General features: G+C 69.5%; 217 protein-coding genes, 2 tRNA genes, 1 other RNA gene and 1 pseudogene (2 of these 221 cut by a window edge). 98 read left to right on the plus strand and 123 right to left on the minus strand.

All coding sequences use genetic code 11. The features are described from left to right. Window positions 1–71, plus strand: partial view of an alkaline phosphatase family protein gene (locus Hrr1229_RS01675; RefSeq protein ID WP_123114501.1) — the end only. It extends 1276 nt beyond the left edge of the window; the window shows 71 of its 1347 coding nt (coding positions 1277–1347); the start codon falls outside the window, past its left edge; it ends in the stop codon at window positions 69–71. A gap of 86 nt (window positions 72–157) precedes the next feature. Here Hrr1229_RS01675 and Hrr1229_RS01680 read toward each other — a convergent pair whose 3' ends face one another. From Hrr1229_RS01680 to aglM, 5 genes are all read right to left on the minus strand, one after another. Further along, window positions 158–1543 carry a PQQ-binding-like beta-propeller repeat protein gene (locus tag Hrr1229_RS01680; protein WP_123114500.1) on the minus strand — a complete coding sequence of 462 codons (1386 nt, stop codon included), beginning with the start codon at window positions 1541–1543 and terminating at the stop codon, window positions 158–160. Next, complete coding sequence (locus Hrr1229_RS01685) at window positions 1540–2619, minus strand: M48 family metalloprotease (protein WP_123114499.1); 1080 nt, start codon at window positions 2617–2619, stop codon at window positions 1540–1542. Before Hrr1229_RS01685 ends, Hrr1229_RS01680 begins: the two co-directional genes overlap by 4 nt. A 33-nt stretch (window positions 2620–2652) precedes the next feature. Then, window positions 2653–3420, minus strand: coding sequence for a hypothetical protein (locus Hrr1229_RS01690; RefSeq protein WP_123114498.1), 768 nt, complete (start codon window positions 3418–3420; stop codon window positions 2653–2655). Between the two features lie 69 nt (window positions 3421–3489). Continuing rightward, a complete protein-coding gene (locus Hrr1229_RS01695) occupies window positions 3490–4335 on the minus strand; it encodes a hypothetical protein (protein WP_123114497.1) in 846 nt (281 codons plus the stop codon). 90 nt (window positions 4336–4425) lie between these two features. Then, window positions 4426–5724 (minus strand): UDP-glucose 6-dehydrogenase AglM, encoded by a 1299-nt coding sequence (gene aglM, locus Hrr1229_RS01700; RefSeq protein WP_123114496.1) that lies wholly within the window; start codon window positions 5722–5724, stop codon window positions 4426–4428. 128 nt (window positions 5725–5852) lie between these two features. On the opposite strand from aglM, the gene Hrr1229_RS01705 reads away from it, so the two are divergent. The 5 genes from Hrr1229_RS01705 (at window position 5853) to Hrr1229_RS01725 (ending at window position 8945) form a co-directional block, all read left to right on the plus strand. Beyond that, a complete protein-coding gene (locus Hrr1229_RS01705) occupies window positions 5853–6383 on the plus strand; it encodes a TIGR04206 family protein (protein WP_123114495.1) in 531 nt (176 codons plus the stop codon). Between the two features lie 95 nt (window positions 6384–6478). After that, window positions 6479–7402 (plus strand): ZIP family metal transporter, encoded by a 924-nt coding sequence (locus Hrr1229_RS01710; RefSeq protein WP_123114494.1) that lies wholly within the window; start codon window positions 6479–6481, stop codon window positions 7400–7402. A 49-nt stretch (window positions 7403–7451) separates the two neighbouring features. After that, window positions 7452–7997 (plus strand): hypothetical protein, encoded by a 546-nt coding sequence (locus tag Hrr1229_RS01715; protein WP_123114493.1) that lies wholly within the window; start codon window positions 7452–7454, stop codon window positions 7995–7997. Then, complete coding sequence (locus tag Hrr1229_RS01720) at window positions 7997–8596, plus strand: hypothetical protein (protein WP_123114492.1); 600 nt, start codon at window positions 7997–7999, stop codon at window positions 8594–8596. Before Hrr1229_RS01715 ends, Hrr1229_RS01720 begins: the two co-directional genes overlap by 1 nt. Window positions 8597–8732: 136 nt before the next feature. Next, window positions 8733–8945 carry a hypothetical protein gene (locus Hrr1229_RS01725; protein ID WP_123114491.1) on the plus strand — a complete coding sequence of 71 codons (213 nt, stop codon included), beginning with the start codon at window positions 8733–8735 and terminating at the stop codon, window positions 8943–8945. Between the two features lie 5 nt (window positions 8946–8950). Here the strand turns inward: Hrr1229_RS01725 and Hrr1229_RS01730 are convergent, their stop codons facing one another. From Hrr1229_RS01730 to aroC, 3 genes are all read right to left on the minus strand, one after another. Then, window positions 8951–9280, minus strand: coding sequence for a hypothetical protein (locus Hrr1229_RS01730; RefSeq protein WP_123114490.1), 330 nt, complete (start codon window positions 9278–9280; stop codon window positions 8951–8953). Then, window positions 9277–9600, minus strand: a complete 324-nt coding sequence (locus Hrr1229_RS01735) for a helix-turn-helix domain-containing protein (protein ID WP_123114489.1) — start codon at window positions 9598–9600, stop codon at window positions 9277–9279. The genes Hrr1229_RS01730 and Hrr1229_RS01735 overlap by 4 nt, the downstream gene beginning before the upstream one ends. Before the next feature lie 112 nt (window positions 9601–9712). Continuing rightward, on the minus strand, window positions 9713–10900 hold the full coding sequence (gene aroC / locus Hrr1229_RS01740; RefSeq protein WP_123114488.1) for a chorismate synthase: 1188 nt from the start codon (window positions 10898–10900) through the stop codon (window positions 9713–9715). A 152-nt stretch (window positions 10901–11052) separates the two neighbouring features. Here aroC and Hrr1229_RS01745 point away from each other — a divergent pair, with 152 nt between their 5' ends. From Hrr1229_RS01745 to Hrr1229_RS01765, 5 genes are all read left to right on the plus strand, one after another. Next, window positions 11053–11274, plus strand: coding sequence for a hypothetical protein (locus Hrr1229_RS01745; protein ID WP_123114487.1), 222 nt, complete (start codon window positions 11053–11055; stop codon window positions 11272–11274). 81 nt (window positions 11275–11355) lie between these two features. After that, the gene (locus Hrr1229_RS01750; protein ID WP_123114486.1) at window positions 11356–12135 is read left to right on the plus strand and encodes an enoyl-CoA hydratase-related protein; all 780 of its coding nucleotides are present in this window, start codon (window positions 11356–11358) and stop codon (window positions 12133–12135) included. A gap of 529 nt (window positions 12136–12664) precedes the next feature. Continuing rightward, entirely contained in the window at window positions 12665–13234 is a 570-nt protein-coding gene (gene hpt, locus Hrr1229_RS01755) for a hypoxanthine/guanine phosphoribosyltransferase (RefSeq protein WP_123114485.1), read from the plus strand. A 226-nt stretch (window positions 13235–13460) separates the two neighbouring features. Beyond that, window positions 13461–14333, plus strand: coding sequence for a serine O-acetyltransferase EpsC (gene epsC, locus Hrr1229_RS01760; RefSeq protein ID WP_123114484.1), 873 nt, complete (start codon window positions 13461–13463; stop codon window positions 14331–14333). 304 nt (window positions 14334–14637) lie between these two features. Beyond that, window positions 14638–15315 carry a type 1 glutamine amidotransferase domain-containing protein gene (locus Hrr1229_RS01765; RefSeq protein WP_123114483.1) on the plus strand — a complete coding sequence of 226 codons (678 nt, stop codon included), beginning with the start codon at window positions 14638–14640 and terminating at the stop codon, window positions 15313–15315. 26 nt (window positions 15316–15341) lie between these two features. On the opposite strand, the gene Hrr1229_RS01770 is transcribed toward Hrr1229_RS01765, so the two are convergent. The 3 genes from Hrr1229_RS01770 to Hrr1229_RS01780 all read right to left on the minus strand — a co-directional run bounded on the left by Hrr1229_RS01770 (window position 15342) and on the right by Hrr1229_RS01780 (window position 16900). Next, window positions 15342–15626, minus strand: coding sequence for an ArsR family transcriptional regulator (locus Hrr1229_RS01770; protein ID WP_123114482.1), 285 nt, complete (start codon window positions 15624–15626; stop codon window positions 15342–15344). A gap of 85 nt (window positions 15627–15711) precedes the next feature. After that, window positions 15712–16317 carry a DUF2249 domain-containing protein gene (locus Hrr1229_RS01775; RefSeq protein ID WP_123114481.1) on the minus strand — a complete coding sequence of 202 codons (606 nt, stop codon included), beginning with the start codon at window positions 16315–16317 and terminating at the stop codon, window positions 15712–15714. Window positions 16318–16534: 217 nt separating this feature from the next. Beyond that, window positions 16535–16900: a hypothetical protein gene (locus Hrr1229_RS01780; RefSeq protein WP_123114480.1), complete on the minus strand. Its 366-nt coding sequence runs from the start codon at window positions 16898–16900 to the stop codon at window positions 16535–16537. Between the two features lie 171 nt (window positions 16901–17071). Between Hrr1229_RS01780 and nth the strand changes: the two genes are divergently transcribed. Continuing rightward, window positions 17072–17755 carry an endonuclease III gene (gene nth, locus Hrr1229_RS01785; RefSeq protein ID WP_123114479.1) on the plus strand — a complete coding sequence of 228 codons (684 nt, stop codon included), beginning with the start codon at window positions 17072–17074 and terminating at the stop codon, window positions 17753–17755. Window positions 17756–17912: 157 nt separating this feature from the next. Next, window positions 17913–18470, plus strand: coding sequence for a DoxX family protein (locus Hrr1229_RS01790; RefSeq protein ID WP_123114478.1), 558 nt, complete (start codon window positions 17913–17915; stop codon window positions 18468–18470). Window positions 18471–18720: 250 nt separating this feature from the next. Here the strand turns inward: Hrr1229_RS01790 and Hrr1229_RS01795 are convergent, their stop codons facing one another. Together Hrr1229_RS01795 and Hrr1229_RS01800 are read right to left on the minus strand one after the other, a co-directional pair. After that, complete coding sequence (locus Hrr1229_RS01795) at window positions 18721–19629, minus strand: alpha/beta hydrolase (protein WP_123114477.1); 909 nt, start codon at window positions 19627–19629, stop codon at window positions 18721–18723. After that, the gene (locus Hrr1229_RS01800) at window positions 19626–20969 is read right to left on the minus strand and encodes an FAD-dependent monooxygenase (protein ID WP_123114476.1); all 1344 of its coding nucleotides are present in this window, start codon (window positions 20967–20969) and stop codon (window positions 19626–19628) included. The genes Hrr1229_RS01795 and Hrr1229_RS01800 overlap by 4 nt, the downstream gene beginning before the upstream one ends. A gap of 438 nt (window positions 20970–21407) precedes the next feature. Here Hrr1229_RS01800 and Hrr1229_RS01805 point away from each other — a divergent pair, with 438 nt between their 5' ends. The 4 genes from Hrr1229_RS01805 (at window position 21408) to Hrr1229_RS01820 (ending at window position 24401) form a co-directional block, all read left to right on the plus strand. Beyond that, window positions 21408–22487 carry a glutamate--cysteine ligase gene (locus tag Hrr1229_RS01805; protein ID WP_123114475.1) on the plus strand — a complete coding sequence of 360 codons (1080 nt, stop codon included), beginning with the start codon at window positions 21408–21410 and terminating at the stop codon, window positions 22485–22487. Window positions 22488–22592: 105 nt separating this feature from the next. Next, a complete protein-coding gene (locus Hrr1229_RS01810) occupies window positions 22593–23234 on the plus strand; it encodes a winged helix-turn-helix domain-containing protein (protein ID WP_123114474.1) in 642 nt (213 codons plus the stop codon). 103 nt (window positions 23235–23337) lie between these two features. Beyond that, window positions 23338–23832, plus strand: a complete 495-nt coding sequence (locus tag Hrr1229_RS01815; protein WP_123114473.1) for a phosphopantetheine adenylyltransferase — start codon at window positions 23338–23340, stop codon at window positions 23830–23832. After that, window positions 23829–24401 carry a hypothetical protein gene (locus tag Hrr1229_RS01820; RefSeq protein ID WP_123114472.1) on the plus strand — a complete coding sequence of 191 codons (573 nt, stop codon included), beginning with the start codon at window positions 23829–23831 and terminating at the stop codon, window positions 24399–24401. The genes Hrr1229_RS01815 and Hrr1229_RS01820 overlap by 4 nt, the downstream gene beginning before the upstream one ends. 22 nt (window positions 24402–24423) lie before the next feature. Here Hrr1229_RS01820 and Hrr1229_RS01825 read toward each other — a convergent pair whose 3' ends face one another. The 5 genes from Hrr1229_RS01825 to Hrr1229_RS01845 form a co-directional block, all read right to left on the minus strand. Next, window positions 24424–25854, minus strand: coding sequence for an FAD-dependent oxidoreductase (locus Hrr1229_RS01825; RefSeq protein WP_123114471.1), 1431 nt, complete (start codon window positions 25852–25854; stop codon window positions 24424–24426). Between the two features lie 115 nt (window positions 25855–25969). Next, entirely contained in the window at window positions 25970–26455 is a 486-nt protein-coding gene (locus tag Hrr1229_RS01830) for an RNA-binding protein (protein WP_123114470.1), read from the minus strand. Between the two features lie 22 nt (window positions 26456–26477). Beyond that, entirely contained in the window at window positions 26478–26666 is a 189-nt protein-coding gene (locus Hrr1229_RS01835; RefSeq protein ID WP_004050211.1) for a hypothetical protein, read from the minus strand. 188 nt (window positions 26667–26854) lie between these two features. Next, window positions 26855–27436: a hypothetical protein gene (locus tag Hrr1229_RS01840; RefSeq protein WP_123114469.1), complete on the minus strand. Its 582-nt coding sequence runs from the start codon at window positions 27434–27436 to the stop codon at window positions 26855–26857. 48 nt (window positions 27437–27484) lie between these two features. Then, window positions 27485–27679 carry a methytransferase partner Trm112 gene (locus Hrr1229_RS01845; RefSeq protein WP_176329321.1) on the minus strand — a complete coding sequence of 65 codons (195 nt, stop codon included), beginning with the start codon at window positions 27677–27679 and terminating at the stop codon, window positions 27485–27487. A gap of 182 nt (window positions 27680–27861) precedes the next feature. On the opposite strand from Hrr1229_RS01845, the gene Hrr1229_RS01850 reads away from it, so the two are divergent. Both Hrr1229_RS01850 and Hrr1229_RS01855 read left to right on the plus strand, forming a co-directional pair. Continuing rightward, window positions 27862–28140, plus strand: a complete 279-nt coding sequence (locus tag Hrr1229_RS01850; protein WP_123114468.1) for a ribonuclease P protein component 4 — start codon at window positions 27862–27864, stop codon at window positions 28138–28140. 62 nt (window positions 28141–28202) lie between these two features. After that, the gene (locus tag Hrr1229_RS01855) at window positions 28203–29228 is read left to right on the plus strand and encodes an aldo/keto reductase (protein ID WP_123114467.1); all 1026 of its coding nucleotides are present in this window, start codon (window positions 28203–28205) and stop codon (window positions 29226–29228) included. Between the two features lie 33 nt (window positions 29229–29261). Here Hrr1229_RS01855 and Hrr1229_RS01860 read toward each other — a convergent pair whose 3' ends face one another. Then, a complete protein-coding gene (locus Hrr1229_RS01860) occupies window positions 29262–29720 on the minus strand; it encodes a hypothetical protein (RefSeq protein ID WP_123114466.1) in 459 nt (152 codons plus the stop codon). Window positions 29721–29929: 209 nt separating this feature from the next. Between Hrr1229_RS01860 and Hrr1229_RS01865 the strand changes: the two genes are divergently transcribed. Together Hrr1229_RS01865 and ffs are read left to right on the plus strand one after the other, a co-directional pair. Then, entirely contained in the window at window positions 29930–30343 is a 414-nt protein-coding gene (locus tag Hrr1229_RS01865; RefSeq protein WP_123114465.1) for a hypothetical protein, read from the plus strand. Between the two features lie 49 nt (window positions 30344–30392). Continuing rightward, window positions 30393–30704: signal recognition particle sRNA (ffs, locus tag Hrr1229_RS01870), an RNA gene on the plus strand. Between the two features lie 383 nt (window positions 30705–31087). Here ffs and Hrr1229_RS01875 read toward each other — a convergent pair. Continuing rightward, window positions 31088–32653 carry a hypothetical protein gene (locus Hrr1229_RS01875; protein ID WP_123114464.1) on the minus strand — a complete coding sequence of 522 codons (1566 nt, stop codon included), beginning with the start codon at window positions 32651–32653 and terminating at the stop codon, window positions 31088–31090. A gap of 147 nt (window positions 32654–32800) precedes the next feature. Here Hrr1229_RS01875 and ligA point away from each other — a divergent pair, with 147 nt between their 5' ends. The 3 genes from ligA to Hrr1229_RS01890 all read left to right on the plus strand — a co-directional run bounded on the left by ligA (window position 32801) and on the right by Hrr1229_RS01890 (window position 36415). Beyond that, window positions 32801–34660, plus strand: coding sequence for an ATP-dependent DNA ligase LigA (gene ligA, locus Hrr1229_RS01880; protein ID WP_123114463.1), 1860 nt, complete (start codon window positions 32801–32803; stop codon window positions 34658–34660). An 83-nt stretch (window positions 34661–34743) separates the two neighbouring features. Then, complete coding sequence (locus Hrr1229_RS01885) at window positions 34744–35625, plus strand: hypothetical protein (RefSeq protein ID WP_123114462.1); 882 nt, start codon at window positions 34744–34746, stop codon at window positions 35623–35625. A 55-nt stretch (window positions 35626–35680) separates the two neighbouring features. After that, on the plus strand, window positions 35681–36415 hold the full coding sequence (locus Hrr1229_RS01890) for an MBL fold metallo-hydrolase (RefSeq protein WP_123114461.1): 735 nt from the start codon (window positions 35681–35683) through the stop codon (window positions 36413–36415). A gap of 38 nt (window positions 36416–36453) precedes the next feature. Here the strand turns inward: Hrr1229_RS01890 and Hrr1229_RS01895 are convergent, their stop codons facing one another. The 4 genes from Hrr1229_RS01895 to Hrr1229_RS01910 form a co-directional block, all read right to left on the minus strand. Further along, window positions 36454–37503, minus strand: a complete 1050-nt coding sequence (locus Hrr1229_RS01895) for an ABC transporter permease (protein WP_123114460.1) — start codon at window positions 37501–37503, stop codon at window positions 36454–36456. Next, a complete protein-coding gene (locus Hrr1229_RS01900) occupies window positions 37500–38576 on the minus strand; it encodes an ABC transporter permease (protein WP_123114459.1) in 1077 nt (358 codons plus the stop codon). Before Hrr1229_RS01900 ends, Hrr1229_RS01895 begins: the two co-directional genes overlap by 4 nt. 50 nt (window positions 38577–38626) lie before the next feature. Continuing rightward, window positions 38627–40174, minus strand: coding sequence for an ABC transporter ATP-binding protein (locus Hrr1229_RS01905; protein WP_123114458.1), 1548 nt, complete (start codon window positions 40172–40174; stop codon window positions 38627–38629). A gap of 86 nt (window positions 40175–40260) precedes the next feature. Next, window positions 40261–41379: a BMP family ABC transporter substrate-binding protein gene (locus Hrr1229_RS01910; RefSeq protein ID WP_255212551.1), complete on the minus strand. Its 1119-nt coding sequence runs from the start codon at window positions 41377–41379 to the stop codon at window positions 40261–40263. A gap of 480 nt (window positions 41380–41859) precedes the next feature. Between Hrr1229_RS01910 and Hrr1229_RS01915 the strand changes: the two genes are divergently transcribed. Beyond that, a complete protein-coding gene (locus Hrr1229_RS01915; RefSeq protein ID WP_123114948.1) occupies window positions 41860–43134 on the plus strand; it encodes an RNA-guided endonuclease TnpB family protein in 1275 nt (424 codons plus the stop codon). Between the two features lie 198 nt (window positions 43135–43332). Here the strand turns inward: Hrr1229_RS01915 and Hrr1229_RS01920 are convergent, their stop codons facing one another. Beyond that, window positions 43333–44514 carry a PGF-CTERM-anchored ABC transporter substrate-binding protein gene (locus tag Hrr1229_RS01920; RefSeq protein WP_123114457.1) on the minus strand — a complete coding sequence of 394 codons (1182 nt, stop codon included), beginning with the start codon at window positions 44512–44514 and terminating at the stop codon, window positions 43333–43335. Window positions 44515–44576: 62 nt separating this feature from the next. On the opposite strand from Hrr1229_RS01920, the gene btuC reads away from it, so the two are divergent. The 14 genes from btuC to Hrr1229_RS01990 all read left to right on the plus strand — a co-directional run bounded on the left by btuC (window position 44577) and on the right by Hrr1229_RS01990 (window position 59743). Continuing rightward, entirely contained in the window at window positions 44577–45743 is a 1167-nt protein-coding gene (btuC, locus tag Hrr1229_RS01925; RefSeq protein ID WP_123114456.1) for a vitamin B12 ABC transporter permease BtuC, read from the plus strand. Continuing rightward, entirely contained in the window at window positions 45740–47056 is a 1317-nt protein-coding gene (locus tag Hrr1229_RS01930; protein WP_123114455.1) for an ATP-binding cassette domain-containing protein, read from the plus strand. The genes btuC and Hrr1229_RS01930 overlap by 4 nt, the downstream gene beginning before the upstream one ends. Before the next feature lie 387 nt (window positions 47057–47443). Then, entirely contained in the window at window positions 47444–48439 is a 996-nt protein-coding gene (locus Hrr1229_RS01935) for a substrate-binding domain-containing protein (RefSeq protein WP_123114454.1), read from the plus strand. Window position 48440: 1 nt separating this feature from the next. Then, complete coding sequence (locus tag Hrr1229_RS01940) at window positions 48441–49247, plus strand: ABC transporter permease (RefSeq protein WP_123114453.1); 807 nt, start codon at window positions 48441–48443, stop codon at window positions 49245–49247. 7 nt (window positions 49248–49254) lie between these two features. After that, window positions 49255–50037, plus strand: a complete 783-nt coding sequence (locus Hrr1229_RS01945; RefSeq protein WP_255212578.1) for an ABC transporter ATP-binding protein — start codon at window positions 49255–49257, stop codon at window positions 50035–50037. Between the two features lie 345 nt (window positions 50038–50382). After that, complete coding sequence (locus Hrr1229_RS01950) at window positions 50383–51543, plus strand: 2-isopropylmalate synthase (RefSeq protein WP_217920708.1); 1161 nt, start codon at window positions 50383–50385, stop codon at window positions 51541–51543. 355 nt (window positions 51544–51898) lie between these two features. After that, the gene (gene ilvB / locus Hrr1229_RS01955) at window positions 51899–53713 is read left to right on the plus strand and encodes a biosynthetic-type acetolactate synthase large subunit (RefSeq protein WP_123114450.1); all 1815 of its coding nucleotides are present in this window, start codon (window positions 51899–51901) and stop codon (window positions 53711–53713) included. Continuing rightward, entirely contained in the window at window positions 53710–54423 is a 714-nt protein-coding gene (ilvN, locus tag Hrr1229_RS01960) for an acetolactate synthase small subunit (protein WP_123114449.1), read from the plus strand. The genes ilvB and ilvN overlap by 4 nt, the downstream gene beginning before the upstream one ends. 24 nt (window positions 54424–54447) lie before the next feature. Next, complete coding sequence (ilvC, locus tag Hrr1229_RS01965; protein ID WP_123114448.1) at window positions 54448–55506, plus strand: ketol-acid reductoisomerase; 1059 nt, start codon at window positions 54448–54450, stop codon at window positions 55504–55506. A gap of 61 nt (window positions 55507–55567) precedes the next feature. Beyond that, window positions 55568–56989, plus strand: coding sequence for a 3-isopropylmalate dehydratase large subunit (gene leuC / locus Hrr1229_RS01970; protein WP_123114447.1), 1422 nt, complete (start codon window positions 55568–55570; stop codon window positions 56987–56989). Further along, window positions 56986–57642, plus strand: a complete 657-nt coding sequence (gene leuD, locus Hrr1229_RS01975) for a 3-isopropylmalate dehydratase small subunit (RefSeq protein WP_123114446.1) — start codon at window positions 56986–56988, stop codon at window positions 57640–57642. Before leuC ends, leuD begins: the two co-directional genes overlap by 4 nt. Beyond that, on the plus strand, window positions 57639–58637 hold the full coding sequence (locus Hrr1229_RS01980) for an isocitrate/isopropylmalate family dehydrogenase (protein ID WP_123114445.1): 999 nt from the start codon (window positions 57639–57641) through the stop codon (window positions 58635–58637). The genes leuD and Hrr1229_RS01980 overlap by 4 nt, the downstream gene beginning before the upstream one ends. Before the next feature lie 88 nt (window positions 58638–58725). Then, complete coding sequence (locus Hrr1229_RS01985; RefSeq protein ID WP_123114444.1) at window positions 58726–59100, plus strand: DUF555 domain-containing protein; 375 nt, start codon at window positions 58726–58728, stop codon at window positions 59098–59100. Between the two features lie 103 nt (window positions 59101–59203). Beyond that, window positions 59204–59743: a CBS domain-containing protein gene (locus Hrr1229_RS01990; protein WP_123114443.1), complete on the plus strand. Its 540-nt coding sequence runs from the start codon at window positions 59204–59206 to the stop codon at window positions 59741–59743. Between the two features lie 4 nt (window positions 59744–59747). Here the strand turns inward: Hrr1229_RS01990 and Hrr1229_RS01995 are convergent, their stop codons facing one another. The 4 genes from Hrr1229_RS01995 to Hrr1229_RS02010 all read right to left on the minus strand — a co-directional run bounded on the left by Hrr1229_RS01995 (window position 59748) and on the right by Hrr1229_RS02010 (window position 63777). Further along, window positions 59748–59984, minus strand: coding sequence for a hypothetical protein (locus Hrr1229_RS01995; RefSeq protein WP_123114442.1), 237 nt, complete (start codon window positions 59982–59984; stop codon window positions 59748–59750). Between the two features lie 105 nt (window positions 59985–60089). Then, entirely contained in the window at window positions 60090–61142 is a 1053-nt protein-coding gene (gene purM / locus Hrr1229_RS02000) for a phosphoribosylformylglycinamidine cyclo-ligase (protein ID WP_123114441.1), read from the minus strand. A 129-nt stretch (window positions 61143–61271) separates the two neighbouring features. Further along, complete coding sequence (locus tag Hrr1229_RS02005; RefSeq protein WP_123114947.1) at window positions 61272–61940, minus strand: metalloprotease; 669 nt, start codon at window positions 61938–61940, stop codon at window positions 61272–61274. A gap of 25 nt (window positions 61941–61965) precedes the next feature. Then, on the minus strand, window positions 61966–63777 hold the full coding sequence (locus Hrr1229_RS02010; RefSeq protein WP_123114440.1) for a TraB/GumN family protein: 1812 nt from the start codon (window positions 63775–63777) through the stop codon (window positions 61966–61968). A gap of 109 nt (window positions 63778–63886) precedes the next feature. Here Hrr1229_RS02010 and Hrr1229_RS02015 point away from each other — a divergent pair, with 109 nt between their 5' ends. From Hrr1229_RS02015 to Hrr1229_RS02025, 3 genes are all read left to right on the plus strand, one after another. After that, window positions 63887–64585 carry a helix-turn-helix domain-containing protein gene (locus Hrr1229_RS02015; RefSeq protein WP_123114439.1) on the plus strand — a complete coding sequence of 233 codons (699 nt, stop codon included), beginning with the start codon at window positions 63887–63889 and terminating at the stop codon, window positions 64583–64585. Window positions 64586–64667: 82 nt separating this feature from the next. Further along, window positions 64668–65120, plus strand: coding sequence for a bifunctional nuclease family protein (locus tag Hrr1229_RS02020; protein ID WP_123114438.1), 453 nt, complete (start codon window positions 64668–64670; stop codon window positions 65118–65120). 86 nt (window positions 65121–65206) lie between these two features. Then, window positions 65207–65689, plus strand: coding sequence for an acyl-CoA thioesterase (locus Hrr1229_RS02025; RefSeq protein ID WP_123114437.1), 483 nt, complete (start codon window positions 65207–65209; stop codon window positions 65687–65689). Window positions 65690–65734: 45 nt separating this feature from the next. Here Hrr1229_RS02025 and Hrr1229_RS02030 read toward each other — a convergent pair whose 3' ends face one another. From Hrr1229_RS02030 to glpA, 14 genes are all read right to left on the minus strand, one after another. Next, window positions 65735–66274, minus strand: coding sequence for a GIY-YIG nuclease family protein (locus Hrr1229_RS02030; RefSeq protein WP_123114436.1), 540 nt, complete (start codon window positions 66272–66274; stop codon window positions 65735–65737). Next, a complete protein-coding gene (locus Hrr1229_RS02035; RefSeq protein ID WP_123114435.1) occupies window positions 66271–66705 on the minus strand; it encodes a DUF393 domain-containing protein in 435 nt (144 codons plus the stop codon). The genes Hrr1229_RS02030 and Hrr1229_RS02035 overlap by 4 nt, the downstream gene beginning before the upstream one ends. Before the next feature lie 85 nt (window positions 66706–66790). After that, complete coding sequence (locus Hrr1229_RS02040; RefSeq protein ID WP_123114434.1) at window positions 66791–67075, minus strand: hypothetical protein; 285 nt, start codon at window positions 67073–67075, stop codon at window positions 66791–66793. A 96-nt stretch (window positions 67076–67171) separates the two neighbouring features. Further along, a complete protein-coding gene (locus Hrr1229_RS02045; protein WP_176329323.1) occupies window positions 67172–68254 on the minus strand; it encodes a metal ABC transporter permease in 1083 nt (360 codons plus the stop codon). After that, on the minus strand, window positions 68254–68994 hold the full coding sequence (locus Hrr1229_RS02050; RefSeq protein ID WP_123114433.1) for a metal ABC transporter ATP-binding protein: 741 nt from the start codon (window positions 68992–68994) through the stop codon (window positions 68254–68256). Before Hrr1229_RS02050 ends, Hrr1229_RS02045 begins: the two co-directional genes overlap by 1 nt. Before the next feature lie 94 nt (window positions 68995–69088). Next, a complete protein-coding gene (locus Hrr1229_RS02055; RefSeq protein WP_123114432.1) occupies window positions 69089–70099 on the minus strand; it encodes a zinc ABC transporter substrate-binding protein in 1011 nt (336 codons plus the stop codon). Window positions 70100–70282: 183 nt separating this feature from the next. After that, on the minus strand, window positions 70283–70774 hold the full coding sequence (locus Hrr1229_RS02060) for a YbaK/EbsC family protein (RefSeq protein ID WP_123114431.1): 492 nt from the start codon (window positions 70772–70774) through the stop codon (window positions 70283–70285). 114 nt (window positions 70775–70888) lie between these two features. Further along, window positions 70889–71614 (minus strand): ribosome assembly factor SBDS, encoded by a 726-nt coding sequence (locus Hrr1229_RS02065; RefSeq protein WP_123114430.1) that lies wholly within the window; start codon window positions 71612–71614, stop codon window positions 70889–70891. A 91-nt stretch (window positions 71615–71705) separates the two neighbouring features. Further along, on the minus strand, window positions 71706–71906 hold the full coding sequence (locus tag Hrr1229_RS02070) for a hypothetical protein (protein ID WP_123114429.1): 201 nt from the start codon (window positions 71904–71906) through the stop codon (window positions 71706–71708). A 98-nt stretch (window positions 71907–72004) separates the two neighbouring features. Then, complete coding sequence (locus tag Hrr1229_RS02075) at window positions 72005–73450, minus strand: CRTAC1 family protein (protein WP_123114428.1); 1446 nt, start codon at window positions 73448–73450, stop codon at window positions 72005–72007. A 160-nt stretch (window positions 73451–73610) separates the two neighbouring features. Then, the gene (locus Hrr1229_RS02080) at window positions 73611–74591 is read right to left on the minus strand and encodes a hypothetical protein (protein WP_123114427.1); all 981 of its coding nucleotides are present in this window, start codon (window positions 74589–74591) and stop codon (window positions 73611–73613) included. A 117-nt stretch (window positions 74592–74708) separates the two neighbouring features. Continuing rightward, window positions 74709–76277, minus strand: a complete 1569-nt coding sequence (locus Hrr1229_RS02085; protein WP_123114426.1) for an anaerobic glycerol-3-phosphate dehydrogenase subunit C — start codon at window positions 76275–76277, stop codon at window positions 74709–74711. Continuing rightward, window positions 76274–77653 carry a glycerol-3-phosphate dehydrogenase subunit GlpB gene (glpB, locus tag Hrr1229_RS02090; protein WP_123114425.1) on the minus strand — a complete coding sequence of 460 codons (1380 nt, stop codon included), beginning with the start codon at window positions 77651–77653 and terminating at the stop codon, window positions 76274–76276. The genes Hrr1229_RS02085 and glpB overlap by 4 nt, the downstream gene beginning before the upstream one ends. Further along, window positions 77653–79392, minus strand: coding sequence for an anaerobic glycerol-3-phosphate dehydrogenase subunit GlpA (gene glpA / locus Hrr1229_RS02095; protein ID WP_123114424.1), 1740 nt, complete (start codon window positions 79390–79392; stop codon window positions 77653–77655). The genes glpB and glpA overlap by 1 nt, the downstream gene beginning before the upstream one ends. A gap of 407 nt (window positions 79393–79799) precedes the next feature. Between glpA and glpK the strand changes: the two genes are divergently transcribed. Both glpK and Hrr1229_RS02105 read left to right on the plus strand, forming a co-directional pair. Beyond that, window positions 79800–81341: a glycerol kinase GlpK gene (gene glpK / locus Hrr1229_RS02100; protein ID WP_123114423.1), complete on the plus strand. Its 1542-nt coding sequence runs from the start codon at window positions 79800–79802 to the stop codon at window positions 81339–81341. Beyond that, the gene (locus Hrr1229_RS02105) at window positions 81342–82448 is read left to right on the plus strand and encodes a hypothetical protein (protein WP_123114422.1); all 1107 of its coding nucleotides are present in this window, start codon (window positions 81342–81344) and stop codon (window positions 82446–82448) included. A gap of 16 nt (window positions 82449–82464) precedes the next feature. Here the strand turns inward: Hrr1229_RS02105 and Hrr1229_RS02110 are convergent, their stop codons facing one another. After that, window positions 82465–82866: a hypothetical protein gene (locus Hrr1229_RS02110; RefSeq protein WP_123114421.1), complete on the minus strand. Its 402-nt coding sequence runs from the start codon at window positions 82864–82866 to the stop codon at window positions 82465–82467. A gap of 175 nt (window positions 82867–83041) precedes the next feature. On the opposite strand from Hrr1229_RS02110, the gene Hrr1229_RS02115 reads away from it, so the two are divergent. The 4 genes from Hrr1229_RS02115 to Hrr1229_RS02130 all read left to right on the plus strand — a co-directional run bounded on the left by Hrr1229_RS02115 (window position 83042) and on the right by Hrr1229_RS02130 (window position 86362). After that, window positions 83042–83248, plus strand: coding sequence for a hypothetical protein (locus Hrr1229_RS02115; protein WP_123114420.1), 207 nt, complete (start codon window positions 83042–83044; stop codon window positions 83246–83248). Window positions 83249–83336: 88 nt separating this feature from the next. Further along, the gene (locus Hrr1229_RS02120; RefSeq protein ID WP_123114419.1) at window positions 83337–84509 is read left to right on the plus strand and encodes an AAA family ATPase; all 1173 of its coding nucleotides are present in this window, start codon (window positions 83337–83339) and stop codon (window positions 84507–84509) included. Between the two features lie 116 nt (window positions 84510–84625). After that, window positions 84626–85309: an HAD-IIB family hydrolase gene (locus tag Hrr1229_RS02125; protein ID WP_123114418.1), complete on the plus strand. Its 684-nt coding sequence runs from the start codon at window positions 84626–84628 to the stop codon at window positions 85307–85309. 543 nt (window positions 85310–85852) lie between these two features. After that, window positions 85853–86362 carry an MOSC domain-containing protein gene (locus tag Hrr1229_RS02130; protein ID WP_123114417.1) on the plus strand — a complete coding sequence of 170 codons (510 nt, stop codon included), beginning with the start codon at window positions 85853–85855 and terminating at the stop codon, window positions 86360–86362. A gap of 43 nt (window positions 86363–86405) precedes the next feature. On the opposite strand, the gene Hrr1229_RS02135 is transcribed toward Hrr1229_RS02130, so the two are convergent. Then, window positions 86406–86690 (minus strand): DUF357 domain-containing protein, encoded by a 285-nt coding sequence (locus Hrr1229_RS02135; protein ID WP_123114416.1) that lies wholly within the window; start codon window positions 86688–86690, stop codon window positions 86406–86408. Between the two features lie 145 nt (window positions 86691–86835). Between Hrr1229_RS02135 and Hrr1229_RS02140 the strand changes: the two genes are divergently transcribed. The 5 genes from Hrr1229_RS02140 (at window position 86836) to Hrr1229_RS02160 (ending at window position 90436) form a co-directional block, all read left to right on the plus strand. After that, complete coding sequence (locus Hrr1229_RS02140; protein WP_123114945.1) at window positions 86836–87561, plus strand: RNase P subunit p30 family protein; 726 nt, start codon at window positions 86836–86838, stop codon at window positions 87559–87561. Beyond that, a complete protein-coding gene (locus Hrr1229_RS02145) occupies window positions 87545–88168 on the plus strand; it encodes a class I SAM-dependent methyltransferase (protein ID WP_123114415.1) in 624 nt (207 codons plus the stop codon). The genes Hrr1229_RS02140 and Hrr1229_RS02145 overlap by 17 nt, the downstream gene beginning before the upstream one ends. A 7-nt stretch (window positions 88169–88175) precedes the next feature. Then, the gene (locus Hrr1229_RS02150; protein ID WP_123114414.1) at window positions 88176–88655 is read left to right on the plus strand and encodes an Rpp14/Pop5 family protein; all 480 of its coding nucleotides are present in this window, start codon (window positions 88176–88178) and stop codon (window positions 88653–88655) included. Window positions 88656–88659: 4 nt separating this feature from the next. Then, on the plus strand, window positions 88660–89451 hold the full coding sequence (psmA, locus tag Hrr1229_RS02155) for an archaeal proteasome endopeptidase complex subunit alpha (RefSeq protein ID WP_123114413.1): 792 nt from the start codon (window positions 88660–88662) through the stop codon (window positions 89449–89451). Window positions 89452–89542: 91 nt separating this feature from the next. Further along, window positions 89543–90436: an SDR family oxidoreductase gene (locus Hrr1229_RS02160; protein ID WP_123114412.1), complete on the plus strand. Its 894-nt coding sequence runs from the start codon at window positions 89543–89545 to the stop codon at window positions 90434–90436. Window positions 90437–90438: 2 nt separating this feature from the next. Here Hrr1229_RS02160 and Hrr1229_RS02165 read toward each other — a convergent pair whose 3' ends face one another. Beyond that, window positions 90439–90963 (minus strand): hypothetical protein, encoded by a 525-nt coding sequence (locus Hrr1229_RS02165; protein ID WP_123114944.1) that lies wholly within the window; start codon window positions 90961–90963, stop codon window positions 90439–90441. Between the two features lie 235 nt (window positions 90964–91198). On the opposite strand from Hrr1229_RS02165, the gene Hrr1229_RS02170 reads away from it, so the two are divergent. From Hrr1229_RS02170 to Hrr1229_RS02180, 3 genes are all read left to right on the plus strand, one after another. Further along, window positions 91199–93124, plus strand: a complete 1926-nt coding sequence (locus Hrr1229_RS02170) for a beta-CASP ribonuclease aCPSF1 (RefSeq protein WP_123114411.1) — start codon at window positions 91199–91201, stop codon at window positions 93122–93124. Between the two features lie 80 nt (window positions 93125–93204). Continuing rightward, complete coding sequence (locus Hrr1229_RS02175) at window positions 93205–93576, plus strand: methylglyoxal synthase (protein WP_123114410.1); 372 nt, start codon at window positions 93205–93207, stop codon at window positions 93574–93576. A gap of 76 nt (window positions 93577–93652) precedes the next feature. Then, on the plus strand, window positions 93653–94156 hold the full coding sequence (locus tag Hrr1229_RS02180) for a hypothetical protein (protein WP_123114409.1): 504 nt from the start codon (window positions 93653–93655) through the stop codon (window positions 94154–94156). Window positions 94157–94180: 24 nt separating this feature from the next. Here the strand turns inward: Hrr1229_RS02180 and Hrr1229_RS02185 are convergent, their stop codons facing one another. The 3 genes from Hrr1229_RS02185 to Hrr1229_RS02195 form a co-directional block, all read right to left on the minus strand. Beyond that, window positions 94181–94831 (minus strand): hypothetical protein, encoded by a 651-nt coding sequence (locus tag Hrr1229_RS02185; RefSeq protein WP_255212552.1) that lies wholly within the window; start codon window positions 94829–94831, stop codon window positions 94181–94183. A gap of 98 nt (window positions 94832–94929) precedes the next feature. Beyond that, a complete protein-coding gene (locus Hrr1229_RS02190; protein ID WP_123114408.1) occupies window positions 94930–95250 on the minus strand; it encodes a transcription factor S in 321 nt (106 codons plus the stop codon). Between the two features lie 84 nt (window positions 95251–95334). Then, window positions 95335–96135 (minus strand): alanyl-tRNA editing protein, encoded by an 801-nt coding sequence (locus Hrr1229_RS02195; protein WP_123114407.1) that lies wholly within the window; start codon window positions 96133–96135, stop codon window positions 95335–95337. Window positions 96136–96297: 162 nt separating this feature from the next. Here Hrr1229_RS02195 and Hrr1229_RS02200 point away from each other — a divergent pair, with 162 nt between their 5' ends. Beyond that, window positions 96298–98097, plus strand: coding sequence for an archaellin/type IV pilin N-terminal domain-containing protein (locus Hrr1229_RS02200; RefSeq protein WP_123114406.1), 1800 nt, complete (start codon window positions 96298–96300; stop codon window positions 98095–98097). A gap of 42 nt (window positions 98098–98139) precedes the next feature. Here the strand turns inward: Hrr1229_RS02200 and Hrr1229_RS02205 are convergent, their stop codons facing one another. The 7 genes from Hrr1229_RS02205 to Hrr1229_RS02235 are packed head-to-tail and all read right to left on the minus strand — an operon-like array spanning window position 98140 to window position 107543. Continuing rightward, window positions 98140–98961: a hypothetical protein gene (locus Hrr1229_RS02205; RefSeq protein ID WP_123114405.1), complete on the minus strand. Its 822-nt coding sequence runs from the start codon at window positions 98959–98961 to the stop codon at window positions 98140–98142. Next, window positions 98958–99455 carry a hypothetical protein gene (locus tag Hrr1229_RS02210; protein WP_123114404.1) on the minus strand — a complete coding sequence of 166 codons (498 nt, stop codon included), beginning with the start codon at window positions 99453–99455 and terminating at the stop codon, window positions 98958–98960. The genes Hrr1229_RS02205 and Hrr1229_RS02210 overlap by 4 nt, the downstream gene beginning before the upstream one ends. Continuing rightward, complete coding sequence (locus Hrr1229_RS02215) at window positions 99448–100431, minus strand: hypothetical protein (RefSeq protein WP_123114403.1); 984 nt, start codon at window positions 100429–100431, stop codon at window positions 99448–99450. Before Hrr1229_RS02215 ends, Hrr1229_RS02210 begins: the two co-directional genes overlap by 8 nt. After that, window positions 100419–101024, minus strand: coding sequence for a hypothetical protein (locus tag Hrr1229_RS02220; protein ID WP_123114402.1), 606 nt, complete (start codon window positions 101022–101024; stop codon window positions 100419–100421). The genes Hrr1229_RS02215 and Hrr1229_RS02220 overlap by 13 nt, the downstream gene beginning before the upstream one ends. Window positions 101025–101026: 2 nt before the next feature. Beyond that, window positions 101027–101608 (minus strand): hypothetical protein, encoded by a 582-nt coding sequence (locus Hrr1229_RS02225; protein ID WP_123114401.1) that lies wholly within the window; start codon window positions 101606–101608, stop codon window positions 101027–101029. Then, entirely contained in the window at window positions 101598–103637 is a 2040-nt protein-coding gene (locus tag Hrr1229_RS02230) for a type II secretion system F family protein (RefSeq protein WP_123114943.1), read from the minus strand. The genes Hrr1229_RS02225 and Hrr1229_RS02230 overlap by 11 nt, the downstream gene beginning before the upstream one ends. A 27-nt stretch (window positions 103638–103664) precedes the next feature. Continuing rightward, entirely contained in the window at window positions 103665–107543 is a 3879-nt protein-coding gene (locus Hrr1229_RS02235) for an ATPase, T2SS/T4P/T4SS family (RefSeq protein ID WP_123114400.1), read from the minus strand. A gap of 107 nt (window positions 107544–107650) precedes the next feature. Between Hrr1229_RS02235 and Hrr1229_RS02240 the strand changes: the two genes are divergently transcribed. Next, complete coding sequence (locus Hrr1229_RS02240; RefSeq protein ID WP_123114399.1) at window positions 107651–108355, plus strand: DUF1405 domain-containing protein; 705 nt, start codon at window positions 107651–107653, stop codon at window positions 108353–108355. Window positions 108356–109125: 770 nt separating this feature from the next. On the opposite strand, the gene Hrr1229_RS02245 is transcribed toward Hrr1229_RS02240, so the two are convergent. Further along, window positions 109126–109198, minus strand: a tRNA-Arg gene (locus Hrr1229_RS02245). Between the two features lie 54 nt (window positions 109199–109252). Further along, the gene (gene tatA, locus Hrr1229_RS02250) at window positions 109253–109531 is read right to left on the minus strand and encodes a twin-arginine translocase TatA/TatE family subunit (protein WP_123114398.1); all 279 of its coding nucleotides are present in this window, start codon (window positions 109529–109531) and stop codon (window positions 109253–109255) included. A gap of 160 nt (window positions 109532–109691) precedes the next feature. Between tatA and Hrr1229_RS02255 the strand changes: the two genes are divergently transcribed. Further along, window positions 109692–110162 carry a redoxin domain-containing protein gene (locus tag Hrr1229_RS02255; protein WP_123114397.1) on the plus strand — a complete coding sequence of 157 codons (471 nt, stop codon included), beginning with the start codon at window positions 109692–109694 and terminating at the stop codon, window positions 110160–110162. A gap of 63 nt (window positions 110163–110225) precedes the next feature. On the opposite strand, the gene Hrr1229_RS02260 is transcribed toward Hrr1229_RS02255, so the two are convergent. The 5 genes from Hrr1229_RS02260 to Hrr1229_RS02280 form a co-directional block, all read right to left on the minus strand. Then, window positions 110226–112283: an AMP-binding protein gene (locus Hrr1229_RS02260; RefSeq protein ID WP_123114396.1), complete on the minus strand. Its 2058-nt coding sequence runs from the start codon at window positions 112281–112283 to the stop codon at window positions 110226–110228. A 51-nt stretch (window positions 112284–112334) separates the two neighbouring features. Further along, entirely contained in the window at window positions 112335–112721 is a 387-nt protein-coding gene (locus Hrr1229_RS02265; RefSeq protein ID WP_123114395.1) for a hypothetical protein, read from the minus strand. 150 nt (window positions 112722–112871) lie between these two features. Then, window positions 112872–115439 carry a DNA gyrase subunit A gene (gyrA, locus tag Hrr1229_RS02270; RefSeq protein WP_123114394.1) on the minus strand — a complete coding sequence of 856 codons (2568 nt, stop codon included), beginning with the start codon at window positions 115437–115439 and terminating at the stop codon, window positions 112872–112874. After that, a complete protein-coding gene (gyrB, locus tag Hrr1229_RS02275; RefSeq protein WP_123114393.1) occupies window positions 115436–117376 on the minus strand; it encodes a DNA topoisomerase (ATP-hydrolyzing) subunit B in 1941 nt (646 codons plus the stop codon). Before gyrB ends, gyrA begins: the two co-directional genes overlap by 4 nt. A 144-nt stretch (window positions 117377–117520) precedes the next feature. Next, window positions 117521–118459: a hypothetical protein gene (locus Hrr1229_RS02280; protein ID WP_123114392.1), complete on the minus strand. Its 939-nt coding sequence runs from the start codon at window positions 118457–118459 to the stop codon at window positions 117521–117523. Window positions 118460–118591: 132 nt separating this feature from the next. On the opposite strand from Hrr1229_RS02280, the gene Hrr1229_RS02285 reads away from it, so the two are divergent. After that, the gene (locus tag Hrr1229_RS02285; protein WP_123114391.1) at window positions 118592–119803 is read left to right on the plus strand and encodes an iron-containing alcohol dehydrogenase family protein; all 1212 of its coding nucleotides are present in this window, start codon (window positions 118592–118594) and stop codon (window positions 119801–119803) included. A gap of 57 nt (window positions 119804–119860) precedes the next feature. Here the strand turns inward: Hrr1229_RS02285 and Hrr1229_RS02290 are convergent, their stop codons facing one another. Next, a complete protein-coding gene (locus tag Hrr1229_RS02290; RefSeq protein WP_123114390.1) occupies window positions 119861–121108 on the minus strand; it encodes a carboxypeptidase regulatory-like domain-containing protein in 1248 nt (415 codons plus the stop codon). Between the two features lie 205 nt (window positions 121109–121313). On the opposite strand from Hrr1229_RS02290, the gene ileS reads away from it, so the two are divergent. Continuing rightward, entirely contained in the window at window positions 121314–124466 is a 3153-nt protein-coding gene (ileS, locus tag Hrr1229_RS02295) for an isoleucine--tRNA ligase (protein WP_123114389.1), read from the plus strand. Between the two features lie 159 nt (window positions 124467–124625). Next, window positions 124626–125096: a GNAT family N-acetyltransferase gene (locus Hrr1229_RS02300; RefSeq protein WP_123114388.1), complete on the plus strand. Its 471-nt coding sequence runs from the start codon at window positions 124626–124628 to the stop codon at window positions 125094–125096. Window positions 125097–125159: 63 nt separating this feature from the next. Here the strand turns inward: Hrr1229_RS02300 and lrpA1 are convergent, their stop codons facing one another. From lrpA1 to Hrr1229_RS02315, 3 genes are all read right to left on the minus strand, one after another. Further along, a complete protein-coding gene (lrpA1, locus tag Hrr1229_RS02305; RefSeq protein ID WP_123114387.1) occupies window positions 125160–125588 on the minus strand; it encodes an HTH-type transcriptional regulator LrpA1 in 429 nt (142 codons plus the stop codon). 128 nt (window positions 125589–125716) lie between these two features. Continuing rightward, window positions 125717–126655, minus strand: coding sequence for a thiamine pyrophosphate-dependent enzyme (locus Hrr1229_RS02310; protein WP_123114386.1), 939 nt, complete (start codon window positions 126653–126655; stop codon window positions 125717–125719). A 3-nt stretch (window positions 126656–126658) separates the two neighbouring features. Then, the gene (locus tag Hrr1229_RS02315) at window positions 126659–128554 is read right to left on the minus strand and encodes a 2-oxoacid:acceptor oxidoreductase subunit alpha (protein ID WP_123114385.1); all 1896 of its coding nucleotides are present in this window, start codon (window positions 128552–128554) and stop codon (window positions 126659–126661) included. Window positions 128555–128725: 171 nt separating this feature from the next. On the opposite strand from Hrr1229_RS02315, the gene dph5 reads away from it, so the two are divergent. Further along, a complete protein-coding gene (dph5, locus tag Hrr1229_RS02320) occupies window positions 128726–129523 on the plus strand; it encodes a diphthine synthase (protein ID WP_123114384.1) in 798 nt (265 codons plus the stop codon). Between the two features lie 79 nt (window positions 129524–129602). Further along, window positions 129603–129992 carry a CBS domain-containing protein gene (locus Hrr1229_RS02325; protein WP_123114383.1) on the plus strand — a complete coding sequence of 130 codons (390 nt, stop codon included), beginning with the start codon at window positions 129603–129605 and terminating at the stop codon, window positions 129990–129992. A 42-nt stretch (window positions 129993–130034) separates the two neighbouring features. On the opposite strand, the gene Hrr1229_RS02330 is transcribed toward Hrr1229_RS02325, so the two are convergent. Continuing rightward, complete coding sequence (locus Hrr1229_RS02330; RefSeq protein WP_176329325.1) at window positions 130035–130262, minus strand: hypothetical protein; 228 nt, start codon at window positions 130260–130262, stop codon at window positions 130035–130037. Further along, window positions 130252–130509: a hypothetical protein gene (locus Hrr1229_RS02335; protein WP_176329326.1), complete on the minus strand. Its 258-nt coding sequence runs from the start codon at window positions 130507–130509 to the stop codon at window positions 130252–130254. The genes Hrr1229_RS02330 and Hrr1229_RS02335 overlap by 11 nt, the downstream gene beginning before the upstream one ends. 86 nt (window positions 130510–130595) lie before the next feature. On the opposite strand from Hrr1229_RS02335, the gene Hrr1229_RS02340 reads away from it, so the two are divergent. Further along, window positions 130596–130970, plus strand: a complete 375-nt coding sequence (locus tag Hrr1229_RS02340; RefSeq protein ID WP_123114382.1) for a CBS domain-containing protein — start codon at window positions 130596–130598, stop codon at window positions 130968–130970. Window positions 130971–131004: 34 nt separating this feature from the next. Here Hrr1229_RS02340 and Hrr1229_RS02345 read toward each other — a convergent pair whose 3' ends face one another. The 9 genes from Hrr1229_RS02345 to Hrr1229_RS02385 form a co-directional block, all read right to left on the minus strand. Next, window positions 131005–132270: a DUF4010 domain-containing protein gene (locus Hrr1229_RS02345; RefSeq protein ID WP_123114381.1), complete on the minus strand. Its 1266-nt coding sequence runs from the start codon at window positions 132268–132270 to the stop codon at window positions 131005–131007. Between the two features lie 118 nt (window positions 132271–132388). Further along, window positions 132389–133351, minus strand: a complete 963-nt coding sequence (gene artA, locus Hrr1229_RS02350) for an archaeosortase A (RefSeq protein WP_123114380.1) — start codon at window positions 133349–133351, stop codon at window positions 132389–132391. Window positions 133352–133465: 114 nt separating this feature from the next. Further along, on the minus strand, window positions 133466–133918 hold the full coding sequence (locus tag Hrr1229_RS02355; RefSeq protein WP_008004357.1) for a transcription elongation factor Spt5: 453 nt from the start codon (window positions 133916–133918) through the stop codon (window positions 133466–133468). Then, window positions 133918–134094: a protein translocase SEC61 complex subunit gamma gene (locus Hrr1229_RS02360; RefSeq protein ID WP_123114379.1), complete on the minus strand. Its 177-nt coding sequence runs from the start codon at window positions 134092–134094 to the stop codon at window positions 133918–133920. Before Hrr1229_RS02360 ends, Hrr1229_RS02355 begins: the two co-directional genes overlap by 1 nt. A gap of 116 nt (window positions 134095–134210) precedes the next feature. After that, a complete protein-coding gene (gene ftsZ, locus Hrr1229_RS02365) occupies window positions 134211–135365 on the minus strand; it encodes a cell division protein FtsZ (RefSeq protein WP_123114378.1) in 1155 nt (384 codons plus the stop codon). A 110-nt stretch (window positions 135366–135475) separates the two neighbouring features. Beyond that, the gene (locus tag Hrr1229_RS02370) at window positions 135476–136975 is read right to left on the minus strand and encodes a D-aminoacyl-tRNA deacylase (RefSeq protein ID WP_123114377.1); all 1500 of its coding nucleotides are present in this window, start codon (window positions 136973–136975) and stop codon (window positions 135476–135478) included. A gap of 517 nt (window positions 136976–137492) precedes the next feature. Beyond that, the gene (locus Hrr1229_RS02375) at window positions 137493–138443 is read right to left on the minus strand and encodes a calcium/sodium antiporter (RefSeq protein WP_123114376.1); all 951 of its coding nucleotides are present in this window, start codon (window positions 138441–138443) and stop codon (window positions 137493–137495) included. Between the two features lie 78 nt (window positions 138444–138521). Beyond that, window positions 138522–138716 (minus strand): hypothetical protein, encoded by a 195-nt coding sequence (locus Hrr1229_RS02380; RefSeq protein WP_123114375.1) that lies wholly within the window; start codon window positions 138714–138716, stop codon window positions 138522–138524. 127 nt (window positions 138717–138843) lie between these two features. Further along, window positions 138844–139791 (minus strand): PhzF family phenazine biosynthesis protein, encoded by a 948-nt coding sequence (locus Hrr1229_RS02385; protein WP_123114374.1) that lies wholly within the window; start codon window positions 139789–139791, stop codon window positions 138844–138846. Between the two features lie 90 nt (window positions 139792–139881). On the opposite strand from Hrr1229_RS02385, the gene Hrr1229_RS02390 reads away from it, so the two are divergent. Then, window positions 139882–141231 (plus strand): alkaline phosphatase family protein, encoded by a 1350-nt coding sequence (locus Hrr1229_RS02390; RefSeq protein WP_123114373.1) that lies wholly within the window; start codon window positions 139882–139884, stop codon window positions 141229–141231. Between the two features lies 1 nt (window position 141232). Further along, window positions 141233–141823, plus strand: a complete 591-nt coding sequence (locus Hrr1229_RS02395; protein ID WP_123114372.1) for a hypothetical protein — start codon at window positions 141233–141235, stop codon at window positions 141821–141823. Between the two features lie 37 nt (window positions 141824–141860). Here the strand turns inward: Hrr1229_RS02395 and Hrr1229_RS02400 are convergent, their stop codons facing one another. After that, complete coding sequence (locus Hrr1229_RS02400) at window positions 141861–142601, minus strand: hypothetical protein (RefSeq protein WP_123114371.1); 741 nt, start codon at window positions 142599–142601, stop codon at window positions 141861–141863. 158 nt (window positions 142602–142759) lie between these two features. Between Hrr1229_RS02400 and Hrr1229_RS02405 the strand changes: the two genes are divergently transcribed. The 4 genes from Hrr1229_RS02405 (at window position 142760) to gltB (ending at window position 152223) form a co-directional block, all read left to right on the plus strand. Next, on the plus strand, window positions 142760–143428 hold the full coding sequence (locus Hrr1229_RS02405; protein WP_123114370.1) for a DUF6517 family protein: 669 nt from the start codon (window positions 142760–142762) through the stop codon (window positions 143426–143428). 2118 nt (window positions 143429–145546) lie between these two features. Next, window positions 145547–147025 carry a PGF-CTERM sorting domain-containing protein gene (locus tag Hrr1229_RS18115; RefSeq protein WP_255212553.1) on the plus strand — a complete coding sequence of 493 codons (1479 nt, stop codon included), beginning with the start codon at window positions 145547–145549 and terminating at the stop codon, window positions 147023–147025. A 70-nt stretch (window positions 147026–147095) separates the two neighbouring features. Next, window positions 147096–147263, plus strand: a complete 168-nt coding sequence (locus Hrr1229_RS02415) for an HEWD family protein (protein WP_176329328.1) — start codon at window positions 147096–147098, stop codon at window positions 147261–147263. Window positions 147264–147564: 301 nt separating this feature from the next. After that, window positions 147565–152223 (plus strand): glutamate synthase large subunit, encoded by a 4659-nt coding sequence (gene gltB / locus Hrr1229_RS02420; RefSeq protein ID WP_123114368.1) that lies wholly within the window; start codon window positions 147565–147567, stop codon window positions 152221–152223. Between the two features lie 208 nt (window positions 152224–152431). Here gltB and Hrr1229_RS02425 read toward each other — a convergent pair. After that, window positions 152432–152674, minus strand: a pseudogene (locus tag Hrr1229_RS02425) (ABC transporter ATP-binding protein); the annotation flags it as partial. Between the two features lie 136 nt (window positions 152675–152810). On the opposite strand from Hrr1229_RS02425, the gene Hrr1229_RS02430 reads away from it, so the two are divergent. After that, window positions 152811–154013, plus strand: coding sequence for a GAF domain-containing sensor histidine kinase (locus Hrr1229_RS02430; protein WP_123114366.1), 1203 nt, complete (start codon window positions 152811–152813; stop codon window positions 154011–154013). A 417-nt stretch (window positions 154014–154430) separates the two neighbouring features. Here the strand turns inward: Hrr1229_RS02430 and purN are convergent, their stop codons facing one another. Next, window positions 154431–156068 carry a phosphoribosylglycinamide formyltransferase gene (purN, locus tag Hrr1229_RS02435; protein ID WP_123114365.1) on the minus strand — a complete coding sequence of 546 codons (1638 nt, stop codon included), beginning with the start codon at window positions 156066–156068 and terminating at the stop codon, window positions 154431–154433. Between the two features lie 168 nt (window positions 156069–156236). On the opposite strand from purN, the gene purB reads away from it, so the two are divergent. The 6 genes from purB (at window position 156237) to crtI (ending at window position 162094) form a co-directional block, all read left to right on the plus strand. Next, a complete protein-coding gene (purB, locus tag Hrr1229_RS02440) occupies window positions 156237–157676 on the plus strand; it encodes an adenylosuccinate lyase (protein ID WP_123114364.1) in 1440 nt (479 codons plus the stop codon). Window positions 157677–157756: 80 nt separating this feature from the next. Next, window positions 157757–158095: a zinc ribbon domain-containing protein gene (locus Hrr1229_RS02445; RefSeq protein WP_123114363.1), complete on the plus strand. Its 339-nt coding sequence runs from the start codon at window positions 157757–157759 to the stop codon at window positions 158093–158095. Between the two features lie 110 nt (window positions 158096–158205). After that, a complete protein-coding gene (locus tag Hrr1229_RS02450; RefSeq protein ID WP_123114362.1) occupies window positions 158206–159012 on the plus strand; it encodes a sensor domain-containing protein in 807 nt (268 codons plus the stop codon). Window positions 159013–159062: 50 nt separating this feature from the next. Then, window positions 159063–159758, plus strand: a complete 696-nt coding sequence (locus Hrr1229_RS02455; RefSeq protein ID WP_123114361.1) for a hypothetical protein — start codon at window positions 159063–159065, stop codon at window positions 159756–159758. Beyond that, window positions 159759–160439, plus strand: coding sequence for a metal-dependent hydrolase (locus Hrr1229_RS02460; RefSeq protein WP_123114360.1), 681 nt, complete (start codon window positions 159759–159761; stop codon window positions 160437–160439). Window positions 160440–160540: 101 nt separating this feature from the next. Continuing rightward, complete coding sequence (gene crtI / locus Hrr1229_RS02465; RefSeq protein ID WP_123114359.1) at window positions 160541–162094, plus strand: phytoene desaturase family protein; 1554 nt, start codon at window positions 160541–160543, stop codon at window positions 162092–162094. Between the two features lie 9 nt (window positions 162095–162103). Here crtI and Hrr1229_RS02470 read toward each other — a convergent pair whose 3' ends face one another. Both Hrr1229_RS02470 and Hrr1229_RS02475 read right to left on the minus strand, forming a co-directional pair. Beyond that, window positions 162104–162721: a PAS domain-containing protein gene (locus tag Hrr1229_RS02470; protein ID WP_255212554.1), complete on the minus strand. Its 618-nt coding sequence runs from the start codon at window positions 162719–162721 to the stop codon at window positions 162104–162106. A 7-nt stretch (window positions 162722–162728) separates the two neighbouring features. Next, window positions 162729–163334 (minus strand): VOC family protein, encoded by a 606-nt coding sequence (locus Hrr1229_RS02475; protein WP_123114358.1) that lies wholly within the window; start codon window positions 163332–163334, stop codon window positions 162729–162731. Window positions 163335–163479: 145 nt separating this feature from the next. Here Hrr1229_RS02475 and Hrr1229_RS02480 point away from each other — a divergent pair, with 145 nt between their 5' ends. Beyond that, window positions 163480–164313, plus strand: a complete 834-nt coding sequence (locus Hrr1229_RS02480) for an alpha/beta fold hydrolase (RefSeq protein ID WP_123114357.1) — start codon at window positions 163480–163482, stop codon at window positions 164311–164313. Between the two features lie 199 nt (window positions 164314–164512). Then, entirely contained in the window at window positions 164513–164809 is a 297-nt protein-coding gene (locus tag Hrr1229_RS02485) for a hypothetical protein (RefSeq protein ID WP_123114356.1), read from the plus strand. Between the two features lie 36 nt (window positions 164810–164845). Here Hrr1229_RS02485 and rocF read toward each other — a convergent pair whose 3' ends face one another. Further along, window positions 164846–165751 carry an arginase gene (gene rocF, locus Hrr1229_RS02490; RefSeq protein WP_123114355.1) on the minus strand — a complete coding sequence of 302 codons (906 nt, stop codon included), beginning with the start codon at window positions 165749–165751 and terminating at the stop codon, window positions 164846–164848. Window positions 165752–165855: 104 nt separating this feature from the next. On the opposite strand from rocF, the gene Hrr1229_RS02495 reads away from it, so the two are divergent. Continuing rightward, the gene (locus Hrr1229_RS02495) at window positions 165856–166107 is read left to right on the plus strand and encodes a hypothetical protein (RefSeq protein WP_123114941.1); all 252 of its coding nucleotides are present in this window, start codon (window positions 165856–165858) and stop codon (window positions 166105–166107) included. A gap of 67 nt (window positions 166108–166174) precedes the next feature. After that, complete coding sequence (locus Hrr1229_RS02500) at window positions 166175–166708, plus strand: Rrf2 family transcriptional regulator (RefSeq protein WP_123114354.1); 534 nt, start codon at window positions 166175–166177, stop codon at window positions 166706–166708. A 179-nt stretch (window positions 166709–166887) separates the two neighbouring features. Here the strand turns inward: Hrr1229_RS02500 and Hrr1229_RS02505 are convergent, their stop codons facing one another. The 5 genes from Hrr1229_RS02505 to Hrr1229_RS02525 all read right to left on the minus strand — a co-directional run bounded on the left by Hrr1229_RS02505 (window position 166888) and on the right by Hrr1229_RS02525 (window position 171531). Then, entirely contained in the window at window positions 166888–168069 is a 1182-nt protein-coding gene (locus tag Hrr1229_RS02505) for an FAD-dependent oxidoreductase (protein ID WP_123114353.1), read from the minus strand. Between the two features lie 71 nt (window positions 168070–168140). After that, complete coding sequence (locus Hrr1229_RS02510; protein ID WP_123114352.1) at window positions 168141–168995, minus strand: nucleoside phosphorylase; 855 nt, start codon at window positions 168993–168995, stop codon at window positions 168141–168143. Window positions 168996–169103: 108 nt separating this feature from the next. After that, window positions 169104–169505: a cytidine deaminase gene (gene cdd, locus Hrr1229_RS02515; RefSeq protein ID WP_123114351.1), complete on the minus strand. Its 402-nt coding sequence runs from the start codon at window positions 169503–169505 to the stop codon at window positions 169104–169106. Between the two features lie 105 nt (window positions 169506–169610). Next, on the minus strand, window positions 169611–170201 hold the full coding sequence (locus Hrr1229_RS02520; protein ID WP_123114350.1) for a GNAT family N-acetyltransferase: 591 nt from the start codon (window positions 170199–170201) through the stop codon (window positions 169611–169613). Window positions 170202–170304: 103 nt separating this feature from the next. Continuing rightward, window positions 170305–171531: a pyridoxal-phosphate dependent enzyme gene (locus Hrr1229_RS02525; RefSeq protein ID WP_123114349.1), complete on the minus strand. Its 1227-nt coding sequence runs from the start codon at window positions 171529–171531 to the stop codon at window positions 170305–170307. A 398-nt stretch (window positions 171532–171929) separates the two neighbouring features. On the opposite strand from Hrr1229_RS02525, the gene Hrr1229_RS02530 reads away from it, so the two are divergent. Further along, window positions 171930–173267 carry an NAD(P)/FAD-dependent oxidoreductase gene (locus Hrr1229_RS02530; RefSeq protein ID WP_123114348.1) on the plus strand — a complete coding sequence of 446 codons (1338 nt, stop codon included), beginning with the start codon at window positions 171930–171932 and terminating at the stop codon, window positions 173265–173267. Between the two features lie 42 nt (window positions 173268–173309). On the opposite strand, the gene Hrr1229_RS02535 is transcribed toward Hrr1229_RS02530, so the two are convergent. The 3 genes from Hrr1229_RS02535 to Hrr1229_RS02545 all read right to left on the minus strand — a co-directional run bounded on the left by Hrr1229_RS02535 (window position 173310) and on the right by Hrr1229_RS02545 (window position 176525). Next, the gene (locus tag Hrr1229_RS02535; RefSeq protein ID WP_123114347.1) at window positions 173310–174488 is read right to left on the minus strand and encodes a thiamine pyrophosphate-dependent dehydrogenase E1 component subunit alpha; all 1179 of its coding nucleotides are present in this window, start codon (window positions 174486–174488) and stop codon (window positions 173310–173312) included. 22 nt (window positions 174489–174510) lie between these two features. Continuing rightward, window positions 174511–174993 (minus strand): hypothetical protein, encoded by a 483-nt coding sequence (locus Hrr1229_RS02540; RefSeq protein ID WP_123114346.1) that lies wholly within the window; start codon window positions 174991–174993, stop codon window positions 174511–174513. Window positions 174994–175121: 128 nt separating this feature from the next. Then, complete coding sequence (locus tag Hrr1229_RS02545; protein ID WP_123114345.1) at window positions 175122–176525, minus strand: hypothetical protein; 1404 nt, start codon at window positions 176523–176525, stop codon at window positions 175122–175124. A 91-nt stretch (window positions 176526–176616) separates the two neighbouring features. On the opposite strand from Hrr1229_RS02545, the gene Hrr1229_RS02550 reads away from it, so the two are divergent. After that, window positions 176617–177246: a hypothetical protein gene (locus Hrr1229_RS02550; RefSeq protein ID WP_123114344.1), complete on the plus strand. Its 630-nt coding sequence runs from the start codon at window positions 176617–176619 to the stop codon at window positions 177244–177246. A 35-nt stretch (window positions 177247–177281) separates the two neighbouring features. On the opposite strand, the gene Hrr1229_RS02555 is transcribed toward Hrr1229_RS02550, so the two are convergent. Next, on the minus strand, window positions 177282–177767 hold the full coding sequence (locus Hrr1229_RS02555; protein WP_123114343.1) for a hypothetical protein: 486 nt from the start codon (window positions 177765–177767) through the stop codon (window positions 177282–177284). A 256-nt stretch (window positions 177768–178023) separates the two neighbouring features. Between Hrr1229_RS02555 and Hrr1229_RS02560 the strand changes: the two genes are divergently transcribed. After that, complete coding sequence (locus Hrr1229_RS02560; RefSeq protein ID WP_148041768.1) at window positions 178024–178920, plus strand: hypothetical protein; 897 nt, start codon at window positions 178024–178026, stop codon at window positions 178918–178920. Between the two features lie 6 nt (window positions 178921–178926). After that, complete coding sequence (locus Hrr1229_RS02565) at window positions 178927–180636, plus strand: GMC family oxidoreductase (RefSeq protein ID WP_123114341.1); 1710 nt, start codon at window positions 178927–178929, stop codon at window positions 180634–180636. 62 nt (window positions 180637–180698) lie between these two features. Here the strand turns inward: Hrr1229_RS02565 and Hrr1229_RS02570 are convergent, their stop codons facing one another. Then, window positions 180699–181121, minus strand: coding sequence for a hypothetical protein (locus Hrr1229_RS02570; protein WP_123114340.1), 423 nt, complete (start codon window positions 181119–181121; stop codon window positions 180699–180701). A gap of 139 nt (window positions 181122–181260) precedes the next feature. Further along, window positions 181261–182301, minus strand: coding sequence for an NAD(P)-dependent alcohol dehydrogenase (locus Hrr1229_RS02575; RefSeq protein ID WP_123114339.1), 1041 nt, complete (start codon window positions 182299–182301; stop codon window positions 181261–181263). A 157-nt stretch (window positions 182302–182458) separates the two neighbouring features. Between Hrr1229_RS02575 and Hrr1229_RS02580 the strand changes: the two genes are divergently transcribed. Both Hrr1229_RS02580 and Hrr1229_RS02585 read left to right on the plus strand, forming a co-directional pair. Continuing rightward, window positions 182459–183520 carry an amidohydrolase family protein gene (locus Hrr1229_RS02580; RefSeq protein WP_123114338.1) on the plus strand — a complete coding sequence of 354 codons (1062 nt, stop codon included), beginning with the start codon at window positions 182459–182461 and terminating at the stop codon, window positions 183518–183520. Next, a complete protein-coding gene (locus Hrr1229_RS02585) occupies window positions 183520–184428 on the plus strand; it encodes an iron-sulfur cluster assembly protein (RefSeq protein ID WP_123114337.1) in 909 nt (302 codons plus the stop codon). Before Hrr1229_RS02580 ends, Hrr1229_RS02585 begins: the two co-directional genes overlap by 1 nt. A gap of 63 nt (window positions 184429–184491) precedes the next feature. Here Hrr1229_RS02585 and Hrr1229_RS02590 read toward each other — a convergent pair whose 3' ends face one another. The 4 genes from Hrr1229_RS02590 to Hrr1229_RS02605 all read right to left on the minus strand — a co-directional run bounded on the left by Hrr1229_RS02590 (window position 184492) and on the right by Hrr1229_RS02605 (window position 186604). Beyond that, on the minus strand, window positions 184492–184689 hold the full coding sequence (locus Hrr1229_RS02590; protein ID WP_123114336.1) for a hypothetical protein: 198 nt from the start codon (window positions 184687–184689) through the stop codon (window positions 184492–184494). A 59-nt stretch (window positions 184690–184748) separates the two neighbouring features. Next, on the minus strand, window positions 184749–185501 hold the full coding sequence (locus Hrr1229_RS02595; protein ID WP_123114335.1) for a metallophosphoesterase: 753 nt from the start codon (window positions 185499–185501) through the stop codon (window positions 184749–184751). Window positions 185502–185514: 13 nt separating this feature from the next. Next, entirely contained in the window at window positions 185515–186228 is a 714-nt protein-coding gene (locus Hrr1229_RS02600) for a J domain-containing protein (RefSeq protein WP_123114334.1), read from the minus strand. Between the two features lie 118 nt (window positions 186229–186346). Next, on the minus strand, window positions 186347–186604 hold the full coding sequence (locus Hrr1229_RS02605; RefSeq protein WP_123114333.1) for an MTH865 family protein: 258 nt from the start codon (window positions 186602–186604) through the stop codon (window positions 186347–186349). Window positions 186605–186757: 153 nt separating this feature from the next. Here Hrr1229_RS02605 and Hrr1229_RS02610 point away from each other — a divergent pair, with 153 nt between their 5' ends. From Hrr1229_RS02610 to Hrr1229_RS02625, 4 genes are all read left to right on the plus strand, one after another. Then, window positions 186758–187810, plus strand: a complete 1053-nt coding sequence (locus tag Hrr1229_RS02610) for a M42 family metallopeptidase (RefSeq protein ID WP_123114332.1) — start codon at window positions 186758–186760, stop codon at window positions 187808–187810. A 448-nt stretch (window positions 187811–188258) separates the two neighbouring features. Further along, on the plus strand, window positions 188259–188801 hold the full coding sequence (locus tag Hrr1229_RS02615; RefSeq protein ID WP_123114331.1) for an SRPBCC family protein: 543 nt from the start codon (window positions 188259–188261) through the stop codon (window positions 188799–188801). 92 nt (window positions 188802–188893) lie between these two features. Continuing rightward, window positions 188894–188965: transfer RNA gene (locus Hrr1229_RS02620), tRNA-Ala, on the plus strand. A gap of 486 nt (window positions 188966–189451) precedes the next feature. Then, window positions 189452–190243 (plus strand): PHP-associated domain-containing protein, encoded by a 792-nt coding sequence (locus tag Hrr1229_RS02625; RefSeq protein ID WP_123114330.1) that lies wholly within the window; start codon window positions 189452–189454, stop codon window positions 190241–190243. Between the two features lie 36 nt (window positions 190244–190279). On the opposite strand, the gene Hrr1229_RS02630 is transcribed toward Hrr1229_RS02625, so the two are convergent. Further along, window positions 190280–190792, minus strand: coding sequence for a metal-dependent hydrolase (locus tag Hrr1229_RS02630; protein WP_123114329.1), 513 nt, complete (start codon window positions 190790–190792; stop codon window positions 190280–190282). Window positions 190793–190936: 144 nt separating this feature from the next. Here Hrr1229_RS02630 and Hrr1229_RS02635 point away from each other — a divergent pair, with 144 nt between their 5' ends. Then, complete coding sequence (locus Hrr1229_RS02635) at window positions 190937–192040, plus strand: pyridoxal phosphate-dependent aminotransferase (RefSeq protein WP_123114328.1); 1104 nt, start codon at window positions 190937–190939, stop codon at window positions 192038–192040. Between the two features lie 75 nt (window positions 192041–192115). Here Hrr1229_RS02635 and Hrr1229_RS02640 read toward each other — a convergent pair whose 3' ends face one another. Both Hrr1229_RS02640 and Hrr1229_RS02645 read right to left on the minus strand, forming a co-directional pair. Further along, the gene (locus tag Hrr1229_RS02640; protein ID WP_123114327.1) at window positions 192116–193363 is read right to left on the minus strand and encodes an RNA-guided endonuclease TnpB family protein; all 1248 of its coding nucleotides are present in this window, start codon (window positions 193361–193363) and stop codon (window positions 192116–192118) included. Window positions 193364–193962: 599 nt separating this feature from the next. After that, window positions 193963–194607 carry an FAD-dependent oxidoreductase gene (locus Hrr1229_RS02645; RefSeq protein WP_123114940.1) on the minus strand — a complete coding sequence of 215 codons (645 nt, stop codon included), beginning with the start codon at window positions 194605–194607 and terminating at the stop codon, window positions 193963–193965. A 310-nt stretch (window positions 194608–194917) separates the two neighbouring features. Between Hrr1229_RS02645 and Hrr1229_RS02650 the strand changes: the two genes are divergently transcribed. The 3 genes from Hrr1229_RS02650 to Hrr1229_RS02660 all read left to right on the plus strand — a co-directional run bounded on the left by Hrr1229_RS02650 (window position 194918) and on the right by Hrr1229_RS02660 (window position 198944). After that, complete coding sequence (locus Hrr1229_RS02650; protein ID WP_123114324.1) at window positions 194918–196675, plus strand: 2-oxoacid:acceptor oxidoreductase subunit alpha; 1758 nt, start codon at window positions 194918–194920, stop codon at window positions 196673–196675. 3 nt (window positions 196676–196678) lie between these two features. Beyond that, window positions 196679–197542, plus strand: a complete 864-nt coding sequence (locus Hrr1229_RS02655; RefSeq protein WP_123114323.1) for a 2-oxoacid:ferredoxin oxidoreductase subunit beta — start codon at window positions 196679–196681, stop codon at window positions 197540–197542. A gap of 166 nt (window positions 197543–197708) precedes the next feature. Further along, window positions 197709–198944 carry a digeranylgeranylglycerophospholipid reductase gene (locus Hrr1229_RS02660; protein ID WP_123114322.1) on the plus strand — a complete coding sequence of 412 codons (1236 nt, stop codon included), beginning with the start codon at window positions 197709–197711 and terminating at the stop codon, window positions 198942–198944. Between the two features lie 110 nt (window positions 198945–199054). On the opposite strand, the gene citZ is transcribed toward Hrr1229_RS02660, so the two are convergent. The 6 genes from citZ to alaS all read right to left on the minus strand — a co-directional run bounded on the left by citZ (window position 199055) and on the right by alaS (window position 207918). Continuing rightward, the gene (gene citZ / locus Hrr1229_RS02665) at window positions 199055–200209 is read right to left on the minus strand and encodes a citrate synthase (protein ID WP_123114321.1); all 1155 of its coding nucleotides are present in this window, start codon (window positions 200207–200209) and stop codon (window positions 199055–199057) included. 126 nt (window positions 200210–200335) lie between these two features. Continuing rightward, window positions 200336–202234 (minus strand): PINc/VapC family ATPase, encoded by a 1899-nt coding sequence (locus Hrr1229_RS02670; protein WP_123114320.1) that lies wholly within the window; start codon window positions 202232–202234, stop codon window positions 200336–200338. A 102-nt stretch (window positions 202235–202336) separates the two neighbouring features. Next, window positions 202337–203053 carry a type 1 glutamine amidotransferase gene (locus Hrr1229_RS02675; protein WP_123114319.1) on the minus strand — a complete coding sequence of 239 codons (717 nt, stop codon included), beginning with the start codon at window positions 203051–203053 and terminating at the stop codon, window positions 202337–202339. Window positions 203054–203251: 198 nt separating this feature from the next. Then, window positions 203252–203998, minus strand: a complete 747-nt coding sequence (locus Hrr1229_RS02680; protein WP_123114318.1) for a glucose 1-dehydrogenase — start codon at window positions 203996–203998, stop codon at window positions 203252–203254. A gap of 318 nt (window positions 203999–204316) precedes the next feature. Next, window positions 204317–205120 carry an alpha/beta hydrolase gene (locus Hrr1229_RS02685; RefSeq protein WP_123114317.1) on the minus strand — a complete coding sequence of 268 codons (804 nt, stop codon included), beginning with the start codon at window positions 205118–205120 and terminating at the stop codon, window positions 204317–204319. 17 nt (window positions 205121–205137) lie between these two features. Then, entirely contained in the window at window positions 205138–207918 is a 2781-nt protein-coding gene (gene alaS / locus Hrr1229_RS02690; RefSeq protein ID WP_123114316.1) for an alanine--tRNA ligase, read from the minus strand. Between the two features lie 164 nt (window positions 207919–208082). Here alaS and srp19 point away from each other — a divergent pair, with 164 nt between their 5' ends. Next, window positions 208083–208361: a signal recognition particle subunit SRP19 gene (gene srp19 / locus Hrr1229_RS02695; protein ID WP_092563260.1), complete on the plus strand. Its 279-nt coding sequence runs from the start codon at window positions 208083–208085 to the stop codon at window positions 208359–208361. A 2-nt stretch (window positions 208362–208363) separates the two neighbouring features. Continuing rightward, a complete protein-coding gene (locus tag Hrr1229_RS02700; RefSeq protein ID WP_123114315.1) occupies window positions 208364–208594 on the plus strand; it encodes a Gar1/Naf1 family protein in 231 nt (76 codons plus the stop codon). Between the two features lies 1 nt (window position 208595). Here Hrr1229_RS02700 and Hrr1229_RS02705 read toward each other — a convergent pair whose 3' ends face one another. The 15 genes from Hrr1229_RS02705 to Hrr1229_RS02775 form a co-directional block, all read right to left on the minus strand. Beyond that, window positions 208596–208952, minus strand: coding sequence for a hypothetical protein (locus Hrr1229_RS02705; RefSeq protein ID WP_123114314.1), 357 nt, complete (start codon window positions 208950–208952; stop codon window positions 208596–208598). A gap of 117 nt (window positions 208953–209069) precedes the next feature. Beyond that, on the minus strand, window positions 209070–210602 hold the full coding sequence (locus tag Hrr1229_RS02710) for an NADH-quinone oxidoreductase subunit N (RefSeq protein ID WP_123114313.1): 1533 nt from the start codon (window positions 210600–210602) through the stop codon (window positions 209070–209072). Next, window positions 210595–212127 carry a NuoM family protein gene (locus tag Hrr1229_RS02715; RefSeq protein WP_176329329.1) on the minus strand — a complete coding sequence of 511 codons (1533 nt, stop codon included), beginning with the start codon at window positions 212125–212127 and terminating at the stop codon, window positions 210595–210597. The genes Hrr1229_RS02710 and Hrr1229_RS02715 overlap by 8 nt, the downstream gene beginning before the upstream one ends. After that, window positions 212124–214166, minus strand: coding sequence for an NADH-quinone oxidoreductase subunit L (gene nuoL / locus Hrr1229_RS02720; RefSeq protein WP_123114312.1), 2043 nt, complete (start codon window positions 214164–214166; stop codon window positions 212124–212126). Before nuoL ends, Hrr1229_RS02715 begins: the two co-directional genes overlap by 4 nt. 1 nt (window position 214167) lies before the next feature. After that, complete coding sequence (gene nuoK / locus Hrr1229_RS02725) at window positions 214168–214488, minus strand: NADH-quinone oxidoreductase subunit NuoK (protein WP_123114311.1); 321 nt, start codon at window positions 214486–214488, stop codon at window positions 214168–214170. Further along, the gene (locus tag Hrr1229_RS02730) at window positions 214485–214835 is read right to left on the minus strand and encodes a hypothetical protein (RefSeq protein ID WP_123114310.1); all 351 of its coding nucleotides are present in this window, start codon (window positions 214833–214835) and stop codon (window positions 214485–214487) included. Before Hrr1229_RS02730 ends, nuoK begins: the two co-directional genes overlap by 4 nt. Beyond that, entirely contained in the window at window positions 214832–215098 is a 267-nt protein-coding gene (locus Hrr1229_RS02735) for an NADH-quinone oxidoreductase subunit J (protein ID WP_123114309.1), read from the minus strand. Before Hrr1229_RS02735 ends, Hrr1229_RS02730 begins: the two co-directional genes overlap by 4 nt. Before the next feature lie 49 nt (window positions 215099–215147). Beyond that, window positions 215148–215609 (minus strand): NADH-quinone oxidoreductase subunit I, encoded by a 462-nt coding sequence (locus Hrr1229_RS02740; protein WP_123114308.1) that lies wholly within the window; start codon window positions 215607–215609, stop codon window positions 215148–215150. Between the two features lies 1 nt (window position 215610). After that, window positions 215611–216684 (minus strand): NADH-quinone oxidoreductase subunit H, encoded by a 1074-nt coding sequence (locus Hrr1229_RS02745; RefSeq protein ID WP_123114307.1) that lies wholly within the window; start codon window positions 216682–216684, stop codon window positions 215611–215613. Further along, the gene (locus tag Hrr1229_RS02750; protein WP_123114306.1) at window positions 216684–218348 is read right to left on the minus strand and encodes an NADH-quinone oxidoreductase subunit D; all 1665 of its coding nucleotides are present in this window, start codon (window positions 218346–218348) and stop codon (window positions 216684–216686) included. The genes Hrr1229_RS02745 and Hrr1229_RS02750 overlap by 1 nt, the downstream gene beginning before the upstream one ends. Continuing rightward, window positions 218345–219043: an NADH-quinone oxidoreductase subunit B gene (locus Hrr1229_RS02755; RefSeq protein ID WP_006113007.1), complete on the minus strand. Its 699-nt coding sequence runs from the start codon at window positions 219041–219043 to the stop codon at window positions 218345–218347. The genes Hrr1229_RS02750 and Hrr1229_RS02755 overlap by 4 nt, the downstream gene beginning before the upstream one ends. Then, a complete protein-coding gene (locus Hrr1229_RS02760; RefSeq protein ID WP_123114938.1) occupies window positions 219043–219459 on the minus strand; it encodes an NADH-quinone oxidoreductase subunit A in 417 nt (138 codons plus the stop codon). Before Hrr1229_RS02760 ends, Hrr1229_RS02755 begins: the two co-directional genes overlap by 1 nt. A gap of 177 nt (window positions 219460–219636) precedes the next feature. Continuing rightward, window positions 219637–220254 (minus strand): 5-(carboxyamino)imidazole ribonucleotide mutase, encoded by a 618-nt coding sequence (gene purE, locus Hrr1229_RS02765; RefSeq protein ID WP_123114305.1) that lies wholly within the window; start codon window positions 220252–220254, stop codon window positions 219637–219639. A 69-nt stretch (window positions 220255–220323) separates the two neighbouring features. Continuing rightward, a complete protein-coding gene (locus Hrr1229_RS02770; protein WP_123114304.1) occupies window positions 220324–221505 on the minus strand; it encodes a 5-(carboxyamino)imidazole ribonucleotide synthase in 1182 nt (393 codons plus the stop codon). A gap of 664 nt (window positions 221506–222169) precedes the next feature. Beyond that, on the minus strand, window positions 222170–222370 hold the final stretch of the coding sequence (locus tag Hrr1229_RS02775) for a hypothetical protein (RefSeq protein WP_123114303.1). Its footprint extends 534 nt past the window's final position; the window shows 201 of its 735 coding nt (coding positions 535–735); the start codon falls outside the window, past its right edge — the gene reads right to left on this strand; the stop codon is at window positions 222170–222172.

Genomic DNA, 222370 nt, shown 5'->3' on the forward strand with positions numbered 1-222370 from the left:
CGACGATCCTCGATCTCATGGACGTCGACGTCGACGCCGACTTCGACGGCGAGAGCCTCCTCGCCGAGTGACCGTCGTCGGCTGAGCGGTCCCCTGGCCTCCTGAGCGGTCCCCTGGCCTCCTGAGCGGTCCCCTGACCGCCAGTTTCAGCACTCTATCAGAGCAGCGACCACCGCTCGCCCGGCGCGGCCCGAAATCCGTACAGCTCCTCCCCGTCGACGACGAGCAGCCGGTCCCCGACCGCGAACAGCGCCTCGACGCGGACGCCATCCGGGAGGGGGGCGCTCCAGCGCTCGCCCCCGCCCACGCCGACCGCGACGATCACCGGCCGGGTCTCCCGGCTCCCCTCTCGCACCGCCTCCCGGCCGACCGCGTAGATCCCCCGCTCGTCGGCGGCGAACGGGCGCGAGGCGGGCAGACCGTCGCGCTCCCACGCGATCTCGCCGGCCGCGACGTCGAGCGCCCGGGCGGTCTCGCCGCGGCGGAGGTAGACGCAGGCTCCCGCGGCGTCGTCGCTTCCGCCACCCTCGACGAGCGGCGGCCGCTCCCGCGGTGTCGGGACATCCAGCGCGAACAGACGGTCGAGGTCGCGATCGAACCCCCGCACCGAGTCTCCCGACGTGTTTCCGACTACCACGGTGTCGTCGACGACGACGAGCCAGTCGGCGCCGCTCGAAAGCGGTCGGATGACGCGTCGCTCCCCGGTCGGATCGAAGCGGGCGAGAACGGCGTCGGCGTCGGATCCGCTCGCCGCGTCGAGTCCGGTGACGACGACCCAGACGTCCTCGCCGTCGATCGCGACGCGGTCGGGAGCGACGGCCCCCGGACCCAATTCGGTCACGCCGGGCCACGCCGCCGCGAGGTCGAAGGCCCGGTCGCCCGTCTCCGCGTCGAGGACGACCGTGTCATCCGGAAGGACGGCGGCCACAACCCGATCGCTGGCGCGGACGGCGTCGACGCTCGCGGGGGGACCGTCGTCCGTCGCACCGTCGTCGCTCTCAGTCGAGCCATCGCTCCCGGACGACTCGTCGGCAGTTGCGGCGCCGATGTCGACCTGCCAGCGGATCGGGTCGGGCTCGTCCGTACCGCTCCCGCCATCGTCGACCCCCGGGTCGTCAAGGTCGAACGCGGCCGTCTCGCGATCGATGGCGGTCACGCGGTCGCCCGCGACCGGCACGACGACCGCCCCCTCGGTGACGGCCGGGGGGCCTGCGGCCTGCCGCTCGGTCTCGGCCTCGAGCCGCGTCTCGCCGGTCGGGTCGAGCGCGGTGACTCCCGCGTTCTCGTAGTCGCGCCACGCGTCGTCCTCGAAGTCGTACGTCCGGCCGGACCGGTTCCGCACGACGAACAGCCGGTCGCCGACCGGTCGGAACCAGCGGTCGCCCGGCCCGAACAGCCCTCCGCCGCCGAGCGACGACTCCCACGCGAGGTCGCCGCCGCCCGGACGGTAGCCGCAGCCGGCGAGCGCGCCCGCGAGGCCGACACCGGCCGCCGCGAGAACGCGTCGCCGCGAGGGCTCTGTTGGCGCGTCGCGCTCCGTCACTCCGTCTCACCCGCGAGTTCGCCAAGTCGCCGGACCCGCTCGCGGGTCGGCGGGTGCGTCTCCGGGAACACGTCGGTGCTCACCAGCTCCTTGTCGCCGAACGCGCGGCTCTCTAAGGGCGCGACGTACAGCGCCTCGGCGCCGCCGTCGAACGCGCGGAGGTCGCGCTCCGGCACTTCGGGCATCGTCTCGTCGAGCGTCTCCAGCGCGCTCGCGAGCGCCGCCGGCGACCCCGTGATCTCGGCGGCCGCCTGGTCGGCCGCGTACTCGCGGTACCGCGAGAGCACCCGGTGGATCAGCACGCTCCCGGCCCAGAACATCGCCGAGACGGTGAGCGTGAGGACCGCGCTCACCGTGATCACGACGATCCCGACCGCGAGCGCCCGGCCGTCGCGGTTCCCGCCCGACCCGCCGCCGCCGAAGCTGAGGAACCGGAACAGCCCGTAGAGGACGTAGAAGGCGAGCACAGCGAGGTAGTAGGTGACGGTCGGGAGCACCCACGCGACGGTCATCAGGCTGGCGTCGCGGTTGGCGAGGTGCGCGACCTCGTGGGCGAGCACGGCGTCGCGCTCGGCGTCGTCCAGCGTCTCCAACAGCGCGGTCGTGACGACGACGGTACCGTTGCCCGGCGTCCCGACCGCGAAGGCGTTCGGCAGCTCCGTGTGCGCGACCGCCACGTCGGGCTTCGGGACGTCGGCCTGCGCGGCCACCCGCGTGACGGCGGCGTGCAGCTCCGGGTACTCGTCGGCCGACACTCGCCGCCCGCCGACGGAGCGGAGGACGGTCCGGGAGCCGTATCGGTACTGGACCGCGAGCCCGCCGAGGACGACGACGGCGAGCAGGATCGGGTCGACGTACACCTCCCCGGTGTAGGGGCGCTTGTTCGCCCACTCCAAGAGAGGGAGCCCGACGGTGTTTATCAGGAAGACGAACGCGTAGACGAACGCGAACGGGAGCGCGACCACCAGTCCGGTCGCGATCGCCATCCGGAGGCGGAGCCGCTGGTCTCGGTCGAGCCGGTTCGACGGGGCGAGCGCGCGGAGGGGACGGAGGAGGTCGGCGATGGAGGGCGACATCGTATGCGACGGCCGCGTAGGACTGCCGCCGGCTTAAATCTGCTCGGTCGGCGTCGAACACCGCATACAGAGCACGTCGGTGCCGGCCCAGTTGACGTCGGTCGACCCGCAGTTCGGGCACCGATGCGTCTCGTTGCCGTACTCCGTCGTCCCGCGCGGCGCCGCGAGGTGGCCGTCCGCGACCGCCTTCTCAACGAGCCCCGCGAAGCGCTGCCGCTTAAACCGGGCGCGGTGCGCGAGGAAGTCGCCCGCCCTGGCGGGGTCCGACCCGTGGAGGTCCTCCCACTGGATCGCGATCTCGCCGTTCGCCTGCCCGCGAGCGACCTGTTTGATCGTCGCGGCCGCGGCGCCGAACAGGGGCGTCGTCGCGAGCGCCTGCGGCGAGTCGATCGCGTCGGCGGCGGCCGCGTACCGCGCCGCGGCGTCGTCGTACGCCGCCTCGGCGCCGTCGAGTCCGCCGGCGACCCGGAAGTCGGCGACGAACTCCGCGAGGCAGGCGCCCTGTCCGGGCGCGTCGAGGACGCGCTGGAAGTCGCGCGTCGCAGCGATCCCCTCGACCGCGCGCTGGGTGGCGCGGCCGTCGACGCCGGCGACGCGGTACGCGACGGTCGCCGCGAGCAGCTGTTGGAGCCCCTGCCCGATCCATCCCTTCTCGTCGGGCGCGAACGGATCGAGGCCCTCGCGCGGGTCGGCGAGCACCCGGCGCCCGCCACGGGTGTAGCGGTTCCCGGCCGTCTCGTACTCGCGGGCCGCGAGCGCGTCGACCGCGGCGTCGTGGTGGCCCCCGTCTTGCGTGTTCATACCGATTGAAAGGGAGCGAACGGATTATCGGTGACGGTCACCGAGGCGCCGCGCGCGGCGCGGTCGGCCTCACAGCGACGGGGCGTCCCGGCCGATCGACTCGTAGAACGCGACCGAGTAGGTCGCGTAGAACGCGGCGAACGCGCTCGTCAGTAAGAGGTAGCCGACGCCGGCGACGACGAGGACCGGCAGGGTCGGCTCGATCGACGCGAGATCTGCAAATGGCGTTCCGGACATCCCCGTGGGCTGGGGATTGAGGAGCAGGGAGGCGGCCGCGGCCAGCGTCCCGAGGACGACGCTCCCGACGAGGAGGATCAGCGAGTACCCGACGACGCTCAGGAGGTTCGACCGGACGAGCCCGACGCTGCGCCGGAACCCGTCGACGAGGTCGGTATCATCAAGGACGATCGCGTGGGCGTAAAACTGGACGGCGAAGGTGACGAGGAGGTACGCGAGCAGGAATCCGCCCCCCACGATCGCGAGGAGCGCGAGCAGCGTCGGGTCGATTCCGACCCCCGGTGCCTCCGCGGGCATCGACGCCGCGCCGCCGACGATGACGATCAGACCGCCCATGAACGCGACGAAGCCGAAGACGAGGTTGATCGCGAGCAGGACGAAGTAGCCGAGCAGCAGCGACACGTAGTTCGCCTTCCCCTCCGCGACCAGCGTCCCGAGGCCGGTCCGGCCCGCGATCGCCTCGCTCGCCATCCCGAGCAGCCCGCCCTGGAAGAACGGCAGCGCGAGAACGAACACGCCGAACGTGGCGAGCGAGACGACCGCCGTCAGGATCGGCTGTGTCGGCGGCACGAAGAAGTTCGGGACCTGTGCGAGCCCGTACAGCGCCGTGACGAGCAGGAGGATCGGGTTGCGAACGATGCCACCGACTGCCGGACGGAGAGCGTGGAGGGCCGCCATAGGCGCATATTCCGCCACCGATATATAAATTAGACTGTATGTCGCCCGGGAGTCGTCAATTGTCGCGGAGGGCGGGAGGCGTCGCCGGCGCTACCAGGTGAGCCCCTCGTACGTCAGGCCGTCGCGCCGCTCGACGATCCGGCGGCCGTCGATCACGACGGGCTCGGCCATGGCGTCGAAGGCGTCGTCGAGCGCCGCGAACTCGTCCCAGTCGGTGACGACGAGCGCGGCGGTCGCGCCCGCCAGCGCGGCGGCGGCGGAGTCGGCGTAGTCGACGTCGGGGAAGCGCTCGCGCATGTTGTCCGTCGCGACCGGGTCGTAGCCCACGACGTCGGCGCCGCGCGCCTGCAGTCCCTCGATGGCCGGGATCGCCCGCGAGTTCCGGACGTCGTCGGTGCCGGGTTTAAAAGCGAGTCCGAGCACGGCGACGCGCTCGCCCGCGACGTCGACGTGCGAATCGAGGAGTTCGAGCATGCGCTCCGGCTGGCCGTCGTTCACCGCGACCGCGGCGTCGAGCAGGGCGGGTTCGTAGCCGGCCTCGCGGGCCGCCGCCCTAATTGCATCCACATCTTTGGGAAAACAACTCCCGCCCCACCCCACCCCCGAGCGCAGGAATTTCGCCCCGATCCGGTCGTCGAGCCCGACCGCGTCCATCACCTCGTAGGCGTCGATGTCGAACCGCTTGCAGATGTTCCCGAGGTCGTTCGCCAGCGAGATCTTCGACGCGAGGAAGGCGTTGTTCGCGTACTTGATCATCACCGCGGTCTCGGGGCCGGTCCGGATGACCGGGACGGCGCCGTCGGTCGCGGCGACCAGCGGCTCGTAGAGCGTCTCCAACCGCTCGGTGGCCCAGTCGGAGTCGGTGCCGAAGACGAGCTTGTCCGGGTGTTGGAAGTCGTCGACGGCGGTGCCCTCGCGGAGGAACTCGGGATTGGTCGCGAGCTCGACGCGGTCGGCGGCGTCGCCGGCGCCGGCGCGGAGCGCCTCGCGGACCTCGCGGACGCCCGGCGGCGTGATCGTGCTCTTGACGACGACGAGGTGGCGGTCGTCGCCTCCCGCCCCCGCCAGCGCCTCGCCCGTCATCTCAGCGGCCGCCGTGAGTGGACCGAGGTCGATGCTGCCGTCCTCGCGGGAGGGGGTGCCGATCGCGAGGAACGTCACGTCGGCGTCGGGGACGCCGTCGTACTCGGTCGTCGCGCGGAGCCGGTCGCCCGCGTGTTCGGCCAGCAGGTCGTCGAGGCCCGGCTCGTGGATCGCCGCGCGGCCGTCGTTGAGCGCGGCGACGACGTCCGGGTCGATGTCGATCGCGGTGACGTCGTGGCCCGCGTCCGCGAGGCAGGCCGCGAGGGTCGTTCCGACGTATCCGCTGCCGACGACGGTGACTCGCATATCGGACCGAGCGACCGCCGTCACAAAGAGCGTTGCGCGTTTCCCCCGTCGGTGCGTTCGCCGCGGGAGCAGTGAACGGACGCGCCGGTCCCGCACGACTCTTCCCGACGCGACTCCGAGAGGCCGGTATGTCAGAGGTCGACCGAGCCGCGAACGCCGCGAATGACACGAACGCACGCGGGCCGGTCGCGCGAATCGGGTGGGCGCTCGCCTTCGTCCTCCTCGCGGTTCCGATGGCGGTCATTCCGGCCGGCGGTGAGCTCACGGTCGTGAGCCTCTGGGGATTCCTCAACACGGCGCCGTCCGGCTCGAGCCTCGGCGGGTATCCGGTCTGGGCGTACTTCCTCGACCAGTCGCGGCCGTTCGCGGCGCTTCCCGCGTCGATCCGCGCGTGGCCGCTCGCGATCGGGTTCCATCTCCTCGCGGCGGCGAGCGCGGCGGCCGGCGTCGCGTTCGGTCGCGAGGACCGCCGCGTCACGGGCGGACTGCTCGTGTTAGCGGCGGCCGCGAGCCTGTGGGTCGCCGTCGGGCTCGCGACCCGGTTCGGGGTCGGAGCCACGTCCGGCCCCTTCACCGTGCTCCCGGTCGGCGCGATCGCGACGATCGCGGTCGCCGTCGCCGCGTACGGGAGCGACCTTCGGAACGTCGTCGTGCAGTAACCCAGCCTCGCCGCTCCGAGCCGGCGACCGCAACGCCGCGAGATTCCACCCGTGCATCGCCCGTCTTTATCAACGCAGCCCCGGAAGCACGCGCCATGACCACGCTGCCGACCGTCGTGGCCGTCACCGGGATCGCGGGGCTCGCGACGGGACTCGGCGCGCTGCCGGTGTTCGTCCGGGCGCGGGTGACCCACCGCGCCTACGACGCCGCGCTCGGGCTCGCCGCCGGGCTGATGGTCGCCGCCAGCGTCTTCGGGCTGATCCTCCCCGGGATGGAGGCGGGGACGCTCGCGGCGGTGACGACGGGCGTGCTCGTCGGGGGCGCCGCGCTGCTCGGCGGGAACTACGCGATCCCGCACCTCCACGCGCAGTACCGCGAGTGGCTCCCCGAGGGCGGCGCGACCAGCGACGACGTGGCGGCGATGCCGACGGGCGACGAGCGGCGCGGGATGACCGCCGACGACCCGCCGGGGGCGGCCACGGACGCGGCGGGCGGGGGCGAGTCCACGGCGACGGCCGGCGAAACGACGGCGACGACGGTCGAAGCCGACGAGACCGCCCGCGAGGTGACCCTCCGCAAGGCGCTGTTGATCGGCGGGGCGATCACCCTCCACAACGCGCCGGAGGGGCTGGCGATCGGCGTCGCCTTCGCGTCGGGGTTCGAGGAGGTGGCGCTGCTGCTCGCGGTCGTCATCGGCCTCCAGAACGTTCCCGACGGATTCGCGTTCGCGGTGCCGATGGCGGACACCGGGATGTCGAACCTCCGGGTGCTGTGGTACACAACCCTCTCGGGGCTGATCCCGCAGGTCGTCGCGGCCGTCTTCGGCTTCTCGCTTGTCGGGCTCGCCGCCGGGCTGTTCCCCGTCTCCGCCGGGTTCGCCGCGGGCGCGATGCTCGCGGTCGTCTTCCGGGAGCTGATCCCCTCCTCGCACGGCCACGGCCACGCCGACGCCGCGACCGGGGCGTTCCTCCTCGGATTCGTCCTGCTTGTCGTCGTCGACGCGGTCGTCGTGGTGTGAGCCGCACTCGGCGATAGACATTACCGGGTCGCCCGCGTCAGGCCGGCGTATGCTGGGCGGGATGGCCGGCGGACTCAGCGTCGAGGTGACCAGCGCGCTCATCGGCGGCGGCGCGGGCGTGCTCGCGTACGGAGTCCTGAACTGGAACGAGCGGCGGATCCGCCGCGATCGGTTCCGCCGGTCGCTGATCTTCGAGATCCGACACGTCGGGGCAGCGATCGAGCGACTGGAGCGGGCGCTCCCCGATTCCGAAGCGGCCGACCCCGAAACGGCGGCCGACCCCGAAACGGCGGCCGACCTCGACGTCGATCTCGACGACCTCCGCTCGCGGCTGTCGACGGACCTGCTCGACGCCGAGTTCCGGTCGATCGGGAAGCTGACGACCGTCGAGATACGCCACGTCTACCGGTTCCACGAGGCCGCCCGCGTGATCGCCCGGCGGGCCGAAACGGGCGCGCTCGATCCGGGCGATTCGACGCTCCGGGAGCAGATCGCCGTCGCGCTCGAGACGCGCGACGACGCGCTCGACAGCATCAGACGCAGCCGGCTCTCCCGGCTGACGGAGTGGTACAAAGACGTCGAGGCGAGGCGCTGATGACGAGCGCCACGTCGCGGCCGCTGACGCGCGCGGTCACCGCCCTCGGCGCGACGCTCGGGCTCCTCCTCCAATACGCGCCGCCGTTTCGCTGGGCGATGGGGCCGCGGTCGCGGTGGTGGGAGCCGCTGCGCGCGCGGATCTCGCGGCTCGCCGGCGCCGTCTTCGACGACCGGGCGGGGCCGCGGCCCGTCACCGAGGCCGAGTACGCCGGCACGGTTCGCCGGTCGCTCGACGAGACCGAGGCGCTGCTGTGGGCCCGCGGGTTCCGGCGGAACCCCCTCTCGCGGCTCAAGACCCGAGACGGTGACCCGGAGGTCGGCTCGTGGGTCTTCCGCGCGGTCCCGCTCGCGGAGCGACAGCTCCATCTCATCCTGTTTCCGGTCGAGTCGGCCGACGGGGGTCCCGGCGCCGGCGCGGTCGACGTCTACGCGCACGCGGAGCCGTCGAGCGTCAACCCGCTCGTGGCCGCGGCCCACTTCGACGCGACCGGACAGAACGTCGCCGAGGGCGTCGAGCAGGCGCGCGACCGTCTCCCGCTGGAGGTCGTCCGCGAGACGCCCGATCCCCCGGACGGGCCGTGGTCATCGCGAGAGTGACGGGAGCCCACGCCGCGGCCGGAGTCCACGTCTCTGCCTCCGGACCCCATACCGCGGCGGACGAGCGCGCGGCGTCCGTCCCTCGCGCACACACGACCGCGAAACGCTTTCGACGGCCCGACGCGTGACTCAAGCCATGTCGACCACGACCGTGTCAACGCCCGACGCCGACGAGGCGTGCGCCTACTGCGGCTCGCGGATCTTCGAGCACGACCCGATCTGCGTGCGCGACTGCGAGGCGGACTGCGGCTCGCCCGGGTACTTTTGTAACTACGCCTGCCTCGCGGCGCACGTCGACGAGGAGGACCTCACCGCGGGGAACGCCTGCGAGTGGTCGCCGGGGGAGTAGCCCGGTCACCGAACGCCCAAGTAGCCTGCGGTCGCCCTCGCGATCGCCTCGGTCGTTTCGTCGGTCAGTTGTCCCTCCTCACCGCGGATATCCGCGTGTCGAATCGTCACGACGGTCCACGGGTTGACGTACGTCTCGCGTGGGAGTCCACCGGCGACAAAATCGCTCTCCGTGAGCGGGATTGCGGCTGACCGACGCGTCGTCGTCGCGGCAACGTAGACGGCCTCCTCGTCCGCGAACGGATGCGTGTCGTCGCTGAGCCGGACGTACGGCCGGAACTCGTTGTCCGCGAACAGATCCGGTCCCTTGACTACCGCGCCGCGTTCGTCGGTCACGCCTCGTCCTCGCCATAGTAGTCGTCCGTCGTCGACGCCGAGCTCGCCGCCTGTTGCGCGGCGAAGGATGCGAGCCGATCGTCCTCGGCGATCGCCCAGTACCGCCCGCGATGGCGGACGAGCCCGCGGTCCTCGAGCCGAGACAGGACTGCGCCGACGCTGCCGCGCTTGATCCCCGTTCGCTCGTGGAGTTCGGTCTGCGTGAACGCCTGATCGTCGTGGTCGGCGAGGAACGCGAGGATGCGATACGGTTGCGTTCCGGGAGCGACGTCGAGCGCCGCCTCCGGCTCGTCGTCGAACGCGTCGATACCGATCGGCATGTGTCATAAGATGTAATACTCTGTAATAAATATGACGACGGATTCACGGCTACACGAGTATGAGGAACTCGACATCGTCAGAAAAGACGCTCCTCAAAGAATCGAGCGTCCGTTACTCGTTCCGCGGACTGCTCGGATGGTAGTCGGTATCGTACTCGCCCGGGTTATCGTCCACGCGGTCGGGGTTGATCCGGCCGGCGAGCAGCATGAAGTCGAGGACGGTGCAGTACAGCATCGCCTCGACGACGGGGACCGCCCGCGGCGGGAGCACGGGGTCGTGGCGGCCGACGACCTGGATCTCCTTCTCCTCGCCCGTCTCCCAGTCGGCGGAGCGCTGCTTCTTGGGGATCGAGGTGGGCGCGTGCCACGTCGCCTCGCCGTAGATCGGCTCCCCGGTCGTGATCCCGCCCTGGAGCCCGCCGTGGTCGTTGCCGACGGGGACCGGGTCGCCCTCCTCGCTCTCGACGTGGTCGAACGACTCGCCGTCGTCGAACGTCCAGTCCTCGTTGCGGTCGCTGCCGGCGACGCCGACGGCGTCGTTGCCGAGCCCGAACTCGACGCCGGTCGTCGCCGGGATGGAGAACATCGCCTGCCCGAGCCGGGACGGGAAGCCGTCGAACCGCGGCGCGCCGAGCCCGCGCGGGACGCCGCGGCACTCGAAGTAGATGGAGCCGCCGATGGAGTCGCCCTCCTCCTGGTACTGTTCGATCAGCTCCTGCATCTCGGCGGCCGCCTCGGGGTCGGCACAGCGCACGTCGTTCTCCTCGCTGTTCGCGAGGAGCTGCTCGAAGCTCACCTTGTCGGCCTCGACGTCGCCGATCCGGTTGACGTGCGCTTTGATCTCCACGTCGTACTCGGAGGCGTCGAGGATCTGCTCGGCGACCGCGCCGGCCGCGACCCAGTTCACCGTCTCGCGCGCGGAGGAGCGCCCGCCGCCGCCCCAGTTGCGCGTGCCGAACTTCGCGGAGTAGGTGTAGTCGCCGTGCGAGGGGCGCGGCGCCGTGACGTACGGCTCGTACTTCCCCGAGCGCGCGTCCTTGTTCTGGATCACCATGCCGATCGGCGTCCCGGTGGTGTAGCCGTCCTGGACGCCGGAGTTGACGACGACCTCGTCGGGTTCGCCCCGGGAGGTGGTGATCATCGACTGGCCCGGCTTGCGCCGGTCGAGCTGCGCCTGGATCGCCTCCTCGTCGAGCTCGACCCCCGCGGGCACGCCCGAGACCGTCACGCCCATCGCGTCGCCGTGGCTCTCGCCGTACGTCGTCACCTGGAAGAGCCGACCGAACCGGTTCCCGTTCATACCCGACCGTACGGCCGAGGGCATATAGGGGTTGCAATCCGCGCAACCGACCGGGCGGACGGGCGGCCGCGGCCCCACGGTCGAACTCGCGTCGATCCCGCCCCCTCGCCGCGACCGACGGGCGTTTATAAGTTGATCCCGTTGGTGGGGGCGTGCGCGAACGTCTCACCTCCGACCTGGGCGTGTACGCCCTCTCGGGCCTGTTCTCGCTGGTCGTCTTCGCCGTGGCGCTCGGGATCCTCTCGCGGACGCTGCCGGGGGGGCTCGGCTCTCGCCAGCTCGTCGGGCTCGTGGTCGGCTACCTGCTGTTCATCGGCGCGTACACCAGCGCGTGGTTCATCTACAGCGAGATCGACAGCCGCGAGGAGATCTGAGCGCGCGGCGACCGAGCGACCGGTCGACCCCCGCGGTGCCGCCTGCCGAACGGTTTTCACGCCGCCCCGCGACGGGCCGGTATGACCTGGGACACCATCACGCTCGATGTCGACACCGAGAGCGACGTGGCGACGCTCACCGTCGACCGCCCGGAGCAGCTCAACGCGCTCACCGTAGACACCCTCGAAGCGATCGAGGAGGCGCTCGCCGAGGCCGAAGCGGCGGGCGCCCGCGCGCTGGTGGTGGCCGGCGCGGGCGACGAGGCGTTCGTCGCGGGCGCGGACATCTCGTACATGGTCGAGCTGTCGACGCCGGAGGCGCAGGCGTACGCCGAGCTCGGCCACCGCGTCGCCGACGCGATCGAGTCGTTCCCGGCGCCGACGGTCGCCGCGATCGACGGCTACGCGTTCGGTGGCGGGTGCGAGCTGGCGCTCGCGTGTGACCTCCGGGTGGCCGCCGAGAGCGCCGTCCTCGGCCAGACCGAGATCGACCTCGGCATCATTCCGGGATGGGGCGGCACCCAGCGGCTCGCGCGGCTCGTCGGCGACGAGACGGCGAAGCGACTCGTCTTCCTCGGCGAGCGGATCGACGCGACCGAGGCGGCCGAGGTCGGCTTCGTCGGCGAGGTCGTCGCCGACGACGCGTTCGACGACCGGATCGACGAGCTTGCCGGCGAGCTGGCCGCGAAGCCGGCGTTCGCGACCCGCGCCGCGAAGGAGGCGCTCAACGCGGTCCACGACGGCACCCAGCGAGGCGGGCTCGCCTTGGAGCGCCGGGCGTGGTCCGGCCTGTTCGGCACCCACGACCAGCGCGAGGGAATGCGGGCGTTCTTAGAGAAGCGCGAGCCGGAGTTCGAGTAGACCCGAGTTCGGGGGACAGACTGGATGGGAATTTGTGCGATGGCGCGCCTCCGAGCGGTCGCCGTCGGCGACCGCGAGGTGCCCGCGAGGGACGCGGTGAGCGCTCGAAGAGCGCGAACCGCGAGGCTGGGGAGGTGTGAGGCTGCGGTGCCGTGCGGTCGGGTGTGGGACTCAAAGGGGCAGCCGGGAGGCGGGCGCAGGCGACGAAAGCACTGCAGGGAGCGAGCACCGCGAGCGACTGAAGCGCGCAGCGAGCGTGCGCCCGCCTCCCGGCTGGGGCTTTGGAGGTGGTCACCGCAGAGTCGTTGATTACGTATCGCCGAGTGGCTGGGGAGTTGGAGGGGTTCTCCGTCGATCCGCAGTCGGCTAGTTATAAATGAGCGGCAGGCGGTTCGGCGGTCGGCGCACCCGACCACCCCTCGTTTCGAGACGAGTCGCAACAGCACACGCACCCGACCGCTGCGTGGTATCGGCCCGCATCGAGCGACGTAACCGCCACGCTTTATTAATCCGCCCGAGTACCGGCGACATGGACCAGTTGCGGCAGTCGCTCCTCGACGCGCCGATCATCGAGAAAGGCGAGTACCAGTACTTCGTCCACCCGATCAGCGACGGCGTCCCGATGCTCGAACCGGAGCTGCTCCGGGAGATCGTCATCCGGATCATCCGGAAGGCGGAGCTGGAGAACGTCGACAAGATCGTCACCCCCGCGGCGATGGGGATCCACATCTCCACCGCGCTCTCGCTGATGACCGACATCCCCCTCGTGGTCATCCGCAAGCGCCAGTACGGCCTCGACGGCGAGGTCCCGCTGTTCCAAGAGACCGGGTACTCCGAGTCGGAGATGTACATCAACGACGTCGAGGAGGGCGACCGCGTGCTCGTGCTCGACGACGTGCTCTCGACGGGCGGCACGATGAAGGCGATCTTAGACGCGCTGACGAACGAGGTCGGCGCCGAGGTCGTCGACGTCGTCGCCGTGATCAAGAAGGCCGGCGACAACGAGCTCGACGGGACCGACTACAACGTGAAGACGCTGATCAACGTCACCGTCGAGGACGGCGAGGTCGTGATCGTCGACGCGCAGGGCGACGAGTAGGGACCTGTTCGGGTTTAGCTACTCCGTCACTTGAGTTCCGTTGACCTCTCTATCAACGGATCTAACAGACCTGCTGCATACAGCGGGTAGACGCATCAAAGCGGTACCGGGAGACCGAGGCGGTACCGGCACGAAACGCAGATCAGGGAACAGACGCCCTACCAAAGGGGGGGTCTGGGTGCGAAGTGGAAGAACTAACGTTACTCGACAGCGTCAACACCGACAAATGGGGTACGAGTACACCGGCGACGTCCACGAAGAACTCGTCGAGTCCTATCGAGCAGACGAATCGTCTCTCCCGAAGGACGCCTCGCGGGGCTATCCGCCCCGCGATTCGCTGCGCGATGAACCACCGCTCCTCAAACAGCTCCTGTTTCCCAGATGCTGGAACGCGACGGAACTGTTGGACGACCCCGACGAAACCCGTGCCCGGCTGACCGAACTCGGCAGCTGCATACACACAGGTATCACGGCCTATTCGAGCCGTGACGCAGACGATTTGACCCCGATCGTCGACAGGACGCTCGACCGGCTGCCGGCGATTCGACGGGCCCTCGAAAAGGACGTCGAGGCCGCGTACAAGGGCGATCCCGCAGCGAAGAGCAAGTGTGAGATCATCCGGTCGTATCCCGGTTTTCACGCGATCATGACCCACAGGGTGGCGCACAGCCTCTATGCGGAGGACAGCTTCGAGTACGCCCGCGAACTCGCCGAGTACTCGAAGGTCGAGACGGGCATCGACATCCATCCAGGTGCGGAGATTGGTGAGTATTTCTTCATCGATCACGGGACCGGGGTCGTCATCGGCGAGACGGCGACAGTCGGCGACTGGGTCCGGATCTACCAGAACGTCACTCTCGGCGCACTCCACTTCGAGGAGGAAGAGGGTGCAGACCACATGCTGGCGAAGGATTATAAGCGTCATCCCGATATCGGCGATCACGTCGTCATCGGTGCCGGGAGCAACATACTCGGGACGGTAGAAATCGGCGACCACGTGAGCATCGGTGCGAACGCCTGGGTGACCGACGACGTCCCGGACGACACGAGCGTGTTCATTTCGGATCACCCCGATCAGGAGCAGAAATCGAACAGGTAGTGGCTTCGGAGTTCACGGGCAGTACTCGACACAGCCCAGTTACGAAACGACATCTCTGTAACGGCGGTCTCGTAGCGACCGTCTTGCAAGATACGCGCTCTGTATTCGGCACAGCTGCTGACACCTGTTGTTAGCGACGGGTTTCGACAAAGCCGTCTCGTCAACGAACGGGCACCGATCCGACGGCTCCCTCGGAGACGCGCGCCACCGGCCTGAAACGTCGACTGATAAACCCCGCGTCCGCCCGGCGTCGCTGCCGGGCGCGGGCGCCTTTTATGTCGCGGTCGTGAAGAGGGGGGTACACATGAGTAGCGCGTTATTCGTCGTGAGCGAGGAAGGGTACTGGGCCGAGGAGTGCATCGAACCGCTGACGACGCTCGAAGCGGAAGGCGTCGACGTGACGATCGCGACGCCGTCGGGCTCGCCGCCGGTCGTCGACGAGCGGTCGCTGGACCCGGAGGCGGCGGGCGGCGAGGAGCGCGTCGCGGAGTTCCGCGAGGTCGACGAGGAGCACCCGAAGCTCAACGACCCGGAACCGATCGCGACCGTCGACGCCGACGGCTACGACGCGGTCGTCTTCCCCGGCGGCCACGGCACCGTCTGGGACGTGAACCAGGACCGGCACGCGCGCCAGCTGCTGCTGGACGCGGTCGCGGGCGACGACGGCGTCGCGCTCGTCGTCTGCCACGCGGTCGGCATCCTGGCGTTCACCCGCGAGGCCGACGGGACGCCCCTCGTCGAGGGCCGCTCCGTCACGGGCTTCCCGAACGAGTGGGAGGACGGCATCGTCGACGACGAGGACGTGATGCCGGACGGCCGGAAGCTCCCGTACTGGGTGGAAGACGAGGTCGTCCTCGCCGGCGCCGACTGGGACGCCGAGCTCGACGCCGACACCAGCGTCACGGTCGACGGCGACCTGATCACCGCCCGCGGCCCGGGCTCTTCGGCCGACGCCGCGGCGACGCTGCTGGACGAGCTGTAGACGGTTTTAAATAGGGTCGCGGGCGCTCACCGGATCACGAACGCCGGCTCCCCGATCCGCTCGCTTTTGCACTCCGGGCACCGCGACGGCTCGTTGACCGGGTCGTCGAAGCCGTCGAAGCCGCAGTCGCGGCACTCGGGCGGCGCGACGAGGAACTCCTCGTCGGCGGCGGCGTCGGCGACCGACCGCGAGACGTGCTCCAGGTGCTCGTACACGACCGGCGTCGGCAGCGACAGCGACTCGCTGAGGTCGCTCGCGGTCGCCGGGCCCTCGCGGAGCGTCTCGGCGATCCGCTTGCGCGTCGTCTCCATGGCTGGCGTTCGCGGGCGGCGAATAAAACGGCGACGGCGCGGCGACGCCGTGACGATTCCGACGCCCGGTCCCGCGCCCGCGGCCTCACGCCTCGGCTCGCGGCGCCAACACCACCAGCGCGACGCTGTCCTCGCGCGCGGTCGGCTCGACGGCCGACTCCCCCTCGAACCGGAGGATCTCCCCGGCCTCGACCGGGTGGGAGTCGCCGTCGAGCGCGACGTCGACGGCGCCCTCCAGCACGTGGAACAGCACTGTTCGATCGGGGTGCTCGTGCTCGGGCACGCGCTCGCCCGCCGCCAGCGACAGCCGGATCGTCTTCGGCTCCTTCCCGGGGAAGGCGTCCGCGTGCGGCTCGCCGTCGAGGTCGGCGACCCGAGCCCGGTCGGCCGGCGCGGAGTCGTCGTTCGCCGCGTCGCCGCTGGGGTCGTCGTCGACGGAGTCGTCGCCGCCGGACTCGTCGCCCGCGGCCTTCGGGAGTTCGGCGATGAACTTGGACGGTCCCTCCCGCGTCACGGCGTAGCCGTCCGCGTCGAACGCGGGCAGCTCGGCGGCCATCTCGTGGTAGAGCGGTTTCGGGTCGTGGTCGTTGACGATCGTCAGCGTCTCGCCCGGCGCCAGCTCCGCGAAGGCGTCGTGGATCCGCCCGTGTCGCTCGCTCGGCGGGAGCTCTCGCACGTCGAGTTCGGTCATCGTGGGTGCCGTTGCGCCCGGAACCCTCATGTGCGGTGTCGCGAACACGTTCGGGGCGCGGACCGCGCACGTCCCCGACGATCCCCGTGACGTGGTGGAGCCCGGGCGTGTCAGCGAGCATGCCCTCGCGGCGGGGGCGCATCCCAAACCAATATCGGTCGGGTGGAGCTGGGCGGGGTCGGATTGGACCGAGACGGGCGGGACCGAGCCGAGGCGCTTAGGAGAGCCACAGCAGCCGGACGTTGCTCGCGGTGAGGTAGGTGCCGACGAGCGTCAGGAGGACAGGCGGGAAGTAGTAGAGGAGCGCGTCGCCGTCGCGGGCGCCCGAGACGCTGATCCACAACATCACGAGGTAGACGGCGATCTTCAGGAGGACGAGCCCGGAGAGCCCGAAGGAGTCGAGCGCGAGCGCGACGACCGGGTTCGCCTCGTCGATCGTCGGGACGTACTCCAGAAAGGCGACCGTCGAGACGATGTCCCCGACGCCGTACGTCGCCGTCGCGGCGATCCACAGCCAGTAGAACTCCTGCGGCCGGCGGCTGTACGCCGGGCGACGTCGCCGTCGATCGCGGGACCGGGACACGTCCCGACGTGTCCGGCGGCCGACCTGAATCTGTCGGTCGGGCGTCGGCGATCGGGTGTCGACGGTCGGCAGTCGGTGATCGGCCGTCGACGATCGGCCGTCGGTCCCCGCTGCGGAACGCGGGGGCGCCGCTTCCGGATCGTTCAATGTCGGTCGGCCGGAGGGATCCCCATGGGCACGCCACTGGAGCCGCGTGAGGAACAGGTCGCGGAGGTCCTCGACCGGCTGTACGAGGAGTATCCGGACTCGACGATCTCGCTGAACTACTCGAACCGGTTGGAGCTGCTCATCGCCGTGATCCTCTCGGCGCAGTGCACCGACGAGCGCGTGAACGCGGTGTGTGCCGACCTCTTCGAGACGTACGAGACGCCCGAGGAGTACGCGAACGCGCCCCAAGAGGAGCTCGCCGAGGCGATCAACTCCATCACCTACTACAACAACAAGGCGAAGTACATCCGGTCGGCGTGCGCGGACATCGCGGAGGAACACGACGGCGAGGTGCCGGACACGATGTCCGAGCTGACGGATCTGGCGGGCGTCGGGCGCAAGACCGCCAACGTCGTCCTCCAGCACGGCCACGACGTCGTCGAGGGGATCGTCGTCGACACCCACGTCCAGCGGCTCACCCGCCGGCTCGGAATCACGGAAGAGGAGCGCCCAGAGGCGATCGAGCAGGACCTCCTCGACGTCGTTCCCGAAGCGGACTGGCAGCAGTTCACGCACCTCATGATCGACCACGGGCGCGCCACGTGTACCGCGATCAACCCGGACTGCGCCGACTGCGCGCTCGCGGACATCTGTCCCTCCGAGAAGGGCGACGGCGGCGTCGACCTCGCGAGCGGCGAGGCGTGGTAACGGGTTCGCGCGACCGACGGGAGCGATGAGCGAGTGTCGCACGCGTGTTTAAACACCCCTTCGAACGGGGGTCCTCCCCGAATGCTTCCACGCGAGAGGGAACTCGCTTCGTAGTTTATCTTCCATACCAACGTACTCGCAAGTGAGGAGAGACACTATGTCAACCAAAACCACAAACGAGTTCGGCGGGGAGATCGGCGGCGTCACGCTCCTGGGGAAGGCGCACTCGCTGTCGGCGCTGTTCATCGTCATGCTCCGGGCGACGATCGGGGGGATGATCCTGTTTGCCGGGCTCGGGAAAGTGACCGGCGAGCCGTTCGACGCCAGCGGGTACCTCGTCCACGCGCCCGACGCGGCGAGTCCGGTCAGCGGGCTGTACGCCGCGATGGGCTCGACGCCGTGGTTCGTCGAGTTCGCGAACGTGTTCGTGCCCGCGACGCAGCTGCTCATCGGGACGGCGCTCATCCTGGGCGCGTTCGTCCGCCTAGCCGCGCTCGGCGGCGCGATGCAGATGCTGCTGTTCTACCTCGGCGGGTGGAGCGGCGACGCGCTCGCGCTGTTCGACTCGACGCTGGTGTACGCGGTCGTGTTCCTCACGGTCGCGGCGTTCGGCGCGGGTCGCGTCCTCGGGCTGGACGCCTACATCGAGCGGATCGAGGTCGGCGGCGAGGCGCTGACCGAGCGGTTCCCGAAGCTCCGCTACGTCCTCGGGTGAACGAGGACGAGCGCGGCGCGGGGTGCATCGGTCAGGTGAGCGCGTACTGCCGACTCGATTTCCGCCGATTCGGTTCCTCGGTCCGTCTCATCGCCGAGCGTCGGTGCGGGGGCGCGAAATGAATCCGATGACGCCCGCGGCGCTGATCCGACAAACCGGACCGACAGCGTATCGCAGGGCGCCCTCCCAAGGGAACGCCCCCTCACACGGAACGACTCGCGTCGGCCGGGAGCAACGGCAGTGGCGTCGTTCAGTCGCGAGCACCCGCACCGAGATGTTCCAGAAGGAGTGCGGCGACGCGGTCGGGATACTCGTGTGGCACCCAGTGAGTCGCGTCCGGGAATCGCTCTAAGCGCCCGTCCGAACAGTATTGGACGCTTTCCTCGGCCATCCGCGGAATCAGAGCTTGGTCGTTCTCGCCCCAGACAACGAGCGTGGGAGCGTCGACCCGTTCGCGGGGCGGCTCTCTCTGCCGTCGAAACAGGGCGCGGTACCAGTCGATCATCGAGCCGACGGCGTCCTCGCGGCCCCAAGCCAGTCGGTAGCGTTCGAAGTCCTGTTCGTCGAACGTCCCCGCCCGCGAGCCGCCCTCCATCGCGTTCACGAAGAAGGCGAACCGGTTCCGGCTGGTTACCCACTCAGGGAGCAGCGGCAACTGAAAGAAGAACATGTACCAGCTGTTCCGCAGCTGAGCGAAGTCGGAGGTGAGCGTCCGCTGGAAGACGGTCGGGTGTGGGACGTTGACGATACCGAGCCGGTCGACGACTTCGGGATGACGCAGCGCCAGGTCCCAAGCCACGGCCGCCCCCCAGTCGTGTCCCACGACGTGGGCGCTCTCGCGGCCCGCCGTCTCGATGAGGCCGACGACATCGGCCGAGAGCGTGTCGACGCTGTACGCGTCGAACCCGTCGGGTTTCTCGCTCCGGTTGTAGCCGCGCTGGTCCGGGACGACGACGCGGTAGCCGGCCTCCACGAGCGGGTCTAGGAATTCGCGCCACTCGTACCAGAACTCGGGGAACCCGTGTAGCAGGACGACCAGCGGATCGTCGGGGTCGCCGGCGCTGACAGCGTGGAGTTCGACGCCGTTGACCTCCCGGTACGTGCGTTCGACGCCGGGAACGTCGGGAAGCGGCGCCGACGCCCTGTCCGAGCCGCTCATGGCGTCACCGTCCGCCAGACGGTGCCCGGCCGGAGCAGATCAGTGGGCGCGACTTCCATCCCGACGACGCGGTAGAAGGCCTCCGAGAGATGCGGGTCGGTGTGGGCCTGACGGACCAGCCGCGAGAGGTAGGTGTCGAACATCGAAGCGCCCGGCGGCGTCGGTCCGGTGGTCTCCTCGAATGCGGCGTCGGACCCGACGGCCATCTGCCACGCGATGTCGACGACGTCCGCCGTCCGCTCGGCGAACCGTTCGCCGATGGGTCTGCCGCCGCTCGCGGCGAGCGTTTCGTGGAGCGTTAACGCCACTAAGGCGGCGACTGACATCCCTTGGCCGTAGATCGGGTTGAAGCTCGCGACCGCGTCGCCCACGACGACCAGGCCGCCGGGGAACCGGTCCAGCTCCTCGTAGCGAACTCGCCGGTTCGACGGGAAGGGGTACCGTTCGACGCCGGCGGACACCACCTCGTGCGAGGCGAGGATCGCTTCGATCTCCTCGATGGGGAGCTCCCGGGCGTACGGGAGGAACTCCTCGACGGTGGCGGGCGGGTCCATCTCGTGCATCCCACCGAGGGTCACAACCCACTCGCCGCCTTCGACAGGGAAGGCAGCGCCCCCGCGGGTTCTGGGCGCCGACTGGGGGACGAACGGCATCCGGCGGTCCCCCTCCGGACGGTCGACCCGAACGGTGCTGTAGACCATGTCGATCTCGACCTCTTCGACCGGGGGCTCACCGTAGCCGTTCTCGGCCAGCCAGGCCGGCGTTCGACTGGTCCGACCCGTCGCGTCGACGACCAGATCCGCATCCAGCGTCTCGAGTCCGTCGTCGCCCCTGACACGGACCCCGTCGATCCGGTCGCCGGCGGCGTCGGTCCGGTAGGCCGCGAACTGCGTCTCGTCCCGGACCGTCACCCCGTCCAAGTCGGCGAGGCGCCGGCGGACGACCGTCTCCAGGAGGGGCCTGCTCGCGCAGTACATCTCCATCCGCGTCGCCGGCGGAGTGAGGTAGCCGCCTTCGTCGTAGTGGCGCAGTTCTTGGCCCACGTCGATGATCAGCGCCCCGGCGTCGACGAGGTCCTCCCCGTATCCCGGGAAGAGGTCGCTGATGGTCGAACGGCCGGCCTCCAGAAGCACGTGTACGTGTTTCCCCTGAGGAACGCCGGCCCTCGTCTCGGGAGCCGTCGGCAGGGCGTCTCGTTCGACGACCGTGACCCGCTCGTAGGCGTCGTCGAGGACGCGGGCGGCCAGCAGCCCGGCCATGCTCGCTCCCAAGACCACTGCTCGTTCGCCCTTGGTCGATACCCGCTCTCCGTCGTATCTGAGGGTCTCGTCCAGCGTCATAGCTCGATCGTCGGATGGTCCAGCTCTCCGGTGGGCGGCCCGATCTTGGTAACAGCTAACGCTTCTGTAGGATAATAAAGTCAACCCATAGAGACGATCGCCGGGGCGGCGAACGATCCGACGCCGGTCTCGGACGGTCCGAGGAGCGGCCGCGACCGTACCGCGGTACGAACCGCGCTCCGTCACGACTCTAACTGTCGTCGCTGCCGCTGACGCGGGAGGAAGCTCCGAACTCCGGCCGCGAGAACTCGCACGGGGCGCTCGCGTTCTGACGGGCGCTCGGAGGCGTGTGCCGGCGGCGTCGGTGCTCGCCCGTCGGTGTTCGCACAGTCGAACGTCACGACGCCGTCGGCCGGAATTCACACGCTCGCTGTCGACACCGGCGCTGCGTTTCGGGTTCCAATTCATATAAGAACGCGGGGGCGGAACGGAGGGGTAATGGATCTCGGTTCGCGGGACGCGTTCGCCAGCATGGGGACGCTCGGCATCGAGGAGGAGTTCTACATCGTGGATGCCGACGGTCGCCCGACGTCCGGAACCGACGACCTCGTCTACGGCCGCGACCCGCCGAGCGAGGTGCCCGAGGGGTTCGACCACGAGCTGTTCCAGTGCACCATCGAGGCCCAGACGGAGCGCATCGAGGACCCCGCCGACGCCGAGGCCGCCCTGTCGACGGTGCGGGAGGCGCTTGTCGACCACGCCGCCGCGGACGGCTATCGGATCGCCGCCGCAGGGCTCCACCCGGCGGCGAAGTGGCGGGAGCTGGACCACGTCGAGAAGCCGCGGTACACGGCGCAGCTCGACCGGATACAGTACCCGCAACACCGCAACACCACGGCCGGCCTCCACGTCCACGTCGGCGTCGACGACGCGGACAAGGCCGTGTGGATCGCCAATCGCCTCCGCTGGCACTGCCCCGTGCTGCTCGCCCTGTCCGCGAACTCGCCGTTCTGGAACGGCTTCGACACCGGGCTCGCGTCGGCCCGCGCGAAGGTCTTCGAGAACCTCCCGAACACCGGGATCCCCTCGGCGTTCGACGACTTCGACGCCTTCCAGCGCTACGAGCGCCGCATGGTCGAACAGGGCTCTATCGCCGACCGCGGCGAGCTCTGGTTCGACGTCCGCCCGCACACCGGCCACGGCACGGTCGAGGTGCGCGCCCCCGACGCCCAGCGCGACCCCGCGGTCACCCTCGCGCTGGTCGAGTACGTCCACGCGCTCGTGCTCGACTACGCCGAGCGCTACGCGGACGGCGAGTCCGCGCCGGCGCTCCGCCGCGAGCTCTTAGACGAGAACAAGTGGCGCGCGATCCGCCACGGCCACGACGCCTCGTTCGTCGCCCGGAGCGGCGAGGAGACGATCGCGCTCGGCGAGGTCGTCGACCGCGAGTGCGACCGCCTCGGCGTCTCGGGGATCCGCGACGTGTACGACGCCGAGAGCGGCGCGAAGCGCCAGCGACGGCTCCGCGAGGAGTCCGGCCTCGACGCGCTGTGCGAGGACCTGACCCTGTCGCCGTGAGGAACTGATCGACGAGGGGACGGAGCCGTCGCATCGTCCCGTCGCGTTCCGTCGGAACGAAAGCGACGAGAAACGCTTTTGGGCGCGCGGACCCCACTCTCGGACATGACAAGCGACGAGTTCGACGGCGATCCCGTCCCGGATCCGGACGACGACGACCTCGGGGCGGCGGAGGGCGGTGACGAGTCGCCGACCGAGCGGACCCGAGAGGAGCTCCGCAAGACCAAAGAGCGGCTCGGCGAGGGCGCCGACAAGGCGGTCAAGGGGTTCGACGACAACGTCGTCGACCTGCTGGCGTGGCTGCTCGACACCGAGACCCGGGCGCGGATCTACGTCTACCTGCGGGACAACCCGAACAGCACCAGCGATGAGGTCGCCGACGGCACCGGGCTCTACCCCAGCACGGTCCGCGAGGCGCTCGCGGAGCTCCACGACGAGGAGAAGGTCGAGCGCGACAAGCGCGAGGCGAGCGGCGCCGGCAACAACCCCTACGAGTACGAGGCGATCGCGCCGAGCGAGCTGGTCCGGGGCGTCGTCGGCGACGTCCAGCGCGAGCTGAACGCCGTCTTCAACCTCGACCGCCGGCTCGGCGGCGAGTCCCCGGACGGCGACGCGGAGCCGGTCCAAATCTCCGTCGGCGGCGACGGGGAGAGCGGCGACGGAGGAGTCGACGAGGACGACGACGCCGGAGTCGGCGAGGACGACGACGCCGATGCGGACGGCACTGGCGACGACGACGACCGATAGCGACGACGACGACCGAGCGGCCGGGGGCGGCGCGCGCCGGTGCTGCCCGCGAACCGAGTCCGGCTTCGGGACAATTTAAGTTCCGGCCGCGCAACCGACGGACATGAACGTCGCGCTTGGTGGCACCTTCGACCCCGTTCACGACGGCCACCGGAAGCTGTTCGAACGGGCGTTCGAGTTGGGGGACGTCACCGTCGGCCTCACGTCCGACGAGCTCGCGCCGAAGACCCGACACGTCGAGCGCTACGTCCGCCCGTACGACCGCCGCAAGCGCGACCTGGAGGCCGAGCTGGAGCCGCGGGCCGAGAAGCACGACCGCGAGTTCGCGGTCCGCGAGCTCACCGAGCCGACCGGCATCGCCGTCGAGCCCGAGTTCGACGCGCTGATCGTCTCGCCCGAGACGAAGGCCGGCGGCGAGCGGATCAACGAGATCCGCCGCGAACACGGCCACGACCCGCTCGAGCTGGTCGTCGTCGACCACGTCCAAGCCGAGGACGGCGAACGCATCTCCTCGACGCGGATCGTCGCGGGCGAGATCGACGAGCACGGCAACCGCACGCCCGACCGCGAGGGCCGCGGCGCGACCCGACCGGAATGACCCCGGACGACGACCCCGGACATCTCGCCCGCGTCGCCCTCGGCGAGACCGGGTTCGAGCGCGCGGCCGTCTGGAGCGCGGTCGGCTTCGCGGTCTCGTACGTCGCCTTCGACGCGGCCGCGATCGCCGGCGCGCTCGCGGGCCTGACTCCCGCCGCCTCCGCCGTCCCCGTCGGCCCCGCGGTCTCCGCGGGATCGGTCCTCGCCGCGTCGGGCGTCGTCGCGGCGGTCGCCGCGGTCCTCGCCGCGCTGACCGCCGTCGGGGCGGTCGCGTTCGCCGCGGTCGGCGCCGGCGCGCTCCCCGCGGTGCTGCTCGCGTACGGCCCCCTCGCCGCCGTGCTCCTCCGCACGGTCGGCCCCGCCCCCTACGCGATCGACCTCACCGGCCCGCTCTCCTTCGGAGCCGCGGTCGCCGTCCCACTCGGGCTCGCCCTCGCGGCCGCGGTCGCGATCGGCCTCGCGGGCTACGCGATCGGACGCGTCGTCGCCGGTATCGGTCGCGGTGGCGAGGGAGAGAGCGATACGGCCGCCACAGAGGACGAAGACGCGAACGCGAGCGCGAGCGACTGACGCGAACGACTCGTCCGGGCGATTACTCTGCGTCGAGCGTCCCGTTGAGCACCTTCGCCGCGACGAGGATCGGATCCCACACCGGGCTGAACGGCGGCGCGTACGCCAAGTCGAGTCGCTCGACCTCCGGGACGGTCATGTCGGCCTCCAGCGCGGTCGCGAGCGTGTCGATCCGGACCGCGGCGCGGTCGGGCCCGACGATGCTTCCGCCGAGCAGGCGACCGGAGTCGCGGTCGGCGACGAGCGTCACGTCGGTCGGCGCCGCGCCCGGGTAGTAGCCCGACCGCGAGCCGGCGGTGACGGTCTCGCGGACCGGGTCGAAGCCGGCATCGCGGGCGGCTTCCTCCTCGACGAGGCCGACGCGGCCGGCCTCCATGTCGAACGCCTTCACGACGGCGGTGCCTGCGATGTCACCCACGGGAGAGGGGTCGCCCGCGACGGTGGCGCCGATCGCCCGCCCGGCGCGGTTCGCGGTGAGGCCGAGCGGCATCCACGCCGGCTCGCCGGTGACGGCGTGTCTCGCGGTCGCGCAGTCGCCGGCGGCGTACACGTCCGGCAGGCTCGTCCGGCCGTGCTCGTCGGTCAGTATCGCGCCCCCCTCGCCGAGCTCGACGCCGGTCCCGTCGAGCAGCTCCGTGTTCGGTTCGATTCCGACGCCGACGACCGCCATGTCGACGGGGAACACCTCTCCGTCGAAGCCGACGGCCTCGATCCGGTCGTCGCCGACGAGCCGGTCGACGGGGCTCCCCGTGTGGACCGTCACGCCCCGTTCGACCAGTTCCGCCGCGACGCGCTCGCCGACCGCCTCGCCGAACGGCGGGAGCAGGTGGTCGGAGCGCTGGAAGAGGTGGACGTCGAGGTCGCGACCGGAGAGCGCCTCCGCCATCTCGACGCCGACGTAGCCGCCGCCGACGATCGCCGCCGTCTCGGGGGCCGGCATCGCGGCGTTGCGCTCGACGCGCTCGCGGTCGACCGCGCTCACGTCGGCGCGGTTCGGGTCGTACGCGTCCGGCTCGGCGACGTACGCGTCGATCGCGGCCGCGGCGTCCATGTTGTGGAGGGTGAAGGCGCCGTCGACGCCGCGCACGTCGAACGGCCCGGTCGACGCGCGCCCGCCGGTCGCGACGAGGAGGTCGCCGTAGGACTGCTTGAAGGCGTCGCCGTCGGCGGTCTCGACCGCGACGGTCTTCTCGTCCGGGTCGACGCCGACGACCTCGTGGCCGCGCCGGAGGTCGATCCCCCGCTCGTCGACGTCGCTCGGGGACAGCGACAGGAGGTTCGACAGCCGTTCGATCCGGCCTTCGATGAAGTACGGCATCCCGCAGTAGGCGTACGAGATCCACCGCCCCTTCTCGAAGACGAGTACCTCGCGGTCGGGCGCCTCGCGGCGGAACTTGCTGGCGGCGCTCAGCCCGGCGGCGTCGGCGCCGACCACGACGAAGGGATCGCTCATGAATCCGACGACGGCGGGACCGCACAAAAAGCCATGCCGCGGGTGCGGCGCGCGCGCCGCTCCGTGGTCGGCGGGTTAGGCGTGGTCCGCGCCCTCCGTTGCGGGCTCGGACCGATTACGCCGCGTCGTCGTCGCCAGCGGCCGCGTCGTCGTCGCCAGCGGCCGCATCGTCGTCGGCCAGCCGGGATAGCGTTTCGCGGGCGTTCTCGACGGCCGCCTCCTGCTTCGCCGGGTACGCCTCCACCTTCGCGCGGACGGTGATCCCGGGCCCGAGCCGAACGTCGCCGCGGAACGCGGCCTGCTTGTCGACGCGGAGGAACAGCGCGCAGTTGTCGTCGACGCGCTGGTCGAGCTCGTCGATCACGCGGTCGACGTCGTCGAGGTCGGCCAAGGCGTCGAGGACGTGGCGCATCCCGTCGGCGTTCTCGATCCGGGCGGAGAGGACGACGATCCGGTCGCCGTGGTGACCGACGTTCTCGACGCGGTCGATCTCGGCGTCCTCGGGGAGGAACGTGCGGAGGGCGTCTTCGACCCGCTTCTCGTCCTCGGTGGCGTACGAGAACGCCCGGAGGTCGACGTAGTGGAAGGGGACTTTGGCCATGCGGGTCGGGAAAGGGGGGCGGTTACTCCTCGCTCTCGACGGCGTCGAGCGCGTCCTCGGGGACGCCCGTCTCCTGACCGTCCTCGAAGCTGACCGTGTAGGTCGCGTCGCCGAACATCGTCTCCATCACCTGCGTGATCGTGCCCGTCTCGCCGTCGTACTCGCTGTGCTTGTCGTGGAGCACGACCTCGTCTTCCTTCTCGAAGCTCATGGCGTTCAGTTCCGGTGGGACGGTTAAAAGCGCGCGGATCCGGAGCGGCGGAGCGCGGTCGTGGGGGTGAGCGAACGGCGGTCGCGGGGGTGCGGGCGGCGCGCGAGCCACGCGGGGCCGCGAGGAGCACAGCGGGACCCGGCCGCGAGCAACACGGGAAGCCACACGGCCGCGAGCAACACGGGAAGTCACACGGCCGCGAGCAACACGGCGGCCAGCGACACCGCCAGGACAACGCCGACGACGACCGAGACGACCACGCTGTCGATCGTGAGCGCGAGGGCGACGCCGGCGACGACGGCGAGGAAGCCGAGGGCGGCCGCCGGCAGCCCGCCGCGCTCCACGAGGCCGACGACCGCGTTCGCGGCGCGCTGCCGCGGCGGTGGGTCCGGCGGCCGCTCCGGCGGCTTCGCGAGCGTCTCGTCGACGGCGACCTCGTCGGCCCCGGCGTCCGGCGGCGGCTCGATCCGGACGTCGACGTACCGGGTGTTCGAGCCGTAGCCGGTGACGATCTTCAGCTTCCCCGTGACCGGCTCGTCGACCTCGTCGACGGTGACGTGGACCCGTCTGGTCGACTCGTCGTCGACGAAGTGGTTCGTCTCGCCGATCGAACAGGCGCGGTCGAGCTCGTCGGCGAAGTGCAGGTGGACGTGCGTCGACCGACCGAGGTTCTCGAAGGCGATCGAGAAGTGACCGGTCGTCTCGAACCGGTCCGGTGCCCGGATCGAGTGGACGGCGTCCCCGTTCAGTTCGACGGCGAGTGTCGGCACGTACGGGTCGACGAACTCACACTAAAAAAAGATGCAGTACGATTCGGACTACGCGGCCGCTTCCTCGCGCATGTCCGGCGGGAGGAGGTTCGGGATCCCGTCCTCGATGGGGTACGTCTCCCCGCACTCGGCGCAGGTGAGCGTGCCGGCGAGGATCTCCTCCTCGTCTCGGTCGTCGACGTCGAGTTCGAGGTCGGCCTTGTCAAGCGGGCAGCAGACGACGTCCATCAGGGACTCTTTCATACCACCTCGTTCGCGTGGACCGATAAAAAAGCGTGCGGGTCGGGCGCGCCGGGACGAGCGCAACCGCGGTCGACGCACCGAGGGGTCGCTGTCCCGACCCTCGATGGCAACGACGCGCCGAGAGGTCGCCGTCCCGACCCTCGATGGCAACGACTTTGCCGGTCCGACACGCCCGGCGAGACATGGGGATCCCGTCGGAACGGATCGAGCGCCTGTTGACGCTCGCCCGCGAGGCGGTCGTCGACGGCGAGTACGACCGCTCCCGGGAGTACGTCGCGCTCGCGCGCCGGATCGCGGAGCGGAACCGCTGCGGCCTCCCGGCCGACTTCTCCCGGCGGACCTGCGACGACTGCGACGTCTACCTCCGGCCCGGGAAGACGGGCCGCGTCCGGCTCCGGCCCGGCCGCGTCGTGGTCCGCTGCCGCGAGTGCGGGTCGACGGCGCGGTACCCGTTCGACTGACCGCGACGCCGCATTCCGCCGCTGTCGTTACGCTTTATAAACCGCCGCCGAGAGAGTCGGGTATGGACTACCGACGGCTCGGGAACACCGGACTCAGCGTCTCGGAGCTTTGCTTCGGGACGTGGCGCTTCGGGCGGGAGACCAACGGCGTCGTGGAGACGGGCCGTGAGGAGGCCCACGAGCTGCTCGACGCGGCCGCGGACCACGGGATCAACTTCATCGACACCGCCAACGTGTACGGGAACCCGAACGGGACGAGCGAGCAGTACGTCGGCGAGTGGCTCGCGGACCGCGACCGCGAGGACTACGTGGTCGCTTCGAAGGTGTACTTCCCGTTCGACGGGCGCGGCGAGCCCGGCCCCAACGACTCCGGGCTCGGGCGCAAGCACATCCGGGCGCAGGTCGAGGGGACGCTCGACCGGCTCGACACCGACTACCTCGACATCTACTACATCCACCGCTGGGACGAGGAGACGCCGATCGAGGAGACGATGCGCGTCCTCGACGAGCTCGTCTCGGAGGGGAAGGTCCACTACCTCGGCGCGTCGACGATGGCGGCGTGGCAGCTGACGAAGGCGCTGTGGACCGCCGACGCCAACGACTACGCCTCCTTCGACGTGGTCCAGCCGCTCCACCACGCGGGCTACTACGAGGACGTGAGCGAGTACCTCGACGTCTGTATCGACCAGGAGATCGCCGTCTGCCCGTACTCCCCGCTCGCGGGCGGATTCCTCACCGGCAAGTACGAGCGCGCGGACCCGGACGACCCCGAGCAGGTGATCGCGCCGGACGGCTCGCGCGCGAGCTTCGACGATCGGTTCGAGCGCTTCTACCTCTCCGAGCGGGGCTGGAAGGTCCTCGACGCGGTGCGCGAGGTGGCCGCCGAGCTCGACGCCACCCCGGCGCAGGTCGCGCTCGCGTGGCTGACGGAGTGGGACGAGTTCACCTGCGTGCCAATCGTCGGCGCGCGGACGACCGAGCAGCTGGAAGAGAACGTCGCCGCGACCGACCTCGACCTCTCGGACGCGCAGTGGGACCGGATCATGGACGCGCGGTACGCCCCGGACGGGACGCTCTGGGGACACTGAGCGGTCGAGAGAGGGAGAGACGAACGCGCCGCGCTATTCGTCGAAGTCGGGCAGGTCGTCGGGGGCCTCGAACTCCGCCTCCCAGTCGATGTACTCCTCTTTGAGCGTCTCGCAGACGATCTGGCCGAGCTCCGTGAGCCCCGCGTTGATCGCGGAGACGGTCCCCCACGAGTCGAGGTCGGGGTGGAGGTCGCGCTCCTTCCAGTCCTCCGGCAGCCCGGGCGCGTGGTAGCCGACGCGGTCGGCGAAGTCGTCCCAGAAGAAGTCGAACCGGGAGACGAGGCCCAGATCGACGGCGATCCGCCAGTCCGACTCGTCCATGTCGCTGCCGGCGGCCCACTCCGCGAACGCCTCCTCCCACGCCCCCTCGCGGAGGAGCGCCTCCAGGTCGTCGCGGCGGTACTCGCCGCCGGCGACCTCGGCGTCCTCGTACTCGTTCGGGTCCACGGCGGCGAGCTCGGGCGGCTCCGGCGGGTCGACGTCGAGACTCATGCGTCCCCCTCCGCGCCGGCGACTCAAAACGGTACGGGGGTCGGCGCGGCGGTGCGGTGGCGCGGCGGTGCGGTGGCCCGGCGGTGCGGTGGCCCGGCGGTGCGGTGGCGCGGCGGTGCGGTGGCGGTCGGCCCGAGCGAAGCGCGCGCCGCCGCGACTCCCGCCGCCGATCCGGTCCTTTTACCGCGGTCCCGGACCGACCGAAAGGCATGGACCTCCGTGACGTCTCGCGCCGGGCGGGGATCGCCGCCGCCGTCGCCACCGTACTCGTGCTCGGGGCCCCCTACGCGCTCATCTCGGGGCCGGAGTACGCGTCACAGCTCGCTGACTACTACGCGTCCGGAGTCGTCGGCGCCGGCGGGATCGCGCTGTTCGCGCTGCTGAGTGCGGTCGTCGTCGCCTCGGTCGAACAGGGGAACCTCGACCCCGGAACGCTCGTCGGCGTGGCCGTCGTCCTCGGGGTCGCGACGACCCTGAGCGCGGCGACGTGGGCGCTGGCGATCGAGCCGAGCCCCGTCTTCCGCGACCACCTCTGGCTGGTGTGGCACGCGCGCGTCGTCGTCGCGCTGACGGTTCCCGTGCCGCTCGCCGCCGCGGCGTACGCCCGGGCCCTGTTGTCGTAGGGAGCGAGCCGCCGAACGAAAGGCCCTTATGCCGGAACCGAGTATCGACAAACGGACTAGGTCGGGCGGTTAGGCCCCGCTCGTCACCCGTGAGGTAGTCTTTAGCGGGGACCGAACAGCGGGCGCGTCCGGTCTGACCGGCGCGGGCCCCGAGAGCCAACGTGGAAGCCTCGTCCGCCGGGGACAGCGGTCCGTGGCGCCCGCTCGCAGGAGCGGTCCGTCGCGGTTCGTCGGCGACACCGGGTCAGGCGCGGAAGCGAGCAGCCCATCGCCGAACGCCAGTCGCTCGTCGGGTCGCGGGGTGGAGAAGGCAACCGGGATACCCCGCGCCGGAACGCCGGGCCACCCCGCCTGTCCGCCATTCATACGCGTTTTAATCCGGTGAGCGTGGGCTATACTCGATTGGCGAGGCAGCATCTTGCTTATAAATAATTGGCTCGAAATTGACGGTGAACGCCTCCAAAGCCCCAGCCGCGAGGACTCGATGGGCTCGCTGCGGTCCTCGTCGCTCACTACGTTCGCTCCTGCGGTCCTTGCGTCGCCCGTCTTCGTCCTCGCGACTGCCCCTTTGAGTCCCACCCCGCACAGCCACCGCACCTCACACCTCCCCAGCCTCGTCAGTCGCCCTCCGCGTTGCTCCGGGCGACTGACTCCCTCGCGCCGTCCGCTCGCGGCCCTCCGGGCCGCTCGCCGGGGCGCGCCAGATCGGTTGATGCGGTCTTCGGCCGTCGCCTTTTATAAACGCTACTCAGCCTCGCCGCTGTCCTTCCACGCGGAGAAGCCGCCCTCGACGAGCGTCTCGGACTGCCGATCGATGTACTCGCGCTGGGTGTCGTGGACCGCGGTCTCGAAGTCGTCGCCGGCGTCGAGGCGCGCGCGGACTCGGTCGCGCTTCCAGCTCGCCGGCGTGGTCCGGTTCGCGACGCGCCATCGGAGCGGCGCGAGCCACGAGGCCGCCTCCTCCTCCGGACAGCCGGCGGTCCGCAGTCCCGCCTCGGCGTGGTCGAGGAGGTCCCCGTACACCGCGTCGGTGTCGGTCGTGGGCTCGCCGTCGTGACCGATCCATTCGATGTCGGCGTCGAGCCCGTCGGCGACGGCGGCGTAGAAGTTCTCGCGGGCGGTCTCCCAGTCGAGCCCGATGACCGGGTGGTCGCGCTGCGGGAGCGCCTCCATCAGCCCGGCGAACGCCGCTTGGAAGGCGATCGAGTCGCGGACCGTGGGCTGGGCCGCGATGGGGCGGAACTCGATCCGGGCGTTCGCGCTCGACCGGCTCGCCCCCTCGAAGACGGGGCGGACCCACCGCCAGTAGCTGCCGTGTTTCGTCCGGAACGTCGCGAACGCGTCGTCGAAGCGGTCGGTCCCTTCGGGCTCGGGCATCGGGATGAGCGTCTCGTCGCCGGCGATCCGGTCGACGGCGGTCTCGACGTCGTGTACGTCGCGCGGGAACCGGACCTTGTCCTCGTCGGTCCGCTCGTTGAGCACCGACTCGAACACGTGGATCCGGTTCTCGGCGGCGCCCTCGCTCAGGACGCGCTCGCCGTCCCAGCCGTCGTCGTACAGCTCCGGCGGGAAGAAGGGGGAGTTGACCCCGAGCGCGAGCAGGGGGCCCGCGATCCGGAGCCCGTAGCGGAAGTGTCGCGGGAGCGTCTCCGCGTGGGCGACCTGGTAGTGCGGCTGGATGGAGGTGATGAGGCTCTCCGGCATCACGGTGTCCGCCGCGAGCGACACCCCCGGCGCCTCGACGACCGTCCCCTGCTCGTCGTCGCCCGTGTTCGCCATCGCGTGGTACCGGACCGAGTCGCTCATGTTGACCGCGACGGTGACGCCGTCGACGTCGACGCAGTCGGTGAGGTACCCTCGGGCCGTCTCGCCGGTCGGCGGGATGGTCCAGATCCCGTCGGAGACGAGCCGCATCCCCTCGACGCCCGCGGTGTTCTCCGCGGCCTCCAGCCGGGCGCGCACCTCCGCGAGCTGCGCCCGGAGCCCGTGGTCGGAGAGCGGCTGCGGGCTCGTCGACATCTCGGCGTTGTGGAGGCCGAGCTCCTTCTCGAACCCCATCAGCTCCAGAAGTCGTCGCGGGACGCGCATCAGGGCGTACTCGCCCGCCCGCGACTCCTCGCTCCAGCGCCCGTCGGCGACCGCGTAGAACTCGTACTCGAAGCCGACGATCGACTGGTGGTTGTCGAAGGAGCCGTCGCGGAGCTCCTGTTTGACGATCTCCGCCTCCTCCTCGGCGCGCGCGGCGAACTCGTCCGGGTCGACGGCGAGTGCCTCGCGGACGCCGTCTGCGAGGGCGGACTCCGTGCTCATGCGACGGTCGACGTGTCGGCCTCGTAAAAAGGCCTACGGCCGATCGGCGGCGTGGGGACGGTCGGCACGGTGAGCGGTTGGGGGGGACGGAGGCCGATACGGCGGCCGGACCGGCGCGCTTTTGCCCGCCGATCGCCGACTCCGCCCATGGAGTTCGCCACGTTCGCCGCGCGCGCCGAGGAGCTCGCGGCCGAGCCGGGCGACATCGGGACGACGCTCGCGGTCGCCGACCTGCTCCGTGCGACCGACGGCGACGACCTCGCGACTGTCACCCGGTTCCTGCTCGGCCGCGTCTTCCCGGCGCACGACACCCGGACCCTCGATATCGGCCCGGCGCTGTGCCGGGAATCGATCGCCCGCGCCGCGGGCCCCAACGTGACCGCCGCCGACGTCGAAGACCGGCTCGCGTCGGCGGGCGAGATCGGCGCGGTCGCCGCGGGCTTCGACTTCGGCGGCCAGCGCGGGCTCGCCGCCTTCGGTGAGGGCCGCGACGTGCTCACGGTCGCCGAACTCGACGGGGCGCTGCGGGAGCTGGCGGCCGCGTCGGGCGACGGCAGCGAGTCGCGCAAGCTCGACGCGCTGTTCGGCCTGTTCAATCGCTGTGACCCCGCCGAGGCGACGTTCCTCGCGCGGCTGGTGCTCGGCGAGATGCGGATCGGCGTCGGCGAGGGGACCGTCCGGGACGCGGTCGCCGAGGCGTTCCTCGCGGTGTCGGCGGGGGGCGACGGCGACGAAGAAGAGGGCGACGGCGACGAAGAAGAGGGCGACGGCGACGAAGAAGAACAGCCCGACGGCGACGACACAGATCCTGCCCTCCGCGCCGACGACGAGGCGGTCGCGACCATCGAGCGCGCGCTGCAGGTGACGAACGACTACGGCCGCGTCGCGGCGCTCGCGCGCGACGAGGGGCTCACCGGTCTCCGCGCGGAGGGGCTCGAGGTCGGGCGCCCCGTGCAGGCGATGCTCGCGCAGGCGGGGACGGCGACCGACGCGGTCGAGTCGTTCGGCGAGGTCGCCGTCGAGACCAAGTTCGACGGGGCGCGCGTGCAGATTCACTACGTGCCCGAGGGCGACGGCGACGAGGCCGACGGCGGAGCGCTCGGGCCCGAACTCTACTCCCGCAACATGGACGACGTGACCGACGCGCTCCCGGAGATCGCTGAGCGCGTCGCGGACCGCGCCGACGTCCCGGTCATCCTCGACGGCGAGGTCGTCGCGGTCGACGACGGCGGCGACCCGCTCCCGTTCCAGGAGGTGCTGCGGCGCTTCCGCCGGAAACACGACGTCGACCGGATGCGCGACGAGGTGTCGCTCCGGCTCCACGCCTTCGACTGCCTCCACGCCGACGGCGCGGACTTCCTCGACGAGCCGCTCCGGGCCCGCCACGATCGCCTCGTCGACGTCCTGCCGGGCGCGGCCGCGGAGTTGGAGACCGCGAGCGACGTCGAGGCGATCGAGGCGGCCGAGGCGGCCGCGCTCGACGCGGGCCACGAGGGCGTCATGCTGAAGGACCCGGACGCGGCCTACACCCCGGGCGACCGGGGCCGGGAGTGGCTGAAGCGCAAGCCCGACGTGGAGACGCTCGACGCGGTCGTCGTCGGCGCGGAGTGGGGCGAGGGGCGCCGCGCCGACCTGTTCGGGACGTTCCTGCTCGGCGTGCGGGCGGGGGCGGACGGGGTGTCGGCCGAGGCGGACTCGAGGAGGGCCGAGACGGGAGACGACGAGTTCGCGACCATCGGCAAGGTCGCGACCGGCCTCACCGACGAGGAGCTCGCCGACCTCACCGAGCGGCTGGAGCCCCACGTGGTGAGCGAGGACGGGACCGAGCTCGCGATCCGGCCCGCGGTCGTCCTGGAGGTCGGCTACGAGGAGATCCAGACGTCCCCGACGTACTCGTCGGGCTACGCGCTGCGGTTCCCGCGGTTCGTCGGCGTCCGCGAGGACAAGTCGGTCGCGGACGCCGACTCGCTGGAGCGGGTCGCGCGCCTCGCCGGCGACGCGGCGTAGTCTTTTATAAGAGGGTCCGGCACCCGGCCGAACGCGGACCGACCACGCGAAACTCCTTCACCCTCGGGTTCTTACGAACTCCCATGCCAGGCCCGCTCGGGGACGCGACGCGACAGCGGCTGACGGACGCGGCCGCGACCCGGCTCGCCGACGACGGATACGAGGTTTCCCACCCGGAGACGCGGGCCGAGCCCCCGGCGGTGGCGACCCGTTCGGAGGGGGAGGCGTCCCTCGCGGTCGAGCCGCTCACGCCTGACGACGCGACGGCGACGGTGATCGGCTCTCGGCTCGCGCACGCGATCGACCGCGACCGGCGCGTCTGCTTCGTCGTTGAGGACGATGCGACGGCCGAAACGGTGCGGTCGCTGCTCGCCGACCCCCCGCTGCTCGTCGCCGAGCGCGACGGGCGCCGGACGTTCCACGCCGGGCCCGACCGGATCCCCGTCGCCGGCGGCGGGTACGCCTGCGTCCGCTTCGAGGGGCTCGGGGAGCCGACGTTCGCGTGGCGCGAGACCGACACGCCGGCCGGGCCGGTCCCCGCGGGGGCGGGCGTCGACGCCGCGGCCGTCGACGAGGCGGGTCGCCCGGCCGTCCCGCGGCTGGTCTGCGAGGTCGACGGGCGGGTCGTCGCGGTGCTCGCGGGCGTCGAAAGCCTCCGCGAGCCGCCGGCCGAGGCGTTCCCGTACGCGTACAGCCGCCACCCGGACGACAAGCGGTTCCGGGTGCGCCGGGGCGCCGACGGCGCGGTCGTCGAGAGCGCCAGCGGCTTCGCGCCGATGAAATCGGCGGGCTACGTCCCAATCCCGATGCCAATCGTCCCGGAACACGTGCTCGGCCCGGCGTACGGGCCCGATCGGGGCGTCGGGAGTGGGGGCGGCCGCGAGGGTGACGGCGAGGACGGCGCCGGACCCGGCCTCGACGACGCCTGGGAGCTGATCCGCGTCGACGCGGTCGACCCGGCGTAACCGCCGTCGACCACGCATAGCCACCCTCAAGGCGCCCGCGATCCGACCGTGAGCCATGACGGTCCGTTACGACGACTTCGCGGTGGAGTGGCTCGGCTACGCGACGGCGCGGCTCGCGCCCGAGGGCGGCCCGGTCGCCTACACCGACCCGGGGCGGTACGGCGTGCTCGACGACTACTGGGCGCGCGACGGCGACCTCGTCGTCGTCACCCACGACCACCACTACGACCCCGAGGGGATCCGGTCGGTCGCGAGCGAGGACGCGACGCTCGTGATCTACGAGGCGGTCGACCCGGCGGGGATCGACCGCGACGTGGAGTCGATCGGCTCGCTCGCAGACGACTACGACGTGGTCCGCGTCGACGACGAGTCGCGCGTCGACGTCGACACGCCCGCGGGGGAGGCGACCGTGTGGTCGGTCGCGGCCCACAACGATCCGGAGGGCCCGAACGCCGGCCCCGACGGCTCGGTGACGCACCCGCCCGGGTTCGGCTGCGGGTTCCTGCTCGGCCTCGGCGACCGCACCGTCTTCTGGCCGGGGGACTCGGACGCGCTCGACGCGTTCGCGGAGCTCGACGTCTCGATCTTCCTCGCGAACATCGGAGGCGGCGGCATCGTCGCCGACCGCCACGAGAGCGCGGCGCTCGCCGAGGCGATGGACCCGGACCTGGTCGTCCCGATCCACTACGACACCTTCGAAATGCTAGAAGCGGACGGGGAGGCGTTCGCTGGCGACGTCGCCGCCCGGTCGATCCCCGTCGCGCTGGACGCCCGGTCGGCGACTCAGTAGGGGCGGCACCGCGGACGGCGCGACCGCTCCGCCCGACTTCACTCTTCGCTCTCGTACGACTCCCCGACGGCGGAGGGCGTCCGCGTGGAGCCCCAGACGGTGAGGACGACGATCACGCCGACGTACGGGAATAGGTTAACGAGCCGGTTGGGAACGTTGATGCCGACGGTCTGTAACTGGATCTGCAGCATATCCAGTCCGCCGAACACGAGCGCCGCGATGGCGGCCCCGATCGGGTTGTAGTTCCCGAACAAGTAGGCGACGATACCGATCCAGCCGCGGCCGCTGACCATCGTGTCGCCAGTCCCAGTGAACGAACCCGCCTGCGCCAGCAACACCGCACCGCCGAGCCCGGCCATGACACCGGAGAAGATCACGGCGGCGTACCGGACTCGCGTGACGCTGACGCCGGCCGTATCGAGCGCTTCCGGGTTCTCACCGGCCGCCTGGATCCAGTATCCGTATCGCGTGTCGTTGAGGAACTTCCACGCGGCGACGGCCAGAACGGCAGTGACCAGCACCAGCGGCGACGTGTCGAAGAAGATCGGACCGAGCACCGGAATATCCGCAAGCACCGGGACAGTCAGGTCGTTGATGCTCTCGAGGCTCGGGCTGTTTCGGCTGTCCCAGACGAGGACCGCCATGAACGGCCCGAACCCGAGACCGATGAACCAGAGCGCCAGCCCCGCGACGATCTGGTCCGCTTCGTACCGGATCAACAGGACGGCGAACACGATCGCGAACGCCAGACTGATCAGGACCGAAGCGAGAATCGCGAGCCAGATATCGCTCTGGCCGGGGGACCCCCCGCTGATGATCCACATCATCGTCGCCGCGGTCGCCGCCCCGAAGATCATGAACCCCTCGACGCCGATGTTGAAGACTCCGCTCTTCTCGGCGTACAGCCCACCGATCGCCGTCAGTGCGATAGGGGTCGCGGCCTGTAGCGAGCGCTCCACGAACCCGATCGTAACGATATCGATGATCGGCAGGTCCATCGCCACCGTCGCGAGGACCGCCACGCCGACGACGGCGACGATGCCCGCGATCCGGATCCGATTTTCGCCGGCGTACTCGGCGAGACTCATCGGCTCTCACCTCCGAGGCCGGTTCGTTCCGCGGCCATCCGGAACAGTTCCGGCACGGCGACGAAGAGAATGACGAGCCCGATGACGCCGTCGATGAGCTGGACGGGAACGTCGGAGTAAATCCCGATGTGTGATCCGGCCGAGTCGAGCCCCCCGAACAACAGTCCGGCGGGAACGATTCCGAGCGGGTTGTTCGCGGCGAGCAGGCTCACGGCGATCGCGTCGAATCCGTACGTACCGATGCCGCTCGGGTCGGTGTAGTAGCCCTGAACCATAATCGCGAACACCGCGCCGGCGAGTCCCGCGACCATCCCCGAGAGCGTCATCGTCAGGACGACCGTCCGCTCGGCGCCAACACCGGAGTACGTCGCCGCCGATTCCTGATGGCCGCTGGTCACCATGTCGTACCCGAATCGGGTGCGTTCCATCACGACGAAGACCACCGCGACGGCCGCGAGCGCGATCCCCAATCCGATAATCGAGAACCCGGAACTGTCGAACACGATACCGGGCAGAGAGACGTACTCCGGAATCCGCTCCGTGTTCGGCGCCGCGTTCCCCTCACCGCGAAACGGATTCTGGACCAGCCACCCGACGACGCCGGTCGCGATGAAGTTCAACATGATCGTGGTGATGATCACGTTGGCGTCAGCGTAGGCCTTCAGCGCGCCCGGGAGCGCTCCGTAGGCGCCGCCCGCGAAGATCCCGGCGAGGAACCCGACGAGAAGTAATCCGACGCCCCCGACGACGCCTTCGGGTAACAGCGGTGCCGTCCAGATGATCGACATGATAGTCGCGAAGCCGCCGACGACGAACTGCCCTTGGACGCCGATGTTGAACACGCCTGCTCGGAACGCGACCGCAACCGCGACGCCGGTCAGGATGAACAGCGTCGAGAACCGCAGTGTCCGCGCGATAGCCGACCGTCCGCCGAGGGCACCTTCTATCACGTTCGTGATGAACTGCACCGGGTCGTAACCGGCTGCCGCGACGATGGTGACTCCGATTAGCAGGGCCAGTGCTGTCGAAGCCGTCGCGATCGCCAACCGTTCGATCACCGACGCGCGTAACATGCGGTCAGCCGCTCGATCGATTGCGGCATAGAGGCGTCCGGACGATCCGCTCACGACTGAACACCCCCATCGGGCGTGTTCTCACGGGCGGCGTCCCCGTCGCAGGTGTCGTGACCGGCCATCAGCATCCCGAGTTCCTCTTCGGTGGTTTCGGCCGGATCGACGGTCCCGATAAATTCGCCTTCGTACATCACCGCGATCCGGTCCGAGAGTTTCTGGATCTCGTCGAGCTTCGAGGAGACGACGACGATCGCCATCCCCGACTCACGCAGCTCCAGCAACCGGTCGTGAATGAACTCGATCGAGCCGATGTCGACCCCCCGCGTCGGGTGAGACGCGATCATGACGTCGGGCTCGTGTTCGATCTCCCGTCCGACGATGAACTTCTGCTGGTTCCCGCCGGACAGCGACTTCGCGTCGGTGCTTTTGTCCGGTGGCTGCACGTCGTACTCCCGGATGATATCCTCGGCGTGGTCGTCGACGGCCGACCAGTCGATCATCCCGTTATCGACGAACGGTTCGATGGTCTGGTTCCCCAGTAACGCGTTGCGAACCAGCGTGTAGTCCTGAACGAGTCCCTCCGTCGTCCGGTCCTCCGGGATGTACGCGACTCCGTCTCTGATCCGCTGGCGTCTGTTCGTATCCGTGATGTCCCGATCGTGGAAACGGACGGTTCCGGAGTCGACGTCACGCAGCCCCGTCAGCGCCTCGACGAGCTCGGTCTGCCCGTTTCCCTGGACGCCGGCGATGCCGAGAATTTCACCCTCCCGCACGGCGAGATCGACGCCGCTCACCTGCTCGAGATCCCGACTGTCTCGCACGTGGAGCCGGGTCGCTTCCAATACGGAATCCCCTCGAGGCGGGTCTCGAGACGGGCGATCGAACTGAATTTCTCGGCCGACCATCATCCGCGCCAGCTCCTCTTCTGAACTCTCTCCGGCGTCGACTGTGCCGATTGCCTCGCCGTCTCGTAGCACGGTGATCTCGTCGGCCGCGTCGAGCGCCTCCCCCAGCTTGTGCGTAATAAATATGAGCGAGTGACCGGCGTCTGCGAGTTCCGACATCAAGTCGAGCAGATCCTCGATCTCCTGGGGAGTGAGAACCGCAGTCGGTTCGTCGAGGATGAGGATATCCGCGCCGCGATAGAGGCTTTTCACGATCTCGACGCGTTGGCGGGCACCGAGATCGAGGTCCTGAATCTTCGTGTCGAGGAACTCGTCGACGTGGAAATCGTAGCGCGAGCAGATCTCCTCGATATCGGTTCGAGCGGTCGCCGTGTCGACGAACCCGTTATCGGTTGGCTCGTGGCCCAGGATGATGTTCTGGAGTACGGTCATCGTCTCCACGAGCTGGAAATGCTGGTGGATCATGCCGACGCCCGCGTCCATCGCGTCTCTGGGCGATTCGAACGTTTCGGGCTCGCCGTCGACGTGAATCGTCCCGGCGTTCTTCTCGTAGAGTCCGTAGAGGACGCTCATCAGCGTCGTCTTGCCGGAGCCGTTCTCACCGAGGAGGGCGTGAATCGACCCCTTCTCCAACGAGAAATCGACGTCGTCGTTCGCCACGACGTCGCCGAATCGTTTCGTGATACCCTCCATGCGGACGGCGGGTGGTTCGTTTTCAGTTGTCATTGTCCTTTGTGAGAAAGTGTGATTACAAATACCGGTCAGAAACCGCGAGCGACTCAGTTACAGCCGGAGGCGGAACACGGAACCTCGATATCGCCGCTCGTGATGCCGTCTTTCGCCTCTTGAATGTTCTGCGACACGACGTCGGGCATGTCGCCGTCGAACGCCTGACCGATCACGAGATCGACGCCCTCCTCGTCGAGTCCGAGCGTGTTCGCGCCTGTGACGCTCTCGAAGTCGCCCTCGGCGACCGCCGAAGCGACTTCCTGAGTCCCCTCGTTGATGTACTTGACCGCGGAGCCGATAATGACGTCTTGGAACTCTTCGAGGGTCAGGGACTGGTCCGCGTCGACGCCGATCGCGAAGCGGTTGTTCTCTTGGGCGGACTCGAAGACGCCCTGTCCGGCCGCGGCCGCGGCGTGGTAGACGATGTCTGCGCCGTTGTCGTACTGGGAGGAGGCGATGCTAGCGGCGGTGTCCGTGTCGCTGTAATCGCCGATGTACCCGACGTCGACGGTGACGTCGGAGTTGACCCACTCCGCGCCGGCGACGTACGACCGCTCGAACGCGTTGATGAGCGATCCGTCGACGCCGCCGACGAAGCCGATGTGTGCGTCGCTCGGATCGTTCGAGTTGCCCTCGTGAGAGAGCTCCTCGGTCGTCATCGTTCCGCCCAGAACGCCCGCGAGATAGGACATCTCGTGGTTGGCCCACGTGTACCCAGCCACGTTGGGCTCGTCGACGTGCGCGTTGATGAGCATCCAGTTCTGGTCCGGGTAGTCCGCGGCGTTCTGCGTGAGGGCCTCGGTGTGGTTGTACGAGACCAACACGATGAGGTCGTAGTCGCCGCTCTCGGCGAGGTTCGCCTGCGTGGACTGGTAGTTCGACTGCTGGGTCTCCTCGACCTGATTGATCTCGATCTCGTACTCCTCCTGTGCGGCCTGGAGCCCCTCGACCGCTAGGTCGTTGAACGCGTTGTCATCGAACCCGGCCGGGCTGGAGACGATCGCGATATTCGTCGCAGACTCCGATCCGCCGTCGCCGCTGTCGCCGCCGTCGCCGCCGCCGAGACAGCCGGCGAAGGCGGTCCCCGTCGCGAGCGCGCTCCCCGAAGCGAGCACCGTCCGCCGGTCGACGCCCTCGGTCTCGCCGATCGATTTACGATTTTCTGTCATGGATGTGTCTTATCGTCCACAATCATCCGTTATAAATTCAGGGGACACCGGAGTTGGGTGTCGAGTGAACTACCCTCGATGGGGGGATCGACTGACAATTTCCTCCACATATTTGTGTGTTTATAACAAGATTAAAACAAATCCCAGATTCCGGCTGATACGACCTCAGACGCGATCGAGAAACTGACAGTGAAGACACCGTTTCGACCGAATCGTCGAAAACACTCCGCTGGTCGTACAGTATCATATTTCTTTACGAGCGGCGTTGTACGGGGGTCACGACCCGAAGCGTCGACTCCGGACAGCGAATTCATACGAAACCAAATATGTTATAGAGAATCAAGGAGAATACCTGACCCTTTAGGGTCAGGATGAATCCGACAACTCCTACACAATCAACCGTCGATAGCAAGGCCGGATATTCTACACCAACCGATACTATTAACAAAACAGCACCTATAACCAGTTATGAAGCCAGAAATGAGTCGAACCGTCCGAACCTTCGAGGCCACCATCACGAACCAGCAACAGGTTCGTGACGACCTTGATCAACTCGGATGGGCCGCCTCAAAACTCTGGAACGTCGGTCGCTACTACGCACAAGAACAGTGGGACGAAACGGGCGAGATTCCCGATGACGGGGAACTCAAAGCCGAACTCAAAAGCCACGAACGCTACACGGACTTACATTCTCAGTCCAGTCAGCGCGTTCTCGAAGAACTCGCTGAAGCGTTCAACGGCTGGTTCGGTAAGCGTCGGAACGGCGACGACCGTGCCAGACCGCCCGGCTACCGCAAGAACGGAGATTCTCACCCTCGTTCAACCGTGTCGTTCAAAGCGGCTGGCTTCAAGCACGACGCACAGTTCACCCGCGTTCGCCTCTCGAAAGGCCGCAACCTCAAAGAACACCGTTCAGACTTCATCCTGTGCGAGTACCAGACTCGCCCGGACGTTGATCTGACCGAGTGGGACATTCAGCAGGTTCGCGCGATCTACAAGCGCGACGAATGGCGGCTTCAATTCGTCTGTCGCACCACCATCGACCCGGAACCGCCGGGCGACGAGGTGGCCGGTGTTGACCTCGGGATTTGCAACTTCGCCGCCGTCTCGTTCGGCGGTGAAGCGGTGTTGTATCCCGGTGGCGCACTCAAAGAGGACGAATACTACTTCACGAAAAAGAAGGCTAAGTGCGACGATTCCTCGTCTCGTGTGGCCACCCGACTTGACCGCAAGCGGAGGGGTCGTCGGACACACTTCTTGCACGCGCTCTCGAAAGCGATTGTCGAGGAGTGCATCGAACGAGATGTCGGGACTCTTGTCGTTGGCGACCTCGGCGGGATCCGAGAGGGCGACGAGAACGGCGAGTCTCGGAATTGGGGCGACCACGGCAATCTCGACTTGCACGGGTGGGCGTTCGACCGCTTCGCGACGCTACTCGACTACAAGGCGGAAGCCGAGGGCATCGACGTGGAGTTGGTGTCGGAACGCGATACGTCGAAGTCGTGTTCAGCATGTGGTCACACGGACGATAACCAACGGGTCAAACGTGGGTTGTACGTCTGTGAGGCGTGCGATACGGTTGCGAACGCGGACGTGAACGGTGCGGAGAACATTCGACAAAAGGTACTCCCGAGTCTCGCCACGGATGGCGGCGATAGGGATAACGGCTGGTTGGCACAGCCAGCGGTTCACCTGTTCGACCGCAGCGAGGGCAGTTTCGCCCCGCGAGAACAGGTCGTGAACCGCGAACCATAATATCCCAACTCAGCGGTGCGGTGCCGTGGGATTCCCGCGTCTTCAGGCGCGGGAGGATGTCAAGCGGGCGGTAGACTCCGCCCGGACCGCGCGGCGGGATTCGTCTCCGATCGGCCACCGCACGATCGGTCGGCAGTCAGCACGCAGTCGGCGTCACTGCGGTCAGCGCCGCCGCGCGCGATCAACGTCGCCGCGCGATCAGCGCCGTCGCGCGATCAGCGCCGTCGCGATCGCGGCGATCAGCGCCGCGACGACGCCGAACCCGGGCGCCGAGTCACCGGTCGATCCCTCACCGGTCGACCCGTCGCTCCCGTCCTCCGTCGATCCGTCGTCGCCGTCGCTCGTGGTGTCTCCGTCGCCGCCGTCGTCTCCGTCGGCGCTCTCGTCCTCACCGTCGGTCGCGCCGTCGCTCTCGGTCTGGAGCTCCTCGACGGCGGTCGAGAGCGTGGTCGTGGACTCGATCACGCTGCGCGGCGCGGGCTGGTTGAGGTAGTTGACGTTCATCACGACGTAGTTCCCCTCCGTCCCGGCGGTCGTGCTCGCGTACGGCTCCTCCTCTAAGATCACCGCGTCGGGGGTCGTCACGAGGATCAGTTCGGGGTCGGTCTGGAGGATGACCTCGTTGGAGAGCTGCGGGTAGCCGTCGCCCTCGGCGGCCGCGACGTTGGCCACGCCGCCGGCTTCCATGATGGAGTTGATGAACGTGTTGCCCGCGGCGACGTAGCCGTCGCCGAGCGGGTACAGCGCGTTCGGCCGGTCGAGGCCGGCGGTCCGGTTCTCGGCGGCCGCGACGGCCTCGTTCATCTCCGCGTTCGTCTCGGCGGCGGCCTCGCAGTTGCCGACGAGCCGCCCGGTCGTCTCCGTCTTCTCCGCGATGGCCTCGATCGAGGTCGCCTCGGCGTAGTGGTACACAGTGAGGTTCTGGGCGCGGAGGGTCTCGGCCGTGCTCGCCGAGGAGGCGTTCGGGACGAGCACGAGGTCCGGCTCGGTGTCCACGACGCGCTCGACGCTGACGCCGAAGCCCTCGGCCGAGACGTTCTCGCGCTCGCTCGCCCCGTCGAGGTACGCGGCGTACTGGGTCACGCCGACGACACGGTCGCGGGCGCCGATCTCCCAGAGCGTCTGGGCGGCCGACGGGTTCGTCGTCGTGATCCGCTCGGGCCGCTCGTCGAGCGTGATCGTCGTCCCCGTCGCGTCCGTGATCTCCAGCGGGAACTCGCACGCGGCGTCCGTCTGCTGGGCGCCCGGCCCGTCGGTCGAGTGGTCGATCGTCGGCGACGCCGTCGTCGTCGGCTGTGCGCCCGCGGCCGGGCCCGCGACGCCGCCCACCAAGGCGGTCGTCACGAGCAGGGCCATCGCGATGACGTACCTGTGTCGCATCGGATCGATGAGACGCCTCGTCCAATAAGTATTTACCTACTACAAGTTTTGTTGGAGAACGAATGAGTGCCTGGAGGCGGGCGTCGGTCTGGTCGGCGGGCCTAGCGGCCGCGCTGGGCGTCGTGATAACGGTGAGCGCCGCGATCGGCCCCGCGCCCATCTCCCCCGCGGAGACGGTGAAGGCCGTGTTGAACGCGATCGTCGTGCCGGCCGGGATCGAGACGACGGCCGCCGGGATCGGTACCCTACGGCTCCCCGGCGTGGGCCCGCTGACGCTGCCCGGCGTCGACCTCGCGTACGCCTCGCCGTTCGCGTACCCGGTCGACGACGTCCACGCGCGGATCGTTGTCGGGGTCCGGCTCCCCCGCATCTTGATGGCCGCGCTGGTCGGCTTCGCGCTCGCGGCGGCCGGCACCGTCATGCAGGGGTTCTTCCGGAACCCGATGGCGGACCCGTCGATCATCGGCGTCTCCTCCGGCGCGGCGGTCGGCGCCGTCGCCTTCATCGTCTTCCCGACGGCGCTGTCGGCGACCGTGACGCTCCCACTGATCGGCGCGGTCGACGTGGGGCTCTCGTACGGCGCGGGCGTCAGCCTCTTCGCGTTCGTCGGAGCCCTCGCGGCCGCCTTCGGCGTGTACGCCATCGCGACGCGACACGGACGGACGCCGGTGGCGACGCTCCTGCTCGCCGGCGTCGCGGTCCAGACGTTCCTCGGCGCGGTCATTTCGTACCTCCAGCTGCAGGCCGGCGAGTCGCTCCGGCGGATCGTCGCGTGGCTGATGGGCCACCTCTCCGGCGCGTCGTGGAGCGAGGTCGCCGCGACGGCGGTCGTGGTGCCGCCGCTGTTCGTCCTCCTCTTAGTGTACGCCCGCGACCTCAACGTCCTCCTCCTCGGCGAGGAGGAGGCGCGCGGGCTCGGCATCGCGGTCGAGCGCACCAAGCGGATCCTGCTGGGCGCCTCCGCGCTGATCACGGCCGCGGGCGTCGCCTTCGCCGGCGTCATCGGCTTCGTCGGGCTGATCGTCCCGCACATGCTCCGGCTGGTCGTGGGCCCCGACCACCGGGTGCTGCTGCCGACCGCGGCGCTCGCGGGCGGGTCGTTCCTCGTCGCCGCCGACACGGTCGCCCGCGCCGGGAGCACGGAGCTGCCGGTCGGCATCGTCACCGCCGCGGTCGGCGCGCCCTTCTTCATCTACCTGCTCTCGAACCGGGAGGTGCACGAGCTGTGAGCGCCGACGAGCGCGCGGAGGGGAACGAGGGCGAAGCGAGCGACGGCCCGTCGGCAACCGACGCCGGCGGCGGCCCCCTCGTCGGAGTCACCGACCTGACCGTGTCGTTCGGCGACGTGCCCGTCGTCGCCGGCGTCGACCTCCGGGTCGAGCGCGGCGAGTTAGTCGGGCTCGTCGGCCCGAACGGCGCCGGGAAGACGACGGTGCTCCGGGCGATCAAGGGAACGCTCGCGCCCGACTCGGGGGAGGTCCGGCTGGACGGGACCGCCGCCGCCGACCTCTCCGCGCGCGAGGCCGGCCGCCGGGTCGCCAGCGTCCCGCAGGACACGAGCCTCGCGTTCGACTTCCGGGTGCGCCACGTGGTGGAGATGGGACGGACCCCGCACCTCGGGCGGTTCGACGGGCACGGCGCCGACGACGACCGGGCGGTGCGAGAGGCGATGGACGCGGCCGGCGTGGCGCGCTTCGCCGACCGATCGATCGCGGAGGTCTCGGGCGGGGAGCGTCAGCGCGTCCTGCTCGCGCGAGCGCTGGCGCAGGGGACTCCGGCGCTGCTGCTCGACGAGCCGACCGCGAGCCTCGACGCGAACCACGCCGTGCGCACCCTCGAACTCGTCCGCGACCTCGTCGACGACGGGCGCGGCGCGCTCGCGGCGATCCACGACCTCGACGTGGCGGCCCGGTACTGCGACCGGATCGTCGTCCTCGCGAACGGCGGCGTCCACGCCGCCGGGCCGCCCGGCGAGGTCCTGACCGCCGACGCGCTGCGAGCGGCCTTCAACGCCGAGGCGTTCGTCGGGCGCAACCCCGCGACCGGGACGCCCGCGGTCACCGCCTTCGACGCGGTCGGTGCGGCCGGCACGTCGGGCGCGACCAACGAGCGCGACGCGGACCGCGACGAGACCGGGCCGCGACGCCTCCACGTCGTCGGGTCCGGGCGGGACGCCGCCCGGGTCATCGCGCGCCTCGCGGCCGCGGGCCACGAGCTCTCGGTCGGCGTGGTGCCCGAGGGCGACGCCGCCGCCGAGACGGCCCGCGACGCCGGCGCCGAAATCGTCGCCGCGCCCGCGTTCGAACCGGTGGGAGCGGAGGCCCGGGAGGCCGCGGTCGCGCTCGCGAGCGACGCCGACGCGGCGATCGCGGTCGGCGGCGGAGCGGGCGGCGACGGAACGCGGGTCGAAGGGGACCGGGCCGACCCGAACGCGGCGGTCCTCGCGGCCGCCGACCGGGCGATCGAGATCGACCGCGACGTCGACGACGCCGACCTGCTCGACGCGGTTCGTGACCCGGGCGGCGACCTCGACTCGACATAACTCGACCGCGTCGGCGGCCCCTCGCGACCCGACTCTCGGCGGGCGGTGAGCCGTTCGGCTATCGAGACGGCGTCGCCGCGGATCGGTTTATAAATGCGACCGTCCGATCGCCGCGCGTCGCGCTCTCGTCGCCGGGCCGTCGCGCGTCGGTCGGATACCACCTGACGGCAATCGACTCCGGTATCGGACACGGCGGGCGCTCGGCGGTTCAGCGGGGCCGAGCCGAGTGATCGGGACAGATCGACGCTACACGACCTGAACCGCCGGGTTCGTCCCTGTGTTCGTCTCTCACGGCGCACAATTGATTACTGTTAAACATCATAGCTGCAGATAAATATTCTTTATAAGCATATGCCCTTATGAATGGCACCGGTACGAGGTGGTACGATGGAACGAAGACAGTTCCTGCGCGGCACCGGCGCGACGATCGGCGGCTCGCTGCTCGCCGGCTGCGCCGGGAGCGACGGACGCACCGTGACGGTCGACTACGCCTACTACAACCCGGTCAGCCTCGTCCTGCGCGAGAAGGGGTGGCTGGCGGAGGCGTTCGCGGAGACGGACGTCGACGTGGAGTGGGTGCTGAGCCTCGGCAGCAACCAGGCCAACGAGTACTCGCAGGGCGGGGAGGCGGAGGTCGCCTCGACCGCCGGGATCGCGGCGCTGATGGCGCGGTCGAACGGCGTGCCAATCACGACGCCGTACGTCTACTCCGAGCCCGAGTGGACCGCGCTCGTCACGTTCGCGGAGACGGGGATCGAGTCGGTCGCCGACCTGGAGGGCAAGCGCGTCGCCGCCACCCGCGGCACCGACCCGTACTTCTTTTTGCTGCAGGCGCTCGACGACGCCGGCCTGAGCGAGGACGACGTCGAGGTCGTCCACCTCCAACACCCCGAGGGGCAGTCGGCGCTGGTGGGGGGCGACGTCGACGCGTGGGCCGGGCTCGACCCCCACATGGCCGAGCTGGAGCTGGAACACGACGGCGCGGAGCTGTTCTTCCGCGAGCCCGCGTACAACACCTACGGCTTCCTCAATTTCCTCGACGGCTTCCTCGCGGATCACCCGGAGGACGCCCGACGCGTCCTCGAGACCTACGAGCGCGGCCGCAGGTGGGCGATCGACAACCCCGAGGCGACCGCGGGGATCCTCGCGAGCGAGTCGGAGATGTCCGAGGCGGTGGCCGAGCGCGTGTTCACGAAGCGGACCGACCTCTCGGAGCCGATTCCGGGCGACCCGCACCGCGACCTGCTCGCCGACCTCGCGCCCATCCTAGAGCGCGAGGGACTCGTCACCGACGACGCCGACCCCGCGGGGAGTATCGACGACCTGCTCGACCCGGAGTTCGCGAGCGAGACCGTGAGCGACGCCGGTTCCGGAGGCGAGTGAGATGGCGACGACGCGAGAGACGGGACGGGCGAGCGCCGACGCCGCCGCCGAGACCCTCCCCGACGCCGACCGGTTCCGGTGGCTGATCGGGTTCGTCGTGCCCGCGGCGATCGTCGTCGCCTGGCACCTGCTGGTCGCGACCGGCGTCTTCGCCGCCCACCAGCTCCCGGCGCCGCTGCGGGTGGTCGAGACGCTCTACGGGCTCGGCGCCTCGGGCGAGCTGTGGGGCCACGTCGCGATCACGGTCCAGCGCGTGTTCCTCGGGGTGCTCCTCGGCGCGAGCGTCGGGATCGCTCTCGGAACGCTCACCGGACTCTCCGAGCTCGCCGCCGACTTGCTCGATCCGCTGCTCCAGAGTCTCAAGAACATCCCCTCGCTGGCGTGGGTGCCGCTGTTCCTGCTGTGGTTCGGGATCGGCGAGGGCGCGAAGGTGCTGCTGATCGCCGTCGGCGCCTTCTTCCCGGTGTACCTCAACCTCTCGGCGGGGATCGGCGAGGTGAGCGAGGACCTGCTGGAGGTGGCCGAGGTGTACGACCTCGGCCGGATCGAGTCGCTCCGACGGGTGGTGTTCCCGGCGGCGGTACCGAGTCTGCTCGTCGGGATCCGCGGCGGCGTCGGACTGGCGTGGATGTTCGTCGTGGCCGCGGAGCTGATCGCGGCCAGCGAGGGGATCGGGTTCCTGCTGAGCGACGGGCGCGTGCTCGCGCGGCCGGACATCATCGTCGGTTCGATCCTGCTTTTCGCCTTCCTCGGGAACCTCTCGGACCTGGCCGTCAAGGAGGTGGAGAACCGTGTCGTCGGTCGGTGAGGGAGCGATCCCGGACGGCGACGCGAGCGAGGAGAGGCCGGAGTCGACGACCGACCCGTCGCTCGCGGTGCGCGGGCTCACCAAGCGCTACGGCGAGACGGTCGCGCTCGACGGCGTCGACCTCGCGGTCGACGAGGGGGAGTTCGTGGCGGTCGTCGGCCCCTCCGGCTGCGGGAAGTCGACGCTGCTGCGCGTGCTCTCCGGGCTGGAGGAGCGCTTCGAGGGCGAGGCCGCGGTCGGCGGGACCGACGTGCGGAGGGCCGGCAGCGACCACGTCGGGATGGTGTTCCAGGAGCCGCGGCTCCTCGCGTGGGCCGACGTCCGGGAGAACGTCGCGATCGGGCTCCCGGCGGACGTCGACCGCGACGACCCCGCCGCCAGCGACCGCGTTGACGACCTGATCGAGACGGTGGGGCTCGACGGGTTCGCGGAGAGCCGCCCGGGCGAGCTCTCCGGGGGGATGGCCCAGCGGGTCTCGCTGGCGCGGGGGCTCGCCTACGATCCGGAGGTGTTGCTGCTCGACGAGCCGTTCTCGGCGCTCGACCGGCTGACGAAGTACGAGCAGCAGGACCACCTGCTCGACGTATGGGCGGAGCGGGGAACCACGGTCGCGCTGGTGACGCACGACGTCGAGGAGGCCGCCTACCTCGCCGACCGCGTGGTCGTCCTCGGCGGTCAGCCCGGGACGGTCGAGGCGGTGATCGACGTCGACGCCGACCGCCCCCGCGACCGGACCGACGGGGGACTGCTGGCGGCGCGCCGCGAGATCACCGACGCGCTCGGGCTCTGAGCCGGACGGACCTGACCGCATCGAGCCGACTCGGACCGGGCTCGCCTCCGCTCGCGCGCCCCGGCCGCGGCCGAAACGAAACGAACGTCGATACCCCTTATTAACCGGGTTCCGAAATCACAGTCCCAGATCGCGCCGAGACGAATATAAATAATATAAGGAGTGCCCACGACGTTGGTGTCGTGCGGTTTTCCGCCGACCGCGATCCCCGTAGCCCTGTCGCCGCGGAGTCGTTTTTGCGAACGGCACAAGCGTTAAGTTCTCCACCGTACTGTCGTGAACCGATGACAGACATCACGGAGGCTTCGTCGGACACCCCGGCGGATCGAGTTCTTCCAGGGCACGATAGCTTCTAACATCGAAATCGGTCCTGTACGGATCTTCGACACGACGTTACGAGACGGAGAACAGTCACCACGGACGTCGTTCAGCTATGACGAGAAACGCCGCATAGCGGCGACGCTGGACGACATGAACACCCACGTCATCGAGGCTGGGTTCCCGGTGAACTCGGACGCGGAGTTCGAGGCCGTGAGCGACATCGCCGCCGCGACGGACACCACCGTCTGCGGGCTGGCGCGGGTCGTCGAGGGCGACATCGACGCCGCGATCGACTCCGGCGTCGAGATGGTCCACGTGTTCGTCTCCACCAGCGACGTGCAGCTGGAGGACTCGATGCACGCGACCAGAGCCGAGGCGAAGGAACGCGCGGTCGACGCCGTCGAGCAGGTGAAAGACGCCGGCGTCGAGTGCATGTTCTCGCCGATGGACGCCACCCGGACGGACCCGGACTACCTGACGGAGATCGTCGAGGCGGTCTCGGACGCCGGCACGGACTGGATCAACATCCCGGACACGTGCGGCGTGGCGATGCCGACGAGCTTCGGGAAGACGGTGAAGGCCGTCGTCGAGGCGACCGACGCCCGCGTCGACGTGCACACGCACGACGACTTCGGGATGGCCGCGGCGAACGCCGTCACCGGCTTCGAGAACGGCGCCGAGCAGGCGCAGGTGTCGGTCAACGGGATCGGCGAGCGCGCCGGCAACGCCGCCTACGAGGAGGTCGTGATGGCCGTCGAGTCGGTGTACGGCGTCGACACCGGCATCGACACGACCCAGATCACCAAGCTGGCGCGGATCGTCGAGGAGGCGTCCGACATCCCCGTGCCCGCGAACAAGCCCGTCACCGGGCGCAACGCGTTCGCGCACGAGTCGGGCATCCACGCGGCCGGCGTCATCGAGAACGCCGACACGTTCGAGACCGGCGTGATGACCCCCGAGATGGTGGGGGCCGAACGGGAGTTCGTGCTCGGGAAACACACCGGCACCCACAGCGTGCGCAAGCACCTGGTGGAGGCCGGCTTCGACCCGAGCGACGGAGAGGTCCGGCGCATCACCAAACGCGTCAAGGAGTACGGCTCCGGCAAGCGGCAGGTGACCGCCGGCGACGTCGAGCGCTTCGCCGAGGAGGCGGGCATCGACCGCGAGGAGGAGGTCCGGGTCTGATGGCCGCCCCCCTGACCGGGGAGCCCGCCGAGCGACCGCCGTCAGCGTCGACGGCGGCGCTCGCGGTCCCGTTCGTCGCGGGCCGATCGACCGGATCGGCGTCCCGACAGGGATTTATATCGCGGCTCCGTTGGTCAGGGCGAGATGCGACGGCACACCGCGGTCCCGATGACAGCCGACGTCGCCGGAGCCGTCGCGCCGATTATTGTAGGGGTATAAGCCCCTACACTACCCCTTCCTCACCGACCCGACGTACCGACGAACGCCAGCGGACGGGCGGCCGTCCGCCCGCGGTTCCGGCGTTCGGACCGAACTTCGACGCGTACGAGATGCCACACCGAACACCACCACGACAATGAGCGACACAGCAGCACACCCACGAGAGGACGACCCCGAGGGCGCCGAAGAGCCGGCGGAGGGAGCCGACGACGCCCCCGCCGCCGACCCCGACGAGACGCCCGCCGCGGGGGCGGTCTCGACCGGCGCGGAGTCGGTCGTCGCCGCCCTCGAGGCGGCCGGCGCGGAGACCGCCTTCGGCGTCCAGGGCGGCGCGATCATGCCCGTCTACGACGCCTTGTACAGTTCGTCGATCGACCACGTCACCATGGCCCACGAGCAGGGCGCCGTCCACGCCGCCGACGCGTACGGCGTCGTGTCCGGCGAACCGGGGCTCTGCCTCGCGACGTCCGGCCCCGGGGCGACGAACCTCGTCACCGGGATCGCCGACGCCGACATGGACTCCGACGCGATGCTCGCGTTGACCGGGCAGGTGCCGACCGAGTTCGTCGGCAACGACGCGTTCCAGGAGACCGACACCATCGGCGTCACGCGACCGATCACGAAACACAACTACTTCGCGGGCGGCGCCGACACCGTCGGCGACACCGTCGGCGAGGCGTTCGAGCTGTCGCGGGCCGGTCGCCCGGGACCGACGCTCGTCGACCTCCCGAAGGACGTCACGCAGGACGAGACCGACGAGACGCCGGGGCCGGCCGCACCGCCGGCCGGCACCGACCCCGACCCGAACGCCGACGCCGACGCGGTCGAGGCGGCCGCGCGGGCCATCGAGGAGGCCGAGCGCCCCCTCTGTCTGTTCGGCGGCGGCGTCATCAAGGCCGAGGCGAGCGACGCCGCGCGGACGTTCGCGCGGACGTACGGGATCCCGGTGACGACGACGATGCCGGGGATCGGCTCGTTCCCCGAGGACGACGAGCTCAGCCTCTCGTGGGCCGGGATGCACGGCACGGGCTACGCGAACATGGCGATCACCCACACCGACTGCCTGATCGCGGTCGGCACCCGATTCGACGACCGGCTCACCGGCGGCATCGACACGTTCGCCCCGGAGGCGGAGGTCGTTCACGTCGACATCGACCCGGCCGAGATCTCGAAGAACGTCTACGCGGACCACCCGCTGATCGGCGACGCGGAGCGCGTCCTCGACCAGCTGACCGCGGCGGTCCGCGAGGCGCCCGACGCCGAGGCGTGGCGCGAGCGGTGCGCAGAGTGGAAGGAGACGTACCCGCTCACCTACGCGACGCCCGAGGACGAGCCGCTGAAGCCGCAGTTCGTCGTCGAGGCGTTCGACGAGGCGACTGACGACGACACCATCGTGACGACCGGCGTGGGCCAACACCAGATGTGGGCCTCCCAGTTCTGGACGTACACGGAGCCCCGGACGTGGGTCTCCTCGCACGGCCTGGGCACGATGGGGTACGGCGTGCCCGCCGCGGTCGGCGCGCGCGTCGCCGCCGACAACATGGGCGAGCCCGACCGCGACGTGATCTGTTTCGACGGTGACGGCTCCTTCCTGATGACGATGCAGGAGCTCTCGGTGGCCGTCCGCGAGGACCTCGATATCACCTTCGCCGTGCTCAACAACGAGTACATCGGCATGGTGCGCCAGTGGCAGGACGCCTTCTACGAGGGGCGCCACATGGCCTCCGACTACACGTGGATGCCCGAGTTCGACAAGCTCGCCGAGGCGTTCGGCGCCCTCGGGCTCCGCGTCGACGACTACGACGAGGTCGCGCCGGCGGTCGAGGAGGCCCTCGACTACGACGGGCCCGCCGTGATCGACTTCCACGTCGACCCCGAGGAGAACGTCCTGCCGATGGTGCCGAGCGGGGGCGCGAACGGCAAGTTCGCCACCGCGGAGGACCAGCTATGAGCGGCGATTCGTCCGACTCCCGACCCGCGACCGACGGCGGCTCCGCCGCCGATGCCCCCGACGACGACTCCCGGCCCGCGCCGAGCGAGCAGCCCGGCCCCGAGGAGCGACCCCACCCGGAGGGGCGTCGGAACCTCGAGGGGATCCGGATCGACCCCGTCGTCGAGGCGGAACACGAGTCGCGGCGCGCCGTCATCTCGGCGCTCGTGGAGGACGAGCCGGGCGTGCTCGCGCGCGTCTCCGGGCTCGTCTCCCGCCGCCAGTTCAACATCGAGAGCCTCACCGTCGGCCCGACGACCGTCGAGGGCCACTCGCGGATCACGATGGTCGTCGAGGAGACGGACCCCGGCATCGACCAGATCGAAAAGCAGATGGCGAAGCTGAAACCGGTTATCTCCGTCGGCGAGGTGTCCGGCGACGCCGTCACGGCCGAGCTGGTCCTGCTGAAGGTCGAGGCCGACGACCCCGCCGCGGTCCACGCGGTCTGCGACATGTACGACGGCCGGACGCTCGACGCCGGGCCGCGGACGATCACCGTCCAGCTCACCGGCGACGAGGCGCGGATCGACGACGCGCTGGACGCGTTCCGCCAGTTCGGCATCATCGAGATCGCCCGGACGGGCCAGACCGCGCTCGCGCGCGGCGATACCCCGACGGCGCCCGGAGAGAAACCCGGAACGGCCGGTGAACCGACGACGCACGACAGCTGACGCAGTTCCAACACACGATACACAATGAGCGACAACGACATGCAGACGGTCGAATCCAACGTATATTACGACGAAGACGCGGACGGCGAAGCGATCGCCCAGAAGGTCGTGGCCGTCCTCGGCTACGGCTCGCAGGGGCACGCGCACGCCCAGAACCTGAACGAGAGCGGCGTCGACGTAATCGTCGGCCTGCGCGAGGACAGCTCCTCGCGGGAGGCCGCCGAGAGCGACGGGCTCGAGGTTGCGACGCCCGCCGAGGCCGCCGAAGCGGCCGACATCGTGAGCGTCCTCCTCCCCGACACGGTCCAGGCGGACGTCTACGAGGAGTCGATCGAACCGAACCTCGAGCCCGGCGACACGCTCCAGTTCGCGCACGGGTTCAACATCCACTACAACCAGATCCAGCCGCCCGAGGACGTCGACGTGACGATGATCGCGCCGAAGTCGCCGGGCCACATCGTCCGCCGGAACTACGAGAACGACCAGGGGACGCCGGGACTGCTGGCGGTGTACCAGGACGCCACGGGCGAGGCCCACGACGAGGCGCTCGCGTACGCGGCCGCCATCGGCTGTACCCGCGCCGGCGTCGTCGAGACGAGCTTCCGGGAGGAGACCGAGACCGACCTGTTCGGCGAGCAGGCCGTCCTCTGCGGCGGCATCGCCTCGCTGATCAAGCAGGGGTACGAGACGCTCGTCGAGGCGGGGTACTCCCCCGAGATGGCGTACTTCGAGTGCATGAACGAGATGAAGCTCATCGTCGACCTGATGTACGAGGGCGGGCTCGGCGCCATGTGGGACTCCGTCTCGCACACGGCGGAGTACGGCGGGCTCACCCGCGGCGACGAGATCATCGACGACCAGGTCCGCGCGAACATGGAGGAGGTGCTCGAGGGCGTTCAGAACGGCACCTTCGCCCGCGAGTGGATCTCCGAGAACCAGGCCGGGCGGCCGGCGTACACCCAGCTGCGTAACGCCGAGAAGAACCACGAGATCGAGGCCGTCGGCGAGGAGCTGCGCGGCCTGTTCGCGTGGCAGGAAGAGGGCGAGGAAGAGGAAGAAGAGTCGGCGGAGGTGACCGCGTGATGGGCGTACGCGGCGACGCGAACCGAGCCACTGTGACCGCGTCCCGCGCGGGTGATCCCCGATGAGCGAGGGGACTCTGTACGACAAGGTGTGGGACCGACACAAGGTGACGGAGCTGCCGACCGGACAGGACCAGCTGTTCGTCGGGCTCCACCTCGTCCACGAGGTCACCAGTCCGCAGGCGTTCGGGATGCTGCGGGAGCGCGGCCAGGAGGTCGCCTTCCCGGAGCGCACGCACGCGACGGTCGACCACATCGTACCGACCGGGAACCGCGACCGACCGTTCGAGGACGAGGCGGCCGAGACCATGATGTCGGAGCTCGAGGAGAACCTCCGGGGGTCCGGCATCAACTTCTCCGACCCCGACTCCGGCGACCAAGGCATCGTCCACGTCATCGGGCCGGAGCAGGGGCTCACGCAGCCCGGTATGACGATCGTCTGCGGCGACTCCCACACGTCGACGCACGGCGCGTTCGGCGCGCTGGCGTTCGGCATCGGCACCTCGCAGATCCGCGACGTGCTGGCGACGGGCTGCGTCGCCATGGAGAAACAGAAGGTCCGCCGGATCGAGGTCACGGGCGAGCTCGGCGAGGGCGTCACCGCGAAGGACATCATCCTGACGATCATCGGGAAGCTCGGGACCGACGGCGGCGTCGGACACGTCTACGAGTACGGCGGCGAGGCCATCGAGAACCTCGGCATGGAGGGACGGATGTCCATCTGTAACATGTCCATCGAGGGCGGCGCCCGCGCGGGGTACGTCAACCCCGACGAGACCACCTACGAGTGGCTCCGGGAGACGGACGCGTTCGAAGACGATCCCGAGGAGTTCGAGCGGCTGAAGCCCTACTGGGAGTCGATCCGGACCGACGACGACGCGGAGTACGACGACGTCGTCACCATCGACGGCTCGGCGATCGAGCCGACCGTGACGTGGGGGACCACGCCCGGACAGACCGCGGGCATCACGGAGCCGATCCCGGACCCGGACGATCTCCCCGAGGAGGACCGCGACACCGCGCGTCGCGCACAGAAGCACATGCGCGTCGAACCGGGCGACACGATGGAGGGCTACGACATCGACGTGGCGTTCCTGGGCTCGTGTACGAACGCGCGCCTGAAGGACCTCCGCGAGGCCGCGGCGTTCGTCGAGGGCCGCGAGGTCGACGACGACGTGCGCGCGATGGTCGTGCCCGGCAGTCAGCGCGTCCGCGACGCCGCAGAGGCGGAGGGGCTTGACGAGATATTCACCGAGGCGGGCTTCGACTGGCGCGAGCCCGGCTGCTCGATGTGTCTCGGGATGAACGACGACCAGCTCGAGGGCGACGAGGCGAGCGCGTCCTCCTCGAACCGGAACTTCGTCGGCCGGCAGGGGTCGAAGGAGGGCCGGACCGTGCTGATGAGTCCGATCATGGTCGCGGCCGCGGCGGTGACCGGCGAGGTCACCGACGTCCGCGAGATGGAGGAGGTGGCGACCGTATGAGCTCTCCCGAGTTCAGCGACGGCGAGGCGCCGGCCGAGAAGGTCACCGAGGTCTCAGGGACGGGAATCCCCGTCCGCGGGAACGACATCGACACCGACCAGATCATCCCGGCGCGGTTCCTGAAGGTCGTCACCTTCGACGGGCTGGGGCAGTTCGCCTTCTTCGACCAGCGGTTCGACGACGACGACAACGAGAAGGACCACCCGTTCAACGAGGAGCAGTACCAGGGCGCGAACGTCTTGGTAGTCAACGCCAACTTCGGCTGCGGCTCCTCGCGCGAGCACGCGCCGCAGGCGCTGATGCGCTGGGGGATCGACGCCGTCGTCGGCGAGTCGTTCGCGGAGATCTTCGCGGGCAACTGCCTCGCGCTCGGGATCCCCACGGTCACCGCCGACCAGGAGGATATCGAGGCGCTCCAGGACTACGTCGAGGCGAACCCGGACGCCGACGTCGACATCGACGTGGCCGCCGAGACGATCACGTACGGCGACACCGTGATCGACGCGACGGTCCACGACGCGCAGCGGAAGGCCCTCGTCGAGGGCGTCTGGGACACCACGGCGCTGATGGGCGCGAACGCGGGCGCCGTCCGCGAGACCGCCCGGTCGCTCCCCTACGTTCCGGAGGCGGACATCCCGGGGGACGGGGCGTGAGCCACGAGATCGCCGTCATCGAGGGCGACGGGATCGGCCGGGAGGTCGTCCCCGCGGCCCTCGAGGTGTTGGAGGCGTTCGACCTCGCCTTCGAGTTCGTCGCGGGCGAGGCCGGCGACGCGACGAAGGAGGCGACCGGCGAGGCGCTCCCGGCGGAGACGTACGAGCTCGCCGCGGGCGCGGACGCCACGCTGTTCGGCGCCGCGGGCGAGACCGCCGCCGACGTCATCCTCCCGCTGCGCGACGCCGTCGACTCGTTCGTCAACGTCCGGCCGGCGAAGGCGTACCCCGGCGTCGACGCGCTCCGCCCGGAGACGGACGTCGTCTTCCTCCGCGAGAACACCGAGGGCGTCTACTCGGGCCACGAGGACCGGCTCTCCGAGGACCTCTCGACGCTGACGCGAGTGGTCACCTCCTCCGCCTCCCGCGAGCTGGCGGAGTACGCCTGCGAGTTCGTCGAGGACGGTCGAGGGCCCGCCGGCGGCCCCGAGGACGGGTTCACCGTCGCGCACAAGGCGAACGTGATGCGCGAGACGGACGGGCGGTTCCGCGAGGAGATGCTCGCGGTCGCCGAGGAGCGCGGCGTCGACGCCGACGAGGAGCTGATGGACGCGTTCGCGACGAAGCTCCCGATGGACCCGACGCAGTACGGCGTGATCGTCTGCCCGAACCTCGCCGGCGACGTGCTCTCGGACCTGGCGGCCGGGCTCGTGGGCGGGCTCGGCCTGCTCCCGTCGGCGAACGTCGGCCACGACAACGCCCTGTTCGAGCCGGTCCACGGGACCGCGCCCGACATCGCCGGCCAAGGGGTCGCGAACCCGACGGCGGCGATACTGTCGGCCGCGATGCTGTTGGAGTACCTCGGGTACGTCGAGGAGGGGCAGCGGGTGCGCGACGCCGTGGAGGGCGTGCTCTCCGACGGGCCCCGCACCGGCGACCTCGGCGGCGACGCGACGACCGACGAGGTCACCGCGGCGATCGTCGACCGGCTCTAGGCGCCGGACCGTTCCGCGAGAGAGGGCCTCGCACGGTGGCCGCGGTCGAACCACAAGAAAGGAAACCCTGCGGCCCGTCCGTCCGGGTATGAGCAACTACGAAGTCGCGATGGAAGCCGCCTGGTTGGTCCGTGACGTCGAGGAGACCGACGACGCCATCGGCGTCGCGGTCAGCGAAGCCGGCAAGCGACTCAACGAGACGGACAAGCAGTACGTCGAGGTCGAGCCCGGCGTCACCGGCTGTCCGGCCTGCGGCGAGCCGTTCGACGCCGCGTTTCTCGCCGCGAACACGGCCTTGGTCGGGCTCCTCTTGGAGATCGACATCTTCAACGCCGACAGCGAGGAGCACGCGGAGCGGATCGCGAAGAGCGAGGTCGGCGGCGCGCTGCGAGACGTCCCCCTCGAGGTCATCGAGATCATCGAGACGGAGGGCGACGAGGACGACGACCGCGACGACGAGTGAGACGCGACGAGTGAGCGTGTCGCGGTCGAACGGGGCTCGCGACCGCCGCCGCGATATCGGTCGTCGCCGAAACCTTTTCTAATAACCCGGAGTTATTTGGGGTATGGAACTTCCGACGCCACAGGACCTCCGCGAGCGACGGACGACGCTGGAGCTGACGCAGAGCGAGCTGGCCGACGCGGCGGACGTCTCCCAGCCCCTGATCGCCCGGATCGAGGGCGGCGACGTCGACCCGCGGCTCTCGACGCTCCGGCGGATCGTCAACGCGCTCCACGAGGCGGAGGGCGAGGTCGTGCGCGCGAGCGACCTGATGAACGAGACGGTGATCAGCGTCGCGCCCGACGACGCGGTGCGCGAGGCGGTCGACCTGATGGAGGAGGAGGCGTACTCGCAGCTCCCGGTCCTCCAGAACGGGGTGCCCGTCGGCTCGATCAGTCAGGGCGACGTGGTCCACGCGGGCGAGAACGTCGGGGACCACCCCGTCAGCGAGGTGATGAGCGAGTCGTTCCCCACGGTCGCGCCGAGCGCGACCGTCGACGAGGTCCGGAACCTGCTGGACCACTACAAGGCCGTGATGGTCACCGACGGCGGCGAGACGGTCGGGATCATCACCGAGGCGGACATCGCCGCGCACCTCTCGTAGCTAGCTACTCGCTGCGCGTCGTCTCGTTCGCCTCCGTCTCCTCCCGGTTCGTCTCGTTCCGCTTCGGTTTCTCCCGCTCCGCCTCCCGCCGTTCCGAGAGATGCTCCCAGATCTCCGTACAGCCCGCCCCGTCCTCCACGTCAGCGAGGTGATCCGAGTCGTCGGCGTCTCCCTCGGGACCGGCGCTCGCGTCGCCGTCGGCGGCGACGTCCGACTCCGTGGGCTCGGATCGGTCTGCCATCGGCAGAATCTACGCCCCTCGCGGGTATAAGACGGCGTTCGCGAGTAAATCGGGCCGCTGCTCCGGACTACCGGCAAAAATATCTCGTTCTCAGCGGCCGCGCGCCTACAGCTCCAGCCCGCGGATCGAGACGGTCCCGGCCGCCCCGTCGTCGCCGTCGCCCGTCGCGTCGGTCGCGTCGCTCTCCTCGACGCGCCCGATCACACGGCCGTCAGTGGCGGCCGCCAGCGACTCGGCGGCGTCGGGGTCGAGGGCCGCGACGAAGCCGGTGCCCATGTTGAACGTCCGGTGCATCTCCTCGTCCGGGACGTTCCCCTCGGTCTGCACGAACTCGAAGACGGGCTGGGGGTCGAAGGCGTCCTCGACGACGTACCGGTGGTCGCCGAGCCGCGTCAGGTTCGTCCACCCGCCGCCGGTGACGTGGGCCGCGCCGTGCACGCCGTGATCGCGCATGGGGTCGAGCAGGTCCGTGTAGATCCGGGTCGGCTCCAGCAGCGCCTCGCCGACCGTCTCGTACCCCTCGAACGGGCACAGGTCGGTGTACGCGTGCTCGCGGGTCGCGGCCTCGCGGGCGAGCGTGAGCCCGTTGGAGTGGATCCCTGAGGAGCGCCAGCCGACGAGGGCGTCGCCCGGCTCCGCCGCGCCGTCGAAGACGGCGTCCTTCGCGGCGAGCCCGGCGCAGGTGCCCGCCAGATCGAGCCCGTTGATCACGTCGGGCATCACCGCCGTCTCGCCGCCGACGAGCTCCATGTCGGCGAGCTCGGCGCCGCGGGCGAGGCCGTCGCCGACCTGCTCGGCGAACCGCTCGTCCGGCTCGTCGACCGCGAGGTAGTCGACGAAGGCGACGGGACGGACGCCGGCGGCGACGAGGTCGTTGACGTTCATCGCGATGCAGTCGATGCCGACCGTCGAGTAGTCGCCGAGCGCCTCGGCGACGAGCAGCTTCGTCCCGACGCCGTCGGTCGCGAGCGCGAGGTACCGGTCGCCGATGTCGAGGAGACCGGCGTAGTCGCCCTCGGCCTCGCCGACGGCGCCGATCAGCGCCGCGGTCGCCGCCTCGCTCGCGTCGATGTCGACGCCCGCGTCGGCGTAGGTGAGCTCGTCGTCGCCCGTCGCTTCCCCGTCGCTTCCGCCCGCCGCGCCGCCGTCCTCGGTCATGTGTGTCGAGGGACGCCGGCGGAGCAAAAGCGCACCGTTCCCGCCGGGAGGGCGGCGGCGGCGACGGGGGACGAGTCCAGCGGCGACAGAGGCGGCAGGCCGCCGTCGACGGAGGGCGGCGGGGGCCGTTCAGAACGGCCCGCCGAAGCCGAGCCCGCCCACGAAGACGAGCCCGACCGTGAGCAGGACGGAGACGGCGAAGAAGCCGGCCCACGCCGCCTTGCTCCAGTCGAGCACGGTCTTCCCGTCGAGCGGGCCGTACGGGATCAGGTTGAACGCCGCGAGGAAGACGTTGATCGCGATCCCGCGGGAGCCGATCAGGGTGATCACGGGACTCCCGACGGCGGGGCCGATGAGGAGCGCCGGCAGGAAGACGAGCGTGAGGAGCAGGTTGACGACCGGGCCGGCGAGCGCGATGTGGCCGTGCTCCTTCGGGGTCAGCCGGCCGCGGTGGTGGACCGCCCCGGGCGCGGCGAAGATGAAGCCGAGGAGCGAGCTCATCACGGCGAGGAACAGCATGCTGTTGTCGGCCCGGAACTCCGCCACCTGGTCGTAGTGGACCGCGACGACCTTGTGGGCGATCTCGTGGAGGAGGAACGCGACGCCCGCGGTGAGCAGGCCGACGAGCAGCGGCGGGACCACCCCCGCCGCGAGCAGCCGGTCGAAGCCGGCGGTGCCGTTGACGAAGAAGAACGTGAACGCGACGCCGAGCGCGAGCCACGCGACGAGCAGGTCCCGCAGCTCCGTGCCGCTGAAGTAGAGCCCGGCGATCCGGCGCCCTTGGAAGGTCGAGCTCACGCTCGCCCCCCGGTCGCGGCTCGGTTCACGCGCCACCCCCGCCCAGGAGGGTATTCCGAACGAGCTCCGCGCCGGCGTACGCGCCGTCGACCAGCAGGCGGCCCACCTCGTCGACGCCGCCGACCTCGGCGCCGAACATCGCGGGGATCACGTAGACGGCGAACAGGAAGCTCGCGACGATGCTGCCGACGTTCGTCATCGCGACGACGACGATGAGCTTGAACAGCGGCACGTCGAGCATCGACGAGACCAGATCCGAGGGCGACAGCGTCTCGTCCGAGAGGAGGTCGTTGAGCGTCCCGATGTCGCCGACGTTCACGGTGAGGTGCCGGAGCTCGACGTACCCGGTGAACCAGCCGGGCGCGAGCATCGGGTTGATCGAGGTCATCCACGCGACCGCGCCGCCGACGCCGGCCGAGATCCACCGCGCGCCGGCCACCTTCGCGAAGCCGAAGGCGAATATCCCGTTGATGAGGAACCACGCGCCGAACAGCCGGAAGAGGAAGGCGTTCTCGACGCCCGCCAGCGCCAAGAGGACGAAGAAGCCGACGAAGCCGACGGTGATCGCGTACCCGATCGCCTTCTTCCACGGCAGCCTGCTCCCGCCGCGCTCGCGGCCGACGAGCCCCTCCATCGGCGGGAGCGTCTCGGGGTTCGCGAGGTACCCCTCGATCCCCGCCTGGTGGCCCGCGCCGACGACGGCGACGACGTCCTTACCCGCGTCGCGGAGCGCGACGAGGCGGTGGGCGATGAACGCGTCGCGCTCGTCGATGAGCGCCTCGGCGCCGCCCGGCGAGAACTGGCGGAACTCCTCCATCATCATCGTCACCACGTCGGTGTCGGTGAGCTCCTCGACGTCGAGCTCCTCGAGACCGCCGTGGTCCGGCTCATCGTCGCGGCCGGTCAGTCCGAGCAGCGTCGCCACGACCACGCCGAGCGTCAGCCCGAGTGCGATCCCGAGGCCGAGGCTGCCGATCGCCGTCACGGCGAGGCCGCCGAGGTACGTCGAGACGAGCCCGTTCGCGACGCCGGAGGCCGCCGCGGCGATCCCGGCGCCCGCGCCGAGCCCGGCCGCCGCGTAGAGCCGGCCGTCCGGCGAGAGCGCCGCCTTCCCGACCTGATCGACGGCGATCCCGACGGCGACGGCGGCGAGTACACCGCCCGTCACGCTCGTCAGCAGCGCGTCGGTTATCCCGAGCGCGCCGCCGAACAGGCCGATCGCCGGCCCCGCGAGGATCCCGGCGAACAGCCCCGCGAGGACCCCGACGATCCGCGAGTCGGTGACGCCGAACGCGAGCCCGCCGACCATCCGGAGCTTCTCCGTAATCGTCATCCGGGCCCAGAAGCGCTGGATCGTCGTCTGGATGTCTCGGTCGACGAGGGCGACGTCGATGCCGAGCCCCTCGGCGACGTCGATGGCCGCGCGCATGTCCGCGCCCGGCTCGATGTCGAAGCGGTCGCCGAGCTGCGTCTGGACGTACGAGAGCATCCAGTACGCGAGGAACTGGAACACCGTGTTCCCGCGCAGGAGGTCGCCCGCGTCGAGGTCGTCCGGGGTCTCGCCCTGCAGCTGGCGGTACCGGCCCTCGTCGAGCTCGACCGCGACGACGTCGGGGCGCTCGCGCTCGATCGCCTCCTCGACCCGGTCGACCGAGTGTTCGGAGACGTGGGCGGTACCGACGACCGTCACGGAGCCGTCCTCGACCCCGTCGGCCGTCACGGGGTCACCCTCGGCCTCGTCGCCTGTCTCGGAGGGCGGCACGGGGCCGGACGCCCCGGAGTCGCTCGCCGTCGGGGGCGCGGACGCACCGTCGGAGCCCCCTGGCGTCTCTGTCATTACCGGGACGTACCTCCTCGCCGCGTTTAGGGTTTGTGAGTCGATACCGGGCCGGCGGGGTCGTTATCGATCCAACAAATTTGTATCCTCACAGCGCGGAGGGCCGATCATGTCGCGGCTGTTGCCCTCCCTGCCCGACGCGACTCCCGAGGACCGGGAGCCGCGGGTCGTGGGCGTCGACGACGAGGACGCGGACGACCTCATCGCCGCCCTCGGCTCCGAGACCGCCCGCGAGATCCTCACGTGTCTCCACGACGAGCCGGCGACCAAGTCGGAGCTCGCCGCCGAGGTCGACACCTCTCTCCAGAACGTGCAGTACCACCTCTCGAAGCTCGACGGCGCCGACCTCGTCGACGTCGTCGACACGACCTACTCCGAGAAGGGCCGCGAGATGGACGTGTACGCGGCCGCCGACGAGCCGCTCGTGCTGTTCGCCGGCGGCGCCGAGGAGTCGGCCGGGATCAAAAGCGCGCTGATGCGGCTGCTCGGCGGGTACGCGCTCATCGGGCTCGCGGCCGCCGCCGCCCAGCGCGTCCTCTCGGTGGCGGACCCGACGGCGCGCGTGACGACCACGACCGGGGGCGGGGACGCGGGCGTCGCCACCGAGGACGCCGCGGCCGACGGCGGATCGACCGGGGCCGCCGCCGACGGGGGCGACGCGGCGATCGACGGGACGGTCGAGTACGTCGTCGACCCCATCGCCGAGTACGCCGTCTCGGCGCTCGAGCCCGGCGTCGTCTTCTTCCTCGGCGCGGCGCTCGTGTTCACCCTCGCGTGGGCGTACTGGTACCGGACGAGCGGGGCGTGACCGGACCGGCACGGCGCGCCCGGACCGGGGCTCGCCGTCGCCCGTGGGACAGCTATTCATGCCGCCGCCGCCACGATCCGGTATGGAACACGAAGCCGAGGTCGTCGGGGTCGGAGCGGGCTCCGCGCCGGGCGGCGACGTCCCGGCCGTCATCCTCTCCGCGCGGGGCGAGTACGTCCCGATCTTCGTCAGCGCCGACCAGGCGCAGTCGATCGGATTGGCGTTGGAGGGCGAGCCGTTCGACCGGCCGCTGACACACGACCTGCTGGTCGACATCCTCACCGAGTTCGGGGGCGCGATCGACCGGGTCCGGGTCGACGACCTCCGCGACGGCACCTTCTACGCGAAGGTCGACGCGGAGCGGTACGAGGACGGCGAGCCCGAGCGGTTCGTCTTCGACGCGCGCCCCTCCGACGCGCTCGCGCTGGCCGTCCGGGTCGACTGCCCCGTCGTCGTCTCCGACGAGGTGGTCGACGAGGCGGGGCGATCCCCGGACTCCGTCCGCTTCGACGACGGGCCTCCGGACGAGTCCTGACGGCGAGGCGACTCGGACGGCGCGGGACCCGCGTACCGCCGGGCGGAGAGCCGGAGATTCAAGTCGCGCGCCCGCGCACCGCCGGTATGGACGAGACGGCGACCGTCGCGGAGTCGTACACGGAGATGACAGAGATGCTGTTGCCGAACGACACGAACAACCTCGGGCGAGCGCTCGGGGGCGCCGTCCTCCACTGGATGGACATCTGCGGCGCGATCGCCGGGATGCGCTTCTCGAACCGACAGGTGGTCACCGCCTCGATGGACCACGTCGACTTCATCGCGCCCATCGAGATGGGCGAGGTCGCCGTGATCGAGGGATACGTGTTCAACGTCGGCCGGACGAGCCTCGACGTGAAGGTCGACGTGCGCGCGGAGAACCCGCGGACCGACGAGCAGCGCCGCACGACCACCTCCTACTTCACGTTCGTCGCGCTCGACGACGAGGGGTCCCCCGCGAGCGTGCCGGAGCTGATCTGTCCGACGCCGGAGGAGGAGGCCCTGCGCGACGAGGCGATCGAGGGGCGGCGCGAGCAGCTCACGGACATCGTCGAGCGCTACGATATATAAATAGACGGCCGGCAGTGTATAAACGAACGATCGCTGCGACGGCCGTTACTCCCCGGCGACGACGTCGACGCGCGCGCCGCTCTCCGCGGCGTCGCCCTCGCCGGTAACGTCCCCGTCGGGCGCGTCGCTCCCGCCGAGCACCCCGACCGCCGCCACGTGCGCCTCTCTGATTCGCGCGGCGAACGCGTCGAGGGAGTCTCCTTCGGCGCCGGCCAGGTGGCTCGGGCAGTCGCAGTCGGACGCGCCGAACCCGTCGACCGGGCCCGCGGGGAGGCGGTCGGCGACGGCGCACTCGACGTCGGCGCCGACGCTCCGGACGACGCGGTCGATCCGGGCCGCCGGGTGGCCGAGCAGGTGGTCGACGTGCCAGTGGCGGACGTCGTGGTCGCCGCGGGCGATCCGGCGGTGACGGTCGACGCGCGAGAACCCGCCGGCGCCGAGCGCGCTCCCGGTGTACGCGTAGGCGCCGGCGTCGAAGCGGCGCTCGCCGAGCGCGCCGACCTCGATCCCGGCTGGGGCCGCGACCTCGACGAGGAGAGTGTAGGTACCGCCCTCGTCGGGATCGGGCGACCCGGCCCCGCTCACGGCAGCGCCTCCGGCGGGTCGCTCGCGGCCGGGCGGAGGTCGTCGACGAGGTCGCGCGCGGCGTCGGTCAGCCGGTACTCCTCGTGGACGTCGGCCGGGTCGCGGCCGCGGCCGGACAGCGTCCCGACAACGTCGGCGATCCGGTCGTAGTTGTCGCGGACGAGCCCGCCGACGATCCCCGGGGTGCCCGCGCGGTCGGCCAGCTCCTGGGCCGCCGACCGGCCGGCGTACACCCGGCGCTCGCGCGGGTCGACGAGCACCATCGCGAACGGGCGCGAGCCGAACTGCGCGTCGAGGAAGGGGCCGACGGGGTCGGCCTCCCACGGCACCGCGACGACGCCCTCCAGCCGGCGGAGCGCGAGCGCGGCGACCGAGCAGTAGGGGCAGTCGCCGTCGAAGATCAGCACCGGCGCGTCCGAGTCGGAACTCATAGACGGAGGTACGTCCCGCGGCGGCTTAAGCGGCCGGCCGGCGGCGGGAAACTGGTGCGAAAAGCGGTGACAACGCGAGCGCGTCTCAGTGCGAGTGGCCGAGCGCGTCCTCCAGCGACTGCCCGAACCGCTCCTCGAACAGCTCCGCGGCCGTCTCGTTCATTTCCGCGATGTCCTCGGGCACGTCGCCCTCGCTGTGGTGGACGATGACGTGCGCCTGCTGGGCCATCGCCTGCACCACGACGTCGCTGACGACGCGGGTGCCCTGCTCGCCCTGGTCGCTGAGCACGTCGACGAGACCGGCGGGCAGTTCGAACGACTCCTCGTCACCGTCGGGACCGGTGATCGTGTAGGTTTCCGTCTCTCCCATACGCGCAACTGGCGGTCTGGATATAAGGGTCTGTGGAAAGCGCGCGCGGCGAGCGCACGCGCGCCGCGACGCAGGATCTGGCCCCTCGCCCGGCGGCTACCCGTGCGCCGAGATGGCCTTCACCGAGAAGCCCGAGACCGCGATGCTCGCGAGGTAGATGGCGATCGCCGTGACGACGATCGAGCCGCCGGAGGGGAGGCCGAGGCCGATCGAGACGGCGAAGCCGCCGAGCACCGACAGCTGGCCGAAGATCACGCCGAGGTACGTCGCCTCGCGGAAGCTCCGGGCCACCTGCGAGGCGGCCGCGACGGGGACGACGAGCATGGCGGCGACGAGGATGACGCCGAGCACCTGCATCGCGCCGACGACGACGACGGCGGTCATCACCACGAGCAGCGTGTTGTAGCCGGTGACGTTCAGCTGGGCGACCCGCGCCGCCTGCTCGTCGAAGGTGATGAAGAGGAGCTGCTTGTACGTCAGCGCCACGCCGCCGACGACGAGCAGGGAGAGCGCGCCCATCAGCCGCGCGCCCTCGGCCGTGACGACCGCGAGGTTGCCGAACAGGTACCCCTCGATGTTGATCGCGGTCAGCCCGCGGCCGTAGCTGACGATCAGGGTGCCGACCGCGAAGCTCCCGCTGAGCATGATCGCGATGGGCACGTCGCCGTAGGCGTCGGTGCGCTCGGTGAGCCACTGGACGACCAGCGCCCCCGCGATCGCGACGACGAGCGCGACGAGCAGGAGCGAGCTGCCCCACCCCGTCGAGGCGTTGACGAGGATGCCGATCGCGACCCCCGCGAACGCCGTGTGCGCGAGCGTCTCGCCGATCAGCGCCATCTCCCGGTGGACGAGGAACGAGCCGACGAGCGGAGCGACGACGCCGACGAGCACGCCCACCGCCATCGACTGCCACATGATCGGGTGCCGGAACACGTTCGTGCCGAACGCGGCGTCCATCCCCCGCCCGAGCGAGCGGAACGCGGCGTACAGGTCGCTCGCGACCGGAAGGTCCTGCGCCCAGTAGAGGAGGAGGAATCCGAGCATCCCGGCCGCGACGACGGCCGTGAGCCCGATCCCCGCGAGCTCGGCTCGCCGGCGGAGTCCACGGTCGGGCCGGCCGGGCGCCGGCTCCTCGGCGGGGTCCTCCCTCTCGCCGTCCGGCGTCGCGGTCCCGCTCATCAGTGGTGGTGGTGGACGACCTGTCCGGTCGCGCCGTACGCCTCCGAGAGCGCGTCGCTCTCGACGAACGACTCGGTGTCGCCGTGGTGGTACAGCTCGGTGTTGATACAGGCGATGCGGTTCGCGCGGTCGGTGACGACGCCGATGTCGTGCTCGATGAGGATGATGGTGATCCCGTCGTCGTTCAGCTCGTCGAGCAGCGCGTAGAACGCGTCGCGCGACTCGGCGTCGACGCCCACGGTCGGCTCGTCGAGCGCGAGGAGGTCCGCGTCGCTCGCGAGGGCGCGCGCGATGTACGCCCGCTGCTTCTGTCCCCCCGACAGCTCCGTGACGAGCCGGTCGGCGAGGTTGCCGATCCCGACCGTCTCGATGGCGTCGGCGACGGCGGCGCGGTCGGCCTCGGAGAGCCGCCCCCGGCCGGCGTGTGCGAACCGGCCCATGGTGACGCACTCGCGGACCGTGACGGGCATCGCCCCGCCGCGGCTCGTCGCCTGCTGGGAGACGTAGCCGATCCGGCCGCCGTCGTCGAACTCGTCGATCGGTCGACCGAACAGCTCGACGGTCCCCTCGTCGGGCTCGTGAAGCCCGAGCATGAGGTGGAGCAGCGTCGTCTTGCCGGAGCCGTTCGGACCGACGAGCCCGAGGAAATCGCCCGCCTCGACCGTCAGAGAGACGTCTCTCACGGCGACGGTGTCGCCGTAGGCGAACGTCACGTCGTCGAGGTCGACGATTTCGGTCACTGCGTGTCCCGTCTCTGGGTCGCCCGAACGTTTAGCTCTTTTAGTCCGTCGGCGGCGGGGCGGTCGGCCGGCGCCGCGGCCCGGCGGCGCCGGTTCACCGGACGCCGAATCCGCGCTCGAACGCGGGGACGTTGACCTCGGTCATCTGTTCGAGGTAGCCGTAGCCGGCGTCGTTCCACTCCCGCGTCGTACCGCCCGCCGGGCTGACGGCCGCCATCTCCGTCGCGTCGCTGTTCTCGACGATCGTCTCGGCGAGCGTCGTCGACGCGAAGCGGTCGTACAGCACCGTGTCGATTCCCTCGTCGTTCACCAGCTCGATGGTGTCGGCGATCTCGCTCTGGCTCGGCTCGTTCTGCGGCGAGACGCCGACCGGCGAGTGGAGGCGGAACCCGTAGCGCGCCTCCAGGTACTGGAAGGAGTTGTGGCCCGCGATGACGGCCACGTCGCGGTCGGCGCGCTCGGCGATCGACTCGAAGGCGGCGTCGACGCCGTCGAGCTCCTCGGCGTAGGCGGCCGCGTTGTCGGCGTAGGCCTCGGCGTTGTCGGGGTCCGCCTCGCCGAGTCCGGTCGCGATGGTGTCGACCATCGCCGCCGCGAAGACCGGGTCGACCCAGACGTGGGGGTCGTACCGGCGGCCGTCGTTGCTCTCCTCGTCGTGGGTGTCGTCCTCGTGGCCGTCGTCACCCGCCTCGCCCTCGTGCGAGTGGTCCCAGTCGAGGAGGTCGTCCTCGACGCCGTCGAGAGCGTCGATGACCGCGACGGAGTCGTAGTCGGCCTCGAGCGTCTCGGCGAGGTCCTGTGCCCACGCGAACTCGGGGCTATCGAGGTAGACGAACGCGTCCGTCGAGGCGACGTCCGCGGCGAGGTTCCCGTCCGGCGTCCAGCCGTGGCCGAGCCGACCGACCTCGACCGGGTTCTCGAAGCTCGCGCGGTCGCCGGCGACCCGATTCGCCCAGTCGCTGAGCGTGAAGAACGCGGCGTACCCGCCGTCGAACCCCGCGTCGCCCCCGTCCGCGGCGCCCGAGCAACCGGCGAGCGAGGCCGTCGTGCCGGCGGCCAACAGCCCCGCCCCGCGCTTCAGCACCGACCGACGTGAGTGGCTCATACCGATCCCTAGCGGGCATTAATAGAAAAATGTTATTACTTCATAACTCTATTTTAATAACCCACTCCGCGGAGAGCGGGTTCGATTAACAACGGCGAGTCCGAGTGTCAACGCCGGTCGAGTCGGCCACCCTACGGTCGGGCGCACCGCATCCCGGAATCGCGCGATCGCGGGCGACCACGCTCACTCCGTGAGGTCGACGGTCGTCGCGTCCGCGAGCGCCGCGAGCCGCTCCGGCTCGATGGCGAACACCGCGCTCGGCGTTCCCGCCGCGCCGTAGACGGTGTCGTAGCCGGCCAGCGTCGGGTCGAAGACCGTCGGGAGCGCGGCGTCGTGACACAGCGGCGGCACGCCGCCGATGCTCCAGCCGACGGCCTCGCGGATCCGCGTCGGGTCCGCCATCGCCGCCTCGGCCGCCCCGAAGTGGGCCGCGACCGCGTCCAGGTCGAGCCGGTTGGCGCCGCTGGTGATCGCGGCGACGAGGCGGTCCCCGTCGGCGTCGGCGTTCCCCGAGAGCGACACCACGATCGTGGAGGCGATCGCCGCGGTGTCGCAGCCGACGGCGTCGGCCGCCGCCGCCGCCGTCTCCGTCCCGGCGTCGAACTCCAGCACCTCGAGGTCGACGCCGTATCGGTCCCGCGCCCGTGCCGCGAACTCCGCCGCGCGCTCGTGCATGCAGAGAAAGAGACTCGCGCCGGAGTATGAAGCTCTCGGCCGCGGCACGTCTGTCGGCGAGACGGCGGGGGGCCGGGCGCGTCGACGCCCTATCGCGTCCGCCGCTCGTCTCCGTTATCGAGTTCGCAGCTCGTCTTTGTCCTTGATCACGCGGGCGTCGCCCTCGCCGGAGGTGACCTCGTTGACGAGCTCGTAGAGGTCGTTCTGTAATCCGGCGGGGAACGTGAGCACGCCGACCCACGAGCCGTCGTTTTGCCACTCCTCGCGCTCCAGATCGCCGAACTCGCGGATCTGGGCCTGCCCGGAGCCCGCGTAGTCCGCGGGGAGCTGGACCGCCATCGTCACCTCCTCGAAGCGGATCGGGATGACGGGCCGGAGCGCCTCGAGCGCGTCGTCGACCTGGTTCTCGACCGGCTCCATCGGGTCGACCTGGAACCCGGCCTCCTCTAACGCGCGCTCGATGCGCTCGGGCGGGTGCGGCGAGTCGTCCATCTGCGGGTTCACAGCGTTGCGCGTGATGGTGGTGACGAGCTGGTTGTGCTTCCGTTCCAGCATCTCCTCGCGCTGCTCCGCCGTGATCTGGATCTCCCCGCGCTCGACGACCTCGGGGATGATCGCCAGCGCGTCCGTCGTGCCGAAGACGGTCTCTAAGTCCTCCTCGGCCGGGCGGTCGCCCCGCGAGGCGTTCTCGAACACGTCCTCGGCGGCGATCACGTCCTCCAGGTCGCCCTCGAACTCCCCGCGCTTCATCGCGAGCGCCGCGTCCGGGTCGATCAGCACCTCGAACCGTTCGCCGTGCGACTCAAGTCGGGCCGTCACGGCCTCGTCGAGCGATATCATACCCAGAGATACCACCCCCGTACTGAAAAAGCCTCCCGCGAGGGGCGCGTGTCGCCGACCCGGCGAGCGCCGCGAGCCGCCGCCTCTCGGGTCAGGCGTTCGCCCGGGGTCGCTCGTCCTCCCAGTCGTCTCGACAGGCCTGCGAGCAGAAGTGCCGGTGCTCGACGTCGTCCCCGTCGACCCACGTGACGGTTCGACGACCGACGCCCAGCGCCGGCCCCCCACAGGTCGCGCAGCGCGGCGCGGACTCCTCGTCGACGTCCTCCTCGAGGTCGGAAGTCGGATCTACCATACCCGTCCGTGCGTCCCCGGACACTTGAACCCGCGAAGGGCGGCAGTTCTGGCCGGGCGATCGGCTTCGACCGAGGAAACGTCGGCGCGTCGGCCGCGCTACCGCCCGACCGACCCGTCGCCGCGGAGCCGGCGACCGCCGGTCGGTGCCGACCGTTGCTGCGACGGGTGTTCGACCGCGATCTCCGCGTCCGGCGTGGGGTCGGGGAGGATCCGCTCGCGGCCGTCCGGCCACCGGACGACGACCCGGCGCGGCGTCGCGCCGCCGAGCCCGAAATGCGCGACCGGCTCCGTCTGACAGAGGCAGCCGCCGCCGGCGTCGACGGTGCGGCGCTGGATCCCGGTCTCCGTCTCCAGCCTGACGACGGCGCCGCGGGCGGGCGCGCCGTGTCGCGTCGTCGGCCGGACGCGGAGCCAGCCGGCGTCAGCGGCGCCCGGGACGTCGTAGGTCGCGATCGGCTGCGCGGCGACCTCGCCGTGGACGACGACGAGCTCCAAGGCGCCGTCCTCGTCGATGTCGGCCGCCACCGCGCCCGTCCCGAAGCCGTCCGGCTCGGCGGCGCCCCCCGGGTCGACGGGCCGCCAGCGGGAGCCGTCGTCGCCGGCGTCGGACCCGTCCCCGCCGGTCCGCTTGTAGAGCCGGTTCGGTTCGCCCGAGACGTTGTAAAACAGCTCCTCGCGGCCGTCGTTGTCGAAGTCGGCCGCGACGACGGTCCGGACGCGGTCGGGCTCCCCGAGGGCCGGCGGCGCGACGTCCTCGAACCCGCCGGCCGAGTCGTGGCGGAGGAGGCGGTTCGGGCCGTTCTCGTTGCCGACCGCGAACGCGAACGTCCCGCCCTCGTCGACGAGGGCGGCGCCGCGGGTGTCGCCGGCGGGGTCGGCCAGCGCGCCGCCGCCGGTCGGGTCGTAGTGGCCGCGCTCGTTCCGGAACAGCCGGTTCGGGCCGCGCTCGACGCCCGCGAACAGGTCGCCCTCGCCGGAGCAGTGCGGGACCGCGAGCAGGGACCGACAGCCGCCGTCGACCTCCAGCCCGACGGCGTCGGCCATGTCGGTGATCTCGCCGTCGTCGCCGAGCTCGTAGAACGCGAGGGGCGCGGCGTACCCGGAGACGGCGACCCCGTACCGGCCGGTCCCCAGCCGGTCGAGCGCGGCGACGGACCGGCCGGCGCGCACGTCGAGCCGGTCGGCGTTCACGTCGAGCGCGAACACGTCGGTCCAGCGGTACGCGTCGGATTCGAGTCGGCTCAAGAGGAGGTCGGGGTCGCCGCCCCCGTCCACGCCCTTGGTGCAGTTGTGGACGTACACCTCCTCGCAGCCGTCGGCGTCGAGGTCGGCCGCGCACACGCCCATCCCGTGACGGGTCCCGTCGGCGACGATGCCGCAGGCCGTGTCGACGAAGCAGTCCCCGTCGCGGGCGTACAGGCGGTTCGGCTCGCCGTAGCCGGCGACGAAGACGAGCGGTCCGTCCAGTCCCGGCGTCACCGCGACGCCGTACCCGCGGATCGGGTCGTCGTCGCCGACGAGGTCGGACCGCTCCGTAAACATGGTCCCCCGTCACCGCTCGGAGAATATGAACTCACGGGTTGGATTCGGCCCGAGAGCGATAAATACGATTCCGCCGACGGCCGACCGCGACGGATTTCGGTTACGGAGGATCGAGGAGAACGCCTCGCGCTTCAGCGGGGGGGAGCGTGTCAACGCGTCGCTACAGATTGCGTTCGATGTACCGGTTCAGCTCGCGGACACGCGTCTCGTCGAACGTCCACGTGCCGCGCCACACCCGCGGCTCCGCCTCCACGGCGAGGAGGCCAACGCCCCCCTCGATACCGCGCCTGAGGTCAGTTCCCACCTCGTCAGCGACCGAGCGAGGCCCCTCCGGCGGTCGGTACACGACGAACCAACTGCGGGTGAAGTCCCGATCGTCGCCCCCGTGGATCACCGCGTCGAGGCCGCGGGGCAGGTCGTCCGGCACGCCGTACAGGTGCGTGTCGACGCCGGCGTCGGCCACGCTCTCGTACACCTCCCGAGTCCCGACCTCGTCGTCGAGCCGCGAGAGCCGCTGGAACGAGGACCGCAGCGTCCCGTCGCCGGCCACCCACGCGGCGCGTTCGATGAACCGAGAGATGGTGATGAGGAGGAGCTTCTGCCGGTTCGACTCGGGGTAGCCGCGGAGGGTGAAGGTCGTCTCGCTGAGCCGACTGACCACCGCCGGGAGGTCGACGTCCTCCAGCGAGCGCGTCCCGGTGATGTACAGGTCGGAGTTCACGAACAGCACGGCGTCGCCGAGCTCGCCGAGCGTCGAGCCGGCGACGACCTCGTCGCCCTCCACGAGCAGCGCGAGGTTCTCGACCGCCGACGGGTCGTCGCCGTCGAAGGGGACCGCGTCGTTCCGCCGGAGCGCGTCGACGTCGATCACCGGGGCCTCGCCCGCGTCGGCGGTTCGCATGGTCAGCCGCTCGGCGGAGAGCCCCGACCCGCCGGTGACGCCGGCCCCGTCGGGCCGGGCGTCACGTTGCTCGGACCCGGTGCCCGCGTCGCCCGCGAGGCTCCCGTCGGTCACCTCCACCGGGCCCTCTCCGAACGTGTCGGCGAGCATGTTGAGAACGGGGTCCGGGTCGGTGCGGTTGACCACGACGATGGACCGCTCGACGTCGTCGAAGCGATCGAGGAGCTGTTCGAGCGTCACGAGCAGTTGTCCGGAGTTCCGGAGAATAAACGTTCGTCTGAGGTTATCTCGTCTGAGAACCGGACGCGTCGACCGGGTCGACGGGCGGTCGGAGAAGTGGGAGACAGAGGCGACCGATCAGGCGCTGACGGTCTCTTCGAGCAGCTGGAGGGGGTGTTTGATCTCGTAGCCGGTGCCGTGTTCCATCTGCATCGCGCAGGTGGGACACTCCGTCATCCCCACGTCGCCCTCGGCGTCCTCCATGTGCTCGAACATCTCCTCGCCGATCTTCATCGACTTCTCGTACTTCTCCTCCTTCCAGCCGTAGGTGCCCGAGATGCCGGAACAGGAGTCGCCGACGTCCTCCATGGTCACGCCGTCGACGTCGCGGAACGTCTCGACGGCCTGCCGGGAGAGCCCCTGGTTGCGGGCGTGACACGGCGCGTGGTAGGCGAACGACTGTTCGTCCGCGAGCTTCGTTCCCGCCAGTTCGCCCTCCAGGTCCTCGTTGATCCGGAGGTACTCCAGCGCCTCGTAAGTGTGCTCGGAGACGTCCTCGATCCCGTGGATGTCGAACAGCTCGGGGTACTCCTGCCGGAGCGACATCGAGCAGGAGGTACAGGAGGCGATCACGTCGGCGCCCTCGCCGATCGCCTCGATCAGGCTCTCGACGTTCGTCTCCGCGTGCCGGCGCGCGTCTTTCAGCATGCCGTTCGCGAACATCGGGGTGCCGGAGCACTTCTGCGGGGGCACCATCACCTCGTAGCCGAAGTGCTCGTACACCCGGACCATCGCCTTGCCGACCTCCGGCGTGTTGTAGTTGGAGTAACAGCCGTGGAAGTACGCCACGCGCTTGTCCGGGTTCTGTACCTGTGCCCCGCCGCGCGCCTTCCACCACTCGCGGAACGTCTCCGTGGCGAACTCGGGGAAGTCGCGCTCTTTCGGGATACCGAGCGTCTTCTCCATCGCCCAGCGGACCGGCCCGAAGTTCATCACGAACGAGGAGGTCCGCGGGAAGACGCTCGCCAGCCGCGCGGAGGTGCGGTAGTTCGCTAAGATCCGGTTCCGGACGTACTCCACCGACAGCTTCTCCATCTGCTCTTCGACGAACTGGCCGCGCGCCTCGTTGTGCATCTGCGAGAGCGGCACCGAGGAGGGGCAGGCGTCGTCACAGCGCATGCAGTTCGAACAGGAGGTGATCGACTCGTCGATGTCGTGGTCCTCCTTCCGCTTGAGCCGCCACTGCTCCGGGCCCTGGAACTTCGGCCCCGGGAACTCCTCGTCGACCTCGGCGACCGGACAGGAGGTGTCACAGCTCGTGCATTTATAACAGGAGTCGGCCCCCTCGCGGAGGTCGAGGTCGCCGCCGGGGAACACGTCGACCGGGTCGTACGCGTCCGGGTCGAGCTCCGCCGACTCGGCCCCGCCGGTCGCGCTCTCGACGCCGCCGTCGGTGGCCGCGTCGTTCGTTGCGCGTCCACCATCAGTGGCCGCGTCGTTCGTTGCGCGTCCACCATCAGTGGCCGCGTCGCGCTCGGCGCCGCCGTCGGTCGCGACCGCCCGCTCCGGCTCGCCGTCGTGAGGAACGAAGACCGAGGGCCGCTCGTCACGGCCGGCAGCCGGGACGCCCGGGCTGGCCCCCGGCTCGCTCCCGTCGTCGCGCTCTCCCCCCGCTCCGTCCGTGTCGTCGTCTGTGTCTCGTGTCATTGGGTCGCCTCCGTCGCCGCCTGCCGCCCGGCCACGAGGCCGGTCGCGAGCGACACCCCGCTCGCGGACTTCTCTCGCGCCACGTCCGCGCCGCCGACGACGCCGCCGGCCGCGAAGACGTTCGCGTACTGTGCCTCTCCGTCCCCGTCGAGGGGTCGCCCGCGCTCGTCGGGGCGCACGCCGAACCGCGCGTACGGTTGGTCGCCGAACGCGTCGTCGACGAACCACTCGTAGCGGTCGTCGGGCTGCTCGACGTGTAAGTCGAAGACGGGTTCGCGGACGCCCTCGCGGTCCGAGTCGAGCCCCTTCCCGACGAGCCCGCCGGTCGCGAGCACGAACGCGTCGGCGCCGTACGGCGTCTCCCGGCCCTTCCGGTCGACCGCGACCGTCTCGACCCGCCCGTCCGCCTCGGTCTCGATCCCGACGACGGGGTTGCCGGTCTCGAATCGGACGCCCTCGGCGTCGAGCGCGTCGTAGAGCCGGTCCTCTAAGCGGAGCCCGGGGAGGCTCGGCGGCCCCATCGGGATCTCGAAGGCGTCAGCGCCGAGCCGGTCGGCCAGTTCGGCGCGGACCTCGTCGCCCCGGTCGTCGCCGAGGAACGCCGGGAAGCCGACGCGCTCGACGCGGTCCACGCCGCCGTCCGCGTCGACGACGTCGTGGAGGTGCGGGGCGACCGCCTTCGCCAGCGCCTCGCGCGCGGGGACCCCGTCGATCTCCTCGTCGTGGTCGAGCGCCTTCGCGAGGCGGGTGACCTTCGTGTCGGCCCGGAACGCCTCGGCGAACTCGACCTCTGCGCCGGCGACGTCGAAGGGGACACCGGCCGCCTCCAGCCGGCCCGCGAACGCCCGCGCGTCGTACTCGGTCAGCGATCGGAAGCCCACGATGAGCGCGGGCCGGTCGTCGCTGGCGATCCCCGCCTCCGCGGCGGCCGGGTACCGCGCGGTCGGCTTCACGCTCCCGCCGAACGTGGGCACCAAGGCGTTGCGGTCGGTGTGGCCGCCGCGGTACGCGTCGCCCGCGAGCTCGTCGAACAGGTCCAGCCCCTCCCGGAGCGCGTCGGCGCCGACGATCCGGTAGGGGTGCGTCTCGGGGAGCCGGTCGATCCCCTCGAAGGGATCGGCGAGCGGGCCCTCCGGATCGGGCCAATCGTCGCGGTCGAGCTCGCGGCCCGCGGTCGGCGGTCCCTCGCGGAGCGGCTGCGCGGGCTCGGTCGCGGGCACGTAGCCGAGCGCGTCGATCAGCCCCGACGCCTGTCGGAGCGTACTCGCCTTGTGGGAGACGAGCCGCACGTCGGCGCCCTCGCGGGACGCCGAGATCGCCGCCGTGATCGCCGCCAGCCCGCCGCCGACCACGAGGACGTCGCTGTCGATCGCCATCAGCGACCCCCGTCCGTAGCGGCGGTTCCGGCCTCGCCGCTACCGGCGTCGGACTCGGCCGGGCCGCCCGGCGAGCCGGCGTCGAAGGCGCCGAAGTCGACCTCGCTATCGAGGTTCGCCGGGTCGCCGTCGCGGTTCATCGTCGTCGCGTGCAACAGGAGGTTCAGCATCGCCTGCGAGAGCTGTCGGCCCCACAGCGCGTGGCGCTGGCCCTTCCAGCGCTCCTGGTACAGCTCGTCTTCCGCGTCGCGAACGACGGGCTCCGGGTACTCCTGCGCCAGCTCCGCGGCGATCCGGTGGGTACAGAAGCCGCCCTGGCAGTTGCCCATCGAGGCGCGGGTGCGGAGCCGGACCGCGTTGAGGTCGCTGCCCGCGTCGCCGATCGCGTCCTGCACCTCCGCGCGGGTGACGCCCTCGCACTCGCAGACGATCGGGTTCGGGTCGTACTCCCCGAGCACGTCGTCGGCGCGCGACCCGAGCCGCTGGCCGGAGCGGCGGGCGACCGGGGAGCGGAGGCCGAACTCGTCCATGAGCTCCTCCATGCGGGCGTCGCTCTCCGAGCCCGGGAGGGGCGCGTCGGCGGTGTCGCAGGTCGCCTCGTGGCCGAGGGTGTCGCAGACGTGGTCGCTGATGGACTCGGCCATCATCCGGTAGGTGGTGAGCTTCCCGCCGACGATGGTCGTCATCCCGGGCAGGTCGTCGCGCTCGCCGTGGTCGAGGAGGAAGTAGTCGCGCGTGATGTCGGTCGGGTCCTCGGTGCCGGTCCCCGGCGGCTCGTAGAGGGGGCGGACGCCCCAGAACGACCGCAGCGTCCGGGCGTCCTTCAGCGCGGGCACGAGCTCCGAGAGCGTCTCGATCATCAGGTCGACCTCCCAGTCCTCCTCGGGGTAGTCCTCGGGGTCGTCGACCTCCTCGTCGGTCGTCCCGAGGATGCAGGCCGTCTCGTGGGGCACGACGATGTCGGCGTCCCCCTTCGGCCGGCACCGGTTGATGACGGTGTCGACCTGTCGGGTGTTCATCACCGTCATCACGCCCTTCGAGGGGCGCACCTCGACGTCGACGCCGGCCATCTCGCCGACGTTCCCGGCCCACGCGCCGGTCGCGTTGACGACGTGGCGCGCGCGGATCTCCTCGGTCGTCCCGGGCTCGCGGTGGACCCGCTTGCCGGGACCGGTCTCGTGTTCGACCTCGACGCCGACGACCTCGCCGTCCTCGACGAGCACGTCCGTCACCGGGGCGTGCGTCTCGATCCGGGCGCCGTGCTCGCGGGCGTCGGCCGCGTTGGAGACGCAGAGCCGGAAGGGGTCGACCGCGCCGTCGGGGAGCGCGATCGCCTTCTCGACGTCGCGCGCGAGGTAGGGCTCGCGGCGGCGGGCCTCTTCGCCGTCGAGCACCTCGACGGGGATGTCGCACGCCCGACACCCCTCCAGCTTCTCCTGGAAGTACTCCTCGGAGTCCTCCGGGCGCTTGACGAACATCCCGCCGGTCTCCTCGACGCAGTGCGACGCGATGTCGCGGAGCACCCGGTTCTCCTCGATACACTCCTTCGCGCTCTTCTGGTCGGAGACCGCGTACCGACCCCCGCTGTGGAGGAGCCCGTGCATCCGTCCCGTCGTGCCGTGCGTCAGGTTCCCCTTCTCGACGAGCACCGCGTCGAGCCCCCGTCGCGCCAGGTCCCTGACGACGCCGCAGCCGGTCGACCCGCCACCGACGACCACGACGTCCACCTGTTGGTCCATAGCCAACCGCTTGGACGCCGTCCACTTTACTTTACCTCCTCCTCACGGGTTCGCATAACTATCAGGGACGTTCAAGTGGTGCAAGCGTTGGCAGCAGCGATTTGTTTATATATTACCTTTTTGAATCGCGCTCAAAAGCGGATTTTAACAGTTAGATTATTATGGTAGTACATTATGTTCACGAACGGCGTGGTAGCTTCCGTGAAGATATACCGCGGCGACGACGGTGACGCCCCCCGAACCGGGACCGCGCGGCCGGCGCGCGGGCCGGACGCGGTCTCTCGGGTGGGGGCACCTCACGGCGTCGACTCCCGGCCCGGCCGGGACGCGTCCCCCTCGGGAACCGCCCGAGGCGGGATCGTCGACGTCGCCGCGGGCGGACCAGCGCCACAGGAGGGATCCAAAACATGACACAGTACGTCGGTGCGATTGACCAGGGGACGACCGGCACCCGCTTCATGGTGTTCGACCACGAGGGCCAGGTCGTCGCGAACGCTTACGAACAGCACGAACAGATCTACCCGAACCCGGGTTGGGTCGAGCACGACCCGATCGAGATCTGGGAGAACACCCAGCAGGTCGTCCTCGACGGCCTCGCGGACGCGGGGCTAGACGCGGACCAGCTCGAAGCGATCGGGATCACCAACCAGCGCGAGACGACGATCGTCTGGGACAAGGACTCCGGGAAGCCGGTCCACAACGCCCTCGTGTGGCAGGACCGGCGGACGACGGACCGCGTCGAGGAGATCCAAGAGGCGGGCAAGGTCGAGGAGATCCGCGAGAAGACCGGACTGGAGTGTGACGCCTACTTCTCCGCGACCAAGACCGAGTGGATCCTCGACAACGCGGAGCCGCTCAAGATGCAGAGCTCCCGCGGCGGCGACCTCCGCGACCGCGCCCGCGAGGGCGAGCTCGTCATGGGCACGATCGACTCGTGGCTCATCTACAACCTGACGGGCAACCACATCACGGACGTCACGAACGCCTCCCGGACGATGCTGTACAACATCCGGGAGATGGAGTGGGACGACGAGCTACTCGACGAGTTCGGCGTCCCGGAGGAGATGGTCCCCGAGGTACGCCCCTCCTCCGACGAGGAGTACTACGGCCACACGGACGCCGACGGCTTCCTCGGCGAGGAGATTCCGGTCGCCGGCGCGCTCGGTGACCAGCAGGCCGCGCTGTTCGGCCAGACCTGCTTCGACGAGGGCGACGCGAAGAACACCTACGGCACCGGGTCGTTCTACCTGATGAACACGGGCAACGAGGCCGTCGAGTCCGACCACGGGCTCTTAACGACCATCGGCTTCCAGATGTCCGGCGAACCCGTCCAGTACGCGCTGGAGGGCTCGATCTTCATCACGGGCGCCGCCATCGAGTGGCTCGAGGACGTCGACCTGATCAACAACGCGGCCCAGACCGCGGAGCTGGCCCGGTCGGTCGACTCGACCGACGGCGTCTACATGGTCCCGGCGTTCACGGGGCTCGGCGCCCCGCACTGGGACGGCCGCGCCCGCGGGACCATCGTCGGGATGACCCGCGGCACGAGCAAGGAGCACATCGTCCGGGCGACGCTCGAATCGATCGCCTACCAGACCCGCGACGTCGCCGAGGCCATGGAGGCCGACTCCGGCGTCGAGACGACCAGCCTCCGCGTCGACGGCGGGGCGGTCAAGAACAACTTCCTCTGTCAGCTCCAGTCCGACATCATCCAGACGGAGATCGCGCGACCGGAGGTCGACGAGACCACCGCGCTCGGCTCCGCGTACGCCGCGGGCCTCGCGGTCGGCTACTGGGACTCCGTCGACGAGCTCCGCGACAACTGGCAGGTGGACCGCGAGTTCACCCCCGAGAAGGACCAGGAGGAGGTCGACAAGCTGTACAGCCGGTGGGACGACGCGGTCGAGCGCTCCCGCAACTGGGCACAGGACGACGAGGAGGACGAGTAGATGAGCGCCGAGGCTTCGGCGCTGGTGGCGTCAGGCGACCTGCTCGCGCAGTCGGGCGGAGTGCTCGCGCAGTGGAACGCCGGTTCGATCGGCGCGGTGCTCGACATCCTGCTCGACCCGACCATCTGGCTCGGCGCGGCGGCCGGCGGGGCGTTCGGCGCGGCGCTCGGTGCGCTCCCGGCGTTCATTTTCACCGGCTTCCTCGTCATCGCCGGCGTGTGGGGCGGTGACGCTGCCATGGGGTCGGGCGTCGGCGTCGGGTTCGGTCCCGTCTTCGGGCCGCACATCTCCTTCGCCGGCGGTGCGGCGGCGGCGGCGTACGCGGCGAAGAACGGCGCGATGGAGTCCGGCTTCGACTACCACAACGCGAAGGACATCGGCTTCGCGCTGGGGAGTCGCCCGGACATCCTCGCGGTCGGTGCGGCGTTCGGTGTCTTCGGCATCGTGCTCGAACAGACGCTCCGGAACCTGGCGATCCCGACGGACCCGATCGCGTTCACCGTCGTCGCCAGCGCGCTGGTCCACCGGGCGGTGTTCGGCTACTCCGTGATCGGCAACGTCAGCAGCAAGGCGAGCGGCTACTTCGACATGGGGCCGTTCGAGCGCGAGGAGATGCGCGACCCCGGTGAGGTGCCCGGCGACGGCGACAAGTCCAGCGAGGACCGCCTCGCGGTCGAGCCGTGGCTGCCGAACATGTACAAGTGGTCGCACGTCGCGGCGATCGGCGCAGCCGCCGGGCTGGCGGCCTCCTACGCCGCGATCCAGACCGGAAACGTGTTCCTCGGGTTCGGTATCAGCGCGGCGACGCTGCTGTTCCTGAACCTCGGCGTGGACCGGATCCCGGTCACCCACCACATGACGCTTCCGGGCGCGACCGCGTGGGCCGCGTTCACCGGCGCGGGCTTCAGCGGCACGGTCGGGCTGATCGCCGGGGCCGGCTTCGGTCTCCTCGGCGCCGTGATCGGCGAGGCCTTCCAGCGCGTCTTCTACGCGCACGGGGACACACACGTGGACCCGCCGGCCGCGGCGATCTTCATCACGTCCTCGATCCTCGCCGTGCTGGCGATTCTCGGCGTCCTCGGTTCGATCTGGGTTCCGGGCACCTAAGCCCGGTCTTCCGTATTTATCCAGTCGGAAGCACCGAGGAAAGAACCACGTACGAAACGACACCAGCGATGATCCCGACACCAACCGAGGTAACGAACCCTTGAGTGAACACGAACGCGGCGGCGGCGACGACCGACAGCACGGCCAGTCCGATTCCGGCGGCGCCGTGATGGTACGCACCGACCGTCGGGTGTTCGCTGAGCGACGTCCGATCGGACGCCGGAACCCGGACGCTCGCGTGATACGGGATGTACAGCCGGACGCCGATGCCGGCGGTCGCCGCGACGATCGAGGCGAACTGGACGTCGTCGACGAGCTCGCGGACGAGGAGGAACGCGGCGATCGCGACGATCAGCGCGACCGCCTTGCTCTGCTTGTCGGCCTTGACGACCGACTCGTCGAACTCTGGTTCGGACATACTCCGCGGGAGGCGGGCGGACGGGTTAAGATTGTGGACGGCGCGGCGATTGCCGCCGTCGCCGACCGCGTCGTCGCCGTCCGCGGCGCCGACGTCTCCCCCGCCAATGGGTCCGACCGACCCCGGACCGAGGCAGTCGGGATGGATTTAACGTCGTTCGACGTGAGGCGACGGTATGAACGTGGGTACGCTGGGGCTCGAGAGACGGGACGGTCGCAACATGCTCGTCGTCGCGGCGATCGTCACGCTCGTCGTGACGGTGACGGCGGAGGGCCCGGTCGGCGCGCGCGTCGTCGCCGGCGCGATCGTCGGCGCCGTCGCGGCCGTCGTGTTCGCCGTCTCGACGCTGCTGATAAACCGGTACAAGCCCGACCACTGGTAGGACCGCGGCGGTCGCCCGGTCGGCGACGGCGGCGGTCGCGGCACGGTAGTCCGTGCCAGTTTTATCCGGACACGCAGGAGGGACGACCGTGAACATCGACGACCGGATCGAGCGCCGGTTGGGGTACGACGCTGGGGCCGGCGTTCTGGTCGACCTCGACGCCGTTTCCCCCGTCGCGCACGTGGAGTCCCCGATCGGTCGGGGGCCGGCGTTCGAGCGATTGCTCGACGCCTTCAGCCCGGCGTTTTCCGGGTCGCTCCCGCCGAGCACCTACGTGCACGGCCCGAAGGGGAGCGGGAAGTCGGCCGCCGTCTCGGCGCTGTTCGACCGGCTTGCGGCGCACAGCGGGCCGCGGCGAGCGATCCAGACCTCGACGCGCGCGGTCGAGCCGACGCTGCCGGGGTTCGTCTACGTCGACGCGCGGCGCGGCTCGACCCGGTTCCGGCTCTACCACACCATCCTCTCGGCGATCGGCGACGACCCGATCCCCGAACACGGGATCGGCACCGACGAGCTCGCCGACGAGCTCCGGGAGAGCGTCCGCACCGGTCCGGACGTGGTCGTCGCGGTCGACCACGCCAACGAGCCGGAGACGCCGGACGCGACGACCGTCGTCGACTGGCTCACCGACGTCAGCGGACACATCGCGCCCGTCTGCCTCGGTCGGGACCCGCCGGAGGCGATCGAGTGGGAGCCCGACGCGTCCGTGGCGTTCGAACCGTACCGGCGCCACGTCCTCGTCGAGCTGCTGACGAGCCGGTGTTCGACCGGCCTCGGCCGCGACGCGATAAGCCACGACCAGATCCGCGAGGTCGGCGAGTGGGCCGAGGGAGACGCCCACGACGCGCTCGCCGCGATAGCCGGCGCCGCGATCAGCGCGGAGCGGGAGGGCGCCTCCACGATTCGGTCGGCGGACCTCGACGCGGGGATCGAGGGAGTGCCGAAGCCCGGAGTGGCGCTGGGCCGCGTGCTCGCGCTCTCCGAGAGCCGCCGCCGCCTCCTGTACGAGCTGGTCAGCCTGCCGGAGGACGACCGGGCCTCGGTGAGCGCGGCGACGGAGACGATCGCCTCGCGGCCCGCCGTCGACCTCTCGGCGTCCACCGTGCGCCGGGTGCTGTACGAGCTCGCGGACGCGGGGCTGCTCGACCGGGTGACGGTCCGCCAGAGCGGCGGGAAGGGCCGTCCCCCGAGCCGGCTCGTCCCGCGGTTCCCGACGCTCGTGTTCCGGGAGCTGTTCGACCGGCCGTCGTGGCCGGCCTGAACCGCCCCGCTTGACCAAGCCGCCGCGGTCGACGACCGCGGACGCTTTTTTATATCACCGCACGAGACGCCGATCGCGAACGCAAGACAGTTGCGCCCGGCCGCCTCACCGCCGGTATGACCCCGCCCCTCGCGCTGGACATCGACGGGACGCTGACGACGCCGAGCGGCCGGATCGACCCCCGCGTCTTCGAGCTGTTGCCCGACTGGGACGCGCCGGTCGTCTTCGCGACGGGGAAGGCGTTCCCCTACCCGGTCGCGCTGGCGCACTTCCTCGGCCGACCCGAGTTCGTGATCGCCGAGAACGGCGGTGTCGCGTACGTCGACGGCGAGACGGCGGTCCTCGGCGACCCGACCGCGCCCCGGGCCGTCGTCGAGGCGTTCCGCGAGCGCGGCGGGGAGGTCGGCTGGGGCGACGGCGACACGGTGAACCGGTGGCGCGAGACGGAGGTGGCGCTGTCGCTCGACGCCGACGAGGCGCTGCTCCGCGAGGTCGCCGCGGCCGCCGACGGCGACGTGACGGTCGTCGACACCGGCTACGCGTACCACGTCAAATCGCCCGCCGCGAGCAAGGGGAAGGCCCTCGAACGCGTCGCCGACGCGCTCGGGATCGCCACCGAGGCGTTCGTCGCGATCGGCGACAGCGAGAACGACGCCTCCACGTTCGCCGTCGCCGGCGAGTCGTACGCGGTCGCCAACGCCGACGCGACCGCCCGCGAGGCGGCCGACGTCGTCCTCGACGAGGCGTACATGGACGGGACGGAGACGGTGTTGGCGGCCCTCCGCGAGCGGGGCGAGTGAAGCGAGCGAGAGCCTCCGGTAGGGGGATTTTATAAGTAATCACGACATCCCGCGGAGGTTTTTTAAGTAAGATTGCGGTGGCGCGCCTCCGAGCGGTCGCCGCCGGCGACCGCGAGGAGTCCGCGAGGGACGCGGTGAGCGCTCGAAGAGCGCGAACCGCGAGGCTGGGGAGGCGTGAGGCTGCGGTGGGTGGGACTCAAAGGGGCAGTCGCGAGGACGGCGCAGGTGACGCAAGGACCGCAAGGAGCGACCAGCGCGAGCGACTGAGGACCGCAGCGAGCGTGCGCCGTCCTCGCGACTGGGGCTTTGGCGGTGTTCACCGCAGAGTTGTCGGCCGCGTATAGCCGAGCGGCTGGGGCTTTGGAGGTGCTCCCCGTCGACCCGCAGTCAACGACTTATAAATGAGCCAGCCGGTGACGGCGGAGTATCGGCGGTCGGGCCTCGCACTCGTCGTAGGGCGTTCGATACCGCTGAAGACAACGACGATACGTCGACCACCGTCCCGCCGCAACCGCTTTGTCGCTCGTGGTCGTCTGACGCGGCATGACCGGACGGATCGAGGCGATTCACGTCGCCGCCGAGTCGGGCGAGCCGATGGAGGAGCGAGACCGCGTCGAGGCGGTGTCCGGGCGGGGATTGCGCGGCGACCGGTACTTCCTCGAGCGCGGGACCTACTCGCAGTCGGCGCGGGACGTGAGCCGCGAGCTGTCGCTGATCGAGGGCGAGACGCTCGACGCCGTCGAGCGCGACTACGGGATCGCCGTCGGCCCGGACGAGCACCGGCGCAACCTCACCACCGGGGACATCGGGCTCAACCGCCTCGTCGGGGCGCGGTTCAGCGTCGGCGACGCGGTCTGCGAGGGGGTCGAGCTCTGCGAGCCGTGCTCGTATCTCGAGTCGCTGCTCGAACGCGAGGGGGTCCGCGAGGCGCTCGTGCATCGGGGTGGGCTCCGGGCCAGAATCGTCGAGGACGGCGCGATCGAAGCCGGCGCGCCGGTCCGGATCCTCGGCGACGCGGACGACGCCGTCCGGCCGCGGCTCAAGGACGCGTAGCGGGGGTCGCCGCTCAGACGAGGACGCGTCGCCGCGCCGCCGCTCACGTCGTGAACAGCTCGGTGTCGTCGGGGACGGCGAACAGCCCCAGCCGGACGCCGGCGTCGAGCCAGCCGTACCCGTACGAGTACGACGCGAGCGCGTTCACCGGGTCGCCGTCCTCCCGGAAGTGCCGCCCGTCGTCGAGGTACGACTCGGCCATCTCGACCACGTCGGCCGCGGCCTCGCCGAGGGGCGTGTCGGCCGGCGGCCGGGGCTCCGCGGCGGCCAGCGCGTCCGCGAGCATCCGCTCGTAGCGGTCCGTCTTCTCCTCCAGGTCGGCGCTCATGCGCTCCGGTTCCTCCGAGCGACGCAAAAACCTCCCGGGGAGCGCGGCGCCGAGCGAGCCGCCCGCGCGCCGCGCCGACCCGACGCGGTCGCCCCCGCCGCCCGAAAGCGCAACGACGATACCCGCGGAGCCGAAACGGCCGGCCATGTACGAGGCCGTTCACGCCCACCCCGACGGCGACGCGACCGTCGCCCGCCACGCGGCCACCGCGGCGCGGTACGGCTACGACGGGGTCGTCGTCCGCACGCGGGACGCGCTCACCCCGGCCGGCGATGACGGCGAGCCCTCACAAGAGGCGGCCGCGCTCCGCGAGGAGTACGGGGTCGACGTCGTCGACGCGGTCGAGGTCGACGCCGACGACGCCACGGGCGCCTCGGGCGCGGTGGGCAACTACCGGACCGAGCGCACCGTCGTCTGCCTCGTCGGCGGCGACGACGGCCTCAATCGGTTCGCGGTCGAGGAGCCGCGCGTCGACGTGCTGGCGCGACCGATGGACGGCCCGGGAGACTTCAACCACGTCCTCGCGAAGGCGGCCCGCGACAACGGGGTCCACGTGGAGTTCGACCTCGGCCCGCTGCTCCGCGCGAGCGGTGGCAAGCGCGTTCGCGCCCTCGCCGACCTGCGGAAGCTCCGCGAGATCGTGACCTACTACGACGCGCCCCACGTCGTCAGCGCGAACGCGCGCTCGCACCTCGGTCTCCGCGCGCCCCGCGAGCTGGTCGCCGCCGCCGAGGCCGTCGGGTTCGACCCGGAGTGGGTCGAGGAGGGGCTCCGGGCGTGGGGGGCGATCGCGGCCCGCAACCGCGAGCGGCGCTCCGAGGCCTTCATAGAGCCCGGGGTCCGACGTGGCAGGTATGAAGAAGAGCGTTGAGGAGCACGCGGCGCGCTTCTCCGAGAAGGCCGCCGAGTACGACGACTCGAAGAGCGACGAGTACCACGCCTGCGCGAGCCTCGTCGTCGACTACGCCGACCCGGACCCCGACGACGTGGTGCTCGACCTGGGAGCCGGCACCGGCGCCATCGCGCTGCCGCTCGCGACCAACGCGGAGCGCGTGCTGGCCCGAGACGTTAGCGAGGGGATGATGGACGAGGGGCGCCGCAAGGCCGAGGAGCGCGGTCTCGCGAACGTCGAGTTCGCGTACGGCGAGTTCCGCGATCCCGAGATCGACGCCGATCAGCGGATCGACGTCGTCACCTCGAACTTCGCGCTCCACCACCTCGCCGACGACGAGAAGCGCGAGGCGATCCGCGAGATGGCCGCGACCGGGGCGCGCCGGATCGTCCTCGGCGACGTGGCCTTCTTCGAGGAGCCGGACCCGGAGGCGCCCTTTTACGGCCCCGAGGTCGACGACCCCGCCACCGTCGGCACCCTCGTCGAGGCGTTCACCGCCGAGGGGTTCGCGGTGACCGCTGTCGAGCGCGTTCACGACCAGGTCGCCGTGATCGTCGCGGAGCGCGGGGCCGCGCTGTCCGGGTGACCGCGCCGTGAAACACCTCCCCAAACACCTCCGGCCGCGCTGGCGGTACGTCGCGGTCGGGATCGAGACGTGGCCCGACGCCGAGGTCGGCCGCCGCGCGTTCCAGCGTGCGCTCTGGTACGCCGCCGGCAACCTGATCGGCGACGCCGGCAGCGCCGACGCGGACCTGACCCTCCTCAGCTTCTCGCACGGCGACGGCGTCGGCGAGGCGATCGTTAAAGTGCGACACGGGCACGTCGACGAGGCGCGGGCGGCGATCGCCTGCGTCAGCGAGATCGACGGCGACCCGGTCGGGATCCACGTCCGTGGGATCTCGGGGACGGTACGTGCCTGTGAGGAAAGATATATGGGTCGCGCGGGCGCTAATTCTACACAGCGAGACGTCGCGTTCCGGGACGCCGAGCGGCCCGCCGTCGTGCGCGAGGACGCGTGCGACGTGCGGGTCGAGTCGGGTTACGTCGGCGCGGCGGCGTTCGACATCGAGTGATATCATGCAGGGCCAATCCCAACAGCAGGCGTACGACCGAGGAATCACAATCTTCTCTCCCGACGGCAGGCTCTACCAGGTCGAGTACGCCCGGGAGGCGGTGAAACGCGGGACGGCGAGCGTCGGCGTCCGCGCCGAGGACGGCGTCGTCCTCGCGGCCGACAAGCGCGCCCGCTCCCCCCTGATGGAGCCGGAGAGCATCGAGAAGCTCCACAAGGCCGACGACCACGTCGGCGTCGCGAGCGCGGGCCACGTCGCCGACGCCCGCCAACTCATCGACTTCGCGCGCCGGCAGGCGCAGGTGAACCGCCTGCGCTACGGCGAGGCGATCGGCATCGAGACCCTGACGAAGACGATCACCGACCACATCCAGCAATACACCCAGGTCGGCGGCGCGCGCCCCTTCGGCGTGGCGCTGATCGTCGGCGGGATCGAGAACGGCGAGCCGCGACTCTTCGAGACCGACCCGTCCGGCACCCCCTACGAGTGGCAGGCGCTCTCGATCGGCTCGGACCGGAGCGACCTCCGCGACTACCTCGAAGCGGAGTACGAGGAGGACCTCTCCACCGACGAGGCGGTCGGGCTCGCGCTCGACACCCTCGCGCAGTCGAACGACGGCGAGTTAGCTCCCAACGGCGTGGGCGTCGCCACGATCACCGTCGAGGACGACGACGGCTACACCGAGCGGTCGAACGAGGAGATCGAGGCGATCCTCGACGAGCGCGACCTGCTCGCGACCGAGGAGGACGACGAGGCGGCGGACGACGAGGCGGCGGACGACGCCGACGAGGAGTGAGGCGCTCGCCGCTCGGCGCTTTTTGACTCGGACCGCCCGCGACGGCGGCGCCCACACCGCCCCGCTCGGTCGACGCCCGGTCGGGAGAGTTATGCCGACGGGGGCCGACCGACGACGCGTGCAGAAGACGGTACTCATCACCGGCTGTTCCTCGGGTATCGGCCGCGCCGCGGCGCACGCGTTCACCGACGAGGGATGGACCGTGTACGCGACCGCTCGGAATCCGGCGGACATCGAGACGCTCGGCGAGGCGGGCTGCGAGCTCGCCACGCTCGACGTGACGGACCAGTCCGACGTCGACCGCGTCGTCGACCGGATCCTCGACGAGGAGGGCGCGATCGACGCCTTGGTCAACAACGCGGGGTACGGCCAGTTCGGTCCGATCGAGGACGTGTCGACAGCGAAGGTCCACGAGCAGTTCGACGTGAACGTGTACGGCCCGCATCGGCTCATCAAGGCCGTGTTGCCGGCGATGCGCCGCGAGCGCGACGGCACGATTATCAACGTCTCGTCGGTCGCCGGGCGCGTCTCGTTCCCCGGCGGCGGCGTGTACAGCGGCTCGAAGTTCGCCGTCGAGGCGATGTCGGACGCGCTCCGCAACGAGGTCGCCGAGCACGGGATCGACGTCGTCGTCGTCGAGCCGGGCCCGGTGAAGACGAACTTCTCGAAGCGCGCCCAGGCGGAGACGGGTACCGGTTCGGGCGCGGACGGGGGCGACGAAGGCGACGACGCCGGGATCGACCGCTCCGGCGCCTACGAGGAGTTCTACGCGATGTTCGAGGACGCGCAGCTGATCGGCGGCGACGGTCCGGGCGCGGTCGAGCCCGAGCTCGTCGCCGGCGCCATCTACGACGCCGCGAGCGCGACGCGGCCGCCGGCGCGGGTCCAGCCGGGCACCGCCGCCCGCGTCGGCGTGCTCGCGCGGTTCCTCCCGGACGCGCTGCTCGACCGCGGCTACGAGTTCGTCCGGAAGTTCACCTCGTAGCGTCAGTCGTCCGGGTCCGATCCGTCGCGGCCCGACCCCACCGCGAACGGGCTCTCTTCCTCTCGCCACTCCCAGCCGGGGAGCCGCGTCTGAAAGCCCGCGGCGAGCGCGGCGTCGAGGTCGTCGGCGCCGGCCGAACCCGCGCCGTCGGCCGTCTCGTCCCCGCTCACGTGGACGTCGACGAAGTGGAACGTCGCCTCCGCGAGCAGCGAGAGCGGGCGGCCGCCGGCGATCGTCGCCGCCAGCTCACGGCCGAGGACCTCGTCGACGACGAAGCCGGGGTAGTCGCCGGCGACGTCGAGGTCGCGGAGGAGCGCGACGCAGCCGGCGGCGTTGACCGCCACCTCGCCGTCGGCGAAGACGGCGTCGACCTCGCGGCGGTACGCCTCGCTGGTCACGGGGTCGACGTCCGTCTCGAACAGCGTCCCCAGTCGCTCGCGGGCCTCGTTGATGCGAGGGACGACGACCGGCGCGCGGTCTCGCACCCACGCGCGTTCGTCGCGGACCGTCTCGGGGGTGACGCGCATGGGAGCGGGGACGACGCCGCCGGGCAAGGAGTTTGCCCTTTGCGAAGGGTTTTATAATAACGGGGGTATACGTCCACCTAAGCGGGTTTTCGCTGGCTGTTCCCGCACGGTATCGCCTACGGACAGTACTACCACTATGCCTACCCCGTCACGGTCGACCGTTCGGCGACGAGCCACGGACCGGCGCGCGGACGCGCCCGACGGCGGCGGCGACCCCAACTACCCGCGGTAAGATATGAGTCAAGTCGACAAGCAGCTCGATACCCTGAAATCAGAGATCGAACAGGAGATTCCGAACGACATCACGGTCACCGACGTCAAGTACGAGGGCCCGGAACTGGTCGTCTACACCCGCGACCCGAAGCGGTTCGCCGGCGACGGCGACCTGATCCGCCGGCTCGCCTCCAAGCTCCGGAAACGAATCACGGTCCGCCCCGACCCCAGCGCCCTCTCCCCGCCGGCGCGAGCGGAGGAAGAAGTCCGCGACGTGATCCCCGACGACGCCGGCGTGACTTCCCTCGACTTCCACGAGGACACCGGCGAGGTCGTCATCGAGGCCGAGAAGCCGGGCATGGTGATCGGTCGACGCGGCTCCACGCTGCGCGAGATCACCCAGGAGGTCGGCTGGACCCCCGAGGTCGTTCGGACGCCGCCGATCGAGTCCTCCACCGTCTCGAACGTCCGCGGCTTCCTGAAGACCGAGCGCGAGGAGCGCCGTGACATCCTCGAACGCGTCGGGCGCCAGATCCACCGCGAGGAGATGTCCGACGACGAGTGGGTTCGGATCACGACGCTCGGCTGTTGCCGCGAGGTCGGTCGGGCCGCGTTCATCCTCTCGACGCCCGAGACGCGCATCCTCATCGACTGCGGCGACAAGCCCGGCGCGGAGGGCGAAGTGCCGTACCTCCAGGTCCCCGAGGCGCTCGGCGCCGGCGCGGCGACCCTCGACGCCGTCGTCCTCACGCACGCCCACCTCGACCACTCGGCGCTGGTCCCGCTCCTGTTTAAATACGGCTACGACGGCCCGATCTACACCACGGAGCCGACCCGCGACCTGATGGGCCTGCTCACGCTTGACTACCTCGACGTCGCCGCCAAGGAGGGGCGGACGCCGCCGTACGAGTCGGCGCAGGTCCGCGACGCGATCAAACACACCATCCCGCTGGAGTACGGCGACGTCACCGACGTGGCGCCCGACGTGAAGCTCACCTTCCACAACGCGGGCCACATCCTCGGGAGCGCCGTCACGCACTTCCACATCGGCGACGGGCTCTACAACGTCGCCTTCTCCGGTGACATCCACTACGAGGACACCCGCCTGTTCAACGGCGCCGTCAACGACTTCCCGCGGGTCGAGACGCTCGTGCTGGAGTCGACGTACGGCGGTCGCGACGACTACCAGACCGACCAGGCCGACTCCGAGGAGGCGCTCAAGGAGGTCATCAACGAGACGTACGAGCAGGGCGGGAAGGTCGTCATCCCCGCGTTCGCCGTGGGGCGCTCCCAGGAGATCATGCTCGTCTTGGAGGAGGCGATGCGGAAGGGCGAGATCCCGGAGATGCCCGTCCACCTCGACGGGATGATCTGGGAGGCGACCGCGATCCACACGACCTACCCCGAGTACCTCCGGGACGACCTCCGCGACCGGATCTTCCACGACGACGAGAACCCGTTCCTCGCGGACCAGTTCAACCACATCGACGCCGGCGAGGACGAGCGGCAGGAGGTCGCCGACGGCGACGAGTGCATCGTCATCTCCACCTCCGGGATGATCGAGGGCGGGCCGATCATGTCGTGGCTCCGCCACATCGGCCCCGACCCGGACTCGGACCTCGTCTTCGTCGGCTACCAGGCGCAGGGGACGCTCGGGCGCCGGATCCAGAACGGCTGGGACGAGATCCCGGTCGACGGCTGGGGCGGCGGGAGCCGCGGCGACACGCTCACGCTGGAGATGGGCACCGAGGTCGTCGACGGCTTCTCCGGCCACGCCGACCGGCAGGGGTTAGAGAACTTCGTGAAGACGATGAACCCGCGACCCGAGAAGGTGCTGTGCGTCCACGGCGACGAGCGCTCCGTGCAGGACCTCTCCTCTGCGTTATACCACGACTACAACATGCGGACGTTCGCGCCGAAGAACCTGGAGACGTTCCGGTTCAAATAGGTCGGCCCGCTGAATCCGCTCCTCGTTCCGCGCGTTGCGCCGACGCGAGTTTTTAAATTGCGACGGGGTGACGTCGACCCATGCGTCTCGCGCTCATCGCCCACGACGAGCTGAAAGACGAGATGGTGGAGTTCGTCACGAAGCACGCCGCGGCCCTCGACGACTGCGAGCTCGTGACGACGGGGACGACGGGGAAGCGCATCGCCGAGGAGACGGGTCTCGCCGTCGACCGCCAGGCGTCGGGCCCGTACGGCGGCGACCTCCAGATCGGCGGCATGATAGCCGACGACGCGATCGACGGCGTCGTCTTCCTCCGAGACCCGCTCACGGCGCAGGCGCACGAGCCGGACATCTCCGCCCTGCTCCGCGTCTGCGACGTGAAGGACGTCCCGCTGGCGACCAACGTCGCCTCCGGCGAGCTGCTCGTCGAGGGGCTGCTCGGCTCGACGTGACGCCGACCGCCCGAGAGTATCAGATCGGATAACGAAAGCCGCGGTATTTTAAAAGCGTCCGCCGTATCCGGCACCGATGACCAACCGCCAAGCGGCCCGGTTCGCGGCGCTGGCGACCGCGCTGCTCCTGCTCTCGGCGCTCGCCGCGAGCGGGGCGGCCGTCGGCGTCGGAGCGGCGCAGACGGGCGGCGACCCGCCGGGCGACGACGCGGACGGCGCCGCCGTGACGCCGCCCACGCGCTGTTTCGCGGGCGACGGCTACCCGATCTCGATCGGCGAGACGGGCGCGACGATCGACGCGGTCGTCCACCTCTCCGTGCTGACCGATCCCGCCGCCGGCAACGAGTTCGGGCTGGAGGCGGCCGGCGCGCTCGACGGCGTCCCCGTCGTGACGCTCGCCGCGGGGGTCCGGCTCACCGCGCGCGAGGCGGTCGCGAACGGGATCGATCCGTTCGCGGCGTTCGACGTGCTGTACGCCTACGAGCTCGACCTCCCGATGTTCGGCGGCGCGATTGGCGACTCCGACTACCGCGACGACGGCTCCCCGGTCGAGTCGGGCGCCGGCGCCGTGGCCTGCTGAGCCGCCGCGGGCGACTCGTCTCGCCTACTCGCCCGCCCCGCCCGCTCCTCCCTCTCCGCCCGCTCCCCCCTCTCCGCCCCTTCCGCCCGACGGGGAGCGCACGCCTCGGACGATCCCCAACAGCTCGCGGCGGGCGTCCGCGGGATCCCGACCGTCTGGGTACGCGTCCGCGTCGAGCGGGTAGGCGCCCCCGGCGAGGAGGTACTCGTCGGTCGCCCAGACCGCGAGCAGCGCCTCGACCGGGACCGCGTTGCCGGCGCCGCTCCCCGCGCCCTCGGCGTCGTCCGCGCCGTCGTCGCCGCCGACCTCACCGATCCGGCAGTCGCCGCGGAACGTCCACAGCGTCGCGCGCGAGGCGGTCGGATCGTCGATCGCGATCTCGCGGTCGCCGCGCCGCTCGACAGCCTCGACGTCGCGCTCGGCGAGCCGGTCGCGGAACCCCTCTCTGGCCCGCCGCTCGACGAGACGGGTGAGCGCGGCGTTCGGCGTCGTCTCCGGGCGGATCCGCAGGCGACTCGCGAAGCAGAACGGCCGCGGCGCCGGCGACTCGACCCGCTCGTACCGCACCGTGCTCGCGGTCACCGAGACCGGGCCGGCGGCGAACGGCCGGTCCGTCGCCTCGTCGACGCGTCGCCAGCCGCCGAGGCGGTCGGCGGGCACGACGGGCGGGTCCATGGTCGGCGTTCGCCGGCGAGGTAATTAAAAGCGGTCGCGGGCGGGAGAGCGCGGAGGTCGACGGGACGGAAGAGAGAGGCGTCGTCGTCGCGCGTCGGTCAGTGGTCGTCTTCGCGCCACTTGTGCTCGCAGTCCGTGCAGACGAAGAAGCGCGTCTCGGACTCGTCGGCCGAGCGGATCTGCTGCATGTACCAGTACGCGCGGTCGTTGCCGCACTCCGGGCAGTGGGCGGTCGTCTGCGGGAGCCCCTTGTCCTCCGCGTCGCTCACGTCGATGACCTCCGACTCGACCTGCGACTCGGTGGTCCACTCGTCGTCGGCGTCGTCCCGGCCGATCTCGTTGCCGCAGGAGTCGCACACCCAGTGGTCCTCGCCCTCGCCGGACTTCATCATCGAGCCGCACTCGTCGCAGAACTTCATGGCGGAACCAACCGCGGATCGTATATAAACGGCGGGATCGCGGGCGATCGGATCGGCGCCCGCCGCGCCGCGTCGGTGCGCGCGCTATTCGCCGCTGTCGGCGTGCTCGGCGAGCGCGAACCGGACGCGCTCCTCCTCGGCCCCCTTCGTCTCCCGGCCGGTAACGACGACCTCGCCGATCTCGGCGGTGTCGCCGACGTGGGTCCCGGCGCAGGCGGTGCGGTCGTAGGGGTCGGCGTCGGTCCCCGGACCCGCTTCGTCCGCGCCCGCCGCGCCGATCTCGACGATCCGAAGCTCCTCGATCGAGTCCGGGAGGAGGTCGATTCGGGTGCGTTCCGGATCGAGCGTCGCCTCCGCCTCCGCGCGGTCCATCGCGTAACTCGTCACGGGACGTTCGTCGGCGACGAGCTCGTTGAGCCGATCCTCGATCCGGTCGAGGTCGGCGTCGTCGAAGCGGTCGTACGCCGCGTCGAGGTGCGCGTGGTCGTCGTACAGCTGGTTCCCGGTGGTCTCCGCGTCGAATTCGTTTAAAAGCAGGGCGGAGAGCAGGTGCTGAGCGGTGTGGTACTTCGAGTGGGCCGCCCGGCGCGCCGCGTCGATCTCGCCGACGACGGCGGTACCGGGCTCGGGCGGCGAGGGGGCGTCTCCCTCGCCTCCCGCCGCGAGGGTGTGGTAGATGGTGTCTTTCTTCTGCACGTCGACCACGCGCCACCGCGGGTCGCCCTCCCCGTCCGCGGCGCGGAGCGTCCCCGTGTCGTGGGGCTGGCCGCCGCCCGTCGGGTAGAAGTGCGTCCGGTCGAGGACGACGCGGTCGTCGAGCGCGCGCTCGACGGTTGCCTCGAACGTCGTCACCGTGTCGTCTGCGAGGTACAGCTCCTCGGTCATGGCCGTACGGAGCGGCTCCGCCGGCTTAGGTGGTGCGCTCGGGGAGCGGCGGGCGCGGCGGGGGCGCGGCGGGCCGGACGAGCGCGGCGGGCCGCCGACGCCGCTCTCAGATACGATACTCGGACGTCGCTATTTATCCGTGCTCCCGGCGTACGTTCCCGTATGAAGCGTCCCGACCGCGCACAGAGCGAGGTGATCGGCGTCGTGCTCCTCTTGGGGCTCACGATCACCGCGGTCGGGATAACGGTCGGGCTCGGGTCGACCGCGCTCGCCGACGTCCAGTCTTCGGCCGACGTCCAGCGGATCGAGGGGACGATGACGCAGCTCGACTCGAAGGCCAGCCTCGTCGCGCACGGCGGGTCGACGAGCCAGCGCGTGCGGCTCGGCCCGGGGCGGAGCGCCGACGTGCGCGTCGACGACGACGCCGGGGTGATGCGCATCGAGGTCGAGGCGGAAAACGCGGCCGGCGACCTGGAGACCACGACGCGGAACGTCACGCTCGGGACGATCGTCTACGAGCGCGGCGACGACCGGGTCGCGTATCAGGGCGGCGGCGTCTGGCGGTCGAACGGCGACGGCTCGTGGATGGTTTCCCCGCCCGAGTTCCACTACCGCGGCGACACCCTCACGCTCCCGCTCGTGACGATCAACGGGACCGACGGGCGGCTTGGCGACGCGGCCGTCGTCACGGACGCCCCGGGCCACCCGGAGGGGCTGTTTCCTGCCGGGAACGTCTCGAACCCCCTGCTCGGCGGGAACGTGACGGTCACGGTCGAGAGCGAGTACGCGGAGGCGTGGGGGCGGTTCTTCGAGACCCGGACGCGGGCGAACGTCACGCAGGTCTCGCCGACGGAGGTCCGCGTCGCGCTCCGGACGGAGACGGTCCACCCGACGCTCAGCGCGAGCGTCTCATCGGTGGGGCGCTCTCGGCTCGACACGGGGGGGATCGACAGCCTGTACGCCGACAGCTACGACTCTAAAAACAATACTTCCTATCCCGGACGCGACAACGCGAGTAGTAATGCGGTGGTCCAGACCACCGGGGAGTTCCGTCTCACGGCCGGCGGGGGCGGTGGCACCGACATTATCACGATCCGCGGCGACCTCATCGCCGAGTCGTACAACATCCCGCCCGGCCAGGAGGACAAGCTGAACGTCACCGGCGAGCGGCGGACCGACGACTCGCTGAGTCCCGCAGACCCCATCTCGGGCGCCATAACCGAGCGGATGAACCGGATCCGCGACCAGGATCTCGAATCGAACACCGTCTCCGGGTTCGGACACGACAACGGATCCGTCAAAACCATCGACACGGACACCTACGTGAACGGCGACATCACGGTCTCTGACGGCAGCACGCTCCGGATCGAGGACGGAGCGACCCTCCACGTCGACGGAGGGCTCAACGTGAGCGAGGACGGCAGCGAAGTCGAGTTCGACGGTGCGGGCGGCGACGTCACGGTTCTCGTCGAGGGCGGCTTCTCGATGCGAGATCAGTCGACCCTCCGCGCCCGAGGCGGGAGCAGCAGCGACCTGTTCGTCGACGGCGCGGTCGAGATACGGAACGACGCGTCGGTCACGGCGGCCACCGGCACCCGCTTCGAGCTGTACAACACCGGCAACATCGACGTGACGGATACGGCGCAAATCGCCGCCGACGACGACGTGACAAAGAACCTGTGGCTGTACTCGAGCGGGGACGACATCTACTTCGCGGGCAAACAGACAGACGGGATCGACTTCGCGGGCGTCATGTACGCGCCGACGAGCGACGTGACGCTTGACGATAATATGACGTTCAAAGGATCGTTCACCTCCGGGAGCTTCGATTTCGACGACGCCGACCTCAGCCTCCACTACGACGAGTCGCTCAAGGACGCCAAGCCGTTCGGGGGGGCTTCCGTTCCCGTGGTGAGTCACCTACACGTCTCCCGCCACGGCGTGACGATCGAGGACGACTAGCCCGAACGAATCGGTCGAACGAGGCCGCTCGCGGGGCGACCGTCAGCGCTGCAACCCGACGACGCGAACGACCTCGCGCACGTACACCAGGTCGTCGTGAGACAGCTCCGCCACCGCGACCCCGTCGGCGTCGGCGGGCGTCGCGTCTTCGAACCCGTCGGTGCGCTCGAAGTAGCGCGCCCACGCGTCCGGATGGTCCGTCTCCACCCAGAGGTACAGCGTCTCGCCGCTCGCGGCGTCGAACCGCTCGGTCTCCGAGTCGACGTTGGGGCCTTCGACCGCGGTGATCTGGACGGTACCCTCCCCAGTGACGCTCTCCTCTCCGCCGCCGCGGACCAGCGCCACGATCGGTACCGTGGTCCGGTTCTCCGCGGCGACGAATCGGGGCTCCGAGAGCATCACCGACCCGTCACCGTCGCCGCGGACGAGCGCGCCGGCCTCGTACGCGATCGTCGTGTCGCCCTCCTCGTACGCGATCGTCTTGGACGTCCACTCGGCCAGGGTCCCGTTCGCGACCTCACTGGCGTTGCTGGTGTTCGCGAGGACGAACCGCGACTCGGTGGACGTCGACAGCGTGCCGCCGGCCAGCCGGATCTCCGTCGCCCGATTGGGGTCGCCGTACCGCTGGACGTCTCGGAGATTGTCGTCGAGCACGTCGAACGCGCGCTCGACGTTGGCGACGCGCTCGGCCTCCCGGCGGTCCTCCACGCCGGTGATCCCGACAGCGAACACCGTGCCGATCGTGATCGTGATCAGCGAGAACACGAGGATGTAGCCGACGACGTCGCTCACGCCGCGGTCGTCGCCGACGAGCGAGGAGACGCCGCCGACGGAGACGGTCTGGCTCCGCTCCCGCCCGCTCATCGCTCTCTCACCTCCAGCCGGCCGACGGAGCTGTTGTACCGGAATCGGATCGGGCCCCCCCGGACGCGAGACGGCTCGACTGACAGGTTCGCGACGTGCGGGATCTCGGCGACCGCCTCGGGGTCGTCGGTCCGCAGCGTCACCGACTCGTTGTCGACTGCGATCCGATACGTGCGACCGGCGATCCTGTCGGGCAGGTCGACGTCGACCGAGACGTTCGCGGCGTCGGCGTCGTCCGGGCGGTCGACTTCCGCCGCGCGAGCGAGCCGATCCGCGCTCTCGAGGTTCGCGACGGCGGTCTGCCCGACCACGGCGAGGTCGCCCCTGACGACGCGCTCCGTCTGCGAGTCGACGACGCCGCCGATCCCGATGACGATCCCGGAGAGCAGCACCGCGCCGATCGCGAGCGTCAGCACGTAGCCGACGGCGACGCTGACGGCGCGCTCGTCGCCGCGGAGGCGACCGCGACCGTCGCCGCCCGGGCGCTCACGCATCGGGCTCACCCGGGGCGACCCGAACCGTCGTCTCGAACCGGAGCTCCGCGGTCCGGTAGCGGAGGTCGATCTCCGCGTCGTACACCGCCGGCGACGACGTCAGGTCAGATCCGACGGCGTCCCCCGAGTCGGGGCGCACGGTCGCGGTCACCGTCCCGTTCGCCTTGTCCGTCCGCTCGAGGGTCACGTCGTAGGGGGTGCCCAGCTCCCCGGCGCTCGTTGCCCAGAGCCCCGGACAGCGCTCGTCGCCGAGCGTCCCGCCGGTCAGGTCGACGGCGACGCGGTCGGCGGTCGGCGTCGAGCAGACGACGGTCGGGGCGCTCCCGTTCTGGCCGACGGCGACGGTGACGTTGTCTCCGGTGCCGTTGTACACGTACACCTCCCGCGTCTCGTTGACGCCGTCGTCGAACTCGATATAAAATGCGTCGTCCGGCGCCCCGGACGCGTCGGTCGACGAGAGGTTGGTGGAGTCGACCTCCAGGACAAACCCGCGCGTCCGATTGACGCCGGCGGCGAGCGTCGCGTTCGCGTCGCCGGTGCCGTTCGCGGTGAGGTTCCCCGTCACGTAGCGGCCGGCGCGGATCGACGAGGGGTCGCCCGAGACGCGGGTCACGCCGCCCCGATCGGCGTACGCACGGGCGAGGTACTCGTCGAGATCGGCGATCCCCTCCTCGACCGCCGCCGTGGCTTCGGAGTGGTTCGCGGGGCGGTTCCGGTTGGTGCCGTCGATCAGCTTCCCGGTCTCCTCGACGGCGGCGGCGCGGACCTCCAGCGCCTCCCCGTCGGCGGCCTCGATCCCGCGGGTCGCGACGTTCTCGCTGTAGATGCTCGCGTTCAACAGCACCACGAGCGCCACGAGCGAGACGGCCACGACGAGTCCGGATATCAACAGGAGCTGACCGCGGTCCGCGTCGCGGAACCGCCGGTCGCCGCGCGGACCGTCGCCGTCGGACGCTCCGGGGATCACAGCTGCCATACGACGATGCGCACCTCCATTCGGTCGTATATCGCGCCGACGGCGGCGTCGGCCGCGTAGAACTCGCCCGGCTCCGACCCGTTCGAGAGCGCCCGGAGCGTCGTGTTCCCGTGTCCCGGTGCGGTCAGGTTCGCGTCGTCGGTCAGGACGACCGTGCGCGTCGCCGTCACGGCGTTGTCGCTCGGCGATCCCATGTCCACCAGCGTCGTCTCGTCGCCGTTGTCCGAGCCGTGTCGGATGTGAACGTTGAACGCGATCCGTCGCTCTCCAAAGGTCGCGTTCAGCGCCTCGCCGAACGCGTTCGGCGGGCCGCCGGCCGTGAAGTAACTCGGGCTCCGGCCGTCGGTGAACGTCTCGTTCACCGGGTCCCAGCGGAGCAGGGCGTCCTCGAGGTCGCCGTTCGCCGCGCTCGTCTCCAGCAGGTCGTCCGCGACCGCGCGCTGCTGGTTCTCCAGGTGCTGGTTCGACGTGCTGGCCGACAGCGGGGTCACCGCGGTCGCCTGCAGCGCGAAGGTGAGCCCGGCGACGATCAGGATCGCCGCCGCGAACGCCTCTAGGGTGTGCGCCTGCGCGCGGTCCTCGCTCGGGGGCATCGTCACCACACCCACACCGTGAGCCGGTACTGCGTCCCCTCGATCGAGACGAGCCGCTGCGAGACGCTGACGCCGCCGCGGTCGAGGCGGACCGGATCTCTTGTGCTGCGGCGCAGCTTGACCGGGTGCGTCCCGTACCGCGTGTCGATCGAGACGGTCGAGGCGTTCCCGATCGGGTCCGATGCCCCCATCGCGTGGACGACGACGAGCACCTCGTCGTCGATCCCGAACGCCGCGGCCGTGTCGTTCGCGACCCCGGCCGGGCAGCCGGCCGCGTCGGCGAGGGTGGCGTTGCCTTCGTCGCCGTCGAAGTAGGCGACCGTGCACGCGGGGGACAACACCCCGGGCTCGGTCGGCGAGGCGGCGAGCAGGTCACCGGCGATCCCCGCGGCGATACGGTCGCTGACGACCGGAGAAGCGGTCGCGGCGCCGGCGAAGGGGTCGAACACCGTCGGGATGAACGCGATCACGAACCCGAGCGTCAGCAGGAACACGCCCGCGCCGACGGCGAAGTCGATCGGGGTCTGGGCGCGGTCGCTCGCGGAGCGGCGGTCGGCGCCGATCGCCCGCCGCTCACCCGACATAGATCCACACCCCCAGCGCGAGCGTCATCAGGACCACCGCGAACTTGACGCCGGAGATGATGTCCGCGTTCCGGATGTAGCCGCTGATGAAGCCGGAGAGCACCGCCTGTAGGGTCACGGCGTGGAAGAACAGCATCGAGAGCACCGAGGGGTCGATGCCGCCGCCCCCGCCGAAGCCGGCGCCGGCGCCCGCGCCTCCGGCCGACTCCCCCTGCGACGAGAGGTCGCCCATCACGTCGATGAACTGGGTCTGGAGGATCGCCATCACGCCCAGCAGCGTGACGTACGTCATCACGATGATCGCCACCTGCATCCGGGTCCGGGAGATCCGCTCGCGCTCGATGTCGTCCTGGTTCTCCGAGGCCTGCGCCGCCGTGGTCAACACGTCCGTGATCTGCGAGGAGGCCTCCTGCGCCTCCGAGATGAGCTTCACCGTCCGGGCGAGCCGCGGGACCGCGTACTTGTTGTTGAACTCGACCATGGCGTCCCGGAGGCTCATCCCGTAGTTCACCTTCGCGTGGATCACCTCGAACTCCTCGGCGAGCTGGCCGGTCGACGTCTCCGAGACCGTCTGGACCGATTCGAGCAGGGTCTGCCCGGTGTCGTTCGCCGAGGAGAGCTTCCGGAGGCTCTCGGAGAGCTTGCCCGTGATCGCCCGCTTCGAGCGCTGGCTCCACTCGTGGAAGACCGCGAGCGGGACCAACACGAGGTACGCCGGGAGGTAGATCCAGACGAACGCCGACCAGACGGGGCGGTCGACCCACCCGTCGAACGTGGTCGGCGCGTTGCCGGTGAGCGCCGCGATAGCGACGATCGCGACCGCGGCCGGCACGGTCAGCGCCAGCGTGTACAGCGGGTTGTCGCGCAGGAAATGGTGGGGCGCCGAGACGATCTGCTTCGTCTTGTACGTCCCCTCCCGGTCGCGGATCCGGTCGAAGACGCCGAACCGCCCGACGAATCCCTCGATCAGTCCGAAATGGAGCAGCCCCTCTTGGCTCGTCTGTCTGAGGCGCTCGCTGCCGCCGTCGGGGTGGAGGTAGCCGTCGCCGGGCTCGTCTTGTTTGACGGTCGAGACGAGCACGAGGAAACCGACGCCCGTCAGCGGGATCAGGACGTACACCGTCGCGTACAGCAGGAAGTCGTCCGACTCTCCCATCATCCCCATGATGACGAGGATGATGATGAGAAGCAGGGGGAAAAGCGAGAGCGTCATGTACATCTCGCCGAACAGCTCCAGCGTCTCCAGGGTCATCTCGCGCTCCTGTTTCGACGTGCGGAGGTGTTTCTCCTTTTTGTCCTTCAGGAAGCTCTCCATGTCGCCGCCGGAGTTGACGATAGAGAGCATGTCGGCGAGGAACTGCGAGAGCTCGTCCGACGGCGTCTCCATCGACTGCTGGCGGATCGCGTTCCGGTAGTCGGTGCCGAAGTACTCCGTCTCGTTGACGATGCTCTGGAACTCGCGGGAGACCTCTCCGTAGGTGTCCTCCGCCGTCGCCATCGCGCGGAGGATCTCGAGCTGGTTGAGCCCCCCGACGGAGAGGGCGTACATGAACGAGACTGAGTCCGCGAGCAGGAGATTGATCTCGCGCTTCCGCGAGGACGCCCGCGAGTAGGGGACCGCGACGAGGGCGCCGAATCCCAGCGCGAACCCGATCGAGCCGAAGACGAGCCCGCTAATCAGCACCGCGGTCGGCACGACGAGCGACCGCAACAGGTCCCGGATCGCCGGCGTGGGCGCCGGCATGCCGAGCGACAGCGCGCTCGGGTCGATCAGCCCGAGCGAGAACACGCCGTAGCCGATCAGCGTGCCCAGCGCCCAGAGGAGCCCGCCGACGAGCAGCCCGACGCCCAGCGCCCGGGAAACGTACATCTCCACTTGGTCCGGCATCCGGGCCTCCGCGAGCTTGCGCTCGACGTCCCCGACGAAGTCGCCGTCGGGGTCGAACAGCAGCTCGAAGACGGGGTAGAACAGCTCCGCGAGGACGTCGGCGTCGGCGGACCCGTCGCCGACCCCCGTGTCGAGGCTCACGCGGACCACCTCCTCGGGGACACGGCGCTACCGCTCCTCCGGGGACTCGACCGTGCCGAACCCCCAGTCGTCGATGTCGTCGTCCTCGTCGTCCCCCTCGTCGTCGTCCCCGCTCGCTTCGTCATCGTTGTCCCCCTCGCTAGCCTCATCGGGCTCGTCCACGTCGCCCACATCGCCCTCGCCCACGTCGCCCTCGTCATCTTCCACGTCGCCCTCGCTCGCGTCCGAGTCCTCGCCGTCGGGACCGGCTCCGGCATCGCTCCCGGAATCGTCGGTTCCGGGGGCGCCGAACCCCGGTTCGTCAAGCTGGGAGTCGTCGGGAAGCGCGTCGGCGCCGACCCTATCAGCGGGAGCGACCGCAGGCGTATCGGTCTCCTCGTCGGCCGGGTCCAACACGTCGATCCCCTCGTCGAACGGTTCGTCGAAGTCAATCGCTCCGTCCTCCGCGTCCGCGTCGGCGGCCTCACTCGGTGCCTCCGACCCGTTTGCGCCCACCGAGTCGTCTGCGTTCGGCGTTCGATCGGTCGGACCGACCCTCGGGTCGCTGTCGACCGGGGTCGCGTCGGCCACTCCCTCGAAGCTGTCGTGACGAACCGGTTCCGACGACGAGGGATCGGGGTCGGGGGAGGGAGGCTCGGCCTCGGCGCCCGCGTCGCTGTCCGTCACGTCGTCTCCCGTTACGCCGTCTCCCGTTACGCCGTCGTCAGTCACGGCTCCGTCCGTTGCGCTGTCGGTCTCTGCGTCGTCCCTGTCCGCGCCGGTGTCGGGGCGCTCCGGGCCGAGCGCATCGGGGTGGAGCGCGGCCGCCTCGCGGGCCGTCTCTTCGAGCGTCTCGTGGTCCCCGTCCGGCGACGCCTCGACGTCGACGGCGGGGGCCACGTCGAGCAGCGCGTCGGCGACGGAGTCGGGCATCCGACCCCGGTACTCCGCGAACAGGTCCTCGGCCTCGTCGAGGATCTGCTCGACCTCCTCCCGGCCCGCCTCGTCCGGGTCCGGTCGGGGCACCATCTCCTCCTTGTCGCGGTCGACGTTGATGAGGACGGACTCCATCTCCCGGAGGTCCTCCAGCGAGCGCTCCAGCCCCTCGTTGGCCATCAGCGCGAGCACCGTCTCGGGGTCGTTGATGAACGCCTGAAACGTCGCGGCCACCTGCGCGTAGCTGTTGAGCCCGCGGTCGATGAGATACGCCAACACGACCCGGCGCTTCCGGAGCTCCTCGTTCAGCGTCTCGCGGCTCCATCCGCGGTCGAACATGATGTCCTCGAGGGTGTTGGAGTCGCCCATCTGGAGGAACTCGTCCGTCTCCGCCTGCCACTGGAACACGTCTTGGACGTTGATCTCGTCGTTCTCGGCGTCGTAGTGGTTGATCTCGGTCAGCGACTTGTTCCGGCGCACCTTCTTCCCCTGCACCCGGGTCGACGTCTGGACGGAGACTAAATCGAGGGCCGTGAACATCGTCTTCGAGACGTTGATCGGCTCCGTGGTGAACCGCTTGAGCACCTCGCCGACCGTGTCGGCGTGGAACGTCGTGTACGTGGTGTGGCCCGTCGACATCACCTGAAAGGCGGTCCGGCCCTCCTCCCCGCGGATCTCGCCCATCACGATGTAGTCCGGGCGCTGGCGGAGCGCGGCCTCCAGCAGGTCGAACTCGTCGATGTCGCCCTTGTCGTCGTCGGAGAAGGAGGGGCGGGTGACGGAGGCGATCCAGTTGCGCTGGGGGAGCTCGACCTCGCGGGTGTCCTCGATGGAGACGATCTTCGCGTTCGAGGGGATAAAGAGGGAGACCGCGTTCAGGCTCGTCGTCTTCCCGGAGGCGGTGCCGCCCGCGAAGATCAGGCTCTTGTGGTTCTCGATGGAGAGCCACAGGAAGGCCATCTCGTCGAGCGAGAACGTCTTCCAGTTGATCAGGTCGATCGGGGTGAAGGGGACGTCGTTGAACTGCCGAATGGTGTAGTTGGTCCCGTGGTCCGACACCTCGCGGCCGAGCGTGAGCTGGGCGCGGGAGCCGTCCGGGAGCGTGGCGTCCACCTGCGGGCGCCGCTTCGAGATCCCCTTCCCGGAGCGCTGCGCGAGCTTCACCACGAAGTCGTCGAGCTCGTCGGTCTCGTGGTAGACGTTGGTGATGATCTGCTCGTAGTCGGAGTGGTAGACGAAGACGGGGGAGTTGTACCCGTCACAGGAGATGTCTTCCACGTTGATGTCGTACTTGATCGGGTCGATCCGCTCGTAACCGATGAAGTCCCGCTTGAGGTAGTACAGCAGCTTCTCGACCTGATGGTCCGACAGCGTCTCCGGATCTTCGGCCATCACCGCCGGCTCGGGCCTGGCGAGTATCTTGCTCGGCGTCGACTCCGACTCCGACGCCGTCGGGGGCTCGTAGCCGAGCGACTCCGTGATTCGGGCGGCGATCCCCTCCGTGACGTCGAACCCGAACCGGTCGACCGCTTCGTCGACGAGGTCGTCGATCACCCCGCGGTCGCCCGCCTCGCGCTCGTAGAGATCGTACCGGTCGAGCAGGGTGAGCGCCTCGTCGACGATGACGTCCTTGCGGAACTCCTCGTCGCCCCCCGCGATCGCCTCGTCGGCGTACTTGATCGAGGTCCGGAGCTTCCCCGTCAGGAACTCGACGAGGTCCGTCTCGATCTCGGTGCGGTACGGCTGGACCGCGTAGTACTTCACCTCGTTCTCCTTCGTCGAGCGGAACACGATGACGAACGCGTACGGCTTGTTCACCCAGTAGCGCTCGATCTCGCGGAAGTGGGTCTTCTTCGGCATCGGCACCGCCTTCTCCAGGTCGTAGCGATTCGCGAGCGTGGTGTCGCCCGCGGCCGTCGAGAAGAACTCGTCCTCATCGACCTCGGGGTTCACGTTCACCGTCCGCTCGTCGACCAGATCGGCGAGCTCCTCGGCGGCGGTCCCGCCGGCCCCCAACAGCTCCTCGGTCCGGTCGGGGTCGAACCCCAGCGCCTCAGTCTTGTCCTCGTGGGTGAATTCGAGCGGCACCTCTTCCCCCTCTTCGTTCACCTCGGTCGGCGGGTTCCCGTCCTCGTCGAGGAAGTACTCGTCGCGGTAGTCGTCCCACGTGTAGTAGCCCTTCAGAACCGGCACTGAGTAGAGGTCGTACCGCGCCGAACAGCGGTCCCAGAGGACGTCGCCGACGGCCGCGGCGGCCCGGACTCGGTACCCCGTCTCCGACGGGTCGAACCCGAGGAACTCGCTCGGATCGACGTCGACGCGCGCCCATTCCTCGGGGGTCGGCGCGCGTCTCGGGACCATCTCGACGTCGGCGGCGGCGACGGCGACCGTCCCGGTCACGCCGCCGAGACCGACCGCGAGTTCGCCCCCATCGTCGTCCCCGTCGCTGTCTCCGTCTCCGTCGCTGTCTCCGTCCTCGTCGTCACCGCCGACCGCGTCTTCCGGATCCCCCTCGTACTCCGCCTCGCCTTCCTCGCCCGTCGAGTCCGGTTCGGACTCGGGTTCGGGTTCGGACTCCTGTTCGGAGTCGAACGGCCCGGAGTCCACCACCGCCGTCGACGTCCCGTCGGGGACGACGGCGTCGCCGCTGAGCACGACGTGGCCGTCGCCGACCACGAGCGTCCCCGCGTCCGGCGTCCCGTGCCCGGAGACCGGCGTGTCGCCGTCGGCGACGAACGGCTCGTCGACGCCGGAGGCGCGGAGCACGCGATCGGTCCCGTCTTCGGCGTGCGCGGCGACGGCGCTCGCCGGGACTACCGGCTCCTCGCCGACGTCTGCGTACAGCGCCGCCGCGGCGTCGGCCCGGCCGCGGTCGGTCAGGAACGCCCGCCACGAGTAGCGCCCCCTCGTTACGGGCGCGTCGGACGCTGACGCCGCTCCGGCCGCCTCGCCGGGCGACTGCGGCGAACGCTCGGCGTCCTCGGTTGCCATGACTGCGTCAACGCCGCGACCGTTGAAAAAGGTGTCTCGCAAAACACCGGCTCTGATAATCGCCCGCTGGGAGGCGGTTTTTATACCTCGCGGTCGAAGCGACCGGCGTGACGCGCCCCGACGACGCCTCGGCGCTCCGCTCGCTCGGTCGGCTCAGGCGGCCGGCCGTCCGGCGTCGCGTCCGCGCGGCGATCGCCGAGGAGCTGCTCGGTACGTCCCGCAGCCTCGGCGTCGTGCTCGCGTTCGTCGCGTTCATGCTCGCGGTGGGTGTCGGCTACTACGTCCCGACCGCCGGCGACGTGCCGGTCCCGCTGTGGCCGCTGTACGCGGACTCGGCGGTCGCGGTCGCGCTCGGCGGCGCCGTCCTGCTGACGCTCGTCCCGACGGTTCGGACCGACGGGAGCGCGGTCGCCGACGCGCCGACGTCGAGGCCGCTGGCGTACCTCCAGACGCTCGCGTTCGTCTGGCTGATCACGTTCGGCCTCTGGCCGCTGGTCTCGCTGAACCTCGCCTTCTCCCAGTACGTGGCGGCCCCCAACGCCTGGATCTACTACTGGGGCGTGCTCGGCACGCACCTCTGTTTCGTCGGGCTCGCGCTGCTGTTCCCGGTGTTCGGTCGGACGACGCGCGGCGCGCTCGCCGTCGCCGCCGCCGTCGCCGTCGGCAACGTCGCCCTCGATTACGGACTCGGCTACCACCCGCCCCTCTTATATGAGCCCGGACCCCTGCTGGCGGGCGCGACGCTCGCGATCGCCGGGTTCGCGGTGTGGCTCGCGTGGCGGTCGTTCCCGCGGCTCGGCGAGGGCGACTGAGCGGGGGGCGTCCTCGAGGGATCAACGAGTCACCGATAGCCGATGCGGAACCTCGACGCCGCCGGCAGGTTCCGACACGCGTCGGACATCATACTATTCCAGAGTTGTCAAATTCACAGGTGAGCGCGTCGGTACTGTCGTCACAGGGGCCACACGGCGCCGTTACGGTAACGTATCGGGAAAATATAAGATCCGAGCGGAACTGGGGCCGAATATGTCGCTTGTAGAGGCTTTCAACAGAGTCGAATTTGGACACGGACCCTCGCTGGTCACCCGGCCGATCCGTTCGGTTTGTCGACCGACCACGCCGCGTCACAGTGATTCGCTAGAGCCATTGCCATCTGAAACCGTGTATCACGATGACTGCCACTACCCCAAAAACGGCCAGAGCCAGCATATAGATGATCATGATGACCCCCATTTGTTTTGTTGTCATCTCGCCTTCAAACATATTCAAAATTTTCATGAATATACATAGGATCCTAACTTAATAAATCATTATAAGTACGTATTTCTGCCAGTTGGCCGGAGTTATTCCGGTGAATCAGCCGGCAACGTACGCGACTACTTCGGGGCTACCTGGCAGTGTATCTGATCGGTAGCCTGTCAATTTGTGCGCTTCAGCACCCGGCTGTTGCAGACCAGAACCGGTCTGGGAGGGGGCTGAACAGAGCCAACTAAATGAAAACGGGCACGGCGGGATCCACGCGAGCGAACGCGGTGAGCGAGCGTGGAGCCAGTCGCGCCCGTGACTGAGCGAAGCGAAGGAACGGGCGCGACGGGATTCGAACCCGCGATCGAGAGGTTAGGAACCTCTCGCCCTGTCCGCTAGGCCACGCGCCCAACGCGGTTGGAGAAAACGTCGCAGCGGGGATCGGTCGGCGTCGCGGAACCGGATTACGCGCTCGTCTCTTTCTCGGTTTCGAGGTCTTCGAGTTCCTCGTCGTCGGTCGAATCCGTGCTGACGGACGAGTCGTCCTCGTCGCCGTCCTGCATCTGTTTCAGTTCGTCTTCGACCTCCTCGCGTCCCTTCTTGAACTCGCCCATCGCCTGGCCGGTCGACCGGGCGAGCTTCGGAATCTTGTTCGCCCCGAACAGGAGAACCAGCACGAGCAGGATAATGAGGAGCTCCGGACCCGCCGGGATGCCGCCGATCAGTGGAATCGCACTTATCATCTCTATCCCGGAGTAGCCCTCTTGCGACTATAGTCTTTTTGCCTCGGTTGGCCGACGGCGGGTCGCCGTTGGCCGGGCAACGCCCCCGGAACCCCGCCGTATCGGGAACGCCACCGATAGACGCCGAAACTGTGATACGCCCGCGGCGCAAGCGGTGGGTATGACAGCCGTCGGCGACGACGCCCCCGACTTCACCGCCTCGCTCGTGGACGACGATATCGAACCGTTCCGGCTGGCCGACCACCTCGGCGACGAGCCCGTGGTGCTCGCCTTCTTCCCGGCCGCGTTCTCGAACACCTGCACCGACGAGATGGAGGCGCTCCGCGACGGATTCGACCGCGACGACTGCACGCTGTTCGGCGTGAGCACCGACCTCCCGCACGCGCTCGCGGCCTACCGGTCGCAGTACGAGCTCCCGTTCTCGCTCGTCGCCGACACCGAACACCGCGCGATCGAGGCGTACGACGTCATCGAGTCGTTCGAGGACTACGGCGTCGACACGGTCGCGCAGCGGGCCGTCTTCGTGATCGACGGTGACGGCGTCGTGACGTACCGCTGGCTCGCGGAGCACTCGGGCCAGGAGCCGGAGTACGACGCGCTGGCTGACGCGGTCGCCGAGGCGGCCGCGTAGGCCGCGCGCGAACGGGTCCCGCCCCCGAACGGATCACTCCCGCGAATCCCTCGAACCCGACCCTCAGGCCGCGTCGCGGAGGTCGTCTAGGGACTCCGGGTTCTCCATCGAGGAGAGGTCGCCGGGATCCTCACCCTTATAAACCGACTCGATCGCGCGGCGGATGATCTTCCCGGACTGCGTCTTCGGGAAGGCGTCGACGAACAGCAGCTCGCGCGGCCGGAACGGCTTCCCGTGCTCGTCGCCGACGACCGCCCGCAGCTCCTCGCGGAGCTCGTCGCTCGGCTCGACGCCCGGTTCGAGGACGACGTACGCGACCACCGCGGTACCGGTGGTGTCGTCGGGGACGCCCACCGCGGCCGCCTGGTTGACGGCGTCGTGATCGATGAGCACGCCTTCGATCTCGGCCGGGCCAACCTTCCGGCCGGCGACGTTTAACGCGTCGTCGGCGCGACCGTGGAGGAACCAGAATCCGTCGGCGTCCTTCTGGGCGAAGTCGCCGTGGTCCCAGAGGTCGTCCCACGTCGACCAGTACTCCTCGAGGTAGCGCTCGTCGCCGGACCACAGCGACTTCGTCATCGACGGGCAGGAGTCGCGCGCGACGAGATAGCCGCGCTCGCCCGCCTCCTTCACCGACTCGCCGCTCTCGTCGACGATGTCGATGTCCATCCCGAGCCCCGGTCCCCCGAGCGTGCAGGGTTTCAGCGGTTGGTTCGGCATCGGCATCAGGAAGCAGCCGCAGATCTCGGTGCCGCCGGAGATGTTGATTATCGGGCAGTCGCCGCCGCCGATCGCGTCGTAGAACCACCGCCACGACTCGGGGTCCCACGGCTCTCCGGTGGAGCCGAGGATCCGGAGCGAGGAGAGGTCGTGCCCCTCCACCCACTCGTCCCCGTGCTTGCGGAGCGCGCGGATCGCCGTCGGCGAGATGCCGAACTGCGTGATTCCGTGTCGGTCGATCAGCTCCCAGAAGCGGTCGGGCTCGGGGTGGTCGGGCGCACCCTCGTACATCACCACCGTCCCGCCGAACGCGTGGTTCCCGATCAGCGTCCACGGCCCCATCATCCAACCGATGTCGGAGACCCAGAAGAACCGGTCGGCGGGCTTCTGGTCGAAGCCGAAGTGGATCTCCTTGGCGCACTGTGTGAGAACGCCCGCGTGGGTGTGGACGATCCCCTTCGGCTCGCCCGTCGTCCCCGAGGAGTACAGCAGCATGGACTCCTGGTCGCTGGGGAGCCGCTTCGTCTCGTAGTCGGTCGATCGCGACGCGATCGCCTCCTCCCAGGTAACGTCTCGCTCCGGGTCCCACGGGACGGGGTCGTCCGAGTCACCGTCGGGAGTGGCGCCCAGCCGGTCGTACACCACCGCGTGTTCGACGTGGCCCGCGTTCGCGATCGCCTCGTCGGCCGTCGCCTTCAGCCGGACCTCGCTGCCCCGGCGGTAGAAGCCGTCGCCCGTGAAGAGGACCGACGGCTCGGCGTCGGCGATCCGGGTCGCCGTCGCCTCGGTGCCGAACCCGGAGAAGATCGGCACCGCGATCGCGCCCACTTTCAGGCAGCCGTAGAGGATCGAGACGACCTCGGGCACCATCGGCATGTACAGCGCCACCGTGTCCCCGGTCCCGACGCCGACGGACTCCAGGTAGTTGGCGACGCGGTTCGTCTGCCGGGCCAGCTCGTGGAAGGTTATTTCGCGGACGTCGCCGGGCTCCCCCTCCCAGATCAGCGCGACTCGGTTGCGGTTCGGCGAGTCGACCGCGGCGTGTCTGTCGACAACGTTGTGCGCGACGTTGATCTCGCCGCCGGGGTACCAGTCGGTGAACTGCGGGCCGTCGCTGTCGTCACCGGACTGCGTCCGGTTGCCCGCGGAGCTCCGATCCGCGCTGTCGCGGACCGCGTCGTACTCGATATAAAAATCGATGTCGAGGTAGTCGACGATCTCGTCCCAGAACCAGTCGACGCCGGAGGCCGGCTCGCCCGGGACCTCCGAGGTGGTGCGTTCGATCAGCGCCTCGTAGTCGTCGATGTCGTACTCGCGCATGAACGCGGCGACGTTCGTCGACTCGGCGAACGCCGCGCTCGGCTCGTGTACGACCTCGTCTATCCCCTCGTACTCGTCCATCTCGTTCGGCCGTTTTCGCGGTATCCGTAAGTAATTTTCCTGAACGTTCCGCTACCGCGGGTCGACGCACTCCCCGGCGACCGCGACGTTCTCCCCGTCGACGGCGACGGTCCCGTCGTAGCGGGCGCAGACCCCCGCGTCCCAGGCAAGCCGGCCCTCCCAGTCGGCGCCCGTGACCGCGACTTCGTGGCGATCGGCCGTCCCGACCGCCACGTCGAACGCTCGGGCGACGCCGGGGTCGATCCGCTCGCTCGCCTCCTCGTGCGTCGTCCCGTCGTCGCTTTGGACGACCACGTCGACGTCGACGGGGTCGGCGCCGTCGTTCCGGACCGTCAGGTCGAGCCGGCCGGGCTCAGGTTCTCCCACTCCGAGACAGCCCGCGACCGCTCCCGTCATCGCGCTCGCGGTCGCCGCGGCGAGGACGCTGCGTCGATTCATGGGGTCGTCTCGTCGCCGCGGGACTTGAATCCCGCAGACGCGACCGTCCGGCTCGGTACGGTCCGCTGGGTCGATGCGGGTCTCTGGGTCGATACAGGCTTTTATAAAAGCGGTCGGGGCCCGTCCGGACGCCGGCCCCGCCGGGCGCGTCTACTCGGCGTCGGTCGGGAGGTCGTCGTCGGTCGAGAGGTCGGCGTCGGTCGAGAGGTCGGCGTCGGCATCGCCTTCGTCCGCGGCGGTCTTCTCGTCACCGGCCCCATCGTCGGCGTACGCCGCCTCGGGGACGATGTCGACGGAGGCGACCTCGTCGTCCGCCTCGAGGTTCATCACGATGACGCCCTTCGTGTTGCGGCTCACCGTCGAGATCTCCTCGACGCGGGTCCGCATGATCTGGCCGTCGCCGCTCATCGCGACCAGGTGGTCGCCGTAGGTGACCGCCTCGATGGCGACCGCCTCGCCGTTGCGGTCGCCGGTCTTGATGTCGATCAGCCCCTTCCCGTTGCGAGACTGCAGGCGGTACTCGTCGAGGTCGGAGCGCTTCCCGTAGCCGTTCTCCGTGACGGTGAGCACCCAGTTGTGGTACTCGTCGTCGATGGCGGCCACGCCGGCGACGGCGTCGCCCTCGCGGAGGTCGATCCCGATCACGCCCCGGGCGGTCCGGCCCATCGCGCGCGCCTCCGACTCGTCGAAGCGGATCGCCATCCCGTTCCGGCTCCCGATGACGATGTCGCGGTCGCCGTCGGTCACCTCGACGTCGACGAGCTCGTCGCCGTCCTCCAGCCGGATCGCGCGGATCCCCGTCGACCTGATGTTGCCGAACTCGTCGACGGCGGTCCGCTTGATGTACCCGTCGCGGGTGACCATCGTGAGGAACTCGTCGTCGTCGAGATCCTCCGTGTTCACCACCGCCTCGATCTCCTCGCCGCCGTCCAGATCGAGGAGGTTGACCGCGGACTTCCCGCGGGCGGTCCGGGACATCTCCGGGATCTCGTACGTCTTCAGCTCGTAGATCTGCCCGCGGTTGGTGAAGACGAGCAGGTAGTCGTGGGAGTTGGCGGCGAAGACGGAGGAGACGCGGTCCCCGTCCTTGAGGCCGGTGCCGATGATCCCCTTGCCGCCGCGGTTCTGCGCTCGGAACGTGTCCAGCGGCATCCGCTTGATGTAGTCGTCCTCGGTCATCACGACGACGCACTCCTCCTCCGGGATGAGGTCCTCGTGGGTGACGTTGCCGACGTCCTCGATGAAGCTCGTGCGGCGCTCGTCGCCGTACTCGTCTTTCATCTCTTGCAGCTCGTCGACGATCACGGCGTCGAGCTCGTCGGGGTCGTCGAGGACCGTCTCCAGCCGCTCGATCCGAGCGGTGACGTCCTCGTACTCGGACTCGATCTCCTGGGTCTCCATCGAGGTGAGCGACCCGAGCTGCATCCGGACGATGTGGGCCGCCTGCGCCTCGCTGAACTCGTACTCGGCCTCGAGCGCCGCCTTCGCGGCGTCGCGGTCGTCGGAGTTCTGGATGGTCTCGACCACGTCGTCGACCTGTTCGAGCGCTTTCAGCCTGCCCTCGAGGATGTGCGCGCGGTCCTCCCGCTCCGCGAGCTCGTGCTCGGAGCGCCGGCGCACGACCTCTCGGCGGTGCTCGACGTAGTGACGGAGCGTCTCTTTTAAGTCGAGCACCTGCGGCGAGCCGTCGACCAGCGCGAGGTTGATGACGCCGAAGGTGCGCTCGAGGTGGCTCTCTAACAGCTGGTTCTTGACGACCTCCGCCATCGCGTCGCGCTTGAGTTCGATGACGATGCGCATCCCGTCGCGGTCGGACTCGTCGCGGAGGTCGCGAATGCCCTCGATCGCGCCCTCGTTGACGTCCTCGGCGATCCGCTCGACGAGCCGGGACTTGTTCTGCTGGAAGGGGAGCTCGCTTATGACGATCCGGCCCTCCTCCTCGTCGACCTCGAACTCGGCGCGGACGCGGACGCGACCGCGGCCCGTCTTGTACGCCTCGTGGACCGCGTTGCGGCCGACGATGTTCGCGCCGGTCGGGAAGTCCGGCCCCTTGACGTGCTCCATCAGGTCCTCGACGGTCGCGTCGGGGTTCTCGATCAGCTCGACCGTCGCGTCGACGACCTCGCCGAGGTTGTGCGGCGGGATGTTGGTCGACATCCCCACCGCGATCCCGGAGGAGCCGTTGACGAGCAGGTGCGGCACCGCCGAGGGCAACACCTCCGGCTCCTCCAGGCGGTCGTCGTAGTTGGAGGTGAAGTCGACGGTGTCGCGTTCGATGTCGGCCAACAGCTCCTCGGCGATGGGGGCCATCCGGGCCTCCGTGTACCGCATCGCGGCCGGCGGGTCGCCGTCGACGGAGCCGAAGTTCCCCTGTCCGTCGACGAGTGGGTACCGCATCGAGAAGTCCTGGGCCATCCGCGCGAGCGTGTCGTAGATGGCGCTGTCGCCGTGCGGGTGGTAGTCCCCCATCGTCTCGCCGACGATGGAGGAGGACTTCCGGTGCGAGGAGTTGCTCGTGACGCCCGCCTCGTGCATCGCGTAGAGGATGCGCCGGTGGACGGGCTTGAGCCCGTCGCGCACGTCGGGGAGCGCGCGGCCCGCGATGACCGACATCGCGTAGTCGATGTACGACTGCTCCATCTCGTCCTCGATGCGGGCGTTCGTCACCTGCGCGGCGCGGACGTCGTTCGGGTCGGCGTCGGGGATGTCCGAGCTCATATGTCCACCCACTCAGCCTCGGTCGCGTGCTCCTTGATGAACTGCTTCCGCGGCTCGACCGCGTCGCCCATCAGCACGTTGAACATGCGGTCGGCGGCGGCCGCGTCATCGATGTTGATCTGCTTGAGGATACGGTTTTCCGGGTCCATCGTCGTGTCCCACAGCTGGTCGGGGTTCATCTCGCCGAGCCCCTTGAACCGCTGGACCTGGTCCGGGTTCCCGTCGCACTCCTCCTCGACGATCCGGTCGCGCTCCGCTTCCGTCATCGCGTCGTACGTCTCGCCGCGATAGCGGACGCGATAGAGGGGCGGTTGGGCCGCGTACACGTAGCCCGCCTCCAGCAGGGGCTTCATGTGGCGGTATAAGAGGGTCAAGAGGAGGGTCCGGATGTGTGCGCCGTCGACGTCGGCGTCAGTCATCAGGATGATCTTGTTGTACCGGGCGTCCTCGATGTCGAACTCCTCGCCGATCCCCGCGCCGATCGCGGTGATCAGCGCGCGGATCTCGTCGTTCTCCAGGATGCGGTCGAGCCGGTGTTTCTCGACGTTGAGGATCTTCCCTTTAAGCGGAAGAATCGCCTGATTCTCGCGGTTCCGGCCCTGCTTCGCCGAGCCGCCGGCGGAGTCGCCCTCGACCACGAACAGCTCCGCCTCCGTGGGGTCGCGGGTCTGGCAGTCGGCGAGCTTGCCGGGCAGCGCCGTCGACTCCAGCGCGGACTTCCGGCGCGTGAGCTCCTCGGCCTTCTTCGCGGCCTTGCGCGCCCGGGCGGCCTCCGCGGCCTTGTGGACGACCTTCCGGGCGGTGTCGGGGTTCTCCTCGAAGAACGTGCCGAGCTTCTCGTGGGTCGCGGACTCGACGATGCCGCGGACCTCGCTGTTGCCGAGCTTCGTCTTCGTCTGCCCCTCGAACTGCGGGTCGGGGTGTTTCACGGAGATGACCGCCGTGAGCCCCTCGCGGACGTCCTCGCCCTTGAGGTTCGCGTCGAGGTCGTCGACGAGGCCGTGCTCGTTGGCGTAGTCGTTGACGGTCCGCGTCAGGGCGGTCTTGAACCCGGTGAGGTGGGTGCCCCCCTCGCGGGTGTTGATGTTGTTCGCGAACGCGTGGACGGAGCCCTGCAGCTCCTCGGTCGCCTGCATCGCGACCTCGACGTGGATGTCCTCGTCCTCGTCCGCGAAGTAGATGACGTCCTCGTGGATGGGCGTCCGCGTCTCGTTGAGGTAGCCGACGAACTCGCGGATGCCGCCGTCGTAGAGGAACGTCTGCTCGTCGCCCGCGTCGTCGGCGTCGCCGTCCGCGTCGCGCTCGTCGGCGAGCGTGATGGCGACCCCGGAGTTGAGGAAGGCCAGCTCGCGCAGGCGGTTGGCGAGCGTCGAGAACTCGAACTCGTTCGTCTCGAAGATCTCGCCGTCGGGCCAGAAGCGGATGTACGTCCCGGTGTCCTCGCCCTCGTCCATGTCGCGGACGCGCTCGAACCCGTCCTCGACCGGCTCGCCGCGGGCGAACTCGTGGCGGTAGACGCCGCCGTCGCGTTTGACCTCGACCTCCAGCCGCTCGGAGAGGGCGTTGACGACGCTGACGCCGACGCCGTGGAGCCCGCCGGAGACCTGGTAGGACTTCGAGTCGAACTTCCCGCCGGCGTGGAGGACGGTCATGATCACTTCGAGCGCCGGCCGGTCGTACTTCTCGTGGGTGTCGACCGGGATCCCGCGCCCGTCGTCGCTGACGCTGACGGAGCCGTCCCCGTGGATGGTGACCGTGATGTCGTCGCAGTATCCCGCGAGGGCCTCGTCGATGGAGTTGTCGACGACCTCGTAGACGAGATGGTGTAACCCTCGACCGTCCGTGGACCCGATATACATCGCCGGACGTTTACGGACGGCCTGCAGGCCCTCGAGGACCTGGATCTGGCCGGCTCCGTATTCACTCTGCTCTGGCATAGAACTTGACTGATTTAGTCAGTGCCGGCTTATAAACCCGGCGCACGCGCACGCGGGCGTGAGGACGCCGAAAGAATTGGTCGGGGGCGTCGGCTTCCGCCCGGCTTCCCTCCCGACCGAATCCCGAGTTATCCTCGCCGTCGGTCAGCCGAGCTCCCCGTCCCGGCGCCCATCGAGGAACGCCCGGGCGCGCTCGACGACCGACGCGCGGAATCGGACGGGGTCGACCCCGGCGGGGTCGGCCTCCCCCTCCCCGAACTGAAGGCGAGTCTCCCTGGCGACCGCCTCGACGGTCCGGTCCGCGAGGGCGTCGACCGTCGCCGGCTCGCCGCGCCGTTCGAGGGCGGCGACGATCCGTTCGAACCGCTCGCGTCCGGCGTGGATCGAGGCGAGGTCGTCGGGGTCGGTCGGATCGCCGGTCCCGGCGTCGGCCGGATCGTCGCCGTCCGCGCGATCGCCGTCCCCGTCGTCACCGCCGTCTCCCGCCTCTCTCGCGATCTTCCCGCGGCCGCCTCGCTTGTTCCGGACGACGACGCCCGCGGCCGGGCCGTCTCGCCACGCCGACGCTGGGACGGCGTATCCGTCGGGATCGAAGTCGCGGGCGTTCACCTCGCGCGCCACCGCGTTGACCGGGGCGAGCCCGACCCCTTGGAAGATCGCGACGGCGGCGTCGGGCGGTCGGAACGCCCCCTCGACCGTCTCGTCGTCGGTTCCGTCGTCCGCCCCCGTCCACACGTCGGTTCCGAGGAACGGCGGAATGCGTTCCCAGTCGTAATCGGTCCCGCGGCGGTGGGTCGCGACGCCGAGGAACGTCACTCCGGCGGGGTCGGCGACGGCCTCCCGAAGCGCCTCCCGGTCGAACCGGCTCCGGACGCGTCGGACCGCGGGCCGGAGCGCGAGCGGCACGGCGTCGAGGTCGGCGTACGTCGCTTCCGGACCCCCGAACCGGAGGAGCCCGGACTCGTCCATCGAGAAGCGGAGGCCCGTTCCGTCGATCAGTTCGAGGAGCCAGAGGTGGCCCTCGAGGAGGTCGTCGGGCGCCTCCGGAGCGTCGAGGTCGGGGAGCGGCGGGAACTGGCGCATGGTGTCGCGGTCGGGTGACCGGATCGGAGGCTCCGACCCGCAGCGGGTTGGCTCTTGGGGAGTCGGCACTGGTCACCCGACGAACCCCCGACTCCCACAGTTACAAGCGGCCGCCGGCCGTAGCGTCGCGCGATGCTACCGATCGCGGACGCCTTCGAGCACGGCTACCGGGGCTGCGAGATCCTGTACGGACGCGGTCGCGCGAGCGAGCTGAGCGCGGTCCTCGCCGACCGGGGACTCGGCGACGCGCTCGTCGTCTGCGGCTCCAACGTCGGCGCCAACGACGACCTGATGGACCCGATCCGCGAGGGGCTCGGCGACCGGCTCGCCGGCGTCTTCGACGGCACGACCCCCGACAAGCGCGTCGAAACGGCGTACGACCTCCTGGATAAGCGCGCCGAGGTCGGCGCGGACGCCCTCGTCGCGGTCGGCGGCGGCAGCAGCCTCGACGTCGCCCGACAGGCGGCGATGCTCGACGTCGACGGCCGCGACCTGACCGAGCTCCGCGACGACGCGGCCGAGGGCCCCGACGCGCTCGGGTCGCTCGCGCCCGGGAGCGACCCCTCGCTGCCGGTCGTCGTGATCCCGACGACGTTCGCCGGCGCGGACCTGTCGACGGGCGGCTCGTTAGAGGTGCTGCCGGCCGACGAGTCGCCCACGGGCCAGCCGCTGACCGTCAGCGGCGACGGGCCGATGCCGGTCGTCGATCTCGCCGACCCGGCGCTGTTCGAGACGACCCCGGAGTCGGTGCTCGCGGGGTCGGCGATGAACGGCTTCGACAAGGGGATCGAGACGCCGTACGCGAGCGACGCCACTCCCGTCAGCGACGCGAGCGCGGTCCACGGGCTGCGGCTCCTCGCGGACGCGCTCCCGCGGGTGGCGGGGGACCGACCGGGGAGCGAGGCCGCGACGGACCGGGCGGTGGTCGGCGCGCTGCTCGTCCAGCTCGACCGCAAGATATCGGTGATCCACGCGTTCGGCCACGGCTTCGCGCGCCGCTACGACGTCCAGCAGGGCGACGTCCACGCGGTCGTCGCCCCGCACGTCCTCGCGTACCTCTTCGACGAGGTCGACGCGAGCCGGCGGGCGCTCGCGGCCGGGCTCGGCGTCGACGTCGACGGGCGCGACGACGACGCGATCGCGGAGGACGTCGTCGACGCTGTCGCCGCGGTCCGCGACGACCTCCCCGTCCCGTCGCGCCTCCGAGACGTTCCGGCGACCGAGGAGGGAGACCTGCCCGCGATCGCCGAGTACGTCGTCGACGACTGGTGTATGGACCGGGCGCCCGAGGGCCTCGACACGACGCCGGAGGCGATCGAGGGCGTGCTGCGCGCGGCGTGGTGACCGGGCGGCCGGTGCGGTGTCAGCGGTCTTCTCCGCCGCTTAGCGACCGCGACCTCCTCAGCGACCGCGATACCGACCCGCGGCGGCGGCCGCCGCGAGGACCGCGAGGACCGCGGCGACGACGCCGAAGCCGGGAGCGCCGTCGTCGGTGTCCCCGGAACCGTCGTCGCCGGTAGCGTTCGACCCGTTCGCGCCCGGATCGGCCTCGGACGCGGTGTCGACGCCCTCGACGGTCACCGGGTCGGACTCGACGTCGCCGTCCCGCGCGACGATCGTTCGGTCGCCGGCGGACGAGATCTCCACGTCGACCTCGCCCCGGGCGTCCGTCTCGCCGACGTCCTCGCCGTCGACCTCGACCGCGGCGCCGGCCGCCGGCTCGCCGTACGCGTTCCGCACCGTCACGCGAGTCGTCTCCCCGACGAGGACGCGGTCGTTCGCCGGCGTGACGGACAGCGTGGGGGTCCGCTGGGCCGTGGCGTTCACGGTCGCCGGGGACTCCCGCACCCTGATCCGCTCGGACGAGGCGTCGTACCCGTCTTTGACGATCTCGACCGTGTAGGCGGTGTTCACGGGTACGTTGAGCGAGGCCGTCCCCTCCGTCACCGTCACCTCGGCGTCGTAGACCGACGAGACCAGCCGAACCGATCCGTCATCGATCCGCCGGGGCGGGTCGAAGTGGTCGTCGAAGGTGCGGACGTCGAGCGTCACGGTGCCCCGCTCGATCCTGACGGTCTCCTCCGTGTTCAGCGACACCGTCACCTCGCGCTCCGTCTCGTAGTAGCCTGGCTTCACGACCGTGACGTTGTACGCGCCGCGCTCGAGGCGGGCCGTCTCGTAGGTCCCGTCCGAGCCGGTCTCCCCGCGGTCGACCGTTCGCCCGTCCTCGCGGACGACCACGCTCGCGCCGGCCTGCGACCGGTTCTCGCCGTCGAGGACCGTCACCGTCGCGGTCCCGCTCCGAGTGACGCCGAGCTCCACGTCCCTCGCGGTCGCGTTATCGACCTCGAGCGGCCGGTTCCGGACGTAGGTGTCGTCGTCGACGTCCAGCTCGACGCTCGACCCCTCGGGGACGTCGAGGAACACCTTCCCGTTGCTCGCCGTCGTTCCCGACGCGGTCCCCGCCTCGCCCGAGTCGGTCTCCCACGTCGCCTCGACGGTCACGCCGCCGACGGCGTCGCCATCTTGGTCGACGACGGCGACGGTGAGGGTCACCGGGTCGGCGCCCTGACCGGCCGCGCCGCCGATCGCGACGGTCGCGACGAACAGTACAGCCACCCCGACGAGCGCCGCGCGTGTGAAATTCATGCATATGGAGATATGGGTTCCGGCAGTATATTGCTATGGGCCAATTACTCGGGAAAGCGCGCCGTTTCCCTCGGTTCTTCCCTCACGGACAGCGGGTCCGCCGTCGGCTCCAACCCCGACTCCGCCGCGGTCCAGCCCCCCGCTCCGTCGCCGGTCCCGACCCCGACTCCGCCGTATTCAAATACGCGCGCGAAGACCAACGGATATGGACGATATCGACGACCAGTACGCGCCCGCGGACGTCGAGTCGGCGGTCGACGAGTACTGGGACGACGCGGACGCGTACGAGGCGGCGAAGGAGGCGCACGCCGACGACCCGCCCTTCTTCTTCGTGGACGGGCCGCCGTACACCTCCGGGCAGATGCACCTCGGCACGGCGTGGAACAAGACGCTGAAAGACGCGATCATCCGCCACAAGCGGATGACCGGCCACCGCGTCACCGACCGCCCGGGCTACGACATGCACGGGCTCCCGATCGAGGTGAAAGTCGAGGAGGAGCTCGGCTTCGAGAACAAGCGGGACATCGAAGAGTACGGGATGGAGTCGTTCATCGAGAAGTGCAAGGAGTTCGCCGTCACCAACCGCGCGGCGATGGACGAGGACTTCAAATCCATCGGCGTCTGGATGAACTTCGAGGACCCCTACGAGACGATCGACCCCGAGTACATGGAGGCCGCGTGGTGGGCGTTCTCGAACGTCGCCGACAACGGGCTCGTCGAGCAGGGGAAGCGCTCCATCTCGCAGTGCCCGCGCTGCGAGACCGGGCTCGCCAACAACGAGGTCGAGTACGAGGACGTCGAAGACCCCTCGATCTACGTGAAATTCCCGCTCGCCGACCGCGAGGGCAGCCTCGTCATCTGGACGACGACGCCGTGGACGATCCCCGCCAACACCTTCGTCGCCGTCGACGAGGATCTCACCTACAACGCGGTCCGCGCCGAGCGGGACGGCGAGGAGGAGCTGCTCTACGTCGCCGCCGAGTGCGTCGAGGACGTGCTCCAGGAGGGCCGCTACGAGTCGTACGAGGTCGAGGCCGAGCTCACGGGCGACGAGCTCGTCGGCTGGGCGTACGACCACCCGCTCGCCGACCACGTCGCCGAGTACCCCGACTTCGAGGGCGCCGGCCGGGTGTACGCCGCCGACTACGTCGAGGCCGACCGCACCGGGCTCGTCCACTCCGCGCCGGGTCACGGTGAGGAGGACTTCCACCGCGGCACGGAGCTGGGACTCGACATCTACTGCCCCGTCGGCCCCAACGGCGAGTTCTCCGAGGCGGCCGGCGAGTACGCCGGCCAGTTCGTGCGCGACGCCAACGACGACATCGTCGAGGACCTCGTCGCCGACGGCCACATGCTCGCGCACGGCACCGTCGACCACAGCTACGGCCACTGCTGGCGCTGTGACACCGGGATCATCCAGCTGGTCACCGACCAGTGGTTCATCTCGATCACGGACGTGAAGGATGACCTCCTCGACAACATGGAGGAGTCCGAGTGGCACCCCCAGTGGGCCCGGGACAACCGGTTCCGCGACTTCATCGAGGACGCGCCCGACTGGAACGTCTCCCGGCAGCGCTACTGGGGCGTCCCGATCCCGATCTGGGTGCCCGATGACGCCGAGGCGGGGAACCTCGACGAGGACATGATCGTGATCGGCACCCGCGAGGAGCTCGCCGAGCGCGTCGAGGAGGACATCGACCCCGACTCGATCGACCTCCACCGCCCCGCCGTCGACGACCTGACGATCGTCGAAAACGGCGTCACGTACCGCCGCGTCGAGGACGTGTTCGACGTGTGGCTCGACTCGTCGGTCGCCAGCTGGGGCACGCTCGGCTACCCGTCCGAGGAGGAGGCCCACGACGAGCTGTGGCCCGCCGACCTCATCGTCGAGGCGCACGACCAGACCCGCGGCTGGTTCTGGTCGCAGCTCGGCATGGGAACCGCCGCAGTCGGCGAGGTCCCCTACGAGGAGGTGCTGATGCACGGGTTCGCCAACGACGAGGACGGCCGCAAGATGTCGAAGTCGGTCGGCAACATCGTCACTCCGGAGGAGGCGATCGAGCGCGCCGGCCGCGACCCGCTCCGCACGTACCTCCTCAGCCACGACCAGCAGGGGGTCGACCTCGCGTTCGAGTGGGACGGGCTCGGCGAGCTGCAGGGGAAACTCAACATCCTCTGGAACGTGTTCCGCTTCCCGCTGGAGTACATGGACCTGGACGGCTACGACCCCGCGGAGGCCGACCTCTCGGACGGCGAGTTAGAGCTCGTCGACGAGTGGGTGCTCTCCCGGCTCCAGTCCGTCGAGACCGAGGTGACCGAGGCGTGGGCCGACTACCGCGTCAGCGACGCGGTCAACGCCGTCATCGAGTTCGTCACGCAGGACGTCTCGCGGTTCTACGTGAAGGCCGTCCGCGACCGGATGTGGGAGGAGGCGGACTCCGCGTCGAAGCGCGGCGCCTACGCGACGCTCGCGACCGTCCTCGACGAGGTGGTCCGGCTGCTGGCCCCGATCGCCCCGTACATGACCGAGCGGATGTACCAGACGCTCGACGGGTCGGCGACCACCGTCCACCAGCTCGACTACCCGGAGCCCGACGACGGGCTCCGCGATCCCGATCTGGAGCGCGACGTGGCCGTCCTCCGCGACGTCGAGGAGGCCGCGGCGAACGCCCGCCAGCAGGCGGGCCGCAAGCTCCGCTGGCCCGTGCCGCGCGTGGTCGTCGAGAGCGACGACGACGAGGTGACCGCCGCGGTCGAGCGCCTCGCCGACCTGATCGGCGAGCGCGTCAACGCCCGCGAGGTGACCGTCACCGCCGCGTTCGACGAGCTCGTCGAGACCGCGGAGCCGCAGATGGCCGAGATCGGCCCCGCCTTCGGCGCCGACGCCCAGAAGGTGATGGACGCGGTGCAGGGCGCGACCCGCGCGGCGGTCGAGGGCGGCGAGGTGACCGTCGACGGCGAGCCCGTCGACCTCGACGACGCGATGGTCGAGTACGTCGCCGAACCGCCGGAGAACGTCTCCGGCGCCGACTTCGAGGGCGGCACCGTCTACGTCGACACGTCGCTCACCCCCGAAATCGAGTCGGAGGGGTACGCCCGCGACGTGATCCGCCGGATCCAGGAGATGCGCAAGGAGCTCGACTTAGACGTCGAGGCGCGGATCCGCGTGGGGGTCGCCGTCGACGACGACCGGATCGCCGGCTTCGTCGACGAGCACGCCGACCTGATCGCCGGCGAGGTGCGCGCCGACGAGTGGCTCGACGACCCGAGCGACGCGGCCGACGACGGGGACGGCCTCGTCGAGGAGTGGGACGTCGAGGACGTCGTCGTGACGATCGGGATCGAGCCGGTCGCGTAGGACGCCGTTCGCACGGGTTCGATCGCGGAAGGTGCCCGTCAGTCGCGCGGCAGACGGACCGGCCGCGAAACTGATCGCGCTTTGCGTTCGCACCGCCGGTAATGTGCCAACAATTCTCGTCCCGAAACCTATAGGTGAGTTCTTTACTCATGGTTACCCATGCATGTCCGGGCGGCGCGGCCCGACGACGCGGAGACGCTACGGACGGCGGTCTCGCGTGCCCGCGAGGCGACCGTCTTCGACGACATCGGATCCCCTCTTCTGGACGTGTCCGCCGCCGGCGTCCGCGAGGCCGCCGCGGAGGCGGAGTGGTCGTTCCTGATGGAGGACGAGGACGGTCCCGTCGGCGTCGCCATCGCGCATCCCGACGCCGAGGGAACGGAGGCGGAGCTGCTCGCGCTGTGGGTCCATCCGAACCACGCGGGCGAGGGAGTCGCCGCCGAACTGCTCTCTCGCGTCGCGTCGTCGGTGACCGACCGCGACGTCGACACGCTCCGGGCGAGCGTCCCCGCCGACAGCCCCGGCGCGCAGGAGTTCTTCGCCGCGCACGGGTTCAGCCCGCGCGGGACCCGGCGGGGCCACGCCGGCGACGAATCGATAGTCGTCGCCGACGCGTGCGAGCTCCGGTGACGCGTCGGTCGCGCTACTTTTAAAAGACGCTCCGCGGTGCCGAACCGGTCGGCCGCCCCGGCCTCACTTCAGACGCTCCTGCAGAAACGAGGGGTGCGCGGCGGTGACGCCGTCGATCGCCAGCAGCTTTTCGGAGATGACGTCGCCGAGCTCGTCGCCGTCGCCGGCGCGCACCTCGGCCATCAGCATGTGGTCGCCCGAGGAGGTGTACAGCGCCTGCACCTCCTCGAGCTCTTTCAGCTCGCGGGTCGCCCCCACGTACTTCCCGGAGTCGACGTCCATCCCGACCATGGCGATCGACTGCGACGAGAGCTTCTTCGGGTCGACCTCCGCCGAGTACCCGACGATCACGCCCCTCTCCTCGAGGCGGTCGATATACTTGCGCACCGTCGGTTTCGAGACGTCGGCCCGGTCGGCGATCTCCGCGCAGGAGGCCTGCGCGTCCTCCTCTAACACCGACAGGATCCGCTCTTCCGTCGATACCGTACTCATACCCGACTCTTTGTCACCACGGAAAAAATACCTTGCGAACCGAAAAAAGAGACGAACAGACGACGAACCGTTCCGGGATCGGGCGGCGATCCCGGTCTACGACCGCCTCAGACGCGCTTGCCGAGACCTCAGGCGTGCTTGTCGAGGAACTGGTCGTGCGAGCGCTCCCACTCGTAGTCGTCGTCCCAGTAGCGCTCGGCCAGCGGCTCCTCGGGCATCTCGCCGATCGACTGCTTCTCCGCGCCGTAGGACGGGCGGTCCTCGTCGACGTAGAAGCGACCGGTGAGGACCTCGCCCTCGTAGAGCGACTCCTCGGTCTCGCGCATCATCTCCGCGGCCTCGACGCGGTCCGTCTTGTCGAAGTCGTAGTCGTCGGACTCGTTGACGTCGATGTACGGGACGTACTGGCGCGCGTCCTTGTTCCAGGTCGGACACTGGGTGAGGAAGTCGACGTGCGCGAACCCGTCGTGCTCGATCGCCTCGATGAGGATCTCCTTCGCCTGATTGGGGTTGACCGCGGCGGTGCGGGCGACGTAGGAGGCGCCGGCGTTCAGCGACATCGAGAGCGGCTTGATCGGCTCCTTGGCGCTGCCGGACGGCTGCGTCTTCGACTTGTGGCCCTTCGGGCTCGTCGGGGAGGTCTGCCCCTTCGTGAGCCCGAAGATCTCGTTGTTGAAGACGATGTACGTCATGTCGTGGTTCTCCCGGGCCGTGTGGATGAAGTGGTTCCCGCCGATCCCGTAGCCGTCGCCGTCGCCGCCGGCGGCGATGACTTCGAGGTCGGGATTGGCGAGCTTCGCGGCGCGGGCCACGGGCAGCGAGCGCCCGTGGATCGTGTGGAACCCGTACGTGTCGAGATAGCTGTTCAGCTTGCCGGAACAGCCGATCCCGGTGCACAGCAGGGTCTCCTCGGGCGTGCGCCCGACCTCCGGAAGCGCCTGCTTGAGCGCCTTCAGGACGCTGAAGTCACCGCAGCCCGGACACCACGTCGGCTGCGGCTCGACGCCGGGGGTGTACTCGTCGCGGTCGATCTCCCGCTCCTCTCCGATCGCTGAAAACGTGCTCATTGATTAATCACCTGCGGCTGGGACGAAGGTGGTCTGATGGCCGGACGCGTCGCCGTCGCCCTCGACGACCGCGGCCTCGAACCCGTCGACGATCTCCGCCGGCTCGAACGGGTTCCCGTTGTACTTCAGCAGGCTCGACAGCTTCTCGCCGTAGCGGCCGAGGTGCTTCTGGACGAGCCCGCGGAACTGTCCCGAGGCGGTCATCTCGACGACGAGGACCTCGTCGACGCTCTCGACGAACGCCTCGACCTGCTCGGTCGGGAACGGCGCCATGTCCGAGACCCCGTACGACTTCACGGAGACGCCGGCGTCGTTGAGGCGCCCGACCGCCTCCTCGACGGTGCCCTGCTGGCTCCCGAAGGTGAGGATGCCGTACTGGGCGTCGTCGGGACCGGCGTACGAGCCCGTGTCGACCGTGTCGAGGTCGGCGCGGATGGCCTCCAGCTTCTGCGTCCGCCGGTCGATCTGCGCGACGCGGTTGTCCGGCGATTCGGCGATGTGGCCGGTCGGGTCGTGCTCGTTGCCGGTCGCGAGGAAGCGGCCGCCCTTTTGGCCGGGGATCGACCGCGGGGAGACGCCGTCCTCGACGTCGTGCTGGAACCGGTGGAACTTCCCGTCGGCCGAGTGCGGCTCGTCGGCGAGCGCGTCCTCGCTCAGGGTCTTCCCGAGCGTCGGGTTCGGCTCGCGGTCGAAGTGGCTCTTGGGGACGTTCGTCATCTCGCCGCCGAGCTTCTGGTCGTACAGGAGGATCGACGGGATCTGGTACTCGTAGGCCAGCCGGAAGGCGATCCGCGACTGCTCGTACGCCTCCTCGACGGTGCCGGGCGCCAAGACGACACGCTGGGAGTCGCCCTGCGAGGTGTACAGGACGTGCTCGAGGTCGGACTGCTCCGGCTTCGTCGGCATCCCGGTCGAGGGGCCGGCGCGCATGGCCTCGACGAGGACGACGGGCGTCTCCGTCATCTCCGCGAGCCCGAGCGGCTCGGACATCAGCGCGAACCCGCCGCCGGAAGAGCCGGACATGGCCTTCACGCCGGCGTGCGAGGCGCCGACCGCCAGCGCGGCCGCCGCGATCTCGTCTTCGACCTGCTCGGAGATCCCGCCGACCTTCGGCAGGTGCTTCGTCATGATGGTGAACACCTCGGTCCACGGCGTCATGGGGTAGCCGGCGATGAACCGGCAGCCTTCGTCGATGGCGCCGTAGGAGATGGCGTCCGAGCCGGACATGAGCAGCTGGGTCTCGTCATGCTCGCCGGTCGGGACGCTGACGTCCGGTGCGTCGGCGTCGTACTCCTCGAGGACCTGATTGTAAGCGGTCTCGAGAATCTCCAAGTTCGGGTCGAGGATCTTCTCCGGCATCGCGTCGCGCATCAGGTCCTCGACGTGGTCGAGCTCCATGCCGGTCAGCGCGCAGGTCGCGCCGACGCCGGCGGTGTTGCGCATGACCTCGCGACCCATGTCGCGGGCGAGCCCGCGGAGGTCGAGGGGGTATACGTGCCAGTCGTTCTCCTCGGCCCGCTCGTCGAAGTTCGGGATCTCGGCGGTGTCGAGGAGGCCCTCGTCGTAGACGATGACGCCGCCCTCGCGGAGCTCGTCGAGGTTCTCCGAGAGCGGTTTGATCTCCTCGTTCCCGTAGACAGCCTCCTCCTGCGGGTTGCGGGCGAACGAGTCGCCGAGCGCGAGCAGGAAGTTGTAGCCGTCACCGCGGGAGTTCACCGGGTCCGCCGACGCGCGGACCTCGGTGTACGTGTGACCGCCCCGGATGCGGGACGGGTAGTGGCGATGCGTGAACACGTTGAGCCCCGATCGCATCAAGGCCTTTGCGAAGTTCTGGCTCGTCGAAGCGATCCCGTCGCCGGATCCCCCCGATATTCGCCAGATGAGTTCGTCGTCAGTCATAGTGGTATGTGAGCCCGTGAGGGCCTGTGACCAGAAGTTGTGGTGGTTACCTCTTAGGGCTTGCTATGGAATCACAAGGAACAATCATGAAAGATCCGCGGGCGCGACCCGCCTTTGCGGGCCGGCGGTTCGTTCCGCGCAGTTTTAATCGCGGCCCCTCCGACGGGGGATATGCTCACGTTCATCGGGCTCGGCCTCTACGACGAGCGGTCGGTCACCGTCGAGGGACGCGAGGCGCTGCGCGACGCGGACCGCGTCTTCGCCGAGTTCTACACCAGCAGGCTGGTCGGCGCCGACGTCGACGAGCTGGAAGCGTACCACGACGCCGAGATCGAGGTCCGCGCCCGCGAGGGAGTCGAGCAGGACCCGGAGCCGATCCTCGCGGCCGCCGCCGAGGGCGACGTCGTCTTCTGCACCGCCGGCGACACGATGATCTCGACGACGCACACGGACCTCCGGCTGCGCGCCGAGGAGCGCGGGATCGACACCCGCGTGATCCACGGGGTGACGGCCCAGTCGGCCGCGTCGAGTCTCACCGGCCTCCAGAACTACCGGTTCGGCAAGGCGACGACGCTCCCGTTCCCGTACGCCCACGGCGGCGACGACGTCCCGGGGAGCGTGGTCGAGACCATCGAGGCGAACCGCGAGCGCGGGCTCCACACCGTCGTCTACCTCGACATCAAGGTGGGCACCGGCCCGTCCGGTCCCGACCCGGACCACGAGGAGTACATGACCGCCGACGCCGCCGCCGGACTGCTCGCCGAGGGCTGGCGCGACGAGCTCGCCGTCGTCGTCGCCCGCGCCGGCTCGCCCGACGCGGTGGTCGCCGCCGACCGACTGAGCGCGCTGGCCGACCGCGAGTTCGGCGACCCGCTTCACCTCCTCGTGGTCCCCGGCGACCTCCACCACGTCGAGGCCGACGCGCTGGCCGGGCTGGCCGGGGCCCCGCGAGAGCTCGTGGAAGAGTGAGCCTCGGCGAGCGAGCGCGCCGAGGGGCGTCTCCGACCGACCGGTCGTTTGATATCCCCGTCCCGCGTCATTATCGTCCATGACAGACGTTCCCGTCGAGCACCTGATGTCGACCGACCTCGTCACGATCGCCCCGGGAGCGGCCGCCGCGGACGCGGCGAGCCGCATGCTGGAGACCGGGGTGAGTTCCCTCCTCGTCGTCGACGACGGCGGGCGCCTGGCCGGGCTGATCACCGCGACGGACTTCGTCTCGCTCGTCCGGCGGAACGACCCGGAGGACGAGACGCCGGTCGAGGCGTTCATGACGACGGACGTCGTCACCGTCTCCCCCGACGACTCCGTCGAGGAGCTCGCGGCGCCGACGGACCGGGGGTACACGCACCTGCCGGTCGTCAACGCGGACAATCAGCTGGTCGGGATGGTCTCGGCGACCGACCTGACGACGTACCTCTCGGAACACCGTCGCTGACGGCGTCTCTCCCCGGGCGACGGCAGGTCGCCCGGTCGCCGATCAGCGGTTCGCGTCGGCCACCTGTTCGTCGTACGTCGCGCCCGCCGCGATCAGGAAGCCGATGATCGCGGTGACGAGCGCGATGCTCCCGATAGCGACGACGGCGACGGAGAACAGGTCGCTCGGGAGGACTCGCGCAGACGTCAGCAGCGAGACCGCCGTGACGAATCCGATCAGTAGCAGGAGACGCCCGAACCGCCCGGCGTCGAGCCCGTCGTCACCTGACATAGGTTCTGAGCTCGTTAATGACGCCGTCGTAGCCGTCCTCGCTCGCCTCCGCGCCGAGCGAGTGGATGGACTGGCAGATCCACATCCCCGCGGTGAAGTTCAACAGCGCGACGAACGACACCAGCCCGAGCTGTGAGTCCACAGTGAGTCCGATGAGGAATCCCAACGGGAGCGTCACCGACATGATGGCGTGCGTGAGTAACGACCGCGTCCCGAAATCGTCCAACGAACTGAGAACTCCGGCCATACACACATACAGGCACGAACGCGTATATATGCTCGTTCGAGCGCCGCACCGGAAGAGTAATCAGAATCGGTAGCACACGACATGGTATGGATCTGAACGACCGGACCCGCGTCAGCGAGGTCATGTCGACGCCGCTGGAGACGATCGGCGCGAGCGAACCGCTCCGCGAGGCCGCGCGTCGGATGGCCGACGACGACATCAGCGCGCTCGTCGTGACGACGGGCGGCGGCTGTATCGTCACGCAGAGCGACATCATCGGCGCCGTCGCCGACGGCCGCGACCTCGACGAAGCCGTCGTCCGCGACGTGATGACCGAGAACGTCGAGACGGTGACGCCGGACCTCATGATGGAGGAGGTCGCCGCGATGATGACGATGTACGGCGTCAAACACCTGCCCGTCGTCGACGACGACTACGTGGGCATGGTCTCGTCGACCGACGTGGCGGCACAGCTCTCGTGAGTCGCGGAGCGCGCGAAAAACGCCGGGCTCTCTGTTAAAACAGGAGCAGCGGGACGCCGACCGCGACCCCGACCGCGATCAGCACGAGGTTCCAGAGCAGGACCGGTCGGACCAGTTCGCGCGCGATGCTCGCCGCGAACGCGGTCTTGACCAGGATGCTCGCCGCCGTTCCGGCGACGACGCCTCCGACCGCGGTGTCGACCGTTATCTGTCCGGTACCGAGCAGCGAGACGGCGGTCGCCGTCGCGCTCCCGGAGGAGACGAGCCCCGCGAGGAACGACGTGGCGACGAACCCGCCCGCACCGAAGGCCCGCTCCGCGCCGGCGGAGACCAAGAGCACCGCGACGAACAGCGCGCCGAACGTCAGGGCGTTCCGGAGGCTGAACGGGGAGGTGAGCTCCGCCTCCAACGTCGTCCGCCAGTCGCTGCGCCACACGGCGATGAGCACGCCGGCGAGGGTGACCGCGCCGAGCGGCGCGCCGACCACCAGGGCGGCCTCCGGGACGAAGGCGGCGACGACCGCGGCGTTTCTGAGCGCCATCGCGGCGTTCGCCAGCAGGATCGACCCGACCGCGATGTCGAGTAAGTCCGCCTTCCCCTTCGCCCGCTTCGCCATCTCGGCGACGACCGCCGTCGAGTTCACGAGCCCGCCGAAGAAGCCGGTGACCGCGTAGCCGCGCCCCTGGTACCGCTTCACGAGCACGTAGTTGACGAAGCCGATGGCGCTGACGGCGACGACGAGCGACCAGATCAGCCGCGGCTGGACCGCGCCCCACGGGTCGACCGTCTCCGCCGGGAGCAGCGGGAAGACGACGAACGCGAGGATCGTGAACTCCACCGCGCTGCGGACCTCCTCCCGGGAGAGCCCCCACGCGAACTGGTGGAGCTCCCGCTTCAACACGAGCAGCAGCGAGGAGAGCATCGCCACCGTCACCGCCTCGATGAAGAACTCCTCGGCGACGAGCGCCCCCACCCCGTACGTGACGAGCATCGACACGGAGGTGGTGAGCGAGAGGCCGTCGACGTCGGGCTCGACGAAGCTCCGCACCGCCAGCAGGACAGCGATGGTGACGATCAGCACGCCGCCGACGATCAGGAGCCCGTCGTCGCCGAGCAGCGAGAACACCGCGGCGGCGAGGCTGATCAGCGCGAACGTCCGGATCCCCGCCGACTTGTGGGACCACTCCCGTTCGAGTCCGAGGAACATCCCGAGCGCGGTCGCCAACACCAGCTTCGCGACGGGAGTCTGGAGGTAGCCGACGGGGTCGACGGGGGCCGCGCCGACCGCCGCGGAGGTCACCACGGCTGGTCACCCCGAGCCCGGCAGTCCCGCCGCGCCGACCGAGACGTCCCGTGCATACCCCGGTGTCTCGCGCACCCGACCCTATAGTTTGGCATGCCCGCCGACCGCCGGCGGGTCAGCGATTCGTCGGCTCGCGCGGGAGGTCCAGCGACTCGGTCAGGTCGTGTTCCTCCCCGGTGAGCAGGTAGAGGACGTCCTCGAGGATGACGGCGAGTTCCGGGAGCTCCCGCACCGCGAGGAACGTGATCCCGATCAGCGCGACGACCGCGAGGAGCTGGCTCATGATCCGGTCGGAGATGAGGAAGGAGACCCGGTACGGGTCGGTCGCGCCGAACATCGCGAGCACGAGGTCCGTCTGCCACTGCATGTACTGGTTGCCCGCGACGACGGAGATGAACGTCGTCCGGAGGATGTTGAGCACGTAGATGAGCGGGAGCGACACCGCGAGCGCCCGGAGCTTGCGCGAGAGCGGCGCCTGCACGGCGGCGACGAGGCCGCCGAAGATCGCCATGCTCCCGAGCCCCGTACACGCCAGCACGACGTGGATCGTGACGGTGTGACCGTCGGCGAGCGTCCACGCGTACGCCGCGTTGTACCCCTCGTAGCTCGTCACGCGCTCCGGCGCGTAGCCCAGCAGGTCGATGAGGAACCCGGTCTGAGTGGCGACGGCCTCGATGAGGATCCGGCGCGGCTCGGGGACGGCGACGCCCGCGACCGAGAACGCCGGGATCGTCTCGAACGGGAGGTAGATGAACAGCATGAGCGAGATGGCCCGCGTGAGCGTGAACAGCGAGGCGCGGCCGTTGTACAGCAGGTAGCCGGCGTAGATGCACGCCGGGACGCCGACCAAGGCGAGGATCGACTCGACGTAGCTCTGGTGTTCGAACGCGAAGTACGGCACCGTCGTCAGCCAGAACAGCCCGAACAGCGCCCACGTGCCCGCCGCGAGCGACCGACCCGCCGCCAGCCCGCGACTGTCGAGCAGCCACGCGGCGGCGAAGAGGATCGCGACGAGCCAAGCGAAGGTGAACGTGTCGGGGATCAGGCTCAGGATCGCCGGCACGCCGGGACCGAACATGTCCGAACCGTCGGTCGTCGTCGGATAAAGCCCTTGTCGTTGCCGACGGTCGGTCGGGGAGATGCGAGCGGGGGAAAACGAAAAGAAGTAGAGGGGAAACGCGGTTCGGCGCCGTCAGCGCTCGTCGGAGTCGAGCACCCGGATCTGGTCCCCGCGGACGGTGACCGGGATCGGGACGGTCGCCTCGTACAACTCGACGGTCACCTGGTCTTTCCCCTCGTCGATGCGCTGGACGCGGGCCTTCTCGCCTTTAAACGGCCCGGCGATCAGCTCGACGATGTCGCCCTCGGCGATGCCCTCGACGTCGGGGGTCGGCGAGAGGAAGTGCTCGACCTCGGAGAAGGGGCTCTCGGCCGGCCCCTCCGAGCCCTGAATGACGCCGCGAGCGTGCGGGATCTCGTCGAGGATCCGGGCGAACACGCTGCCGTCCGTCGCCTCGACCATCACGTAGCTCGTGAGCTGGTCGGGGGCGATGACCGCCTGGATCTCCGGCATCTCCTTCTCCGCGAGCATGTCGGCGACGGTCCGCTCCTGGCTCGCGGTGGTCTTGACCGAGAAGATCGGCATCAGGCGCCGACCCCCGGCAGGAGGCTCATGATCGCGAACATCAGGAAGCCGATGAAGCCGACGAGGAGGATGCCGGCGCCGGCGATCTTCGACACCTGGAGGAACTCGTCGGTGCTCGGCGTGCTCGCCAGTTTCAGCACCCGAACGTAGCTGTTGAGGTCGTACGGAACGTCCATGTTACGACGCGCTTCGAGGCGAGACGGTTTTTACCTTTTGATGCGACGCGATTCCGAATCCGCGAGCGAGGACGGCGAACAGGAACTCTATCGGGACGGTGCGCGTCGGCGGCGGATCACTCCACGTAGTCGATGTCTTCCATCTCCGCGGCCGCCCCCTCCGGCGGCTCGCCGTTCCGGCCGTAGATCTGCGGCGACTCGACGCCGGTCACCACGATCATGGTGCGCATCTCGCCCTCCAGCTCGTCGTCGACCGAGGTCCCCCAGATGATCCGGGCGTCGGGGTCGATCCGGTCGTAGATCTCCTCGACGACGCCCTCGGCCTCCTCGATGGACATGTCCGTGCCGCCCGTGACGTTAACTAAGGCGGAGTTCGCGCCGGAGATGTCGACGTCGAGCAGCGGCGAGCGGAGCGCGGACTTCACGGAGTCCTGCGCCTTCGAGTCGGAGTCGGACTCGCCGAGGCCGATCATGGCGACGCCGCCCTTCTCCATGACCGTGCGAACGTCGGCGAAGTCGAGGTTGACCAGCCCGGGCATCGTGATGAGCTCCGTGATCCCCTTCACCGAGCGCATCAGCACCTCGTCGGACACCTTGAACGCCTGTCGGACCGGGAGCTTCCCGACCGCGTCGAGCAGGCGGTCGTTGGGGACGACGATGACCGTGTCGCTCACGTCGCGGAGGCGCTCGAGGCCGGCCTCGGCGTTCGTCCGTCGGACCTCGCCCTCGGCCGTGAAGGGAGTCGTGACGATGGCGATGGTGAGCGCGCCCGACTCGCGGGCGGCCTTCGCGACGACCGGCGCGGAGCCGGTCCCGGTGCCGCCGCCGAGCCCGGCGGTGACGAACACCATGTCGGAGCCGTCGATGGCGTCTTGGATCTCCTCTTGGGACTCGATGGCGGCCTCCTCGCCGACCTGCGGGAGGGAGCCGGCGCCGCGTCCCTGAGTCTTCTGCTGGCCCATGAGGATCTTCGTGTCGGCCTCGATGTTGACGAGGTGCTGGACGTCGGTGTTGGCGGCGACCAGCTTCGCGCCGTGGATCCCCTCCTCGGTCATCCGGTTGACGGTGTTCCCGCCGGCGCCGCCGCAGCCGACGACGGTGATGTTCGTCTGGAGGTCCTGGAGGACGTCCTCCAGCTCGTCGTCGGTCATCGTTCCGGACTGTGGCGGGGCGCCGGCAGTCGCGTCGCTCGCGCCGGCGCCGGCCTCCCCGGCGTCGTCCGCCGGGGATTCCTCGGCTTCGTCGATGGCGTCCTCTACGATAGAGTCCATTATGTGGTGTGGTTGCGACCCGGACGTATTTATTTTTGCCCGATCGTCTGACGCGGGTCGGACGCCGAGAGACCGTCTCCAGCGCGCGGGAGCGGGGTCGATTTCGACGCTTACTCTTCCACGTCTTCGGCGTCGACCGGGAACCGCTCCGTCCGCGCCCGCGACACGTCGGCCGGCGTCACCGTGTCGCCGTCGATCTCGACGGACTCGCCGTCGGCGAGCCGACCGAACGCCGGCCCCTCGGGGACGCCGCGGTCCCGGGCAAGGTCGGGGTCGAACGCGGTCTCGCGGGCGACGACCGCGCCCTCCGCCACCTCGACCGCGTCGTATCCGCCCGCGAGCACCGCCGCGAGGCCGTCGACAAGATCGGCGTATCCCGGCGCGTCCGGGTCGTCGGCGAAGGCGGCCGCTCCGGCCGCGCGGGTGCCGGCCTGCTCGGTGTCGAAGGCGACCGCGTTCGCCGCCACCGCGTCGCGGGTCGCCTCGGGGTCGATCCCCTGCGCCCGAGCGAGGAGCGCGTCCGGGAGTTCGCGGATCGAGACCGCGTCGGGGGCGGAGCCCGCGTCGGGGTTCGAGACCGCGTCGGATCCCGACTCCGCGGGGCCGGAGTCCCCGGGAACGACGTCGCCGAATCGAAGCCCCTCGTCGACGGTCGCGAGGTCGCGCTCCAGCCGCTCGACCAGCGGGAGCGGGCGGTCGCCGACCTCGCGGACCCACGTCTCGCTCACCACGCGGTGCCCGAGCCCTTCGACGACGGCCGCGAGCTCGGGCCTGTCGCCCTCGATCACGGCGCGGTCGGCGCGGCTGCGGGCGAACGCCTGCTCGATCGTCTCACGGTTCGCCTCGGGCGCGCCCATCTCGCCGAGCGACCAGTCGGCGCCGACGTGGCCCACGGCCCACGCGGTGTCGCGGACGATCCGCGTGAACCGCGGCGCGTAGTGGCCGCCGCCGAAGCCGACGACGTGGCGGGGAGCGGGGTCGCCCGCGTCGTCTGAGTCGCCGTCGACCAGGTCCGGACCGGTGCCTCGCAGGTCGAGGACCGCCCTGGCGACCGCCTCGGCCGCGTCCGGGTCCGCCCACTGCGGCTCGTCGGAGCCGACCTCGACGAACAGCGACGGGACGGAGCCGTCCGTCGGTCCGTGGTGGGTGCACTCGATGCCGACGTCGTACCCGTCCGGGGCGTGCGCCGCCAGCGCCTCGACGACGCGCTTCTCGGCGCCGGGGGCCGCGTTCGCGAGCGTCTCCGGCTCGCCGCCGTACGGCGCCGGGCCGAAGTTCCCGGTGACGTGGGCGGTCAGGAGCCGCCCCGTCTCCCCGGAGTGTCTGGAGACGAAGACGAGGAAGTCCGGGTCGGTCGCGTCATCCGGGTCGGTCGCGTCATCCGGTTCGGCCGCGTCGTCACTTCCGAACGCGACCGCCGGGTCGTCGAGTTCGATGTGTAGCTCGTCGAACTCCCGGAGCTCGAACCCGTCGGTCCGGTAGTAGGTCCCGCCGCCCGCGGCGTCGGGGCGCGTCTCGTCCTCGCGTCGCTCCCAGTCGCCGACCGCGAGCAGGCGCTCGCCGATGTGTTCGGAGGCGCTGTCGGCCCGGCTGACGACGATCGCTATCACGAACTGCGGTCGGGGTCGGGCGGCCGAATAGGCGTCGATTCGAGCGCGATACGAGGGTGTGTGATCGGCGACTGGCGCGGCTGAGGCGACAGTCGTTTGTTTATAAGTAATGGCTGGTGGGTCGACGGTGAACACCTCCAAAGCCCCAGCCGCTCGGCTATACCCCGTTGCAGTCGCTACGCCGGCGAACACCTCCAAAGCCCCAGCCGCGACGGCTCGCGCGGCTCGATGCGCTCCTCGCTCAGTCGCTACCGCTCCTTCGCTCCGGTGCTTTCGTCGCCGTGCTTCGCCCTCGCGACTGCCCCTTTGAGTCCCACCCCGCCCCGCACAGCACCGCACCTCACACCTCCCCAGCCTCGTCAGTCGTCCTTCGCTTCGCTCCGGACGACTGACTCCCTCGTGCGGTCTGCTCGCGGCCTGTCGGCCGCTCGCAGGCGCACGCCACCGCAAAATCTCAGCTCTATTTATAAATAACATCAGTCGCCAGCTACCGATCCGGTGAGAATTTGCCGCGCGCTCACGGGAACAGCAGGTACGCGAACACGCCGTACGCGGCGATGAGGACCGCGCCGTCGACGCGCGAGAGGCGCTGGCCGCGGTACATGAGCCCGACGAAGAGGGCGGTGAAAGCGAGGAGCGCGGGGAACTCGAAGCCGCGGACGCCCGGGCTTACGCCGATCGGTCGGATGACGGCGATGATCCCGATGACGGCGAGGACGTTGTAGATGTTCGACCCGACGACGTTGCCGACGCTGAACTCGGCCTCGCCGCGGACGGCGGCGACGACGCTCGCCGCCAGCTCGGGGAGCGAGGTGCCGAGCGCGAGCACCGTGAGCCCGATGAAGATGTCGGAGAAGCCGGCCGCGGAGAGCAGCGACTCCCCGCCGTCGATCAGCCATTGCGAGCCGAGCAGCAACGCGACGATGCCGCCGACCACGGCGGCGACGTCGCGGAGGCTCGCGTCCGGCATCTCCGCGCGCTCCGCGGTGGAGATACCGGACTGCGTCCGCCGAATCCGGCGCATGACCACGACCGTGAACGCGACGAGCACGCCGAGCAATAGGACCCCTCCCGGCCGACCGATCCGGCCGTTCCAGCCGAGGCCGACGAGCAGCAGCGCAGCGAGGGCCATGAACGGGACGTGGCGCTCGAACACCGTCTGGGAGACGTCAAGCGGGCGGATCAGCGCGGAGACGCCCAGCACGAGCCCGATGTTGGCGATGTTCGATCCGAGAATGGTCCCGAGCCCCACGTCCGTCGACACGGTCACGGCGCCGAGCAGCGAGACGAACAGCTCGGGGGCGGTCGTCGCGAACGCGATGACGGTGACCCCGACCGTCGACGCCTTCAGGCCGACCGCGAGCGCGAGGTCGCTGGCGCCCTTGACGAGCAACTCGGCGCCCGCGTAGAGGAAGGCGGCACCGCCGACGAGGAGCAGCAGTTCAGTGAGCGGCGACCCGAGCAACACGGCTCCCGATTGTCGTCGGCATTTTAAAAAGCGCCGTGGTTCGGAGCGGTCGGAGAAGCCGGTCGCCCGTCCGCCGGCTCAGGCGTGCGTCGCCCGGAACTGGCCGTGTTTCACGCCGATGGCGAACGCGAGCGCCCCGAAGAGCAGCATCGACGGGACGACCATCATCAGGGTGGTCTGCACCGGCATCATCCCGCTTCCGATCAGTCCAGCGGTGCCGACCGCGACGATCAGTACCAGCAGCGCCGCCGCCCGTGGGAGGTCGAACTCCATGTCAGGGGTTCGTCCCGAGACGGCCTAAACGTTCGGCTCGACGATAGTGATCGAAACGGTCGGCCCGGCGATAGCGATCGAAACGGTCGGCTCGGCGACGGTGGCGGCGTCGCGCGGGCTCACCCCGTCACGCCTCGATGATCTCGTCGTCGTCGGGCTCCTCCGGCACCGTCAGCTCGCCCTCCATGGAGACGACCGCACGGCCGCCGACCCGAACCTCCTCACCGTCGACCCGGACCCTGACGTGCCCGGGGCGGTCGACGAAGTGGCCCTGTTCGAATCGGAGCTCGTCGGGGAACTCGCCGTCGAACGCGTCGACGGTCCGCAGGTACGCCCCGACCGCGCCGCTCGCCGTGCCCGTCACGGGGTCCTCGGCGACGCCGACCGCGGGCGCGAACGCCCGGCCGTGGAGCGTCGACTCCGCCTCGAGCGCGTCGAAGGTGAACGCGTAGATCCCGGCGACCTCGTGTGCGTTCGAGATCGCCTCGATCGCGGCCGCGTCGGGCTCGGCCTCGCCGAGCCGCTCCAAGAAGTTGACAGGGACGACGAGCCACGGGAGCCCGGTCGAGGCGACGGCGACGGGGAGGTCGGCGCCCACGTCCCGGAGTGCGGCGGGGTCGATCCCGAGCGCGTCGCCGAGGCGGTCGGCGCCGAGCTCGGCCTCGGCGACCCGCTCGACCGTCGGCGGGTTCTGTCGCATCCAGACCGTACCGTCCTCGTCGACCCGGATCGAGAGGTCGCCGACGTTCGTCCGGAGGGTGCGCTCGCCGGCGTCGATCGCTCCGGCGTCGTACAGCGCGGCGTAGCTCGCGATCGTGGCGTGACCGCAGAGGTCGACCTCCGTCGAGGGGGTGAAGTAGCGGACCCGCTCGTCGGCGCCGGCGTCGCCGTCGGCCTCATTACCCCCGGCGTCCGGCTCGGAGAGGAACGCGGTCTCCGAGGCGCCGAGCTCGGCGGCGATCCTCTCCATGCGGTCGTCGCTCAGTCCGGCGGCGTCCGGTACCACGCCGGCGACGTTCCCGGCCAGCGGTTCGTCCGTGAACGCGTCGACGAGCAGCGCGCGTCGCGTTTCCATGGGTCACCCTCGTGGGGCGCCGTAAAAAAGGGTCCCGAGCCGGCCCGGGACGATGTCAACCCTTTTGCCCTCGACGGCGGATGTACCCCTATGGGCCTCTTCGACCGGTTGCGCGGAACCGACACCCCGCGCGTGGCGTTCATCGGGATCGACGGTCTCCCGCACGGTCTCGTCGCCGACAATCCGGACACGTTCCCGACGCTCTCGGCGATCGCCGCCGACGGCGACGGCGGGCCGATCGACAGCATCGTGCCGCCGGAGTCGAGCGCGTGCTGGCCCGTGCTCACTAGCGGCCAGAACCCCGGTGAGACCGGGGTCTACGGCTTCCAAGACCGAGAGGTCGGCACCTACGACACCTACGTGCCGATGGGCCGGGACGTCCAGGCGACCCGCGTGTGGGACCGCGCCACCGACGCCGGGCTCAACGCGACGGTGATGAACGTCCCCGTCACGTTCCCGCCCCAGCGGACGGTCCAGCGGATGGTGTCCGGCTACCTCTCGCCCGACGTGGACAAGGCCGCACACCCCGAGGAGCTCCGCGAGTACCTCACCGAGAGCGACTACCGGCTGTCGGTGAACGCGAAGCTCGGTCACAAGGCGGACAAGTCCGAGTTCATCGAGCACGCCCGGGAGACGCTCGACGCCCGCGCCGCCGCGTTCTCCAGGTACGTCGAGCGCGACGACTGGGACCTGTTCGTGGGGGTGTTCACGGCGCCGGACCGGATCAACCACTTCCTGTGGGGCGACTACGCTGACGCCGGCCGGTACGGCGAGGACCTCCTCGACTTCTACGCCGCGCTCGACGAGCACATCGGCGCGATCCGGGAGAGACTCCCGGACGACGTTCGCCTCGTCGTGGGCTCGACCCACGGATTCACGCGGCTCCGCTACGACGTCTACTGCAACGAGTGGTTAGAACGGGAGGGGTGGCTCTCGTACGCCGACGCCGACGACCACGGCGCGCTGACCGACATCGACGACGACACCCGCGCGTACTCGCTGGTCCCCGGTCGCTTCTACATCAACCTGGAGGGCCGCGAACCCGAGGGGGTCGTGCCCGAGTCGGAGTACGAGTCCGTGCGCGCCGAGCTGCAAGAGGCCCTCAAAGCATGGGAGGGCCCGGACGGGAAGCCGGTCGCGAAGCGCGTCGTCGAGCGCGAGACCGTCTTCCGAGGCGAACACGACGAGATCGCACCGGACCTCGTCGTCATCCCGAATGAGGGGTTCGACCTCAAGTCCGGCTTCCGCCCCCACGACGAGGTGTTCGACCCGGACGGCCCGCGGACGGGGATGCATACCTTCGAGGACGCCGCCCTGTTCGTCGACCACCCGGACGCGAACGTCGAGGACGCGGACCTCCTCGACGTCGCGCCGACGCTCCTGCGACTGCTCGACGTCGACTACGGCCGGACCGACCTCGACGGCGCGAGCCTGATCTGAGATGGAACGGACGCCGGACGGGACCCCGGTCGGCGTCGACGACCCGTACGCGGTCGCCGGCGTCTGCGACCACCTGACCGACGACGGTCGCTGTCGGTTCGCGCTGACCCGCACCGGCGACGACCCGGAGTTCGCCGCGGCCCGCCGCGCCGACGGCTACGCCTGTCACGTCGGTCCAGACGACGCGTGGCGGGCGTGTCCCCACTACCGTTCGACGACCGACGGCCGCGAGTGCCGCCGCTGCGGGCTCGAAGAGGTCCGGATCGCCCACGACGACGCCCGACCGCTGGTGGAGGAACACCACCTCTCGTACGGCGGAAACGGACCCGTCGCGACAGCGGACCCCGACGACGGTGCCGGCGGGCACCCTGACGACGGTGCCGGCGGGCACCCCGACGACGCCGGTCCCCACGAGATCACCGTCGCGCTGTGCCGCTGGTGTCACACGAAGGTCCACAAGTCGTTCGCGCGGATCGACGACGACGCGAGTCCGGACCCCGAGGCGATCGCTGAGCGAGAGCGCCGGCGAAGCAAAGAGCAGTCGGAGTCCGCCTTCGAGACGGCCGGCGAGCGGTTCGACGAAAGCGAATAGTCGAGGCGGACGGCTCCGTCGGGTTCAGCGGCCGTCTTCAGGCGTCCGGCCGCGGTCGGATCAGGTTCGCGAGGGCGACGAGCGCACCGAGGAACCACCCGAGCGGGACGGAGATACCGACCCACATCAGCACGTAGCCGAGGCCGGCGACGCCCCACTGCTCGCCGAACGTCTCCAGGTCGAAGGCGCTGCGGAGGGTCTCGTTGATCCCGCCGACGCCGAGGATCGTATCGAGGATCCAAACCGCGAGCTGGTAGCTCGGGTCGAGCACCAAACTCGAGATGGAGGGCGTGAGCAGCCCGGCGACGACCGGCGGGAGGAAGATCGCGGTCATCGCGAACGGGTACGCTAAGAGCACGCTGACGAACCGCCCGCCGGTCTTCGAGAACCCGGCGGCCGCGCCCGCGGAGACGACCGCAACGACGCTGGCGCCGCCGATTCCGAGCATCACCTCGGTCGGCAGTTGGAAGTGCGCGAGCAGGGTGAGCGAGCCCCAGACGAGCGTCGCGACGACGACGGCGCCGAGCACGCCGAAGCGAGCGACCGCGGAGTCGAGCTTCGCGGCGTAGTACCGCGTGGCGAACCCGACGAGCAGGAGCGGGTACGCGACCGCGACGAGCGGGGCGCCGAGTATCGCCCAGAGGTAGTACCCGACGGTCTGGACGGAGGTCTCCGGTTTCCACTTCCCCAGCACCGCGCTCGGATCGAGCTGTCTGGGGAAGACGACCTCCATCCACGTCTCGTGGAGTCGGACGACGTCAAGGAGGAGCGCTTCCACCAGACTGGTTTGTCCTCGGCGTTCCATTTGGCTCACCTCGCGCACGCCACACCGTGAACTTTGTGCCTTCGTTCGGGCGTCTGTCAGTACGCCCCGATTATCAGACGGTACGCCCTGCGCCGATACGCTTAACCGTTTCAGCGGGCCTATCATCGCTCATGCATAGACGTGGACTGCTCGCGGCGGTCGCCGCATCGACGTCCGTCGCCCTCGCCGGGTGTGCCGCCGGCGAAGACGGGAGCTACGAGTACGACGCGAGTCCGGCACAGATCCCGTCGGAGGCGGCCTCAGAGGCCGGGTATACGGGCGAGGAGCCGGAGTCGTTCACCATCGAGCAGGAGTTCGACGTGGCGGGCGTGAACGCCCAGGTGTCGGCGACCACGTGGGTGGCGGGGTACGAGAACCAGAACAACGGCTCCGCGCTGTTCGTGGCGAGCACCCCGAACGCGTCGGTGGGCGGGCAGTCGGTCAACCCGCTGGTTCGCGCCGACGACGCGGAACTGATCCGCCGGCTGTTAGAGCAGGTCGAGCAGCGCGGGATCGGCGGCGAGGGAACCGACATCGAGGCCGAGGACATCGAGAACCGCGGGTCGGAGACGCGGACCATCCTCGGCGAGGAGGTGGAGGTGTCGATCCTCGAAACCACGGTTGACGCGGAGGTCGGCGCCGGCGGCAATCAGAGCGGCAGCGTCGAGGACGTCCCGGTGTTCATCTACATCGCGACCGTTCAGCACGACGACGACGTGGTCGCGCTCATCGGCGTCCACCCAACCGCGGTCGACGCCCGCGACTCGGTTCTCTCCTTGATGGAACAGGCCGAGCACTGATCGACCGCTGACACGTCGGCTGCGTCTGTTAAGCGACGGCACCGCAAAATCTACCTCGCTAATCGCCCGACATGAGTCGATTTCGATCGAATTCGTTTCCGTGAGTGGAAGCTTCGACGTCCGTAACTGATTTAATAAATAATCAACCGAATTCGCATATCCCACGACTCGAGACGACAGCGGTGTAGCGAGTTCGTCGGATATCACAGCGCAGACACTCTCTAGCCGCTGCCCTATCGATCGTGGCTCGCCACGATGGATCGAAAAAACTCAACCTACGAACCGGTGGTCATCTTCGTCATTTGTATGGTTGTTATTTCAGGTGTCGCGATGGAAATAACTCTGGTGTCGGCAGAAACGGACAAGGACCGATCTCTCAATATATCTAATTCAGGAGATGCTGGGAATTTATTCTCATTCGAGAACACGCATAGTATCTCAAATATAGAAATAAACGTAGACAATAAATCAGCCAGTGAATATATGACACTATATATAAACTTTGTAGAATTGCAAAATTCTGGCATAAATGTGTCTGATGTTGGTGTTAAAGGATCAACAGTCTCAAACGCAGAAGTTATTGAAGTAAACAGACAGAAATCTGACGGAGAAAGAATACTTGCGATACAAATTAAGCGTCAAAATACCAGCAATCCGGTTCAGATCAAATCTGTAAAATTCGACAAGATCAACGGATCAAGGGGACAAAAATCAAACAATATCCAATACAGAGTTGGTGTGATAGATAACAACTCAACGGACAGTTATAGTGAGTTAAAAGCGAAAGGAAATATAAGAAAATCGACAGTATTTGATTTTATTGACGGTTCTATCAAAGTGAAAGATCAGGCAACAGTTTCTACAAATTTTATGAGAAGTAGTAGGACGTCATCAGGAGTGACTATTAGCGGGCTTAGTTCAAATGATAATGCAACAGTTGTACTTACTGACAAAGAATATGGCGAGATTGTCGGATATAAATCGCAAACAGTACAAGAAATGAGTATGAATGATAGTATTTCACTCAACACCTCAAATCTTGGTGGGAAATATAGAGTATATCTTATACCGACTGGAAAAATTAGCATAAATGAAGATGATATCGGTACAGAGCTATCAGATAGATCAAGAAGCTCCGCGGTTGACAAAGATAGATTTCATGTGTACCTAGGTACGGTAGAGTTCAAAAACGAAGAATACACGGCGAGAGGAGCTACCAACATCTCCATAGCAAGGTCTGAGGTACGAGACACGGTCGGTATGAATACTCCATATATTATTTCTATACATCCATTAACTGCTGATAATAAGGTTGCTTACGATGAATATATTGGTTACTCAGATGTATTAGTTGGTGTAAATGATGAATTAGCAGTACCCATTAGAGATGCTAGAGGTAATGAGAATAGGGTCTGGCACAGTAACCGGTTTGTGGCAATAATAAGACTTGCTCAGGGACAAAAACCGGGCGAGCCTGTTGATTTGAATACTACAGAGCCGTTGCCAAATTCAGATATAAAACATCAATTTGTAGATGGAGGTGTATCCGACAGTGCAAATATACATATTAACAATATTCCCACAGAGCAAAACAGCAGCAGGGTAGATCGCCGATTTAATCATACGGGCTATAGCGGGGAGCAATTATATTCCGGAGAAGTAGTTGTATTCGAGAATAATACGTCAACAACAAGGATTGTTAAATTACAAAGAAATATTTCAGATAATAAGTCAGTAATAGCCGGTATCGGTAGCCATCTGAATGACACCAACGGTGTGGTTTTTAATACGACAGGATTGAAAACAGGTATTTATTCGCTCTCTGGCGGTGGATTTGCAAGCAAAAATCAATTTAAGTTATTCGGGAGGACCGATCAGGAGGTGAAATTCAAGAACGCTATACAAAAAACAAAAATTGGATCACGGGCCCACTATAGACTATATCATAACACTTCAGAGGTGAGTCTGAAAATTTCAGATTCAGATACAAATAGAACAATCGCAACTGCTAACCTCTCTACACCGGCTCCCGGACGCACATCGATTGGGGTGAATACGTATGCCCTCGGCAACGAATCGCTGACAGATAGGTTTGTCACCGCGGGGCCGGGCGCGACCGTGGAATCGGTCGACACGTCGATATCGAACAGGACGCTTCCTCCGGGAACGTACCGGATCGCCGTCCGCTCCGAACAGGGACTCGCCTCAACAGCCGACGAGGCCACTGTCACGATCGGGAGCCGTTCGACGAACGGTGTGACCGCCTACGCGACGACCGCCCTCGACCGAGGCGACCTCGGGACGGCCGACGCGGTGCGACGGGCGATCGCGAACGGAACGCTCTCGCCGACGTCGACCGTCGCCTCGAACGAGACCGTCGTGTACGCCGCGAACGCCACGGGATTGACCGGGCTGCCGGCCGCGCAGAACGCGACCCCCGAGACGGGCGCCGACCTGAGTCAGCTCGGCGGGCTCGCCTTTGGCGTGCGGTCGAACGCGTCGGCGACGGATGACGACGGGACCGACGCAGACGGGCCGGTCCCGCCGAACTCGTCCGTCCACGTTGACAGCACGGGGCTCTACCTCGTCGCCGAGGGCGCCGACGCGCTCGCGACCGATGAGACGCCCGCCGACGGAGAGACGTTTACTGCCGAGTTCCGCGTAGAGGACGAGCGCCTGCGCGAGGCCGCGTCGGACGCGACGGACGACCACGCCGTGTCGACGACGGTGACTTTCGAGGCGCTCCCGACGAGCGAGGGGGACGAAGATACTGCAAGCGACGATCCGATTGGAGGCGGCAGCGGCGGTGATGACGGTAATGGCAGTAACGGTAGTGGTAGTAGTGGCGGTAGTGGTAGTAGTGGCGGTAATGGCAGTAACGGTAGTGGTAGTAGTGGCGGTGGTGGCAGTGACGGTAGTGGTAGTAGTGGCGGTGGTGGCAGTAACGGTAGTGGTAGTACTGGTGGCGGTGGTAGCGGGGGAGCTGGCGGTGGTGGAGGAGCGTCCGGCGGCGGTACCGGCGCGGGCGGCGGTGCGACCGCCGGCGGAAGCGGACCGGCGGAGGCGACGCCGGGGGCGGGAGCCGCGCCGAGCGGCTCAGAGGCGGAGAAACCGAACAGGAAAAACGGGGACCGGTCCGTGATCGGTCCCGGACGGAACGAGGACCGGTTCGGGATCCGCCCGGTGGCCGACGTCCGACCGGTCGCAGGCGGCGATTCGATCGCGTCGCCCGCGTCCGTCTCGCCGACGGTGGCCTCCGCCAACGCGGGTGCCAGTCCGACCGAGGGCGACGCCCCCTCGTCCAAGCCGGGCGCGGATCGCGGCGACGCCGGATCGGACCGCGCGGGCGGCGACAACAGCGGGGCAGAGGCGACCGAGGTGGCGGGAGCGAACGGGGCGGACGCCGAGTCAGACGTGCGGGACGGTCCGGCAGCGAAGTCGGAGTCACCGGACGGCGAGCCGGAAACGCCGAGCTACGACGACGCGCCGATCCGGACGACCGCCGACGACGTGCCCGGGTTCGGCCCGCTCGTCACGCTAGTCGCGCTCCTGCTCACCGGGAGACTCGCCGCGCGACGGCGGAGTCGGGGCCCGTGAGAGCGTGTTCCGGCAGTCCCGCGGCGACTCGGGCGGTATCCTTTTGCTGGACCGCACCCTCCCGTGAGGTATGAGCGTGACCATCACCCCGCCGCGGGAACGCGAGTGCGAGCTGTGCGGTCGCCGGGAGCGGTGGGACGAGGAGGCCACCGGCTGGCAGATCGCCGACGAACCGGGCGAGGTCTACTGCATCCACGAGTGGGACATCAACGGGTCGTTCACGCCCCTGCGCGAGTGACCGGCCCGTCTCACACCGGGCTCGTCTCGCTCGGCGACGAACTCCGGCTCGGTCAAAAACGGCGAACGTTCGACGATTAACAATACAGTATTATTTTCGGGATTCGGGCCCGTAACGGCACAGATTTGTTCGTTTGAGAGGCTCTAGTAGAACTAATCCGGCACATAACTGATCGGGCGTCGAGCGTGTCAACGGTTATGCACCCATGATGGATAATTACCTTATATTCCCTAATGTGTGTACGAGGGATCCTACCCGTATCAGGGTCATACCTTTAAGCGATCATCTGTGAGTGCGGGGCATGACCGAGCCACGTAGTAACACCCGGGGGGATTCGGAGTCCTCGGGCCGCGGTGGGGGGCTTGCGACGGTATCGGACGAGCGATCGAACTGCGGGATCGGCGGGATCGTCGACCTCGACGGGGACCCGAACCACGAGACAGTGACCGATGCGGTCCGGCTGCTGGAGAACCTCGAGCACCGCGGCACCACGGGCGCCGAGGAGAACACCGGCGACGGGGCCGGCATCATGGTCGCGCGCCCGGACGGCTTCTTCCGCGAGGTCGTCGACGCCGACCTCCCCGACGAGTACGCGGTCGGCTCCGTCTTCATGCCGACCGAGCAGAGCGTCCAGGCGGAGATCCACGACGTCATCGCGGAGGTGTTCTCCGTCTACGGGCTGGAGGTGCTCGCGTGGCGCTCCGTCCCGACCGATAACGCCGACCTCGGCGCGACCGCGCTCGACTCGGAGCCGGAGGTCGCCCAGCTGTTCGCCGCGCCCGTCGAGGGTGCCGGTCTCGCAGAGCGGTTCACCAGCGAGGAGACCCGCCCGGACGACGTCGACCCGGAGCTGCTCGGGTTCGACCGCGCGCTGTATGCCGCCCGACGCGAGATCGAGAACGCGGTCGCCGACGTCGACGGGGCCGGGCGGTTCTACGTCTGCTCGCTCGACCGCCAGCGCGTCGTCTACAAGGGCCTGCTGAAGGGCTCGCAGCTCGCCGACTACTACCCGGACCTGACCGACGAGCGCTTCGCGAGCCACGTCGCCTTGGTCCACGCGCGGTTCTCGACGAACACGCTCGGCGCGTGGCACCTCGCGCACCCGTACCGCAACATCGTCCACAACGGCGAGTTCAACACGATCCGCGGGAACGTCAACTGGATGCGCGCCCGCGAGAACGACCTCGACCATCCGGCGTTCGGCGCCGAGCTCGACACGATCAAGCCGGTGATCGACGACCCGAACCAGTCGGACACCGCGAGCGTCGACAACGCGGTCGAACTGCTCCTCCAGGCCGGCCGCGACCTCCCGCACACGCTCCGGATGCTGATCCCGGAGGCGTTCCGCGACGACGACCTGATGGACGCGGCCCGCACCGACTTCTACGACTACCACGCCTCGCTCGTCGAGCCGTGGGACGGCCCCGCCCTCGTCATCGGCTTCGACGGCGACCGCGTCGCCGGCGTCCTCGACCGCAACGGGCTCCGCCCGTGCCGGTACGAGGTGACCGAGGAGAACCGGCTGATCGTCGGGAGCGAGGTCGGCGCGCTGCCGACCGACCCCGCCGACGTACAGCGCCGCGGGCGGCTCCAGCCCGGCGAGATATTCGTCGCCGACCCCGAGGAGGGGCGGATCGTCCCGGACGACGAGGTGTTCGCCGAGCTCACCGACGAGAAGTACGGCGAGTGGGTCGACGAGCGCCAGGTGGACCTCGACGAGGTCGTCGTCGAGGTCGACGAGGAAAGCGGATCTGAGAGCCCGGCCGAGGCCGACGACGAGGGCGACGAGGCCCCGACGGTCCGTGCCCACCAGGCCGCGTTCGGCTACACGACCGACTCGCTGAACCACCTCGTCGAGCCGATGGCGAAAGACGGGAAGGACCCGGTCGGCTCGATGGGCGACGACACGCCGCTGTCGGTCCTCTCCGACGTCGACCGCCCGCTGTTCACCTACTTCAAGCAGCTGTTCGCGCAGGTGTCGAACCCGCCGATCGACTACATCCGCGAGGAGCTCGTCACCTCGCTGGAGACCCGGATCGGGAACCAGCGGAACCTGCTCGACGAGACTCCCGAGCACGCCGAGCAGATCGTCTCCGACTCCCCCATCCTCACCGACGCCGAGACGGCGGCGCTGAAGGCGCTGGACAGCGGCCCCGTCGACGGCGACGGCCCCGCCTTCGACTCGGTGACCGTCGATATCACGTACGACCGCGAGGCGTCGCTCGTCGACGCCGTCACGCGGATCCGCAACGAGTCCGCGGCCGCGATCAGGGACGGCGCCGACGTGGTCGTCCTCTCCGACCGCGCGGTCGGCCCGGACCGGCTCGCGGTCCCGAGCCTGCTCGCGACCGGCGCGGTCCACCACCACCTCGTCCGGAACGGGCTGCGGAACCGCGCCGGAATCGTCGTCGAATCGGGCGAACCGCACGAAGTACACCACATCGCGACGCTCGTCGGCTACGGCGCCGACGCGATCGACCCGTACCTGGCGTACGAGTCTATCGCCGACGTCGTCGCCGGGCCCGACGGCGCCGACGAATCGGAGGCGCTCGCGGCGTACCGCGGCGCGCTGGAGGACGGCCTCCTCAAGACGATGGCGAAGATGGGCATCTCGACGATGGAGTCGTACCAGGGCGCCCAGATCTTCGAGGCGGTCGGGCTCGCCTCCGAGTTCGTCGCCGAGTACTTCGAGGGGACCGAGATCCGCACCGAGGGGATTGGGATCGAGGAGATCGAGGACGACCTCCGGACGCGCCACGCGATGGCGTTCGGCGCCGACCCCGAGCTGGAGACCACGGGCGAGTACGAGCACCGCTCGTCGGGGATCAAACACGGCTGGAACCCGCAGACGGTCGGGACGCTCCAGCAGGCGGTCCGCGGCGGCGACTACGAGCAGTACCGGGAGTTCGCCGAGCTGGTGAACGACCAGTCCGAGGAGCTCCAGACGCTCCGCGGGCTCCTCGAGTTCGAGTCCGACCGCGATCCGGTGCCGGTCGAGGAGGTCGAGCCGGTCGAGTCGATCGTCGAGCGCTTCTCGACGGCCGCGATGAGCCTCGGGAGCATCTCGCCGGAGGCCCACGAGAACAACGCGATCGCGATGAACCGGATCGGCGCGAAGTCGAACACCGGCGAGGGCGGCGAGCCGCCGGAGCGGTTCGGCACCGAGAAGGAGTGCTCGGTCAAGCAGGTCGCCTCCGGCCGGTTCGGCGTCACCGCCGACTACCTCGCGAGCGCGGACGAGCTGCAGATCAAGATGGCGCAGGGGTCGAAGCCCGGCGAGGGCGGTCACCTCCCCGGCGAGAAGGTGAACGAGATGATCGCGCACGTCCGGTGTTCCACGCCGGGCGTCGGGCTCATCTCGCCGCCGCCGCAACACGACATCTACTCGATCGAGGACCTCAAGCAGCTCATCTTCGATTTAAAGGCCGCGAGCCCGGACGCCGACGTCAACGTGAAGCTGGTGTCCGAGGCCGGCATCGGCACCATCGCGGCCGGCGTCGCGAAGGCGAACGCGGACGTCGTCCACGTCTCCGGCCACTCCGGCGGAACGGGGGCGTCCCCGAAGACGTCGATCAAGAACGCGGGGCTTCCGTGGGAGCTCGGACTGGCCGAGGCGAACCAGATGCTCCGCGCGACCGGCCTGCGCGACCGCATCCGCGTGACGGCCGACGGCGGGCTCAAGACCGGCCGCGACGTCGCGGTCGCGGCCGCGCTGGGCGCGGAGGAGTACGTGTTCGGCACCGCGTCGCTCGTCACCTCGGGCTGCGTGATGGCCCGGCAGTGCCACGAGAACACCTGCCCGGTCGGCGTCGCGACCCAGCGGGAGGACCTCCGCCAGCGCTTCCCCGGGCAGCCGGACCACGTCATCAACTACATGACGTTCATCGCCCAGGAGCTCCGCGAGCTCATGGCCGAGCTGGGGTACACCGAGGTCGAGGAGTTCATCGGGCGCCCCGAGCTGCTCACCCAGCGCGAGACGGACCACGAGAAGGCGAAGCACCTCGACCTCTCGGCGGTGATCGCCGAGCCCGCGGGCGACGCCCGGACGAAGACCCGCGAGCAGGAGGACGCCGACATCGAGGCCCTGCTCGACTGGGACCTCATCGACGAGGCGGCCCCGGCCATCGAGGACGGCGCGCCCGTCGCGCTCACCCGCGACGTGGAGAACGTCGACCGCGCGGTCGGCGCGACCCTCTCGAACCGCGTCGTCTCCGAGCACGGCGGCGAGGGGCTCCCGGACGACACCGTCACCTGTCGGTTCGACGGCTACGCCGGCCAGAGCTTCGGCGCGTTCCTCGCGCCCGGCGTCACCCTCGAGCTGACCGGCGCCGCCAACGACTACCTCGGGAAGGGGCTCTCCGGCGGCCGGATCGTGGTCAACACCCCCGACGAGGCGGGGTACGACCCCGCGGAGAACGTCGTCGCGGGCAACGTCGGGCTGTACGGCGCCACCGACGGCGAGGTGTACGTCAACGGCGTCGCCGGCGAGCGGTTCGGCGTCCGCAACTCCGGCGTGCGGGCGGTCGTCGAGGGCGTCGGCGACCACGGCTGCGAGTACATGACCGGTGGGGTCGTCGCCGTGCTCGGCGACACCGGCCGGAACTTCGCGGCCGGGATGTCCGGGGGGGTCGCCTACGTGTACGACCCGGACGACCGGTTCGACGAGCGCGTGAACCGCGGGATGGTATCGGTATCGGCGACGCTCGACGAGTCGGACGAGCGCATGCTGCGGCGGCTCGTCGAGAACCACCGGGCGTACACCGGCAGCGACCGCGCGGCCGAACTGCTCGACGATTGGGCGGCGACGCTGGACGACTTCGTGCGCGTCTTCCCCGACGCGTACGCCGACGTCATCGCCGAGGGCAAGGGCGCCGACGTGCGCGACGAGCCGCCGGCGGCGGCCGAGACCGTCCCCGGCGCCGCGAGCGACCCGACCGGGCAGGCGTCGAGCGACGACTGATCGGAGGGCGGGTCGCCGTTCGGTCTGTCTTTTAAATAGAGCTCCACGGTCAGTCGTCGAGCGCCTCGCTCTCGACCGCCTCCTTTCCCATCGCCCGCTCGACCGCGCGGTCGACGTGTCGCTCGCGGGCGCGGTCGACGAACTCCTCCGGCAGCTCCTCGATCTCGCCGGCCTGCACGCCCCAGAGCTTCACGTAGAGGCCGTCGGCCGGGAGCCAGGCGTCGGGGACGACCGGGAGGGTGTACGGGCCGTCGCCTATGAACACGGCGTCGATAGCGACGCCGAGCACGACCGGCGGGACCAGCCCGGCGACGCGGGCGACGACGTTCGCGGCCATCCCGATCACGAGCCAGTGGGCCTCGCCGGCGCCGTACTCCCGGACCAGTCGGAGGAGCGGCCGGTCGACCCGATCGCGGTACACCTCGAAGGCGTTGCAGTCGTCGGCAGCCATGGGGATAGCATCCGTGCGAGCCGCATGTATCCGACGGCTTCGGTCGGTTCGGCCGGGTTCGACGAACGCCCGGGCCGGCACCGTCCGGTTTAAGCCGAACGGAGACCATAATATCGCATCGCGGTCGTAATCGACGATGAGTGACGCACTGTCCGAGGGAGACGCCCTCCGCCGCATGTACCGGATCACCGCCGACCAGGAGCGTCCCTTCGAGGAGAAGCTTCCAGACCTGCTGGATCTCGGTCGCGCGTACCTCGACGTGGAGACCGGCTTCCTCACCGAGATCGACGGCGAGACGCAGGTCATCGTGGACGCGCGGGGCGACCACGAGCTGCTTCAGGCCGGGCGGAGCTGCCCGCTGTCGAAGGCGTACTGCAGGCGGACCGTGGACATGGACGGCGCGCTGACGGTCCAGCACGCCCGCGTGGAGGGGTGGGAGAGCGACGCCGCCTACGAGGAGTTCGGGCTGGAGGCGTACATCGGCGCGAAAGTCGTGGTCAGCCGCGAGGTGTACGGGACCTTCTGTTTCGCCGATACGGTGGCTCGGGACCGTCCCTTCTCGGAGGACGAGGAGACGTTCGTGGAGCTGTTGGCCCAGTGGGTCGGCTACGAGCTGTTCCGGAAGCAGGCGACCGAACGCATGCAGCGGCAGCGCGACCAGTTGGAGGAGTTCTCCCGCGTCGTCTCGCACGACGTCCGGAACCCGCTCGGGATCCTCGACGGCTACCTCGACATGGCGGAGGAGACCGGCGATCCGGAGCACTTCCAGCGGTGCCGCGACGCGGTCGACCGGATGGAGTCGCTGATCGACGACCTGCTCTTCCTCACCCGCGAGGGACAGACGATCGGGGGACGCGAGGAGGTCGACCTCGGGGACCTCGCCCGCGAGTCCTGGTCGTTCGTGAGCGCCGGGGACGCGACGCTGGCGGTCGACACCGACCGCGTCGCCCTCGGCGACTGGAGCCGCCTCCAGCAGGTGTTCGAGAACCTGTTCAGAAACAGTGTGGAGCATGGCTCCACTAGCAGCCGGGCGGAGCCCGGCGACAGTGTCGAGCACGGCGGCGCCGACGTGGCGATCCGAGTCGGCGACCTCCCGGACGGGTCGGGGATCTACGTCGAGGACGACGGCGCGGGGATTCCGGAGGCCGAGCGCGACGAGGTGTTCGTCGACGGCTACACCACCGGCGCGTCCGGCACCGGGCTAGGGCTGACGATCATCCAGCAGGTCGTCTCGGCGCACGGCTGGGAGATCGCCGTGACGGAGAGCGCCGCCGGCGGGGCCCGGTTCGAGATCACCGGGATGGAGTTCGTCGGGGACGGAACGAACGGCGACAGGTAGCGAGGGGTCAGTTGTGGTCTCCGTCGGGTGACGCTCCGTCTCGGTTGCGGTCGATACGGACACGGCAGCGAGCGATTGCGGGAGTGAGTGTAGTACGTCGTGAGCGAAGTCGTTTATAACCCCGATCGTGGTGTCGCTGTCAGATTTTTATAAGTGATCGACGCTTCCGCGGTGAAGGTCTCCAAAGCCCCAGCCGCTCGTTTTAAGTAGCTGATCCAATTTTGACGGTGAACACCTCCAAAGCCCCACCCCGCCCGCACCGCAACCGCACCTCACACCTCCCCAGCCTCGCGGTTCGCGCTCTGCGAGCGCTCACCGCGTCCCTCGCGGGCTGGCTCGCGGCCGCCGGTGGCGGCCGCTCGCAGGCGCGCCGACCGCATCCGCCTTTTATAAGTAATCCTCGCCGTCGCTCACCGGTTAGTCGTGACGGAAGCAGCGCGAGCCGGTGAACGCCATCGCCATGTCGTGCTCGTCGGCGGCGGCGATCACGTCCTCGTCGTTGACGGAGCCGCCCGGCTGGATCACGGCCTCGATCCCGGCCTCGGCGGCCTCCTCGACGGCGTCCGGAAACGGGAAGAAGGCGTCAGAGGCCATCACGGCGCCCTCCGCGGACTTGCCCTCCGCGTCCTTCTCGGCCTTCATCGCCGCGAGCGTCACGGCGTCGACGCGGGACACCTGCCCCATCCCGACGCCGACCGTCTCGGTGCCGGTCGCGAACAGGATGCCGTTCGACTTGACGTGTTTGAGCGTCTTCCACGCGAACAGCATCGTCTCCAGCTGCTCGTCGGTTGGTTCGCGCTCGGTGACGATCTCCAGGTCCGCGACGGTCGGCGACTGGAAGTCCCGCTCCTGCACGAGTCGCCCGCCGACGACCGGTTTCTCGGTGAACCGCTCGGAGAAGCGGTCCACGCCCTCGCCGAGCGGGCCGACGTCGAGCACGCGGAGGTTCCCCTTCTCGCGGAGCACGTCGAGCGCGCTGTCGGTGTAGCCGGGCGCGACGACGACCTCCTTGAACGAGTCGGCGACCGCGGTCGCGGTGTCGGCGTCGCACTCGCGGTTCAGGGCGACGATGCCGCCGAACGCCGACTTCGCGTCGGTGCGGAGCGCGCGGTCGTACGCGTCCGCGAGGGTGTCGCTCGTCGCGCAGCCGGCGGGGTTGGTGTGCTTGATCACCGCGGCCGCGGGCTCCTCGAACTCCTTCACGAGGTTCAGCGCCGCGTCGGCGTCGTTGTAGTTGTTGTACCCCATCCCCTTCGCGCCGGGGTTCAACTGGTCGGCGCCGACGACGCTCGCCTCCTCGCAGCCGTCGTCCGCGTAGAGCGCGGCGTCCTGGTGCGGGTTCTCGCCGTAACGGAGCGTGTCGGCGCGCTCCTCGGAGGCGAACCGGCGCTCCGGGAAGTCGCCGCCGGCGTCGCCCTCGACGGTCACGCCGGTCACTTCGCCGACCGGTCCGTCCCCGTCGGCGTCCCCGTCCTCGCCGCCCTCGCGCTCGACCGTCACGCGGCCCTCGGCGAACCACCGGACCGCCCGCGGGTACGCCGTGAACTCCGCGTCGTGAAGCACCCGGTCTTTCAGCGAGTCCGCGTCGTCGTCGCCGTAGACGGGGACCGGCTCCTGCGTGACGATCGGGCCGTCGTCGATCTCCTCGGTGACGACGTGGACCGTACAGCCCGTCGTCCGGACGCCGGCGTCGAGCACCTGCTCGTGGGCGTCCATGCCCGGGAACGCCGGGAGCAGCGAGGGGTGGACGTTCAGCGTCGTCGGCGCCGCGTCGAGGAACTCGTCGGTGAGCACGCGCATGTACCCGTCGAGGCAGACCAGGTCGAAGTCGTAGTCGGCGAGCCGGTCTAAGATCCGTCGCTCGTGGGACGCGCGCGACTCGCCCTCCTCCCGCTCGACGACCTCGGTCGGGATACGTCGCTCCGTCGCGGCCTCCAACACGGGCGCCTGCTCTCGGTTCGTCAGGACAACGGACAGCTCCGCGCCGCCCGGCGCGACGTCGGCGATGTGTCTGAGGTTCCGCCCCCGGTTGCTCGCGAGTCCGGCGATCTTCATACGAGACTGGTCCGACCGATCGCGTATATCGATTGCGGTCCGTCCCGTCCGAGTATCCACGTTTACGGATAATATCCGCCACCCGGGCGGGGAAAGGCGATGAACCTATCCACGTCCGTGCGTCACGCCATCGACACGCTTTTGCTGGCTCCGGAGGCAGTCGCAAACATGACGGACCACGCCATCTCGGGCCTGTCGCGGTCGGACCCCCTCGCCGCCGTCTCGCCGCTGGACGGCCGATACGCCTCCCGCACCGCGCCGCTGTCGCCGTACGCGAGCGAGGCCGCGCTCATGCGCGCCCGGACCCGCGTCGAGGTCGAGTACCTGATCGAGCTGGCCGCGCTCGACGCGACCCCGATCGCGCTCGACGACGACGCCGAGGCGGGGCTGCGCGACGTCGTCGAGGAGTTCTCGGCCGAGGACGCGCGACTCATAAAGGCGCTCGAGGTCGAGGGCGCCGAGGGGTACGCCGCGACCAACCACGACGTGAAGGCGGTCGAGTACTTCCTCCGGGTGCGACTGGACGGGTTAGACGAGTCGGGAGCGATCGCCGACGCGGAGGCGCTGTACCCGTGGATCCACTTCGGGCTCACCAGCGAGGACGTCAACAACCTCGCGCACCGGCTCCTTCTCAAGCCCGCGGTGAGCGAAGTGCTCGTGCCCGCGGTCCGCGAGGTCCGGGACGCCCTCGTCGACCTCGCGCAGGAGCACCGGGAGACGCCGATGCTCGCGCGCACCCACGGCCAGCCCGCGACGCCGACGACGTTCGGCAAGGAGATGGCGGTGTACGCCTCGCGGCTCGGCCGCGCGCTCGGCCGCGTCGTCGTCGCGAACGGCGACCTCTCCGGGAAGCTGGCGGGCGCCTCGGGGGCGTACGCCGCCCACGACGCCGCCTACCCGGACGTCGACTGGCGGGCGTTCTCCCGGTCGTTCGTGCACGGCCTCGATCTGGAGCACACGCCGCTGGCGACGCAGGTGAACCCCTGCGACGACCTCGCGGCGCTGTTCGACGCGCTTCGCGGGGTCAACAACGTGCTCCTCGATCTGGACCTGGACGCGTGGCTCTACGTCTCCGACCGGTACCTCGGCCAGCGGGCGGTCGAGGGCGAGACCGGCTCCTCGACGATGCCGCACAAGGTGAACCCGATCGACTTCGAGAACAGCGAGGGGAACCTCTCGAAGGCGAACAGCGACCTCACCTTCCTCGGCGACTACGTGACGAGCTCGCGGCTCCAGCGCGACCTCTCCGACTCCACGGTCAAGCGCAACGTCGGCGCCGCCTTGGCGCACTGCCTCATCGGCTACGGGAAGGCCGAGAGCGGGCTCGCGAAGGTCGTCCCGAACGAGGCGGTGATGCGCGAGGAGCTGGCGGCGACCCCCGAGGTGATCGGCGAGGCCGTCCAGACGATCCTCCGGCGCGAGGGCGACACCGACGCCTACGAGCGCGTGAAGGAACTGACGCGGGGGCGGTCGGTGACGCTCGAGGACTTCCGCGAGCTGTTCGCCGACCTCGACGTCGACGAGGACGTGCGCGAGGAGCTGCGGGAGCTGACGCCGGCGGGATACGTCGGCGTCGCCGACGACCTCGTCGACGAGATCGACGAGTAGGCGCCTCCTCGCGAACGACCGCGAGGACACCCGGATCGGCGCCACAAGAGGTTTATCCGTCGCGTGAGCAGGTGCGGCCGATGCCCTCCGACAACGACGACGAGACCGAGTACTCCGTCTTCGGCAACGAACCGAGCGGCGAGTGGGCCGACGCGGAAGACGACGGTCGCGCGGACCCCGACTCGGCTCGAACCGAAGGACAGCACGAGTCGCTGGCGACCGGGGACGGCGACGGCTGCCCGAAGTGCGGTAGCGAGGAGACGGAGACCGACGAGATCGCGACGAGCGGGACCGGTCTCACCAAGATGTTCGACGTCCAGAACCGCGCGTTCGTCGTGGTCTCGTGCGCGAACTGCGGCTACTCGGAGCTTTATAAGGGACAGTCGAAGGGGAACGCCATCGACTTCTTCGTCGGCTGAGCGGGTCGCGGCGACGGCTTCCGGGGTCGAATCGCGACGATGCTCGGGACCGCTCCGTGTCGCGTCGAGCGACCGATTTATGTCGATAGCGCGACCGGTTTCGAGCGCGTATGGTCTCCCTCCGTCAGCCCTCCGGTATTCCGGTCGTCGGCGTCCTCGTCGACGGCCGAACGTACAGGCACCTGTTGTACCTCCTGCTCTCGGTCCCGCTCGGGTTCGTCTACTCGACGCTGTTCACGTTCGGCGTCGCGTTCGGGCTCCTCCTCTCCGTCGCCCTCGTCGGGGTCGTAATCCTGCTGGCGACCCTGATCGGCTCCCGACTGGTCGCCGGCTTCGAGCGGTGGCTCGCGAACGCGCTGCTCGGCACGGGGCTGTCCCGGCCCGACGATCTCGTCGACGCCCAAGGCGCGCTCGCGGGCGTCAAGAAGTACGTCGACGCCCGCTCGACGTGGGCGGGGCTCGGGTTCCTCTCGCTGAAGTTCTGGGTGAGCCTCTTCGCGTTCGTTCCCCTCGTCCTGTTGGCGAACGCGCTCCCGCTGGTCGCCGCGCCGCTCCGGTACCCGTACACGGCCGGCTTCGGCGAGGTCAACGGCGAACCCGTGACGTGGGCGATCGACACGCTCCCGGAGGCGCTGGTCGCGCTCCCGCTCGGGGTCGTCGGCGTTCTCCTCGCGCTCCACCTCACGAACCTCGTCGCCTACGCGGCCCGGCAGATGGCCGTCGCGCTGCTCGGCCGCCGAGAGACCGGGTCGGCTTCGGGACCGGAGGGCGACGGCGCGCCCGCCGGCGCCGGAGACGCGGGTGACGCCGACGGCGAGTTCGACTTCGTGGACGATCCAGCCCCCGCCGACCGCGACCCCGACAACCGCGAGCCCGACGACCGCGGCGACGACGACCGCGGCGACGACGGCGATTGAGTCGAGGACGCCCCCGAGCGACTTATTCGCGTGCGGGCGTCAGGGCGGATATGGCACCGACGCTGGTCAACGCCGCGTTCGGCGCGCTGCTCGGGGCCGCCCTGCTGGGCGCCGCTTTCGACCGGCGGTCCGTCGCGGTCGTCGTCGCGGCCGCGGTCCTCCCCGACCTCGACGCGGTCGCGAGCCTCGCGGTCCCGGGCGCGACGAACGCGCTCCTCCACGCCGTCTGGCTCCCCCTCACCGCCGGGGTCGTCCTCTACTGGGACACCCGGCTGCGCGACGCCTCGCGGCTCCGCGAGCGGGCCGGGTGGCGCGGCGTCCGGGTCGCGTGGGTCGCGCTCGCGGCGTTCCTCGTCGCCGGCGTCGGCCCGGACCTGTTCGGCAGCGAGGGTGTGAACCTGCTGTACCCGCTCGGCGACGCCTACTACCTCGTCAACGGCGGGTTCCTCTTCTCGACGGAGGACGGGATCGTCCAGACGTTCGTCTCGTTCGGCGCGGAGGGATCCGGGGTCCTCCCCCTGGAGACGCTCGGAACGACCGACTCGTACGCTATCCCGACGTTTATAAACCCCGACGGGCGGCCGGGGCTCTCGCTCGGCGCCGAGCGCGAACTGCACTTGGTCCGGACGGGGTGGCAGCTCGTCGTCGTCGCCGCCGCGGCCTCGCTGTTGGCGATCCGGTTCGGACGCGCGGGCCGGGAGAGCCGGGCGGAGTCGACCGGGGACTCCGCGGAGGTGAGCCGGTAGATGGTCTCGTCGGTCGTCCACGCCGGCTTCGCGCTGTTGCTCGCGGCCGGGCTGCTCGGCGAGTACTACGACCGGCGGGCGCTCGCCGTCGTGCTCGCGATCGTCGTGATCCCCGAGGCGGACAGCGTCCTCGGATTCGTTATGCCCGGAGCGCATCGGACGGTCGGACACAACCTCGTGTTGCCCGCGGCGGCGGCGGCGCTGCTCTACTACGACACCCGCCTCCGCGAGCGGTCCGCGCTCCGCGAGCGCCTCGCCGACCGGTGGATCGCGGTCGCGTGGGTCGGGCTGTTCGTCCACGTCTTCGCGCACGTCCCGCTCGACTGGGTCCACCTCGAGGGGGTGAACGTCTTCTGGCCGCTGCGGGACCGCTTCTACGTCCTCGACGGGGAGGTCCTGCTGTCGACCGCGGACGGGGTCGTCCAGACGTTCGTCGACCTGCGGGTCGACCCGGAGACCGGGAGCCGGACGGTGGACGCCGGCGGGGGCGGCACCACGGAGACCGTCCACGTCAACAACCCCGTCGAGCCGCGCGACCCCGACGAGGTGACCGACGAGCCGGTCGAGCGGATCTTCCCGGTTGCGAACGCCGGCTGGCGGCTCTACCTGGTCGGGACCGGGCTCTTCGCGCTGGCCGCGCGGCGGTTGCAGGATCGAGCGCCGCGGGAGGACGGGGCGTGAGATCGGTCGACCGCGAGCGAGGGCAACGGCTCAGGGCGGGGGTAAAATCCCCACATAGTATGGCCGGGGAGTGAATCCGATATAGCCCGTAGAAACGCCCGATGAGCCCTCGCTCACGCGACGACGAGCGCCTCGCCGGAGCGGATATCGCGGTCGTCGGCGCCGGGTTCGGCGGCCTCTCCGCGGCCGCGTACCTCGCCGACGCCGGCGCGGACGTGACGGTGTTCGAGCGCAACGAGCATCCGGGGGGGTACGCCGGCCGGATCGAGCGCGACGGCTTCCGGATCGACACCGGCCCCTCGTGGTACCTCATGCCGGAGGTGTTCGACCGCTTCTTCGAGCGGTTCGGGCGGTCGACCGACGAGTTCTACGAGCTGACCGAGCTCGACCCCCTCTACGAGGTCGTCTGGAAGGACGGCGACCGCGCGACGATGCCGGCCGACCGAGAGGGGCAGAAGGCGCTGTTCGAGTCGTACGAATCGGGCGCCGGCGACCGGCTCGACGCGTACCTCGACGACGCCGCGGAGGCGTACGAGCTCGGGATGGACCGGTTCGTCTACCCGAGCCGCTCGCGGCTCCGCGACATGGTCGACGCGGACGTGTTGCGGTCGGGGCGCGCGCTCCCGAAGCTCCGGACGATGGACGACCACGTCGGCGACTACTTCGACCACGAGAAGCTGCGGCAGATCGCGGAGTACAAGCTCGTCTTCCTCGGCGGGTCGCCGTACAACACGCCGGCGATCTACACGCTGATGAGTCACGTCGACATGAACCTCGGCGTCTACCATCCGACCGGGGGCATCGCGAGCGTCGTCGACGGGATGGCGGCGCTCGCGACCGACCTCGGCGCCGAGATCCGCACGGGGACGCCGGTGACCGCGATCGAGCCCTCGGTCGCGGCGGCGGGGCCGAAGTTCGAGGTGGGCGCCGGGGGGGCGAACGCGCGGTTCGACCGCGTCGTCGCGAACGCGGCGCCGCCCCACGTCGAGCGCGACCTCCTCCCTGACGAGTACGCGCGCCGGGAGGCGTACTGGGAGTCGCGGACGTACGCTCCCTCCGCGTTCCTCATGTACTTCGGCGTCGAGGGCGACGTCGACCTCGACCACCACGCGCTCGTGTTACCGACCGACTGGCGGCCCCACTTCGAGCGGATCTTCGACGACCCGGCGTGGCCCGAGGACCCGGCGTACTACGTCCACGTCCCCTCGAAGACGGACCCGGAGGCGGCACCCGAGGATCACGAGGCCGTGTTCGTCCTCGTTCCGCTGGCCCCCGGACTCGACGACGACCCCGAGACCCGCGAGCGCTTCCGCGACCTGGTGCTCGACGACCTGGCCGAGCACGCCGGCGTCGACTTCCGCGACCGGATCGTCTTCGAGGAGACCGCGTCAGTCTCCGACTTCCGCGAGCGGTTCAACGCCCCGCGGGGCACCGCGCTCGCGCTCTCGCACACGCTCGGGCAGACCGGGCCGCTCCGGCCGGCGCACCGGGCGCCGGGCGTCGAGGGGCTCTACTACGTCGGCGCGTACACGAACCCCGGGATCGGGATGCCGATGTGCCTGCTCAGCGGCGAGCACGTCGCCGAGGCCGTGATCGAGGACGCCGCCGGCGACGGCGTGCTCCCGTCCGTGGTGCCGACGTCGACGCTGCGGTGAAGGCGGGGATCACCCCCTGTCGTTCGGCCGTTCGACTGGCTCCTGCACGGCGGCCCAGTGCGTGATCGTCCCGTCGTCGCCGGGCAGCGGCCGAAGCGAGACGCGATTTAAAAACGGAGTCCCGTCGCGCCGGTGGTTCCACACCTCCACCGTCACCGGCTCCCAGATCGACACCGCCTCGCGGAGGGCGTCGACCGCGGCGTCGCCCGTCTTCGGTCCCTGCAGCAGTCGCGGGTTGCGGCCGCGAAGCTCCGCGAGCGAGTAGCCGGTGCGGTCGCGGAACGTCCGGTTCGCGTACAGGATCGGGGTGTCGCGGTACGCCGGCCCGCAGAGCGTGACCCCCAGCGGCGCGTCGTCGAGGAGCCGAACGCGCTCGATCAGGCGTCGGTCCCGGTCGGTGAGGTCGTCGGAGTCGGTCACCGCGGCGGGCGGGGCGGCCGCCGAGGGCGAGCGCGGGAGTCGATGGGGGTCGAGTCGAAGACGCTCTGCGGCGGCGGCCCGTTCGACGCCGTCTTCCGGGCCGTCACCGAGCGCCGCCCGGTGACCGGCGAGGAGGGCCCGAAGCGCGCCCCGGAGGTCGCCCTCGTCGCACGCGAGAACATCGAGAACATCCGATCTGCGGCTCACGGCACCCTCAGAAATCCCGCCCGGTCGGGGCGTCGGGGAGGTCGTACCGCTCCACCGGGAGCCCGAGCTCCTCGAGGGCGGCCTCCAAGTGTTCGGTCGCGACGTACTCGTCGCCGGCGGCGACGCGGGCCGCCTGCGCGTGAGCGAGCACCTCGCCCCTCCGGTCGTCCGGGAGGTCGAACTTGTCGGCGGCGAGCTCGATCACGAGCCCGTTGTGGTCGTGGGTGTACAGCGAGTGGAAGGCGCCGCGGTCGAACTCGCTCACCTCGTGGCCGGCGTCGAGCAGGCGCTCGCGGATCGTCGGGAGCTCCTCTGGCTCGACGCCGAACGCGAGGTGGTGGACCCCACCGATCCCCGGGTTCTGCGTCTCCGCGGAGTCCCGCGACTCGTCGACGAAGAAGGTGACCAACCGCCCGTCGCCCGCGTCGAAGAAGAGGTGTTCGACCGCCTCGCGGTCGAGGTTGGGCTGCCTGACGACGAGGGGCAGCCCGAGGACGTCGCGGTAGAAGGCGACCGTGTCGTCGGCGTTGCTCCCGATCAGGGTGACGTGGTCCCAGCCGGTCGCGTGCAGCACGCTATCCGGCCGCTCCGCCGTGACCTCGGGTGTCGACATACGGTGATCCACGTGCCCGTTCCTCATGAGCTTCTGGTAACACCGGTGTCAGCCGGAGCGCGCGGGGCGAGCGGAATCGGCGGTGACTAAAAGATCGATTTGGGGCTTCCGACTAGTTATTCCGGGCGGAGCGGAAGGCCGAGACATGCAAGCGAAGTCTCACGGATCGCAGCGCGCCGCGCCGTCGACGGAGACGTGTCCGCTCTCGGACGGCCGGACGCTCGCTTACGCCGTCGCCGGGGACGAGGACGGGACGCCGGTCGTCGCACACCACGGGACTCCGGGCTCCCGGCTGTTCGCGTCGCTCCTCGCCGACGCGGCCGCCGAGGCGGGCGTTCGGCTCGTGGTTCCGGACCGACCGGGGTACGGCCGCTCGTCGCCCCCGTCGGAAGACCGGAGCTGGCGCGACTGGCGGGGCGATCTCGCGGCGCTTCTGGACGCCGAATCGGTCGACCAGGCCGGTGTCGTGGGGTTCTCCGGCGGCGGCCCCTTCGCGCTCGCGGCCGGAGCGAACGACCGCGTGCGCCGCGTCGGACTGGTCAGCGCGGTCGTTCCGCCGGCCGACGTCGGCCTCGTGCGGCTGTCCCGGATCCCCCTCGCCGTCCGCGTCCTCTTCCGGCTGTCGAGCGCCTACGCGTCGGTCGCCGGCCCGGACGCGGTCGTCGGTCAGTACACCGACCGGGAGGTGTCGGCGGCGGTCTCGCAGGCGGTCGCCGCCGACTTTCACGAGGCCCTGCGGCGGGGAGCGCGGGCGGTCGCCCGAGAGAACCGGTGGTTCGGGAGCGAGTGGCCGGGGATCGGTCGGCCGTCGGCCGCCGTCCGCGCGTGGCACGGGACCCGCGACGAGAACGCGCCGCTGTCGGGCGTCCGGGACCTCGCGACCGATAGCGACGCGACCCTCGTCACCGCCGAGACCGACCACCTCGGGACGCTGCTCGACCGCCGAAGCGAGGTGTTGCGTTGGGCCGGCGACACGTAGCGGGACCGAGCGAACGCGAGAGACACGCCCCGATACTCGCAGTTGACACCTGAAGGACGGCGAGGGGAACGCGGACTCGCGGGGTCCCCATGAGCGAAGCGAGTGGGGGCAAGCGAGGGAACGAGTGAACGACCGAAGGGAGTGACGGAGTGGACTCGCGGGGGAAACGGTTAATCCCCCGCGGGAGCGACGGGAAGACATGCCCCGCTGGACGTGCGGAATCGGCGACTGCGACGCCGCCTTCGACGACGTAGAGTCGGCTATCGTCCACCAGACCGACGAACACCAGCGCCACGAGTGCAAGGTGTGCGGCACGATCGTCCCGGACGGCTACTTCGCGATCCGGCACGCGTTCGACGAGCACACCCGGGCCGAGTTCGTCCGCGCGTACGAGGCCGACTCCGCGGCCGTCCGGCGCCGCGAGGAGATCAAACGGGAGATCGAGCACGAGGCCGACCTCCAGCGCGTCGTCGACGAGCTGGACCGCGGCGTCTAGGCGATTCCTTCCTGCCGGTCCCGCCGACCGGCCGACCTACAGCACGCGCTTTCCGAACGCGCTCGCCGCCAGCTCCGTCGCGAGCTCGGCGGTCTCGTTGTGCTGGTCGAGCGTCGGGTTCACCTCGACGAGCTCCATCGACCGGAGGGAGTCGGCCTCGTCGACGATCTCCATCGCGCTGTGGGCCTCCCGGTAGGTGACCCCGCCGCGGACCGGCGTCCCGACGCCGGGCGCCTCCTTGGGGTCGAGCCAGTCGAGGTCGAGGCTGACGTGGACCCCGTCGACGCCCTCGCCCGCGGTCGCCATCGCCTCCTCGGTGACGTCGGTGATCCCGCGCTCGTCGATGTCGGACATCGTGTACGCCGCGAAGCCGCGGTCGCGGATGACCTCCACCTCCGCCGCGTCGACGGAGCGGAGCCCGACCAGGGCGACGTTCTCCGGGGAGAGCCCGGGCGCGTTCGCCCACTCGGAGCCCGCGAACTCGTCGAAGCCGAGCGCGGCCGCGAGCGGCATCCCGTGGACGTTTCCGGAGGGCGTCGTCGAGGGCGTGTTGAGGTCGGCGTGGGCGTCGAACCACACCGCGCCGATGTCCGCGTCGCGCGCGGACCCCGCGAGCGAGCCGATGGCGATGGAGTGGTCGCCGCCGAGCGCGAGCGGCACCGCCCCGTCGGCGAGCGTCCCGCCCACCTCGTCCGCGAGGCGCCGGCAGACGTCGGCCGTCTCCCGGAGGAACTTCGCCTTCCCCGCGCTCGGCGCGTCCGCGTCCGGGTCGCGCTCCTCCGCGCGTGGAACCGCGAGGTCGCCCGCGTCGACGACGTCGACGCTCGCGCTCGCGAGCTGGTCGGCGAGCCCGCCGTACCGGATGGCCGACGGCCCCATGTCCACGCCGCGTCGGTTCGCCCCGTAGTCGGTCGGCGCGCCGATGATCCTGACGGTGGTCATGTCAGCAGGCGCGGCGCCCCGACGCTTGAATGGTGGGGTCCCGCGGCGGCGACTCGGCGAGCGCGATCGCACACGGTTTTGTCGCCCCGTTCCAACCGGACGCCATGACCGGTTCCGATGGCGAGGCGGACGACGCGCCGCCCGAGTTCGATCCCGCCGACATCGACGGCAGCGACATCGAACCGATCGGCGCCATGATCGCCGTGGCGTTCACCGGGGCGGTGATCGGTCTCGTCGGCGCCGGGGTCGCGCTGTTCGTGAGCGACCTCGGACTGGCCCTGATCGGGGTCGGCGTCGTCGTCGCGCTCTCCAGCCCGTTCGCGTACCTCCGGCTGCGCAGACGGTACGAATATTGAGATTCTGCACGATCGTTTATAACGGCCTTCCACCGCATTTAAGCGGTGGCGCCGTCTATTCGGCTCCATGTCATCGATCGAGCTCACATCGAGTCAGAAAAGCATCCTCACGGCCCTCATCAACCTGTACGGGGAACAGGAAGACGCCGTCAAAGGCGAGGCGATCGCCGAGGAGGTCGACCGCAACCCCGGCACGATCCGCAACCAGATGCAGAGCCTGAAGGCGCTCCAGCTGGTCGAGGGCGTCCCCGGCCCGAAGGGCGGCTACAAGCCCACCTCGAACGCCTACGAGGCGCTCGACATCCAGCGCATGGACGAGCCCGCCGACGTCCCCATCTACCACGAGGGCGAGGAGGTAACGGGGGTCAACGTCGACGGGATCGACCTCTCCAGCGTCCATCACCCCGAGCTCTGCCGCGCCGAGATCCACGTCCAGGGCTCCGTCCGGAACTTCCACGAGGGCGACTCCGTTACCGTCGGCCCGACGCCGCTCTCGAAGCTCGTCATCGACGGGACCGTCGACGGGAAAGACGACACCGCGAACATCCTCATCCTCCGGATCGACGACATGCGCGCGCCCGACGAGCCCGCCGAGCACTGACTGTTTCGCCGGCAGCTCCGCTCTTTACGCTCTCCCGAGACAGTTCGACGCCCCGAGCGAAGCCGCCGCTCTCGGATTCGAAACCGTCGCTCCCGGACTCGAGACCGTCGCTCTCAAACTCGGAATGGACCGACTGCGAACGAGAAACGCCGCCGTGACGGGTGTCGGGTTCGCCGACGCTACATGTCGCCGAACGCGCTCACGCCGCGTCCTGCCGAGGAGACCTTCGCGATCCACCGCACCGCGATGGACTTCTTCAGCAGCTTCGCCGGGGTGCCGCCGAACGTCTTGATCGGCATCCCCATCACGTCGTGGGCGACCGCCTCCTCGCCGACCGAGATGACGGTCCCCTTGTCCTTGTGCTCCCACGACTGGATGGGCGCGCCGCGGGCGGCCCGCGCGAGGTTCTCGCCGGCGACCTCGGCGGCCTGCCAGGCGGCCTGCGCGGTCGGCGGCGCGACGTCGTCGTCGCCCTGGTCGATGAGGGCGGTGTCGCCGATGGCGAACACGCGGTCGTCGCTGGTGGTGAAGTCGGAGGCGGCGTGGACGCGGTTCGAGCGCTCGTCCTTGTCGACCTCGACGTCCGCCAGCTCCGGCTGGCCCGTGATGCCGCCGGTCCAGACCAGCACGTCGTAAGTGAGCTCCTCGGGCTCTTCCTCCTCGCCGCCGCCGAGGTAGACCGCGTCCCCGTCGGCCTCCGAGATGAAGTCGCCCGTGAGGATCTCCACGTCGGCCTCCTCCAGCCGCTGTCGGAGCGCGCCCTGGACCTGGGGGTCGTTCCCCGGGAAGACCTCGTCGAGGCCCTCGACGAGCTTGATCTCGATGGGAGCGCGGTGCTTATCGCGGTACTCCGCGATCTCGCCCGCGGTCTGGATGCCGGAGAGCCCGGCGCCGCCGACGATGACCTCGACGGGGTCGGACCGGGTCGCCTCGGCCGCGGCCGACCGCACGTCCTCGTGGATCGCCTTCGCGTCGTCGAGGCCCTTGAGCTGGTGGGCGTTCTCCTCCAGGCCGTCGATGCCGAAGAAGGCGGTCGTGGAGCCGACGCCAAGCAGCAGGTAGTCGTAGTCGACGGTCGTCCCGTCCTCCGTCTCGACGACGCGCTCGTCGGTGTCGACGTCGACGACTCGGCCCTGCACGAAGTCGGACTCGGACGACTTGATCTCGTCGACGGGGATGGTGATCTTGTCCGCGACGGCGGGGTTGCGGATGGCGCGGTGGACCTCGTGGAGGACGAGGTGGTAGTCGTGTTCGGAGATCCACGTGAGCTCCGCCTCGCCCTCGCCGACCTCGTCTTCGAACGCCTTCACCGCCCCTGCCCCGGCGTAGCCGGAGCCGACGACGACGACCTGTGTACTCATGTCGATCTGTGCGCGGTGAGCGGATAAAGACGCTTTGAAACGTCGGTGACGCCGGCGATGCGCGCCGCGCGCTACAGCGAGAGCCCGGCGTGCCAGCGGTCGGCGCCCGCCTCCCGTTTGACCTCGTCCATGCGCGCGAGGAGTTTCACGGCGAGGCTCGCGGTCTCGGCCGCCCGCGACTCGCCCTCGGTCCGGAACTCGCCGGTCACCCGGTTCGCGTACACCGAGCAGACCGCCCCCGCTCTGAGCCCGTACACGTTCGCGATCGTGAGGATCGCCGACGCCTCCATCTCGATGTTCTTCACGTTCGCGTCCCGCAGCTCCGCGACCAGCTCGTCGGAGCCGGCCGCCTCGAACCCCTCGAAGCCGGGACGCCCCTGCCCGGCGTAGAAGGAGTCGGCGCTCATCGTCACGCCGGTGTGGTAGTCGTATCCCAGTCTCTCCGCGGCGGCGACGAGCGCCGAGACGACCTCGCCGTCGGCGGTGGCCGGGTAGTCCTCTCGGACGTACTCGTCGCTCGTCCCCTCCTGACGGACTCCCCCGGTGGAGATCACCAGGTCGCCGACCTCCATCCCCGGCTGAATGGCGCCGCAGGAGCCGACCCGGACGAACGTGTCGACGCCGATCCGGGCGAGCTCCTCGACGGCGATGGCGGCCGACGGCGAGCCGATCCCCGTCGACGTCACCGAGATGGGCGCACCGTCGTACGTGCCGGTCGCGGTACGGTACTCGCGGTGGTGCGCGACCTCGTCGTACTCGTCCCACAGCGCCGTGATCTTGTCGACGCGCTCGGGGTTACCGGGGAGGAGCACGGCGTCGGCGACGTCGGCGGGGCCCACCTCGACGTGGTAGCCGGCCTCGGCGTTGGGGTCCTCGCTGTCGCCCGCGCCGCCGTCGCCGCCGTCGGTCTCGCTGTCTTCGGTCATGTCCTCGCCCTTCGGCGAGCCGTTTAAAAGTAGTTCCGTCTTGCGGCCTGTCTGTCGGGGGGCTTCCGTGTCCTCGACGACCTGACTCAACCCCCTCGACGACCTGACTCAAACCCCTCTCGCGTCGTCGAGCGTCCCCTCCGAGATGGTGTTCGGGAGCAGCTCACCGAGCGTGTACTCGCTCGTCTCGCCGTCCCCTTCGTCGCAGACGACGACGAGGTCGTCGGCCGCGAACTCCGCGAGCGTCTGCCGGCACATCCCGCAGGGGGTGACGCCGTCGCGGACGCCGGAGGCGACGGCGATCCGGTCGAACTCGCGGTGGCCGTTCTTCACCGCCTCCGCGAGCGCGACCTCCTCGGCGTGGAGGCTGTTGGAGTAGTTCGCGTTCTCGATGTTGCAGCCGGTGTAGACGGTCCCGTCGGCGGTCCGGAGCGCGGCGCCGACGCGGTACTCGGAGTACGGGACGTGCGCGTCGTCGAGCGCGTCGCGCGCGGCCTCGATCAGATCCATACCGGGCCGTCGGTCGGCGGGGCGTTAAGCGGTCGGGTCGCGGGCGGCGAGCACGAGCACGGCGGCGATGTCGCGGGCGGCGGGAGCGGAGTCCCGCGGCGGGGCTCACCGTCCAGTGTCGTACTTATACGTGGCCGACTCGGGGTCGATCCCGAAGTCCTCCGGCGATTCCTCCGTGTCCTCCGCCGCGGCGTCCGCCGGCTCGGCCTTCTTGAACGCCTCGCGGAAGCGGTCCGGCATGTCGAACTCGTCAGTCGGGAGCCGCAGGCCGACGACGCCGCCGCCGAGGAACTCGCGCTTCTCGTCGAGCCGGTCGGAGAGCGCCGGGGGGAGGTCCTCGGTGTCGACCTCCTCGAAGCCGAACTGGGTGAGGTACTCGGGCTGGTCGGTGAGCACGTACACCGTCTCGAACCCGTCCGCGGCCGCGGTGTCGACGAGGCGCTCCACCACGTGCGCGCCGACGCCGCGGCCGCGCCACTCGGGGAGCACGCCGATCCCGGTGAGTTCGATCCGGTTCTCCTCGTCCCCGTCGCCGCGGTGCAGGCGGAGCCGGCCGAAGCCGGCCCGGTCGCCCGACTCCTGGTCGACCGCGATCACGTAGTCCCGTGACCGGAAGGCGACGTCGTCGAGCCCGAGCCGCTCGATCGCGTCCAGTAACCACGCCTCGTCACGGTTCTTGGCGTCGCGGACGTACATATCTGCACGTACGCGGGCCGACGTAAAAACGGTTCCCCGCGTGGCGCCGGCGACTTCCGAGGTCGCGACCGCCGCGATCGCGGCGACCGCCGCCGGTCGCTATTTAAATGCCTTGGCCCATCAGGTGGCTGCGCAGCACGTCCGGCGTCTTGAGCCCGGCGTCGCTGTTGATCAGGACGACCGTCTCCGTTCCGTCGAAGAACCCGTCTTCCTTGAGCGCCCAGGCGCCGGCGGGCGCGGCGCCGCCGGTGGCGCCCATCTCCATCACCTCGTTCTGGGCGACGGCGACCGCGCTCGCGAGCACGTCCTCGTCCTCGACGCCGACCGCCGTCCCGCCGCTCTCCGCCACCGCCTCGACCGCGGCCGCGCCGCCCGCGGGGTCGGCGATCTCCAGCTCGCCGCAGATCGTGTCGGGCGTCTCCCACGGCTCCGGCTCGTCGAGCCCGCGCTCGACCGCCGCCGCGATCGGCGCGCAGCCCGCCGCCTGGGCCGCGACGACCTTCGGGACCGCGTCGATCGCGCCGACCCGCGCCAGCTCCGCGAACCCCTTATAAACGCCGGCGACGACCTCGCCGGTCCCGGTCGGGACGACGACGACGTCGGGCGCCGCGCCGAGGTCGGCGACCAGCTCGAACGCGAGCGTCTTCACCCCGTCGTGGCGGTACGGCGTCGCGAACTCGCCGAGGTCGGTGTAGTCGGTCTCCAGCTGCTCGTCGACCGCGTCGGCGGCGTCCGGGAAGCGGCCGCCGACCACGCGCATGTCGCCGCCGTGGACGTTCGTCATCGCCTTGTTCGAGAAGGCGCACCGCGAGGGGACGAACGCGTACGAGCGCAGGTCGGCCCGACCCGCGTACGCCGCCATCGACTGCCCGGCGTTGCCCGGGCTCGCGCACGCGAGGGGCTCGACGTCCTGTCCCTCGTCCGCCCGCGCCGCGACCGCGGTGAGCGCGACCGAGAGCCCGCGGTCGAGCACGGTGCCCGTGGGGTTCCGTCCCTCGTCTTTGACGTACACCGCGTCGACGTCGAGCTCGTCCGCGAGCCGGTCGGTCGGGACCAGCGGCGTGGCGCCCTCGCCCGCCGAGATAGCCGCTTCCGCCGGGAACGGGAGCAGCGCGTCGAAGCGCCAGTGGCCCCGCCCCGTCCCGGCCGGCCCGTCGCGCGGAGCCCCGAGCAGCGTCTCCGGGTCGACCGCGTCGTAGTCGTAGGCGGGGTCGAGCCCCCGGGCCTGCTCCTCGGCCGACACGGTCGTCGGGTCGGCCGTCTCGTGGACGCGACCCGACGCGCGACTCTCCAGCCCGCGGAACGCCGTCGTCGTCTCCGTCAGCTCCATACTCACCCTTGCGGCGGCGGCGACTAATCGCTTCCCTCTCGGAGACGGACAGCGATCGAGATGATGCGTTCGCTGTGCGGTGGCGCGCGCCTCCGAGCGCCCTTCGGGCGCGAGGAGCCCGTGCGAGGGAGTCGGTGGTCCGGAGCGAAGCGAAGGACCACCGACGAGGCTGGGGAGGCGTGAGGTTGTGGTCGCTGTGCGGGTGGGACTCAAAGGGGCAGCCGTGAGGAGCGCGGAGGCGACGCAAGCACCGCAGGGAGCGAACGGAGTGAGCGACCGAGGAGCGCAGCGAGCGTCCGCGCTCCTCACGGCTGGGGCTTTGGAGGTGTTCGCCGCAAAGAAATCGGTCACGTATCCGTCATCAACGACTTATAAACCCGCAAGCTAATACGCAACGTATGAACGGAGACGTCACCGTTATCGGCGGCGGGCTCGCCGGGCTCGTCGCGGCGGCCCGGCTCGCCGAGGCGGGCGCGGACGTGACGCTGTACGAGCGACGGCCCGAGGTCGGCGGGCGCGTCCGCACAGAGACCGTCGACGGATTCACCCTCGACCGCGGCTTCCAGGTGCTGTTCACGAGCTACCCGGCGGTCGCGAGCGAGCTCGACATCGACGCCCTCGACGTCCGGCGCTTTGCCCCCGGCGCGACGATCTGCCGGCCGGGATCGCGCTCGACCCTCTCGGACCCCCTCCGCGACCCCCGCGGGGCGATCCCCTCCCTCCTGAACGACGAGGTCTCCTTCTCGGACAAGCTCCGGACGCTCGCGCTCCGGTACGACCTCTCGAACCGCGACGAGGACGACTTCTTCGCCGGCCGGGACGACTCCTCCGGCGGCCCGGACGACGCCTCCATCCGCGAGTACCTGCGCGACTGGGGGTTCGCCGACGACTACGTGGAGCACTTCGTCGAGCCCTTCTACGGCGGCATCACCCTCGACCGGAGCCTCTCGACCTCGAAGCAGGTGTTCGAGTACACCTTCCGCGCGATGGGCCGCGGCGCCATCGGCGTCCCCGCCGAGGGAATGAGCACGATCCCCGAGTCGCTCGCTGCCCGCGCCCGCGAGGCCGGCGTGGCGATCGAGACGGGCGAGGACGTGGATTCGGTCCGGACCGCGGACCAGGGTCGGGTCCCGTTCCGGACCGGGAGCGGCGACGCCGAGGGCGCGACCGTCGAACTGGCCGACGGCTCGACGCGCGAGGCGGACGCGGTCGTGGTCGCGGCGACGCCGCCCGAGGCGCGCCGGCTCACGGGCGTCGAGTCGGTCCCGACCGAGGCCGTCCCGAACGTCACCGGCTGGTACGCGCTCCCGGCGGGCGAGTCGTTCGAGACCGGGAAGCGGATCCTGCTCAACGCCGCGGGCGAGTCGCCCAACGCCGTGGTCCCGATGTCGGAGGTCGCGCCAGAGTACGGCCCCGACGACCGCGCGCTGCTCGCCGCGACGTTCCTCGGCGAGGACTCCCTCGACCGCCCGACGGACGCCCTCCGCGACGACGTCCGGGACGCCCTCGACGCGTGGTACCCCGGCCGCGACTTCTCCGGACTGGAGACCGTCGACGTCCACCGGATCCGGTTCGCGCAGTTCGCGCAGCCGCCGGGCGTCCACGCCGACCTCCCCGAGCCCGACGACCCCGATGGCCCCGTCGTCCTCGCCGGCGACTACACGGAGTGGTCGTCGATTCAGGGCGCGCTGGAGAGCGGGCGGGCGGCGGCAGACGCGGCGGGCGAGCATTTATAAATAGAGCCGCATCTTCCCGCTCCTCCCTCACGCCACGGGACCCTACTCCTCCCGGTGGAACGACGCCTCGCCGTGCTCGTCGACCGCCGCGAGCAGCTCCTCGCGTTGGCGGCGGATCTCGGGCGGGAGCTCGTCGTACGCGTGGTCGAACATGTCGCTCGGGTCGGCCTCGACCGCCTCCGCGACGTCGATCGCCTCGGCGACGACGTCGTCGGCCTCCTCGCGGATCGCCGCGACGCCCTCGTCGTCGATCCGTCCGGTCTCCCGCAGGAACGCCTCCATCCGGTCGAGCGGGTCGAGGGAGCGCCACGGGTCCACGTCGTCGGGGTCGCGGTAAGCGGTCGGATCGTCGGCGGTCGTGTGCGCGCCGAACCGGTACTCGACGAACTCGATGAGGACCGGGCGCGGGTCGTCCCCGTCGGAACCGTCTTCGCCTCCCCGCGCCCGCTCGGCCGCCTCCCGCGTGACCGCGTAGCTCGCCAGCGGGTCCATCCCGTCGACGCGGACGCCCTCGAAGCCGTACGCTGTCGCCTTCTGCGCGAAGGTGTCGCTCGCGGTCTGGCGGGACTGCGGGATCGAGATCGCCCAGCCGTTGTTGTGACAGCAGAACAGCGTCGGCGTGTCGAAGACGCCCGCGAAGTTCATCGCCTCGTGGAAGTCGCCCTCGCTGGTCGCGCCGTCGCCGAAGTGCGTGACGGCGACCCGGTCCTCGTCCCGGTAGTCGAACGCCCACGCCGCGCCGACCGCGTGGGGGAGGTGCGCCGCGATCCCGATGTTCAGCGGGAACACGTTGCCGTCGGCGATCGCCTCGGTCCCCGACTCGTGACCCATCCAGTAGGGGAGGTACTCCGAGAGCAGGTCGCGAACGACGACCGCGCCGTGCTCGCGGTACTGGTAGCTGATCAGGTCGTCCTCGGCGAGCGCGTGGGTCGACCCGACCGCCGACCCCTCCTGTCCCGCGCAGGGCGCGTACGTCCCGATCCGCCCCTGTCGCTGGAGGCTGACCGCGCGCTCGTCGAACCGGCGGGTGACCACCAGGTCGCGGTAGATCTCGCGGAACCGCTCGTCCGACAGGTCCGGGACCGTCGCGTCCGGCAAGGGGCTGCCGTCCGGCCCGAGCACGCGGTAGACGTCCGCGTCCGCGAGCGGGTCGGTCGCGGCGTCGGACGGGTCGGCAGGCGAATCGGTGGAGCCGGCGGCGTCGGCGCCGTTCTCGTCCATGGGCGATCGGTGTGTGCGCCGGTCACAAGGAGTTAGCGGTCGCGGCGGCCGCCGACCGGTCTCGGCTCCGTCGGCGGACGTACGCGATCGGGAGGCCGACGAGGACGCCCGCGACGGCGACCATGCCGAGCACGAACCCGACGAGCAGCGGCACGGGGCCGGCCGTGAGCATCTCCGGCCCCCAGACGAGCACGAACCGGGCCGTCCAGAGGGCGCCGGTGACGAGCGCGGTGAGCAGCCCGAACGCGGCGCCGCGGGGGTACGTGACGGTCCCCGGCCGCTCGACGAGCGCCCACCAGAGCCCCGCGCCGGCGACGAGCGCCGGCGTCGCGAGGAGCGGCATCGCGAACGCGGGCGGGAGGCCGATCACCTCCGCGAAGAGGCCGAGCATGTCGGAGAGCGCGAACGCCGTGACGGTGGCACAGCCGAACGCGTAGACGCCGGCGATCAGCGCCCACCGTCGCGGAGAGGAGGGCCTCGACTCGGACCGGGGAACGTCGTCCATACCCGCACGTCGTGAAAGCGAAGTAAAACGTTTCCCCTGGGTGAAACGCCGGCTTGAGTCTCCCCCGCGACGCCGTCACACCTGCCGACCGCTTCGGCGACCTCGCTCGGCGTCCGCGCCGCCTCGGCTCACTCGACCGCGATCTCCAGCTCGAACGGGTACGCCCCGTGCTCCCCCGGCGTCTGACCCGGGACGTTCCAGGAGACCCCGAACAGCCCCCGGCTCACGTACTCCCCCGCGGGGAGCCCTTCTGGCACCGAGTACGTCGCGGCCATCTCGTCGCCCGCGGTGAGCGACTCCAGCGCCTCGCCGTCGCTGCGGCTGGGCGGCGGCCCCTCGATGCCCTCGGTCTCGACGACGTCCAGCTCCTCCCGTTCGCCCCCGTGAATCACCCAGAGGGCGCTCGGCAGCGCTCCCCGGCTCGTGAACGTGTAGGGGCCCTCGGCCTCGCCGTCGGCGTTCTCGGGCGCCGGCGCGACCCTGATCGTGAACCGCCGGGGCGCGCCCTCGCTCGCAGCGACCGAGACCGACACCGGGAGCCGGTCGTACCGCGACTCGCCGACGAAGACGCTGTACACGGTGCCGTCGATCCGGTAGTACGGCGGCTCCTGGTACTCCGCGGCGAGCTCCTCGTGGGCGTCCGGCACGTCGTCGGTGAAGTACTGGCTGCGGTCCGGCGTCGTCAACGCGGGCGCCCGATGTTCCGACGCCAGCGCCCGCTCGAAGAACGACACCAGCTCCGCGTCGAGCGCCGATTCGTCGACCACCGGCCGGTCCCACATGGCCGCCTCGGTCAGCTCGCGCGCCGTGATCGCGTACGGCGGGTCCTCGTTCTCGACGGCCGTGCGGATCCGGGAGACGCCCAGCTGGTCCTCCAGGTAGTCGTACTCGTCGAGGAACGCGGCGACGGCGTCCGGGAGCAGACACCGGCGGTACTCGTCTCGCGGGATGTGCGTGCCGGAGGCCGTCAGCGCGCGGACGAACGCCTCGACCGCCGCCGAGCCGAGGTCATCGTGCCGTCGCGCCTCTCTGAGGACCCGGTCCTCGTCGTACCCATCGGCCTCCTCGTCGACGAGCTCCGCGGTGAACGTCGGGAGCGCCGGCTCGAACGCGTAGCGCGTCCCGTCCAGCTCGACGTACGGCTTGAGCTCGCCCCGGTCGTAGACGCGGAACTCGTCGACCGCGGCCAGCAGGTCGTCGCCGGGGTCGTCGGTCTCGAACCGCCCGCCGATCGCCTCGGCGAGCGGCTCGCGCAGCGCGGCCGGGACCTCGGACTCGGGAACGACGTGCTCCGGGTCGATCCCGCGGCTCGGCGACGGCTCGTACGCGGTGACGACGTGCGGCACCGTTCGGAGCTCGACGTCGAGCGAGCCGGCCGTCCCGTCGCCGTCGTCCGACGCCTCGCCGTCGGCTCCCGCCGAGTCGCCGTCGGTCCCGTTCGCCGCCGAGTCCGTGGCGGGGTCGTCGCCGGCGCACCCTGACAGCGCGACGACGGACCCACCGATCGCGGAGAGGAGGGCTCTGCGGTCCATACTCGGGTCGTTCGAAACGAGCAGTAAAAATCTTCGGTGGCCATACGCGGCCGCGGAAACATTCATTATGAACGGTTGATATATCCCGCGCATGAACCTTCGCGACGGCGCGACGCTCGGCGGCGCCGCAATACGCTCCGTCCGGTACCTGGTCGCGGGCGACATCGAGTTCCCTGACGGCAGGCTGCAGGACGCGATCGAAACGGCCGACGGGACCACGTTCGTCGTCTACCGAGAGACGGTCCGCCGCTCGGCCGACTCGAACGGCTCCGACGACGGGGCCGTCCTCGTCTTCAGGATGCGGGTGACGGATCCGGCGGCCCGAGGCCCGTTCCGGACCGCGCTGTTCGACCCCATCGCGAACGTCGCGACGCCGTTCTTCGCGGGGCTCCCCGGGTTCCGCCGCAAGCTCTGGCTGGCGGGCGAGCGGCCGGGCGAGTTCCTCGAGCTGTACGAGTGGGCGAGCGAAGCGGACGCCCATCGGTTCGTCGACGCGTTGCGGTCGCTGATCGACCCGATCGACCACGCGGGGACGGTCGAGTTCGACGTTGTCGCACACGACTCCGTCGAGGAGTACGTCGACGCGGGGGAGGCCGCGTGGCGCGAGGCGCCGCCGGAGGCGAACCGACCGCCTCGCCGGACCGCCGTGCTCACGGGCGCAGTCGGCGTGGGACTGGCGATCGCCGTGGGATACGCGCTCCGGAAGCGGCTCCGCCGGTGATCCCCGGCGCGACGGCGCTCGTGGCGTGTCGGTAGTCAGCTGTCGGCGTTCTTCGGCTCGATCGTCGTCCGCTCGTACTCTATCCCGGCCTCGTCGAGAAACGACCGCAGCGTGGACATCCCGCGGTCGAAGTCGAAGCCGACGCCGTCGATGTGGGGGTTCCCGTTTTCGGTCGGCTCGAGCTCCCAGTGGGCGTGGAGCTCGATCTGCCCGTCGTCGTTGCGCCAGCCGCGGAGATGCGTCTGCCACCAGCGGTACGTCGTTCCGTCGGCGGTGTTGCGTTCGTGCACCACGCGAGCGAGGTTCATGACTTCGCCGCGCTTGTGGTACGAGAACTCCCAGTTCGGCGCGAAGCTGTACTCGCCGAGCTCCGCTTCGATCTCTTCGACGGGCCGGTCCACCACGAAATACTCACCGGACGGCCGCGGCTGCGTGAACAGCGCCTTCCGTAGCTGTCGGTAGCCGTCTCGAACGACGTCGAACGGGACGTGGACGACGTCCCAGAGGTTTATCGATATCATGCTCGGTTACGGCGTGTTAGACGGTGCGGTCGCGCGCTGTCGCCGGTGCGTGTGTCTACCACCGTTTGCCATGCTAGTTATCATCACCCACATACGCTACGACATATCATCGAGCTATTTAATTGTAGATGGTAGTTCCGTCGTTGCATCGCGTCACGGCCGACCTACCTCGGAGATCGAATCGGGAACCGATGCAGTCGACGGAGACAGATGTCATCGGGACAATCTTTTTTACCCACTCGTTCGACGACAGGGTATGGTAACTAGTCGCATAGGGGAGTGGCTGGCCGTCACATGGCAAAGTTTGGCGTCCACCGGGGGATTGCTCCTCGAGTTCGCCGGGATCGGTCCAGACGTCGACCCGCACACGAAGGTGACGTTCCGGGCGATCGCGGACGCGGTCGTCCCCGAGACACCGGGACTCGCGGGGGAGATCGGGCCCGAACACGTCCCCGGTGGCCTGGCGGTCGAGCTCGACGAGTTCGCCGTCACCTACGTCGACGACGGGTTCCAGCTCGGACTCCCACACCTCGGGCCGCAGGGGAACATCCCGATCGCGGACCCGATCGCCCACCTCCTCGACTCGGCGGCGCTGACGCTTCTGGAGCGCGGGGACAACGAGCGCGATCCCGACGTCGATCGGGCGCTGTCGCTGCTCGGCCCGGACGACCCGTCGCCGACGGTCGTCGAGGACGTGGTCGGCCCGTTCGCGAAGCTCTCGCGGCGCGACCGGCTGCGCGCCATCGCCATCGTCGACGAGTTCGACGTCGAGTTCTCGCCGACCGACGACGATCTGCTCGAGCTGGACGCCGGCCTCGTTGGGCAGCTGGTCATCGGGTTCATGGAGATGATCTACTACAGCGAGTGGCAGGGGTACGACGAGTTCACCCAGCCGCCGAGCCGACGCGTCCACCCGAACGACCGGTCCGCGGTCCAGAGCTGGCGACAGACCGGGTTCCCCGGGTTCGCGAACGGGTACGCCGCGCTCCGCGGCTACGTCGGGACGGCGGAGAGCCCGTTGGGTGACGGTGACACGTGGGCGACCGTCGACGAGACGGCCGGCGTCCGAATCGTCCGGGAGTCGGGCGCGTTCCGTGAGAACGACTACGACACGAGCGACTACGGGGAACCGTTCCCCGTGGAGTCGGGGTGAGCGGCGATGGTCCGAGACAGCTACGACGCGGTCGTGGTCGGAGCGGGAGGCGACGGACCGGTTACGGCGTGGAAGCTCGCGGAGGCGGGCCTCTCCGTGCTCGTCCTCGAGGCCGGCCCGTTCTACGGGAACGAGCAGTGGCCGCGCCCCAACGAGGACCCGGGCGGCGAGGCCTCGTCGAGCGCCGAGGACCTGAGCGGCGACCTGCTCGACGAGCAGTTCACCACCCGCGAGTTCGAGATGATCACCAAGCTCGTCTTCGGGCCGGCCGACCACGAGCGGGGGTTCTGGTTCCGGAAGTTCCCGGGCGACGGGGCGATCTTACAGTGCGCGGGCGTCGGCGGGACCACGCTCCACTACACCGGGTGTCATCCGCGCGCCTATCCGGCGTCGATCGACGAGCAGGGGCACTGGCCGATCGAGTACGCCGACCTGATCCCCTACTACCAAGAGGTCGAGGAGATGTGCGACGTGACGCCGGCCCCCGTCACCGCCAAGGAGGAGCTGTTCTTCCGTGGCGCGGCAGACGCCGGCTGGGAGCTGATCGAGGACCTGAACGTGACGGAGCCGGGGTACCGCCCGCAGCCGAACGCGATCAGACAGCCCGACGAGGCGCTCCACGTCGACGCCGGGTACGAGGGCGACTTCACCTATCCGGACGTCGAGGGCGACACCCTCGCGCTCGGCGACATCGCCGGGAACCCGCACCCGCGCGGCGCCCCGTACGAGGAGAAGGCCAAGCGGGCGAGCAACGTCAGCTTCGTGCCGCCCGCGTTGCGCACCGGGAACGTGACGATCCGGCCCAACGCCTTCGTCACGGACGTGATCACCGTGACGCCCCGCGGTGACACGCCGACGGCGATCGGCGTGGAGTTTCGGGACACGTGGTCCGGATCGCGGGAGCAGGTCGACGCCGACGTCGTCGTCCTCGCCGCGGGCGCCATCGAGACGCCGCGGCTCTGGCTCAACGCCGACCTCCCGGCCAACGAGTGGGTCGGTCGCGGGCTGACGATCCACTTCGGGGACAACGTGATGGGGCTGTGGGACCCCGACGACCTGGAGGAGACGATCGGCAGCGACACGATCGACCAGCACGAGGGGCAGGACATCGCCGCCCGCTTCGACTACCCGGGCGTGGGGATGCTCCAGACCGTCGGCACCGCCCCCGGAATCGGTGCGATCTTGGGGTTCGGCGCCAGCGCGTCGGGGTTCGCGTTCCAGAACGACACCGCGGGCGAGCCGTGGGACACGATGGGTCGACTGGCCGGGACCGAGCTCAAGCGGCTGCTCTCCGACTACCGCCGAATGCTACAGATCCTCGTCGTGACCGACGACCGCCCCCATCAGCGAAACGGGGTCACGGTCGCTCCCGGGGCCGCCGACGAACACGGACCGATCCCCATCGTCAACTACGAACCCAGCGAGGGCGATCGGCAGCGTCGCGACGAGCTCGCGCGGATCGCCGCCGACATCCTGCGTGAGGCCGGCGCGTCCCACGTGCACCGCTCCGACTCGCCGCCGACCGCGTTGCACGTCCACAGCACGATGCGGATGGGGGAAGTCGTCGACGAGGCGTGCGAGGCCCACGACGTCGACCGGCTCTTCGTCGCCGATCACTCCGTCCTCGCGAACGGGGTCGGCGGCGCGAACCCGACGAACACGGGCCAAGCCCTCGCGGCTCGGACGGGCGAGAAGATCGTCGAGCGGCACTTCTGATCGTCGCCGGTTCCCCTTGTTTCCGCCCGGTGGTCGCTCACGCTGTCGCCGCCCACGGTCGCTCACGCCGGGTCCGTCACGGACCGCTTGAGCACGTACGCGTACTTCGAGTCGGCCTCCCACTCCTCGACGCTCCCCTCGTGGATCTCGCCCGACGAGTACACGCGTTCGTCGTCGAACGCGATCACGTGCCGAGGCCAGGGCCAGGGGAGGTCCCAACAGAACCCGATTCCGAGGCCGTCGCGGTCGTGAGCGAACGCCCAAGAGAGCGCGACCAGGGCGTAGTCCTCGCAGTCTCCCCGACCGGCGTCGACGCACTCGCCCGGTTTCTTGGCGAAATCCCTGATCCCGTTCCACCGGTCCTGCGTCCAGTCGTACTCCGACGCCGACCACGCTTCGAGGTCGAAGGCGTCCCACCGGTCGTCGCGGTCGACGTAGCGGTCGGGCGCGATGAACGTGAACGGCGTCCAGCGACGAACGTTCATGGGCCCCGATATTCTGTCAACGAGAATAATAGTGTGGGAGGAGAACAGAGGCGAAACGGGTGGGGAACGGAGAAGCGGCGGCTGACTCCCTCTCCGCTTCCACCGGCCGCGTGGCTACGTGCGACGGGTCACGCCGCGCTCAGGGCGTGATCACGGCCCGGCCGTCGATCTCGCCGTGTTCGAGCCTCTCCGCGACCGTGTTCACGTCGCCGAGGTCGTACCGGCTGGTGTGGAGGTCGACATCGCCCTGCTCGACGAGCGCGACCAGCTCCTGTAGCTCCGCGTACCGGCCGACGATGTTGCCGACGAAGGAGAACTCCCCGTTCACCAACGCCTGCGCCGGCTCGTGGACGTGCCCGCCGTAGCCGATGATGTGGTGGTCGCCGCCGGCGGCGGTGATGTCCGGGGCGTACGCGGTGGTGACGTCCTCGCCGACGAAGTCGAGGACCTGCGCGGCGCCGTTCCCGTCGGTGATCCCCTCGATCTGAGCCGCGACGTCCTCCTCGCCCGGGTTGATCAGGTGGTCCGCGCCGTACCCCTCCGCGAGGTCGAGGGCGGACTCCTTCAGGTCGACCGCGGTGATCCGGGCCGCGCTCATCGCGTCGAGGCACTGCAGGCCGATGTGACCGAGCCCGCCGACGCCGATGACGACCGCGTGGTCGCCCGGGTTGAGGTCGGCGACCGCCTTCTTGGCGGCGTGGTACGCCGTGATCCCGGCGTCGGCGTGCGGCGCGATGTCGATCGGTTCGACGCCGGACGGCAGCGGGATCACCGAGCGCTCGCTGGTGTGGAGGTACTCGGCGAACCCGCCGTCGACGGTGAGCCCGTTGAACGCGTCGTTCTCGCAGTACATCGTCTCGCCGAGCCGGCATGGGCGGCAGGTACCGCAGGTCTGGACCGGGTGGCAGATCACCGGGTCGCCCTCCGAGACGAGGTCGACGTTCTCGCCCGTCTCGACGACCGTGCCGGCGTTCTCGTGGCCGAGCGTCATGGGCAGCTCCTGCGGGACGTACTCCTGCCACATCCCCTCGATGATGTGGTTGTCCGTTTGGCACCAGCCCGCGCCCTCTACCTCGACGATCACGTCGCTCGCGCCGGTCGCGTGCGGCCGGTCGACATCGTCGATCGTCAGTCCCTCGCTCATGTCGTCCGTGTACTCGTGGAGTCTGGCAGCTTGCATGTGTTACACACACATTCGCCCCCCATCATAAACGTTCGTTATGGATCGGCGAACCGCCCGGCTCCAGCCGACCGCCGCGAAGGGACTCGATTCTCTAATAGTAAAAATACTGAACGATCCTTATAGTTATATGTGACCAATCCACAGGCTCATTCGTATGTACGAGAAGGACGGCGAGGAGATCTTCGTCATCGACGGTCACGTCCACATGTGGGACGCTCGGGAAGAGAACATCATCCACGAGGGGGGCGAGCAGTTCCTCCAGTGTTTCTACGACTACCACACCGGGTTCACCCCGGAGGAGGAGCAGTGGGACATCGACACGTACCGACACTACGGCGCCGACAAGATGACCGAGGACCTGTTCGGGAACGCGGCCGCCGACATGGCGATCTTCCAGCCGACGTACCTCGACGACTTCTACGACGAGGGGTTCAACACGACCGAGCAGAACGCCGAGCTCGCCGAGGAGTATCCGGAGCGGTTCGTGCTCAACGGGAGCTTCGATCCGCGCGACGGCGAGGAGGGGTTACGCTACCTCGAACACCTCAAGGAGGAGTACGACATCCCCGGCGTGAAGCTGTACACCGCCGAGTGGCGCGGCGACTCGAAGGGGTGGCGGCTCGACAGCGACGACGCCTTCGAGTTCTTAGAGAAATGCTCGGAGCTCGGCATCGAGAACATCAACGCCCACAAGGGGCCGACGATCCGCCCGCTCAACCGCGACGCGTTCGACGTGAGGGACGTCGACGACGCCGCGTCGTCGTTCCCGGAGCTCAACTTCATCGTCAACCACGTCGGACTCCCGCGGCTCGACGACTTCTGCTGGATCGCCGCCCAGGAGCCGAACGTGTACGGCGGGCTCGCGGTCGCCTCCGCGATGTCGACCCACCGCGAGCGGAAGTTCGGGGAGATCATGGGCGAGCTTCTCTTCTGGCTCGGCGAGGACCGGATCCTCTTCGGCTCCGACTACGCGCTGTGGAACCCGGACTGGCTCGTCGACCAGGTGATGAACGCGGAGCTCACGGACGAGCAGCGAGACGAGTACGGGGTCGAGCTCGACGTCGACACCATGAAGAAGATCATGGGCGAGAACGCCGCGGAGCTGTACGACATCGACATCGAGGAGAAGAAGCGGCAGTTCCGCGAGGACGACATCACCGAGCGGTTCGACCTCGAGGCCCACTACGGCGGCGACGCGGGGGCCGCGGCGGACTGATGTCGGGGAGCAGCGCCGACCCGGCGAGCGACGTCGGCGACGATCGAACGAGCGAGCCCGCCGACCCGGCGGGCGACCCGCAGGGGACGGCGGCCGTCAGGGAGCGGCTGGACCGGGTCGAGGATCCGGAGCTCGCCCGCTCCATCGTCGAGCTCGACTACATCGACGCGATCGAGATCGACGGCGACCGCGTCGAGGTCCGGTTCACGCTCCCGACGGCGTGGTGTTCGCCCGCCTTCGCGTGGATGATGGCGACCGACGCCCGCGACGAGACCGAGGCGCTCGACTGGGTCCGCGAGGCGCGGATCGAGCTGTGCGACCACATGCACGGCGCGGAGATCACGACGGGCGTCAACGCGCGCGACACCTTCGGCGAGACGTTCCCCGACGCGGACGGCGGGGTGGCGGAGGTGCGGGCGGCCATCGCCGACAAGGCCCGCGTCTCGAGGCAGCGCGAGGCCATAAACGCGCTGCTCGACGCCGGCGTCGATCCCGAACAGGTCGTCGCCCTCGAACGGGCCGACGTCGACGTCGCCGGCGACGAGGCGCACGTCGACGTCGGCGGGCTCTCGGTCGTCGTCGACGCCGATCCGGTCGCCGACTACATCGACCGCGTCGAGACGAGCGGCCACGTGACAGAACCGGACGACACGCTGTTCCTGACGCCGGAGGCCGACCCGATCCCGGCCGACCGGCTGGACGTGGTCCAGAAGCGGTCCCGGCTCGCGAGCGTGAACATAGGCGGGCAGGGCGCCGTCTGCGACGCGCTCCACCGCGCGCGCCACGGGCCCGACGGCCCGGACGGGTCCGGCGCGTCGTACGTCGATTCATCGGACCCCGACGAGCGGGCGTACGACGGCGACGTCGACGAGTTCACCTCGACGTGGACGCTCGGCACCGACGACTGAGTCGCGACCGACTTTCTCGTCTCCCCTCCATCGCGTTCTCTGCCCCAGCGCGTTCTCCCGACCTCAGCGGATCGGGCCGAGTCCACCGAGCCCGCCGCCGCCGGACCCGCCGTCCTCCTCGGGCTCGCCGTGTCCCTCCTTCTCCAGTCCGTGCCGGCCGCTCGCGGCCCACTCGTCGCGGTCCCAGCCGCACTCCGGGCACTCGCCCTCCCCCCAGTCGAACGGCTCGCCGCAGCCGAGGCAGGCGTTCTCCGTGTTCATAGCCCACAGTACGCACGAACGGACAAAAGCGTTCACGACATGCGAAGCGTCAGAGGCGTTCACAGCAGCTCGCGGAACTTCCCGAGCGGCGGGAAGCGGAGCGGCTCCCCGGCGTCGCCCCCGCCACCCGCGTCGCCTGCCCCGACGGTTCCCGGGTCGACCACGACCGGCGCCAGTCGATCCGCGTCGGCGACGAGCGGCGAGTCGAACGCCTCCGTTCGCATGTCGTTGACGGCCACGCCCGGGGCGAGCCGGGTGAACGCGGGCAGCATGAGGAGGTCCGCGCCGCGGTAAGTCCCCTCGCCGCGGAGGAAGCAGGGGCGGCGGTCGCCCTCGATCTCGATCGTCGGGTGGACGTGGCCGATCACGTACCGGTCCGCCGTCGTCGAGGGCGCCTCGTGGCCGTGACAGACGAGGGTGCGAGGCGCGTCGGGGTCGGTGTCAGTGGCGTCAAGCGCGTACTCCTCGCGGACCGGGCCGTCCCACGCGCTCGCGAGGGCCGTGTCGTGGTTGCCCGCGACGAGTTCGAAAGCGACGTCGTCCGACTCGCAGGCGTCGCGGAGCGCGTCCAGCGTTCCGAGGCTCCGGTCGCTGACTCGGTCGAACGTGTGGACGACGTCGCCGGCGACGACGAGGATCTCGGGTGCGAACCGGGCGAGGAGCCCGACGAGCCGTTCGACGAGGTCCTCACGCTCGCCGAGCGGGAGCGAGACCGCGGAGGCCTCCCCGCGGCCGACGTGGAGGTCGGCGACGACGAGCGCGTCGTGGCGACCGAGGTACGCCGCGCGCTCTCCGAACGCGATTCCCGTCATCGACGGCTCCCCGTCACCGGCCGAAGCCCGTCGGGGGATCGGTGCGGTCAGACCGGGCGGCCCGGGCGGCCCCGGCGGCCGGACGACTCCGATCGGCCTCCTCGCTCCCGCCGCCGGCGTGGTTGCGGGCGGTCGCGTACGCCTCGCGGACGCGGCGGAACGACTCCTCGTCGCCGCCCTGGTCCGGGTGGGTCTCCTTGACGCGTTCGCGGTAGGCGCGCTTCACCTCGGCGGCGTCGGCGTCGCGGTCGACGTCGAGCTCCGCGAACGCGGCGGCGACCGGGTCGCGGCGACCGCCCTCGGCGGCGGGGTCCGGCCCCCAGTCTGGCTCGACCACGTCGAACGGGAGCCGGCGGCCCAGCCCCCGGCCCGGCATCTCGTGTTCGCAGAGGACGGTGTAGACGCCCTCGCCCTCCAGTCTGAAGTAGTCGTGCGCGTCGAACGTGATGGCGACCCCGCGCTCGGGGAGGTAGAAGGGGACGGCCACGTCGCCGAGCGCGTGGTCCTCGCGGAACCGCTCGTCGATGGCCGTCAGGTACTCGCGGATCTCGCCGCGGCGCCGCTCGTCGCCAGCGGCGCTCCCGCCGTCGCCGGCCGCGGCGACGCTCGGGGCGACGAACCGGTTCCCGAGGTAGAAGACGACCGCCGCGAGCGCGGAGGCGACGACGCCGAGCGCGGTCCCTATCAGGATCCACGGCGGCACCGTGCCGATGAGCTCGACGACCACGCCCGAGGTAACGGCTCGGCGCCTATCAACCCCTCGCCGGACTCGCGGCGCTCGGCGCGCGCGAGCCGCGAGGCTCTCCGGGCGGCGGTCAACGGGTTGAAAAGAGCGGGCGCCGGCGTCAGATCATCCCCTTCGACTCGAGCCCGTCGAGGATGTCGTCGACGAGCTCCTCGGGGGTGTCGTAGGGGAACTCCTGTTCGCTCCCCAGCTTCGCGGCCAGCTCCATCGCCGTGAGGCTCACGTCGCCGGCCTCGAACTTCGTGGCCGGGCCGTCCGGGAGCGCCGGGACGAGGTCCATCTGGTTCTCGACGGGGAAGTCGGCGCCGCCGAACGCGTCGAGGAACTGTTCGCGGAGTTCCGCTCTGACGTCACTCATACACTCCCATCCCGCGAGCCACCGCAAAAGGGTTGCGGAACAACGGTAAACTAGTTTGCAGTTTCGGGTGACGAGAGCGCGGCGGGGTTCCGAAACGCCGACCGGAGTGCCGGAACCTCCCCACCTTTGGTGCTGGGCCACGACCCCCCGTCCATGCCGTTCGACTTCGATTTCGACCTGCTGCGAGAGCTGACCGAGGCCCGCGGCGTGCCGGGGTACGAGGACGACGTCCGCGAGATCGTCCGCCGCGAGCTCGCCGACACCGCGGACCGCGTCCGCACCGACGCGATGGGGAACGTCGTCGGGACCGTCGAGGGCGACTCGGACTACTCCGTGGCCGTCGCGGCCCACATGGACGAGATCGGCTTCATGGTGCGCCACGTCACCGACGAGGGGTTCGTGCAGGTGGACCCGCTCGGCGGGTTCGACGCGCGCGTGCTCCGCGCCCAGCGCGTCACCGTCCACGGCGACGAGGACCTCACAGGGGTCATCGGCTCCGTGCCGCCGCACACGCTCACGGAGGAGCAGCAGGAGAAAGACGACGAGGTCTCGGACGTGTTCATCGACCTCGGGCGCGACGCCGAGGCGGTCGAGGAGCTGGTCGGCGTCGGCGACCTCGTCACCCTCGACCAGACGACGACGCGCATGGGCGACCGCGTGACGGGGAAGGCGCTCGACGACCGGATCTGCGTGTTCGCGATGCTTTCGGCCGCCCGCCGGATCGAGGACCCCGACGTGACGATCCACTTCGCAGCGACCGTCCAAGAGGAGGTCGGGCTCCGAGGCGCGAGCGCGCTCGGCGTCGACATCGACCCCGACCTCGCGGTCGCCTTAGACGTCACCGTCGCCAACGACGTCCCGCAGATCGGCGAGCCGGCCGACGCCGTGACCGAGCTCGGCGAGGGGACCGCGATCAAGCTCAAGGACTCCTCCGTGATCACCAGCCCGAAGGTCCACGGTCGGCTGACCGACGTGGCCGAAGCGGAGGGGATCGACCACCAGCACGAGGTGTTGCCCGCGGGCGGCACCGACACCGCCGGCTTCCAGAACACGGCCGGCGCCAAGCCCGTCGGCGCCATCTCGATCCCGACGCGGTACCTCCACACCGTCACCGAGACCGCCGACGGCGACGACGTCGCCGCGACGATCGACCTCCTCACCGCGTTCCTCGACTCCGAGACCGGCGAACACGACTACACCTTATAAATAAATCTGCGGCGGCGCGCACCTGCGAGCGCCCGTCGGGCGCGAGCAGCGTGCGCGAGGTCGCCGGCGCGACGCGCCGGCTGCCAGAGGGACCTTCGGTCCCTCCCTGGAGTCGGTCGTCCGGAGCAACGCGGAGGACGACCGACGAGGTTGGGGAGGCGTGAGGCGCGGTCGCGGTGCGGTTGGGTGGGACTCAAAGGGGCAGTCGCGAGGGCGAAGCACGGCGACGCAAGGACCGCAGGGAACGAGCGAAGCGAGTGACCGAGGACCGCAGCGAGCCGCGCGAGTCCTCGCGGCTGGGGCTTTGGTGTTGTTAACCGCAGAACTCACTTATAAATGAACGGTGGGCGATTTGTCAACACTCGCTGTTCCGTCACGACGAATAACCCGATCCTCTCACACGTAGTCTCGCCGGACCGCTTATTACGCGCCGCTCGAACGAACCTCCGTGGACGAACTCGTCGTGAGCACGGAGGTGTACGCCGACCCCGAGGAGGTGTACGAGTTCCTGCTCGATTTCCCGGGCTACGCGCGCTACTCGAAGTACCTCGACGGCGTGCGGACGATCGAGGGCGACGGCGGCCCCGGCACCCGCTACGCGCTCAGGTTCGCGTGGTGGAAGATCACCTACACGGCCCACTCGCGGGTGACGGGCGTCGAGCCGCCCGAGCGGATCGACTGGGAGATCACGAAGGACATCGACGCCGGCGGGTGTTGGCGCGTGACGCCGGTAACGGACGCGGACGGGGGCGAAAACGCGGGCGACTCGCCGGTCTGCGAGGTCGCGCTCGAAGTCGAGTTCGACCCGGGATCCGCCAGCCCGGACGCGCTCGACCTGCCCCGGCTCGTCTCCTTCGACTGGGTGTTAAAGAAGGCGGTCCCCCTCATCCGGTCCGAGGCGGAGCGCGTGGTCCAGCGCGCCGTCCGCGACTTAGAGGGCTCGACCCGCACCGTTGACCTCGACGTGTACGTCGACTCCGAGCGGATCTGAGAGGCGAGAGGCACGCGCGTGAGACGGCACTCCCGCCGTCGCCGAGTCGAAGGCCTTAATATATCCAGCGGGGAACGATGGAACGCGTACGAGGGCTCGTAGATCAGTGGTAGATCATCCCCCTGGCACGGGGAAGGCCCGGGGTTCAAATCCCCGCGAGTCCACTCGACTCACTTCGTTCGTCTCGTTCCCTCGCGTGGTCCCGTTCACTCCGTTCACGGGACCCCCGCGAGTCCATGTTTTCGCGCCGCGAGCAATATCGCGAGCGGCGCGAAACTGTGCCGAGCGGGAATTTGAACCCTGCCAGTCGCGCGCAGCGAACGGAGTGAGCGAGCACGTCTGGCTCTGGTTCAAATCCCCGCGAGTCCACTCGGCTCACTTCGTTCGTCTCGTTCCCTCGCGTGGTCCCGTTCGCTAACGCTCACGGGACCCCCGCGAGTCTACTCGCTCCGCCAGTTCAGTCGGTTCTTCGCGTAGTTCCGTTCACTTGCATTTAATCACCCCCGCGAGTCGCGTTCACCGGCTCCCCGCGAGTCCACTCCCTGGTCAGTACTTCCGGCACGGTCGGCCATCCCGGGCCGCGACCGGAACCGGATCCGCTCGCCGTCAAACGATACCCCTTTGCTCCGGCATGCACACCGTCCACTAACGTGACCCGATCGAGAACGCGCGTCGACGCCCACGTCAAGGTGCTCGACGACGACGTCGTGGCCCTCGCGAAGGAGCGGGGGATCGACGCACTCGTGTACGCGCCGCACTTCACTCGGCTCCGGACGGTCCAAGAGCGCGCGGCCCGATACGCCGACGACGACCTGACGATCGTCCCGGCCCGCGAGGTGTTCACCGGCGACTGGGGAAACCGCCGACACCTCCTCGTTCTCGGCCTGCACGAGCCCGTCCCCGACTACATCACCTTCGAGGCGGCGATGGCCGAGGTCGAGCGGCAGGACGCCGTCGTGCTCGTCCCGCACCCCGGCTTCGCCACCATCTCGCTCACCCGACCGGAGATCGCGGCCCACGCCGAGCGCCTCGCCGCGGTCGAGACGTACAACACCAAGCTCCTCCCTCACCAGAACACCAGGACGCGGCGGATCGCCGAGGTGACGGATATGCCCGGCTTCGGCTCCTCGTACGCGCACCTGCCCGGCACGGTCGGCGAGGCGTGGACCGAGTTCGACGGCGACCTCTCCGACGCGGACGCGGTCGTCGACGCCTTCCGCGAGGAACGTCCCCGGACGGTGGTCCACCGCGGCGGGGTCCGGCACCAGCTCCGCGGGCTCCTCGAGTTCGCCCACCTCGGCTACGAGAACACCTGGGAGAAGCTGGACCGCCTGTTCCTCTCGGGCGACGAGCCGACCCTCCCGAGCAACGTCGCCTACGAGGGCCGGTTCAACGACGTGAGCGTCTACTCCGGGACGCTGTCGGATTACCGGCCGAAGTGAGCGAGCGGTCGGTTTGGGGACTCGGAGCGAGCGCCGTCAGATTCCGAACCCGGCCGCCGCCTCGCTCGCGGCCTGCGTCGCGGCCGAAACGTCCAGGTCGAGCGTCACGACGTAGGTGTGGAGCGCCCAGAACGCCGCCAGCTCCAGCGCGGTGATGACCACGGTGACGAGGTCGGCGTACTTGCTGCTCGTCGTCACACCGCTCGGGAGCCCGTACTCCGTGTCCGACAGGGGGTGGAACAGCGCGATGCCGCGGCGGCTCCCGACGACGTCGAGGAGGTAGTGGGTCAACACGCCGATCCAGACGTACTGGAGGTTGCCGAAGACGAGCGGGTACGCGACGAAGACGGCGAGCACCGGGAGGCTGTGGAGCGTCTTCCGGTGGCGCCCGAACGCCGTGTCGACGTCGGGGAACAGCGCCCCCAACACGATCGGCACGGTGATCTGGGCGGTGGTCCGCGCCGTCGCCATGTCGAGGCCGGGCTCGATGACGAAGCCGAGTCCGAGCGCGAGCAACAGCGCGTTGAGGACGTGACCGCGTTTGTTCATACCAACGGCAGTCCGGGGCTGTAAGTGAAACCACCGGATCCGAACGGGCGAGAAGTAGGTTCGGCGTAGCGCACGCGGTCGGGCGGCGAAAAGGCGTGGGCGGGCAGTCGAAAGAGCCACGGCGGGCGCCGCCCAGCGGTCGGTATGGAGTACGAGGAGCCGAAGTTCTTCCACGTGATGCAGTACGCGGCCGCGGCCGACGGCGACGTCATCGACATGGTGAGCGGCAACCCCGACTGGGAGCCGCCGGCCGCGCTGCGGGAGGCGCTCCGCGGGTACGCCGACCTCCCGCCCGACGACTTCCAGTACCCGCCGAGCGAGGGACTGTTCGAGCTCCGGGAGGCGATCGCCGAGCGCCGGAACGTCGACGTCGACCGCGTGGTCGTCACGAACGGGACCGGCGAGGCGAACTACCTCGCGATGGCGCGCGCCTTCGAGCGCGACGCTGGCGACGAGGCCATCCTCACCGACCCCGTCTACCCGTACTACCCGGGGAAGGTGGACATGCTCGGCGGCGAGGCGACGTTCGTCCCGACCGAGCGTGACGGGGGGCTCGACGTCGCGGCGATCCGCGAAGCCGCGAGCGGGGACACGGCGCTTATCGTCCTGAACACGCCGAACAACCCGACCGGGGCCGTCTACGACCTCGACGCGATCCGGGAGGTGGTCGCGGTCGGGGACGAGGTCGACGCCCTGGTCATGGTCGACGAGGTGTACGATCACTTCGACCTGACCGGCGAGTTCGAGTCCGCGTTGACGCTCGACTCCGACCGCGTGATCGTCACCAGCGGCTTCTCGAAGTCGATGGCGATCACGGGGTTCCGAGTGGGATACGGGGTGTTCCCCGACGAGCACGTCGGCGACGCGAAGACGCGGCATATGCTCGTGAACGTCGCCGGTGCGCGACCCTCGCAGTACGCGGTCCACCACGCGCTCGCGGAGACGCCGCCCGAGTACTACGCGGAGGCCCGCGAGCTGCTCGCGAAGCGCGCGGACGCGTTCACCGACGCGCTCGACGCGGCCGGCGCCGAGTACAGCCGCCCCGAGGGAGCCTTCTACGTACTGGCGCGCTTCGAGGGGTTCCCCGGGACGATGGCGAACGTGAAGCGCCTCGTGGACGAGGCCGGCGTCGCGGGGATGCCCGGCGAGGCGTTCGGCAGCGCGCGCGACGAGTGGATCCGGTTCGCCCTCGTCACCCCCCGAGCCGTAGAGGCCGCGGAGCGACTGGCGGAGTACTTCGGCGAGTAAACTACCCTACCCTACTCCCTCGGCGCTACGCGCCTCGGTTCTTGAGGGTAGGGCTTTGATGTGGACTCCCGGCAATCAGTCCCCAGCAATAGGCTGGTAACTCTTACCGTTCAACATCCCACCATTCACACGCACGTCTACTTGTGCGTCTCCGCTCCCCGACTTGGGCGAGGAACGGAGTTTGTGTTGTCGCTTCCGAGCGTACCGCACGCCAATATTCTTTGCAGCGTTGTAATCCGCGTTCACCTCGTACCCGCATTTCTGGCACTCAAACTGTTCGCCGTGGCGGTTGCCCTCGTGCGTAAACCCACAGTCCGTTCGAGAACAGCGTTGGGATGTGTGGCTCGGCTCGACCTGCTCCACGGAGACCCCCCGTTCAGGGGCTTTGTAGGAGACGTATTCAAACAGGCGTCGGAACGCCCAGACGTGGTGCCACTTCGCGTGTGGAAGCCGCTCTCGAATGTCGCTCAAGTCCTCGAACGCGATTACGTCGCAGTCGTGTTCGACGGCTTCCGAGACGAGTTCGTTGGCGATCGTGTGGATGTACTGTTTGCGCCAGGCTTCCTCTCGCTTCCCGAGGCGAAGCAGGGCCTTGTGTGCGGCCTGCGTGCCGCGCCGTTGCATCTCGCCACGTCGCTTCTCGAACTCACGACACCAGTGGTCGTAGTCGTCCCCCTGCCAAAACGTGCCAGTTGAGGACACAGCGAGGCTGTTGACGCCGAGGTCGATACCGAGGACCGTTTGGTCGGAGTGCCCGGTATCTTCCGAAACCTCATCGTCACCGTCTGTCCGCCGCGTCGAAATGTTGAGGTAGAACTCGTCAGTGGCCGCGTCGTACCGAAGCGTACTCTCGCGGAACTCGTAGTTCTCGGAGAGTACGTACCGCTCGTAGGGCGTCGGACTGTCTGCTGGGAGAACGAACGACGGTTCAACTCGGCCCTCAACAGTTGCCAGCGACACCTTGTTCCGGTAGAACGTCGCGCTCCGTGTGTCGTAGTCCATCGTTTCAGCGGTGAACGTCGGTTGAGAGACGCGCTGTCCCTTTTTCCACCGTTCGACACACGCTTTGACGGCTTCGACAGCGCGTTTGATAGCGGCTTGGACAAGTTGGGCCTGTAGGTCTGTCTCCTCTCGAAGGTCGGCGTAGAGCGCGTCACGAACCTCTCGCTTGTTGGTCTTACACTCAGTGTAGGAGGTGTCGGACCAACAGTAGTCGGCGGTTCGGTTCGCGCAATACAGGTATTGCTCGGCAGTTCGGTGGAGTGCATCACGTTGCTCGTCGGAAAGGTCGAGTTTCACGACGGCAGTTCGACGCACGTCCATAACTTCAGAGAGTACCTGACGGTAGTTATACATTCGGGAGTCAGTCGGTCGCAGTATCCCGGTTGTGTCGTACCATGTCGGTTTCCTCTCCGGCCTACTCACTCCCTTTGCTACGCTTCGGTCGCTCCTTGAGGCCGGAGGCTCCACCTCGAAAACGCTGATCCGAGACAGAAGTGCGGTGGCGCGCGCCTCCGAGCGGCCGCCCTCGGCGGCCGCGAGGAGCGCGTGCGAGGGAGTCGCTGGCGCGGAACGCGCCAGCGACGAGGCTGGGGAGGCGTGAGGTGCGGTGCTGTGCGGGGCGGGACTCAAAGGGGCAGCCGGGAGGCGGGCGCAGACGACGCAAGCACTGGAGGGAGTGAGCGAAGCGAACGACCGAAGCGCGCAGCGAGTGTGCGCCCGCCTCCCGGCTGGGGCTTTGAAGCTGTTCGCCGACGATCCGCAATCAACCATTTATAAGCGAGCGGCTGGGGCTTTGAAGCTGTTCGCCGACGAACCGCAATCAATTATTTATAAGCGAGCGGCTGGGGCTTTGAAGCTGTTCGCCGTCGATGCGCGATCCGCTATTTATAAACGGTCACCCTGAGCGAAATACGTCAATTTTAGCCGAAGTTTTCGACCTTCGCGGCGTCGGCGTCGCCGCCGGCGGCCTCGATCGCGGCCTCGGCGTCGGCCACGAGATCGGCGAAGCCGTAGACGAAGACCGTCTCGCCCTCGGTGCCCGTCAGCGCCTCGGCGACCGCGTCGTCCAGTTCCTCCGCCGCGTCGAGCAGGGAGACCGTGCCCCCGCGCTCCGCCAGCCGTTCTAACCGGTCCGCGTGCGACACGTCGTCGTCGCGGTAGACGACCGCGGCCTCGGCGCCGTCGTCGAGCGCGCGCTCCGCGATGGCGACCGCCGGCCCGACGCCCGGACCGCCCGCGATCACGACCGCTCGCGGCTCGCCGTCGTAGTACTGGTCGCCGAACGGGCCGGAGAGCGTCATCTCCGTGCCCGACTCGACGCCGGCGAGGAACGCGGAGAAGTCGCCGCCCTCCTCGGGGTCGATTTCGACCGTGACCTCGAAGGTGTCGCCGACCGTCGGCGACGAGAGAGTGTAAAACCGGGCGACCGACTCGCCGTCGATCTCCGTGCCGAGCTTGACGAACTGACCGGGTTCGGCGGCGAACCCGTCCGGCGCGTCGAACCGGAGGGCATACGTGTCGCGGCCGACCGACTCGACCGCGCTGACCGTCGCTGTCGTGTCCATACCACCGATCCGGTCGGCGGACACAAACGTGTTCCCGTCCGCGCCGGCGCCCGCCTCGCCGTCGAGCGCGACCCGCGCGGAGACGCGCCCGCGTCCGCCGAACTCGTTCGACGAACGTCGAAACTCGCACCGACGAGAAGGGTCGATCGTGAGGAAAGTGGAAAACATTCGTCCACTCAGGTTCCGTTAATGACGGCAAGTCACGCCTATATGCGACAATATTCGCGAGGAGGTGTACGTACGTTCGAAAACGCTCCGGTGACTCCTTCCAGAAGTCTTTTGATGAGTCCGGCGAAAACTGCGTCATAGTATGGCCGCGGACTTCAACTGGGCCGTCGGCGGAGAGGCCGGCGACGGCATCGACTCGACCGGGAAGATCTTCGCGCAAGCGCTCTCTCGGGCGGGTCGACACGTGTTCACGTCGAAGGACTTCGCCTCGCGGATCCGGGGCGGCTACACCGCCTACAAGGTGCGAACCTCCGTCGACAAGGTACAGAGCGTCGTTGACCGGCTCGACGTGCTCATCGCGTTGACTCCTCGGACGATCGAGGAGAACCTCGAGGAGCTCCACGAGGGGTCGGTGATCATCTACGACGGCGAGCGGACCACGATGCAGGACGTCGAGATCCCCGACGAGATGATCGGGATCGACGTCCCCCTCAAGCGGCTGGCCGAGGAGGCCGGCGGCGCGATCATGCGGAACGTCGTCGCGCTCGGCGCGGCCTGCGAGGTCGCCGAGTTCCCCATCGAGAACCTCGACTCCGCCCTCGAGAAGCGGTTCGCGGACAAGGGCCAGAAGCTCGTCGACAACAACAAGGAGGCCGCCCGCGCGGGGCGGTCGTACGTCGCCGAGGAGTTCGACCACGAGTTCGACTACGACTTAGAGACCACCGACGAGGACTACGTTCTCCTCAACGGCGACGAGGCCATCGGGATGGGCGCCATCGCGGCCGGCTGCCGCTTCTACGCCGGCTACCCGATCACGCCCGCGACCGACGTGATGACGTATCTCACCGGTCGGATCGAGCGTTACGGCGGCCACGTCGTGCAGGCGGAAGACGAGCTCTCCGCGATCAACATGGCGCTCGGCGCGGCCCGCGGGGGCGCGCGATCGATGACCGCGACCTCCGGCCCCGGGATCGACCTGATGACGGAGACATTCGGGCTCATCGCCACCTCGGAGACGCCGCTCGTCATCTGTAACGTGATGCGCTCGGGTCCCTCCACCGGGATGCCGACGAAACAGGAGCAGGGCGACTTAAACCAGATGCTGTACGGCGGCCACGGCGAGGTGCCGCGGTTCGTCCTCGCGCCGACGACGATAGACGAGTGCTTCTGGAAGACGGTCGAGGCGTTCAACCTCGCCGAGAAGTACCAGCTCCCCGTCTACCTCACCGCCGACCTCTCGATGGCGGTCACCGAGCAGACGTTCTCCCCGGACACGTTCGATATGGACGAGGTGGAGGTCGACCGCGGCTTCGTCGTCGACGAGGCCGACATCGACGACCACATGAGCGACTCCGGCGGCTTCCAGCCCCACGAGATCACCGACGACGGGGTCTCGCCGCGGGCGTTCCCCGGCACGGCCGACGGCGCGCACATGTCCACCGGCCTCGAACACGACGAGCAGGGCCGCCGGACCGAGGACACCGAGATGCGCGTCGAACAGGTCGACAAGCGCAACCGGAAGGTCGAGACGGCCCGCGAGCGCGAGGACTGGAGCCCGCGCGAGTTCGGCGACGCCGACGCCGACACGCTCGTGATCACGTGGGGCTCGAACGAGGGCGCGCTCGCCGAGGCGGTCGACATCCTCGACGACGAGGGGCAGGACGTGCGGGTGCTCTCGGTCCCGTACATCTTCCCGCGGCCGGACCTCTCCGAGGACGTCGCGGACGCGGAGACCGTCGTCGTCGTCGAGTGTAACGAGCAGGGACAGTTCGCGGACCTGGTCGAACACGACGTCTTAGAGCGCGTCGACCGGGTGAACAAGTACAACGGCGTGCGGTTCAAGGCCGACGAACTCGCAGCGGAGATTAAAGCGACCCTCGCGGAGGGGGCGGAGGCGTAACCAATGAGCTCAGACATTCGATTCACCGACTTCAAGTCCGACAAGCAGCCGACGTGGTGCCCGGGATGCGGCGACTTCGGGACCATGAACGGGATGATGAAGGCGCTCGCGGAGACGGGGAACGACCCCGACAACACCTTCGTCGTCGCCGGCATCGGCTGCTCCGGAAAGATCGGCACGTACATGCACAGCTACGCGCTCCACGGCGTTCACGGGCGCGCACTTCCGGTCGGGACCGGCGTCAAGATGGCCCGCCCCGACATCGAAGTGATGGTCGCCGGCGGCGACGGCGACGGCTACTCCATCGGTGCGGGCCACTTCGTCCACGCCGTCCGGCGCAACGTCGACATGACGTACGTCGTGATGGACAACCGCATCTACGGGCTGACGAAGGGGCAGGCGTCGCCCACCTCCCGGGAGGACTTCGAGACGTCGACGAGCCCGGACGGGCCGAAGCAGCCGCCCGTCAACCCGCACGCGCTGGCGCTGGCGTCGGGCGCGACGTTCATCGCGCAGTCGTTCTCCTCGGACGCGCTCCGCCATCAGGAGATCATCCAGAAGGCGGTCGAGCACGACGGGTTCGGCTTCGTGAACGTCTACTCGCCGTGCGTCACCTTCAACGACGTCGACACGTACGACTACTTCCGCGACTCGCTCGTCGACCTGAAGGAGACCGACCACGACCCGACCGACCGCGAGGACGCGAAGGACGCCATCCTCAACTCCGAGCAGGAGTATCAGGGCGTCATCTACCAAGACGAAGACTCCGTGCCGTACCACGAGCAGCACGGCGTCGACGAGGACATGTCCGTCATCCCGGACGGCGCGCCGGAGGGCGCGACGGACCTGGTCCGCGAGTTCTACTGACGCCGCCTCCGCCGTTCCGAGCCGTTTTTTCCGAGACCGACGATCACCGGGACCGCCGACATTCCGACCTCCCTCGATAGCCAAATTTCGGCGACCGAGCCGGGTCAGGGCCCGTTCGCGACCCGTTTCAGCAAGCCTAATTACGTGGGTCCGAATTACGTGGTATATGGTTGATCGCTACGACGTCGTTATCGCGGGTGCCGGACCGGCGGGCGCGCAGTGCGCCCGCGATCTGGCGACGCGCGGCTACGACGTCGTCGTTCTCGAAACGGAGCCGGAGGCCGAGTTCCCCCGCCAGAGCAACAAGTCGACCGCGGGGACGTTCCCCTCGATGATGTCCGCCTTCGGGATCCCCGACGACGTCGTGATGTCGTACACCGACGACGTGGTGTTGGAGTCGCCGAACAGCTACTACGAGAGCTACCAGCCCGGCGCCGTCCTCGAGTTTGCCGACTTCAAGCGCTTCCTCGTCGAGGACGGTCGCGAGAACGGGGCGGAGTACCGGTTCGACTCGCGCGTCTCCCGCCCGATCCTCGACGACGACGGCGTCATCGAGGGCGTTCGGTACGACGGCGACGAGGAGGTGTACGCCGAGGTGGTCGTCGACGCCACCGGCCCGGCCGCGCCGATCGCGAGCGCGCTCGACGTGGTCGACTTGGAGCGAGAGAATCAGGCGATCGGCATCGAGTACGAGATGGAGGGCGTCGAGATGAACCACCCCGAGTACGCCGACCTGCGCCGGGCGATGATGCTCCGGCTCGACCACGACATCGCGCCCGGCGGCTACTCGTGGATCTTCGCCACCGGCAAGGACACCGCGAAGGTCGGCATCTGTTACATCCAGAACGACCGCCACCGCGAGTTCGCGAAAGAGGGGAAGACCGTCGACGGCTACCTCGAGGACTGGATCGAGCGGGACCCGCGGTTCGCCGACGCCGAACAGATCGACGACGCGGTCCACCGCGGCTCCGCGCACATCCAGATGCCCGACGCGATGCACACGGACCGGTTCCTCGCGATCGGCGACACCGTCCCCACCATCGACCCGCTGTGGGGAGAGGGGATCCACAAGGGGATGAAGTCCGCCCGCGCGGCGGCGTCCACCATCGACCGGTGTCTCACCGACTCGGAGCGGCGCGTGGACGCCGAGAGCCTCGCCGTCTACGAGCGGCTCTGGCACCGGGACGTGGCGCCCCGGATGCGCTCCCGGCTGATGCTCACCCGGCTGTTGTACCTCGCGCCGAACGAGCGGTACGACCGGTTCATGGAGGACCTCCGACGGACCGACGACGATACGCTGGAGAAGGCGAACCAGGGCGATAAGTCCGCGATGGCGAAGCTGCTCCACCTCGACGACCTCCCGCTGCTGGCGAAGTTCGCCCGCGAGCGGATGGGGTCGTAGCGCGTCTATTCATCACGGCTACTTCCAGCGTCTGCGTATACCGTCTACTTACACCGTCTATTTATAACGAGTATAAAAATCGCACGCGCGTCGAGAGACCGCGGCGCGGCCTACCGTTCGTCGATCGGGACGAGCTCGGCACTCTCCGGCCCGGTGTACCGAGCGCGCGGGCGGATAAGCCGGTTGTCGGCCTGATACTCGACCATGTGAGCGATCCAGCCGCCGGCGCGGCTCATCGCGAAGATGGGCGTGTACATGTCGACCGGGATCCCGAGCGAGTCGTAGACGGAGCCGGAGTAGAAGTCGACGTTCGGGGCGATCCCCTTGTCGAGTAACCCCTCCTCGGTCAGGTACTCCTCGATGGCGGTGGTGTAGTCGAGCCACTTCGTGTCGCCGGACGACTCGGAGAGGTCCCGCAGCTTCTCTTGAAGGATCTTCGCGCGGGGGTCTTTCACCTTGTACACGCGGTGGCCGAAGCCGGGGATCCGCCGGCCGTCCTCGCGGGCGTCTGTCACCCACGAAACCGGGTCCTTCGACGACTCGTCGATCTCGTGGAGCACCTCCATCACGTCCTGGTTCGCGCCGCCGTGGAGCGAACCGGAGAGCGCGCCGATCCCGCCGGTGACGCCGGAGTAGACGTCGGCCATCGTCGAGCCGATCACCATCGCGGTGAACGTCGAGGCGTTGAGCCCGTGGTCGGCGTGGAGCGTCAGGGCCATGTCGAACGTCTCCTCGCTGACGTCGTCCGGCTCGGCCCCGGTGAGCATGTAGAGGAAGTTCCCGGCGTACGAGAGGTCGGGGTCCGGCGCGACGGGCGCTTCGCCCTGCCGCGCGCGCTCGAACGCCGCGAGGACGGTCGGGATCTTCGCCGTGATACGACGGCCCTGCCGCCGGGCCCGCGCCGTGGCGTCGCCGTCGTCGTCCGCGTCGGCGTCGGGGTCGTACGCCGACAGCATGGAGGTGGCCGTCCGGAGCGCGGCCATCGGTCGCTCGCCCGCGTCGGCGAGCGTCCGGACCGTCTCGAGCACGTCGTCGTCGACGGCCCGCTCCGCGGCCAGGTCCGCGGTGAACGCGTCGAGCTCCTCGCGCGTCGGCAGCGAGCCGTGCCAGAGGAGGTACAACACCTCCTCGTAGCTCGCGCCGCGAGCGAGGTCCTCGATGTCGTACCCACGGTACACGAGCTTGCCGACCTCGCCGTCGACGTGGCTCAGCTCCGACTCCGCGACGAGGACGCCTTCGAGCCCGCGCTTTAACTCGTCTGACATGCTGTGACCTTCCGACCACCGCCAAAAAAGCGTTATCTTTCAGGAGGGATAGCGTACGACGATCGACGAACGTAGTGGAGTCGAACGACGGCAGAAGTTGGGAGTGCCGAGAGTGCGTCGGCCGCCTCAGCGCGCCGGAACGACCGTCACAGTCCGTTTGCGGTCGATCGCGTCCTCCAGCTCCTCGGCGATCGCGGAACCGCGGGACACCTGGACCTCGCCGCCGCGGCCGACGGTGGCGGTGAAGAGGTACTCGCCGTCCGCGCGCACCTCCACCGTCTCGCCGACGCCGTCGTCGACGTCGATGACGACGTGTCGGGAGGTGATCTCCGGCTGGACGACGGTCCCGCGCTCCTCGCCGACCTGCCCGCCCCGACCCTGCCCGTTGCCGCCGCGTCCGCCGCCGGAGCCGTCGGCGCCGTCGCGTCCCTCCGGCTTCTCGTCGTGGGTGCGGACGTCGATCTCGATGCCGAGCCGGTTCTCGATGTCGCTGATGCGGCCGCCGCCCTTGCCGATGACGGTGCCGATGTCGCCCTCGGAGACGTAGACGATCGCCTCGTCGTTCCCCTTGAGTTCGACGTCGACGTGACCGTGCGCGACCGACCGGATCTCGCGTTCGATCTCCTGTTTGGCGATGCGGCCGACGCCGCTCTCGCTTTCCCCCTCGCCGTCCTCGTCGTTCAGCGGGACCGTGACGACCTGCCGGTTGAAGGTGTAGATCTCGTACTCCGGGCGACCGGTCTCGAAGTTCGACACCTGGATGACGGGGCGCGCGAGGTCCTCGGCGGTGAGCCCCGCCGGCACCTTCACCTCGGTCGTCACGTCGTAGACGGTGTGGACCTCGCCCGCCTCGATGTACACCACGGTGTCGACGATCTGCGGGATCATCCCGAGCTCGACGCGGCCGACGAGCCGCTGGAGCGCGTCGATGGCGCGAGAGGCGTGGACGACGCCGACCATCCCGACGCCCGCCATCCGCATGTCCGAGAACACCTCGAAGTCGTTCGTCTTCCGGACCTCGTCGTAGATGGTGTAGTCGGGGCGGACCAAGAGGAGCGAGTCCGCCGTGTTCTCCATCTCACCGCCGAGCGCGCCGTACTGAGTGATCTCCGGACCGACCTGGAGGTCGCGCGGCTTCTCCATCGTCTTCACCGCGTAGTCGCTGTCGTTGAGGAACTCCGCGACCGCCTGCGCGAACGTCGACTTCCCGGCGCCGGGCGACCCGGAGATGAGCACGCCGCGCTTCCGCTCTTTGAACCGCTCGCGGAGCTCGTCGGCGAACTCGTAGTCGTCGAGCGTCGTCTTCGCGATCGGTCGGACCGCCGTGACCTCGATGCCGTCGGCGAACGGCGGCCGCGCGACCGCGATCCGGTAGTTCCGGAACTGGACGATGTCCATGCCGTCGTCGGAGAGCTCGATGAACCCCTCGTTAGACTGGCGCGCCAGGTCGACGATGGCGGTCGCCCACTCGTCCATCTGTTCCTCGCTCGTCGGCGCCTCGTCGATGGTGACGTACCGCATCTCGCCGAGGCTCCCGCGTTTCGCCTTCGGCTTCGTCCCCGTCTTGAGGTGGACCGACATGGTCTCGTCGGTGAAGAAGTCCTGAATCGGAAGCTCGTCGACCACGCCGCGAGCGACCGGCTCGACGTACTCGACGTCGATCCCCTTCGCGCGGGCGACCTCCGCCTGCACGATGTCGCTCGAGAGGAGCGTCGCGTCGTGGTCGGCGGCGATCCCGCGGATCAACGCGTCGACGTCGCCCTCGTGGGCGTGCGACCGGGCGTCCCCGTCGGCGCGCTCGCCGACGTACCGCAGCTCGATCGTTCCCTCGTCGGCGAGATCGGCGAGCCGCTTGAGCTCGCTCAGACCGTCCCAGCCCGACTCCAGCCCGTCGTTCGCCTGCGACTCCAGCTCGCCGACGACGGCCTCGGGGACGAGCACCGTGGCCCCCTCGTAGGTCCCGTCCGCGACGTGTTCGGACACGCGGCCGTCGACGACCGCACTGGTGTCCGGTACTACGTTCATACCGTGGTTCCGGGCGGGAACGGTATAAGGGTGTTCGACCCGGGTGGTATCCCCGAACGCGCGGTCGAAACGGTCCCGCGACCGCGGCCGCGACCCGACCGATCAGTCGTCGGCGGCGGCCGGGGACGCCCGCTCCGTTCGGAGCCGCCGGGCGTACTCGGTGAAGTTGTCGAACAGCCCCTTCGCCTCGCAGGCGGCGTCGTGTGCAACCGGAGTGATCTCGTCGAGGACGGCGTCCACGCGCGCGTCGCCGAGCCGCTCGCGTTTCCCCTCGGTGACCTCGCGTGCGGTCTCGACGTCGTACTCCGGGTGGAACTGCACGCCCCAGCAGTGGCCGTCGCGGAACGCGTGGACGCCGTGGTCGTTCTCGGCGAGCAGCGTCGCGCTCGGCGGCAGATCGACCACCGTGTCCCCGTGAGTGGTGAACGCGGTGAACTCCTCGCCGACCCCGTCGAACAGCTCGTCGTCACCGCGCCGGCGGACGTCGTTGTACCCGATCTCGAAGCCGTCCATCCCCGCCACGCGCCCGCCGAGCGCCTCCGCGAGCACCTGGTGGCCGTAACAGACGCCGAGCACCGGGACGCCGGCCGCGGCGGCGTCCGCGACGTAGTCGACGAGCGGGGGGATCCACGCCTCGTCCCAGTAGACGGACGACCGCGAGCCGGTGACCACCACGCCGTCGAAGTCGGTGTGATCGGGGAGCTGACCGTCCGTCGCGTCGAACTCGACGAGGGCGGCGTCGAGCTCCCGGCGGAAGTTCCGCCGGGTGTTCGCGCCGTCGTGGGCCGCGTTCAGCAGGGCGAACCGGAGCCGTGTCATTAGCCGCACCGAGGCGCGACGGACGCAAAACGGTTGCGGCGACGGGAAGCCCTACCGGCGTCGGGGAGGGCAATCGTCGCCTGTCGCTCCCCGCGTTCCGCCGTCGGGCTCGGTCCGTGGACGCCGCCGCGCCGGTTCGACGCCGAGTGTCCTCCTCCCCCGACGGCGGCGGAGTCGCCACGCCGTCCCGGTGTCGGATCAGTCGACGAGCCACCCGCCGTCGACGTCGACCGCGGTGCCGTGGACGAACGAGGCCTCGTCGCTCGCGAGGAACGCGACGACGCTCGCGATCTCCTCGGGATCGGCGTACCGGCCGGCGGGCGTGTCGGCCGTCATCGCTTCCAAGTCCTCGATCATCTCTTCGGTCATCCCCGTCTCGACGGCGCCCGGACAGACGGCGTTCGCCCTGATTTCGGGGCCGTAATCGTGTGCGAGCTGTTTCGTGAAGCCGATCAGGCCGTGTTTGGATGTCGTGTACGCGGCCCCGCCTCCCCCGGCGACTTTGCCGGCGACGGACGCCGTGTTGATCACGACCCCCTCGTCGCTCCCGTCTCGGAGAGCGGGGAGCGCGGCGCGGGTGAGGTAGAACGGCCCCGTCAGATTCACGTCCAAGATCCCGTTCCAGAGATCGTCGGTGGTCTCTCCGACGGGCGCGAAGTCGTCGAGGACGCCGGCGTTGTTACACAGCACGTCGATCGTGCCGTACTCGTCGACGGTCAAGTCGACGATGCGCTCGACGCTTTCGGTGTCCGTCACGTCACCGTCTACCGCTATCGCCTCCCCGCCGGCCGATCCGATCGCATCGGCGACCGACGCTGCGCCGTCGGCGTCGATGTCGACGACGGCCACCGCCGCGCCCGCATCGGCGAATTCGTGCGCCATCGATCGACCCATCCCCGACGCCGCACCGGTGACGACGACGACGCTGTCAGATAAGGTTACCATGACTAAATGTTTATGTAATTATTAATAATGCTACTTGCTATTCTCATCCGGTGGAAACGAATGCAGCCGCCGGGTAGAAACGAACGCAACCGCCGTCTCACGGCGAGACGCGGCGACGACAGTCGTGAATCGGCCGGTCGATCACCCCTGCCGTGAGACCCACGAACGCCACCAGACGCACGACCGCCGCGAGATGAGATCACCTCGCAGAGTGAGCGGATCTCCGTCAGTATCGAGTAAGATTTGTCGACGATCACGACACCGTGGCATCGGCACCCACTGGCCGCCGCTCCAGCGTCCCGGCCCGGCCGCAGACAGTCACGTCACCGTGTCGGTCGCGTGTTCGGCGAGCCACCCGGCCAGCGCGTCGTTGACCGCGGCCGACGCCTCGACGCCGACGAGGTGGCGCGCCCCCTCGACCGCGTGGAGCTCGCCGCGGGGGAGCCCCTCCGCGAGCGTCTCCGCCGCCGTCATCGGGCACACGGCGTCGTCGGTCCCGTGGACGACGAGCGTCGGCATCGTGATCTCGTAGAGCCTGTCGGTGATATCGAACGCGTCGACGGCCGCGCGGTGGGCCTCGAACGTCTCGCGGCCGGCGTCCTCGGCGAGCCGCCACTCCGCGATCCGCGGGAGCGCGTCCGGGTGCGCCTCGCGGAAGTCGACGGAGACCAGCCCGCTGAGCGACCCCTCCACCGCCGCGGGGTCGGACGGGTCGGCCCACACCCCGCCGGCGTTGTAGGCGTCGCCCGACGGCGGCGTGCCGACGACCGTCAGGCTCGCCGGACGCGAGGAGGCGAGGGCGGCCGCGAGCGCGACCATCCCGCCGAGGCCGTAGCCGACGAGGTGGGCGTTCCGGACCCCCTCCGCGGCACACACCGCGTCGACGTCCGCGGCGAGGTCTTCGACGGCGTACGGACCGGGCGGAGCGTCGGACTGTCCCACGCCGCGCGTCTCGGGCGTGATCACCGTGTGCGGCCCGGCGAGCGCGGCGTGCTGCCAGCCGAACTGCCACGCGCCGAGCCCCACGTCACCGCAGAACACCACCGCCTCGTCGGGATCGCCCGCGTCCGGCGCGTCGACCTCGTATCGGATCGAGACGCCGCCGTTGGTCGCGTGTGGCATGGGAGGTTGGGGTGTCGTCAGGCCTCCTGCAGGCTTCGCAGCACGTCCGGCGCCGCCGCGAGCGCGTCGTCGAGCGCGTCCGCGTCCGGCCCGCCGCCCTGCGCGAAGTCCGGCGGTCCGCCGCCGCCCCCGCCGACGCGGCCGGCGAGCTCGGAGACGACCTGCCCGGCGTTGACGTCGACGCCGTCGGGAACGCCCACCACGAAGCTCGCGGAGCCGTCCGCCCCGCTGCCGACGACCGCGACCTTCCCGTCGTCGACGTGGGCGTTCGCGGTCGCGCGCAGCTCGTCGGCGTCGCCGTCGAGCCGCTGTATCACCGCGGTGGCCCCGCCGATCTCGACCTCCTCGGCGTCGGCGCCGCCGGAAGCCCGCGCGGCCGCGAGCTCCTCTTTCAGCGACTCGACCTCCTTGCCCCGCGCCTTCCACTCCTCGAAGAACCGCTCGGCGGTCTCGGGGACGTCGAGCGGATCGACGTCGAGCGCGTCGGCCGCGTCGTACAGCGCGTCCTCCGTGCGCTGGGTCGCGTCGATCGCCGCGCCGCCCGCGGCGAACACGATGCGCTCGACACCGTCTTGGACGGGCTCCGTCTTCAGCACCTTCACGGCGCCGATCTCGCCGGTACGGTCGACGTGCGTGCCCGCACACGCCTGCACGTCGGCGTTGCCGACGTGGATCAGCCGGACGTTCGTTCCCGGCGGGACGCCGCCCTGATACAGGTCGAAGCCGTGTTCGGCCTCGGCCTCGTTGCGGTCGGGCCACTCCTGACGCACCGGCACGTCGTCGCGGACGAGCTCGTTGGCGACGCGCTCGATGCGCTTGACCTCCTCGCGGGAGATCCGCTCGTAGTGGCGGACGTCGAGCCGCGAGGAGTCGATCCCCTTCTGGGCGCCCGCCTGCCGGACGTGCTCGCCGAGGACCTCGCGGGCGGCGTGGCCGATCAGGTGGGTCGCCGTGTGGTGCGCGCGGAGCCGGTCGCGGCGGTCGCCGTCGACCTGTCCCTTGACGAACTCGCCTTTCCCCGGGTCGGCGTCCGTCCGGTGGAGCACGACGCCCCCCTCCTCCTGTACGTCGACCACGTCGACCGCCGTCTCGCCGGCGGTGAGCTGCCCGCGGTCGGCGGGCTGACCGCCGCCCTCCGGGTAGAACATCGTCTGATCGAGAACGACGTCGTACCCCTCCTCGCGTTCGAAGACGTCGAGGACGACCGCCTCGAACTCGGTACGGCCCTGGTCGTCGTAGAACAGCTTCTCTGTCTCGGGGAGCTCGCCGATCCGCTCGTCGGCGTCGTCCCCGCCCTCGTCGGCGTCGGCCTCCTCGTGGCGGTCGGCGACGAGCGCGTAGAAGTCGTCCGGGACGTCGACCGTCGCGCCGCGCTCGGCCGCGATGTCGGCGACCATGTCCGGCTGGATCCCGTGGGAGTCGTACAGCTCTAAGAGCGTCTCTGTCGGGATCGGCTCGCCGGTGCCGGCGTACTCGTCGGCGAGCGACTCCACCTTGCGGGAGCCGCGCTCGAGCGTCTCGCGGTACTTCCGCTCCTCGGTGCGAACGATCTCGCGGATCGTGTCGCGGTTCTCGTAGCCGAGCCGCTCCGCCTGCATGTCGACGAGCTCGTCGAGGGGGGCGTCCACGTCGACCTCGTCGACGAGCCGCTTCGTCCGGCGCAGCACCATCCGGGCGAGGTAGCCCGTGCCGACGTTCGAGGGCACGATCCCGTCGCCGAACATGTACGCGAGCGTCCGGGAGTGGTCGGCGATCGCGTAGATTGATTCGAGGGGTTCGACGAGCTCCCGCAGTCGCTCGACGTCGACATCGAGGCGGTCGGCGATATCGCCGCGCGCGTCCTCCACGTCGTCGACGTCGTCGATATCGAGCCGGCCGGAGAGCTTCGCGGCGCGGTGGACGAGCTCCTGTTCCGCCTCCGTGTGCTCGATCCCCGCGTTCTCCTTTAAGAAGTCGATCGCGTCGGGGTAGACGGCCTCGTACACGGTCGCCGTCCCCTGGCTCATCCACGTCCACCGCTCGAGCCCGTAGCCGGTGTCGACGATGTACGTGTCCATGAACGAGTACGTGTGCCCGTCCTTCATCTCGTAGTCGCCGTCGGGGTCCCGCTCCATGCACATGAAGACGAGCGTCGCCAGCTCGGCGCCTTTATAAATAACCTCGATGGCGGGGCCGGCGTTGCCGCCGCCGACCCACGGGTCCTCGATGTAGGTGATCTCCTCGAGATCCGCGCCGAGGCTCTCGAACAGCTCGTCGCAGTACGCGACCGTCTCGTCCTTCCAGTACACCTCGCCGTGGTAGGCGTACTCGTCCTCGTCGACCTCCTCGCGCGTGTTGAACGCGTGGTGGGCCATCATCTCGAACGCCATCGTGTGTCGGCCCGTCTTGCCGACGTTGTCGATGTCCTGCATCCGGATGCACGGCTGCGAGATGGTGAGGGGGTTCGCCGGCGGGGGCGTCTGCCCCGACGTGACCAGCGGCTGGAAGTCGTAGATCGACGCCTGCGTTAAGAGCACGTCGTCGCGCCAGCGGTTCGCCGCGACCGGGTACGGGTCGATCCGCTCGTGCCCGTGCTCCTCGAAGAAGGAGAGGAACGCCTCCCGCATCTCCGACAGCGAGTGCGGCTCCGGAAAACCGGGGTCGTCGATGAAGCTGTAGTCCTCGCACGGCGGCTCCCCGCAGAGCTCGCGGTCGCCGTCCCGGGTCCAGAAGTGCGCGCCACAGGAGGGACACTCCTTCCGGACGAACCCCTCCTCCTCGAAGTAATCGAGACGGTACTCCGCTTCGAGATCGCTCATTACAGGAACGTGACCCGTGTTCGTCCAAAAGGGTTCCGGGGTGGCCCGCGGGCGGGCTACCGGGGCGAGCGCACCGGGGACCGCCCGAGCGCGCCCCGGACCGTCCGCCGACCGCGACCGCGCGGGTCCGAAACGACCTTAGGCCGCGCGCTCGCCTCTCCGGTATGGTCGAGAACGTCGTCTATCCCGCGTACTTCGACGCCGAGCGGTCGCGCTCGGAGGGCCGTCGCGTCCCGACGGATCTTGCGGTCCCCGAGCCGACCGTCGACGAGATCGCCAAGGCGGTCCAGCAGGTCGGCTACGACGCGGTGATCGAACGCGACAAGACGTATTCCCGCGAGTTCGAGCCCCGAGGCGCGGTGGTCGTCCGAGGCACCGAAGACACCGCGAAAAACGACCTCGTGCAGGCGGTCGCCGCCTACCTCGGGGTCATCCGAGAGTGACGATGCGGCGCGTCGGCACCGTCGTCCGCACCGCCGGGGGGCTCGCGATCGCCCGCGGCGACCGCGGCGAGGAACCGCCGCGGATCGGCGCGGCCGTCGTCGACGAGTCGCTCTCGACGGTCGGCCGCGTCGTCGACGTGTTCGGCCCCGTCGACAGGCCGTACGTGGCGGTCACGCCGAGCGACGACGACGGGCTCACGTCTCTCGTCGGCGGGAAGCTGTACGCGCGCTGACTCAGTCCCCGGCCGCCGCCTCCCCTTCTCCGGCCGCCGCCTCCCCTTCTCCGGCCGCCGCCTCCCCTTCTCCGGGCGACGCCTCTCCGTCGACGACGGAGAAGTCCGCCAGCGTCTTCGTCGAGCGGACGAGCCGCTCCGAGACCATCAGCTTCTCCGTGCGGTCCAGCCGCGCCCAATCGAGCTCCGCGGGCGGCGACTCCTCGAACGCGCGGAACTGCTGAAACACCGCATCGTTGACGAACCGCTCGAACGAACCGCAGTTCGGACACGTCACCGAGAGGTGCGACGTGTCGAACGCTCGGCTCACGGTGTGTTCCAGGCAGTTCAGACAGCGGTACGTCCGATTGCTACTCATACCGGATCGAGGGACCGGACGCGGGAATATCTGGGGGTACCGGACGAGCGATCGAAGCGGGACGGACGAGGAGACCGAACGGAGCGGAGCGAAAAACGGCACCGGACCGCGAGGCCGCTAGAACAGCGCCGACGCGGCCGCTTCGGCCGTCTCGATGACCGGACCGAAGCCGGGCAACAGCAGCACCGTCGCGACCGCCGCGAAGACGACCGCGGCGTACAGCGCCGTCGGCCGCACGTCGATCGCGTCCAGCGCAGTCGGCGACGCGGGGTCGTCGATGAACAGCGCCTTCACGACCCGGCTGTAGTAGTACAGCGAGATCACGCTGTTGACGGCGCCGACGGCCGCCAGCCACACGAAGCCGTTGTCGATGGCTCCCATGAACAGGAAGTACTTCGAGAAGAAGCCGGCGAACGGCGGGAGGCCGGCCAGCGAGAACATGAACACGGCCATCGCCGTCGAGGCGACGGGCGCACGCTTGGCCAGTCCGGCGTAGTCCTCGAAGGTCCGGCCGACGCCCCACCGCTCCGCCATCGCGACGAAGAGGAACGCGCCGGTGTTCATGAACCCGTAGACGAGCAGGTGCGCCATCGCGGCGCCCATCACCGCGCCGTTGCCGCTCCCGTCGGCCGTGAGCGCGGCGACGCCGATGAGGGCGTAGCCGGCGTGGCCGATCGAGGAGTACGCGAGCATCCGCTTGACCTCCTCCTGGACGGCCGCCGCGAAGTTACCGAGCGTCATCGTCACGGCCGCGAGGATGCCGAACGCGAGCACCCAGTTGATGTCGGCCGACAGCGACGCGCCGACCGGGAACGCCTCCGTGAACACGCGGAACGCGACCACGAAGCCGGCCGCCTTCGACGCCGAGGAGAGGAACGCGCTCACGGGCGCGGGCGCTCCCTCGTACGCCTCCGGCGCCCAGAAGTGGAACGGGACGGAGGCGGTCTTGAACGCGACGCCGCCGAGGATCATCACGATCCCGAGGCCGGCGATCCCGCTCCGGCTGTCGAGGCCGTCAGTGCCCGCGGCGATGTCGCCGAGGACCCCGGCGACGTCGCCGAGCATCAGCGACCCCGTCGCGGCGTACACCAGCGAGATGCCGAACAGGAATATCGCCGAGGAGAGCGCCCCGACGAGGAAGTACTTCAGGCCAGCCTCGACGCTTCCGCGGTTCTGCTTGAGGAACGCGACGAGCACGTACGACGGCAGCGACACCATCTCCAGGGCGACGAACACGACCGCGAGCGAGTTCGCGACCGCGAGCAGCGACATGCCGGTCGCCGCGAACAGCGTCAGCGAGTAGAACGTCGCCGGGTTCGGGTGGTCGTGGAAGTAGTCGTGGGCCGCGACGACGACGAGCGACGTCACGGACGCGAAGATGGCGGTGAAGAACAGCGCCATGGTGTCCACCTTGACCGCGTCGGCGAACAGCAGAATCGCGCCGCCGGTGTCGCCGCCGCCGGTGCCGGAGGCGACGAACCAGACCGTCGCGGCCAGCGAGCTCAGCGCGCCGAGCGCGCTCACGACCGCCATCGAGGTGTTCGACCGCGTGTCGGGGCTGAGGGTGTCGACGAGCAGCAGCGCGAGCCCCGTAAACGCGAGCAGCAGCACGGGCAGCAGCGCCGTCACCTGCGGGAGCGTGTTAACCATTAATGCTCACCCCCTCGACCACGGGAACGGCCGCATCGCGGATCATCTCGAAGAAGATGTCGGGCGCGACGCCGAGCACGATGATCGCCGCCAGAAGCACCGCGAGCGGGGCGACGTCGTGGAACGGCGCGGGACCGATCTCGTAGTCGGTCGCGAGCTCGAACGGCCCGAACAGCGTGCTCTGCATCGCCGACAGCAGGTAGCCGGCGACGATGACGATGCCGAACATCGCGAGCGCCGTGAACACCGGCGCGTACGGGAGCGCCGGCGCGGAGAACGACCCCACGAAGATGAAGAACTCGCCCGCGAAGCCGGCCATCAGCGGCAGTCCCATGTAGCCGAACGCGCCGGCGACGAGGATGCCGACCGTCACCGGCATCCGGTCGGCCATGCCGGCCATGTCGCCGACCATCCGCGTGTGGGTCGCGTTGTAGACGACGCCGACCGCCATGAACATCAGCCCCGAGATGAGGCCGTGCGCGACCATCTGGAACGTCGCGCCGCCGACGCCGTACTCGGTGAACACGATGAGCCCGAGGATGACGTACCCCATCGACGAGACGGAGGAGTAGGCGACGATGCGCTTGAGGTCCTTCTGCGCGAGCGCCAGCATCGCGCCGTAGATGACGCTGATAACGGCGATCGCCGCGATCGGGATCGCGAGCGCGGACGCCTGATCGGGGAGCATCGTGAAGTTGAACCGGAGCAGCGCGTACGTCCCCATCTTCAGGAGGACGCCCGCCAAGAGCACCGACACGGGGGTCGGCGCCTCGACGTGGGCGTCCGGCAGCCACGTGTGGAACGGCACGATCGGGACCTTCACCGCGAACCCGAGGAACATCGCGAGGAACGCGACCATCGCGAGCCGGCCCGGTGAGATACCGAACCAGGTCTCGAGGCCGCCGTCCGCTATCGCGGCCGTGATTTCCGGGAGCGCGAACGAGCTCACGGAGTCGCCGAGCGCGAACGTCAGCATCATGAACCCGATGAACATCAGCAGCGACGCCGCGTTCGTGTAGACGAAGAACTTGATCGCGGCGTACTTCCGCCGGGGACCGCCCCAGATGCCGATGAGGAAGTACATCGGGACGAGGACGGCCTCCCAGAAGACGAACCAGAGGAAGAAGTCCAGCGCCGTGAACACGCCGAGGAGGTTCGCCTCCATGAACAGCATGAGCCCGTAGAACTGGCTCTGCCGCGAGTCGATCGGCGTCCACGCGCTGAGGATCGCCAGCGGGACGAGGAACGTCGTGAGCACGACGAGCGGGAGGCTGATGCCGTCCAGCCCGACGAACCACGAGACCGAGCGGCCGCCGACTTCGAGCCACTCGATCTGCGTCTGGTAGGCGATTTCGCCGCCGGTGAGGGCGTTGCCGGAGCCGTCGAAGCCGGACCAGAGGTATAACGACCCGACAAAGGGGATCAGGCTCAGGGCGAACGCGAGCCGGCCAGCCCACTCGTTCGGCGAGAGCAGGACGACGAGCGCGCTTGCGAACGCCACCGCGATGAGCGCTTCGAGTATCACACGAACCACCCCCCGGTGACGCCGAGCACTAAGATTAGCGCGACCAGCCCCAGCGTGAGCAGCGCGGCGTACTGCGAGACGACGCCGTTCTGGACCTGCCGGATCCGGTCACCGCCGATGAGACTCACCGAGGAGACGCCGTTGACGACGCCGTCGATGATGCCCTGGTCGAAGGTGTCGGCACCGCCGGCGACGTCCTCGGTGCGATACGCGAGCCATACCTGCAGTTCGTCGAGGTAGTAGTTGTTGTACAGCACGTCTTTGATCCAGCCGAGTTTCGCCGTGTGCTCCGTCGGCGACGGAACGTTGTAGAGCCGCCACGCCACCAGCAGACCGGTCAGCGCTAAGCCGAGCGAGACGGCCGCGCCGACGAGCACCGTGGCGACCTCGCCGCCGACGATGTACTCGCTGCTGTACGGCCCGATGTCGGCGTAGTGGTGCGAGGAGAGCCCCTCGATACCGCCCCAGTGGTTATCCAGCCAGAGGTGGAGCAGGTCGATCCCCTCCAGTCCGAGGACCTTCTGGACCGGCACCATGTTGATGAAGCCGGTGACGACCGCGAGCGCGCCCAGCACGGTCAGCGGCCCCTTGACGTTCCAGCGAACGGGTTCGGGGTCGCGGGCGGTCGCGCTGCGCGGTTCGCCGTGGAAGGTCAGGAACACCATCCGGAACGTGTAGAACGCGGTGACGGGGACCGCGAGCAGTCCCATCAGGTAGCCGCCGAACAGCAGCGGCTCGCCGGGCGCGTGGACGAGCGCCTCGTAGAGGACCTCGTCTTTCGACCAGAAGCCGGCGAACGGGAAGATGCCCGCGAGCGCCAGCGACCCGGCCAGGAAGGTGTAGTAGGTGACGGGCATCTTCGATTTGAGCCCGCCCATGTCCCACATGTCCTCGTTGTGGTGCATCGCGATGATCACCGCGCCCGCGCCGAGGAACAGGAGGGCCTTGAAGAACGCGTGGGTGGTGAGGTGGAAGACCGCGGCCACGTACCCGCCCGCGCCGAGCGCGAGCATCATGTAGCCGTACTGCGAGATGGTGGAGTACGCGAGCACCTGCTTCAGCTCGTCTTTCACGAGCCCCATCGTCGCCGCGAACAGCGCGGTGAATCCGCCGATGAAGGCGATCACCGCGAGCGTCGTCGGCGTCAGCGCGTAGAAGCCGTACATCCGCGCGACGAGGTAGACGCCGGCCGCGACCATCGTCGCGGCGTGGATCAGCGCGGAGACGGGCGTCGGGCCCTCCATCGCGTCGGGGAGCCACGTATGCAGCGGGAACTGCGCGGACTTCCCGACGACGCCGCCCAAGACGAGCAGGCCGACGACGGTGAGCCACGTCTGCAGGTCGACGCCGCCGGGCGTCCACGCGACCGAGCCCTCACCGGCGAGCGCCGCCTCGGCGAGCGCCGGGAACGACTCCGGTCCGGCGAACTGCGCGGTGCCGAACGTCCCGATGACGGCGACGACGCCGATCAGGAAGAAGTAGTCCCCGAAGCGGGTGACGAGGAACGCCTTCTTCGCCGCCGACGGCGGGCCGGGCTCGCGGAAGTGGAACCCGATGAGCAGGTACGAGCAGAGCCCGACCAGCTCGAAGAACATGAACGCCATCAGCAGGTTGTCGGCGACGACGAATCCGAGCATCGACGCCGTGAACAGGCCGAGCCCGGCGTAGTAGCGCGGAAGCCCGGTCTCGCCCTCGTCGTTCATGTAGCCGAGCGAGAACACGTGCACGAGCAGCGCGACGAGCGTGACGATGACGAGCATCAGCGCCGACAGCGGGTCGACGAGGATGCCGAACGAGAGCTCGACGTCCGTCGGGCCGATCCCGCCGGCGCTCGCCCACGTGTAGAGCGTGCGGTTCGCCGCCTCGCCGCCCGCGACCGTCGCGAGCACCCACAGCGAGAGCAGGAACGAGCCCGCCGTCGCCGCGATGCCGCCGAAGGCCCCTCCCTTGGGGAGGTACTTGCCGGCACCGAGCGCGATCAGGAACGAGAAGAACGGCAGGAGGACGATCGCCGGAACGTATGAGAACACATCTATCATGTTACCACCTCATCTCCGTTGGAACGGTCACGTCTGTGACACCGAAGTTGCGGTACAACACCAGGATGATGCCGATACCGATCGCGACCTCCGCGGCGGCGAGCGCGATGACGAACAGCGCGAACACCTGTCCCGTCAGGTCGCCGTAGTACAGCGCGAAGGCGACGAAGTTGATGTTCGCCGCGTTCATCATGAGCTCGACGCTCATCAGGAAGTACAGTGCGTCGCGCCGCGTGAGTATACCGAACAGGCCGATACAGAAGACACCGGCCGCGAGCAGCAGGTACCACTCCGGCGGGATCGAGGAGGCGACGGCGGTCACTGCCGCTCACCCCCGTCGGTGAGCGCCTGCCCCACGGCGGCGATAATCGAGCCGCCCTCCTCGCGCTTCGCCAGGTACACCGCCCCGTCGACGGCGACGTCGAGCGCGACGGCGGCGATCAGGAACGCGGCGAGGAACCCCTCGGAGGGGATCGTCGCGACGTCGTACGCGCCGAGATTGAACAGAGCGTACCCGATGTTGTGGACGACCGACGCGTCGGCCGGGAATCCGGCTCCCTCCGCCGCGAAGTCGGCCGACAGCGTTGTCAAGGCCATCGTCCCGAACAGGAGCGCGACCGCAACAGCGGGCACGAGACGCCCGCCCCGCTCCGAGTTATCGTCGCTCATGCGCTATTCACCTCCGTTTCCGTGTCCGATCGCGTGAGCATCACACCGAACGTGACCAAGATCAGAACCCCGCCGACGTAGACGAGGATCTGCATGGCGGCGATAAACTCCGCCTGTAACATCACGTAGTGCACTGCGACGCTCGTCAGGGCTCCGCCCAGCAGCAGCGCGGCGTGGAACACGTCGCGCGCCAGGACGACCCCGAGGCCGAACGCCAGCGTGACTGCGGCGAACAGCCCGAACGCGATGGTAGCATAAACCATTGTGTTTGTCTCCTATGAGAACCCCTTTGAAGATTTCGAGACGCGCCCGCTACTGGTAGTCGACCTCGCCGTCGCCCTCCCCGACCCACGCACCGCGATCCGGGTTCCGGGACTCCAGCGGGTCGATCCCCTTGTACCACGGGACGTTCTTGAGCTGTTCTTTGTTGAACACGAAGTCGTCCTTCGTGTCCGCGGTGAACTCGAAGTTCTGCGTGAGGATGATCGCGTCAACGGGGCAGACCTCCTCGCAGAGCCGGCAGTAGATGCACTGCCCGATGTGGAGGTTGTACTGCTCCCCGTTGCGCTGGTCGTCCTGCACGATCTGGATCGTGTCGTTCGGACAGACGTTCTCGCACTGGCGGCACCAGATGCACCGCTCCTGGCTGAACTTGTGGACCCCGCGGAACCGCGGGCTCACCTCGGGCGCGTCCTCCGGATATTCCACCGTGAACGTCGACCCGTCCAGCGCGTGTTTCATCGTCGTCGCCATGGATTTCATGAGTCCGATCATGTTACGCGATCACCCCCACGATTACGGCCGTGAGCACCAGGTTCGCGAACGACAGCACCAGCATTCCCTTCCAGCCGATCTCGATCAGCTGGTCGATGCGGACGCGCGGCAGCGCGGAGCGGGCCCACTGCGTGAACAGGAAGAAGCCCCAGATCTTCACCACGAACCAGATGAAGCCGATGCTCTCCGGACCCGGCCCGGAGGCGCCGCCGAGGAACGTCACGGCGAGAATCGCGCCGCCCAGGAAGATGTGGACGAACTCGCCGAGGTAGAACAGCACGAAGTACGCGGAGGAGTACTCGGTCTGGTACCCGGCGACGATCTCCGTCGGCGCCTCCGGGATGTCGAACGGGTTCCGTCCGATCTCGGCCATGTTCGCCGTGAGGAACAGGACGAACGCGAACGGGTTCACGAAGGCGTACCAGGCCGGGATGTCGATCCCGGCGATCGTCACCAGCGTCGTCGTCTGCGCGCCGACGATGCCGCTCATCTGGAGGGTGCCCGCGAAGATCACGACCGACATCGCCGTGACGATGAGCGGGATCTCGTACGCGAGGTTCTGCGCGACGGCGCGGAGCCCGCCGAGCAGGGAGTACTTGTTGTTCGACGCGTAGCCGGCCATCACCAGCGAGATCGAGGCGATGGAGGCGAACGCGAACACCAGCGCGAACCCGACTTCGGGGTCGGCGAGGTGGAAGTTGATCGGGCCGAGGCGACCCATCGGGATCACGGAGAATCCGAGCAGCGCAGAGGCGGGAAGGATGATCGGGGCGATGTCCCACGAGGGACGGTCGACGCCTTCGGGGACGATAAGCTCCTTCGCGAGCAGCTGGACGGCTGACGCCGGGATGATCAGGAGGCCGAACGGCCCGATCCGGTTGACCGCGATCCGGTCGGTGAACGCCGCCGTGATCTTCCGTTTCGCCCACGGACCGGCGACGCCGGTGAACGCGAGGACGATGTTTCCGACGACGGCCGCCGCGATCAGCGCCGCGACGACCTCGCCGAGCACGCCCGGCAGCCCGAACGTCTCGACGAGGAACTCGGGGAACAGCTGTGCGGGTGCCGTCCCCATCAGCGGTCCACCTCCCCGAGAACGATGTCGAGGCTCCCGAGCGCCGCGATGACGTCAGGGATGTACTCGCCGTTGGCCATCTCCGGCAGCGTCTGGAGGTTCGAGAAGCACGGCGACCGGATCTTGAACCGGCCCGGCTTGTCGGTGCCGTCGGAGCGGATGTAGATGCCGAGCTCGCCCTTGGCGCCCTCGACGGCGCGGTAGATCTCGGCGTCGTCGTCCGGGCGGAGCGTGCGGGGCACGTTCGCCTGAATCGTCCGTTCGTCCTCCGGCCAGTCCTCGAGCAGGTCGACGCACTGCTCGATGATCTTCGCGGACTCCTCGACCTCGCGCATCCGGACGAGCAGCCGGCTGAAGTTGTCGCAGCCGTCCTCGGTGACGACGTCCCAGTCGAGTTCGTCGTAGTAGCCGTACGGGTCGTCGCGACGCAGGTCGTAGTCGATCCCCGAGCCGCGGGCGACGGGACCGGTCGCGCCGTAGTCCTTCGCGACGTCCGGCGGGAGGATTCCCGTGTCGATCGTCCGCATCTGGAAGATCTCGTTGGAGGTGACGAGGTTGTGGTACTCCTCGACGGACTCCGGCAGCTGGTCGAGGAAGTCGCGGGTCTTCGAGAAGAACTCCTCGCGCGGCTCCGGCAGGTCCCAGACGACGCCGCCGAGCCGGAAGTAGTTGAACATCAGCCGCTGGCCCGTCAAGTCCTCCAGCAGGTCCTGGACGCGCTCGCGGTCGTTGATCGCGTACATGAACGTCGCCGTGAAGTCGCCGTTCACGTCGAGCGCGAACGTCGCGAGCGCGAGCATGTGCGCGGCGATCCGGCACATCTCCGCGCCCATCGTCCGGATGACCTGCGCGTACTCCGGCACCTCGATGTCGGCGAGGTCCTCGGCCGCGCGGGCGTACGCCCACTCGTTGAGCAGCCCCGCCGAGATGTAGTCCCAGCGGTCGGGGTACGGCATGATCTGGTGGCGGTAGGTGCCGGACTGCGCCATCTGCTCCTCGCTGCGGTGGAGGTAGCCGATGTCGGGCTCGACGTCGACGACCTGCTCGCCGTCGAGGATCGTCTTCAGGTGGAGCACGCCGTGGGTCGCCGGGTGGTGCGGCCCGATGTTGAGGAACATCGTGTCGGACTCGGCGTCCTTGTGGTGTTCCTGCAGCGGGTTCGCGTGCTCGGGCAGCGTGGCGATCTGGGGCCGGTCCTTGTCGTAGTCCATCGACAGGGGGTGGCCCTGCCACGTCTCCGGCAGCAGAATCCGGCGCAGGTCGGGGTGGTCGTCGTACTCGATGCCGATCAGGTCGTACGCCTCCCGCTCGTGCCAGTCGGCGGTGCGGAAGACGGGCTCGGCCGACTCCGAGACCGGGTCGTCCTTGTCGGCGGGCACGACGACGCTGACCTCCTGGGTCGGGTCGTCGAACTTCTTCAGGTGGTAGATCGACTCGTAGCGGTTCTCGTACTCCTGGGCGGTGACGACCGAGAGGTGGTCGTACCCCGCCTGTTCTTTCAGGATCGAGAGCGTCTCCTGGACGGTGTCTGGGCGGATAACGAAGCCGGGAGCGTTCAGGTGGTCGTCGCGGTCGACGACCAGGTCGCCCAGGAGGGCCTCCAGCTCGTCGGGGGTGCGCTCCGGCACCGCGTCGTCGGTGGTGTCCGGTCGTTCGAGGCTCATGGTGAATCAGCGAAGTTGTACCGCATGACGAGTTCGTCGTCGTCGATCTGGTCGGCGAGCTTGTCGACGAGCTCGTCGCGCTCGAGGTCGGAGAACTCCTCCAGCTCGTACGGCTTGACCGTCACGGGCGCGGCCTCGCCGTTGGCGACGCGCTCCTGCAGCTTCACGACGCCGTACACGAGGGCCTCAGGACGCGGCGGACAGCCGGGGACGTGGATGTCGATCGGGATGACCTCCTCGGCGCCCTTGATGACGTTGTACCCCTCCTGGAACGGACCGCCGGAGATGGTACACGAGCCCATGCCGACGACGAACTTCGGCTCGGGCATCTGGTCGTACACGCGCTTCATCCGCGGCGCGAACTTCGAGACGATCGTCCCGGGGACGATCATCACGTCGGCCTGTCGCGGCGACGCGCGGGGGACCCCGCTCCCGAACCGGTCGAGGTCGTGTTTCACGGCGTAGGTGTGCATCATCTCGATGCTGCAGCAGGCGATACCGAACTGCAGCATGAACATCGAGGAGCCGCGACACCAGTTCAGGAACTTGTCGAACTTAGTGAGGATGAACGGCGAGGAGCCGAACGCCTCGCGGAGCCGAGAGTTGAACCGGTCTCCCTGCCCGGTCATCCGGGCGTCTCGGGTCTCCGTTACCACTTGCGATTCGTCTGTGATGAATGGTTGATCGCTGCTCATTAGTTGAGGTCACGCTCCGTTTTTCTCCTGGACGCGCGGGGGCTCCGGGCCCAGCTGATCGCCCCCGACCGCCACGCCCAGACGAGCCCGATCGCGAGGATCCCGACGAAGGCCAACATCGGCCACAGCAGGGCGGTCATCGGCACGCCGGCCTCGATCGCCGGGCGGTAGATGACGGCCCACGGGAACAGTAACACGGTCTCGATGTCGAACACGACGAACAACAGCGCGACCATGTAGTACTGGATGTTGAACCGGATCTTCGTCCCGCCAGTCGGGGTCTCGCCGGACTCGTAGGTGGTGCTTTTACCGGTCTCAGGCACGCTCGGACGGAGCAACGCCGACACGGTCATCATCCCGATGGGGATGAGCAGGCCGACGGCCGCCAAGGCGCCGATCGCTATCCAATCGCTCATATAGGTCTCCGTAACGTGCTGGCGTTTGGACCGACCCCTCATAAGCGTTGAGTCTTCAGGGCAGCGGCCCGAGGCCACCGCAGACGGCCGCGAAACCGTTCAACGCCCGATCCGGCAGTCGTCAGTTCGCCCGCGAGACCGGTTGTCAACGACTTCGAGAGACGGGTCGCCGACGACTTACTCCTCGCCGCGCGCGCGGAACCCGTCGATGCCGAGGTCGTGGAGGTCGGCGGAGTCGGCGGCGACGCCGCCCTTGAGGTCCTCGTGGTACGCGACGAGTCGATCCTCGATCGCGTCGTGCTCGCGCGCGAGCACCTGCGCGGCCGAGAGGGCGGCGTTGAACGACTTCCCGGCGTCGACGGCGACGATCGGGGCGCCGGTGGGCATCCCGATGACCGAGTCGACGGACTTCTCTTGGACCGGCACCCCGATGACGGGGATCGGGTACGCGATCGACGCCGTCATGTTCGGGAGGTCGGCCGACTTCCCGCCCGCCCCGGCGATGATCACGTCGAGACCGCGAGCGCGGGCGGTCTCTCCGTACGCGTACATGAGCTCGGGGGTGCGGTGCGCGGAGACGACGTAGCTCTCGTAGGTGAACCGCGCGTCCGGGGCGTCGCCGAAGTCGGTCTGTTCGGCGAACCCGAGCTCGTCGAGCGCCTCGTACGCGCCCTCCATGACGGGGAGGTCCGAGTCCGACCCCATGATGATCCCCACGTCCGGGGTGGTCTCCGGGTCGGCGTCCGCCGCCGCCTCCGCTTCGATCCGGTCGATGAGGTCCTGCACCGTGGTCATGGGCGTGGGTTCGACGGAGGTCGGTAAGGAAGTGCCGGATATCGCGCGAGCGTCGGGCGTCGCGGAACGTCAGGCGTCCCGAAACGTCAGCTCGTCGCGGAGCGCTCGGGCCCGCGAGAGCAGCGCGTCGCGGTCGACGTCACCGTCAGCGGTCGCGTCGTCGCTTCCGACTGTCGCCGTCAGGTGCCCCATCTTCCGGAGCGGGCGCGCGTCGTCTTTCCCGTACCAGTGGAGGTCGGCGTCGGGCGCGGCGAGGACGGCGTCGACCCCGCGGAGCGTCGCCGGCTCGGTCTCGTCCACGTCGCCCAGGACGTTGGCCGTGACCGCGGGCGCGACGAGGTCGGTCGGGCCGAGCGGCCAGCCGAGCACGGCCCGGACGTGGTTCTCGAACTGCGACGTGCGCGCGCCCTCGATCGTCCAGTGGCCGGAGTTGTGGGGGCGGGGCGCGATCTCGTTAACCAAGACCTCGCCCTCGCGGGTCTCGAACAGCTCGATCCCGTAGACGCCGCGGCCGTCGAGGAACTCCAACACGTCGCGGGCGACCGACTCCGCCTCGGCGACGACCGCGTCGTCGGCCCGGGCCGGGGCGACGCTCTCTCGGAGGATCTCCTCTCGGTGGATCGTCTCCGTGACCGGGTAGGTCCGCGTCTCGCCGTCTGCCCCCTTCAGGCCCATCACGGCGATCTCGCGCTCGAAGTCGAGGAGCTCCTCGGCCATCGCGTTCCCGCCGACCTCGTCGAGCGCGTCGGCGGCGTCGGCGGGGTTCTCGACGGGGACGTTCCCGCGGCCGTCGTAGCCGCCCTCGCGGGCCTTCAGCATGACGCCCCCGAACTCCTCGACGACGCGTTCGAGCCCCTCGGCGGTCGCGACTGCGACGAACTCCGGGACGGGGATGCCGGCGTCGGCGAGCGCCTCCTTCTGCACCAGCTTGTCCTGGATCGTCTCGAGGGTGCCGGGGTCCGGCTGCACCGGCACGTCGTGCTCCGCGCTCGCCACGGCCAGCAGCTCCGGATCGGCCAGCTCGATCTCGAAGGTCAGCGCGTCGACGCGGCTCGCCAGCTCGTGGACCGCGTCGGGGTCGTCGAAGTCCCCGACGATCTGGTCGCTCACGACGGGAGCGGCCGGGCAGTCCGGCGTCGGGTCGAGCACGACGACCTCGACGCCGAGCCGCGCGACCGCCTCGCCTATCATCCGGCCCAGCTGTCCGCCGCCGACGACGCCGAGCGTCGGTCCCGGCAGAGTGATCGACATGCGCGGCCGTACCCGACGTTGCTGCATAAATATTCCCACATGGCACGGATAAATAGCCATGTTCGTGGATATGCCGTGCTGCGCTGTCGAGATTCCTCTCCCCCTAGATACGTTACGGTACGACCAAATACTTCTGAGCGACGGCGACACTCATTTATAAATCCCGCCGCGGTGGCGCGTGCCTCCGAGTGGCCGCCCTTGGCGGCCACGAGGAGCGCGCGCGAGGGACGCCGCGAGCGCAGCGAGCGGCGAGGCTGGGGAGGTGTGAGGTGCGGTTGCTGTGCGGTCGGGGAGGCCTCAAAGGGGCAGTCGCGAGGGCGACGCACGGCGACGCAAGGACCGCAGGGAGGGAGCGAAGCGACTGACCGAGGACCGCAGCGAGCCGCGCGAGTCCTCGCGACTGGGGCTTTGGAGGTGTTCACCGGCGATCCGTTTGTAGTCGCATATGACCGAGCGGCTGGGGCTTTAGAGGCCTCACCGCGGTATCGTCAATCACACATAAACAGCCGACGGGAACACCGCTTTTTATATAAATGATCGACCTCCGCGACTCACTCCCGAGATCGATCGCAGTTATATCTGTACTGAACGATCGAGAATACGAGAACCGTCTCCCGCTGAGGATTTAAATAGCACTGAGTACGGACAGAAAGGCTCGGTATCCCTACAGCTCGACCGTCGCGAGGTCGCTCTCCAACTCTCCCACGAACTCGTTGTACGCGTCGACGAATCCGCGGAAGGAGTCGGCGTACTCGCGGACGTCGGCCGCGGAGGGCGCCTCGTACTGCGAGAGGAGATAGAGCCCGCCGGAGCCGCCTACCCGGAGATACGAGACGGTCCCCTCGTCCCACTTCAGCTCCCAGCG

The organism is Halorubrum sp. CBA1229, assembly GCF_003721435.2.
Classification (GTDB): domain Archaea; phylum Halobacteriota; class Halobacteria; order Halobacteriales; family Haloferacaceae; genus Halorubrum.

What these genes read in the sequence shown, in the direction of transcription:
- Hrr1229_RS02300 (WP_123114388.1), top strand. Translation starts at nt 124,626, where the DNA reads ATGCATGTCCGGGCGGCGCGGCCCGACGACGCGGAGACGCTACGGACG.
- Hrr1229_RS02380 (WP_123114375.1), bottom strand. Translation starts at nt 138,716, where the DNA reads ATGGAGTTCGACCTCCCACGGGCGGCGGCGCTGCTGGTACTGATCGTC.
- Hrr1229_RS01855 (WP_123114467.1), top strand. Translation starts at nt 28,203, where the DNA reads ATGGACTACCGACGGCTCGGGAACACCGGACTCAGCGTCTCGGAGCTT.
- Hrr1229_RS01825 (WP_123114471.1), bottom strand. Translation starts at nt 25,854, where the DNA reads ATGAGCGATCCCTTCGTCGTGGTCGGCGCCGACGCCGCCGGGCTGAGC.
- alaS (WP_123114316.1), bottom strand. Translation starts at nt 207,918, where the DNA reads ATGAGCGATCTCGAAGCGGAGTACCGTCTCGATTACTTCGAGGAGGAG.
- purM (WP_123114441.1), bottom strand. Translation starts at nt 61,142, where the DNA reads ATGACCGAGGACGGCGGCGCGGCGGGCGGAAGCGACGGGGAAGCGACG.
- Hrr1229_RS01875 (WP_123114464.1), bottom strand. Translation starts at nt 32,653, where the DNA reads ATGAGCACGGAGTCCGCCCTCGCAGACGGCGTCCGCGAGGCACTCGCC.
- Hrr1229_RS01905 (WP_123114458.1), bottom strand. Translation starts at nt 40,174, where the DNA reads ATGGAGGGTATCACGAAACGATTCGGCGACGTCGTGGCGAACGACGAC.
- Hrr1229_RS02580 (WP_123114338.1), top strand. Translation starts at nt 182,459, where the DNA reads ATGTACGAGAAGGACGGCGAGGAGATCTTCGTCATCGACGGTCACGTC.
- ligA (WP_123114463.1), top strand. Translation starts at nt 32,801, where the DNA reads ATGGAGTTCGCCACGTTCGCCGCGCGCGCCGAGGAGCTCGCGGCCGAG.
- Hrr1229_RS02360 (WP_123114379.1), bottom strand. Translation starts at nt 134,094, where the DNA reads ATGGACGTTCCGTACGACCTCAACAGCTACGTTCGGGTGCTGAAACTG.
- Hrr1229_RS01910 (WP_255212551.1), bottom strand. Translation starts at nt 41,379, where the DNA reads ATGACAGAAAATCGTAAATCGATCGGCGAGACCGAGGGCGTCGACCGG.
- Hrr1229_RS01795 (WP_123114477.1), bottom strand. Translation starts at nt 19,629, where the DNA reads ATGAGCGGCTCGGACAGGGCGTCGGCGCCGCTTCCCGACGTTCCCGGC.
- Hrr1229_RS02510 (WP_123114352.1), bottom strand. Translation starts at nt 168,995, where the DNA reads ATGACCGAAGACAGCGAGACCGACGGCGGCGACGGCGGCGCGGGCGAC.
- Hrr1229_RS02200 (WP_123114406.1), top strand. Translation starts at nt 96,298, where the DNA reads ATGAAGCGTCCCGACCGCGCACAGAGCGAGGTGATCGGCGTCGTGCTC.
- Hrr1229_RS02415 (WP_176329328.1), top strand. Translation starts at nt 147,096, where the DNA reads ATGAGCGTGACCATCACCCCGCCGCGGGAACGCGAGTGCGAGCTGTGC.
- ilvC (WP_123114448.1), top strand. Translation starts at nt 54,448, where the DNA reads ATGAGCGACAACGACATGCAGACGGTCGAATCCAACGTATATTACGAC.
- Hrr1229_RS02760 (WP_123114938.1), bottom strand. Translation starts at nt 219,459, where the DNA reads ATGAGCGATTGGATAGCGATCGGCGCCTTGGCGGCCGTCGGCCTGCTC.
- Hrr1229_RS02560 (WP_148041768.1), top strand. Translation starts at nt 178,024, where the DNA reads ATGGTAACTAGTCGCATAGGGGAGTGGCTGGCCGTCACATGGCAAAGT.
- Hrr1229_RS02645 (WP_123114940.1), bottom strand. Translation starts at nt 194,607, where the DNA reads ATGGACACGACAGCGACGGTCAGCGCGGTCGAGTCGGTCGGCCGCGAC.
- Hrr1229_RS02330 (WP_176329325.1), bottom strand. Translation starts at nt 130,262, where the DNA reads ATGTCAGGTGACGACGGGCTCGACGCCGGGCGGTTCGGGCGTCTCCTG.
- Hrr1229_RS01720 (WP_123114492.1), top strand. Translation starts at nt 7,997, where the DNA reads ATGACGAGCGCCACGTCGCGGCCGCTGACGCGCGCGGTCACCGCCCTC.
- Hrr1229_RS02405 (WP_123114370.1), top strand. Translation starts at nt 142,760, where the DNA reads ATGCATAGACGTGGACTGCTCGCGGCGGTCGCCGCATCGACGTCCGTC.
- Hrr1229_RS02710 (WP_123114313.1), bottom strand. Translation starts at nt 210,602, where the DNA reads ATGGTTAACACGCTCCCGCAGGTGACGGCGCTGCTGCCCGTGCTGCTG.
- Hrr1229_RS01940 (WP_123114453.1), top strand. Translation starts at nt 48,441, where the DNA reads ATGGCGACGACGCGAGAGACGGGACGGGCGAGCGCCGACGCCGCCGCC.
- Hrr1229_RS02190 (WP_123114408.1), bottom strand. Translation starts at nt 95,250, where the DNA reads ATGAAGTTCTGCGACGAGTGCGGCTCGATGATGAAGTCCGGCGAGGGC.
- Hrr1229_RS02065 (WP_123114430.1), bottom strand. Translation starts at nt 71,614, where the DNA reads ATGATATCGCTCGACGAGGCCGTGACGGCCCGACTTGAGTCGCACGGC.
- Hrr1229_RS02535 (WP_123114347.1), bottom strand. Translation starts at nt 174,488, where the DNA reads ATGGACGAGAACGGCGCCGACGCCGCCGGCTCCACCGATTCGCCTGCC.
- Hrr1229_RS02070 (WP_123114429.1), bottom strand. Translation starts at nt 71,906, where the DNA reads ATGGTAGATCCGACTTCCGACCTCGAGGAGGACGTCGACGAGGAGTCC.
- Hrr1229_RS02075 (WP_123114428.1), bottom strand. Translation starts at nt 73,450, where the DNA reads ATGTTTACGGAGCGGTCCGACCTCGTCGGCGACGACGACCCGATCCGC.
- Hrr1229_RS02130 (WP_123114417.1), top strand. Translation starts at nt 85,853, where the DNA reads ATGACCGGACGGATCGAGGCGATTCACGTCGCCGCCGAGTCGGGCGAG.
- Hrr1229_RS02745 (WP_123114307.1), bottom strand. Translation starts at nt 216,684, where the DNA reads ATGGGGACGGCACCCGCACAGCTGTTCCCCGAGTTCCTCGTCGAGACG.
- Hrr1229_RS02610 (WP_123114332.1), top strand. Translation starts at nt 186,758, where the DNA reads ATGCCGTTCGACTTCGATTTCGACCTGCTGCGAGAGCTGACCGAGGCC.
- Hrr1229_RS02640 (WP_123114327.1), bottom strand. Translation starts at nt 193,363, where the DNA reads ATGGACGTGCGTCGAACTGCCGTCGTGAAACTCGACCTTTCCGACGAG.
- Hrr1229_RS02260 (WP_123114396.1), bottom strand. Translation starts at nt 112,283, where the DNA reads ATGGACGAGTACGAGGGGATAGACGAGGTCGTACACGAGCCGAGCGCG.
- Hrr1229_RS02335 (WP_176329326.1), bottom strand. Translation starts at nt 130,509, where the DNA reads ATGGCCGGAGTTCTCAGTTCGTTGGACGATTTCGGGACGCGGTCGTTA.
- Hrr1229_RS02705 (WP_123114314.1), bottom strand. Translation starts at nt 208,952, where the DNA reads ATGAGTAGCAATCGGACGTACCGCTGTCTGAACTGCCTGGAACACACC.
- Hrr1229_RS01915 (WP_123114948.1), top strand. Translation starts at nt 41,860, where the DNA reads ATGAGTCGAACCGTCCGAACCTTCGAGGCCACCATCACGAACCAGCAA.
- cdd (WP_123114351.1), bottom strand. Translation starts at nt 169,505, where the DNA reads ATGGATCTGATCGAGGCCGCGCGCGACGCGCTCGACGACGCGCACGTC.
- Hrr1229_RS01805 (WP_123114475.1), top strand. Translation starts at nt 21,408, where the DNA reads ATGGATCTCGGTTCGCGGGACGCGTTCGCCAGCATGGGGACGCTCGGC.
- Hrr1229_RS01845 (WP_176329321.1), bottom strand. Translation starts at nt 27,679, where the DNA reads ATGAAAGAGTCCCTGATGGACGTCGTCTGCTGCCCGCTTGACAAGGCC.
- glpA (WP_123114424.1), bottom strand. Translation starts at nt 79,392, where the DNA reads ATGGACCAACAGGTGGACGTCGTGGTCGTCGGTGGCGGGTCGACCGGC.
- gyrB (WP_123114393.1), bottom strand. Translation starts at nt 117,376, where the DNA reads ATGCCAGAGCAGAGTGAATACGGAGCCGGCCAGATCCAGGTCCTCGAG.
- Hrr1229_RS02280 (WP_123114392.1), bottom strand. Translation starts at nt 118,459, where the DNA reads ATGCGCCAGTTCCCGCCGCTCCCCGACCTCGACGCTCCGGAGGCGCCC.
- Hrr1229_RS02750 (WP_123114306.1), bottom strand. Translation starts at nt 218,348, where the DNA reads ATGAGCCTCGAACGACCGGACACCACCGACGACGCGGTGCCGGAGCGC.
- Hrr1229_RS01790 (WP_123114478.1), top strand. Translation starts at nt 17,913, where the DNA reads ATGTCAACCAAAACCACAAACGAGTTCGGCGGGGAGATCGGCGGCGTC.
- Hrr1229_RS02025 (WP_123114437.1), top strand. Translation starts at nt 65,207, where the DNA reads ATGGACGAGACGGCGACCGTCGCGGAGTCGTACACGGAGATGACAGAG.
- Hrr1229_RS01690 (WP_123114498.1), bottom strand. Translation starts at nt 3,420, where the DNA reads ATGAACACGCAAGACGGGGGCCACCACGACGCCGCGGTCGACGCGCTC.
- Hrr1229_RS02325 (WP_123114383.1), top strand. Translation starts at nt 129,603, where the DNA reads ATGACAGACGTTCCCGTCGAGCACCTGATGTCGACCGACCTCGTCACG.
- purN (WP_123114365.1), bottom strand. Translation starts at nt 156,068, where the DNA reads ATGAAGATCGCCGGACTCGCGAGCAACCGGGGGCGGAACCTCAGACAC.
- Hrr1229_RS02115 (WP_123114420.1), top strand. Translation starts at nt 83,042, where the DNA reads ATGAACGTGGGTACGCTGGGGCTCGAGAGACGGGACGGTCGCAACATG.
- Hrr1229_RS02730 (WP_123114310.1), bottom strand. Translation starts at nt 214,835, where the DNA reads ATGAGCGACGATAACTCGGAGCGGGGCGGGCGTCTCGTGCCCGCTGTT.
- Hrr1229_RS02020 (WP_123114438.1), top strand. Translation starts at nt 64,668, where the DNA reads ATGGAACACGAAGCCGAGGTCGTCGGGGTCGGAGCGGGCTCCGCGCCG.
- Hrr1229_RS02655 (WP_123114323.1), top strand. Translation starts at nt 196,679, where the DNA reads ATGAGCTCAGACATTCGATTCACCGACTTCAAGTCCGACAAGCAGCCG.
- Hrr1229_RS02340 (WP_123114382.1), top strand. Translation starts at nt 130,596, where the DNA reads ATGGATCTGAACGACCGGACCCGCGTCAGCGAGGTCATGTCGACGCCG.
- nth (WP_123114479.1), top strand. Translation starts at nt 17,072, where the DNA reads ATGGGCACGCCACTGGAGCCGCGTGAGGAACAGGTCGCGGAGGTCCTC.
- gyrA (WP_123114394.1), bottom strand. Translation starts at nt 115,439, where the DNA reads ATGAGCTCGGACATCCCCGACGCCGACCCGAACGACGTCCGCGCCGCG.
- Hrr1229_RS02125 (WP_123114418.1), top strand. Translation starts at nt 84,626, where the DNA reads ATGACCCCGCCCCTCGCGCTGGACATCGACGGGACGCTGACGACGCCG.
- Hrr1229_RS02555 (WP_123114343.1), bottom strand. Translation starts at nt 177,767, where the DNA reads ATGATATCGATAAACCTCTGGGACGTCGTCCACGTCCCGTTCGACGTC.
- Hrr1229_RS01685 (WP_123114499.1), bottom strand. Translation starts at nt 2,619, where the DNA reads ATGTCGCCCTCCATCGCCGACCTCCTCCGTCCCCTCCGCGCGCTCGCC.
- Hrr1229_RS01935 (WP_123114454.1), top strand. Translation starts at nt 47,444, where the DNA reads ATGGAACGAAGACAGTTCCTGCGCGGCACCGGCGCGACGATCGGCGGC.
- lrpA1 (WP_123114387.1), bottom strand. Translation starts at nt 125,588, where the DNA reads ATGAGTACGGTATCGACGGAAGAGCGGATCCTGTCGGTGTTAGAGGAG.
- Hrr1229_RS02255 (WP_123114397.1), top strand. Translation starts at nt 109,692, where the DNA reads ATGACAGCCGTCGGCGACGACGCCCCCGACTTCACCGCCTCGCTCGTG.
- Hrr1229_RS02570 (WP_123114340.1), bottom strand. Translation starts at nt 181,121, where the DNA reads ATGAACGTTCGTCGCTGGACGCCGTTCACGTTCATCGCGCCCGACCGC.
- Hrr1229_RS01860 (WP_123114466.1), bottom strand. Translation starts at nt 29,720, where the DNA reads ATGAGTCTCGACGTCGACCCGCCGGAGCCGCCCGAGCTCGCCGCCGTG.
- Hrr1229_RS02755 (WP_006113007.1), bottom strand. Translation starts at nt 219,043, where the DNA reads ATGAGCAGCGATCAACCATTCATCACAGACGAATCGCAAGTGGTAACG.
- Hrr1229_RS02185 (WP_255212552.1), bottom strand. Translation starts at nt 94,831, where the DNA reads ATGGACCCGCCCGTCGTGCCCGCCGACCGCCTCGGCGGCTGGCGACGC.
- Hrr1229_RS01830 (WP_123114470.1), bottom strand. Translation starts at nt 26,455, where the DNA reads ATGGCCAAAGTCCCCTTCCACTACGTCGACCTCCGGGCGTTCTCGTAC.
- Hrr1229_RS01775 (WP_123114481.1), bottom strand. Translation starts at nt 16,317, where the DNA reads ATGACCGAACTCGACGTGCGAGAGCTCCCGCCGAGCGAGCGACACGGG.
- Hrr1229_RS02635 (WP_123114328.1), top strand. Translation starts at nt 190,937, where the DNA reads ATGGAGTACGAGGAGCCGAAGTTCTTCCACGTGATGCAGTACGCGGCC.
- Hrr1229_RS02770 (WP_123114304.1), bottom strand. Translation starts at nt 221,505, where the DNA reads ATGTCGATCACTCTGCCGGGACCGACGCTCGGCGTCGTCGGCGGCGGA.
- Hrr1229_RS02445 (WP_123114363.1), top strand. Translation starts at nt 157,757, where the DNA reads ATGCCCTCCGACAACGACGACGAGACCGAGTACTCCGTCTTCGGCAAC.
- dph5 (WP_123114384.1), top strand. Translation starts at nt 128,726, where the DNA reads ATGCTCACGTTCATCGGGCTCGGCCTCTACGACGAGCGGTCGGTCACC.
- Hrr1229_RS02220 (WP_123114402.1), bottom strand. Translation starts at nt 101,024, where the DNA reads ATGCCCCCGAGCGAGGACCGCGCGCAGGCGCACACCCTAGAGGCGTTC.
- Hrr1229_RS01765 (WP_123114483.1), top strand. Translation starts at nt 14,638, where the DNA reads ATGAGTAGCGCGTTATTCGTCGTGAGCGAGGAAGGGTACTGGGCCGAG.
- Hrr1229_RS02450 (WP_123114362.1), top strand. Translation starts at nt 158,206, where the DNA reads ATGGTCTCCCTCCGTCAGCCCTCCGGTATTCCGGTCGTCGGCGTCCTC.
- Hrr1229_RS02680 (WP_123114318.1), bottom strand. Translation starts at nt 203,998, where the DNA reads ATGGTAACCTTATCTGACAGCGTCGTCGTCGTCACCGGTGCGGCGTCG.
- Hrr1229_RS02290 (WP_123114390.1), bottom strand. Translation starts at nt 121,108, where the DNA reads ATGAATTTCACACGCGCGGCGCTCGTCGGGGTGGCTGTACTGTTCGTC.
- Hrr1229_RS01890 (WP_123114461.1), top strand. Translation starts at nt 35,681, where the DNA reads ATGACGGTCCGTTACGACGACTTCGCGGTGGAGTGGCTCGGCTACGCG.
- Hrr1229_RS02575 (WP_123114339.1), bottom strand. Translation starts at nt 182,301, where the DNA reads ATGCAAGCTGCCAGACTCCACGAGTACACGGACGACATGAGCGAGGGA.
- Hrr1229_RS02455 (WP_123114361.1), top strand. Translation starts at nt 159,063, where the DNA reads ATGGCACCGACGCTGGTCAACGCCGCGTTCGGCGCGCTGCTCGGGGCC.
- Hrr1229_RS02015 (WP_123114439.1), top strand. Translation starts at nt 63,887, where the DNA reads ATGTCGCGGCTGTTGCCCTCCCTGCCCGACGCGACTCCCGAGGACCGG.
- Hrr1229_RS01695 (WP_123114497.1), bottom strand. Translation starts at nt 4,335, where the DNA reads ATGGCGGCCCTCCACGCTCTCCGTCCGGCAGTCGGTGGCATCGTTCGC.
- btuC (WP_123114456.1), top strand. Translation starts at nt 44,577, where the DNA reads ATGAGTGCCTGGAGGCGGGCGTCGGTCTGGTCGGCGGGCCTAGCGGCC.
- leuD (WP_123114446.1), top strand. Translation starts at nt 56,986, where the DNA reads ATGAGCTCTCCCGAGTTCAGCGACGGCGAGGCGCCGGCCGAGAAGGTC.
- Hrr1229_RS02505 (WP_123114353.1), bottom strand. Translation starts at nt 168,069, where the DNA reads ATGAGTACACAGGTCGTCGTCGTCGGCTCCGGCTACGCCGGGGCAGGG.
- Hrr1229_RS01990 (WP_123114443.1), top strand. Translation starts at nt 59,204, where the DNA reads ATGGAACTTCCGACGCCACAGGACCTCCGCGAGCGACGGACGACGCTG.
- Hrr1229_RS02650 (WP_123114324.1), top strand. Translation starts at nt 194,918, where the DNA reads ATGGCCGCGGACTTCAACTGGGCCGTCGGCGGAGAGGCCGGCGACGGC.
- Hrr1229_RS01815 (WP_123114473.1), top strand. Translation starts at nt 23,338, where the DNA reads ATGAACGTCGCGCTTGGTGGCACCTTCGACCCCGTTCACGACGGCCAC.
- Hrr1229_RS02590 (WP_123114336.1), bottom strand. Translation starts at nt 184,689, where the DNA reads ATGAACACGGAGAACGCCTGCCTCGGCTGCGGCGAGCCGTTCGACTGG.
- Hrr1229_RS02225 (WP_123114401.1), bottom strand. Translation starts at nt 101,608, where the DNA reads ATGTCGGGTGAGCGGCGGGCGATCGGCGCCGACCGCCGCTCCGCGAGC.
- srp19 (WP_092563260.1), top strand. Translation starts at nt 208,083, where the DNA reads ATGGTCGAGAACGTCGTCTATCCCGCGTACTTCGACGCCGAGCGGTCG.
- Hrr1229_RS02685 (WP_123114317.1), bottom strand. Translation starts at nt 205,120, where the DNA reads ATGCCACACGCGACCAACGGCGGCGTCTCGATCCGATACGAGGTCGAC.
- Hrr1229_RS02700 (WP_123114315.1), top strand. Translation starts at nt 208,364, where the DNA reads ATGCGGCGCGTCGGCACCGTCGTCCGCACCGCCGGGGGGCTCGCGATC.
- Hrr1229_RS02395 (WP_123114372.1), top strand. Translation starts at nt 141,233, where the DNA reads ATGGAACGGACGCCGGACGGGACCCCGGTCGGCGTCGACGACCCGTAC.
- hpt (WP_123114485.1), top strand. Translation starts at nt 12,665, where the DNA reads ATGGACCAGTTGCGGCAGTCGCTCCTCGACGCGCCGATCATCGAGAAA.
- Hrr1229_RS02175 (WP_123114410.1), top strand. Translation starts at nt 93,205, where the DNA reads ATGCGTCTCGCGCTCATCGCCCACGACGAGCTGAAAGACGAGATGGTG.
- Hrr1229_RS02215 (WP_123114403.1), bottom strand. Translation starts at nt 100,431, where the DNA reads ATGGCAGCTGTGATCCCCGGAGCGTCCGACGGCGACGGTCCGCGCGGC.
- purB (WP_123114364.1), top strand. Translation starts at nt 156,237, where the DNA reads ATGACGGACCACGCCATCTCGGGCCTGTCGCGGTCGGACCCCCTCGCC.
- Hrr1229_RS02140 (WP_123114945.1), top strand. Translation starts at nt 86,836, where the DNA reads ATGTACGAGGCCGTTCACGCCCACCCCGACGGCGACGCGACCGTCGCC.
- Hrr1229_RS02195 (WP_123114407.1), bottom strand. Translation starts at nt 96,135, where the DNA reads ATGACCGAGGAGCTGTACCTCGCAGACGACACGGTGACGACGTTCGAG.
- ileS (WP_123114389.1), top strand. Translation starts at nt 121,314, where the DNA reads ATGGACGATATCGACGACCAGTACGCGCCCGCGGACGTCGAGTCGGCG.
- Hrr1229_RS02430 (WP_123114366.1), top strand. Translation starts at nt 152,811, where the DNA reads ATGAGTGACGCACTGTCCGAGGGAGACGCCCTCCGCCGCATGTACCGG.
- Hrr1229_RS01710 (WP_123114494.1), top strand. Translation starts at nt 6,479, where the DNA reads ATGACCACGCTGCCGACCGTCGTGGCCGTCACCGGGATCGCGGGGCTC.
- Hrr1229_RS01705 (WP_123114495.1), top strand. Translation starts at nt 5,853, where the DNA reads ATGTCAGAGGTCGACCGAGCCGCGAACGCCGCGAATGACACGAACGCA.
- Hrr1229_RS02285 (WP_123114391.1), top strand. Translation starts at nt 118,592, where the DNA reads ATGCTACCGATCGCGGACGCCTTCGAGCACGGCTACCGGGGCTGCGAG.
- Hrr1229_RS01715 (WP_123114493.1), top strand. Translation starts at nt 7,452, where the DNA reads ATGCTGGGCGGGATGGCCGGCGGACTCAGCGTCGAGGTGACCAGCGCG.
- glpK (WP_123114423.1), top strand. Translation starts at nt 79,800, where the DNA reads ATGACACAGTACGTCGGTGCGATTGACCAGGGGACGACCGGCACCCGC.
- Hrr1229_RS02565 (WP_123114341.1), top strand. Translation starts at nt 178,927, where the DNA reads ATGGTCCGAGACAGCTACGACGCGGTCGTGGTCGGAGCGGGAGGCGAC.
- Hrr1229_RS02390 (WP_123114373.1), top strand. Translation starts at nt 139,882, where the DNA reads ATGGGCCTCTTCGACCGGTTGCGCGGAACCGACACCCCGCGCGTGGCG.
- ftsZ (WP_123114378.1), bottom strand. Translation starts at nt 135,365, where the DNA reads ATGGACTCTATCGTAGAGGACGCCATCGACGAAGCCGAGGAATCCCCG.
- Hrr1229_RS01920 (WP_123114457.1), bottom strand. Translation starts at nt 44,514, where the DNA reads ATGCGACACAGGTACGTCATCGCGATGGCCCTGCTCGTGACGACCGCC.
- Hrr1229_RS01865 (WP_123114465.1), top strand. Translation starts at nt 29,930, where the DNA reads ATGGACCTCCGTGACGTCTCGCGCCGGGCGGGGATCGCCGCCGCCGTC.
- psmA (WP_123114413.1), top strand. Translation starts at nt 88,660, where the DNA reads ATGCAGGGCCAATCCCAACAGCAGGCGTACGACCGAGGAATCACAATC.
- Hrr1229_RS02135 (WP_123114416.1), bottom strand. Translation starts at nt 86,690, where the DNA reads ATGAGCGCCGACCTGGAGGAGAAGACGGACCGCTACGAGCGGATGCTC.
- Hrr1229_RS02485 (WP_123114356.1), top strand. Translation starts at nt 164,513, where the DNA reads ATGCCCCGCTGGACGTGCGGAATCGGCGACTGCGACGCCGCCTTCGAC.
- Hrr1229_RS01800 (WP_123114476.1), bottom strand. Translation starts at nt 20,969, where the DNA reads ATGACGCTGGACGAGACCCTCAGATACGACGGAGAGCGGGTATCGACC.
- Hrr1229_RS02520 (WP_123114350.1), bottom strand. Translation starts at nt 170,201, where the DNA reads ATGTACGTCCGCGACGCCAAGAACCGTGACGAGGCGTGGTTACTGGAC.
- Hrr1229_RS02235 (WP_123114400.1), bottom strand. Translation starts at nt 107,543, where the DNA reads ATGGCAACCGAGGACGCCGAGCGTTCGCCGCAGTCGCCCGGCGAGGCG.
- artA (WP_123114380.1), bottom strand. Translation starts at nt 133,351, where the DNA reads ATGTTCGGTCCCGGCGTGCCGGCGATCCTGAGCCTGATCCCCGACACG.
- Hrr1229_RS02660 (WP_123114322.1), top strand. Translation starts at nt 197,709, where the DNA reads ATGGTTGATCGCTACGACGTCGTTATCGCGGGTGCCGGACCGGCGGGC.
- Hrr1229_RS02310 (WP_123114386.1), bottom strand. Translation starts at nt 126,655, where the DNA reads ATGAGCACGTTTTCAGCGATCGGAGAGGAGCGGGAGATCGACCGCGAC.
- Hrr1229_RS02670 (WP_123114320.1), bottom strand. Translation starts at nt 202,234, where the DNA reads ATGAACGTAGTACCGGACACCAGTGCGGTCGTCGACGGCCGCGTGTCC.
- leuC (WP_123114447.1), top strand. Translation starts at nt 55,568, where the DNA reads ATGAGCGAGGGGACTCTGTACGACAAGGTGTGGGACCGACACAAGGTG.
- Hrr1229_RS01985 (WP_123114444.1), top strand. Translation starts at nt 58,726, where the DNA reads ATGAGCAACTACGAAGTCGCGATGGAAGCCGCCTGGTTGGTCCGTGAC.
- purE (WP_123114305.1), bottom strand. Translation starts at nt 220,254, where the DNA reads ATGACCACGGTGCAGGACCTCATCGACCGGATCGAAGCGGAGGCGGCG.
- Hrr1229_RS02545 (WP_123114345.1), bottom strand. Translation starts at nt 176,525, where the DNA reads ATGGACCGCAGAGCCCTCCTCTCCGCGATCGGTGGGTCCGTCGTCGCG.
- Hrr1229_RS02740 (WP_123114308.1), bottom strand. Translation starts at nt 215,609, where the DNA reads ATGATCGGACTCATGAAATCCATGGCGACGACGATGAAACACGCGCTG.
- Hrr1229_RS02735 (WP_123114309.1), bottom strand. Translation starts at nt 215,098, where the DNA reads ATGGTTTATGCTACCATCGCGTTCGGGCTGTTCGCCGCAGTCACGCTG.
- ilvN (WP_123114449.1), top strand. Translation starts at nt 53,710, where the DNA reads ATGAGCGGCGATTCGTCCGACTCCCGACCCGCGACCGACGGCGGCTCC.
- Hrr1229_RS02180 (WP_123114409.1), top strand. Translation starts at nt 93,653, where the DNA reads ATGACCAACCGCCAAGCGGCCCGGTTCGCGGCGCTGGCGACCGCGCTG.
- Hrr1229_RS02315 (WP_123114385.1), bottom strand. Translation starts at nt 128,554, where the DNA reads ATGACTGACGACGAACTCATCTGGCGAATATCGGGGGGATCCGGCGAC.
- Hrr1229_RS01820 (WP_123114472.1), top strand. Translation starts at nt 23,829, where the DNA reads ATGACCCCGGACGACGACCCCGGACATCTCGCCCGCGTCGCCCTCGGC.
- nuoL (WP_123114312.1), bottom strand. Translation starts at nt 214,166, where the DNA reads ATGATAGATGTGTTCTCATACGTTCCGGCGATCGTCCTCCTGCCGTTC.
- gltB (WP_123114368.1), top strand. Translation starts at nt 147,565, where the DNA reads ATGACCGAGCCACGTAGTAACACCCGGGGGGATTCGGAGTCCTCGGGC.
- Hrr1229_RS02040 (WP_123114434.1), bottom strand. Translation starts at nt 67,075, where the DNA reads ATGGGAGAGACGGAAACCTACACGATCACCGGTCCCGACGGTGACGAG.
- Hrr1229_RS01900 (WP_123114459.1), bottom strand. Translation starts at nt 38,576, where the DNA reads ATGTTACGCGCGTCGGTGATCGAACGGTTGGCGATCGCGACGGCTTCG.
- Hrr1229_RS01735 (WP_123114489.1), bottom strand. Translation starts at nt 9,600, where the DNA reads ATGCCGATCGGTATCGACGCGTTCGACGACGAGCCGGAGGCGGCGCTC.
- Hrr1229_RS02355 (WP_008004357.1), bottom strand. Translation starts at nt 133,918, where the DNA reads ATGCCGATCTTCTCGGTCAAGACCACCGCGAGCCAGGAGCGGACCGTC.
- rocF (WP_123114355.1), bottom strand. Translation starts at nt 165,751, where the DNA reads ATGACCACCGTCAGGATCATCGGCGCGCCGACCGACTACGGGGCGAAC.
- aglM (WP_123114496.1), bottom strand. Translation starts at nt 5,724, where the DNA reads ATGCGAGTCACCGTCGTCGGCAGCGGATACGTCGGAACGACCCTCGCG.
- Hrr1229_RS02385 (WP_123114374.1), bottom strand. Translation starts at nt 139,791, where the DNA reads ATGGAAACGCGACGCGCGCTGCTCGTCGACGCGTTCACGGACGAACCG.
- Hrr1229_RS02500 (WP_123114354.1), top strand. Translation starts at nt 166,175, where the DNA reads ATGTCATCGATCGAGCTCACATCGAGTCAGAAAAGCATCCTCACGGCC.
- crtI (WP_123114359.1), top strand. Translation starts at nt 160,541, where the DNA reads ATGAGCCCTCGCTCACGCGACGACGAGCGCCTCGCCGGAGCGGATATC.
- Hrr1229_RS02540 (WP_123114346.1), bottom strand. Translation starts at nt 174,993, where the DNA reads ATGGACGACGTTCCCCGGTCCGAGTCGAGGCCCTCCTCTCCGCGACGG.
- Hrr1229_RS02160 (WP_123114412.1), top strand. Translation starts at nt 89,543, where the DNA reads ATGCCGACGGGGGCCGACCGACGACGCGTGCAGAAGACGGTACTCATC.
- ilvB (WP_123114450.1), top strand. Translation starts at nt 51,899, where the DNA reads ATGAGCGACACAGCAGCACACCCACGAGAGGACGACCCCGAGGGCGCC.
- Hrr1229_RS02585 (WP_123114337.1), top strand. Translation starts at nt 183,520, where the DNA reads ATGTCGGGGAGCAGCGCCGACCCGGCGAGCGACGTCGGCGACGATCGA.
- epsC (WP_123114484.1), top strand. Translation starts at nt 13,461, where the DNA reads ATGGGGTACGAGTACACCGGCGACGTCCACGAAGAACTCGTCGAGTCC.
- Hrr1229_RS01850 (WP_123114468.1), top strand. Translation starts at nt 27,862, where the DNA reads ATGGGGATCCCGTCGGAACGGATCGAGCGCCTGTTGACGCTCGCCCGC.
- Hrr1229_RS02045 (WP_176329323.1), bottom strand. Translation starts at nt 68,254, where the DNA reads ATGAGCGGGACCGCGACGCCGGACGGCGAGAGGGAGGACCCCGCCGAG.
- Hrr1229_RS02475 (WP_123114358.1), bottom strand. Translation starts at nt 163,334, where the DNA reads ATGTCGACACCCGAGGTCACGGCGGAGCGGCCGGATAGCGTGCTGCAC.
- Hrr1229_RS02480 (WP_123114357.1), top strand. Translation starts at nt 163,480, where the DNA reads ATGCAAGCGAAGTCTCACGGATCGCAGCGCGCCGCGCCGTCGACGGAG.
- tatA (WP_123114398.1), bottom strand. Translation starts at nt 109,531, where the DNA reads ATGATAAGTGCGATTCCACTGATCGGCGGCATCCCGGCGGGTCCGGAG.
- Hrr1229_RS01750 (WP_123114486.1), top strand. Translation starts at nt 11,356, where the DNA reads ATGACCTGGGACACCATCACGCTCGATGTCGACACCGAGAGCGACGTG.
- Hrr1229_RS01885 (WP_123114462.1), top strand. Translation starts at nt 34,744, where the DNA reads ATGCCAGGCCCGCTCGGGGACGCGACGCGACAGCGGCTGACGGACGCG.
- Hrr1229_RS02055 (WP_123114432.1), bottom strand. Translation starts at nt 70,099, where the DNA reads ATGAGCCACTCACGTCGGTCGGTGCTGAAGCGCGGGGCGGGGCTGTTG.
- Hrr1229_RS02060 (WP_123114431.1), bottom strand. Translation starts at nt 70,774, where the DNA reads ATGCACGAGCGCGCGGCGGAGTTCGCGGCACGGGCGCGGGACCGATAC.
- Hrr1229_RS02105 (WP_123114422.1), top strand. Translation starts at nt 81,342, where the DNA reads ATGAGCGCCGAGGCTTCGGCGCTGGTGGCGTCAGGCGACCTGCTCGCG.
- Hrr1229_RS02145 (WP_123114415.1), top strand. Translation starts at nt 87,545, where the DNA reads ATGAAGAAGAGCGTTGAGGAGCACGCGGCGCGCTTCTCCGAGAAGGCC.
- Hrr1229_RS02010 (WP_123114440.1), bottom strand. Translation starts at nt 63,777, where the DNA reads ATGACAGAGACGCCAGGGGGCTCCGACGGTGCGTCCGCGCCCCCGACG.
- Hrr1229_RS02525 (WP_123114349.1), bottom strand. Translation starts at nt 171,531, where the DNA reads ATGGAGCTGACGGAGACGACGACGGCGTTCCGCGGGCTGGAGAGTCGC.
- aroC (WP_123114488.1), bottom strand. Translation starts at nt 10,900, where the DNA reads ATGAACGGGAACCGGTTCGGTCGGCTCTTCCAGGTGACGACGTACGGC.
- Hrr1229_RS02170 (WP_123114411.1), top strand. Translation starts at nt 91,199, where the DNA reads ATGAGTCAAGTCGACAAGCAGCTCGATACCCTGAAATCAGAGATCGAA.
- Hrr1229_RS02110 (WP_123114421.1), bottom strand. Translation starts at nt 82,866, where the DNA reads ATGTCCGAACCAGAGTTCGACGAGTCGGTCGTCAAGGCCGACAAGCAG.
- Hrr1229_RS01810 (WP_123114474.1), top strand. Translation starts at nt 22,593, where the DNA reads ATGACAAGCGACGAGTTCGACGGCGATCCCGTCCCGGATCCGGACGAC.
- glpB (WP_123114425.1), bottom strand. Translation starts at nt 77,653, where the DNA reads ATGGCGATCGACAGCGACGTCCTCGTGGTCGGCGGCGGGCTGGCGGCG.
- Hrr1229_RS01995 (WP_123114442.1), bottom strand. Translation starts at nt 59,984, where the DNA reads ATGGCAGACCGATCCGAGCCCACGGAGTCGGACGTCGCCGCCGACGGC.
- Hrr1229_RS01770 (WP_123114482.1), bottom strand. Translation starts at nt 15,626, where the DNA reads ATGGAGACGACGCGCAAGCGGATCGCCGAGACGCTCCGCGAGGGCCCG.
- Hrr1229_RS01725 (WP_123114491.1), top strand. Translation starts at nt 8,733, where the DNA reads ATGTCGACCACGACCGTGTCAACGCCCGACGCCGACGAGGCGTGCGCC.
- Hrr1229_RS02495 (WP_123114941.1), top strand. Translation starts at nt 165,856, where the DNA reads ATGACCGGTTCCGATGGCGAGGCGGACGACGCGCCGCCCGAGTTCGAT.
- Hrr1229_RS02605 (WP_123114333.1), bottom strand. Translation starts at nt 186,604, where the DNA reads ATGAGTGACGTCAGAGCGGAACTCCGCGAACAGTTCCTCGACGCGTTC.
- Hrr1229_RS02165 (WP_123114944.1), bottom strand. Translation starts at nt 90,963, where the DNA reads ATGCGCGTCACCCCCGAGACGGTCCGCGACGAACGCGCGTGGGTGCGA.
- Hrr1229_RS02210 (WP_123114404.1), bottom strand. Translation starts at nt 99,455, where the DNA reads ATGCGTGAGCGCCCGGGCGGCGACGGTCGCGGTCGCCTCCGCGGCGAC.
- Hrr1229_RS02550 (WP_123114344.1), top strand. Translation starts at nt 176,617, where the DNA reads ATGAACCTTCGCGACGGCGCGACGCTCGGCGGCGCCGCAATACGCTCC.
- Hrr1229_RS02035 (WP_123114435.1), bottom strand. Translation starts at nt 66,705, where the DNA reads ATGAGTTCCGACTCGGACGCGCCGGTGCTGATCTTCGACGGCGACTGC.
- Hrr1229_RS01895 (WP_123114460.1), bottom strand. Translation starts at nt 37,503, where the DNA reads ATGAGTCTCGCCGAGTACGCCGGCGAAAATCGGATCCGGATCGCGGGC.
- Hrr1229_RS02265 (WP_123114395.1), bottom strand. Translation starts at nt 112,721, where the DNA reads ATGAATCGACGCAGCGTCCTCGCCGCGGCGACCGCGAGCGCGATGACG.
- Hrr1229_RS02085 (WP_123114426.1), bottom strand. Translation starts at nt 76,277, where the DNA reads ATGACACGAGACACAGACGACGACACGGACGGAGCGGGGGGAGAGCGC.
- Hrr1229_RS02205 (WP_123114405.1), bottom strand. Translation starts at nt 98,961, where the DNA reads ATGAGCGGGCGGGAGCGGAGCCAGACCGTCTCCGTCGGCGGCGTCTCC.
- Hrr1229_RS02595 (WP_123114335.1), bottom strand. Translation starts at nt 185,501, where the DNA reads ATGACGGGAATCGCGTTCGGAGAGCGCGCGGCGTACCTCGGTCGCCAC.
- citZ (WP_123114321.1), bottom strand. Translation starts at nt 200,209, where the DNA reads ATGTCAGACGAGTTAAAGCGCGGGCTCGAAGGCGTCCTCGTCGCGGAG.
- Hrr1229_RS02530 (WP_123114348.1), top strand. Translation starts at nt 171,930, where the DNA reads ATGAACGGAGACGTCACCGTTATCGGCGGCGGGCTCGCCGGGCTCGTC.
- Hrr1229_RS02630 (WP_123114329.1), bottom strand. Translation starts at nt 190,792, where the DNA reads ATGAACAAACGCGGTCACGTCCTCAACGCGCTGTTGCTCGCGCTCGGA.
- Hrr1229_RS01835 (WP_004050211.1), bottom strand. Translation starts at nt 26,666, where the DNA reads ATGAGCTTCGAGAAGGAAGACGAGGTCGTGCTCCACGACAAGCACAGC.
- Hrr1229_RS02675 (WP_123114319.1), bottom strand. Translation starts at nt 203,053, where the DNA reads ATGACACGGCTCCGGTTCGCCCTGCTGAACGCGGCCCACGACGGCGCG.
- Hrr1229_RS02460 (WP_123114360.1), top strand. Translation starts at nt 159,759, where the DNA reads ATGGTCTCGTCGGTCGTCCACGCCGGCTTCGCGCTGTTGCTCGCGGCC.